A 230,686-nucleotide genomic window follows, 5' to 3' on the forward strand; every position below is an offset into this window, starting at 1 on the left:
GCCGGGAGAACAGGACGCGGATGATCGACTGGATATCGGTCATGGTGCCGACGGTGGAGCGGGAATTGCCGCCGATCGGTTTCTGGTCGACTACCACCGCGGGCGCCAGGTTGTCGATGACGTCCGCGTCCGGGCGCTCGTACTTGGGCAGCCGGTTGCGGATGAACCAGGTGAAGGTCTCGTTGAGCTGGCGTTGCGACTCCACCGCGACGGTGCCGAACACCACCGACGACTTGCCCGACCCGGATACCCCGGTGAAGACGACGATCTTGCCCTTGGGAATTCGGAGGGTCACGTCGCGCAGATTGTGCACCCGTGCTCCGACGATCTCGATGGTCTCTGCGTTCACCACCGCCACGGTAGGCACGAATGAGGTCTGGATCGGTCCTCATTGCGCGGCATACTGGGCGCTGTGACCGATACCGCCGCCCGGCTTCTCCAACTCCTCGCGCTGTTGCAGACGCGGCGGGAGTGGAGTGGGCCCGAGCTGGCACAGCGGCTCGGCGTCACCGTGCGCACGGTGCGCCGCGATATCGAGCGGCTGCGCGAGCTGGACTATCCCGTGCGCTCGGGGCTCGGCGCGGTCGGCGGTTACCGGCTGGAATCGGGGGCCGCGCTGCCGCCGCTGCTGCTCGACGACGAGGAGGCGGTCGCGATCACGCTCGGCTTGCGCCACGCCGCGCTCGGCGGTGTGGCGGGCAGCGAGGAATCGGCCGCGCGGGCGCTGGTGAAACTTCAGCAGGTGCTGCCGGATCGGTTGCGCAGGCGCGTGGACGCGGTGCAGACCAGCACCGTCGATCTGGCCGGACCGCCCGCGGGTCCGCGGGTGGATCCCGAGACCTTGGTGGCGCTGGCCGCCTGCGCCCGCGACCACGAGCGAATTCGCTTCTCCTACATCGCCAAAGACGACATCGAGTCGCGCAGGCTGGTCGAGCCGCACAGCCTGGTCTCGGCCGGGCGCCGCTGGTATCTCGTCGCCTGGGACGTCGACCGCGCCGACTGGCGCACGTTCCGCGTGGACCGCATCGCGTCCACGCTGCCCATCGGGGTGCGTTTCGCGCCGCGCGAGTTGCCCGACGCCGACCCCGCCGCCTTCGTCACCCGCTCGCTCGCTCTGGCCCGCCCCGTCCAGCACGTCGAACTGCTGGTCCACGCCTCCGCCGCGGAACTCGCCGACCGCTTCCGCGTGCGCACCGCCGAAGTCGAACCCCTCGACGACCACACCTGCCTGCTCCGCACCACCGCCGACTCCCTCGAATGGACCGCCCTGCGCATCGCCCACCTCGACCTCCCCTTCGAAGTTCGCCATCCCCCGGAAATGGCCACCCACCTCCGCGCTCTCGCCACCAAACTCCTTCACGCGGCTGGTGATTCGAGTTGAGGCCCAGTAGGCCCGAGACGGCAGCGACCCCGATCTGTCCGATTGCGGTCCGCCGAACCGGCTCTTCCCGCCAGGGACGCGCCTGATATGAAGGTGCGGGTGGGACGTAAGAAGTTGCTGGAGCCGACCCTGGCGGAGTTGCCGCACGGGCCGCACGGCCTTGCTCGTGAGCTGGTGACCGGGTCGCAGCGGCAGCGGCTCTTGTACGGGGTGACGGTCGTCGTCGCGGATCGCGGCTATCTCACCGCGACGATCGCGGATATCGCTGCGGCGGCGAAGGTTTCGCGCCGAACGTTCTACCAGCACTTCCCGGACAAGGAAGCGTGCTTCCTCGCCGCGGCCGAGACGGGTCGGGATCTGATGATCGAGCATCTCGAGCGCGTGATGCGGGAGGTGTTCGCCGAACCGGTGGAGCCGCTCGAGGCGCTGCGGCTCGGAATTCGCGAATATCTCACCCTGTTGCGTGACGAACCGTCGTTCGCCCGCTCGTTCTACCTGGAGACCGCCCCGGCCGGGACGCGGGCGATCGAGTCGTTCGAACGGTGCCAACACTGGTTCGCCGGGTTCATCCGATCGTGGCGTGCGGGGGCAGGCCCCGTTGATCCATCGGTGCCGGACGATGCGTATCTGGCGGTGACCGATGCGACCAACGAGGCCGTCCGCAGGACCCTGCGCGCGGGCGGTGACTTGCTCGAGCTCGAGGACATCGTGCTGTACATCCACCGCACGCTGCTCGGGCTGGCGACCCCTACCTGCTAGGGCACGACTCTGTCGCCCGGCCCGGTGAGATCGCAGGAAGTATCGTCGCTGGTGTTGCCGCCCTCGGAGACGATCCGCGCGAACACCTTCGCGCAGTTGTCCCGAACGGTGCCGGAGGTGTTGCCCCTGATGGTCGAGTTCCGCAACACTACGGTTCCCACTGGAACATTGATCACATCCGTCAACAGGCGCGGGAGGGTGTCGAGGTAGGCGGGCGCCACGTTGATGCCGCCGCCCGCGTCCGATGCACTGTTTCCGGTGACGGTCGAACGATCGAAGGTCACCACGCCCCGTCCACGGACGTCGACGCCGCCGCCGCGTCCGGCGAATCCACCTGGGCGGTACCAGACTTCGGGATTGACCACGCGGTTGTCGGAGATCGTCGAGTCGGTGAAGGTGCAAGTGTTGTCGCAGCGCACGCCACCCGCCTCGCCGGAGGTGTTGCCGGTGATGACCGTGTTTCTCGTCTGCAGGTCCGACCCCGGCACGTTGAAGATCCCGCCGCCGTACCCGGCGCTGTTACCCCGGACCACGACATCGTCGAGTACGAGGTTGGACGAATTGGAGATTCCGCCGCCGCCGGTGTCGTAGTACGGGATCTCGTGCTGCGCGGTAACTCCGCCGGTCACGGTCAGCCCCGTCAACGTCGCGGGCGCGGAGATACTGAGTACCCGGTCGATTCCGTTGGCGTCCAGCACTGTTCGATCACCGCCTGCGCCACGCAGCGTTGTCGGCGCGGTGAGGTTCAGGTCTCCCGTGGTCGGATCCGGGTTGCGGCCCTGCACCTTCCGTGGGTCAGGAGGGATCGTCAAGATGTAGCGCCCCTCGGGCACCACCACTGTGCTCCCTGGCCGGGCATTGGCCGTCTGAATTGCCGCTCGCAGTGTGCAGGCGCCAGCGGCAGTCCGGCATAGCCCGCTTTGTGGATCGGCCGCCACGCCGTCTTCCGTGGTGTCGACCGTGATCACCGTTGGCGAACCGGGTGCGTTGTCGGCGTGGGCCGCCCCGGGAAATCCGCCCGCCGATCCGACGATCAAGGCTGTGATGGCGACGGCGCTCGCCGCCGCCGGAAATGTGCTCGTCCTCATGCAGTTTCTGATCCAATTCACGAACATCGAGTAAGGTACGCCCGCGTATGAGTGGGGTACGCGAGCGTCTACCACTATGTCGCAGAGCGGTGCGTCTCGGGAGAGTTTCCGGAAATCCGTCGCGCAGTTACCGATTCACCTCAGTCGACCCGGCGCTGATCCAAGATCGACCGTCCGGTGTTCAGAGGGCCGGGTGGAAGTCGATGTCGCGGTGGGTGCCGGGTGGGCGGTGTTCGGCGAGGGGGTAGAGCCAGCGGACGGAGGCGCGCAGGGGTTCGAGGTCGGGGAGTTCGATGGGGTGGCCGTCGTTGTCGAAGATCATGCCGAGCAAGTGGTATCGGCCGTCGGGGAGGCCGAGACCGGCGGCCTGCTCGGCGGTCAGGTCGACGCGGGTGACACTGTGCCGTGTCACCCGCAACGCTTCGACGGTGGCCGGGCGCACGGTGGTGTCGAGCGCGGTGACGACGGCGCGGAACCGACACCCGCGCAGCCGCCACAATTCCCACTCCCCGGCGCGCAGCCTGGCGGTGCGCGCGGGCAGCCGATGGGGCACCTCGACTACGTAGAGTTCCCCGATCCGGACATCCTGAGCACGCACAGTTCCAGCTTGCCACCGGTTGCCGGGCCCGTAACGCCTTGTTTGCTCAGTTGACCTCGTTCTTCATCTGGGCCGTGATGATCCGCTGGTAACCCGAGCCGAAAAGCCGGGGCAGTAGATCGATGACGCGGGCGTCGGCGCCGACGAGGATCTTGGCCTTGTCCTTCTGGATGCCGCGCAGGATGATCTTCGCCGCGGCCTCGGGCGTGGTCTTGGCCAGCCGATCGAAGTTGGCGGCTAGGGCGTCGCGGTCGCGATCGCCGCCCGCGCGGGCCTTCCAGGCGATCTCGGTCTTCACCATGCCCGGGTGCACGCTGCTCACACCGACCGGATGACCGGCGATCTTCATCTCCTGGCGCAGCGCGTCCGTGAAGCCGCGAATACCGAATTTCGTTGCGTTGTAGGCGCCTTGGCTCGGGCACGCGGCCAGGCCGAACATGCTGGAGACATTGGCGATGTGCCCGTCACCGGAGGCGATCACCTGCGGAAGAAACGCCTTGGTTCCGTACATGACGCCCCAGAAATTGATGTTCACGATCCACTCGAAGTCCTCCCAGCTGAGTTCCTCGACGGTGGCCGTCAGCGAGACGCCCGCATTGTTGACCAGCAGATTGGCCGGACCGAAGTCGGCGCGCACCTCCTCGGCGTGCGCGTAGAAGGCGTCGCGGTCGGTGACGTCGAGTTTGTAGGCGCGCGCCTTCGCACCCACCTGCTCGCACAGCGCGGCGGTCTCGCTGACATTGGCCAGGTCGCGCCCGGACAGCGCGAGACGCGCGCCGTCGCGCGCCAATTCGAGCGCCAGCGCCCGCCCGATCCCCGCCCCGGCGCCGGTGATGACGGCGACCTTGTCCTGGAAGTTCTTCACAGCAGTTGTCCTCGTGTCATTTGGTCGTGTAGCCGCCGTCGGCGACGAATTCCGCGCCGGTGCAGTAGGCCGACTCGTCGGAGATCAGGAACAGCACCACGTTGGCCAGCTCCTCGGGGCTGGCGGCGCGGGGCAGCGGCTGGTCGTGCACCATCGAGTGGGAACGGTCCGAGGTGGCGGTCATCTCGGTCGCGACGACGCCGGGATGCACCGAGTTGACGCGGATTCCGTCCGCGCCGAACTCCTGCGCCGCGGCCTTGCTCATGCCGCGCACCGCCCACTTGGACGCGACGTAGCCGAGGATGTTGGGGAGGCCGATGATGCCGCCGATGGAGGAGATGTTCACGATGGAACCACCACCCGCCTGGCGCATCGAGGACACAACGGCTTTCATGCCGAGGAACACGCCCACTTGGTTGACGTCGATCACCTTGCGGTAGTCCGCTTCGGCGAGCTTCTCGATCGGGTCGACGTGCACGATGCCCGCGTTGTTGACCAGCCCGGAGACCGGCCCGAAGGCTCGCTCCGCTTCGGAAACCACGGATTGCCAAGCATTTTCGTCGGTCACGTCGTGCGGAAGGAACAGCGCCCGCTCGCCGATTTCGGCGGCGACGGCCTTGCCCTCCTCGATGAGCACGTCGGTGATCACCACCGCCGCGCCCTGACTCGCGAGCTTGCGCGCGAATGCCGCGCCCATGCCCCGCGCACCGCCGGTCACGATGACCGTCTTACCGCTGACCCTGTCCATGTCCTGTCCTTTCACGCTCGGTCGAGATCGGCGAGGTGGTTGGCGGCGATGTAGCCGAACACCATGGCAGGGCCGATGGTCGCGCCCGCCCCCGCGTAGCTGTTGCCCATCACGGCGGCCGAGTTGTTGCCCGCCGCGTACAGTCCCGCGATCGGTGCGCCGTCGGCGCGCAGCACCCGGGAGTGCTCGTCGGTGAGCAGACCGCCCTTGGTGCCGAGATCGCCGGGCACCATCTCCACCGCGTAGAACGGCGGCTTCTCGATCGGCGCGAGGCACGGGTTCGGCTTCACCGTCGGATCGCCGTAGTAGCGGTCGTAGGCGGATTCGCCGCGGTGGAAGTCCTCGTCGCGCCCGGCGACCGCGAAGCCGTTGAACCGCTGGACCGTCGAGGTCAGCGCGTCGGCCGGAACGCCGATCTTGTCGGCGAGTTCTTCGAGAGTGTCGGCCTTTTCGATGATGCCCGCGTCGAAGTACTTCTGCGGGATGGCCTGCTTCGGGAAGGTGCCGAGGAACAGGTACCGATCGCGGAAGCGCTGGTCCATGATGAAGTGCGCTGGCACGTGGCCGATCCCGGTCTCGTGGCGCTCGTACATGGTGTGCACGACGTCGACGTAGCTGGCCGATTCGTTGGTGAACCGCTGACCCGCGTCGTTGACCATGATGGCGCCGGGCTGCGAGCGTTCGGCCAGGCAGAAGAACGGCGGTCCGTCGGGGTTGCGCACCGACGGACCCCACCACGCGTCGTCCATGAGATCGAGTGCGGCGCCGACGCTTTCGCCCGCGCGGATGCCGTCGCCGACGTTCTCGGTGGCGCCGACGGTCCAGTCGGTGCTCACCGGCGCGGCGAAGTACTGCTCGCGCATCTCCAGGTTGTGCTCGAAGCCGCCCGCGGCCAGCACGACGCCGCGCCGCGCCCGCAGCACGATCGGCGCGCCGTCGCGCTCGGCCCGCACGCCGACCACGGCGCCGTCCTCGGTGATCAGTTCGGTGAGCGGCGTGTTCAGCCACACCGGAACGCCCGCGTCGCGCAGCGCCAGCCACAGCCGGGCGACGAGCGCCTTGCCGAGGCTGAGCGGCAGGCGCCCACGCAGCTTGTTCATGACCGCCTTGGCGCCGACCTTCATGGCCGTGCGCTTGCCCTTCCAGGTGCGCGCGATCATGTTGAGATCGTGGAAGTCGCTGACGGTGAAGGCGATTCCCTTCGGGCCGGACATCGTCGGCTGGTTGATCAGCGCCAGGTCGTCGCCGAGCAGGCGGCCGTCGACGATGGCGGGCTCGATGCTGCGCCCCTGGGCCAGACCGCCGGGCAGTTCCGGGTGGTAATCGGAATACCCACGGTCGTAGACGAATTCGAGGTGCGGGGTGTGCGAGCTCAGGTAGGTCATCATGCGCGGGCCGTTGTCCAGGAACGCGTCCTGCTTGGCCTGCGGAACCCGATCGCCCACCACGGATTTCAAGTAGACGCGGGCCAGATCGGGGCTGTCCGGCACGCCCTCGCGCACCAGCACCGGATTGTTCGGGATCCACACGCCGCCGCCGGAGCGCGCGGTGGAACCGCCGAAGGTACGGCTCTTCTCGATCAGAACCACCGAGAGGCCGCGATAGGCGGCGGTCAGCGCGGCGGTCATGCCCGCCGCGCCGGAACCGACGACCACCACGTCGTAGACGGCCTCCGTGGACTTCTGTTCAGACATCGTCTGCCTTTCCGATTCAGTAGCCCGCGCCGGTGAGCATGCCGCCGTCGACGACCACCTCGGTGCCGGTGCAGTAGCCCGCGGCGTCGGAGGCCAGGAAGACCACCGCCTCGGTGACCTCCTCGGGACGGCCCCAGCGCGGGATCGGCAGCCCGGCGAAGAACTTGTCTCCGTCCACTCCGGAGGACGCGTTGGCGGTCATCGGCGTGGCGATGCCGCCGGGGTGTACCGAGTTCACCCGGATGCCCGCCTTGCCCAGCTCGCGCGAGGCCGACTTGGTGACGCCGCGCAGCGCGAATTTGCTTGCGCTGTAAGCGGAAAGACCCGCCGCGCCGATGAATCCCTCGACCGAGGAGATGTTGACGATGGACCCGCCGCCTGCCTCGGTGAGCGCGGGCGCCGCGGTCTTGATGCCCAGCCAGGTCCCGGTCACGTTGACGTTCATGATGGTGCTGAAATCGGCGAGGCTCATGTCGGCGATGCTCTGGAAGCGCAGGATGCCTGCGTTGTTCACCAGCACGTCGAGTTTGCCGAACCTCTCGCGCGCGGTGTCCACCGCCGCGGTCCAGTCCGCCTCGCTGGTCACGTCGTGGTGCACGTAGTGGGCGGCCGCGCCGAGCTCGGCCGCGAGTTCCGCGCCCTGCTCGTCGAGCACATCGCCGAACACCACCCGCGCGCCTTCGGCGACGAAGCGGCGCACATGTTCGGCGCCCATCCCGCGCGCGCCACCGGTGATCAGCGCGACCTTGCCTTCGAGTCGACCCACTGCGGTCCTTCCTTTCTGCTGCCTCGCTTCGAAGCTAGGTCTCCGGTGTCGGCGCAGGGGTGCGCAGTCTCAGCCAGCGAGACATGCACCTGACCTCCACGGCAGCATCGGAAATATTCCTACTAGGCATATTGAGAAGTGGAGGCAATGCATGAAGTTCTCGATGATCTTCGAGGCGCAGATGACCGATCCGTCGGCCGAGCACGAACGGCAGGTGCTGCGCGACTGCGTGGAGCAGGCCGTGCTGGCCGAGGAGATGGGCTTCGACACCGTCTGGGCCGTCGAGCATCACGGGTTGAAGTGGTACGCGCACATGAGCGCCCCGGAGATCTTCCTGACCTGGGTGGCCGCGCGCACGGAGCGTATCCGGATCGGTCACGGCGTGGTCTGCATGCCGTTCAACTTCAACCATCCGGTGCGCGCCGCCGAACGCGCCGCCATGCTCGACGTGCTCTCCAACGGCCGGGTGAACCTGGGCGCGGGCCGCGGCGCCACCCCGCAGGAGACCTCCATGTGCGGGGTCGATCCCGACCGCACCTACCAGGAGGTCGAGGAATCGCTGCGCATCATCGGCAAGGCCTGGCAGGACCCCGAAGGCGAGTTCGAATGGCACGGCGAGCTGCTCGACATCGACCCGCACCCGATGCTGCCGCGCCCGATCCAGCTGCCGCACCCGCCGCTGTTCATGGCGTGCACCAAGAAGGACACCCTGAAGCTGGCCGCCGATTACGGCATCGGCGCGCTGGTCCTCGGCTTCGCGGGCGTGGAGGAGATCGCCGAGCTGCGCCGCACCTACGACCAGGCCATCGCCGAACGCACCGGCGAGAAGTTCGTCTCCACTGTCGTCAACGATCACTTCGCGGCGCTGTGCCCGACGATCGTGCTGGAGGATCGCGAGAAGGCGCAGCAGATCGGCGCGCGCGGCCAGCGGTTCTTCGCGCAGTCGATCAAGCACTGGTACGGCGCGGGACCGGTGCCGGACGAGGCCGTCGACCCCAACGCCGACGAGCTGGCCGCCATCAAGCAGGCCGCCGACGATCACGTCGCCTACCTGCACGAGGCCAAGATCCCGGTGAAGGCCGGCGCGACCTCGGTGTTCAACGCCGAGCACGCCTACGGCTCGCCGGAGGACGCCATCGCCTACGTCGAACGGCTGAAGGCGGCGGGCGCCGACGAGATCCTGTGCCTGATCCAGATGGGCACCGTGCCGCAGGAGGCTTGCCTGGAGACCATCCGGCACTGGGGCGAGACGGTGATCCCGCACTTCCGGAAGAACGAGGAGTGACGATGACGACTTTGAACGGGAAGGTCGCGATCATCACCGGCGCCGCCCGCGGCCAAGGCGAGGCCGAAGCGCGGCTGTTCGTCGAACTCGGTGCGCGCGTGGTGATCACCGACGTGCTGGCCGACGAAGGCAAAGCGGTGGCCGAATCGCTTGGCGACGCCGCGCGTTTCGTGGCGCACGACGTGAGCAGTGAGTCCGAGTGGGCGACGGCGGTGCAGACCGCCGAACGCGAATTCGGCCGACTCGACGTGCTGGTGAACAACGCCGCGATCTACACGACCAAGGCGCTCACCGACACCAGTGCCGAAGAGCTGGAACGGATTCTGCGGGTCAACCTGGTCGGATCCTTCCTCGGCATCAAGGCCGTGGCGGGTCCGCTGGCGGCCGCGGGCGGCGGGTCCATCGTGAACATCTCCTCGCAGGCCGGTCTCCAGGGTCTGATGGGACACGCCGCCTACGGTGCGTCGAAGTGGGGACTGCGCGGGCTGACGAAGACCGCGGCGCTCGAGCTCGGTCCCGCGGGCATCCGGGTGAACTCGGTGCACCCCGGCCCGATCCACACACCGATGATCGGCCACCTCGGATTGGCCACGGGCCCAGGCAGTTTCCCGGCGCTGCCGCTCGGTCGGGTGGGGTTGCCCGGCGAGGTGGCCGACCTGGTCGCCTTCCTGGCCTCGGATGCCTCGGCCTTCGTCACCGGCGCGGAACTCGCCATCGATGGCGGCTTGTCGGCCGGGCAGTTCATTCCACCCGGCGCGCAACTGCCGGGCATGGAGTAAGGAGCCGATCGTGCCGTTGAAACCCGAAGCCCGCGCCATCGTGGAGCTGGCCTCGGCCGCCTTCCCGAAGCTCGGCACCGAGGTACTCGACGCCGCCGAGGCCCGTCGCCTGCTGGCGGCGCGGCCCGCGGCGGCCGTCGAGCCGATCCCGGTCGGACGGGTCGAGGAGCGGACGGTGCCAGGGCCGGACGGGGCGCCGGAGGTGCGGGTGCGGATCTACTGGCCCGTCGACGCCGGACTCGGTCTGCCCGTGGTGGTGTTCTGTCACGGCGGCGGATTCACCATTTGCAGCCTGGACAGCCACGACCGGTTCTGCCGGACGATGACCAACGGCGTCGGCGCGATCGTGGTCTCGGTCGACTACCGCCAGGCGCCCGAGCATCGGTTCCCCGCGGCCGCCGAGGACGCCTACGCGGTGCTGCGCTGGGTCGCGGACCATGCCGCCGAGTTCAGCGGCGATCCCACCCGAATCGCGGTGGCGGGCGACAGTTCCGGCGGCAATCTGGCCGCCGTGACGACGCTGATGGCCAGGGACCGCGGCGGGCCCGCGCTGGCGCATCAGCTGCTGATCTATCCGATGCTGGACCCGTCTCGCGACACCGCCTCCTACCGAGACAACGCCGAGGGCTACTTCACCACGGCCGCGCACTTGCGGTGGTATTGGGAGCAGTACCTCGGCCCCGACGGCGACGGCGACCACCCTTACGCCGCGCCGCCGCGCACCGCCGACCTGTCCGGACTGCCGCCCGCTCACGTCCTCACCGCGGAGTTCGATCCGCTGCGCGACGAGGGGGAGGCGTACGCCGCCCGGTTGCGTGCGGCGCGCGTCCCCACCGAAATGGTCCGCTACGACGGGATGTTCCACGGTTTCGCGAGCATGGCCGATCACCTTCCGGATGCTGAAAAAGCCGCCGCTGCCGCGTTCTCGGCCGTCCGACGTGCCTTCGGGAGCGAGAAATGAGCATCGAGCGGATCGGCACGATCCTGCCCACCGACGATCTGCCCGCCACCGTCGCGCTGCTGAGCGTGCTGTTCGGCGGGCCGCCCACCTTCGTCGACGGCGACCGGTGGGCGCAGTTCGACGTCGGTCCGGCCCGCGTCATGGTGGCCGGGAAGGATCGCGAAGGGGACGCGGCGGCGCTCTCGGTCAAGGTCCCCGACCTCGACGCCGTCGTCGCCGCCCTGCGCGGGGCGGGTGTCGCCGTGGCGGATCCGGCAATCGGTCCGCACGAACGGCGCGCCGCGATCGAAGCGGCGACGGGCACGCCGTGGTCGGTCGTGCTGTACGAACCTCATGATTCCGCAAAGATTTCGGGTTGAGCACGCCGCGAGCGCACCACCTTCGCGAATCCGGGCGAATCGGGCGCACGGCGTTGGTACTTTCGCACGATGTCCGACACGCGGGACCCTCAGCTCGACGAGGAGCTGCCTGATGCAGAGCAGCGACCTGCGATCGACACGCTCGAAGTGGACGATGCCGAGCGACCCGCTCGCGAACTGAGCGGGTGGCCCGAGCGGGTGGTCGCGGTCGCGGCGTTCGCGATCGCGATCCTCGCGGTGTGGCAGGTGTTTCGGCCGCTGTCGCAGGGCAGTCAGTACTACCTGGTGGTGTTCCTCGCGGGAACGCTGCCGCTGATCTTCCTGGCGTACCGCTCGGGACTTCGGCTGCTCGACCGAGCCTCGGGGCCTGGCGTGCTGGACTGGGCGCTGGCGGCGTTGGCGTTGGTGGTCTGCCTCTACCCGGTGCTGCCGTTCGAAATCGGTTCGGGCGGTGGCGGTTACAACGAATTCCTGGACCGGCAGGGGCTGCTCGACCCGGTGGACGTCGCCATGGGCACGGTGCTGCTCGTGCTGGTGCTCGAGGCCTGCCGCCGGACCACCGGGTGGGTGCTGCCCGTGGTGTGTCTGGCGTTTCTCGCCTACGGCTACTACGGCGGGCTGCTCCCGCAGCAGTGGACCATCGCGCACGCGGGTCTGGACTTCGGTCAGATCGTGGACGCGCTGTACAACTCGGGCAGCGGCTTCTACGGCACCCCGCTCGACGTCGCGGCGACCTACATCGTGCTGTTCACGCTGTACGGCGCGGTGCTCGAATTCTCCGGCGCCGCACAGTTCTTCGTCGATCTGTCGGTGGCGGCGTTCCGCCGGTCCCGAGGCGCGGCCGGGCGCACCGCGGTGGCTTCGGGTTTCCTGCTCGGCACGGTGTCCGGCTCCGGCACCGCGACCGCGGTCAGCGTCGGCGCGGTGACCTGGCCGATCCTCAAGCGTGCGGGATATCCGCCGGAGCAGGCGGGCGGCATGCTGGCCGCGGCCGGCGTCGGCGCGATCCTCTCGCCGCCGACGCTCGGCGCCGCAGCGTTCATCGTCGCCGAGTACCTCGAGGTCTCCTATGTGACGGTGCTCGGCTGGGCGTTGATCCCGACGGTGCTCTACTACCTGGGCATCCTGCTCGCCGTGGAGATCGACGCGCGCAGGCTCGGCACCAGGCCGGTGGAGATCGGCGGCACGTCGGCCTGGCGGCTGCTTGCCCGCTTCGGCTACCACTTCCTGTCGCTGATCGCGATCGTCGTGCTGCTGCTCCTCGATGTCAGCGCGACCCGTGCCGTCGTCTACGCGACCCTTCTGGCCTTCGCCCTCGCCTTCCTCGACGCGCGTACCCGCGGCCGGGCTCGTTCGCCACGGCAGGTGTTCCACGCGCTCAGCAGCGGCGTCCGTTCCGCGCTGCCGGTGGTCGCGGTGTGCACCGCGGCGGGCGTGATCACCGCGATGACGACCAAGACCGGACTCGGCGCGCAACTGGCCGCGCTGCTCGTCCGCTGGGCCTCGGCACTCTCGGACAATCAAACCGTCGTGCTCGCCTGCACCGTGGCCTTCGCCGCGGTCGCCCTGGCGCTGCTCGGTCTCGCGGTGCCGGTCACCGCCTCGTTCATCATCGGCTGGGCGATCATCGGGCCCGCCCTGCTCGCTTTGGACGTGCCCGCGCCCGCCGCGGCCATGTTCGTTTTCTACTACTCGGTGCTCTCCGAGGTCACCCCGCCGACGGCGCTGGCCGCTGTCGGCGCGTCGGCGGTGACCGGTGGTCGCACGGTGCCGACCATGTGGCAGGCGCTGAAGTACGCGCTGCCCGCGTTCCTGGTGCCGATCGTGTTCGTGCTCACCGAGCCCGGCGAACACCTGCTCGGCACCGGGCCCGTGCTGGGTGTGCTGTGGACCAGCGTGGTGGCCTGTGTGGGTGTCACCGCATTGGCCTCGGCCACCGGCGGCTGGCTGCTGGGCATCGGACCGGCGCCGGTGGCCGCGCGGGTGCTCGCCGGGGCGGGCGGATTGGTGCTGCTGTACCTGGAACCCGTCGCGTTGATCGTCGGGCTCGCCGCGCTCGCGGCCGCCGCCGGGTACACGTTGCTCTCCCGAAGGAGGACGAAGTGAGAAGAGTCGCAACGATTGTCGCCGTCACCGCCGTGACGGCCGGACTGCTCGCGGGCTGCGGTGGTCGCCAGGACGCACCGCGCACCGACGCGGGCGGCGCGGTCACCTGCGAGGTGAAACAGGATTCGCGCGTCGGCATCGCGACGGGTAACGCCACCGGCGTCTACTTCGCGCTGGGCAACGCCTACGCCGAGCAGGTCGCCCAGGCCACCGACGGCACGGTGAAGGCCACCGCCGCCGAGACCGGCGCGTCGGTGCAGAACATCCAGCAGCTGGTGGCGGGCACCTACCAGGTGGCCTTCTCGCTCGCCGACACAGCCGCCGACGCGGTGCTCGGCACCGGCGGCTTCGACGGCAAAAAGCAACCGGTGCAGGCGCTTTCGCGGCTCTACCCGAACTACACCCAGGTGATCGTGCGCAACGGCGCGAACATCTCCTCGGTCGCGGACCTGCGCGGCAAGCGCGTCTCCACCGGATCGCCGAAGTCGGGCACGGAGGTCATCGCCCAGCGGGTGCTGGCCGCCGCCGGAATCGACCCCGAGCGCGACATCTCCGCGCAGCGGCTGGATCTGACCAAGACCGTCGACGGCATGAAGGACGGCTCCATCGACGCCATGTTCTTCTCCGGCGGCCTGCCCACCCCTGGCATCACCGACCTGTTCACCTCGGCGGGGGACAAGGTCCGCTTCCTCGACATCGCCGATCTGGCACCGCGTTTGCGTGAGGTGAACCCGGTGTACGAGGCGGGCAAGATTCCGGCCGCGACCTACGGGCTGCCCGCGGACGCGGCGACCATCGTCGTTCCGAATGTCCTTCTGGTGCGCGATGATCTCGATGCCGATCTGGCCTGTGTGCTCACGAAGACGCTGTTCGATCGCAAACAGCAACTGGAACAGGCGAATTCGGCCGCCAAGGGGATCACCCGCGACACCGCGCGTGAGACCGCGCCGGTACCGCTGCACCGGGGTGCCGAGCACGCCTTGGCCAACTGATCGATCGCCGCTGAAGGTCGCTCGCGGGCCTGATCGTTCAGCGCCGCAGCAGGCACCCGCTTGTGTCGGCGGCGGACGTTGCCTGACCGCACCGTCCAACGCTTCCGGACACGGACGGGTGCCGGCTGCGATGATGTGCGTATGCGCGTCCTCATGCCGGTTCCCGACCACGACTTCGACGTCACCGAGGTCGCCGTGCCTTGGCGGATCCTGACCGACGCCGGACACGAGGTCGTCTTCGCCACCGAGCGAGCGGGTACGGTGCCCGCGGCGGATCCGCGGCTGCTGACCGGAGTCGTCTTCGGTCGACTGGGTGCCGAAGCCGAGCCTCGAGCCTTCTATCAACAGCTCACCGGCACACCGGAATTCAGCGCCACCGTCTCCTGGTCCGAGGTCGACGTGGACGACTTCGACGGACTGCTGCTACCCGGCGGAGACGCCTCCGGCATGCGGCAGTACCTGGGCTCGGAGACGCTGCAGCGACAGGTCGCGAGGTTCTGGACTTTGGACCGGCCGGTGGGCGCCATCTGCCACGGTGTCCTCGTCCTCGCCCGGTCCGAGGATCCCGCTACCGGCCGTAGCGTGCTCGCCCAGCGTCGCACCACCTGCCTGCCCAAGTACATGGAGCGAATCGCGTATTTCAGCACCGCATGGCGACTCGGCCGCTACTACCGCACGTACCCGGCCTACGTCGAGGACGAGGTCCGCGCGGCTCTCGACAACCCGGCCACTCAATTCCAGCGCGGCCCACTGGAACTCACCAGACGCGGCACCGCCACCGACGACACCCGCGCCTTCGTCGTCGAAGATCGCAACTATCTCTCCGCACGCTGGCCGGGAGACGCCTATCTGTTCGGACGCCGGTATCTCGCACTGCTGGAAGGCGCCGAGCGCTGAGAGTCCCGCCACTGCCGAGCCGAAAGTCGACGCCTCAGCTCACAGTGTCGCCGGCGGAAGCATTCTCGCGACGGAACCCGGGCATGAATCGGTTGGTCCGCGCCTGGTAGTCGCGGTAGCCAGGCCTCTTCTGCGCGCTGTAGTACTCCGCGGGGACAGCGCCGGTGTAGAACACCAGACACCAGTACATGATCAACGACAGCGCGAACAGTCCGATGCCCGCGCCGATCGCCGCGACCGGCGTGAATTCGTCGAATGCTCGGCCAAGCACCGGCAAGCACAAGACGATGATCGCGTTCCACTGCATCCACTGGAAGAAGTAGTTGGGGTGTCGGCTGTAGTTCCACAGCCCGACATCGCAATGTCCCCGCGTATTCGTTTTCGACATCGACCGGACGAAACGTAGTTTCTGGAAGTCGGCGACCGACTCCAGCACCCACGACACCGCCCACAAGATGATGCCCGCCGCTGCGACCGCGCTCATTCCGGCGCCGTCGATCGCGATCACCAGCGCCGCCGGTACGGCCATGACGGTGACGTTCGAGACCGCCTGGACCAGGATCTCGGCCACGAGGTCGCGCCGCTCGCTGCCCAGGGTCGCCTTCGCCCAGCGCTTTCGCTGGAACCGATAGCGCGGCAGCTCATGGTCGAGTTCGCCGTGGCGCCACAGGGCCAGTGCCGCGATACCCATGCGTCCGCCCATCACCAGGAAGACGACGGCCACGGCTATGGCGAGCGGGGATCTGTCGCTCATCGCGAGCGTCAGGACGCCGAGGGCGAACAGCCCCCAGGGCCATGCGATGTCGACATAGGACATCCGGAGCGTGCGCCACCCCGGGATGCAGGCAGCGCCCACGAAGATGGCGAGCTGGACGCCGAGGTTCAGCAGCAGGAAGTCCCGCAGTGCTGGCTCGGTGAGCATGACGCAAAGGACGACCAGGGAAGCGAGGGACGGGAGGGCGCGGTTCGCTAGTCCTCGCGCATTGCTCGATGGGGACGGCATGCGCACACGCTAAGATATAAGTTAGTAACTTGCAAGTGGTCGGTACTAACCTTCGGAAGGTGACCAGAGCCAAGACGACGCCACGGCGGAGCCAAGCCGAACGACGAGCGGAGACCCAGGATCGGCTGCTGAAGGCGACAGTCTCGATGCTCGTCGAGCAGGGGTTCGTCGCGTTGAGCGCTTCGGCGGTGGCCGCTCGGGCCGGCGTCAGCCAGGGCGCGATGCAGCACTACTACCCGACGAAGACCGCGTTGGTGAAGGCCGCTCTCGAGCGCATCGTCGAACGCTATGTGGCCGATGTGCGGGCCGAGGTCGGTCCGTTGCCGCCGGGCGCCGGGAGGTTCGAGGCACTGCTCGACTTGCTGTGGAAGGTCCACAACCTGCCGATCAGCCGTGCACTGCTCGAGCTGTACGCCGTCGCCCGCAACGATGTGGAACTCGCCGACGTCGCGGCCATGCTGGCGAACCTCGCGACCACCGCCGTCGGCGATCTGGCTGGTGAGCTCGTTCCGGAGGTCGCGGCGCGAGACGGCTTCCGCGAATGGTTGCTCGCCACCCTCGCCACGTTGCGCGGCACCGCGCTCCTCGCGGTGCCGGGGGCCGAACAGGCGCACCTGGACTGGCCCACGCTCCGTGACCGGCTGACGGCGTCACTCCCGTCACCGTCGTAGTCGGATTCCGGTGCCGGTCGGCCCGGCGACTACTCGCAGGCCTATTCACTGCGTGGCGATGGCAGCTGTCAGCGCTCGTGCGGCGGCCAGGGTCGCGGCGATGTAGTCGTCGCGCTCCGGTTTGGTCGTGCTGGTCCGAAGTGGGCCGAGCTGTACTTCGAAGGAGGCCGATCCGTTCGCGTCGAAGACCGGGGCGGCGAGGTAGCTCAGCGGTAGGTCGGCGACGGAGTCCAGCTCGCTCCTGGTGAACGGCCGTGCGGTGAGCGCGGCGAGCTGGCGCAGTGCCCGCGCGCGCAGATTCGGTTGCAGCAGTTCGCTTCCCGCCGCGGTGAGCAGATCGGCGAGCAGGTCGACCAGTCCGGCGTCGTCGGAGCGCGGCCGGAAGAGCGCGACGCCGCGCTCGCGCACCAAGGTGAGCAAGGCGCTCGCGGTGCGGCGGTCGGGTTCGGCGGTGGTGGCGAGCCAGGTGTTCTGTTCGGCGGCCGAACGCCACGGCATGACGGCTGCCCCGGCGGGGAATTGCAGCGGAATGCGGTGGCCGACAGGGATTCCGGGCACCGTGCGGTCTGGGCCGTGCCGCACGTCGAGGACGGTGAGGTGGTCTGGTTCGATGCGGCTCAGCGTTGCGCCGCAGCCGGTCTTCGCGGTCAGCTCGGTGAGCAGGTCGCCGACCCCGCGCGGCAGCCGGGCCGCGGTGAGCGCGACGAGCGCGGGTCCGACGCGGTAGCCGCGCTCCGGGACGCGCACCGCCCAGCCCGCGGCGTCGAGTTCGGCGAGCACGGCGGTCGCCGTTGCCCTTGCGATGCCGAGGCGTTCGGCAATTGTCGCGACGGGCAGCGGCTCGGTCGCGGTCGCCAGCAACGAAACGATCTCGACCACGCGGCGGGTCGGCGGGGACGGCGAACGGCGCGCGTCGCCGGGTTCGGTGGACTGCATCGGTCATTCCCTTGTGCCGGTGTGGTCGTCGACTTACGATGACGAATATAAGTCATTGAGTGTCGAATATTCGACACCAGATCGGAGAAGCGGATGATTCTCGATCGATTTCGCATCGACGGGCAGGTCGCCGTCGTCACCGGCGCGGGACGGGGGCTCGGCAGGGCGATCGCTGTCGCGTTCGCGGAGGCGGGCGCGGACGTGCTTGTCGCGGCGCGAACCAAGAGTCAGTTGGACGAGGCCGCCGAACAGATCGCGGCCGTCGGCAGGCAGGCCCACGTGGTGTCCGCCGACCTGAGCGACGCCGACGCCGCCGCGGGCCTGGCCGCCACGGCGGTGGACCGGTTCGGTCGCCTCGACATCGTGGTCAACAATGTCGGCGGCGCGCTGCCGTGCCCGCTGCTCGACACCACGCCCGAGGCGATGGCCGAGGCGTTCGCGTTCAACGTCGGCAACGCGCACGCCCTGGTGCGCGCCGCAGTGCCGCGCATTCTCGAAACAGCCGGTGGCGGTTCGATTCTCAACATCACTTCGACCATGGGTCGGTTGCCCGGCAGGGCCTTCGCCGCCTACGGCACCGCGAAAGCCGCTCTAGCGCACTACACCCGGCTCGCCGCGCTGGACTTGAACCCCCGTATCAGGGTCAACGCCATCGCGCCGGGCTCGATCCTGACCTCCGCGCTGGAGGTGGTCGCGGCGAACGACGCGATGCGCAGCCAACTGGAGACCAAGACGCCGCTGCACCGCATCGGCGAGCCGGAGGACATCGCCGCCGCCGCGCTCTATCTGGTGTCCCCGGCGGGCAAGTACCTCACCGGCAAGGTGCTCGAACCCGACGGCGGCCTGATCAGTCCCAACCTCGACCTCCCGATCCCGGATCTGTGACATGACTTATCGCGTAGTGCAATGGGGCACCGGCAATGTCGGCCGCCACGCCTTGGCGGGCGTCATCGCCAACCCCGACCTCGAACTGACCGGCGTGTGGGTCTCCGGCCCCGACAAGGCCGGGATGGACGCGGGCGTCCTCGCCGGGCTGGACCGTTCCGTCGGCGTCGCCGCCACCAACGACGTCGCGGCGATCCTGGACGCTCGGCCCGACTGCGTCGTCTATTGCTCGATGACCGACAATCGGCTGCCGGAGGCGATCGAGGACCTGCGGGTGCTGCTCGCAGCGGGCATCAATGTTGTCGCGTGCGCGCCGGTGTTCTTCCAATACCCGTACGGCGTGCTGCCCGACGAGCTGCTGAAGCCGGTGCAAGAGGCTGCGGCGCAGGGAAATTCGTCGCTGTGGGTGAACGGCATCGACCCCGGATTCGCCAACGACCTGCTGCCGCTGGCACTCGCGGGAACCTGCCTGCGCATCGACCAGCTGCGCTGCATGGAGATCGTCGACTACGCCAGCTACGACAACCGCGCGGTCATGGTCGACATCATGGGCTTCGGCAAACCACTGGACGAGACGCCGATGTTGTTGCAGCCCGGGGTTCTCTCCTTGGCGTGGGGCAGCGTGGTGCGCCAGCTCGCCGCGGGCATCGGAGTGAAGCTCGACGCCGTCACCGAGAGCTACGAGCGCGTCCCCGCGCCCGAATCCTTCGACATCGCCACCGGCCACATCGCCGAAGGCACCGCCGCCGCACTACGTTTCGAGGTGCGCGGCATGGTCGGCGACCGAGTCGTCACGGTACTGGAGCACGTCACCCGCCTCCGCCCCGACCTCTGCCCCGACTGGCCCCAGCCCGCCCACCCACAAGGTTCCTACCGCGTAGAACTCACCGGCGACCCCAGCTACACAATGGATCTGGTGACCTCCAGCCCGCGCGGCGACCACAACTACGCGACGCTGCTCGCGACCGCCATGCGGATCGTGAACGCGGTGCCGGCGGTAGTCTCGGCCCCTCCGGGGATTCTGACCGCGCTGGACCTGCCGTTGATCACCGCGCCAGCGGCGAGGTGCTGATCGGCGGCCACCCGGGCAGCCCGCGGCGGCCCCGAAACCGGGACGGTTCAACCCGCATACGCCAGTGAACTGGGTGTGCCGTTCAGTTGCTCTTGTCGAGCAGCGCTGAGATCTGGTCGCCCACAGCAGGGTCGAGTGTCGCGGTAACAGCCAGGCCCAGTGCCCTGGCGAGCCTTACACCATAGAGATCGAACGCGGACTCGACCAATGCCACGAACTGGTCGAAGGCCTCGCGTGCACGGCGCCAGCCCAGGAATATCAGCACCAGCCCGGCCGCAGCGATCGGCCACCAGTAGGCACCCGCGATCACGCACAGCGACCCCCAACCCGCGGTAAGGCAGTGTCGCTGGAAGTCATTGGCGGCGTTGCTCAAATCCTCTCGTGCCCGATCGGGCAGCGTCATCCACAGCCGTGGCCAGCACACTCGCACATCGAGGTGGTAGACGCCTCGAATCAGGGCCTCGGTGGACACGAGTCGATCACCGATCCAGGTCGGGCGCTGTGGAGATACGGCAGCGATCGCGTTTCGGCGCTCCTGTGCGGCCGCGATCGCGACGAGGTCGAGGTTGCCGGCGCCGGCCGCCATCAACTTCTCGACCTTTGTGTCCCAGCGCTTCCACCGGACGCGACGGAGGTATGTCGGCAGCTTGGCCGTCCACGGCGGCCACCAGTCGCCCAACCACGCCGATTCGACGACGCCGGCAGTCGTCGAGGCGAATTGGGCGATCGCGATAGAACCCAGGAGCAGTCCCACGAGCAGGAGCCCCAGCGTGACGGCTCCTCCGGCGGCCACTCTGTCGCTGATCTGTGCGATGAAGCGTGCGGCCTCGCGCGCGCCGAATGCCTGCTGCGGCGAATCGATATGTCGATTGCGCACCGGCCAGGCCGCGACCAACGCACACAGGAACAGCAATCCTGGCAACGCCAGCAGCCGCACCCATTGCTCGGCGAGCTTTTTGACGACTTCGTCGACGAAAACGCTCATTGTGCTCGCCGGTGTCTGAGCAAGTTCGCCTGCGCCACCACGCAATACGGTTCGACGCCGGCTCGCCGCTCACCCACCCGATCACACGGTTCTTCGCGCGGGCACAAGAAGATCGTGACCGAGGCGACCGCACCGGGTGTGCCTGGCAGCTTCGGCATCCCGCCGCGCAGTGAAGAGTCCAGGTCCAGGTCACGGTAGAGCGATTCCACGGCCCCCTCGACCGGGCGACCGGCTCGCGCATCCTCCATGACGGCCATCAGTCGGGCGCGCAGATCCGGTGTCCGGCAGATCTTCTCGAGGCTTGGATAATCTCTGCACAACTGCGCGAGTCGGTTCATGACGATCTCGAATCCCAGGTCGGCCTAGCTGCGTATCGTTGGCTGCGAAGCGATCAGCATCGTATCCAGGATCGGAGCCCCGGGTGGAAGAATCCGCCATCGGTGACAGCGACTCGGTGCGCGGCGAACTGCTGCGCCTGCTGCAGCACCTCGACTCCACCACCGAGGCTTCACTTCTCGCCCCTGCCGTCGCCCGCCAGGCCGCCGACCTGGTCGAGTCGGGCGCGGACAGCGTCGACAACCTTCATGTGGCCGGACTGTTCCACTACGAGCGCGCGGTGCGCGGTCTGGACGGCACCGCGATCGATGACGCGATCGCTGTCTGGGAGCGAGCTCTGGGTCTTCTCGAGCCGCACCAGCGTGCCCCGATGCTGGCTTCGAATCTCGCGGGCGCCTATAAGTGGCGGGCCGATCACCGTGGGCGCGAGGACGATTGGACTCGCGCGGCGGATCTGCTGCGCGAGTTGCTCATGCACCTCGACGTCGGCGACGACATGTACTGGACAGTCGTTCGGAACCTGGCGACGGTGCTGCGCCGTGCCCTCCACTGGCCCGCCGAACTCGACGAACTCATCGTTCTGCTCGCCAGCGGTAGCCACGCCGTGGGCAGCGAACAAGACGACAACCGCGCGGCCTTGATCGCCAGTCTCCGAACCAGATTCGAACACCTCGGCAACGTCGACGACATCGCCGAGGCAGCCCGGGTAGCTCGCACAGCACTGTCCTCGTGCCCCGACAACGACCCCGCCTGGTCGGCGCACGCCATCGGGTTGGCATCGGCTCTCGACGACCTCGCCGATCTCGGCAACGACGAATCGCTGCGCCGCGAAGCCGAGAGCCTCGCCGCTCGCGCCATCACACGGCTCGGTACCCCGACACCCCGAACCGCGACGCTGCATCTCACTATCGCCGGCCGGTTCCGCAGCCGCGCCGAGCACACCCGCGACCTCGAGGACCTGCACCGCAGCGTGCGACTCTACCGGCAGGTACTGGCACAGCCGGTTCTCACGCGGGACGCCCGCATTGCGGCGTGGGACGGCGCCGCACAAGCCGCCGACACCGGATTCCTGCTCACCGCGGATCTCGCCTGGTTACGCAGAAGCCTCCGATGGCACCGTTGTGCGCTGCGCTACACCGATGACACCACCCGCGATCGCTGGCTGGTCGAAGGGAACTACGCGGCCTCGTTGATGCGAATGCACGACCACACCGCAGAGCTGGCCCACCTCAGCGAAGCCATCACGCTGTTCCGTGCGGTAGCCGATGATCACCGGTTGCCCGCACACCGCCGCGCGTCGGCGTGGATGAATCTGGCCAACGCGCTCGCCGTGCGATTCGTACGCACCGGCCACCGGGCCGACTCCGATGCCGCGATCGTGCACTATCGCCGCGCGATCGACGACCTGCGGGTCGCCACACCCGACCATCAGGCCCTGCCGACGTGGCTCGCGAATTTCGGTGGCGCACTGCAGGAACGCTTCCGCCGCCTCGATGACCCCAACGCACTCGGCCAAGCTGTTGGTGCCCTCGAAGACGCGTTGCGCGCTGCCGGTCCCGACCACCCCGACCGGTTCTTGATCGCCACGAACCTCGCGGCCGCGTTGTCCGAGCGCTTCGAAGCCACCGCCGACCCCGACCAGAGCGCCGACTTCGACCGTGCCACACGATTGCTCGGAGATCTCGACGCCGACCTCGATGACAACGACCCCCGCCGTCTGGGCGTGCGCCACAATCTGGTGTCGGCCTGGCGCGATCTGTTCGCCCTCACCGGTGTCGTCGATCATGCCCGCACCGCCGTGCTTTGGGGAGAACGTGCCACCTCGATCGTGGATCCTGGACATGGTGACGCCCCCACGGTGTGGGCCGCCTACGGTGACGCGCTCGGTGACCTCTACGAGGCCGAACCGGATCCGCTGGTCCTCGAGCGCGCGTTGCAGGCCTGGTCGCGGGCGACGCACTGTGCGGCAGGACCGTATTCTCCCGCCGCCCTGGCATCGGCACGGACCGCGGGATTCGTTCTGGGCCAGCTGGACCGATGGGACGAAGCCGACACCGCACACCGGTTCTGCCGCACCGTCATCGACAACCTGGTCACCGTGGCACTCGACCGTGACGACAGCGGACGGTGGCTGCGGCACGCCGAGGGACTGGCCGCCGACGCCGCCTACGCCGCGGTCAAGAACGACGACATCGCTTCCGCGGTAGAGCATTTGGAGGCGCTACGCACCGTCGCGGCACGTACCCGCCTGCAGTTGACGCCGCCCGATACCGATCTGCTGGCCCAGCGCGCACCCACGTTGCTGCACGCCCTCACCGACAACGCCGCACGCCTGTCGAACCCGCACAATTCTGTCGACGACCGAGAAGCGCTCGCTCGGCAGCGCCGAGACCTCTTGCACCGCATCCGCGATATCGACGGCCTCCAACGATTCCTTCTTCCTCCGGACTATCACGAGCTGGCCACCATCGTGGGCGATGAAATCGTTTGCTACGTCGCGGTATCGTCGTTCGGTGGCCTGGCGATCGCACTGAACTGCGAGGGCCCGCCGGTCGCCGTGGTAGCCGACGGGATCGTGCGGGCCGAAGCCACCATGATGGCCCAGCAGTTGGCCGATGCGACCGCCGCCGACACACTCACCCTCGCCGCTACCGTCGCCGAGGTCTGCGATTGGCTCGGGCACCGGGTGCTGCCCACCATCGAGGCCGCGCTACGTGCCGCGACCCCACCGCCGAGCAAATGTCTGCGTCTGATCCCGGTCGGTGCCCTGGCACTGCTGCCATTGCACGCCGGAAACCGGAGCGACGCGGAAACTGTCGAGTTGCCGCTGCTCGAGTGGGAAACCACCTACCTGCTCTCGCTGACCGATCTTCGACGGTGCCGCGAGCACGCGGACCGGACCGTGGAATCGGTGGTTGTCGTTCCCCACCCACAGCTCGAGCATGCCGAGCGTGACATCACCGCTGTACGTGGGGCGTTCGCGCACGCCGTTGTCCTCGAACCCGACGACGCGGTGGCCCGCTCGATCGAAGCCGAGTGGATCCACACGGCCACCCACGGTGTCTATGACCCACACAGTCCGCTCGACAGCGCCCTCACCCTCGACGCCACCGCACGAATCCGCGTCCGCGATATCCTCGCCGGCGGTGTGCGTCCACGTCGCGCCGCCGTCCTGGCCGCGTGCTCGTCCGGGACTCCGGGCATCACACTTCCCGATGAAATCGTCAGTCTCCCAGGAGCGTTGCTCGAAATCGGATTCGCCGGAGTAGCGTGCGCCTTGTGGCCAGTGCCCGACGCGGCCAGTTCCGAACATACCGGTGCCTTCTACAGGCGGCTCGCCGGTGGCACCGCCGATCCCGCCACCGCGTGGGCACACGCCACCGACTGTCTACGCCGAAGCCGTGGCGCGGACTGGCAATGGGCTGGGTACGTCTTCTGGGGGCTGTGAGAACGTACCGACCGCCCAGCCTCGAATCGCCGAATGCCTTGTGCTGCTGTGGTTTACCGAATTGCTTCTTTCCGGCGCGCGTATCGTTGTGGTGAATACGACTCGGTAGGGGGATGGGCAGTGTCGCCGGAGATGAATTCTGACACCGGCGGTGTCGAACGCCGATCGCTCCTCGATGCAATCGAAACCGCGCGAGACCGCAGCGCGGTCGTCGTGCTCCATGGAGCGGCCGGAACCGGCAAGACCGTCCTCGCGCAGCAATACACACGTCGATGCATGAACAACACGCGCGTCGGTGCGGATCACGTCATCTGGCATTCGATCGAAAACCCTACCGGCGGCGACGATCTGGGACAGATCATCACCCACATCGGCCGACGGAGCTATAGCCTCGCGTTCGCCGGACTCAGCATGCGCCAGCGCACCGCCGCAGTGACCATCCTGCTGCGCCAGCGCCGAACACTAGTGATTCTCGACGGGTTCGAAGGCCTCGGTGTCGATCCCGAAGCCCCCCACCCCGATCACCTCGCCTTGCGCGCATTCCTGGCCGATCTCGCGACCGCGCAGGCCACCGTGCTGATTACCAGCCATCACCGCGAGCACTGGCTCGGCACCGCGGTCGAGCGGGTGCATGTTCCCGGATTCACCGTCGCCGAGGCGCGCGCGTACCTCGCGAGACTTCGCGCGGACGACCGCCAACCCGAACCTGTTGGATGGGAGGGACTGGTCCACCACTGCGAGGGAAACCCCCTCGCGCTCCGGCTGCTCGCGGCGCAATTGCCGCACACACCGGCCGAACGCATTCTCGACGAGATCCGCTCGGGCGCATCGCACACGGTCGAGGACTCTGTCCCCGCATGCGCGGAGTTCGCCGCTCACCGGCTACCCGAATTCAGTCGTCGGCTTCTAAGCCTGGCGCGCCTGGTCGACGATGTCCTCGACGCGGATCTGATGTCTGTGTTCAGCGCATCCGATTCTCGGCTACCCACCGTGTTTCGCGGTATCGGCACCGATGCGTGGCTGACTGCTCTCGATGAGGCCGTCCGTGCCGGATTCGCGACCGAACTCGAGGCCCGGCTGTTCAGCATCCACCCCGCGCTGTCGGCCTTCTTCGACCAGAAGCGCGACTCGGCGACCGTCGATCACCGGCATGATCAGCGCACCATCGTCGAATACGCCCTGATGCATACCTACGCCTACGTTGCAGGCGAGCTGGCCCAGGGAATCGCCGACGACGGCGCGGAGATCCACTACTACCTGCTCGACGCACACCAGCGGACGTTTCGGCGGTATCTGGACTACGCGCTCGATCACCATCACTGGAATCACGCAGCACATCTTCTGCAGGCACTGACACTGCACTGGAGACACGAGCAACGCGGTGAACAAGCACGAGTGTGGATCGCACGCACTCTGTCGGCCGTGCATCCCGAGGGTAACGATCCTCCGCCCCTGGACACGGACAAGGGTCGGCTGTGGCTGTCATCGATGGTCGCCGATATCGAATGGTGTATCGCCACAGCGGACTTCGACATCGCCTGTGCCCGGTCGATCGTCGTGCGCGACACCGTGATGCTCGAGCCCGGCAGCCCGACCAAGCAGAACTACCTCGCCGCCGTCCACCACCTGATCGACACCATCGCACACACCCGCCGCGATCAGTTCGGAGCCGAGCAGAGCTCCGACAGATTCGGCACACCCGAAACCCCCGCGCACACCACACTGGCCGTGCACTTGTCGGCGCAGCTGATCGGGCGTTACGAGACCAGTCGTGAACCCGCTGAACTCCACGTCGCGATCGCGTTGCTACGCAATGTGATCGCCGACAGCGCTGCGGGACCGAGTCGCGGTCGACAACTGATGCTGCTGAGCTCAGCACTGGCTTCTCTGTTCTTCCACACACGCCATGTACCGCTGCTACACGAGGCGGTGGAACACAGCCGGCGAGCCGTCGCCGAACTACCCGACAACACGCTAGACCAGTGCTTTGCCTTGGCGATCCACGGCAGAAACCTGAAGAACCACGCCGAACAGACTCGACAGATCTCGTTGCTCGAGGAAGCCGTAGAAACCATCCGTGTCGCGGTGTCGCAAGCTGATCGGCAGGCTGCCTCGCCAATGGTCGCGATGATGGCGAGGACGGACCTCGCGAAGGCCTTGCGGGCGCTGTTCACTCTTACTCAGGCCAAAGACACAGCACTGCTCCAGGAAGCAATCACGGTCAGCCGCCGGATCATGGCCACCAGCCACCACGACCACCCCGATCACCCCACTCATGTGTTGTTGTCGTGTTCCCTGCTGACGCTGCACTTCGAACGCACCGGGCACCATCCCAGCCTCGACGAGGCGATCCGAACGATCCGTCGTGCGTTGTCGATCACCTCCCCGACCCACCGTGACCGAGCCGCGCTGCTCGGCACCTTGGCCGAGGCGCGCCAGCTGGAATACGAGTCCAGGGGCAATCTCTCGGCTCTGACCGCGGCGCTCGGCAACAGCCGCGAGGCGGTGTCTACCGCCGCCGACGACGACCCCGGCCGGTACCGGTACTCGAGCCTGGTGGTGACTTCGCTGCTGCGCCTCTACGAGCGGGCACCGCGCAGCATCCCCATCGACGATGCCATCGACGCGGCCCGGCGCGCGGTTCCGGTGGATGCTCCACACAACCGTGCCGATCGCGCTGTGGCACTGCACAATCTCGGACTCGGACTGCAACACAAATACGCGCACGAAAGACACTGGCACGATCTCGCCGAGGCCATCGATTGCGCACGAGAAGCACTCGCCGCGACCACACCCGAGGAGTCGGTGATCGCACCGCGACTCAATACCCTCGGCATGGCATTGAGTCGAGCGTTCCGGCACACCGCGGACCCGTCCTACCTACACGAGGCCGTGGAGTGTGGTCGTGCGGCCACAGCGGCCATCGCCGCCGACCATCCCTACCACCTCGGATACCAACTGAACCTGGCCACTTCCCTCGACCTGCTGTACGACTACTCTCCCTCCCCGGCATTGCTGCACGAACTTCGCCAGAGATTGTCGTTGGTCGCCCAGGGCGCGACCACACCCGCACCACTGCGCATGCAGGCTTTCCTGCGGCTCGGGTCAGCCGATATCCGGGCCGAGGACCACGCCTCTGCGCTGCGCGCGGCCGAAGCCGCGGTGGGATTGCTTCCCCAACTCGCCCCCCGCGAATGGTCACGCCTCGACCGTGAATACAGCCTCGCGGGATCGACCGGCATGACCTCGCAAGTCGCCGCCATCACCGTCGCCGCCGGACAGCCCGAACGAGCCGTCGAATTGATCGAGCAAAGCCGTGGCTTGTTCACCAACGAAGTCATCGACGACCGCCGAGTATTCGGCGAACTGCATCGCATCGCACCCGAACTCGGTATCGAGTTCGACCGCCTTCGCCACGAACTCGCCGCGCCGGATCACCACTCACCCAACTCGACTCGACTCGACCCGTCTCTATCCGACCGGTGGTCGGCGCTGCTCGCGCGTATCCGCGCGACAGCGGGTCTCGACGACTTCTTGACACCACCCACCATCGACTGGCTGAGGCACCACGCCGGGCAAGGTCCGATCGTCCTCGTCTACAGCAGCACCGACCATGGCGCGGCACTGATCGTCTCCGACACATCCGAGAACCCGGTCGCGGTGGTCACGCTACCGGCACTGACCGACGACGTCGTGCACCAGCAGATCATCAAGCTGTGGCAGGGGCTACTCGCCACGGAAGACGGCGCGGATCTCGCGGCCGTTCTCGACGCCCAGCAGCATCTGCACGAGGTCCTGGAGTGGCTGTGGGACACCGTCACCGCACCCGTACTCACCCATCTCGGTACGACAGCCGAACCGGATCCACGCACCAGAATCTGGTGGTCACCGATCGGGGCACTGCAAGAACTGCCCCTGCACGCCGCCGGTTACCACACCCACCCCGGACACCGGACGGTGCTCGATCATGTCGTCAGTTCCTACACACCCACCATTCGTGCTCTCGACTACGCACGCACCCGGCCCGCACCGTCGAACACCCCGGCCGACTCCACACTGATCGTGACGATGCCCGACACCCCCGAGGCCGAGCCGTTGCGCTGGGTTGACCAGGAAAGGAAAGCCCTCGGACAACTCCTTCCACACCACATCTCTTTGAACGGCCCACAAGCCACGCACCATACTGTCGTCGACGCCCTGACTCGGCATCGAATCGTGCACTTCGCCTGTCACGCCGAACCCGACTTCGTCAATCCCGCGGCCAGCCGGTTGCTACTGCACGACCATGCCGAGACCCCGCTCACCGTGGCCGAGCTCGGGCAACTGGACCTGCCCGACGCGGAACTCGCCTATCTTTCCGCATGTGCCACCAGCCAAACCAGCGCGCAGCTGATCGACGAAACGATCCAACTGTCCGCTGCTATCCACCTTGCCGGATTCCGGCACGTCATCGGCACACTCTGGTACATCGGCGACAAAGCCGCAGCCGAACTCGCAACGGAGTTCTACCACCACCTGACCGCCAACGGCACAGAACCACCGGACACCGCCGGTGCCGCCACCGCCCTCAACCACGCCGTCCGCCGCCAACGCGAGCGCGACCTCTTCTTCCCCTCCCGGTGGGCAGCACATCATCACTACGGGATTTGAATTCGACACTCCTGGCGTCGTTTTCGGCGACGCCACCAATGTGCAAAATGATCTGCCTGTCGACCGACGTACTCGGCGTGATAGTCGTCGCGGTCGATCGCGATCAACGAAGGCTTGTGGGAAAGTTCTCCTGGAAGAATTACTTCCCCGAGCACAGGAAGACGATTGCCGGAGACCGGGACGATCCGCGAAGTCGTGGTGGATGAACGAAGTCAGGAAACCTGGTTCGTCCACCTGAAGTTCCGCAGAGTTCGACGATCAATTGCCGAGGGTGTGGGCGAGCTGGTCGGCGACGGCGCTCATGCCCGCCGTGTTCGGGTGGTAGGAGCTGGCGATGGTGGCGATGAGACCGACGTCTGGTGCGTCCGAGTCGAGGGGGCTGTTGAAGCCGTAGGTCCAGGGGGTCGCGGCGCAGGCATGGTGGTCGTCGGCGTTCGGAGCCGCCACGGTCGTCGCGCCGGTCTCGAGGGCAGCGGCGCGGGACGCGGCGACCAGGCCTTCGTAGACGCGTCGCGCGGCTTTCGCATCCGATTGGGAGAGGGGCACTTTCGCGCAGACCGTGGCGTCACGATCCATAACGGGCAGGTATTCGACGAGCAGGATGGTCGCGTCCGGCGCTTTCCACTGGACGGCGCGCACGACATCGGCGATCGATCCTTGTACCCGTTCGAAATCGGCTGCGGTGGGCTCGGCGGAATCGCCGAGGACGCTCGCGCAAAGCTCCGAGGCGAGGAAGGAGACGGCGGGGAGCGCGCCGACGAGACCTGGACCGCAGCTGCGCGCGATCATGCCGCCGATCAGGCCGAGGTCGTTGCCGCCGACGGTGATCGTGACCAGTTCGGTGTCCGGTGTGACCGCGCCGATCTGCGGCGGCATCACCGGCCCGCTGGGCAGGCGCTGGGGCTCGTCCAGGACGTTGGCGGTTGTGGCGCCGGAACAGGTGACGTCGACTAGCTCCAGGCCGAGCGTTTCGGCGAGTTGTCCGGGGTAGCCGCGGGCCGAGCGCAGGCATCCCTCGTCGAGCACCGGCGTGATCCCGGGACCGGCGGCGTACGAGGCGCCCAGCGCGACGTAGCGTGCCCCGGCGTCTACCGGCTCGGCGTGCGCGGGGCCGATGCCGGTGGTGGCGCTCAGTGCCGCCGCGGCGGCGACCGAGGCGGCGAACCGCGAAAGACCCCTTCGCGCTTCAAGGTTCCCCGCGGCCGCGTTCCTGCGGCCGACCTCGAAACGTACCGGTGAGATCGAGCCCCGACGAGGTGCACTGCTATCGCTCATGAGCTCAGACTCTAAGCGCGCTGTCGGCTGTGCGCGGGTCTCGGACTTCTCGTTTGGTTGTGTTCCGGCCTTGGTTGTCGGGTCCGGCTGTACTTCGCCCTGGACGTCGCGTCCGGCTGCGCCACGCCTTGGACGCCACGTACGGCCGGGGAAGTAGGCGGTGGACTCGTGTGCGCCGCCCCGGCATGGGATCGAGTCCGCCTCGCGGCGATACGCTCAAATGACCAGCGCCTCGAGCGCACGATCCACGTCACTCTCGTCGTTGTAGAGGTGAAACGCGAACCGCAACGCCCGCGCCCTGGCCGACACGACGACATCCGCCCTCTCCAACCGCGGCGCGAGATCGGCGGCGCCGGGAACCACGACGATCGCCGAACGACCCGGCCCCGGTTCCCGGCCGAGCTCGGCGAGGCCCGCACGGAAACGGTCGGCCAGATCCAGGTTGTGCGCGTTGATCTTCTCGACGGTCAGCTCCTCGATCAGGCTCAGACCGGCGGACGCGGCGACGACGCCCAGCCAGTCGGGTGTCGCGTCGAAGCGGCGTGTCGTGGCGGCCAGCGCGCGTGGATCGTAGAGTTCGGCCCATCGGTCCTCGGCCGCGTACCAGCTCGGTCCGATCGGACGCACGTCGGCGGCGGCCTCGGGTGTGGCGGCGAAGAACGCTGTGCTGCGCGCGCCGATCAGCCATTTGAAGGTCGCGCAGACCCAGTAGTCGGCGTCGGCGAAATTCAGCGGTAGCCAACCGGCGGCCTGGGTGGCGTCGACCAGCAGCCGGGCGCCGTTGGCCGCGGTGGCGGCACGGAGTTCGGTTAGATCGGTGATCCGGCCGTCGGCGGACTGCACGGCGCTGACCGCCACGAGCGCGGTCTCTGGTCGCACCTGCGCGGCCAGCTCCGCCAGCGGAACCACCCGCACCGCCAGATCGCCGCGATGCACGAAAGCCATGGACACCGAGGCGAATTCGCCCGTCGCGAGCAACACCTCCGCGCCGGGTGGCAGCGCGGCGGCCACCGGACCGACGAGCCCCGCGACGCCGCTGCCGAGCGCGATGTGGTCCGGGTGCGCGCCCGTCAGCAGCCTGGCCAACTTCGCGCGCAATTCCGGCACCAGCGCGTCGTCGGTCATCGGGCCGCCCCTTCCCGCAGCCCAGCGGGCGTTGGCCTCGGCTGTCGCGGTCAGCGCCCGCCGGGAAGGCAGTCCGTACGAGGCGGTGTTGAGATAGGTGGTCTCGGAACGGAATTCATCGGGCGCTAACGAGGACATGTTGTGCAGCATGCGACGGCGATTCCATTCCGTCCAGCGCCAGCAGCCCGAAAGTGGACCGTTCTGTGCGAGGGAGCTTCAATGCCCGTCAACGAGTAGTGCCCGCCGCGGCTCGTTGCACAGTCGGCCTGGGAGGCGTTCGGGCGCGAGGATCGCCGTGTGCCGCGCCCTGGTCTCGGCCGGACCGAGGCGGGCGAGCGGCGTCTCGCGGATCAGGTCGTGGGCGAAGGCGTAGCGGTCCTCGTCGTTGGTCATGAGCCGAGCCCGCGCGGCGGTCGCCAACAGGTCGGTGGAATCGGCGCGGCCGGTGGTGGCGGCGAGGGCCGGAGCGGTGAACTCGCGACCGAGCAGCGCCGCGGTGGTCAGCGCGTCGACCGCCGCCCACCGTTTCCCGCAGCAGCGACCGCCGGATGGTCCCGGCCGATCAGCGGGATAGCGGGCACAAGTCGCCTCTTCGATGGTCTCCGACGAGACTATCCGCGTGGACCGACCGGGCGAGGCGGACTCAGCTCGGGAAGGCGCCCGCGCCGGGGGCCGCGCCGGTGGCGATGGGCGATCCGCTGGGCCGCAGCGCGGCCGCGTCGAACGGGATCACCGAGCTCGGCCGGTTGCTCGCCCGCACGAGGGGCTGAAGCAGCGAGGCCGGATCGAACCCGGCGATAGGGGAGACGACCGGTGCGGACTGCGGCCCGAGGCTGCCCACGTAGAGCTTGGTGCCGTCGGCGGTGAAGCCGACCGAGACCGGCGCGTCCACCGGGACCGTGCCCGTCACGCGATCGGCCGCCACGTCGACGACCTGGACCGCGTTCGCGCCCGGCGTGGCCACCAGCAGCCGATCGCCGTCCGGACTGAACGCACCCGAGACCGGGGCGCTGCCCGCCGGGAGCGCGATGGCGCCGAGCCGCTGCCAGGACGCCGTGTCGATCACCGAGACGTTGTCGCCGAGCGCGTTCATCGCGTACAGCTTGCGGCCGTCGGGGGATACCGCGGCGAAGGCGGGCACCGAGCCGTCGATCTGAATGCGTTCGCCGAGCTGGAATCCGCTCTCGGGGTCGAACGCGGCCGCGGTCGAGTCGGCGAACACCGCGTAGAGGCGTTCACCGTCCGGCGCGATGGCGGCGGCGAGCGCGAGCGACGGCAGCGGCATCGACCGGACCAGGGTGTTGGATGTCGTGCTCAGCACGTCGATGGACGGGCGGGCGGTGACGACGTAGACGAGGTCCCGGACCGGATCGGTGATCGGTCGCGTCATGCCGTCGGTGCCGCTGATCGGGATGCGGGCGGTAACGCTGTCGGTGGCGCGGTCGATGACAGCTATGTCGTCGGCGCCGATGAACGGTGGGTTGAACGCCTGAACGTAGAGGTGCTGTCCGTCCCGCGAGGCCGTCACCGCGGAGGCCTGCGGTCCGACTCCTTCGACTCGGCCCACGATCCGGTCGGTCGAGGTGTCGACCACGACCACCGTGCCCTCGCCCGCCACCGGGATGTAGGCCAGCGGCCCGGTATCGGCGGCCCCGGCGGTCGGCGCGAGCAGCGACAGAGCGGCTGCGGCGAGCGCCAACGCGCGCGACGATCGCCGCCGGAACCGGTTTGCCATCGTGGGACCTTTCTGGTGGGTATCCGAACGGACTATTCCGCGTAATCGCCGCCGCCGCAAGCGGTTGCCGCGCTACCGGGGCGTATTGGTCCGGATTTCGCGTGTTCCGGTGTTGTTCGGAGGCGCCTCAGGCCTTGTCGGCCCACATGTTGCTGAGCAGTCGGTGACTCGGTGTGTCGGCGAGCGACTGGCTCGACTCGTAGATCCGCCGGTAGCCGGTCTCGGTGATGCGCCACCGCCCGTCGGCGTCGCGGCGGTAGCGATCGGAGTAATACCCCGCGCCGCGGATCAACACACCGTATTCGGTGGCGATGACGGTGTCCTCGAAGGCCCACGAGCCGGTCGCGGTGTCGGCGTCGACGGTGATCTCGGGATGGTTGGCGATGTGCACGGTGAGGATCGCTGGTCCGACGTTCTGGCGCATGAAGTCGGTGATCGCTTCGCGGCCGTCCAGGACGAGCGGCTCGCCGAGCGCGTGCGTGCCGTACCGCCCGACCGCGTCGACGGCGAGGGTGTCGGCGAACTCCGCCCAGAGCTTGAGATCCAAGGTCCGGAAGTACCGGTACTTCAGCTGGCGCACGGCTTCGACGGCGGCGAGATCCATCCGCTCAGCCTGGCACGACACGACCGGCTGGACAAGAACGTGTTCTCATTCGTGGCCGGGGTGATTCCCGCTCCCCGAATGGGTAACCGACATGCGGGTGCGGAACCGATCCACGCCCACTGCCGTGCACATCCCCGTCACGAGGAGGAGCCGTGACCGAGACGCCCGTGCCCGCCGATCGCCCCGCCGAACCGTCGGTCGACCAGCGGCATGCGCTGCAGACCGCCGCGGCCCGCCTGGAGAAGGAGTTCGAAGGCGTCGCGCCCGACGCCGCCATCGAGCAGTTCCTCCAAGCCGCCTACGACCACATCGCCGACGACGCCACCTTCGACAACTTCCTGCCCCTGCTCGCCGAGCGCTACACCCGGGAATGGCTGCAGGCGTTGGCCGAAGCCAAATCCTCGGCGTAGGTCACGCTCGTAGCCGAGCGGCCAACCCCGCGACGCCGGGACCAGTCAGCCGGTCCAAGGCCGCTTCGCGTCCGGTCGCGAGCAGCAGCAGCGCGGAGACCGGTCCGGCGACTTCCGGTCCCGCGCCCGCGTGCCAGCCGGTGTCGGTCGCGGTGAGGCGGTAGCCGGACAGCTTCCGTCGCGCATGGAACGGCCAACCCATCGTCCACACCCGGTCCAGCGAGAAGCGCGCGGCGGCTACGGGCATCTCCCGGTGCAGGTCGAGCGGGACGGCGATGTCTTGGCCGTGCACCAACAGGTCCATGAGGCGGTCGGCGGGAGTCGTGCCGACCGGGGTGAAGCGGAAATCGATGGTGCCGCGGAGTTCGGCGAGCAAGTCCTGCGGGCTCGACCTGTCGGCGAACCGGACGGCGGTGTCGTGTGTCAGGCGGTTGATGTCGCCGCGGGCACGGACCAAGTTCACCAGAAGCGCGCCGAGGGTCGCGCTGCTGGACAGCACCACGTGCGCCACGACGTCCGCGACCCGCCATCCCGCGCACAGCGATGGTCGCTGCCACGCGGATTCCGGTAGCGCCGTGAGCATTTCGGCCAGTTCGGTGCGCTCGCGGGCGACGGCGCGCCAGATGTCCTCCGTCATCGTTCTCTCCTTCCGTACGGGTCCGGGATTCGGCCCGGGCGTACGGTAGGAACTCCAGTCGGGTGGAGGTTCAAGGGACTGTGAGCGGAGACACACGGCGGCGTGAGATCGGTATCGGCGAATTGGCCGAAGCGACGGGGCTTTCCGTGCGCACGGTCCGGTTCTACAGCGACGAGGGGCTGGTGGATGCGCGACGCAGCGCGGGTGGTCATCGGCTGTTCGAGGCGGGCGCGGCGATCGAGCGGGTGACGACGATCCGCAGGCTGCGTGCGCTCGGGCTGGGGCTCGAGGCCATCGGCGCTGTCTTGAACGGACGCCGGTCGTTGGACGATGCGGTGGCCGAGGAGCGGGACGTCGTGGAGCGTTCGTTTCGCGAACTATCTTGGCGGCGTGCGTCTTTGCGTGCGGTCGAGGCGGCGGCTCCCGGTGAGCGGGAGGCGACGCTCGCGATGCTGGCGGGCGCCGCGGACGGCGGGACCGCCCACGACGCGCTGGTGCGTTTCTGGCGTGGAATTCTCGCTCCGATGGCGGTGGAGCAGTTCGACGGGCTCGTGTCGATGGATATCCCGCCGCCGCCCGTCGATCCGGGGGTGGAGCAGGTACTCGCCTATGCCGAGATGACCACGCTGGTCGCGGACCCCGCGCTGTATAGAGCTGTGCGGCAACAGATCTGGCGCACAGGTCCCGTGCGCGACCGGCGCGGGCTGCTGGACGGAGTCGGGGAAGCGTGTGGTGCGGTGATCGCGGTGCTGACCGCCGGAGATCGTCCGCGCCCGGGCGCCGAAATCGACCGATTCGTCGCCGCCCACGCCGAGGCGCGCGATGTGTGCGACACCCTGGCTTTTCGGCGGCAGTTGCTCGTCGGCGCCACGGACGCGGATCAGCGCATCGACCGGTACTGGGCGCTGACCGAAACGGTGACCGGCACACCGATAAGCACTGGGCGCGCGCATGGTTGGCTGTTCGAGGCGCTCCGTCAATCGGTGTCCACCGACGGGTGGGCGTGCCCGACCGATGGTTCGTGACAGACGGACGGAAGCGGATCCGCGCCGCTGATTCCATTCGGCACCATCATTGGGTGATCGCGCCAACAACGCCCGCACCAGCGGCTCGAGCTCACCCTCGACGCGAGCGGATGGCGCGGGGTACGAGCGGGGGCGGGGTCGACCGGTGACCGTGGCCAGGGCTTCGGCGAGTTCGATGCCGGAGTCGTGTGGGTGACGGTGGCTTCGAGACTCGAGGAGCCCGGTCATCGGCAGCGCCGAGATCGGCCGACGGGCCTCGGAGGGGAACCCGAGCAGCGTCTGGGCCACCGCGGCGCACACTGGCGCGCGGACGGTCAGCGCCGCCGTCCTGCCCGTCTATCGGGGTACTGCTAACTCGTGGTCAATCTTCGCCACCGGTGCGGCCGGAAGGGGCTCGATGTCGTTTGTCGAACGACGGTCGACGACCCTTCGCCTATGCGCGCCAAAGACTTCGGGTCCACTTGCCTGGCAACTCCGGCTACTGGTCCGTTGTCCATCAACGCATTCGGGGCTACATCCGGTGTTGTCCGCGGGGCGCGCGCACGCTGATGAGCGGCGGTAGGTGACTTCGAGCCCTTCGTCGGCCTCCCCCATGCCGCCTCTCCTGGCCGCACTGTTCGAACAGGGTCCATTCGGATCGGAATTGTAGATCCGAGTCGAAAATCGTTGTGTGCCAGATCGAATGGTTCCCACCGCCCAACCGCGCCCTGCGATGGATGATTCAAGATTTGACTACACGGCGAACTGGCGAGACCCGAAACCCTCTCTGTCCGAGACGATTTGAGCTAATCGGCAGCGACTCTGCGCTGCGGGCGACTGGTCCGGAGCCGGCGACCCATCGAAAGACGCGCTCACGGTACGACTCTCGCGCAGTCTTTCGAACGCGAATCTCGAACCTCAGCAAACATCATTCGCTGAGCAATCAGCTACCAGTCGGTAACTTTGGTTAATTTTGTGCATGCCCATAGCAATTGACGTCAAACCAGGGTCGTCGTATGTTGCTCGTCACAACTTTGGCGTGATGTTGGTTGGCGGCACATATGGCGGATGATGGGTATGGCCTACGGGCCCTACTGACGCGGGCACTACGTCGGATTCAGGAGTTGGAGGCGGAGCAGCACGCGCACGAACCGATCGCCGTCGTGGGGATCGGCTGCCGGTTCCCCGGTGGAGCGCAGAGTCCGGATAGCTACTGGGGCCTGGTGATATCCGGGCGCGCCGCCATCGTCGACGTGCCCCCGGATCGGTGGCCGATCACCGATACGGCGCAGCCGAGCGGGCTGCGCAGGGCCGGTTTGCTCGACGCGTCGATCGACGCGATCGACGCCGAATTCTTCGGAATCGCGCCGCGGGAGGCCGCCGCGATGGATCCGCAACAACGTCTTGTGCTCGAAGTCGCCTGGGAGGCAATGGAAGACGCTGCGATTTCGCCCGGCAGCCTAGCGGCGGCCAGAACCGGCGTCTTCTTAGGCGTCAGCTGGCAGGAGTACCAGCGGACCATCACGCCGGACTGGGTGCGGTCGGTCGATGCGCACACACTCACCGGAACGATGTCGAGCATCGTTGCGGGACGGGTGGCTTATTTGCTCGGCTTGCGCGGTCCCGCCGTTGCTCTCGACACCGCCTGTTCGTCGTCCCTGGTCGCCGTGCATCAAGCGTGTCGCAGCCTGCGTTCGGGGGAGTGCGACGTCGCATTGGCCGGTGGCGTGAATTTGCTGCAGTCCGAACTGACTTCGGCGGCGCTGTCCCGGATGGGCGCGCTGTCAGCCGATGGCCGGTGCCGGCCGTTCGACGCACGAGCGAACGGGTATGTGCGAGGCGAGGGCGCGGGCGTGATTGTGCTCAAGCCGCTTTCGCGGGCGATCGCGGACGGCGATGAAATACGTGCGCTCATCCGAGGCTCGAGCGTGAACCACGATGGCCGTTCGATGGGACTGACCGCGCCGAATCCCGTGGCACAGCGGGAGTTGCTGCGTGAGGCCCTCGCCGACGCGGGTTGCGACGCGGCGCGGATCGGCTATGTCGAGACCCACGGAACAGGAACCCCACTCGGAGATCCGATCGAAATCGAAGCGCTGTCCGAGGTTCTGGGTGCGCCGCGCTCCGACAACTCGATGTGCCTGCTCGGCTCGGTGAAGTCGCAGATCGGACATCTGGAAGCGGCCGCGGGGATCGCGGGATTGATCAAGACCGTACTGCTGTTGCAGCGGGGCCGGATCCCGCGCCAGCACGAATTCGACACGATGAACCCGCGAATCGCGCTCGACGGTACGGCATTGGCGGTGCCGACCCGCGATGTCGAGTGGCCGGAGGCGGACCGGCCGCGGCTGGCCGGTGTGAGTTCGTTCGGGTTCGCCGGGACGAACGCGCACGTGGTACTCGAGGCGGCGGCCGCGGTCGACGAAATTGGCACCACCGCTGAAACGCCTGCGGTGCTTGCTTTTTCGGCCCGGACCGCCACGGCCCTCGAGGCACTCACCGCGCGGTACGGTTCGTTGCTGGCCCGCACGGAGCTGCCGCTCACCGACATCGGCGCCACCGCGACGCTCGGGCGAGCGCACTTCGCGCACCGGCGTGCGATCGTCGCATCGACCTCGGCCGAGGCGGTGCGTGGACTCGCGGCGCCGCAAGGGCGCACCGGTTTGCCCGAAGATCGGCGAAATCCCCGGGTCGCCATGCTGTTCACCGGTCAGGGCTCGCAGTACGCGGGCATGGGGGCTCCGCTGTACCACCGTCACCCGGACTTCCGGGCGGCCGTGGATCGCTGTGACGACATCCTCGGTGTGCTGCCCGGTGGCCTGCGGCTGCGGTCGCTGCTGTTCGAAGTGAGCGACGAGGTGCTGACGCGCACCGAGTACGCCCAGCCGGCATTGTTCGCGTTCGAGTGGTCGTGCGTCGAACTGTGGGCCGCGTGGGGGATTCGCCCGGATGTGGTGCTCGGGCACAGTCTCGGCGAGCTGGTGGCGGCGACGGTGGCTGGAGCTCTCGACCTCGAAGAAGGGTTGCGGCTGGCGGCCGAGCGTGGGCGGCTGATGCAAGCGGTACCGCGGCGGGGCGCGATGGCCGCGGTGTTCGCCGCGGAGGGCGAGTTCACAGATCTGCTCGGTGAACTCGCGTCGAGCCTGTCGGTGGCGGCTGTCAACGGGCGGCGGCAGTTCGTCGTCTCGGGCACGGAGGCCGCCGTACAGCGAGTCCGAGACGTGGCTGCCGAGCGTGCCATCCGTACCGTCTCCTTGCCCGGCACGACAGCGTTCCATTCGCCAGTGCTCGACCCGATTCTCGACGACTTCGAAGCGAAGGTGGCCGAGCTGGTGACAGGGGCGTCCCGGGTCACCTCGATACCACTGGTGTCCAATGTGACCGGAAAATCGATCGAGGCCGCAGCGATGGATGCGGGGTACTGGCGCGAACACGCGCGCGCAACGGTGCGTTTCGCGGAGGGAATACAGGCGGTAGCCGACTTCGGCGTGGACGCGTACCTCGAAGTGGGGCCGCATCCGGTGCTGCTGGACTTCGGGCGACAGGTGGATCCCGAGGCGATGTGGCTGCCGAGCCAGCGGCGCTCCTCGTCCGACGACACGATGATCCTGACGAGCCTCGGCGAGATCTACTGTGCCGGAGCGGATATCAACTGGGCAGCGGTGGTACCGGAGGGGGCGCGGCGACGGAACGGACTGCCGACCTACCCGTTCGAACGGGAGCGGCTGGCGTTGCCGCTGAGTGCCGATGCGTCGACGGACACCGGGTACCTCGCCGAACATCGGTTCCAGGATCGGCCGGTAGTGCCCGCGGCATATCTGGCGTGGGCGGCACTGCGGGCTGCGGGAGCAGACCATGAGCTGGTCGATTTCCTTGTCGCACAGCCGGTTCCGCTGGAGCAGCTCGCGGCGCCGGTGGTCGACGCCACGGGCGATCGGATCGATATCAGGTTCTCCGTCGAAACCGGGAAAGCGGCGGCTGTTTCCGCGTCGGCGGTGCGCGCCGAGCCGCCGCGGCCGGAGAGCATGGACGACCTCGCCGCGGCCGAACGCGGCGACGCGGCGGAATGGGACGTCGACGAGTTCTATCGGAACTGCGCCGAGGCGGGCCTGACGTTCGGCCCCCGTTTTCGCTGGATCAGACAGCTGCGCGCCGGTGGTCATTTCATGCTGGCCGAGCTGTCTCGCCCCGTCGAGCTGGCCGGCGAACCTGAGGCGCTGCTGCCGTGTCTGCTCGACGCCGCCGTGCAAACCGGCCTCGCGTTGGTGACCCGGCAGGGAGATTCCGGCCAATTGCCGGTCGGTATCGGCAGATTGCGCGTCTACCGCACGGACGAGGTCGAGACGGCGTTGGCACTCGCCACCCGCACCGGACGAACGAATCGGGTCCGGGTCTTCGATACCGACGGCGACCTCATCTGCGATATCGAAGATGTGTGGTTCGCGAAGACCGGATTCGGTCGAACGGCGCACGATCGGGCCGTCATGCCCACCCTGATCCATCTCCCGAGCTGGGAGCGAACCATGGTCGAACCCGGTGTGGCCACACCGGATTCGTGGCTGATCATCGGGACCGGTGAGCAGGCCGATCGGCTGGCCGAGGCGCTTCGCGCGGCGGGTCACCCGGCCGTGGCGATCGAGCGGACGGCCGACCGGGCCGCCATCGCGGGGATGCTCGCCGATGGCGGTCGGGCGGTTGTCCATCTCGGTGACGCCGAAGCGGACGACAGCGCGATCACCGCGCGTATCGAAACCGAGCTCGCCCTCGAAGTCGTACAAGCTCTGGCCCGAAACGCGCACTACGGACCGCTGTACCTGGTCACCACCGCTGGCGTCGCGGTAGCGTCGGATGAGCGAGTGCGTCCGGCCGCGGCCGCGCTGTGCGGACTCGGGGCGGTGGTGCGTACCGAACTTCCGGAGTTGCGCTGCCGTTCGATCGATTTGCCGGATCGCGCTCGATCCGATGACCGCCGGCTCGTCGCGGAACTCCTCGCCGCTGCCGCCGATCCCGCGATCGCGCTGCGGGGACGGGATCGTTATTCGCCACGCATGGTGGCGCGCGCCGACGGAGCAGGACTGGACGGTCCTGGCGCCGCGGAGCGCGACAACGGGTTGCATGCGCCGCGTCTCCCGGAGTTCCGCGGCACTACGGAACTTCACAGGACCGCAGCATATTTGATCACCGGCGGGCTCGGTGCGTTGGGTCTGCTCGCGGGCCGCGTACTCGCCGAGGCAGGTGCCGGAACAGTGGTGCTGGCGGGCAGGCATAGTCCGAATGCGCAGGCCACGGCGGTGATCGCGGATATCGCGGCGCTCGGCACGCGGGTCGAAACGGTGCTGGTCGATGTCGCAGATCGAGAGGCGCTGTCTGCCTTGATTTCCCGATTCGGTGGCGAGCTTCCTCGGCTTGCCGGGGTCGTGCACTGTGCCGGGGCGCTGGACGACGCGCTGTTGATCGAGCAGTCGCCCGAGCGGGTGCGCCGGGTATTCGTGGGCAAGGCGCTGGGTGCCTGGAATCTGCACGAGCTCACCGCTGCCCATTCGCTCGACCTTTTCGTGCTGTTCTCCTCGGTCAGCGCCACCGTTGGCATCGCCGGACAAGGGAACTACGCGGCCGCCAACGCCTATCTCGACGCACTCGCCCGAGTCCGGATCGCCAGTGGCCTGCCCGCCCTGAGCATTCAATGGGGGCCGTGGGCAGGCACCGGCATGGCACGCGGCCTGAACGCGGCGGCCCGCCGCGCCTGGGAGCGCCACGGCGTGGCACAGCTCGATGTCGAGGACGGAGCGCGAACCCTGAAGTCGCTGTTGGCCGTTGACGGCGTCGTAGCGGTTTACCCGTCCTCCACCCCGAGCCCGGAGCCCGACGCGACCCAGCCGGCCGAGGCCACCCGACCGATGGCGGCCACGCAAGCCGCGCACCCCCCGATGCCGGACTTCCTGACGGTGGTTCGCGCCCATGCCACCACCGCGCTGGGCCGCAAGACACCGGTCGCCGACCGCACGCCACTGCGCGAGTTCGGCCTGGATTCGATGATGGCAGTGGAACTTCGGAACACCTTGTCCTCCGAACTCGGGGTCCGGCTGCCCGCCACACTGCTCTTCGACCACCCGACTGTTGCCGCCGTCGCGGACGAAATCGCCCGGCTCGCCGCCGAACAGCCCCTGTCACGCGCAACCGCCGCGGCAGTGCACGACCTCGACCGCACCGCGACGTTCGCCGCAGCCGAAGAAGCCGAGTCCGCTACGGCGACGGATGAACCCGAGGACCGCACCACGACCGCGACCCTCGGAGCCGATCGGCGCACCGCCTGTGCGCAGCCGGAACAGGGCGAGCGGCCCGAGGTTGCGGGCCCGCGGGAGCAGGAAGTCGCCGGATCGAGTGAGTACGACGACGCGATCGCGATTATCGGGATGGGATGCCGGTATCCGGGCGGGGTCCGGGCGCCCGGGGACCTATGGCGGCTGATGTCGGAGAAAGTCGACGCCGTGACCGAGGTTCCCGCGGATCGGTGGGATGTCGAGACGTACTTCGATGCGGATCCGGATGCCGAGGGGAAGACATATACCCGGTGGGGCGGGTTCGTCGATGGTATCGAAGAGTTCGATGCCGGGTTTTTCGATATTTCGGTCGGCGAGGCGCGGATGCTCGATCCGCAGCAGCGGTTGTTGCTCGAAACATCCTGGGAAGCACTGGAGCACGCGGGATATCCGGCCGACCGGCTGGCGGGCAGTCGTACCGGAGTGTTCGTCGGTTTGATGTCGACCGACTACGCGGAGCGGATGGCGCGGGCCGACGTGGCGCCGAATGCTTGGTTCGGCACGGGGAATCTGGCGAGTGTCGCTTCGGGGCGGCTGTCGTATTTCTTCGGCGCCAACGGTCCGAGTCTCACCATCGATACCGCGTGTTCCTCGTCGCTGGTGACCGTGCATCTGGCGGTGCAGAGCCTCCGGCGCGGGGAAAGCGATCTGGCGCTGGCGTGCGGTGCGACCGTGGTGCTGACACCCTCGCTCGACATCTACTTCGCGCGGGCGCGCGGGCTGGCCGCGGACGGGCGGTGTAAGAGTTTCGATGCCCGCGCCGACGGTGTGGTGTGGAGCGACGGCGCGGGAACGCTTGTGCTCAAACGATTGTCGGACGCGCGCCGCGATGGCGATCGGGTACTTGCCCTGGTGCGGGGCTCGGCGGTCAATTCCGATGGCCGCAGCCAGGGCTTGAGCGCGCCGAATGGGCCCGCGCAGGAAAAGGTTATCCGGGCGGCGCTGGCGGACGCGACGCTGACGGCGGCGGATATCGACTATGTAGAGACACACGGCACGGGAACGGCGCTCGGCGATCCGATCGAAGTGAACGCGCTCGCCTCGGCGCTGACCGGCGAACGGTTCGGCAGCGCACCGCTATTGATCGGCTCGGTGAAATCGAATATCGGGCACACCCAGGCCGCGGCCGGGATCGCCAACATCATCAAGGTGGTCGAATCCATGCGACACGACCGGATTCCACCGTCCCTGCATTTTCGGTCCGGGAATCCGCACATCGATTGGGACGACATCGATGTGCGGGTCGTCGCCGAAGAACGGGCGTGGCCGCGCTCGTCACGGCCACGCCGGGCGGGGGTGAGCGCGTTCGGTATCAGCGGGACGAATGCGCACGTGGTACTCGAAGAACCCCCTGCTGTTTCGCACGCCGACACTCCCGACGATGCGGGCGAGCACCTGCTGGCCCTGTCCGCGAAGAGTGCGGACGCATTGCGTGGCCTGGCCACTCGATACCTGGATTTCCTGACCGCACGCCCCGACACCGGACTTCGTGACCTCTGCGCCTCGGCGAATACCGGCCGCACGCATTTCGCCGCCCGAGTGGCGATCGTCGTCGACACCGCCGCACAACTGCGCGCGGCCCTCGAGTCGGTGGCGACCGGGAGCAGCGCCGCAGGCACGGTCGCGGACCTGGCCACCGGCTCCGGCGAGTCGGCGGCGACAGCGCGCCGGTACGTCGAAGGAGCCGATATCGATTGGCACACACTGTATTCCGAACGACCATGGCGGCGAATCGAACTGCCGACGTATCCGTTCCAGCGGAAGCGGCATTGGCTCGACCTCGGGGCCTCGCGGCCGGTCGATGACCTCGCGCCCGACGATCGGTCATTCCCGCGGTCGGTCCATGACCGCGCCCCTTCGCGCCAGGTCGACAATCCGACGCGCCCAGGGTCGGTCGATGACGTTGCGCCTGCACCGCCGGTCGGCGGGTTGTCGACCAGGGTGTTGGTGGTCGAGCCGGGGATGTTCAGTGGCCATCGGTTGCACGGTGTGCCAACGGTTCCCGCCGCTTGGGTGGGCGCGCGACTCGCCGGGATCGCGGCTGAACTGCCCGGCGCCGATCGGTGGGAGGTCACCCGGCTGAGGCTGACCTCGCCGCTCGCGGTCCGGTCCGCCGGTGCGGTCGAGGTGCGGATGGAGCCGGCGGCGAGCGGATACGAAGTGCGGTTCCTCAGTGACTCCGGCGGCGGTGAACCAACCACCTTCGCTCGGGCGGCGTTGCGGGCGATCGGCGGCGATGCGAGGTCTGTTCCGTATCGCGGCGGCGACTACGTCGACAGCGCGGAGGCTCTCGCGGTCTGGCCTTCCTACTACGACCGGGTGGCGGAGCTGGGTCTGTGGTTGGGCGAGGACTACCGGTGTGCCGCCGAGTTCCGGCGGATCAGCGCCACCGAATCCGAGACCTCGCTGCGGTCGTTCGCTACGAGCGAGTCGGGTTCGCTCGATCCGGTTCTGCTCGACGCCTGTTTGCACAGCATCGTGTTGACCGCCGATCCGGACGGGCTGTTTCTGCCTGCTTCGATTGATCGAATCACGCTGTCCAGCAGTGCGGTTGCCGTCGGCGACCGTCTCCGCTGCCACGTTCGGGTGACCGATCGCAGCGAGCGAGTGATCACCGGTGACGCGATGCTGATCGACCGTGCCGGACGCACGATCGCGACGATCGGCGGCGCGTGCCTCATCGCGGCCGCGCGTACCGACACCCCACGGGTGAGGCGAACCTCGGGCGTGCACGTGCAGTCCGCTGGTCCTGAGCAGGCGGCAGCCCAGGTCGATCGGCTGCTCCATCATCTCGAGTGGACACCGATCGGTGAACAGTTCTCCACGGGCCAGGACTCGGCAGGTCGATGGCTGGTGTTCAGCGACGGACCGGCGGGGGACGCCGTCGCCGCCGGGCTGTCGGCGCGGAATATCCGGACACGCGTGGTTCGCCCGGAAGATGTTCTCGGCCGAGGGCTGTCGGTCGATCCCGCCGAGGCGAACCTCGAGGAGTTCCTCGCCGGAGCACCGCTGGGTGGCATCGCCTACGCGTGGACCACCGGTTCCGCGGCGGTCCGGGTCGGCACGGTGCTGCGACTCGCTCGCTCGCTGGACGGTGTCGGTCGCGTGCCGTCCACGCTGTGTTTGTTCACCGTGGGTGCGCAACGCGTCTCGAACTCCGACCGCCCCGACCCCGAGCAGGCATTGATGTGGGGGCTGGGGCGCGCCCTCGCCACGGAGCATCCCGAATTCGGTTGTCGGTTGGTCGATCTGGAGGCGGACCGTGCCGTCGACGTGGCGCTGGTCATCGATGGCTTGGTCAGCGGGATCGAAGACCGTGAACTCGCCGTCCGGGATGGCCGGTGGCTCGCCGCCCACCTGGTGGACGGAGTGGTGGATTCGGATGTGGCGGCCAACTACCGCCTGAGGGCCCACCGATCCGGTGATCTCGGCCGACTGCACTGGGATTCGACCGCCCGTCCCGCGCCGGAGACGGGCGAAGTGGAAATCGCGGTCGAAGCCACCGGTCTGAACGCCCGTGACCTATGGCTGGCGCTGGGCACTCACCCGGACGCCCCCGCGCCGCTCGGCTTGGAATGCTCGGGCTATGTCACCGCGCTGGGCGACGGCGTCACCGAATTCCGCGTCGGTGATCGGGTGGTGGCATTGGCGAGTGGCAGTTTCGCGCGCTACGTCACGGTGGACCACCGGCTGGTGGCTCCGCTGCCCGGGGGGATGACGTTCACCGAAGGCGCGAGCATCCCGGCCGCGTTCGTTACCGCGTGGTACGGACTGTTCGAGGTGGCGGGTCTGCGCGCGGGCGAACACGTGCTGGTGCACGCTCCCGCGGACGGAATCGGCATGGCGGCGGTGCGGTTGGCCGCGTGGGCGGGTGCGCACGTGCTCGGCACCCGCGCCCTCGGTCGATGGGCGGCGGGCGTCGGACTCGATATCCCGCAGGTCGACACCTGGCGCATGCACGGCCTCGCCGACCAACTCCACGCGCTCACCGACGGCCGGGGAGCCGATATCGTCCTCAACGCGATCGCCGGTGAGTTCACCACGCGTGCCGCGGAAATCGTCGGCCCGCGAGGCCGATTCATCGACATCGATGATCCAGGTCAGTCTCGGCGAGAGCACGGGGGACCGGCCGGGCACGGCATCGATTACCGAGTGGTCGACCCGGCTTCGGCCGGTCCGGAACGTCTGGGCACGATCTTGCGCACGGTGCTGGAACTGCTCGGCAACGGTACGTTGGCCGCCTGGCAACCGGCGGTGCACGAGGCGGACGACGCGGAGACCGCGTTCAGTGCCTTGTGGCAGCGTCATCACACGAGCCCGATTGTGCTGCGAGGCAAGACCACCCATCAGGCTACCGACGGCGCCCGAACCGTCGTGGGCACCGGCACCTACCTGGTCACGGGGGGATTCGGCGGACTCGGCGCGGCAGCGGCACGGTGGCTCGCCGCACACGGGGCGCGCACGCTGCTGCTGGTCGGCAGGCGCGGACCGGACGACGCGGGTGAACGGCTCATGGCTTCGCTGCGTGCCGACGGCGTTCGCGTGGTGTCCCGTCGAGTCGACGTCGCGCACCGGGAAGCGGTGGCCGAGCTGCTGGCCGAGATCGATGAATCGGGGTTGCCACCGCTGCGTGGCGTTGTCCATTGCGCGGGCGTGCTCGACGACGGTGTCGCCACCGAATTGTCCTGGCCTCGTTTCCAGGCCGTCCTCGGACCGAAATACCTTGCGGCCCGACACCTGGACGAGTTGACACGCGGCATGGAACTGGACCTGTTCATCACCTATTCGTCGGTCGCGGGTTGGCTCGGCACTCCGGGGCAAGCGAACTATGCCGCCGCCAACGCGGCACTGGACGCATTGGCGTGGCGGCGGCGCGCCGACGGGCTGCCCGCGCTGAGCATCGCGTGGGGACCCTTTGCCGATGTCGGGATGGCCGCGGGGCGACCCGAGCTCACGCGGCGACTCGATCGACGGGGGCTGCCGCCGCTGCGTGCGACGGACGCCACCGCGGCGTTGGACCGATTGCTGACGGTCGACAGTCCTTGTCCCGGCGTCTTCGATTTCGCGGCCGATCGTTGGTACCGCGCTTATCCGGGCCGCGGTACAGCCATAGAAGCGAAACGGGAGTCGATGCGAGACACGCAACCTACCGATGCTGATACCACTTCGCGGCAGACGGCGGGGCGGAGTCCTTCGGGAAGCATTGATACGCAGAGCGATACGGCTCCCTGGATAGCGGTTGTGCAGCGAGTCGCGATGCGCGTACTCGATCGGACCACCGAAATCGATCCCGATATGCCGTTGCACGACATCGGTGTCGACTCGCTCACCGGGATGGAGTTGCGCGCCGCGTTGGCAGCTGAGATCGGCGCACCTCTACCCGTCGGACTCGTCTTCGATTATCCGACCGTGCGCGATATCGCGAAGTTGTTGCAGCACAAAGATACTGACTACCAGGTCGATCACTCCAACGGTGCGGGTCAGGCGGACCATTCGGACCGTGCGGATCATCTCGACCGCCCGAAGAGCGAATACCGGCTCAACGACTCCAACGGTGCGGGTCAGCTCGATCATTCGGACCGTGCAGGTCACCCCGAACGCCCGAAGAGCGGTTACCGGGTTGCGAGCGCCGTCCGTCGCGACCGAGACGCCCCTGACGCCGCGCGCATCGGCGAGGAGGACGACGACCCGATCGTTATCGTCGGCATGGCCTGCCGGTTCCCGGGCGGCGTCCGTACCCCGGAGGAGTTCTGGGACATGCTGTGGGCGGGCCGGGACGCGATCACCGAGGTGCCGCCGCAGCGGTGGGACGTCGACGCCTTCTACGACCCGGACCCCGCCGCCCTCGGCACGATGTACACGCGGTGGGGTGGATTCGTCGACGGCGCCGACGAATTCGATCCCGCTTTCTTCGGCATCGGTGCGGCCGAGGCCAGGGCCATGGATCCACAGCAGCGGCTGCTCCTGGAGACGAGCTGGGAGGCGCTGGAGCGGTCCGGACGGGCGCCGGGAAGTTTGGCGGGCAGCCGGACCGGTGTGTTCGTCGGCTTGTGCTTCAGTGAGTACGCCGGAACACCGACACAGGCAACGGATCCGGTCTCGATCGGCGCCTACTCGGTGATCGGTTCGGCGCCGAGCGTCGCAGCCGGGCGGGTGGCCTACGCGCTCGGGTTGCAGGGTCCGGCGGTCACCCTCGACACGGCGTGCTCCTCGTCGCTGGTCGCCGTGCAGTCGGCGTGGGACGGCCTGCGGGCGGGGCGCTGCGATCTGGCACTGGTGGGCGGCGTCAATCTGCAGCTGGCCCCGGAGACCACGATCGGGTTCTGCCGTCTCGCGTCGTTGTCGCCCGACGGCCGTTCGCGGGCATTCGACGCCGATGCCAATGGCTATGTCCGCGCGGACGGTTGCGGTGTCCTGGTGCTGACGCGGCTGTCCGCGGCCCGCAAGCACGGCGACCGGGTGCTCGCGGTTGTTCATGGCATCGGGGTGAATCATGACGGCCGGTCCAATGGGCTCACCGCGCCCAACGGACGGGCCCAGCAGCGGGTCATCCGCGAGGCCTTGGCACAGGCGGGAATTCGACCCGATGAGGTCGACTACGTGGAAGCTCACGGCACCGGCACACCATTGGGTGATCCGATCGAGGCGACGGCGCTTGCCGAGGTCTACGGCGAAAACCGCACCGCGCCATTGCTGATCGGTTCGGTCAAGACCAACATCGGGCACACCGAAGCGGCGGCCGGTGTCGCAGGTGTGATCAAGGCCGTGCTGATGATGCAGCACGCGAAGATCCCGCCGAGCCTGCATTTCCACACGCCGAATCCGCTGATCGACTGGTCGGCGCTGCCGCTGGAGGTCGTGCGGGAGCCCCGGTCATGGCCGGAGACCGGTCATGGCCGCACGGTCGGTATCAGCTCGTTCGGAATGAGCGGTACCAACGCACACCTCATTCTGCGGCAGCCAGCACCGGAATCGGCTCGTACCCCGTCTGATTCGGCGCCGCAGGTACTGGTGCTGTCGGCACGTGACGACGTCGCACTGGTCGAGTCGGCGAAGCGCTGGGCGGACCGGTTGGGTGGGAGCGGTGGCGAGCTAGCCGATTTCGCTTACACCGCCGCGAGCGGGCGCACCCACTTCGAGGAGCGCCTGGCGGTGGTCGCCGAAACGGCGGACGCCGCCGCCGCTCGATTGCGCGCTGCGGCAGCGGATATGCGGTCCGCGGTGCGCGGCCGGGTCGAGCGGACCGCGGCCGCACCGAAGGTCGCACTGCTGTTCACCGGGCAGGGATCGCAATATCCGGGTATGGCCCGGGGGTTGTTCGAGTCCGAACCGGTGTTCCGGCGGGCGCTGCGGCACTGCGATGATGTCCTGGGGCCGATCGCGGACGGTATCGGACTTCTCGATGCCTTGTACGCCGACCGTGGGTCCGCGAAGATCCTCAGCCGGACTGTGTTCACCCAGCCGGTGCTGTTCGCGGTGGAGTGGGCGCTGTGGGAGATGTGGCGCGACTGGGGGATTACGCCCGCCGCGGTGCTCGGCCACAGTGTCGGCGAATATGTTGCCGCGTGCGCGGCAGGCGCGATGCAGGTAGACGATGCGCTGCGGTTGATCGCCTTCCGCGGCAGACTGATGCAGAGCCTGCCGGATGGCGGCGCGATGCTGGCGGTCGAGGCCGATCCGGCGACGATCGCCCGGCTGCTCGAACGCTACGAGCCCGCGGTGGCGATCGCCGGATTCAACAGCCCGGCTCAGATCGTCGTCGCCGGACCGCGCCGCGCACTCGAGCTGCTGCGCGATGATGTGGCAGCAGCGGGAATTCGCGCGAGCGCCCTCGATGTGTCGCATGCGTTCCATTCACCGCTGATGGACCCGATTCTCGACGACCTGGCCGACGCCGCCCGGCGCATCGTGTGGCGGGACCCCGCGATCCCGCTGATCTCGAATGTCACCGGCGCGCCTTTGTGCGCCGGAGAGCTCACCGCAGAGTACTGGGCGACACATGCTCGGCAGCCGGTTCGCTTCGCCGAGGGAATGCGGGCCCTCGCGGAACTCGGTATCGGCGTATTCCTCGAAATAGGGCCGCAGCCGACACTTTCCACGCTGGGCGGTCGTGCGATCGAGAGCACCGCGAGGTTTGTTGCAGCACTGCGTCGCGGCCGCGACGACCGGGAGATGACGGCGAATGCGCTGGCGCAGCTCTATGTCGGCGGGGTGACCATCGATTGGGAACGCGTGCACCGGCCGCACGCACGGCGACGGATACTCGCTCCGACCTACCCTTTCCAGCGGCAGCGCTACTGGGCCGATCAGCCGCAGAGGACGCGGGCGCTCGGCTCGGACGAACACGACGCGACCACACACCGCCCCGGAGATGCCGGTCTTCGATCGACCGCTACCGCGCAGGCAGCAGGAGTGAACACGCCCCTTCCCTACGTCCCGCGTCGTCTCGATTTGCCGGGGGATTCCACGCATTTCGCCCTGACCCTCGCCCCAGCCGCACCGCACTATCTGGCCGATCACGTGGTCGATCGCGAGGTGGTGGTTCCCGCCGCTTGGTTCGTCGCCACGATCGTGGCGACGGCGCGGGAGGTGACCGGCGCCGAGGTCGTCGCGATCGAGGATCTCGTGATCGCCAGCGGTCTGACGATCACGAAGGACCATCCCGTTCAGGTGCGGTTCGCGCCCGATCCCGATGGTCTCGCCGTGGAGGTCGCGAGCCGAACGGCGGACGGCTGGCGCACCCACGCCCGTGCGCAGGTCAGCGCCGCCGCCATCCGAACCGCCGCCGAAGTCACCCTCGCCGATCTGCTGAATCGTTGCGCCGCACGGCAATCCGCCGACGACTTCTATCGGATGCTCGCCGCGGCCGGTCTGCACTACGGTCCCGCGTTCCGGCGCGTCGTCGAGGTCCGGACCGGTGATCGAGAAGCCGTGGTCAGGCTGTCGGATCCCGATACCGATCCCGGCGCCGACATGGTGCATCCTGCCGTGCTCGATGCGGCCTTCCAGGCGACGTATGCCGCGATGGCGCCGCAGACGGGGGAGCGGCACACCTGGGTGCCCCTTGCCATCGATCGGGTGAGCGTTGGAGCCGTGGGTGGGCGAGTCCGATTCGGCCAGGTGCGCGTCCTCGAGCAGACGCCACAGCTGTGTGTCGCCGAGGTTCGACTGCTCGACGAGGAGGGTGCTCCGGTGCTGATCGCGGACGGTCTGCGAGTGATGCGGATGGCCACCGAACGTACGGGCGGCGACGCGGCGCTCCGGGACGTCTACCGGATGGCCTGGCAGGACGCCGGGCCGGTCGCATCCGGCGCCGCGGTGGGCCGCTGGCTCGTCGTCGGCGCCGCGGACGGACCGGGCGACGCTATCGCGGCTCGCCTGCGGGCCTCGGGCGCGCAATGCGCGGTGGCGCGGCCCGGCAGCGGGTTCGGGTTCCGCGCGGACGACGAGTTCGACGTGGACCTCGGGGTTCCGGCGGCGGTGCGGGCCTTGCTCGGTGCGGCAGGGGACGGGCGGACGCCGCTGCGCGGCATCGTCTACACGACACCGGTGGTCGAGACCGATGCCGCGACGCCGGATCGGGCTCAGCAGGCGGTCGTCGGCGCACTGCACCTCGTGCAGGCCGCGGCCCGCACCGGCGAAGCCGCGGTGTGGTTCCTCACCCGCAACGGGCAGCGAGTGGACACGTCCGATCGGGTCGCGCCGGACCAAGCCGCAGTCTGGGGCTTTGCCCGGAGCGCGCAACTAGAGCACCATGAAATCGGCTGCCGGATCATCGATCTCGACGAACAATCGGCAGCGGACGCGGACGCCGTCGTCGCCGAAATACTCGCGACCGCGCCGCACCGGCAACTCGCGCTGCGTGGCGGAAGACGGCTGCTGCCGCGGCTTGTTCCGGCACAGCGACACCGACCCGGACGGGACGATTTCCTCGACGCGGCCACCGCGCAGACGGTGCTGATCACCGGGGGACTGGGCGGAATCGGGCGGGCCTTGGCCCGCTGGCTGGTCGACCGCGGCACGCGCAGCCTGGTCCTGGCCGGTCGGGGCGCACCGGACGCCACGGCGATCCAGCTGATCACCGAGCTCAGGGCACGTGGCGCGCGTGTCGAAGTCCGCGCCCTCGACGTGGCCGACCGTGCCGCGGTCGCGGCCACACTGGACTGGATCGACCGTGAACTCCCACCGCTGGCCGGCGTGGTTCACCTGGCGGGTGTGCTCGATGACGGGGTGATCGCCGAGCAGACCGCGACGCGACTGGGCCGGGTGTTCGCGCCGAAACTGCACGGCGCCTGGCATCTGCACGAGCTGACCGCACCGCGCGCACTGCGGTTCTTCCTGCTGTTCTCCTCGGCGTCGGCGGTGGTCGGCCTGCCCGGCCAATCGAGTTACGGTGCGGCCAACGCGTTCCTGGACGGGTTGGCCGAGCTGCGCCGCGCCGCGGGCCTACCCGCGCTGTCGATCGCCTGGGGCCCTTGGGCCGGAACCGGCATGGTCGACCGGCTCGGCGATGGCGATGTGCGACGCCTGTCCCGCCGTGGCTACCAGCTGCTTTCCGATCGACGTGCGCTCGAAATCCTCTCGCACACCATAGATTCGGACAGTGGTGCGCTCACGGCGCTGCCGCTCGACCTGTCCACCCTGCACCGGTCCGGCGTCGAGCCGCCCGACGTGCTGGCGGGTCTCGCCGGTGGCGACACACTGCCGCCCGGCCCGTCTTCCGTCGCGGTGCAGCGCCCGCCCACCCAGGATCGAACCGATGTCGATACCGAGATGGCGGCACTGGTCCGGCGCTGTGTCGGCCTTGCCCCCGATGCCGACCTCGATCGTCCACTGCACGAACTCGGCCTGGATTCCGTCGCGGCCATCGAGATCCGGGACGAGCTGTCCCGCTCCGTCGGGCATCGCCTGCCCGCCACACTGGCTTTCGAATACCCGACCCCGCGCGCGGTCATCGATTTGCTCGTGCAATTGGGCCCCGCGGGCCGACAGCCGGATTCGCGGCACCGCGACTCGTCCACGGCGAGTTCGCAGGCAGGGCAGGCCCGGGATGCGGTTTCGCGACCACCACAGCGCGACGTTCCCGCGGAGACTTTCGGCCCCGGCGCGCCCGCATCGAACGGTGTCCGGCATGGGGAAGATCGGGCGGCGGGTCTCGCACTCGACGAGAACGGTGCGTATGCGGCCGCGAGGAGTGACGTGGATTCGGAAACGGTTCGGGTAGGCGGTCTCTCGTTCTCCGCGCCGTACCGGCGGGAGCACCCGAGCGATGGCGTCGGGGACATCGCCATCGTGGGTGTGAGCGGCCGGTATCCGGGGGCGGACGGGTTGGACGAGTACTGGCGGGTGCTGCTCGAGGGACGCGACTGCATTACCGAGATTCCGCGGCAGCGGTGGGATCATTCGCGGTACTTCGTCCCCGATCGGCACAACCCGCATACCTCCTACACCAAGTGGGGCGGGTTCCTCGACGATGTCGATTGTTTCGATCCGCTCTTCTTCGCGATCTCGCCGCGCGAGGCGGAGGTGATGGATCCGCAGGAGCGGCTGTTCCTGCAAACTGCCTGGGCCGCTTTGGAAGACGCGGGGCATTCGAGGGCGGATCTGGCGCGGGGCGGGTTGCGTCCCGAGGAGGCCGGGGTGTTCGTCGGCATCATGTGGGGCACGTACCAGATGTTCGGCGCGGAGGAATCGCGGCTGGGACGCGGGACCTTGCCCGCGTCGACCTTCTGGAGCGTCGCCAACCGGGTGTCACACGCGCTCGATTTCCAGGGGCCGAGCATGGCGGTGGACACCGCCTGTTCGTCGTCGCTGACCGCGCTGCACCTGGCCTGCCAGAGTCTTCGGACCGGGGAGTGCCGGTTGGCCGTGGTCGGCGGGGTGAACCTGTCGCTGCACCCGTACAAGTTCGTGGCGTTGAGCCAGGGGCAGTTCGCCTCGACCGACGGGCGCTGCCGTTCCTTCGGGGCGGGCGGCGACGGGTATGTGGCCGGTGAGGGTGTCGGCGCGCTGGTGCTGCGGCCGCTGGCCGACGCCGAGGCCGACGGCGACACCATCCACGCGGTCATCAAGGGCACCGCGGTGAACCATGGGGGCCGGGTGAACGGCTTCACGGTGCCCAATCCGACGGTGCAGGCGGCGGTGATCCGTTCGGCATTGCGCAACGGCGGCGTCGATCCGGAGTCCGTGTCCTACATCGAGGCGCACGGCACCGGGACCGCCCTCGGCGACCCGATCGAAATCGCGGGCCTGACAAAGGTATTCGGTGGTACCGGGCGGGCCGAGCTGCCCATCGGCTCGGTGAAGTCCAACGTCGGGCATCTGGAAGCCGCGGCAGGCGTGGCGGCATTGACCAAGGTGCTGCTCCAACTGCGCCACGAGACCATCGTGCCTTCACTGCACGCGACCCCACCCAACCCGAACATCGACTTCGCCAGCACTTCGTTCCGGATTCCCGATCGACCGCTGCCGTGGCCGTCCGGTGGTCCCGGGCAGCCGCGACGAGCGACGATCAGCTCATTCGGCGCCGGGGGATCCAATGCGAATGTCGTGCTCGAGGAGTATGTGGATCAGCGGCCCGCCACCCGGTGGTACGGCGATCAAGTCGTGCCCGTGTCGGCCAGGGACACCGAGCGCCTCACCGAATACGTTGCCGCACTGGACCGTTTCCTCTCCACCCGGCAACCGAACCTGGCCGACCTGGCGTACACCATGCAGGTCGGCAGGCTGACGGGCACCGCACGGACCGCGTTCACAGCCCGCGATCTCGACGAGCTCCGCGCGGCGGTCCGCGCCTGGGTCGAGGACGCGCCCGGCGCACGCGGTATGGCGCGTGCGGCCGCGGACGACCGCGTCGCGGGCTGGCTAAACGGCCGCGAGATCGATTGGGAGACCGTGCGCGAGAACGGACCCCATCGCCGCATCCCCCTGCCGACCTACCCGTTCGCCCGCGAACGCTACTGGATCCCCGACGTAGCGGCCGCAGACGAGGGCTCGGCCGCGGTCCTGGAAACGGGCACCCCTCGCGAGCGACAGCGCGCACTGGCGCCCGTGTGGCAGCCCGCGGAACCCGACCGCGGTGATGTACGCGACCGTCGGCCATTGGTCCTGTACGACGCCGAGACACCCGCATCCCTGGTCGAGACGCTCATGGCGACGTTCGGCGATCCGCAGCGTCTGATCCGGGTCACCGATGCCCCACACGGCGATGGCCTCGCCCGCGCCGACTTCGCCGCGGGCGCCCAGCTCGGCCGTGCACTGGTGGCGCGATACCCGGACACCGACAGCGTGATCGATCTCTGCGACCTCGTCCCGCTGCCTTCGGGCCACCGGCCGACGACGGATCTCGGCCGAATGGGCTTGTACCAGGCAGTGATCGACGCCCGAGCGGGCGCCCTGATCCTGCTGCACATGGCAGCGGGGCACCCGGGCATCGACGGTCCGGAGTGCACGCCGCTCGCCGGATTGGTCGCGGCCCTCGCCGACGAGATCGGTGACGTGCACACCCGAACTGTGCATCTGGTGGACCACCGTGCCACTGTCTGCGCGGATCCGAAGTCGCTGATCGAGATCCTGGGTGCGGAATGCGCCTCCGTCGGTGATGGTGCTCCGCGCGTGCGGTACCTGGCGGGGCGGCGCGAGACCATCGGGCTCGAATCGGTGACGCCGCGCCCCGGACTCGTCGTGGATCCCGCACGCACCTATGTCGTGACCGGCGGAACCCGCGGCTTGGGCGCGGAGTTCGCGGCCATGCTCGTAGAACGCGGAGCCCGGCGGCTGGTCGTCCTCGGACGGGAGCCGCTGCCGCCCGAATCCGAATGGTCTCGGCTGGCCGGCACCGACGGCCCGCAGGCGGAAAAAGCGCGGCGGCTGGCCGCGCTGCGCGACCGAGGCGTCGCGATACGCACCTATTTCGGCAGCCTCACCGACGAGGCGGCACTGGCCCGATTCTTCGCGGAGGTCCGGCGCGAGCTGGGCCCGATCGGCGGGGTATTGCATTGCGCGGGAAGTGTTTCCGCGGAGAGTCCCGCGTTCGTCCGCAAGACCGCGCCTGCGGTCGCGGACGTACTGGCGCCGAAGATCTCCGGAACGGAGGTGCTGGCGGAGGTGCTCGCCGTGGATCGGCCGGACTTCTTCGTGCTGTTCTCCTCGGTCTCGGCCGTCCTGCCCGGCCTCGCGGTCGGGTTGTCGGACTATGCCATGGCCAACGCACACCTGGACCGGTTCGCCGAGGCCCAGCACGCCAAGGGAAGGACATGGTTCCGTTCGATCCAGTGGCCGTCCTTCCGCGGCACCGGGTTCGGTGAGGTGACGACGTCGGCGTACCGGTCGACCGGGCTGCCGACGATGACGGCCGCGGCGGGTTTCGATCTCCTCGACGGCATCCTCGGCGTGGCCGACACACCGGTCGTGTTGCCCTATCACGGTGCACCACTGCAACTCTCGCTCCACCCGTCGAAGCCCGCCGTGGCGTCGACATCGGCCGCGGCCCCGCCTGCCGTCGACGCCGCTCCACGCGGCGGGCGGGGCCGGGCATATCAAGACTTGCTGGAAATCTTCTCCGACGAGCTGAAGCTGGCTCCCGCCCGCTTCGAGGGGCACAAGCGCTTCGAGGAGTACGGCGCGGACTCCGTGCTCATCGCCTCCGCGGTACGCCGCATCGAAAAGGTGACCGGACAGCCCTTCGACCCCGCACTGGTGCTGGAGTACCCGACACTGGACGCACTGGCCGACTTGCTGACCGAACAGCATCCGGAACTGTTCGCCGCGACATCGCATTCGAATCCGACCGCACCCCAGGCTGCTCGAGGTCCAGCGCGCACAGTCGGCCATGCCGCGACCAATGGCGACGGCGCGCACCGCACCGGCGGGCTTCCGGCATCGGAACAGGGGCGCGGTGGATCGGTGGCACCGATCGCCGTCGTCGGCATCGGCTGCCGCTTGCCGGGCGGGGACGACCCGAACGCGTTCTGGCGCATGCTCGCCACCGGCGAATCCGGCATCCGCGAGGTCGATCCGGCGCGCTGGGATCCGGCGAGGTACTACCGCCCGACCGGTGGTCAGGGACTGACCAATAGCAAGTGGGGCGGCTTCGTCGACGGCGTCGATCTGTTCGACCCCGAGTTCTTCGGGATCAGTGACGAGCTCGCCTGGCAAATGGATCCCTTGCAGCGGTTGCTACTGGAAGCGTCCGTCCTGGCGACCGCGGATGCCGGATATCGCCGCGACGAACTCGCGGGCCGCCGGATCGGGGTGTACGCGGGCAGCCGCACGGCCAACTACTTCAACCGCATCCCGGTCGCCGACCGGCACACTATCGTCGGCATCGGGCAGAACTTCATCGCCGCCCGCATCTCCGACTACTTCGATTGGCACGCGGGCAATCTCATACTGGACAGCGCCTGCTCGTCGTCGCTGGTATCGGTGCACCTGGCCTGTCAGGCGCTGCGCGCGGGCGAACTCGACGCGGCACTGGCGGGTGGTGTCGAGGTGCTGTTGGACGAGACGCCGTTCCTGACGCTGGCCGCGGCAGGCGTGCTGTCCCCGAACGGTCGTTGCGCCACCTTCTCCGAGCACGCCGACGGTTTCGTGCCGGGCGAGGGCGCGGCACTGCTGCTGCTCAAGCGACTCGACGACGCGGTCCGCGATGGGGACCGGATCTACGCGGTGCTGCGCGGCTCGGCGATCGGCAACGACGGGCACACGATGGGCATCACCACCCCCAATATGCACGCGCAGATCGAGGTCATCACCGCCGCCCTCGACGCGGCGGGCATGTCGCCCGACGCACTGAGCTACGTCGAAGCACATGGCACCGGCACCATGATCGGTGATCCGATCGAACTGAAGGCCTTGGCGACCGTGCTCGGCGACCGTTCCCGCGGTCCGGAGCCGTGCGCGGTCGGCAGTGTGAAAACCAATATCGGCCATCTGCTTTCGGCCGCCGGGATCGCCGGTGCGGTGAAAACGATTCTCGCGGTGCACCATGGCGCGCTGCCGCCTTCGCTGCATTGCGAGAACCTCAACCCGCGTTTCGCGTTCACCGGGTCACCGCTGTACATCAACCGCGAGCTGCGCCCGTGGCGCAGCGCCGACGGCAGGCCCCGTGCCGCGGGCGTCAGCTCGTTCGGGTTCGGCGGCACCAACGCACACCTGATCGTCGAAGAGGCCCCTGCGGCGCACCGTCCGGTGCGTAACCCGTTGTCGCCTCCCGTCTTCCGCAAGAGGAGCTTCATGCTGCCGAAAACGGTTCCGAGCAGATCGACCGATCCCGGGTCCCGGATCGTGCTTCCTTCGGCGCCCACGACGCCCGCGCCGACCACGTCCTTTCTGCGTGTGGAGCCGCTGGTATGAGTGGGATCGAGCTGAACAGTTTTGCCACCACCGTCCTCGCGGACGATCCCGTGGTGCGCGACCATCGGGTGCACGGCGTGCGGATCCTGCCCGGCGTGGTGTATCTCGACATGATTATGCGTGCCGCGATGGCGGCCGGCCACGCACCGGCGGACCTGGTGATCCGGGAGGCGTTCTTCCATCGGCCGGTCGCGTTGGACACCGGCGGCGCGGTCCGCGTCGCGTTCCGGGTGGAGGCGAGCAGCGGTCGCGTTCGCATCGATGTGCAGCGGCTCGACTCGGGCGTGCCGACCGGTCCCATCGAGCTGGTCGCCGAATGCGTCGTCGCGCATCCTGATTCATTCTCCGATCCGGAACCCGCGGAGCCGGGTGCGCTCCGGGCCGCGCTGGTCGCGGCCCGCGGCCTGGACGAGATGTATCGGCAGAGCGGTAGTCGTGGCATCGCGCATCGCGATTTCATGCGCGCCGCAGGCGTTTTCGGTCGCCACGAGGAGGTGGTGACCGCGGAGTTGACGCTCGGTGCGGAAGGGGCGGCGTCCCTGCCCGGATTCCTGCTGCATCCGACGTTCTTGGACGCGTCGACGATCGTGCCCTTCGTCGATCCGCGTCGACTGGGCATCGATGACGACAGCGCGTTCATTCCGATCCACTTCAGCGAGGTAAGGGCGTGGCGCCCGACGCCGGAGCGGGTGTTCGTGCGTGCCGCGGTCCGCGGCCACGCACAGGATCTGTTGCGGGCGGATGTGCAGCTGTACGACGAGGCCGGCCGCGCGATCGCGGAATACCGGCTGACCTCCAAACGCGTTCGAGGCAGCGCGGATATCCATCGGTTGCTGACCGAGTCCGACGCGGCACAGCCGACGGCGACGATGTCACCGGTCGCGGCTTCGACCGGTCCGATCGGACCGGCACCGGCCCACACCGAATCCGCGCCGAGCCATCGGGCGGATACGCGGGATCCGCTCGCGGTGATCACCGCGGACCTGGCGGCGCTCGTCGCCGCCGAGATGGCCGTCGACTCCACCGGCATCGCGACCGACGTGGGTTTCTATGAACTCGGACTCGATTCGAGCCGACTACTGCGGTTGACCTCGGAGTTGGAGGCGCGGGTCGGTGAACCGCTCTACCCGACTCTGCTGTTCGAGTACCAGACCATCGATGCGCTCGCGGGGCATCTGGCCGACACCGTCGGCTCGCGATACCGTGCGGCCACGACGGAGCCGGTGGCAGTGCAACCGACCGAACCGCATCGCGACAGCCTGATCACCTTCGGATTCGAGTGGCAGCCTGCGGATTCGCCACATCCGCGGCGGGAACCCGGCAGCCTGCTCGTCTTCGACACCGCGGACCAGCCGTATCGGCACCGGGGACGGGCAACGGTCATCCGGGTCCGGCCCGGTGATGACTTCGTCTCCGGTACCTCCGAATTCGTTGTCGATCCCGCCGACCCACAACACCTGCGGTCACTGCTCACCGAGCTGTCCACCCGACGCCTCTCCTTCGACGCGGCGGTGTACCTGTGGAGCGAACGCCTCGCCGGAGCCGAGATCGACCCGCACCGGATCACGGAGCAGGTGTACCTCCCGCTGCGCGAGTTGGTGCGGGCCATGGCGGATGCGCCGGACGCACCTGTGCACCGTGTACTGGCCCTTTCGGCAGCGTCCACCCCGGGAACACTCAGCAGCGCACTGATCGGTGGATTCGCGCGCACCGTCCGGCTCGAGCTGCCCCGGCCGATTGTCCGGGCCGTACTGTGTGATACGGCAGCCGATTTCGACGCCGTGATCGCTACCGAGCTCGCCATAGATCACGACCCGGCGACCGAGATCCGCTACCGCGCGGGCCGCCGCGAGGTCCGGACGCCACGCGAAATCTCCGTCGCCGCGACGGGAACGACCGCCCCACAGCTCGAACAACGCCTGGTGGCGATGGTGACCGGCGGCTTCGGTGGCATCGGCAAACAGCTCGCCCGCAGGCTCGCCCGCGAGTACCGAGCCAGGCTGGTATTGGTATCGCGCGGTCCGCTCGACGAGTCGGGGGCAAGGCTGCTCGCCGAGATCACCGGCCTCGGCGGCGAAGCCGTTCACGTACGGGCCGACATCTCCGACGCCGCCGACGTCGAGCGCGCCGTTGCGATCGCACGCGCTACCTTCGGACGTATCGACGCGGTGTACCACGGCGCCGGAGAGTTGCGCGACGGTTTGGTCGCCAGCACCCCCGGTGCCGCGGCGAGATCCGTTCTTGCGCCGAAACTCTGCGGTGCCGAGTGGCTGATCAGGGCTGTCCCGGAGGCTCGCCTGATGATGCTGTTCTCGTCGGTCTCCGCAGTCCTGGGCAATCCGGGCCAAGCGGATTACGCGGCGGCGAATCGGTATCTCGATGCCTTCGCCGAACTGCACGATCACACCGCGGGATCACCCCGGGTGATCAGCATCAATTGGCCGCTGTGGGCCGAGGGCGGGATGCGCCCGCCCACCGAGCAGATCGAGGCGCTGCGCCGGGCCGGAATCGGCTTGCTGCCCACCGACATCGGACTCGATCTGCTGATGTCGTCCGCGTCGGCCGATCGCGCCCAAGTGGCCTGTGTCTGGGGCGACGCGGACACCGTGCGTGCACGACTGCGTACGGATCAGACAACCCCCGCGGCGAGACCGACCGAGGAACCCTCGGGGAATTCCGGCACACCCGCCGACCCCGTACCGCAGCGTAGCCGAGCAGAGGACGAAACCACCCTCGCCATCGTCGGTTTCAGCGGCCGCTACCCGGATGCCGACACCCTCGACGAGTTCTGGCGCAACCTGCGCGACGGACACGACGCGGTCGGACCCGTTCCGGCGCAACGGTGGTGGCTCACCGCCACCGAGCACTCGGCGGGCGCCCCGCCGATGACGGGTGGATTCCTGCGGGATGTGGCCGGTTTCGATCCGCAGTTCTTTCGAATTCCGCCCGCACACGCCCCGCTCATGGATCCGCAGGAGCGGCTGTTCCTCCAGCAGGCGTACGCGGCGCTCGAACACGCGGGCTACCACCACGAGGATCCCGCCGTCCGGGATCGGCGGGTCGGCGTGTTCGTCGGCGCGACCTGGAGCGACTACCGGCTGCTCGGCGTGGAAGCCACGCGTCACGGCGATCCGGTCGCGGTGGCATCGATTCCGTCGTCCATTGCCAACCGGACGTCGTACTCTCTCGGCCTGCGCGGGCCGAGCCTCACCGTGGACACGGCGTGTTCGGCGTCCCTCACCGCGCTGCATCTGGCCCGGCGCAGTCTGCTGGACGGCGAGTGCGACGCGGCGATCGTCGGCGGTGTGAACCTGCTGCTGCACCAGGACAAGTTTCTGCTGCTGAGCAGTTTGGGAATGGTGTCGGACACCGGAAGGTGCAGGCCGTTCGGCGCGGGGGCCGACGGTTACGTGCCCGGCGAAGGGGTTGGCGCGGTCTATCTCAAACCGCTGCGCACCGCCCTCGCCGACGGCGACACCATCCACGGCTTGGTGCTGGGCAGCGCGGTGAATCACGGGGGGCAGACCGCCGGGTACAGCGTGCCTCATCCCGGGGCGCAGGCCGAGGTGATCACCGAGGCGCTACGCGCGGCCGGAGTCGAACCCGGGACGATCGGCTACCTCGAGGCGCACGGCACCGGCACCGCCCTCGGCGATCCGATCGAAATCGCTGGCTTGGCAACGGTATTCGGGGACGCAGGCGGCGATGGGCGGCAGCGTGCGCTCGGCTCGACGAAATCGAATATCGGACATCTGGAGGCGGCCGCGGGTATCGCGGGCCTCACCAGGGTGCTGCTGCAATTCCGGCACGGCCGCATCGCGCCGACCTTGCATGCGGCACAGCTCAATCCCGCGGTCGCGTTCGACACGGTGCCGTTCCATCTGCCGCAGCAGCTCGAAGACTGGCCGCGCGCCACCGTCGACGGCATCGCGGCGCCGCGTCGTGCGGGGATCAGCGCATTCGGCGCGGGCGGTGCGAATGCGCATGTGGTGCTCGCGGAGTTCATCGACCAGCGGGCGCGGCCCGCGGCGACGGGCGAACCGGAGGTCTTCGTTCTTTCGGCGCGGTCGGCCGGTCAGCTCCGGCGCTATGCCGAGACGATGGCGCGGCATTTCCGCGCGCTGGATCCCGCCGATTTCGCCGATGCGGTGCGCACGCTGCAGGTCGGCAGGCCCGCGCTCGGGTATCGGCTCGCGGTTGTCGCCACCAGCCCCCATGCGGTGGCAACCGCGCTCGGGCAATACCACGGCGACCAGGCGAGCCCCGTGGTGACCGGAGCGCCGGGCGCTTCCACGCGGTCGGCGGAACTCGGGTCGGCGACGTCCCCCGAACAGGTGGCACGACAGTGGGTCGCGGGAGCCGCGATCGACTGGACCGAACCAGCCCGACGGATACCGCTGCCCGGCTACCCATTCGAGCAACGGGAGTACTGGATCATCGCGCCACCGAAGTCGGGATTCGACGCGGCGGTGGCACGATTCGAGTCCACCCCGCGCCAGGGCGGGATCGTCGAGCCCGGACAAACGGAGCTGGGGCGCTATGCGGCGATGCGACTGTTCGGCGTACTGACCGACCTCGGGCTTACGGCGGGGGAGTGGTCGGTCGAATCGGTGCGCGGTCGAATCGGTGCGCTGCCACGCTTCCGGCGACTGCTCGCCAGCTGCCTCGACATCCTGCTCCGGCACGGATTGGTGCGGGGCGAGGGCGACGCCATCGTGGTTACCGGGCCACCACCGGGAACGACGTGGATGCGCGCGGACCTGCTCGCCCGATTCCCCCAGACCGAACCGTATGTGACGCTGGTCGACGCCTGCCTGGCCGCCTACCCACGGGTGCTGCGCGGCGAGCTGGCGGCGACCGAGGTGCTGTTCCCGCGCGGCGAACTCGATTTGGTCGGTGCGATCTACCGGGGGAACGCGGCCTATGACTTCACCAACGGCCTGCTCGCCGATCTGGTGGCGGCCCTCGCGCAGGAGCGGACCGGCAATGCCGCGCCGCTGCGGGTGGTGGAGGTCGGCGCGGGCACCGGCGGCTCGACGCACGCCGTGGTATCCGCACTCGTCGCCTCCGGTGCGTCGTTCGAATACCACTACACCGATGTGTCGCAGAGCTTCGTCGCGCACGGCAGGCGCACCTTCGCCGACCGAGCCGGAATGCGTTTCGGGGTGCTGGATATCGAGGCCGATCCGGTGACGCAGGGGTTCCCGGTCGAGAGCGCCGACCTCGTGGTGTGCGCCAACGTCTTACACGCGGTGCGGGCGATCGGACCCGCACTGCATCATGTCCGCCGTCTGCTCGCGCCGTCGGGTGTGCTGGCGTTCATCGAGGCGACCACCGATCTCGAGGTGCTCGCGCTGACCTTCGGATTGCTCGACGGCTGGCACGGGTATCGGGATCCCGAACTGCGAATCGCGCACTCGCCGTTGCTTTCCGAGGACCAGTGGCGTGTCGCACTGGCCAACGCGGGCTACACCGGCGTGCGGGCTTGGGGTCCCGGGCTGTCCGCCGACACGGAGCCGAGTTTCCGCCTGCTGGCGGGGGTGAGCGACTCCGTGCCCGCGCTCGTGGCCGACCTGCCGCAGCAGGATGCGGTTGGCATGGCGACCCCGTCCGCCTCGCCCGATCACGTGGACGCGGTGGATGTTTCGCGCCTCGAGGCCGAGGTCACCGGCATGGTCGCGGAGGGGCTGGGGGTATCGGGCGCCGAAGTGCACCCGGAGCTGCCGCTGTCCGAATACGGCGTCGACTCGATTCTCGCGGTCAAGATCATCGACCGGGTCAATGCCCGCTACGGGTTGTCACTGCGGCCGACGGTGGTCTTCGATCACCCGTCGGTGCGGCAACTGAGCCGCCGGATCGCCGACGAGGGCGCGATCGCCGCCGCGGCACCCACCGACGCGCCATCAGCAGCCACCTCGGCGCCCGGCACCGCCACACCGGCCGGCACGGCAGCATCCGTCCGCCCCGCGATCGCATCGTTGATCCCTTCTAAAAGGACGGCGACGCAGTCGACGGATATCGCTGTCATCGGAATGTCGGGCCGGTTCCCCGGCGCCGCGAATCTCGACGAATTCTGGCGAAACCTCGCCGAGGGACGGGACGCGGTGACCGAGGTGCCGCCGTCGCGGTGGCCGATCGCCGACCATTTCCGGCCGGGACCGGTGACGCCCGGCAGGACCTACTCGAAATGGGGCGGATTCCTTGACGATATCGACCGCTTCGATCCGACGTTCTTCGATATGGTGCCCGCCGAGGCCGACTATATGGACCCGCAGCAGCGGTTGTTCCTCGAACACAGCTGGCTGGCGCTGGAAGACGCGGCGATCGATGCGAAATCTCTGCGACGCAGCCGGTGTGGTGTATTCGCGGGCTCGCCCGGATCCGACTACGCGACGCTGCTGCGCAACCGCGCCGGGTTCGGCTCGCACCATATGTTCACCGGGAACAGCCCGGCCATCCTGCCCGCCAGAGTGGCCTACCACCTCGATCTCACCGGACCGTGTCTCGGGCTGGACACCGCCTGCTCGTCGGCGTTGGTCGCGGTGCACCAGGCCTGCCGCAGCCTCGCCACCGGTGAATCCGAGCTCGCGCTGGCGGGTGGGGTTGCCGTCTTCGTGACGCCCGAGTACCACCTGCTGGCCTCGTCGATGGGGATGCTGTCGCCACACGGCCGCTGCGCGAGCTTCGACGCGGCCGCGGACGGGTTCGTGATCGCCGAAGGCGTCGGCGTGGTGGTATTGAAGCCGCTGGCCGCGGCCGAACGAGACGGCGACCCGATCCGGGGGGTGATCCGCGGCATCGGTGTGAACCACGACGGTCGCACCAACGGCATCACCGCGCCGAGCACACGCTCCCAAGCCGAGCTGGAACTCGACGTCTATCGGACCAACGGTATCGATCCGTCGAGTATCGGATACATCGAAACACACGGCACCGGAACACGATTGGGCGACCCGATCGAGGTGGCGGCGCTCACGTCGGCCTTCCGCCACTACACCGACACGGTGGGCACCATCCCGATCGGCTCGGTGAAGTCGAATATCGGTCACGCCTCGCACGCGGCCGGGATGGCGAGCCTGTTCAAGGTGCTGTTGGCCATGCGTGCCGGGCAGATTCCACCCTCATTGCACATCGAGTCGGTGAATCCGCTACTGGATCTCGCGAATTCGCCGTTCTTCGTCAATAGCGACCTGCGTGCGTGGCCTGACGCGCCGCGCCGCGCCGCCGTGAGTTCCTTCGGATTCAGCGGCACCAATGCCCATCTCGTCGTAGACGACTACTCGTTGGTTCGGGCACCGCATCGGTACACCCGAAGCCATGGACCGCAAGTGGTGGTGCTCTCGGCTCGCACGGCGGGCAGCCTCAGCCGCGCGGCGCGGGCATTGCGCAGGCATCTGGCCGCTCATCCGGAGGTCATGCTCCCGGATATCGCGCGTACCTTGGCCTTCGGCCGAGCCCACTTCGAGCACCGCCTCGCGATCGTCGCGGATTCTGTCGACGGCCTCGCCGCTCGGCTGGCCGACTTCGTCGAAGGCGACACTCCGGCAGGTGTTTTCACCGGGCTGATCCACGACACCGCCGTGCCGGAACATTCCGCGACGGTGCTCGCTGATCCGATCGAGACCGCGCGGCGATGGGTCGCGGGAGAGCGAGTCGAATTCACCGGCTGGTCGGCGGAATTCGCACAGCGGGTACACCTACCGGGATACCAGTTCGAGCGAGAACGGTGCTGGGTGCCCGAGGGTGCCGCTCCCGAGATCACCGCCGCGGCGACGACAGTCGCCGAACCGGTACTTCGACCCACACCTGCGCCGCGGTCGGCGCCCGTCGCCGAAGCGGGCAGTTCACGGTCCGCCGACGAGACTCCCCTCGGGCAGATCGCGGAGGAGTATCTGAAGGGCCTGCTCGCCGCGTACTGCCGACTGGATGCGGACCGGATTCGCACACGTATTCCGTTGCAGGACTACGGGATCGATTCGGTACTCATCAGCAGGATGAACGATCGACTGGAGACGGACTTCGGCGCACTGCCGAGCACCCTGTTCTTCGAGTACCAAACCGTCCGGGATCTCGCGGGCTACCTCGCCGAGGAGCACCCGGAACGGCTGGTGGCACTGCACACCGAGGCCACCCGGCCGTCCACGCCCGATGCTCCGGCCTCCGCCACCGCACCGGCGGACCCCACCCCGACGGTCGCCGTCGACAGCCCGGCCGCTCGCCCCGCACCCGACCGGGACGACGACATCGCCGTCATCGGTATGGCGGGCCGGTTCCCGATGGCGCAGGATATCGAAGAATTCTGGGCCAACCTGGTTTCCGGCCGCGACTGCATCATCGAGGTGCCGCCGGACCGCTGGGACCACCGCGCCTTCCACTCCGACGACCCCGACGAGCCCGGCGCCACCTATGCGCGCTGGGGCGGCTTCATCGATGACGTCGACAAGTTCGACGCCCGGTTCTTCGGTATCACCCCGAAGGATGCCGAGGAGATGGACCCGCAGCAGCGGCTGTTTCTCGAAACATCCTGGGCTGCTCTGGAAGACGCGGGATACACGCCGGACCGGGTGCGGGCGGGCGCGCGGGCGCGCGGACTGGTCGACGCCGGTGTCTTCGCCGGTGTCGGGTACGCCGAGTACCAAGCCTTTGTCGGTGTGCCGATCTCCGGCTATTTCGCCATCCCCAACCGGGTTTCGTATCACCTCGGTTTCAGCGGCCCGAGCCTGGCGGTGGACACGGCCTGCTCGGCCTCGCTGACCGCCCTGCATCTCGCGTGCGAGAGTCTGCGCCGCGGTGAATCCGCCTATGCCCTCGCGGGCGGCGTGAATGTGTCGATTCACCCCGGGAAGTACTTGTTGCTCGGCTACGGACGATGGGCCTCCACCGATGGCCGCTGCCGCTCGTTCGGCGCAGGCGGTGACGGCTACGTGCCGGGCGAGGGCGTGGTCACCCTGGTGCTCAAGCCTTTACGACATGCCCGCGCCGATGGGGACCGGGTCTACGGCGTGATCCGGGGCAGCGCCGTCAACCACGGCGGCCGCACCAACGGGTTCACGGTGCCGAATCCGACGGCACAGGCCGATCTCATCGGCCGTGCCCTGACAACGGCCGGGGTGGATGCCCGCGACATCGGCTACGTCGAGGCACACGGCACCGGTACCGCACTGGGTGATCCGATCGAGATAGCGGCGCTGACCAGGGCCTACCGCCGGTCTACGGCGGAGCGGGGCTACTGCGGCATCGGCTCGGCGAAATCGAGTGTCGGGCACATGGAGGCGGCCGCGGGCGCGGCGGGCGTGGTGAAAGCGCTGCTGCAACTGCGGCACGACACGATGGCGCCGAACCTGCACAGCGACCCGTCGAACCCGGCGATCGACTTCGGGGCGACCCCGTTCCGGATCATCGACACACCCACCGCGTGGCCGCGGCCCGACGACGGCACACCGCGAATCACCGCTGTCAGCTCGTTCGGCGCGGGCGGGTCCAATGCCCATGTGATTCTCACCGACGCCGGCCAGCTCCCACCGTCGGAGGCGGATGACCAGCCGCGGCTTGTGATGCTGTCGGCGCGCGACGCCGATCGCCTGACCGAGGCGGTCGGCCGATTGGCTCGGCAGCTGCGGGAGAACCCGCTGCCGCTCGCGGATGTGGCCTGGACACTGGCCGTCGGCCGGGTGTCGTTCGAGCATCGGCTCGCCGTGGTGGCCACCTCGACCGCGCAACTGGTCGAGCTGCTGGAGAGTGCGGCCGATCCCGCCGCGCGCGTGCCCGCGGCGGGGCTGCTGGTGTTCCGAGGCGTGGCCCGCACCCATCGCGAGCTCGACGAGCTACCCGGTGAATCCGAGGCGGACCGGACCGAGATGCGCGGCTTGCTGCGCTCCGGCAACCTGCCGCGCGCGGCCGAATTGTGGGCCGGCGGGTGGACCGTGGAGTGGGAACGGGTTTACGAGCGCCCCTTCGGTCGCATTGTCAGCCTGCCCACCTACGCCTTCGCGCGGCGCAGGCATTGGATCGTGCCCGAGGATTACCGACGCCGCACCGAGCCCACCGCTCGCGACTTCTCGCAGGTCGATCGAAACGACACCGGGACTTCGCAACTTGTCGCCAAGACGGTCGTCGCGCAGAGTCCGGAGCTGACCGGTTCCGGTCCGCGTAATGGCCACCGGCCGAATGGTGCGACCGCGCAGAGTATCTCGGAGGCGGGCGAGGCGAACACCACCGAAACCAGGGACGGCGACGGCGCCATGGTGGCCGCTGTCCCGATCGCGGACGAGCCGGAACCCGCTGCGCCCGCGGAATCCGACGACGAGCTGCGCGCCCTACTGCGGGAGCAGATCCGCGATATCTTCGCCGATCTCACCAAGACGGATCCGGCGGAACTCGAGCTGGACGCGGATTTCGTCGACTTCGGCTTCGACTCCGTGGCCACGGTGCGGATGCTGAACCGGCTCATGAAGCTGCACGAGGTCAAGATTCCGGCGGAGTCGATCGAGCTGTACCCGACTATCAGCTCGCTCGCCGACTACCTCGTCGCCGAAGGGATCATCGCGGCCGCGACCCCGTCGATCGGCGCGCCGCAGGGCACGGCCGACGCGCGCGCGGTCGATGTGCAGGACGACATCCCCGTCGTCACCATGGAGGCCCCGATCGCGGTGGAATCGGTCTTCATCACCGGCGTCACCGGTGTGCTCGGCGGCAAGGTGCTGCACGATCTGCTGGCGCACACCGACGTTCGGGTGACCTGCCTGGTGCGTGGCACCTCCTTGGCCGGGGCCGAGAAACGGATCAAGCACTTCCTTGCCACCTACGACCCGGAGGGCGCCCTCGACGCCGCCTTCGCGGCCAGGGTCACGCCACTGCTCGGTGACGTATCGAAGGACCGGTTCGGCCTGGACGAGACGACCTGGGCCAGAATCGCGCAAGAGGTCGATCTGACCATTCACGCCGCGGGCCGGACCACGCTCGTCACCTTCTACGACGCACTGGCCCCGATCAACGTCGAAGGCACCAGGCGCGCTATCGATTTCGCGCTCCAGTCCCGGGGCAGGTATCTCGTGTACGTCTCCAGCTTCAGTGCACTGGGTGACCGGCTCAACTTCAACAACCCGCCGTTCACCGAGCGCGACCTCGAATTGGGCCAGGGCTACGACCATCTGCCGTATCAGCAGACGAAGTACGAGTCCGAGAAACTCATCAGGGCCGCGAGCGAGCGTGGCCTGCTGTGGGACATCGTGCGTCCGGGAAACATCATGGGGGACAGCGTCACCGGGCGGTACCCATTCTCGGAGGTGAGCGTCAAGGGCGCCTACTACGACATCCTCAAGACGATGATCGAGAGCGGCGAGACCATGCTGACGCCGGTGTACTGGGACATCTCCCCGGTCGACTATGTCAGCGCGGCGATCGTGCACATCGCGTTGCGCAGACCGACCTATCGGGAGACCTACCACCTGACCAACCCGGATATCCGGCGCTACTACGACGTCGTGCGCAACGTCCAACAGGCGGGGTACCACGTAGATCTCGTGCCGCTCGAGGAATTTCATCGCCGGGTCACCGAACGGGAGATCTATCGCCGGGGCACCGACGAGGTCTACGACAGCCAGACCCTGGAGATGTTCAAGTACGGCATCGAGCTCTTCGGCTACATCCACTACGAGGAGAGCTCCTACGCCGATTGCGCGTATACCCGGCGGGTGCTCGGCGCGGCGGGCATCGACTGTCCGCCGATCGAGCAACTGGTTCAGGTGTATTTGGCCCACTGTGCGGAGGTCGGCTACATCCCGGCGCCGAAGGCGGCCGAATCGACCGTCGAGGCGGCGCGATGAGAGACATATGTTCGGCGTTCGTCTCGCCAACGAGTCCGCGGAGGTAGTGCGATGAATGCCGAATGCACCCTCGTCTTTCCTGGTCAAGGCGCGCAGCGGGTCGGGATGGGCGCCGACTTCTGCGCCGAATTCCCAATCGCGCGTGCGGCTTTCGATGAAGCCGCCGAGGCGCTGGGGGAGGACCTGCTGCGGATCTGCGTCGAACGGGATCAGCGGCTGCATCGCACGGAGTACACCCAGCCGTGCGTGCTCACCATGGAGATCGCGGTGCACCGGGTACTGACGGCCGAATGCGGCGTGCGCCCGGTCGCATTCGGTGGGCACAGCCTCGGCGAGTACAGCGCGTTGGTCGCGGCCGGTGTCGTCGGGCTCGCCGACGGGGTCCGGTTGGTGCGGGCCCGCGGTGCGCTCATGCAGCGGGCGGTGCCGGAGGGTCGTGGTTCGATGGCCGCGCTGATCCTGCCCGACATCGCCTCGCACGGAGTGGCCGAACTCGTCGCGGGCGTCGGCGCCGAGGTCGCCAACGACAATTCACCGGAGCAACTCGTCATCAGCGGCGCCACCGAGGCCGTCGCGGCCGCCAGAGTGCTACTCGCCGAGCGTCTTCCGGAGCTGCGGTTCGTTCCGCTGCGGGTGAGTGCGCCCTTCCACTCCCGGTTGATGCGGTCGATCGAATCGGAGTTCGCCGGGTACGTGGCCGACTGTGCGCCGCGGCTGCGCGCGGACCGTGCGGCCGCGGTGACCTCGAACTTCACCGGCGAGTTCCACCGGCCCGAGACACTCACCGACAATCTCGTCCGCCAGATCAGCGCGCCGGTCCGGTGGCAGGACAATATGCGGGCGCTCGGTCGCACCGGAACGGCGATCGTCGAGATCGGCCCTTCGGCGCCCCTGTCGAAGTTCTTCGAGTCGGTCGGGGTCGAGGTTTCGCGACTGGTGACAGTCGGTGATCTCGCACTGTTCCGGTCCGAGCCACCGCATCTGGCTGCTCGCATGGAGCCGACCCCGGCACGAACGCCCGACGCTCCGCCCGCGCCGCCGGTGGCGAGCATGCCGACCACGCCGGGCGTGCGGCCCGCACCACCTGAACGGCCCGTCCTGCCAGCCACATTCACCGGAGGCGACACCGTGGATCGGTTGGTGCTGCACCAGCGGCAGGCCGCGCCCCCGCTGTTGCGCCTGTTCTGCTGGCCGTTCGCGGGCGGCAAGGCCGCGGCTTACACGCAGTGGCGTACCCGGTTGCCCGATTGGGTGGAGTTGTGCGCCGTCGAATTGCCCGCCAGACACCGGCATCTCGGGCAGACACCGATGCGCGGGTTCGGGGAATTGGTGGATGCCGCGGTGGCGCAGGTGGTTCCGCTCACCGACTTGCCGTTCGCCTTCTTCGGCCACAGCCTCGGAGCGTTGACCGCCTTCGAGGTCGCGCGTCGACTCCCCGCCGGGGTCGCTCCGGAGGTGTTGTTCCTCGCCGCGTCGGTGGCGCCGCACCTTCCGCGGCCGGGACGTCTGTCGAGCTTGTCGGATGATCAATTCCTCTCCGCGGTAGGGCATTACGGCGGGATCCCGCCCGAGGTCATGGATACCCCGGAGGTGATGGCACTGTTCCTGCCCGCATTGCGGAGCGACTTCGAGATCTTCGACGACTACCGGTTCGTTCCGCACCCACCGCCCGCCTGTCCGGTCCACCTCTACGGCGGACGCGACGATCGGCAGGTGGCGGCCACGCAACTCGAGGCGTGGCGCGATGTGCTGCCCGGGATTCGCTCCACCGAGCTGCTGCCCGGCGGCCACTTCTTCCTCGTCGACCAGCGCGACGCGCTGGTCGACTCCATCGCGGACAAGCTGCGCGCCGTCCGTCCCAACGCGGTACCCGCCTGATGAAGGGATCATTCCATGAAGGTCGAAGTCCTCACTCCGTCCTGCAATCTCGACACGGTCCGCGACGGCCGCGGTGGCATCTTCACCTGGGTGCCACCGGAACCACTGCTGGAGTTCAACCTGATCTACATGCATCCGGGCAAGGTGCGCGGCCTGCACTATCACCCGCACTTCGTCGAGTACCTGCTGTTCGTCGAGGGCAATGGTGTGCTGGTCACCAAGGACGACCACGAGGATCCGAACTGCCCCGAGGAATTCATCCACGTGTCCAAAGGGATCTGCACGCGCACGCCGATCGGCGTGATGCACACGGTGTACTCGATCACGCCGCTGACGTTCATCGCGATGTTGACCAAGCCGTGGGACGAGTGCGATCCGCCGATCGTCCAGGTGGCGCCGCTGCCACACACTCTGGAGGGCAAGGGGTGATGTCCCGGCTGAGGGTGGCCGTCGTCGGCGCCGCCGGCTATGTGGGCGCGGTGCTGGTCGAGGCATTCGGCAGGCATCGCGACTACGAGGTGGTGCCCGTGGTCCGCGCGAATCACGAGCGGCTGCGCACCGCGGGCGGCTACGACGTGCTGGTCAATGCCGCGTGCCCGTCGAAACGCTTTTGGGCAGAACATAATCCGGCAGCCGACCGGGACCGGACCGTCACCGGGACCGAGCGGCTGCGCGATGAGTGGACGTGGGACAGGTTCGTCCAGATCAGCAGCATCTCGGCCCGGACCCAGCTCGACACCGTGTACGGCCGCAATCGCGCCGCCGCCGAGCAGTTGTGTACCGGCGCAGACACTTTCATCGTCCGGCTCGGCCCGATGTACGGCGGCGACTACCGCAAGGGTGTGCTGGCGGATATGGCGGCCGATCGTCCGGTCTTCGCCAGCGGGCGATCCCGGCAGAGCTTCGCCCCCGTGGAGTGGTGCGCCGAATGGATCGCCGGCCACGCGAACGGCACCGGTCTGCGCGAGGTGGGCGCGCGAACCGCCGTGACGCTGGCCGAGGTGCGGGACGCGGTGGGGTCGCGGTCGGAGTTCGCCAAGGACTACGTCGACGACCAATTCCCGGCCACCGCCACCGAGTCCGATTGGCCGGACGCGGCGGCGGTGATCGACTGGCTTTCGAGGAGGCGGATCAATGGCGGGCAGGCGAACTGATGCGATGCTTGCTCGGCCGGAGGTACTTCTCCGCACACAGCACGAGCAGGAATCGGACACTGGTCGCCACGTCGCGGGTGCGCATCTTCGACGCACCCGCCGTGCGGTTGAGCACGTGAATCGGTATCTGCTGGATACGGAAACCGTTGGCGTTCATGATGTAGAGGCTTTCGAAGAAGAACGAGTATCCGGTGGACCGCACGCGGTCGAAAGCGCTGACCGGAACGGTGCCGAGCCGGTAGTATCGGAAAGCACCCGTGGCATCGTAGGGCATCCGCAACAGTGTCACTGTGAGGAAATGCCCGACCCGGGTGAGGATCTTACGGAAGGGAGTCCAGTCGGCCAGGCTGTCCTCTTTGAGATACCGCGATCCGATCACGATGTCGAAACCGGCCGCGGCGGCGCGCAGGGCCGGCAGATACGACGGCGGATGCGCGAAATCCGAATCCATCGTGATGATGTCGTCGTAACCCTCGGAATAGGCCCATCGAATGCCGGCTTGGTGTGCGGAGCCGACACCCTGACGACCCGGCCTGTGCAGCACGTGAATGCGCGGGGCGTTCTCCTCGGCCAGCTCTTCCAGCAGCTCACCGGTGCCGTCGGGGGAGTTGTCGTCGACGAAGAGCACATCGAAATCGGTGCCCTGGTCAAGTATTCGAGCGAGCAACGGCCCGACGTTGCGACGCTCGTTGTACGTCGGAATTATTATCAGAGTTCTCACGGAGGCCGTACTCATGCGACCAAATTTTAGTACGTTCGGCGACCGAAATATAGGTATTGCCCGTGATTTCGAGAACCGCTAGTCTCTGGTTGGAGGTTTGATGAGGAAAGCTTTGATAACCGGCATCACCGGCCAGGACGGGTCATATCTGACCGAATTCCTGTTGCAGCAAGGGTATGAGGTTCACGGAATAGTCAGGCGTGCCTCGAATTTCAATACCGATCGTATCGACCACCTTTATTCCGAAAGGCATTCGCAACGTCGGTTGTTTCTCCACTACGGCGACCTCATGGATTCCAGCAGTCTCAACCGGATTCTGGAGGGCGTCCGGCCGAGCGAGATCTACAACCTCGGTGCGCAGTCGCATGTGCACATCTCTTTCCAGATACCGGAATTCACCGCGGAGACCAATGCGATCGGCACCCTGCGGATCCTGGACGCGATCCGCAAGACCGGCATCGCGACCAAGTTCTATCAGGCGTCGTCGTCGGAGTTGTACGGCGGCTTGCACGATGTCGCACTCAGCGAGGACACGCCGTTCCATCCGCGCTCGCCGTATGCGGTCGCGAAGCTCTACGCGTACTGGATCACCGTGAACCATCGTGAGGCCTACGGGATGTACACGGTCAACGGGACCTTGTTCAACCATGAATCCCCGAGGCGCGGAGAGGTGTTCGTTACCAGGAAGGTGACTCGCGGTGCGGTGCGGATCGCCCAGGGGAAACAGGATCGGCTCTTCGTCGGCAACCTGGACGCCCGACGGGACTGGGGTTATGCCAAGGAGTACGTCGAGGCGATGTGGCTGATGCTCCAGCAGCCGGAGCCCGACGACTACGTCATCGCGACCGGGGAAACACACAGTGTGCGGGAGCTGTGCGAAGTGGCGTTCTCGGCGACCGGTGTCGAATTGATCTGGGAGGGAACAGGACTCGACGAGAAGGGGATCGACCGGCGCACCTCGCGGGTGCTCGTCGAAGTGGATCCCACCTACTTCCGGCCCGCCGAGGTACACCACTTGACCGGCGATCCACGCAAGGCCAAGGAGAAGCTCGGGTGGGAGCCGAAGACGAGTTTCGCGGAGTTGGTGCAGTTGATGGTCGCCCACGATTGGGAGAACGCGTGACGGAAGAGATTGAACACGGCATGAGAGGTCAGGCCCGGAGGAGGCAGCGTGCGTAACCACGCAGGGCCCCGATCATGCCGAATCGAACGCTGCCGGGTGTGTGAGAACACCCGGCTGGAAACGGTAGTCGATCTCGGCACGATGGCCTTGACCGGGGTGTTTCCGGCCACGGACCCGGTCGGGGTGCCGCGGTATCCGTTGGAGCTGGTGCGCTGTGTGCGCACCGGAGCCGAGGAATGCGGACTCGTGCAGTTGCGGCACACCGCGAACTTCGACGAAATGTATTCCGCCGGTTATGGATACCGCTCGGGCTTGAATCGCTCGATGATCGATCATCTCGGTCGTCGGGTGTCGCGGATCCGGGAGCGGGTCGACCTCGGACCCGACGATGTGGTGATCGACATCGGCAGCAACGATGCGACGCTGCTGAAGTGGTACCCGGCCGACGCCGCGACCGTGGTGGGCATCGATCCGCTGGGGGAGAAGTTCCGGGAGTTCTACCCCCCGCATGTGCGGTTGTCGACCGGCTACTTCTCCCGCGAGCTGGCCGCTTCGCTCTTGAACGGCAGGCGCGCCAAGGTGATCACCTCGATCGCCATGTTCTACGACGTGCCGAGCCCGCTGGAGTTCATGCGCGACGTGCACGCCACCCTGACCGATGACGGCATCTGGGTGTTGGAGCAGAGCTATCTGCCCGCCATGCTGGCCACCACGTCCTACGACACCATCTGCCACGAGCACCTCGAGTACTACACCCTCGACCAGATCGAGTGGATGGCGCGCCGGTGCGGCTTCGTGGTGTTGGAGGTGGAACGCAACACCATCAACGGCGGCAGTTTCGCGCTGACGCTGGGCAAGCAGGGCGCCCCGACCGTCGCCGACGCGGGCGAGTTGGCGCGGATGCGCACCGAGGAGGCAGGTCTGGGCCTGCACACACCGGAGATCTACGCCGACTTCGCGAAGCGGGTCGACCAGCATCGGGAACGGGTCAGGGAGTTCTTCGACCGGTCCAAGCAGGCCGGGCTACACACGCTCGGCTACGGCGCATCCACCAAGGGCAATGTGCTGTTGCAGCACTGCGGGATCGGGCCGTCGGACCTGCCGTGCATCGCGGAGGTCAACGACGACAAGTTCGACAAGTTCACCCCGGGCACCGGCATCCCGATCGTGTCCGAGGCGCGGGCGCGCGAGCAGGCGCCGGACCAGTACTTCGTGCTGCCCTGGCATTTCCGCTCGATGATGGTCGAGCGGGAACGCGAGTTCCGCTCCGCCGGTGGGCATCTCGTATTCCCACTGCCGGAGCTCGAGGTGGTGTGAGATGACCGTCGTCGTCACGGGCGCGTCGGGGCAGGACGGCACACTGCTGACAAACCTGCTCGGCGCGCGTGGCCACGAGGTGTTGCCGCTCAGCCGCGCGGGGCCGGTCGACATCACCGACGCGCAATCGGTCGCGCGGCTGATCGCGGACGAGCGACCGCGGCAGGTGTACTTGCTCGCGGCTGTCCAGCATTCCTCGGAGGATCCGCCGGTGGATCCGCGTGAGCTGGCCCGCGACTCACACCGGGTGAACACGCTTTCGGTACAGCACTTCGCGGAGGCGATCGAACGCTATGAGACCGGCACCCGGCTCTTCTACGCGGCCTCCTCACATGTGTTCGGACCCGGCGACGGCACGGTCCGGGACGAGGACAGCGGGTTGCGGCCGCATTCGATCTACGGGGTGAGCAAGGCCGCGGGGCTATTGGCCTGCCAGGTCTATCGAGCGCGCGGTGTGTTCGTGTCGACCGGGATCATGTTCAACCACGAATCACCCTTGCGGGCCGAGAAATTCGTCACCCGCAAGATCGTGCGAGCGGTCGCCCGGATTCAGCGGGGTGCGGCGGACGAGCTGGTACTCGGCCGGCTCGACGCGGGCGCGGACTGGGGATACGCGCCGGACTACGTCGAGGCGATGATCCGGATCCTCGCGCTCGACGAACCGGACGACTTCGTGGTCGCGACCGGTGAGTATCACACGGTCGCGGAATTCTGCGCGGCCGCGTTCGGCATGGCCGGACTGGATTGGCGAGAACACGTCCGCGAACGCCCTTCCGTGCTGACCCGCCACCGGCAGCCGCTGGTCGGCGACGCGGGGCGGTTGCGCGAGCGGACGGGATGGCGGCCTTCGGTGGATTTCCGCGGCATGGTTCGAGCCATGCTCGTGGCCGAAGGGGTGCGCCTGATCGATGAAGCGAGGCCGGTGGCCACCGGCGGAACGGATGGATGACGTGAACCTGAACGACGAGAATCTCCTTGCCGCGCAATTGATCTCCATCGCGGACGGGGTCTACGAGGAGACGGCGGCGCGACTCGGCGAGATCGGCACCGAAACCGTGATCGACGCGGTGCTGAAGGAAATCGCGTGGCGGGCCCGCGACGGCGTGCCGCCGAGTCAGCCGGTCACGGCGGTGTTCGAGTTGACCAACGAGGGTAAGCAACTGGATTATCTGGTCACCTTCGGCGCCGAGGACCCCGCCATCACCCCCGGCACCCAGGAGGATCCGTGGCTGGTGGTGCGGCAGGACCTGGTGGAGTTGCTGCGCGCGGTGTACGGGCCGCCGGACGCCGAGATCGGCACCCGCGCGATCGCGTTGAAGGACGAGCCGGGGCCGGGCAGTTTCGCACCGGACGACCCCTGGCGGATGGCCCGCGATGCCGCCGCGCGTGCCGCCGATGGCATTGTGACCGCCTGCGCCACACACCATTACGACCTCGGCGCGCTGTCGCTGCGATTCGGTTCGGACAAGTGGGGCGGCCACTGGTACACCCAGCACTACGAGCGGCATTTCGCGCCGCTGCGCAACAGTCGCGTGCGGGTGCTGGAGCTCGGCATCGGCGGCTACCAAGCGCCGAACGTGGGCGGCGCCTCGTTGCGCATGTGGAAGCAGTACTTCCGCCGCGGCATGGTGTACGGGCTGGACTACTTCGACAAGTCCGGCATCGCCGAACCGCGGTTGCAGCCCCTGCAAGGCGACCAGGGTGATCCGGCGTTCCTCGCGGAACTCGGTGGTTCGCTCGGTCCGTTCGACATCATCATCGACGACGGCAGCCATATCAGCGGCGATGTGATCGCCTCGTTCGAGGCACTGTTCGCCCACGTGCGCCCCGGCGGGTTGTACGTGGTGGAGGACACTCAGACTTCGTACTGGACCGGCTGGGGCGGCAGCAGCACCGAACTCGACACTCCGGCGACCACGGTCGGCTACCTCAAAACACTTGTCGACGCGCTGCATCACCAGGAATTCGAGAAGGACGCGGGGCGGCAGAACCGCCCGCACGACGAGTGGATCGGCGCGGTGCACTTTTACCACAACATCGTCGTCATCGAAAAGCGCCGCAACAGTGAGCAATCCGCTCCATCATGGGTGCCCCGGCATACCAATCCGATGGAGTGGATGAAGCCGAAGGAGTGAAGGGCATGAAATTCCTCGTCGTCCCGGTACCGTCGTCCGGGCACCTGCTGGCGATGGTGCCGTTCTGCTGGGCGTTGCGGCTGGCCGGTCACGACGTGCTGGTCGCCTCGCGCGGCGACGTCACGGCCACCGCGCGGCGTTCCGGGTTGAACGCCGTCGAGTTGCCCGCGCTGAACGTGCCGATGGACGAACTGCGTACCAAGGTGAACCCCAGCATGTTCCCGCTACCGCTGTTCGCCGACCGGGACCAGGCATCGGGTGAAGGTCTGTGGCATATCGCCGCGCAGAACTGGCACAACCACGCGACCGCGTACCTCGACGTGTTCGCCGACGTCGCCAGGGACTGGGGCGCCGACGTCGTCCTCACCGACCCGCTGGCGACCGTGGGGAGGGCACTCGGTGCCGCACTGGATCTGCCTGTGCTGGTGCACCGTTGGGGTATCGATCCGACGGGCGGGCCGTTCACCGAACGCACCGCGGCATTGGTCGCGGAGGCCGGTGGCGCGCTGGCCGATCCCGTTGCCGTCCTCGACATCTGCCCGGCGAGGGTGCAGGCGCCGGACGCGCCACCCGGCACGCCGATCCGGTTCATTCCGTTCAACGGAACCGGCTCGCTGCCGCACTGGCATCGAAACGACGAGGGGCGCAGGCGGATCGCGGTGTGTCTCGGCGGTAGCACACTGAGCCTGACCGGGCCGCGCCCACTGCGGGCGATCGTCGAGTCGCTGTCCGAGGTCGCGGACGCCGAGATCGTGGTCGCGCTCTCCGCCACCGATCGAGCGCTGGTCGGTGAGTTGCCCGAGCGCGTCCGGGTCGTCGAAGAGGTGCCATTGCAATTGTTCCTGCCCGGGTGCGATCTCCTTGTGCACCATGGTGGTTCGACGACGGGCCTCACGGCCGGTTGGTATGGGCTGCCGCAACTGGTGCTGCCGCAGATGTTCGACCAATTCGATTACGCCCGCGGCATCGTGCGCGCAGGCGCGGGCTCGGCGGCCGAAGACCCGGCCGCGCAAGCCGATACGAACGGCCTGGCCGAGTCCATCGCGACGCTGCTGCGTGAACCCGGGTTCCGCGCCGCGGCCGAACAGGTGGGGGCCGATATCCGTGACGCGCCGACGCCGAACGAGGTGGTGGCGCAGGTCGTTCCGCAGCTCGCCGATCGCGTCGGCGCGCGGACCAGATAAGACCACCGCGACTCCTCGGGCAGGACCTCGCTGATGTTGGAAAGCCGCAGGTTGTAGATGATATCCAGGACATGGACCAGGTTTCGTGGCGCACTCGACTACTACGCCGCGATGTACGCGGTGTTCGTCGTGGGCATTCTCGTCCCCGTCGTGATGATCACGCTGTCGCTCACCGGATTACCGGGCGCGGCCACCGCACTGCTCGGAATCGTCTGCGCGGCAGTGCTGTTCGTTCTGTTCGTGCCGTCGGTGCCCGTCGAATGGCGGGACGTGATGCGCGGCAAGCCGATCGTCGTGCGGGTGCTGTGGAGCGTGGCCATCCTCGCAGTTGTGCTCGTGCTCGCTCGGCTGACGCAGTTCATTCTCGACGCGGACAATGTGGACAGTTCGCTGTCGGCCGAGGACGACTTCCTGGTGAAGAAGTCCCATCTGACCGGCTATATCAGCGGCGCTCTTGTCGCCGAGGACGACCCGGCCAACCTGTACAACCGGCATCGGTACGAGTCCCCGCAGGCGGATTCGGTGCTGCCGAGCGTGCTCCCGCAGGATCGCGACGCTTATCTGTACCCGCCGCCGTTCTTGCTGCTACCACGGCTGCTGCTGGTGTTCAGCCACGATTTCGGCACGCTGCGGGCACTGTATTACTCGTTGTACGTCGCCATGGTGCTGATCGGCATGCTGGGAATCGCCCGCTGGGTGGGCGGTAAGCAGGGCGGCGTGCTCGCCGCGTTGACGCCGGTCGTGTGGCTCAGCCTGCCGACCCTGGCGACCTTGCAGATCGGCAATATCCACGTGCTGATCCTGTATGTCGGCGGTGCGGGCGCCATGGTGCTGTTCCACCTGCGGCGCAACGTATTCGGCGGCGCGGCGCTGGCTTTCGCGATCATCGCCAAGGTGTCACCGGCGATCCTTCTGGTGTATCTGCTCGTACAACGACGCTGGCGACCCGCGGTGTGGACCGCGGCGTTCGGCGGAATCTATTCGCTCGCGACACTACTCATCTTCGGACGTGAGCCGTGGCGGCACTTCCTGTCCGACGGCACCTGGCAAAAGTTGGCCAGCGGGGAGTTCCACGAGTTCGTCCTCGTGGAACGGGCTAATCAGCTGGTCAACTACTCGCCCTACGGGCTGCCGTACAAGGCGAACATCATGGGCTGGGATATCGGCGATCCCACCGGACCCGCCCGGCTTGTCACCAACATCTACACGCTGCTGCTGGTGATCCTGGTCGCGGTCACCGCGGTGCGGATCCACCGGCGGCTGCGGGCCGGAGCGGAGGGTGCGAGGTTCCGGGCCGAGAACCTCGCCATCTGGCTGGCGGTGCTCACGCTGGCCTCGTTCCGGGCGCCGTTCGGGCCGTGGGTGTACATCGCGGTCGGCGCGGTGTGGATGTTCGCGGTATACGCCGGTTTGATGCGGGGGAGTAAACGCGATATCGCGCTGCTCACCGTGGCCTGGCTCGTTGTCGCGGTCTACAACGAGAACGTGTACTTCACGCTGCTCGCGCAGACGATCATCTACGTCGCCTGCTTCGCGGTGGCCTGGCGGGCGAGCGGCGGCACCGAGGCCGAGGAAGCCCCCGGCGTCGACGCGGCGAAGCCCGAACCGGTCGGTGCGGCATGAAAACCTATTGTGTGATCGGCGCCGGTGCGGCCGGACTGGCGACGGCTCGGGTGTTCGCCGCGCGCGGAATCGCGTTCGAGGTGCTGGAGGCGACGGACGGGATCGGCGGGATCTGGGACGCGCGCCGCTCGGATTCGCCGGTCACCCGCAATACCCATGTGATCGCTTCCAAAGGGGTGCAGGCATTTCCGGGCTTCCCGATGCCGGAGGACTATCCGGACTATCCCGGACATGAGCTGGTCCTGCGCTATCTGCAGAACTACGCCGACGCCAATGAACTCGCACCGCATATCCGATTGAACACCGAGGTGCGGCGGGTCGAGCCCGCCGCGGACGGACCGGACGCCGGATGGGAGGTGACCCTCGGCGACGGCACCCGGAAGTCGTACGCGGGCGTGGTCATCGCCACCGGGCACGACCGGACCCCGCGTCGTATCGACTTCCCGGGCAACAGCACAGTGCCCGTGCTGCATTCGAGCGAATACCGGCATCCGGAGCAGATCATCGGCAAGCGCGTCCTGGTGGTGGGCGCGGGACAGTCGGCGGCCGACATCCTGTCCGACTGCGCGGTGAACGCGGCGCTGACCCTGCACAGCAGTCGGCGTGGTTTCTACTGCATGCCGAAGTATCTGCTCGGGCGGCCCACGGACAGCATGCTGCAGGGACGCATGTGGCGGCCCATGCGCAAGCGGGCCTTCCAAACTCTGTTCTCCTACCTGCGCCGCCGATCCCGGTCGTTCGGGCTGCCGGTACCCGATTTCGACAACGGCATCGTCATTCCGATGCTGGGCGATCAGCTGCACCACTACTACACGCACGGCGACATCACGCCGAAACCCGATATCGCCTCGATCGAGGACGACCGAGTGACCTTTGCCGACGGCAGCGAGGAAAAGGTCGACATGGTCATCCTGGCAACGGGTTTCGTGCCGAACTATCCGGTGGTCGACCGCGCCCACCTCAACTGGGACGAGGGGTCGCTGCGGCCGGGGCTGTACCTCAACATCTTTCCGCCTGGCGCGCCCGGCCTGTTCGTTGTCGGGATGGTGCGACCGATCGGTTCCCATTGGGATGTCTACGCGCACCAGGCCGAACTCGTCGCCGACTATGTGCGGGCGAAAGCGGCCGGGGCGCACCGGATCGAGCGATTCGTCCGCGCTACCCACGGTGCGCAACCCGATCTGTATGCCGGACTGCGTCTTTACCACGCGGAGCAGTACCCGCTCGTGGTGGAGAAACAGGATTACGTGAACCAGCTGCGCAAGCACGCGAAGCTGTTGAAGTGAAAGGGCCTTCCATGAAAGCACCCGGTCCAGGACTGGTCGAAACCGGCCGCATGCTGCCGAAACTGGCGAAGAACCCACTGGCGACGGTGGGCAGTCTGCTCGACGGCTACGGCGACGTGGTCCGGGTGAAGGCCGGGCCGATGCTGGTCTACCTGGTCGCGGACCCGGCGATGACCGAATACGTGCTCAAGGACAACTACACCAACTATCGCAAGAGCCCGATCTACGACGAGTTCAGTATCCTGCTCGGCGAGGGCCAGCTGACCACCAACAACCTGGACTATTGGCGCAAGCAGCGCAAGCTGATCAGCCCGGCGTTCTCCCATACGCACGTCAAGGGATTCGCCGACGATATCACCGACAGCGCGGCGGCCATGCTGGATCGCTGGGATGCCGCGGCGGGCGAATACCGCGACATCTACGACGACTACGTCAAGCTGCTGCTCACGGTCACCGGACGCATTCTGTTCAGCATCGACTTGTCCACGGACACAACACAAGTCACCGATGCGATGCGGGCCGCCTTCGCGTTCATCATGAAGCGGGTCAACGCCCCGGTGAAGCTGCCGCAATCGTTCCCGACGCCGGAAGCGCGGCGGGTCGCCCACAAGGTAGGCGAACTCGACGACGTCGTGCGGCACCTCATCGCGGAACGCAGGAGCGGCGGCGACACCTCGGACGTGCTCACCGCGCTGGTCCGCGCCCGCGACGAGGGCGGGCTGGGCATGCGGGAGGAAGACCTGCTCAACGAGATCAAGACGCTGCTCGTGGCGGGGCACGAGTCACCGGCCAATGCGCTGTCATGGGCGTGCTATCTGCTGGCCGCGCACCCGGAGATCCAGGAACGCCTCGCGGGCGAGGTCCGCGACGTGCTCGGCGACCGTGCCCCGACCTTCGCCGACCTCGGACAGCTCGGCTACTGCCGGATGGTCATCGAGGAGACGATGCGGCTGTACCCGCCCGCGTGGATCGTCGAACGCACGCCGATCGCCGACGACGAGATCGGCGGGTATCACGTACCGGCGGGCGCCCGGGTCACGTTGTGCATGTACTACATTCACCGCGACAAGCGGTTGTGGGACGACCCGGCGGAGTTCCGGCCCGAGCGCTTCGCCGACAAGGAAGTGGCCGAACGTCACAAGTTCGCGTTCTTTCCGTTCTCCGGCGGCCCGCGCATCTGCCTCGGCAAGGACATGTCCATGACCGAGATGGTGCTGATCCTGGCCATGACCGTGCAACGCTTCCGGCTCGAGCTGGACAGCGCGCACCCGGTGGTGCCGCTGGCGTCGGTGAACCTGCGCCCGGAGTTCGGCATTCGGATCCGACCCGTGCGCAGGGCTACCCAGCCGGCACTGGCCTGACGGCGGTCGCGGTCAGCCGAGCAGCTCGCGGCCGAGCGTCAGCAGTTCGGCCGTGGAGAGAACCTCCTCGTCCGCCGAGATGTGCGGCGGGCGGGCGAGGAGCGCAGGCTCGGTACTGTCCGGGAGCTCGCGAGCCCCGGTTGCCGGTGGCGCCGCGGGATGGTTCGTCGCCTCGAGACGGGCGGACAGTTCGGCGGCGAGCAGTTCGACGGTGGGGTGGCCCCAGATGATCGCCGCGGGGACGGTGATGCCGAGGCGGGCGCTGAGACGGGAGCTGAGTTCGACGGCGTGTACCGAACCGACACCCAGCTGATCGAAGTTCCGGGTGCGGTGGATGCCGTCGGACTCGACACCGATGACCTCGGCCAGTTCCCCCGCCACCGTATCCCTCAGCGCGACGACGCCGACCGGATGACTCCACACGTGCGTCGAATCGCCCGCTACCGCAGTGTTTTCGGAGTGATCGTCGCGCACCGGCTCGGTCTCCGCGGGGATGGCCCAATGGCGTTGCCGCTGAAACGGATACGTTGGCAGCGACACCACCCGGCCGGGTGGGTTGACCGCGGACCAATCCGGGTCGACACCGCGTTCGAACAGCGCGCCGACCGCTTGCAGCAGTCCGCGGCGCGGCACCGTACCCGGTCGCAGGGCTGCGGCAACCATCAAGGCCGAAGCTTGGGATGGGTCCTCCATCTCGGTCGGCGCGGTGTCGCGAAGCGTCTCGTGCAGGAAGCTCCTCACCTCTGCCACCGTGCTCGCTACCAGCGAAAGACGATGCGCGAAAGGAGTTCTCGTGCGGCAGAGCGTGTGCGCGAGATCGTCGAGCGAGATGTCGGGGTGGCTGGAGAGGTGGTCGTGGAGGCGGCGAACCTGCTCGCGCAGTGCGGGTTCGGTGCGTGCGGACAATACGATCAAACGCTCTGCGGAGCGTAGCTCCGTATCGGTCGGGGTCGCGCCAGTATTCGGCTCCGGGCCATCCGCGATCTCGGGCGGGGCTTCTTCTACGATCGCGTGCGCGTTGGAGCCGCCGAAGCCGAAGGCGCTCACCCCGGCGCGGGCCGGTACGTCCCGTTCGGGCCACGGCAGCAGGGTGTTCGCGACCTGCACGCCCGCTCCGGCGAGGTCGAGATCCGTTGCGGCATGGTCGAAATGCAGGCTGCGCGGGATCTGGCGATGCCGTAGCGCGAGTGCGACCTTGAGCAGTCCGGCCATCCCGGCGGCCGCCTCGGTGTGCCCGATATTCGTCTTTACGGAACCGACGGTCAGTGGGGTGCCACCGCTCCTGGCCGCACCGTAGACGGTACCCAAAGCGGTCAACTCGGCGCGGTCGCCAACGGCGGTGCCGGTGCCGTGGGCTTCGACATAGTCGACGGTCGACGGGTCCACGCCCGCACGGGCACAGGCGCGCCGCAGCAATTGTTCCTGCCCGGCGGCGCTGCTGGCGGGCATGCTGTACTTACCCACCCCACCAACGGCTGCGCCGGCGGCCATCCCCTTGTGGTGGTGGCCGTTGTTGTTGGTGGCGCTGCCCAGCACGGTGCAGTAGATGCGGTCGCCGTCGCGCAATGCGGCGGTCAGCGGTTTCAGTACGACCACCGCGCCGCCTTCGCCGCGCACATAACCGTCGGCCGTGGCGTCGAAGGCGCGAGAGCGGCCGCCCGGGGAGAGCACACCGAGCTTGGACAGGCCGATCGCGGTGTCTGGGATGAGATTCAGCTGGACACCGCCTGCTATCGCGACCGCGCTTTCGCCCGCGCGCAGCGCCTGGCAGGCCAGGTGAACCGCGACCAGCGAACCCGCACAGGAGGCGTTGACCGTCATGCTCGGCCCGTCGAAACCGAGGAAATACGACACCCGGTTCGCGATGACGCCCTCCACGTCGCCGGTGCTGGTGAAGGGTGTCGTGGCGGCGGGGCCGCGACTCAACTTCACCGCCCGATAGTCGTTGAACTTGTTGGCGAAATACACGCCGGTGTCGGGAACGGCGTCGGGTCGAATTCCCGCGTCCTCGAATGCCTCCCATGACAATTCCAACGCGAGCCGCTGCTGCGGGTCCATATCGGCGGCCTCGCGCGGGGTGATCCCGAAGAACTCGGCATCGAACAACTCGACATCGGGCAGGTAGGCGCCCGCGATCGAGACGGTTTTGCCCGGGGCGCCGCGCTCGGCGTCGTGGTAATTCCCTGCCGGCCACCGGCCTGCCGGTGGCGCGTCCGCCACTGCGTCTACCTCGTCGATCAGCAAGCGCCACAGGGCTTCCGGTGAATCAGCGCCGCCCGCGAATCGGCAGCTCATGCCTACCACGGCGATCGATTGCGCGCTCGGTGCGCCCGTCGCCTGCTCGAGGTCGGCGCGCCGCCGCGGCTTCTTCCGTTTCACGTTACCTACTCACCCGCCCGGATTCCGCCCGATCGGGTGTCCCGCGGACATATCCCTTCCGGTGAATCCGCCGATCTTGTTGTGGGGTAAAGGGATATGGACGAAACTCTACCTGTGCTGTTTTCCAAACGCCCCGTTTTCGCTCGGGTGGCCGCCGCACTGGGAGGCGAGGCACGACGTCGTGAACTGATTCGCTTCGCTTCCGTGGGTGCCGCCGCGTTCACGCTCGACACCGCCGTCTTTCTGACCCTCAAAAGCACTGTGCTCGAGGCACAGCCGATCATCGCGAAGGTGCTGGCGGTGCTCGCGGCGATCACGCTGTCCTACATCCTGAACAAGCAATGGTCCTTCGCCGCGCGCGGCGGGCGGCGCGGCCACCACGAGGCAGCGCTGTTCTATCTGGTCAGCTTCCTCGCCATCGCTGTCAACACCGCGCCACTGTGGGTGTCGCGCTACATGCTCCACCTCGAGGTGCCCGAGGTCTCCCGGTTCACCCAGAACGTCGCCGATTTCGTGGCCGCGCAGCTGATCGGTACCGCGCTCGGCATGGTGTTCCGGTTCTGGGCCTTCGTACGGGTGGTGTTCCCGGATCAGGTGGAACGCGCACCCGAGTAGTCAGGCGTCGACGAAGATATCGAGTTCGAGCGGGCCGCCGCCCGGGACAACGCGGTAACGGTCCAGTTCGGTGACGCCGTGCGCGGTGAGCACCTCGTCGTCGAGGAACAAATTGCCCGTCATCTCGGCCGCCCCCGAACAGAGCACGAGATGCGCTGCGTCGGCACAGATTTCGGGGGTACGAGACTTCGCGATCGCCGCCTCGCCGCCGAGCAGATTACGCACGGCCGCGGTGGCGACGGTGGTCCGCGGCCACAGCGAATTGACGGCGATGCCATCGTCACGCAATTCCTCGGCGAGCCCCAGTGTCGTCAGGCTCATCCCGTACTTGGAGACCAGGTAGGCCAACGACGAGCCCGTCCATGCCGGGTTGAGGTTGAGCGGCGGGGAGAGCGTGAGGATGTGCGGGTTGCGCCCTGCGGCCGCCGACGCCCGCAGGTGCGGAATGGCGAGTTTGGACAGCAGGTACGCGGCGCGGGCGTTCACGCCTTGCATCTGGTCGTACATCTTCATCGTCATGGCGTCGGTGGGCGTCAGGTCGATCGCCGAGGCGTTGTTCACCACGATGTCGATGCCGCCGAACCGGTCGACCGTCTGCCGCACGACCGCCGCCATGGTGTCGTCGTCGCGGACATCGCCGACGAACGGGAGAACCCGGGCGCCTGCGGCTTCGATTTCGGCTGCGGCGGTGTGAATGGTGCCGGGCAGTTTCGGGTGCGGCTGATCGGTTCTGGCGAGCAGCGTGATGTTCGCGCCGTCGGCGGCGGCGCGCAGTGCGATGGCCCGGCCGATGCCGCGGCTGCCGCCCGTCACGATCATGGTCTTGCCCGCCAGCGACGGGGATTCCGGTTTCGTCATGGTCGTCGTGCTCCCGCTCCTGTGCTCGTCCCCGCGTCGACCGGAGGCGACCTCTGTGTACGAGGGGTCGCCTCCGGTCGACGCTCGTGGTTACTTGACGCTGATGACCTTGTCCGAGGGCTCCTTCGCGTACAGCGACGCGATTGCCTCCGCGTACTTGGTCGCGATCGGGGCGCGCCTGAGCGACATCTTCGGGGTCAGTTCGTCGCCGCCCGGCTCCCATACCGCGCCGAGGATGGTGAAGCGCTTGATCTGCTCCACTCGCGACAGCTTGCTGTTGCCCGCCTGCACCGCGGCGCGCACTTCTTCCACGATCTCCGGGCGGGCGGCGAGTGTGGCGAGGTCGGCGTCGGTGGCGCCGAGTTCCTTGGCGCGCAGGGCGGCGACGTCGGGGTCGAGCACGATCAGCGCGGCGATATAGGGCTTGGCATCGCCTATCGCGACGGCCTGGCCGATCAGTGAGGAGGCGGCCTTCATCGCGTTCTCGATATTGCTCGGGGCGATGTTCTTGCCCCCCTCGTTGATGATCAGTTCCTTCTTGCGGTCGACGATGCGCAGGTAGCCGTCGGCGTCGATGGTGCCGATGTCACCGCTGTGCAGCCAGCCGTCCGCATCGATCGCTTCGGCCGTCTTCTCCGGCATATTGCGATAGCCGCGGGTGATGATGGGGCCGCGCACCAGGACTTCGCCGTCGGTGTCCAGGCGCAGTTCCAAACCGTCGACGGTGCGGCCGACCGAGCCGGGGCGCGGCTTGGCCAATTCGGTGTAGGTGCCGACGCCGGTGGTCTCGGACATGCCCCACACTTCGGTCATCTTGAAGCCGAGGCCGAGGAAGTACTCGAGGGTCTCCGGAGGCACCGGTGCGGCGCCGGAGGCCGCGACCTCCAGCGCGTCCAGGCCGAGTGCGTGCCGCAGCTTCGACAACACCAGCGTCTCGGCCACCTTGTGCTGGACGGCCAGTAGCGCGCCGGGGCCCTTCCCCGCGAGATCGGCTCGGGCAGCGGCGATTCCGGTGTCGATGGCCCAGTTGGCGAGCGCCTTCTTGGCCGCGCTCGGCTCGGTGGCGAGCTTGTTCTCGATGCCCGTCTTGATCTTCTGCCACACCCGTGGCACGCCGAAGAACGTGGTCGGGCGGGCGTCGGGCAGTGCGGCGGCCACCTCGCGCGGGTCGGTGACGGTGGTGATCTGGATGCCGGTGGTCAGGTTGAGGCCATGGGCGGAGATGCGGTCGGCAACGTGCGCGGCGGGTAGGTAGGACACCGTACGGTCGGCGAATCCGACCGGCAGCGGACCCTTGACCAGCGCGATGATCTGGGCGAGCACATTGCGGTGGGTGATCTCCACGCCCTTGGAGGGACCGGTGGTGCCCGACGTGTAGATAAGGGTGGCCAGGTCGTCGGCGGTGACCGCGCGCCAGGCCGCGTCGAAATCGAAGTCGTCGAGCGGGTTCGCCTCGACCTCCTCGAGCGTGATGGCGCCGGTGGCCGGGCCGTCGACGACGACGGTGTGCGCGAGGTCCACGCCTGCGCCGGTCACCGCACCGAGGAACATCTGTTCTGTCACAACGACCTTGTTCGCCGCGTTGGTGAACACGTGCGCGATCTGGTCGGATGAACTGGTGTTGTAGACCGAGAACGGGGTTGCGCCCAGATGCAGTGCGGCGGTGTCGACCAGATTGAACTCGGGGCGGTTGGTGAGCATGATGCCGACGGTGTCACCGTGTCCGACGCCGAGCCGGGCCAGGCCCGCGGCGATCGACTTCACGCGTTCGCCGTACTCGCGCCAGGTGATCTGCTGGGTGCCGCCGACAGTCCGCAACGCGACCTGCTCGGGCCGCAACGTCAGGGTCTCCTGAAACGCCTCGGGCACGGTGTAGACCGTTTTGCCCGATTCGTGCGTGTATCCGATTTCTGTTGTCGTCATATCCCTGTTCCCGATATCTCTGGCATGAACCGAACGTCGCGGCGTTCGTACACGTCCGGTCCGAGACTCGATGCCGACAGAATGCGGTGGTGCCTCTGCCTGCTTCTCACGAGTCTGCGCGCCAAGAGTGGCGCGGCTCACTCATGGTAGCCAGATCCACGGTTGGTGAGGTGGCTTACATGTGAACCCATTTCGGCTCGCTGGGCAGCTCGGGCTTCACGCATCCGCACCGACGCCGACCACCGCGACCTGTAGACCAGTGCCGTCGTGATCGCAGCCGCCGCCCGGCCATCGCGAGCGTCCGACCAGTCATCGCGAGAACTACTGCGACACAGTGTCGTCCGGGACAGCGGCGCGGCGCGTGGCGCCGCTGTCGCCGACCGGTTGCGCTTACAGCGGATGTGGGAATTGCCGCAACGGCGAGCCTCGAGACCTGAAAGACTCGGCAGCACCCGGGGATTCGGGGTAGCGACGGCGGGGGCGACCACAGGCTCGGACATGTGGATGGTGGCTCGGTTCTCCGGGGGCGATACGCAATATCTGAAGGGAACTACATGTCCACAGCAAGCGTCATACGCCCGCTGGCGCCGAGCGAACAGATGTTCGCCTTCGGTGAGGTCTTCGTCGGCTACTCGACTCGAGTGTCCGGCCGATTGGACCTGAGCGCGTTGTCGACGGCATTCGACGCCGTCGTTCGCGCCTATCCCATTCTGGGCGCTCGTCTCGAAGCCACCGGGACCGGCGGGCATGTCCTGGTGGCTTCGCCGGGGGCTGCGCCGGAAATCTCGGTGGTCGACGGTGATCCGGAGCAGCTGCTCGCGGGCGCGAAGTTCGATCAGAGCGTAGCGGTCGGTGCGCTGTGCGTGGTCCGCGACGGCGACACCGCGAGCGTCACGCTGGTGATCCATCACAGTGTGGCAGATGCGTACCACTCCCTCGCCATCCTCGGCGATCTGTGGTCGTTCTATCGTGCTGCCGCAGAGGGCCGTCCGCTGGTGGCGGAGGTCCATCCCTATCCGGATCCGGTGGAGGTGCTGCTGGCCGCCCGTGGCATCGAGAAGTTCCCGAATCCGGCTGCGGCCGCACCGGCTCCGCAGTCCGCGGCAATCCCCGCCGCGCCCGCACCGGACGACATCGCCCCGGGATATCCGATGCCCCAGACGACGCGATGCCGTCTGAGTGAGGAGGCGACGGCGCGGCTGGTCGATCTCGGGCACCGCGAACAGGTGACGATGCACGGGCTGGTGTCCGCGGCGATCCTGCTGATGGAGGCAGAGGTTCGGGCACTGCCGCTGACCGAGCTCATGTACTTGTACTCCGTCGATCTACGCGCCAGGGTCAGCCCGCCGATCGGCTTGACCGACGGCACCGACGTGCTGGGATTCGCGAACTATGTCCCGAGTGCGGAAGCGGGGACAACCCTGATCGGCCTGGCCCGCGGTGTCTGCGATACCTTGCGGGGCGCCGTGGCCTCGGGGTTCGTGCAGCAGACGCCCCTGCAGATCCCCGATGTGGCGGCGGCGGGTCCACCCAAGATTCCGGGGATGGTGGTGGCGACGAACTGGGGCAGGGTGCCGCAACTGCCCTCGCAGAAGGATCTGCGTATCGACGACTTCCGCTCGATCTTCATCGCGAAGCCGGACCGAACCGGGCGCAGGCCCGCGGCCAACACCTGCGTCATCAGCACCTACGACGGCCGGTTGAGCATCGAAATCCACCATCAGCCGCAGACCGCCGCACAGGAGCAGCGTCGCATCGAACTGCTCACGGCGACACTGCATTCCGCGGTCGAAATCCGCTCCCCGCAGTGACTCTGCGCGAGTAACGCGGCCCGGGTTCGACGTCGAAGGTCGCGAACCCGGGCCGATTGCCGGATGGTGGCCGTAGAAGGCAGGGGGGTACCCGAGAAATGCCCAGGTCGGCGGTGGTAGAGGCTTTATCGGTCAGGAATCGAGAAGCGCCGGTCATCGGGCCGGAACTAGCGTTATCGCCATGAACAGCACCATTGACCAGACCACCATCGACGCCGTCATCCTCGAGGTTACCGACCCGGCGGCTGCCGCCAACTTCTACGACGCCGCGTTCGGTCTCGGCGACAAAGTTCGATTCCGCGCCTCGGAGACGCTGACGACCGGCTTCCGTGGCTTCATCCTGTCGCTCGTGGTGTCCCAGCCGAGTACCGTCGACAGCCTCATCGGCACCGCCCTCGAGTCAGGAGCGACGACGCTGAAGCCGGCCAAGAAGAGCTTCTGGGGGTATGGCGGCGTCGTTCAGGCACCCGACGGGGCGATTTGGAAGATCGCGACGTCGGCGAAGAAGGACACCGGGCCTGCCACCCGGGAGATCGACGATTTCGTCGTGCTCTTCGGGGTGGACAACGTCAAGGCGACCAAGCAGTTCTACGTCGACCGCGGCTTGGTTGTCGGGAAGAGCTTCGGCAGCAAGTACGTAGAGTTCGACACCCCGCCGTCGTCGGTCAAACTGGCGCTCTACGGGCGCCGTGCCGCCGCCAAGGATGCGGGCGTCTCCCCGGAGGGCTCCGGGTCGCACCGCATCGTCATCGGCAGCGGTCTCGGGTCGTTCACCGACCCGGACGGGTTCGAGTGGGAAGCCACCCCGGCCTGAGCCGGTTGGCTTGGGGCCGAGCGGCGTCTGCTGGCTTGAAGCGCAGGCTGCATCGGGGCCGCCACGTCTCGGCGATCAACGCTCAACGAAATCGATAGCCGGGATTCGCGGACCCGCAACAGCATCACGCGATGACGAAAGAAGACCGCCGCCGAGTGCTTACGGTGGGTGAACAGCAGTACCTGTGGAAGATCTACAGCCAGCACGAAAAAGGAGTCAGTGCGGTTCGTCGGCGAGTCCCGCGCTGGTAGTGGTCGCGAAGTCGATTCGACGGCGTGCGTTGGACAGCGTGGTCACCACGCAAGTGCCGACGGGGCCGGTGCGGTCGTAGAGGGTGGCGCTTCCGATGGAGATGCCGTCGGCGGCGATGGTGTTGTCGGCGCGAAGGCCGAGTTCGTAGCCGATCGGGAGGCGCGAGAGGGCCACGGTGACGTCGGCGTTGATGTAGCCGGCGCCTTCGGATCCCCAGTGGCACACATGGTTCGTCGCGTCGCCGAGGATCGCGGCGCGCTGGAACGGGGTGATCGGCTCATCGGCCACCAGCGGCGGCAGGCTGTGCCAGGAGACCTTGCGCTCGGCGTTCTGATTCGCCGCGAAATCGGAAGTCCATTCGCGCTCACCGCTTTTGAACAGTGGCGGCGAGCCCTCCGGCAGCACGCAGCCCTGCGGAGGCATCGGCAGGTCTTCGGCCGAACTCCACACCCGCCCGGGAGGCTCGTCGCCGGTGATCAGGTACACCGCTGAGGCCCGAGCTCGTTCCTGGCGGTCTTGCACCATGGCGGCGTCGACGACCGCGATCCGCGAACCCCGGCGGACCACCCTGCTACGCATGTCGAACGCCGCATTGGCGACCGGCTGGTGCAGGTCCACGGTGAGTCGCGCTGGAACGAATCCGTCGGGGCAGTGGGTCTCGATCTCGCGGGCGAGTAGACCACAGACACCTGTTCCGCTCAGCTTGTCCGGTGCCCATGGACTGACCGCGAGCTTCTCGGCTACGAGCTGGTCATCCTGTCTGACGAAAAAACTCAGGCACGCATCCTTGCGATTCTGGCGGCTCCAGCGGGTGTCCGGCTGCATGTGAGCGCGCGTGAAACGGTCTAGACGGCCAGTGGGGGTGATCCCGCGGAGGGTTGGTCAGGTGGTTCGTAGGTTCGCCAGGCCTCGGCCAAGCGTCGTGCGGCCTCGCGCAGGTTGTCGGCGACGAAGCTGATGCGGAAGTGATCGATACTGCCGCCGGAGGCGTCGAGACCGGCGCCGGGCAGGATCGCGACACCATGTCGCAGGGCGCGTTGGGCGAACGAGGTGCCATCCCCGCGGGGCAGGCGGATCCACAGTGTCTGGCCGCCGGACACTGTAGGAACCTCCCATTCCGGTAGGCGCTCGGTCAGCTCGGTCACCAGGATGTCGTGGCTCTCCTTGCGCTGCTGTGTGATTCGTTCACGCAGCGCGTCCAGATCACGAAGCAGCCAGGCAGCGGCCAACTGAGCGGGGATGTTGCCGCCGAGATCGTGCACAGCGCGTAGCCGAGCCAACCGGGCGATGACCGGGGTCGGTGCGCGCACCCAGCCGACACGCAGGCCGCCCCAGACGATCTTGCTGAGCGAACCGATGGATATCACGGACTCGTCGTGGGCAGCCAACGGCGGTGGTGGCGGATCAGTTCCCGGAAATCCGAGTTCCGTCAGCACCTCGTCATCGATCAGCGGCACCCCGGCTGTTCTCGCGGACTCGACGAGTGTCCGCCGCGCCAGCGCGGGAAGCACCGCGCCCGTGGGGTTCTGGTAGGTCGCCACGACGTAGGCGAGCGCCGCAGTGGTCACCGCGCCGAGGCCTACCGGACCTGTTCGCGGCACCGCCGCGACCGCCCGAAACGCCTCCAGCGCGCCGGGATAGGTCGGAGCCTCCACCAGAACCCGGTCGCCAGGCCGGAGCAGTGCGTGGGCGAGCAACGACAGCGCCTGCTGTCCGCCGCCGGTGACCAGTATCTGCTCCGGATCGGTCGGCACGCCACGTGCCAGATATCGATCGGCAATCATGGTGCGCAACAGTGGATGTCCGATCGGCCGATAACCGATGTCGCCGTCGACCGCGGCGAGTTCGGGCAGGATGCGCTGATACGCCTCAGCGACCTCGGGCGGCGGTGTCGCAGGTGCGGCGCAGGCGAGAGCGATGACATCGGCCTCCGGCTCGAGCAACTGCAGAAAGGCCGGAGAATGAGTGGTCTCCCGGGCCGGGAGCGCTGCGGGTCCCGCGACCTCGGTGCCGCTGCCCTGTCTGCGCACCACCCGACCCTCCATACTGAGCAGGTCGTAGGCCGCCACGACCGTGCTGCGCCCCACCGCAAGTGCTTTCGCAAGCCTGCGGTCCGGCGGCAATCGCATGCCCGACCGCAGCTCACCGTCATCGATCAACGTCCGCAATCGCCCGGCCAGCAGCAGGTACAACGGCCCGCGGTCGGCGGACCACCGGCCGAGCCGGTCGGCGAGTTCAATTGGCTCCATACGCAAACCATTCTGCCTCGATTGGCTCTAGGACCACGACCCTGCCGCCGTGAGGATGAACCCATGAACAAGATCTCCATCACCGATGTCGTCGACGACCTGGTCGGACCATGGCAACCGCGGGACCTGGCCACGGTCAACGACGCCGTGGTGCGCATCGCCCGCTTCCACGGTGCGTTCCCCTGGCACCACCACGAGGAGGACGAGCTGTTCCTGTGCTGGAGCGGAATCTTCCGCATCGAATTGCAAGACGGCGAGTCGGTGACGCTCGGTCCCGGCGAAATCTTCGTCGTTCCCCGCGGAGTCGAGCATCGGCCGGTTGCCGAGGAACCGGCGCACGGCATCATGATCGAGCGGCCCGAAACAAAGCAATACGGCAACTGAATACTACGGGCGGCTGCGTACGGCCATGCGTGCGTCGGGCCCGGGCAGAGGTGAGGGCCCGACGCACGTTCCTCTCACAGATCCGGGCGGACCAGGATTTGGATGTGGGCGTCCGGGCTGCGGAGGGATTCGATGGCGGCGGGTACGTCGTCGAGGCCTACCTCGGCGGTGATGAGGGAGGCGGCGTCGATGGTGCCGTCGGCGATGCGGCCTCGCGCCAGACTTCGATCGGATCGGAAACCGCCGGGTCGACGACGCGGTGCGCACCGAGTCGTAAGGCAGTGTCGCGCCGCAGTTTCGACGGATCCGAGGCGACGATGGGTGCGACGCCGCGTTCGGCGAGCGCGGCCACCGCGCCCAAACCGACGGGGCCGCAACCGATCACGATGCCCGATCCGGACGGTCCGATCCCGGTGCGCGCCACGTTGCCGAAGCCGACGGCGAGCGGCTCGGTCAGCGCGGCGACTTGCGGCGGCACGTGCTCGGGGATCGGTTCGAGGGCCATGGCCTGCAAGACCATTCGCTCGCCGTAACCGCCGGGGAACTCGTTGGAGAACCCGACACCGTGGATCTGTCCCGCGTGGTCGACCGCCCACGGCAGGGCGACCACGAGCTGTCCGGGCTCGTGCGGCGTGTTCGGCCCGGCCGAGACGACGCGGGCGGCGATCTCGTGGCCGAGCACCACATCCCGGGTCGGATCGAACTCGAAGGTCGGCACACCGCTGTCCCGTGAGGCCTGGAGGAAGTCGTCGGTGCAATCCAGTGCCTGCTTGTCGGATCCGCAGATCCCGCAAGCCACCGTCTCCACCAGCACCTGGCCGGGACCGGGCACCGGATCGGCCACCTCGTCGACGACCAGGCGGCGATCCCGCATCACCACCGCGCGCATCAGCGGCCCTCCTCGTCGGCGCCGAGCGCGGCGGCCAGCGTCTTCCCGTGTTTGTCGAAGGCGCTCTGGATGCCAGCCTGCAAACCGCCGATCATGCGCTCGCTGTTGGCGTCGGCCCACTCCAAAGACGCGATCCGGTTGCGGTTGGCGCCGGTGAAATGCGGAATCACGTGCTCGGCGAACAGTCGCGCCGAACGTTGAGTCGCCTCCCAGTCCGCCACGTTGAGCCCGAGCAGCAGGAAGGTCCCGAAGCCGCCGGACTGCTCGGTCAGCTTCTCGATGGTGGTGATCGCGTCGTCCGGAGTGCCGATGGTGGCGCGACCGAAGGCCGGGAAACCCTCCCCGACCCACTGCCGCACGGCATCTCGCGGCGACTGCCCCCACGGCGCGGTCCGGCCGCTGAGCTTTTCGATGTAGTCGACCAGGTGCCCGACGCCCCACTCGGCGTCCCGCATCGCTTGCTCCCGCGTCTCCGCGAGATGCATCGGGGCGACCAGCCGCCATCGCGATCGGTCCACGGTGTGCCCGTGCTCGAGCAGGGTCTTCTCGTAGACCTTCCAGTTCGGCACCAGCGCCTCGTAGCCGCTGGGATCCGAGGCGGCCAGCGAAAGCAGCCCGGCGCCGTGCCGACCGGCCAGCACCGCACCGGAAGGCGAAATGGTCGAGGCCACAGCCATTTCCATGCCGCCGGGCTGGTAGGGCAGCAGCTGCAGCCGTGCCTCGCCGAGCCGGTACCAGTCGGTCTCGGCGGTCACCGTCTCCCCGCGCAGCAGCCGCACGAGCACGGCCATGGACTCGTGCATCATGTCCCGCTGCCGCACCGGATCGATCCCGAGCATGGCCGCGTCGGTGGCCAGCTGGCCGGGGCCGACGCCCATCATGGTGCGGCCCATGGTGAGGTGATCGAGCAGGCAGAGCCGGTCGGCGAGCATCAGCGGCTGGTGATAGGGCAGCGAGTTCACGCCGGTGCCGAGCCGGATGCGGCTGGTGCGCTGCGCCGCGGCCGCGAGGAAAACCTCGGGAGCCGGGATGATCTCCAGCCCGGCCGAATGATGTTCGCCGACCCAGGCTTCCGCGTAACCGAGCCGGTCGGCCAGCTCCACCAACTCCAGATCGCGCTGTAGTTGCAGCGTGGGATTGCCGGTCAGCGGGTGGTACGGGGCGAGGAAGAAGCCGAACCGGGAGGGTCCGGACGATGCGGTGTCGCTCAATTCAGTTGTCCTGACTTCGGGTTCGCGCGAGTCAGCGCGACCAGTCGTGTCCCCAGTAGCTGTCCGCGGTGATCTCCTCCGCGGTGTAGGTGGATTCGTCCACCAGCAGCCCCTCGGTGCCGTATTCCAGATCCCAGCCGCCGGGCGTGCGGACATAGAAGGAGATCATCTTGTCGTTGGTGTGCCTGCCCAGCGTGGAGGACAGGTGGTAACCGGCCTTGCCGACCCGGTCCAGCGCGCGGCCCACGTCGTCGAGCGCGTCGACCTCGACCATGATGTGCACCAGTCCGGAGCCCTCCTTCCCGCCGGAGGGGATCAGCGCCAGACTGTGGTGGCGCTGGTTGACGCCGAGGAACCGCACCCGCATCGGTCCGTACTCCGGCGGGGTCGGCAGCCGGAACGCGCCGCGCGGCAGGAAGCCGAGCACGTCGGTGTAGAAGCGGAACGCGACGTCCAGATCCGGCACCGGCAGCACCACGTGCCCGAGGCCGAGACCCTCTGTGACGAAACGGTTTCCGTGCTGGGTGACCACCGGACTGTGGTCGAGCACCGGACCGTGGAACACCTCGACGGGCGTGCCCGCCGGGTCGGTGAAGGCGATCGCCTCCTCGACGCGACGCGCGTCGGACTCCTCGACCGAGAGTGTGGTGACCTCGATCCCCGCCGCCCGTACCGCGTCTCGCGCGGCGGTCAGGGCGCGATGATCGCGGACCTCCCAGCCGATGGCGAGCACCTTGTCGGTATCGCCGGGCACCAGCACCAAGCGGGCGCCGCGCTCGTCCATCCGCAGGTAGATCGCGTCGGGGTCGGGACCACTGCCCTCGGCGAAGCCCATCACGTCGAAGGCGAAGGTGCGCCAGGCGTGCGGATCGCTGACGGCGACCTTCACATAGCCGAGCGAGCTGATGACAGCCATGGGGTGGTTCTCCTCAGTCATAGGTGATCCGGACCGTGTCGGTGACCGGAATCGCCTGGCAGGCGAGCACATAGCCGTCGGCCAGGTCTTCTTTCTCCAATACGTCGTTGCGCAGCAGCTTGACCTCGCCGTCGGCCAGACGGCACACGCACGCGCTGCACGCGCCCTCGCGGCAGGAGTAGGGCGCCTCGATGCCGCGGGCGAGCAGCACATCCAGCAGCACCGTCTCGCGCGGCCAGCCGAGTTCGTGTGTCTCGCCGTCGATCTCGACGGTGACGGCGGCGGCATCCTCAGTGATGGTGTCTGCGGTGGACACCGGGGCGAACGGGTCGCCGGTGATCGAGACGAACCGCTCCGAGTGCACGCGATCGACGCCGAGTTCGGCCGCCGCCGACTCGACGGCGTCCATGAAAGGCTCCGGCCCGCACACGAAGACCGCGCGGTCCGCCCACGGCGCGAGCAGCGTCGCCAGCTGACCCGCCGAAGGCAATCCCTGCACCGATTCCAGCCAATGCACGACCGTCAGCCGGTCCGGGTGCGCCGCGGCCAGTTTCGCCAGTTCACCGGCGAAGATCACCGAGCGCTCGTCTCGGTTGGCGTAGATCAGCGTGCAACGTGCCCGTCCCCGCGCCAGCGCCGATTTCAGGATGGACAGCACGGGCGTGATGCCGCTGCCCGCCGCGAGCAGCAGCAGATCGTCGTCGAGCGAGGCCGGTGTGAACACGCCCGCCGGGGGCAGGCTTTCGATATCCATGCCCTCGGCGGCGTTGTCGCACAACCAGTTCGAGCCGTAACCACCCGCCGTCCGCTTGACGGTGACCTTCAGCGGACCGTCCTCGTGGGGCGCGCTGGACAGCGAGTACGAGCGCGCCACCGAACCAGTGCGGTCGCTAGGGATCCGCAGCGTGAGGAACTGCCCCGGCCGGTACGCGGGCCGCGGGCCGGATTCGGGAACCAGTTCCAGCGACACCGCGTCGGCGGTCTCGGCGATCACGCGCGCCACGCGCAACCGGACGCTCACCGCCTCACCTCGCCAGCGCTCGACTCGGCCATGGGCAGAGCTGCCGCGAGTAGGTTTCGCTCCCTCACAGCAGATCCTCCTCTCGAGTGCTGAGCCCCAGCGCGCCCGCGATGACGGCGTTGTCGATGCTGCGACGCAGCGCGGCGCAGCCGGGGACGGGCCCGTCACCGTTGCTGCCGAGTTCGGCGCACTGTCCGACGGCGGCGGCGGTCCACTGTACGCTCGTGTGCGCCGGACTGAATTTCACGACGGCGACGCGGTTTCCGCAGGCCTGGCAGATGACAGCGTCCATGGCGCTCCCGCTCACGCCCCGCTGCTCGCGCGCTGGGCGGCCAGGTTGTCGGCGACCTCGGCCTCCCACGCGGTGATCGCGCGGGTGGTGTCGACCTCGAATTCGAAACGGGCGGTCATCTTCTCGTCCACCTCGGCGACGTCCCGATAGAACTGCTCGTACCAGCGCCGCAGCTGATAGACCGGCCCGTCCTCCTCGCACAGCAGCGGGTTGTCGATGCGGGTCTTGCGCTTCCAGATCGCCACGTCCTGCTCGAAGCCGCGGCCCAGGCTGCCCGCGAACCGCACCGCCATCGCGTCGGCTTCCTCGGGCGCGAGACCGGGCAGCTTCTTGACGATCGCGCCGTACTGGAGCACGAACTTGGTCGGGGTCACCGGGTAGTGGCAGTTGATCAGCACCGCCTCCACGGTCTGGCCGTTGGACTCGTTGACCAGGTTGTCGATCATGTAGGAGGGGCCGTAGTAGTGCGCCTCGGAGTGCAGCACGTTCTTGCCGCCCGCCTCCTTGGCCAGCTCGCCCTGCATGTCCTCGCGGCCGATGGAGGTCATGTACTGGCTGGCGATGTGGCCATCGAAGACGTTCTTGAAATAGGTCGGGAAGGCGAAGTGCACGTAGAAGAAGTGCGCCATGTCGACCACGTTGTCGATGACCTCGCGGCAGTTCGCGCCGTCGATGACGATCTGGTTCCAGGTCCAGTCGCTCCACTCGTCGCTGAACGCGCCCTCGATGCGCGGGATGGTGATGTCCTCCGGCGGCGGGTTGCCCTCCGGGTCGTGCCAGACGAACAGCTGCCGGTTCTGTTCGAGGGTGGTCCACGCCTTGGTGCGGGCCAGCGGCGGCACCCGGCGCGCGTAGGGGATCGCGGCGCAGCGGCCGTTGCCCTTCCAGCGCCAGTCGTGGAACGGGCAGGCGATGGTGTCGCCCTTGATGGTGCCGTCGCCGAGGTTGCCGCCCATGTGCCTGCAGTAGGCGTCGAGCACGTTGAGCGTGCCGTCGGCGCCCGCGAAGACCACCAGTTCGGTGCCGAACGCGGTGATGGTGTGCGGCTGTCCGTCGCGGAAGCTGTCGGCGAGGCCGAGGCAGTGCCAGCCGCGCGCGTAGCGGGCGGGCGGGGCGCCGGTGTCGATCACGCGCACCTGATCGTCGGTGTTCGCCGTGCTCATGATGTCGGGTCCTCCAGAGGTATTTCGCTCAGGCCTATGTCGTTCCGGGCTATTTCGATGCTGTGACGGCGCTCGCGGCGCCGGTAGGCGTGGTCCCACTGATCGGGAGGACGCTCAGACCACCGCGAGCCGCTCGTAGCCGGACCGGTAGAACAGCAGCGGCGCGGCCTCGCGGTGTTCGCTCAGCTCGGTGACGTGCGCGACGACGATGGTGTGGTCGCCGCCGTCGGCCTCCCGGTCGAGGGTGCAATCGATCCAGGCGATGGAGCCCTCCAGCAGCGGCGAGCCGTTGGGGGAGCGGCGCCAGCGCAGATCGGCGAACTTGTCTTGGCCGCTGCGACCCAACTGCCTGCACACGTCTTCTTGGTCGTGGGCCAGGATGTTGACGCAGAACCGGCCGACCTCGCGAATGCGCGGCCAGGTGGTGGACGTGCGGGCGGGGAAGAGGGCGACCGCGGGCGGATCAAGCGACAGCGCGGAGAACGACTGGCAGGCGAAGCCCAGCGGCTGATCATCGGCGAGTGCCGTGATCGCGGTGATGCCGGTGCAGAACCGGCCCAGGACGGCCTTGAAGTCGAGATCGACGGCCATGGTGCTCCTAGTTTCGACTAGAAATATTCCGTTTCGTCATGACCGTAGGCGGCGGGGTGCCCGGAGTGTCAAGCACGGATTCCGGCTACCGAGAAGATCCGTACCGATCTCCGTAGTTTCCGGGATTCACGGTCGACGATGGCGCGGCACTGTGATGGGAGACACAAACACTTGTGCCGAAACTGCACATGCCTAATAGAAATACTTCTAAGCTTGATTCGCTACACAATGGAGGTGAGCCATGACGGTCGAGATGTTGACCCATCCCGAGTCCGGCGAGTGGACAGGTTCGGGTCGTGCGACCGCCAAGCCGGCCCAGCCGCCGGTGTCGATGATCGAACGAATGACGCTGATCCTAGATGCGTTCGACGGCGCGACACCGACTTTGACGCTGCTCGGCCTCGCCGAACGCACCGGGCTACCCCGCTCCACGGTGCACCGCATCCTCGATCAGATGATCCGCCTGCGCTGGCTCGCGCACGCCCCCGGCGGCTACCGCCTCGGCATGCGCACGCTGGAACTCGGCGGACTCGCCGCCGACCACAACGAGATTCGCGATGTGGTGAGCCCGCTGCTGCACGATCTGTGTCAGCGCACCGGGATGGTCGGACACCTCGGCGTGCTCGACGGACGCGAGGTGCTCTATCTCGACAAGGCGGGTGGACGCCTGGCCGCGACCATCCCCACCCGTCTCGGCGGCCGCATGCCCGCGCACAGCACGGCGCTGGGCAAGGCGCTGCTCGCGACGCTGGAACCCAGCATCGTCGAGGCGTCGTTCCGGGACCGGATGCCCCAGCTGACCGCCCGAACCGTCTGCGACAGAGGCGAATTGCACCGGGAGCTGAACCGGATCCGGCACCGCCAGGGTGTGGCCGTGGACAACGAGGAGTCGGTCAGCGGAATCGCGTGTGTGGCTGTGCCGGTGCGCGGACGCGGGGCCGCGGTGGCAGCGCTGTCGCTGTCGGGGCAGGTCAGCGGGGAGCGGCCCGCGTTGGATACCGCGCGGCTGGCGCGGGTTCTCGTGGAGGTCGCGCACGAGGCGGGTCGCGCGCTGTTCCCGCGGCACGCGCGCTGGCGCTGAGTCGTTCGGCGTGAGGACAATCCGATTCCGGCGGCGCGCGGATATTCGGGATTCGGGTCACATATCGCGAAACAGCGAGAGCCCCCATGCGGAGTTTCGTTCCTTCGGTTCCTCCTGGCTCACGCCGAGCAACGTGCCGAGCCCCTGGAAGGCACGTTCGCCGACCATCTGGCGGAGCGCTTCCGTATCGCCGGTGAAGCTTCCCTCGCGGAAGTTCGAGAACGTGCCTCCGACCTCGTATTCCTCGTTCGGGCACTCCCAGCAGTGATTTCCGATGAGGCCGACCTTGGCTTTCGTCGTCCCGTACACCCCGGAGATCCCCGCTTCGTAGAAGCCGTAGACGACGCCCCGCATCGTCGCGTTCCCCTGAATCTCGAGGTTGCCCTCGAGGTACAGATGCCTGCACTCGACCGAGCCGGTCACGATGAGGCTGCCGGTCTCGTCGGTGGCGACCGAGCCTGTCGCAGAGAGGTTTCCGATCACGAGGAGCGCGCCGTCGTAGATGCCGAGATCCCCGTCGATCCGCAAGTCGCCGCGGTGCACCAGGGTGTCGTCATCGAGGCATGAGCGAATATCCTCGTCGAGTATCTTCTCCAGATCCGCCTCCGTCGCCCGCTCCGCGCGCCCGGTCTCGCTCAACGATTCGATCGACTCGTCCGCCACTGCCACTCCTCTTACCCCAATGCGTTGAAGACACTATCGCTTCCATCGCCGGGCGGGGAAGTTCCTCACCGCGGCCGCCGGATGTCGTGCCCGGCAACAGATCCGACGCCGCGTGATACGACACCGCCTTGGAATCCTCTGGCCGCAACGTGTCCCGAGTTTCGCCAGGCGACGATCTGAGTCACGGATGTATCCGGCCGGACTTCGAGACAGGGCCTAGTGCGGGATGGAATCGATGAGGGCGCGGGCGCCCTGGCGGAGCAGGTCGGCGCCGACGAAGAAGCCGAGGGCTTGCGGGTCCTCCGGCACGCCCCAGTGTTTCGCGTCGAGCCAGCGGCTGCCGTCGCTGTTGAAGACCTTGCCGTGCAAGGTGAGTCGGCCCGTGGGGTCGGTGGTGGCGTAACCGGCGATGGGCGAGTTGCAGTGGCCCTGGAGGGCGTGCAGCATGGCGCGTTCGGCGTCGGCGTGCCGGTGCGTTTCCGGATGGTCGAGTTCGCCGCCGACGTCGAGCAGCCAGGCGTCGTCGGCGCGGCATTCCAGCGTGATGACGCCCGCGCCGATCGGCGGGCACATGGTGTCGAGGTCGAGAATCTCGGTGATGCGGTGTTCCTGGCCGACCCGGTGCAGTCCGGCCACCGCCGCGATGAGCACGTCGACGTGGCCCTCCTCGAGTCGCGCCAGGCGGGTGTTCACGTTGCCGCGCAACGGTTTCACGGTGAGGTGCGGGAAGTGCAGATTCAGCTGCGCCTTTCGGCGCACCGAGCTGGTGCCGACCACGGTGCCCTCCGGCAACTCCGCGAGCTTCGCGCCGCTCGCGGTGATCACCGCGTCGTGCACGTCCTCGCGGGCCAGGAATCCGGCGAAGGCCAAGCCCTCCGGCACCGGGATGTCGCCGGGGATGTCCTTGAGGCAGTGCACGGCGAGGTCGGCCTGGTCGGTCTGCAGCGCGAGGTCGATCTCCTTGACGAAGGCGCCCTTGCCACCGAGTTTCGACAGATCCCCCATCCAACGGTCGCCCGCGGTGGTGACCTTGACCAGCTCGCTGTCCACCCCCAGCCCGGCGAGCAGCGCCGCCACGTGCTCGGCCTGCGCGAGCGCCATGGGGCTGGATCGGGTGGCGATGCGAATGATGCGCGTCCGCGACATGGCGTGCACACTACTCCGGGGGTGTGCGCCCCGATAGCGAGGGCGGGGGCAGGTTGACCTGCGGGAGTATCGCGTCCTCGGGAACACCCAACCGGGCTGATCGCGAGCGGCGGGGGCCGGTGACCCAGCCCCCGCCCCGCGACTCAGTACGCGGTGCCGCCGGTCGCCGGTGTGCGGCCGTGCCGCATGACCAGCGCGATCAGCAGCGCGAGCGCCGAGGCGCCCGCCGCGATCCAGAACCCCAGCTCGTAGCCGCGGTCACCGAAGATATCGGGAATCGGGCTCGGCGGCGTCGGCTGACCGGCGACGGTGACCAGCGCCCGCATCGGACTGGCGTTGAGGAACGCGGTGACGATCGCCAACCCGATCGCCACGCCCATGGACTGCATGACCCCGAGCATGCCGAGGCTGATGCCCTGCTGTTCCTGCGGGACGGCCTCGACCATGAGGATCGGCATGGCCGCGTAATAGAAACCGAACCCGATGCCGAACGCGGCGCTGACCCACAGGAACACCACCCAGGTGTGCGGCAGCACGGCGTAGCAGACTCCCGCGCCGACGAACAGCGCGAGCGCGGCGATCAGCGGAATCCTGGCGCCGATCCTGCGGGCCAGCGCACCGGCCAGCGCGCCGCAGAGCATGGCGAGCACGGCTTGCAGCAGCGCGATGCGCACCGCGAATTCCATTAGCGTGTAACCGTTTCCGTAGCTGTACCCGGGATCGAGCAGCACCTGCACGGCCTCCGGCGGCATCGGGTGTCCGGTCTGCTGCTGGATCTGGGCCAGCGTCGCCTGCTGCACGCCCGCGGTGACGGTGGCCTGGTCGGGCGTCTGCGTCATGTAGCCGAGCGCGTAGGACTGCACGCCGATCAGGAACGACGCGAACAGCGCGCCCGCGAGCACCAAGGCCACCCGCGGGTGGAACAGCAGACGCATGTCCATGATCGGCCTGCTGACCCGGGTCTCGATCACCACGAACAGCACCAGCAGCGCGAGCCCTGCCGCCAGCCAGGCCAGCGTGGTCGGCCTGCCCCAGCCCCAGTCGTGGCCCTTGTCCAGGTAGATCAGGGTCAGACCGGCGCCCGCGGACAGCAGCACCGCGCCGACGATATCGATGCGCTCGGGCACCCGCAGCTTGGACTCCGGCACCACGAACCAGACCAGCGGCAGCATCAGCAGCGTGAACCCGGCGAGGGCCCAGAAGATGGCGCGCCAGCTGTAGTTGTCCACCAGGAAGCCGCCGAGCAGCGGACCCGCGATGGCCGAGAGCCCGAGGCCGGTGGCGGTGATGCCGAGGCCGAGCGGAACATACTTGCGCGGCAACAGGTCCCGGATCAGGCCGTAGGCGATCACCGCGGTCGCGATGGCGGTGGCCTGCAGGCCGCGCCCGATCAGGAACAGCGCCCAGTTCGAGGTGACCGCGTCGAGCAGGCAGCCGAGCATGAACAGCACGCCGCAGACGAGGAACATCCGCTTCTTACCCCAGACGTCGCTCATCTTGCCGATCAGTGGCGACGCGGCGGCGCCGATCAGGCCGAAAACGATGATGGCCCAGTTGATGTTCGCGCCGACACCGGGAAAGGTCGGCGCGATCTTCTGCAGGGCCGCGGCGACGATCGTGTACTGCATCGGGGCGACCTCGGTGAACAGCACGATGACCGCGAGCACGGCGAAGATGCGGCCGCGCGACGCGCCGTCGAGTCGTCCGGTGTCGTCTATGGATTCGGTTACGACGCCCGGACTTTCGGTAGTCGCGGGGTCGCGGGGAATGGTGGACATGGATCGCCCTCCGATGTTCAGGTGATACGTGTTGTGAAACCTGTCACATCGGCGGTGGATCGATGCCGCGCGAATCCCACTCAACGGGATTTCTCACCCGTTATATGCCTAAGCGATATAGTCCTAGCGTGACGGAAGCCAAGCCTGTCCCCGCCGACGCCGGGGTTCCCGACCTGCCGACGACGAGCTGGGCCGTGCTCGGAATGCTCTCGCACGCCGAGGAACTGTCCGGCTACGACCTGAAGAAGTGGGCCGACTGGAGCCTGCAGTTCTTCTACTGGAGCCCGTCGTTCAGCCAGATCTATGCCGAGCTCAAGCGGCTGGAGAAGCACGGTTACGCCACGTCGCGGACGGTGCTGCAGGACGACGGGGTGCGCGGCAAGCGGATGTACGCCATCACCGAGGCGGGTCGCGAAGCCGCCGCGCACTGGGTGAACCACGCGCCGGTGGAGGCGCCCGTCCTCAAGCACAGCGTGATGCTGCGCGCCTGGCTCGGCCATTTCGCCGAACCGGAGCGGCTGCGCGAGATTCTCACCGAACACATCGGCTACGCCGAGCGGATGCGCAAGCTCGCCGAGGTGGACGCCGAGGGCGCCGAGGAGAATCCGGACTGGGCCTACCCGGGTGCCGTGCTGCGCTGGTGTGTGCGCCACTACGAGGCCGAACGCGACTTCGCCAAGGAACTGCTCGCCGACGTCGACAAGCTCGCGGCCGGGCAGCGCCCGAAGCGTCCCGCCAAGGGCAAGGGGCGCCGCGCGTCCTGAGCGCCCACTGAGCGGGACTGCCGCTTCCTATATCGATTAGGAATATTTCTACTAGTCATATAGGAGGTGGTCATGGGTACCGAATTCGCAGGACAGCGGACGTTGGATCCGGTCGAGACGGCGATCGCCGCGATCGCCGCGGGCGGGATGGCGGTCGTCGTGGACGACGAGGACCGGGAGAACGAGGGCGATCTGATCCTCGCCGCCGAGCTGGCGACCACGGAGTCCATCGCGTTCCTGGTTCGCCACACCAGCGGCGTGCTGTGCGCCCCGATGGCGGGACCCGATCTGGACCGCCTGTTGCTGCCGCCGATGACCCCGGTCAACGAGGACCCGAAGGGCACCGCGTACACCGTGTCGGTCGACGCGGCGCACGGCGTCAGCACGGGAATCTCGGCCGCCGACCGCGCCCGCACGCTTCGCCTGCTCGCCGACGCGCGTACCAGGGCGAACGATCTGACCCGCCCCGGCCACGTCTTTCCGCTGCGCGCCCACCCGAGCGGCGTGCTCGGCAGGCCGGGGCACACCGAGGCGGCGGTGGATCTGGCCCGTCTCGCCGGACTGCGCCCCGCCGGGGTGATCGCCGAGATCGTGCGCGACGACGGCGCCATGGCCAGGCTGCCGGAACTGCGCGAGTTCGCCCGCGCGCACGGCCTGCCGATCATCTCGATCGCCGACCTCATCGAGTACCGCCGCAGAGCCGAGCGGACCGTGACGCGCGTGGTGCAGACCAGGATGCCGACGAAGTACGGCGAGTTCCGGCTCCTCGGCTACCGCGACGAGCTCACCGGAACCGAATCGCTCGCCATGGTCTTCGGCGAACCGGGACGGGACGCGGTGCTGGCGCGGCTGCACTCCGAATGTCTCACCGGCGACGCGCTCGGCTCGCTGCGCTGCGACTGCGGCGATCAGCTGGACGCCGCACTGCGCGCGGTCGCCGCGGAGGGCAGCGGCGTGGTGGTGTACCTGCGCGGGCAGGAGGGGCGCGGCATCGGACTGCTGAACAAGTTGCGCGCCTACGAGCTTCAGGACCGCGGCGCCGACACGGTCGAGGCCAACGTCGCGCTCGGGCTGCCGGTGGACGCGCGCCGCTACGCCGCGGGCGCGGAGGTGCTCGCCGATCTGGGCATCCGCTCGGTGCGCCTGTTGAGCAACAACCCGGCCAAAGCGGCCGGACTCGAGGAGCACGGCATCGCCGTGATTCGCAGGCTGCCGCTGCAATCCGCCCCGACCGAGCACAACATCCGATACCTGCGCGCCAAGCGTGATCGGATGGACCACCAGCTGTCCGAGATGGATGCCGAGCTGGAGCGGGCGAGCTCTTGACGAAGGCCGGATCGAATCTTTTTCGGTGACGGGCGTCCGTCCAGTCTCGAATGCCCGCTATTAGCTTGCGGATTGCCGGCGTGCGAGTCGAGCACGGCGAAGAATTTCCGTTCGGGCCCTGCGAGGCGAAATGTGCTGGTTTCCTAGTCGAGACAGGATCGACAGTCAGCGAGTGGGGAGAGCCGGAAGCCGGAGACGACGGTGCACCGAATACCGATACAGCAGGGTAGTTTTCGGATGGGCTGGGTGTGGGCGTCCGTCGGCGCGGTGATCGCGGTGGTCGGCGTCGCGGTGTGGGCGGTGCGGCCGGAGGCGGTCTCGTGCGAGTCGGCGCCGGGCGGTGGACAGGTCCTTCCGACGTGGTCACCGGTAACCGGTAACAGTTCCGGTGTGCCCGCGCGGCATTCGCCGCCGCTGCCGCCGATGCCCGGCGAGGCGCGGTACTACTCGTCCAGCTCGACCGTCGCCTGCTCTTACGAGGACCTACCTGTCGACGGGCTCTACGCGGGCCTGTCGTCCGCGGAGTTCGGCGGCGCCGACTTGTGCGGCGGGCATCTCGACGTGCGCGGTCCGCTCGGGGCGGTGCGTGTGCTCATCGCCGACCGTTGCCCGGGATGTGCTCCGGGGCAGCTGGATCTGAGTGCTGCCGCGTTCGACCGGATCGCCGACCGCGCAGACGGCGTCGCGCAGGTCAGCTATCGGCTGGTCCGGAATCCGGAGCCCGCACCCGAGCTCGGCTATGTGGTGAAGCCGGACTCCACGCCGGGCTGGCTCGCGATGCTGATCACCGGCACCGGAAACCCGATTCGTCAGGTCGCGCTGCGCGACGAGGAGGGCGCGCAGTGGCGGGAGCTGACGCGCGGGAAGGACAACTACTGGACCCTCGTGGGGGCCGGATCGGGGCCGTTCATCGCGCGGATCACCGACGCGTACGGACACGAGGCCGAGATCGTCGGCGTGTCAATGGATTCCGGCGCACAGCGGACCGGCGTGCGGTTGTACACCGCGGCCCCGGTCGAGCCCACACCCGTCGTTCCGCCCGCGACGTCGTGGGTGCGGGGCCAACCGGCGGTCACCGACCCGTCGGCGCTGTGTGTTCCTTAGCGTGCATCCGCTGTGCGTTCCCTAGCGTGCATCCGTCGCGGGACCGAGTTGCTCCTGGCGCGGCTCCCAGAATGGCGGACCATCATGGTCGACGCAGACCGAGTGCCCTCGAGGGGATGTGAGGTCCCGCGCTGAAACCGAGCGACAACTCCTCCCGGAGCGGAAAATTCGCTCAGGCACTGCGAGCGCCCAGCGCGATGCGCAAGAACCCCTGGCCCAGGGCGAAGTTCGTGGGATAACCGTATCGACGCCGGGGTATCCCTCGGGTAGGGCGGATCGAGCCCGTGAACCTCCACGGACGCAGCGATTCTGGGGCCGTCGTGTGCCCGATGCGCCGGGCGGCCCACTCGCACAACGATTGTGCGATGACTCGGTCTCGCTTGGATCGAGTTGCTTGACGCAACTCACTGCCGCTCTTACCTTCGCGGATATAGCCGAGTGATTGTCACTGACAACCGTCACTCGGGTTTCTCACAACGGCGTGAGTGGGTGATCGTCATGGCGAACCGGAAGGTAATTCTGTTCCGAAAGCGACCTCTGGCAAGGGCATTCGCGGTGCTACTGCTGGTGGTGGGGGTCGGGGCAACGACAAGTCTCGGCACGCAAGCGTCAGCGGACGCGTGCGCCGCGGTGGACGTGGTCGTCGCCCGAGGCACCGGGGAACCGGGGTGGTTGGGCAGTGTGGTGGGCGATCCACTGTACGGCACGCTGCTCCAGGCGCTTCCGGTCGACTCCACGGCGTACCGAGTGAACTACCCGGCGGACCTGCTCGTTCCGTCCTCGATCAGTGACGGCACGCGGGACATGACCGGTCACATCATGGCCCAGGCGGCGATGTGCCCGGATCAGCGGTTCATCCTGGTCGGATACTCGCAGGGCGCGGTCGTCACGCACGGTGTGCTCGGCACCGGCATCGTGACCGCGCTGCCCGGCATGTACACGCTGCCTTACGAATTGGAGTCGAGGATCGCCGCGGTCCTGCTGTTCGGTGATCCGGTCCGCCTGATCGGATGGAACGTGCCGGGGTTGTACGCCTGGCGCACCGCCAACTACTGCACCGGCGGTGACCCGGTGTGCGGCGGCGGTTTCGATCCGGGGGCGCACGGCAACTACGGATGGGCGATGTGGCTCGCCGCGAACTTCGCGGCCGTCCGCGTCTGAGCATCGGACCGGGAAATCCGGGAGGTGGGGTCGGCGGCGACGCCGGCCCCATCGCCGTGTGCGCGGACGGCGTGGACCGCAGAATGCTGCTGTCCACGAACGGAATTCGAGGGAATCGACGCGCTGGAAACGCCTTTCCTCGGCCGCCGTTTCCGAACGGGGCCGGACCTTTTCGAACCGGATCCGCCGCGCTGACCGGTCATTCGGTGACGAAGTCGGCCATCATCGCCATGTCCTCGTGCTCCAGATTGTGGCAGTGCAGCATGAACGGGCCGGGGTAGTCGGTGAAGCGGACGGCGACCTCGACCGCCTCCGTGGGGTGGATGTCGACGGTGTCCTTCCAACCCGCGTCGAAGCGGCCCGGAGCGCGGTTGTTGCGGCCGATCACCTGGAACGGATCGAGGTGGACATGCACCGGGTGGTGGAAATCGGTGAGGAAGCGCCAGATCTCGACCGTGCCGAGTTTCGGGCGAGCCAGCGGCTCGCCCGGTGCGTAGAGCTTGCCGTTGATCGCCCACCCGTGCTCGCGCAGTTGGAAGTGGAAGGTGCGCACCGCGACGGCCGTGCTCGGGTCCAGCGCGTCGATGCGGCTCAACCGTTCCGGGATGGCGGTGTCGTCGCGCCGCGGTGAGCCGGTGACGCCGAAGCACATGACCTCGGTGGTGCGCCCGGATCCGAATTCGTTGCGAAGGCGCACCAGTGTTCCCGGCCGGTAGCGCGCGAAATCGACTACGAGATCGACTCTTTCACCGGGTGAGAGGTCGATCGCGTCGTCGGCGACGGGTCTTTCGAGCAGCCCGCCGTCGCTGCCGATCCGAACCAGTCCGCCACCGCCGGGCGGCGGCGGATCCAGCGACAGCCGATAGCGGCGGGCGTTGGATCCGTTCAGCAGCCGGAACCGGTAGCGCGCCGGGTCGACCTCCAGCCGCGGCCACGGTGCGCCGTTGACGAGCAAGACGTCGCCGAGCACGCCGTTCATATATGCGTCGGTGACACCGGGGACGCGCAGCGCCGGATCCGCCTGCGGGTAGGCGAACGAGCCGTCCTCGGCGAAGGAACGGTCGGCGACCAGCAGCGGAATGTCGCGCTCCCCGGTGGGCAGCGGAAGTGCGGCTTCCTCGTCGTCGGTGATCAAGTGGAATCCGGCGAGTCCGCGCCAGACCGCGGGCCCGGTGAACCCGTGCCGGTGGTCGTGATACCAAAGGGTCGCCGCACGTTGGTTGTTCGGATAGTGGTAGTCGCGCTCGCCGTAGGAGACCTGCGTCGCCACGTGCTCGCCGTGGTGCGCGGTCGGCGCCGCGGTGTCGCCGCGCGGAAGGATGACGTCCATCGGGTAACCGTCGCTGTCGGCCGGTGTATGCCCGCCGTGCAGGTGCACCACCACCGGATGCGGCAGTTCGTTGCGGTGGCGCACCACCGACTTACGACCCGCTCGCGCCCGAATCGTCGGACCGGGAAAGCTGCCGCCGTAGGTCCACGCCGGGGTGCGCAGGCCCGGCAGGATCGCCAAATCCGTTTCGCGCTGGATGATTTCGTAGTAATCCGCCTCCGAGTCGGTGCGCACCGGAGCGAGGACGGCGGGAACTGGCAGTGGGACCCGGAACGCCGGTGGCAGCGGCGCCGAGCTCGGCAGCAACCGGCCGGGTTGGCCCGGTGTGAGCAGCATGCCACCCCGAACACCGGCCGCGCCCAAGGTCGCCGCCACACCGAAACCCGCACCGGCCGCGAGCAACCCGCGCCTGCTCATCCGGCTCACGCGGGCCACCGCCACGCCCAGACCGTCATCAGCGCGGTGCCGATGGCCAGCCCCACGGCCAGCGGCACGTGCACCGCGAGGATCCGCTGTTCGCCGAGTGGGATCAGCGCACCGGCGAGAACGATTTGCACGAGGCTGGTCCGCACCGGCCAGGACGGTCCGGAACCGCGCCGCCACAGCAGGATCGCGGCGACGGTCTGCACGACCATCGCCAGGGTGACGAGACCTCCATTGCGGCCGTGTGCGGCCAGTGCTTCGAAGTGCCCGGACAGGAACTCGCCCGCCAGAAAGGCTTGGCTCAGCACAAGCGCCGCTTGCGCCGCGGTGACGGCTCGGAACAGCGCCAGTGGCCAGAATGCCGGGGTCGCAAGGGTTTCGGTCATGGTCAGCGGGCCTGCCGCACGCCGCGACGCCAGATTTCGGCGATCGCGGAGGTCGCCGCGATGTCGGCGGTCGGGTCGCCGGTGACGAGCAGGAGGTCGGCGCGCAGGCCCGGCGCGATCCGGCCGCGGTCGGTGAGGCCGAAGTGGTCGGCGGGCAGGCTGGTCGCCGCAGCGAGCGCCCGCTCCGGCGACATGCCCGCCTCGGTGAGCAGCCGCAGTTCGGTATGCAGGTCGACGCCGTGCGCCGGGACGAACGGCGTGGCGTCGGTGCCGGCCAGCAGGGGAACGCCCGCGCGGTGCAGAGCGCGTGCGACGCGCGTTGCGCCGTCGAGGGTTCCGGCCCGGGCGCAGTCCGGCGTCTGCGCGGACCGATCGCTGATCGCGGCGAAATACACCAGCGTCGAGACGACGAAAACGCCTTGCGCCGCGACCCGGTCGACGAGCGCGGTGTCCGGTTCCGTCCACACGTGGGCCAACCCGTCCACGCCCGCGTCCAGCGCGATGCGTACCTCGGCGGCGGTGAGGGCGTGCGCGACGACCCGCAACCCGGCCGTGTGCGCCGCGGTCACCAGCGCGGCCGCGGTGTCCGCGCCCAGCACCGGCAGTTCGGCGCCGTGCACCGCGCCGTCGTCGACGACGATCTTCAGGTAGTCCACGCCCTCGGCGAGGCGGGCGCGAACGAAACCCTCGGCCTGGTCCGGCCGCTCGATGGTGTCGAACGGTTCGACATCGAGCGCGTCCACACCGGGCGCCGCCAGCAGTTGACTCGGGTGTCCGCCGGGTGCGGTCGCCAGGGTGCCCGCGCTGCGGAAGTCCGCGACGTCGTCACGTTCGGCGGCCAGTGCCCGCTGGGCGACGAGTTGGCTCGGCAGGCAGAACATGTCGAGCTCGGTCGTGACGCCGTGGCGCAGCGCCTGTGCCAGGTTGTCGCCGAACACGTGCGTGTGCGCGTCGATCAGTCCCGGCAGCAGAGTCTTTCCCGCGCCGTCGATCTCGACATCGGCCGGGCCGCCGTCGTAGTCGGCGATGCGGTCGTCCACGATCAGGACGGTGGCGTCCCGGCTGGTCTTCTCCCCGTCGAACAGGCGGACGTCGTGAATTACGGTGCGCATGGTGGTCTCCTTCGTTCTCGGCGGCGGGCGCCGCATTCGGAGATCAGGAGTGGCCGGCGCCGCACGAGTGTGACGCGGGAGTGAGATGGATCACCCCTAGGCACCGCCGCGTCACACCGCGAGGGCGCCAAGCACTCTCATGCTCGAGACGAGCGGGCGAAACAGGGAGATGTGATGGAAGACCGGACCGTGGGCGCAGTGGACACCGATGCCGCGACCGAGGTATTCATGCGACACCGTGAGCTGCTGTTCTCGGTCGTCTACACGATGCTCGGCAGCGTCGCCGACACCGAGGACGTCCTGCAGGAAACGTGGCTGTCGCTGGCGCCGCGCGCTACGGCGCTGTCGGCCGAGCAGATCGGCAATCCGCGCGCCTACCTGGTGCGGGTGGCCGTGAATCAGGCGCTGGCCCGGCGCAGCGCGATGATTCGTCGGCGGGAAACCTATGTCGGACAGTGGCTTCCGGAACCCGTCGTGCGCGACGCCGAGCCCGAGCCGGACGCCGTCGACCGCGTGGTGCGCACCGAGGCGTTCTCGATGGCGCTGCTGGTCGTCCTCGAATCGCTGACCCCGCTGGAGCGCGCGGTGTTCGTGCTGCACGAGGTGTTCGGCTACCCGCACACCGAGATCGCCGAGATCCTCGGCCGCAGCCCGGCGGCGGTGCGCCAGATCGCGCACCGCGCCCGCGGCCACGCCCATGCCCGGCGTCCGCGCGGGCACGCCGACCCCAAGGCGTGCCGGGCGGTGACCGAACGGTTCGTCGCGGCGGCGATGGGCGGCGACCTGGAAGAATTGCTCGCCGTGCTCGCGCCCGACGTCACGCTGTGGACCGACGGCGGCGAGCGCGGACCGGCCACCAGCCTGCGCCCGGTGCACGGCGCGGGCGCGGTGGCCCGGCTGTTCGTCGAGGTGGCGCGCGGGCTGCGGCCCGGCTACCGAGTCCGGTACCGGGCCGTCAGCACCGATCCGTGCGCGGTGCTCTTCGACGGCGAGGCCCCGCTGGCCGTCGTCGTGCTGGACGTGACCGCCGAGGACACCGTGCGCGGCATCTACTCGGTCACCAATCCGGACAAGCTCACGCACATCCGCTGAGCGGCGCTACCACTGCAGGCCGGGCACCACCCTGGCGACCCTGGCGGCCGGGTTCGGCAGCGCCATCAGCGGCATCAGCACCGGACCGAGCAGCGTCAGCGGGCTGCGGCCGTCCTCCGTCGTGCCGGGGGAGACCTGGGCCTGGGCCGAAACACCCTTCGCCGCACTGGATTCGCCGAACAGACGGAAACCCTGGTGCATGATCGTGCGCTTCACCGAGGGCATCAGGAGGTCGACCGCCTGGGCGAAGGTGCCGACCGGGGTGTCGATCCGGTGCGGGCGGTCCTCCAGCGCGCGCACCACGATGGCCGCGGCGCGGTCGGGATCGGGCACCGGAAGCGAGCGGTAGAGGTCGGTCGGCGCGATCATCGGGGTGCGCACCAGCGGCATCCGCACCGAGGTGAAGGTGATGCCCGCGTCCCGGTTCTCGACGGCGGCGATCTCGCTGAAGTTGTCCAGGGCCGACTTGCTGGCCACGTAGGCCGCGAAGCGCGGAACCTTGGTCTGCACCGCGATGGAGGAGATGTTGACGATGTGGCCGAACCGGCGCGCCCGCATCGACGGCAGCAGGCCGAGGATCAGCCGCACCGCGCCGAAGTAGTTGACCGCCATGGTGCGCTCGAAATCGTGCATCCGGTCGGTGGAGTTCACCACCGAACGGCGGATCGAGCGGCCCGCGTTGTTCACCAGGTAGTCGACGTGGCCGTGGTCGGCGAGCACCGAGCGCACCAGGCCGTCGACGGCCTCGGGATCGGTGATGTCGCACGAGTAGATGTGCGCCGTGCCGCCCTCCGCGCGCACCGACTCGGCCGCGGCGGTCAGATCCGCCAGGCCGCGCGCCACCATGAGCACGGTCGCGCCGCGCGCCGCGACCGCGTGCGCGGTGGCCAGGCCGATGCCGGAGGAGGCGCCGGTGATGAGCACGATCCGGCCGGAAAGCGGGTCGCCGCTGACGACGGGGCGGCCCCGGTTCGGATCCAGGTGCGCACGCCAGTACTGCCACAGCCGTTCGGCGTAGCTCTCGAACGACGGCACCGACAGGCCGCTGCCGCGCAGCTGCGCCTGGGTCGACTCCGAGACGAACTGCGAGGCGAAGGATACGTGCGGCGCGACCTCCGGCGGAATTCCCAACTGCGACAACAGGAAATCGCGGATCGCGGGCACTCCGGGCAGGTGCGCGAGACCGTGTAGCGCCAGCCCGCTGCCCGGCACCGGACCGATGCCGGTCGGCGCGCCCGCCGCCGCGGCGAGTGCGCTGTAGACGGTGTCGAACGGTTGCGGCTCCGGGTTCACCAGGTGGAAGGTGCGGCCGTCCAGGCCGGGCTTGCGCACCAGTTCCACCATCGCGGCCGCGACGTAGTCGACCGGGACGATGTTGGTCGCGCCCAGGTCGGGCAGCGGCATCGGCAGCTCGGACGGCAGACCGGCCAGCTTGGCGATGGCGGAGAAGAAGTAGTAGGGACCGTCGATCTTGTCCATCTCGCCGGTGCGGGAATCGCCGACCACGATCGCCGGTCGATACACCCGCCAGCGCACCCCGCGCGACTCGCGAACCAGCTGCTCGGCCGCGAATTTGGTGCGGTGATACGGGGAGGTGAGGTTCTGGCCGAGGTCGAAATCCTCCTCGAAGAACTTGCCCTTGTGGTCGCCCGCGACGGCCACCGAGGACACGTGGTGCAGCACCGCGCCGAGCTCGCGCGCCAGCGCGATCACCGAGCGGGTGCCCGCCACGTTGGCGGCGTGGGTGACGGCCTCGTCGGCGGTCATGTCGTAGACCGCGCCCAGATGAACGACGTGATCGGCCTTGGGCGCCTGGTCGCGCAGGCCGAGACCCTCCGAGGTGAGATCGCCGACCAGGGCGAAGACGCGTTCGCCGCCGTGCCAGCCCTCGGCCAATTTCGTGAACTTGGCTAACGATTCGGCGCGCACGAGCACGTGGACGATCGCGTCGGGATCAGTGTCCAGCAGCCCTTGTACGACCCGTCGGCCCAGAAATCCGGTTCCGCCCGTCACGATGTAGGAAACCATCGCGTCCCTCCTGCTGTTCACTCGAAACTTGTTGTCGCGCACCATTGATCCAACATGCGGCGGTGAATGCGGGCATCAACGAATCGGCCCCCGGTGACAGCGGTCGGGCCGAAAGTAGGAACACCTTCGTCCTGACTTATAGGAAACCGTAATGGGTTCAGCGTCGGCGGGGCAAGCCGATGGGCGTGCGTCACGGTGTGTGACTGCTCACCATCACCCCAGGTCAAACGGTATGTGTTACAGGCTTTTCCAGTTACCCTGTGTGATTATCACGATTCGGCAACCTTTCGGCGTACTTGGTCAATTGTCCAGTACTCGGGCGACGGTATCGGCCATCCTGGCGCGGAAGGCGGCGGGGGCGAATGTGGCGGCGTGCGCGCGGATTTCGGTGGGGTCGTAGGCGGCGGGGTCGAAGTCCGTCATGGCCGCGGCGAGCGCGGCGGTCACGGCGTCGTCGTTACCTGGCTCGACATAGTCGCCCGTGACTCCGGGGCGGACGGTGTCGAGCGCGCCGCCGAGCCCGACGGCGAGCACCGGCGCGCCACACGCCATCGCCTCGACCGGGACGATGCCGAAATCCTCGACCCCGGGCATGAGCAGCGCCCGGCAGCGGCGGTACATGTCCTGGAGGACCGCGTCGGAGGCCGCGCCGAGAAAGGTGGTCTCCGGTCCCGCGAGCGCGTCCAGTTGCGCGCGAAAACGTCCGTCGCCGACGACGACGAGGCGGCAGCCCGCCTGGCGCGCGGCACGAATCGCCAGATCCGGCCGCTTGTACGGGACGAGGCGGCCCGCGAAGAGGAAGAAGTTCTCCCGCTCGACCGCCGGATCTGGGGTGAAGCGGTGAATGTCCACCGGCGGGTTGATCACGGTCGCGGGCAGGCCCCACCAGTCGCGGACGCGGTCGGCGACGGCGTGCGAGTTCGCGACCACGTGCGTCAGGCGCGGTGCGGCGCGCGTTTCGCACCGGCGGGCCAGTGCGCCGAGCGCGGTGAGCGCGAGCCGCCCCGCGCGCCCGCGCGCCTCTTGGGCGCGGAAGGCGGGATCCCAAGCCCAGCGGGCCGGGCTGTGCACGTAGGCGATGACCGGCGCCTCGGTCGCGAAGGCGGCCTGGGTGGCGAAGGCGTGATGACTGATGACGACCGCGTCGAAGCGTCCGCCGAGGGGGAGCCCGCGCAGCGCGCGCGGCGCCAGCGGAAGCAGCGGAGCGTGCGAACGACGCCCCGTGGCCGCGTGGGCGCGGCTGAGCCAGGTGTCGTGCACCCGGCGCAGCGGGGGACGGACACCCGCCGGATCGACGATCGGCGCGAAAACCTCGGAACCTGGCCAGGTTTCGTGCAATTCGGCGACCACCGCCTCGGAGCCGCCGTATTCGGTGAAGCGTTCGTGGACGATCGCGACGCGCGGTTCGGGCATGGTGGATGGCACGCTCATTCGGTTTCGATCCGGCGCGGTTCGGCGTGTTTGCGCAGCGCTGGCGCGACCGGCCTGCCGTGCAGCAGCCCGTCGACGCCGCCCTGCTCGAGCGCCTTGCGGTAGACGACCGCCGCCTCGCGACAAGCCGAGATGGTCTGCGCCACATCGGCTTCGGTGTGCGCGGCCGACGTGACGAAGGATTGACCGAGCACGCCGCGCTCGAGCAGTTCCTGCAGGAACAGCGTGCGAAACGCCTGCGAGGGCTCGCCGTCCGCGTCGCGCGTGGCGAAGATCAGGCACGAGGGTCTGCCGAGGACCGCGAGGCGGTCGGCGATGCCGAGTTCGGCGGCGACGGCGTTCACCCCGTCGGCGAGCAGTCGACCCGCGTGCTCCATCCGGGCGATGGGGTCGCCGGTCGTGTACTCGCGCGCGACCGCGCGAAAGGCCGCCAGCGCGGACGATTCCGGGCCGTGCGTGGTGGAGAGCAGGAACACCCGTTCCCGGTCGGTGCGCAGTCCGCCGAGTTCCATCAGTTCGCGCCTGCCCGCCAGCGCCGAGAGGGGAAATCCGTTGCCCATGGCCTTGCCCCAGCAGGACAGGTCGGGCTTCACGCCGTAGACCGCCTGCGCGCCGCCCGCCGACCAGCGGAAGCCGGTGATCATCTCGTCGAAGACGAGCAGGGTGCCGTGCCGGTCGCAGAGGTCGCGCACCCCTTCGAGGAACCCCGGCTCGGGTTCGGCCAGCGCGGTGGCCGCCTCCATCACGACCGCGGCCACGGCCTCGGTCTCCAGCACCGCGGCGAGCGAGGCCAGATCGTTGTAGCGGAACCGCGTCGTCCCCGCGACCGCCGTGGCGGGAATGCCGCTGGCCATCGGCGTGGTGCCGATGAACCAGTCGTCCACCGAGAAGAACGGCTGGTCGCAGACCGCGATCACGGTGCGCCCGGTGGCGGCGCGGGCCAGCCGGACGGCCGCGGTGGTGGCGTCGGAGCCGTTCTTCGCGAACTTCACCATGTCGGCGCCCGGCACCAGCTCCAGGAAGTCCTGTGCGGCAAGCAGTTCCAGCTCGGTGGGACGACTGAAGCTGACGCCGTCGGCGATCGCCGCGCCCACCGCCTCCAGCACCGGCCGGTAGCCGTGGCCGAGGGTGACCGACCGAAGGCCCATGCCGTACTCGATGTAGCTGTTGCCGTCGGCGTCCCAGACCCGGCACCCGCTGCCGCGCACCAGGATCGGCGCCATCGACTCAGGATATTGGTCGGCGCCGCGGGCATAGGTGTGCGCGCCGCCCGGCACCAGGTCGTGCAGGCGCGCCTGAAGTTCGTTGCTGCGCGCGAACCCGCGATGTCGTGGCGTCGGTTCCTCAGCCGTGCGGTGTTCCATACCGATCTCCTGGCCTCGCGGTACGGCCGCGCGCACGGTGAAAACTCTTGCGCGCGAGGCATTCTGCGCCAACTCTACGTCCGGCGCGGTGTCGTGTCGTTCCGAACCCGCGGGCTTCCGTCGCGTTCACTCGGGATCCGTCGGAACGGTGACCGCCCACAAGTCGTGGTCGGCGCGGCGGCCGGTCGCGCCGACGAATCGGCTCATGCGCCCCTCCCGAACCATGCCGACCTCGGCGGCCACGGTGGCGGCGTCGCGGTCCCCCGGTTCGATCGCGGTGTCGATGCGGCACAGCCCCAGTGCGCCGAAGGCGTAGGCGACGAGCAGCCGGGTAGCCGTGGTGCGCACCCGGCCCTCCTCGGCGCCGAGCGCGGGATCGGTCCAGACGAACATGCGCGCGTTGCGGTCGAACATATCGAGGTCGAACAACCGGCACTCGCCCGCGTACGCGCCGTCCACCTCGATGGCCAGCACCAGTCCCGCCGACGAACGCAAGCCCGGTCTGGCCAGTAGCGATTCGCGCAACCACTGACTGTTCGAGTGCTTCGCCGCCCACTCCGATTCCAGCGCAGCCGGATCGGGATCGAGCGCGGCCCTGGCCCGCAGCCGGGCCGCACGCCACTGTCGCCCGTCCGTGAGCCGCCGTTTGCGCAACACCACCCGGGGGTCGTCCAGGTCGCCGAGCGGCGTGACCTGCGTGGCGTGCAGTGGATCGAGCATGTGCAGCGCGCGGCCCGCGTAATACCTTGCCGCGGCGGCCATCACGGTACCGGCGGGCACGGGCGGGTCGGGCGGGCCCGGCGCGGGGACGGGTGCGAGCGTGGGATGGTCGGTGCGATGTCTGCGCACCCACGCGGCGGTGAAGCCCTCGGGCGGGGCCATGGCGGCGGTGACCGCCCACAGCTCGTGATCGCGCCGCGCGCCACCGGCGTCGAAGTAGCGGGTCATCATGGCTTCGCGCTGAAACCCCAGTCGCGCCGCACCGCTCGCGGTCGCCACGTTGGCGGGCGAGATGGGGGCGGTGATGCGTTGCAGCCCGACCGGCCCGAACCCGAAGTCGATCAGCATCGCCGCCGCCAGACCCCCGATGCCGTGCCTGGCCACCTCCGCGTCGACCCAGACGCCGAGTTCCGCGCTGCCCGCCTCGGTGTCGATGGAGATCAGCTCGACCTGACCCGCGAAGCGGCCGTCCACCTCGATCACCATGGCGACGCGCCGACCCGCACGCGCCTCGCCGCGCACCGAGAGGCATTCGCGCACCCACATTTTCGCGGTGTGCCGCACGCTCCAGTCCAGCGGCGAACTCGACCAGAACGGTTCGATGAGCCGACGGTCCCGCAACCGGATCCGCCGCCACTGCCCGTGATCGGCGATTCGGGGCGGTCGCAGCACCACGGTGGCCCCGTGCAGGACCACCGGACCGAGCCGGACGCGGGACAGCGAGGTCTGCTGGTCGGACACGGGTCACTCCTTGGGACGCCGGCGGCCGAGGGATGTCGTCCGTAGCGCGCCGTCGGTGCTCACCGACAACCGCCAATAGCCGCCCGCGGCGTCCTTGAGCACGAGACCGGCGTCGGGATGGTCGGACAACCACGCGCCGCTGGAGAGCACCGCGGACCGGACGGTCCCGTCACCGGTCTGCGCCTGGAAGATGTCGGCGTCGCTGCGCCCCGCCCGGCCGACCAGGGTGCCGTCGAATCGCGGCGTGCGCAGGCTGTTTCGGCTGATCACCGTCCAGCCGTCCGGGAAGAGGCCGGGCTCGAGATCGTCGGAGGCGCTGGAGATCAGGTTGACGGCGGTGCCCTCCGGACAGCCGGTGCGGTCCACCCGCACCTCGACCGGATGCTCGTCCAGATCCTTGTCGAATTGCACGTTGGCCAGGTAGGGCTGACGGCAGTAGGCCAGGTCCAGGCAGATCTCGCGCGCCGCCACCTTGCAGTTGACCATGCCGAACTGCGCGGGCCCGCCACGTTCGGTCCGCCCGATCGCCAGCGCGACGTCCGCGCCCTCGAACCACACGTTGGTCAGCCACCAGTCGTTGGCCGCGCCGTCGACATCGATGTGGCGGACCGTGGTGCGCGGATCGCTGTCGGAGACGAATTCCACGTTGCTGAGCGCCAATCCGGCGTTGTGGTCGTTGCCGGTGCCCAGCACGCCGACGTAGTTGCTGGTCAGCTTGGACGAGGTCACGTAGTTCTGGATGCACGACGTGACGATGCCGAAGCCGAAATTGTTGATGTCGCAGTTGACGAAGGACGTGCCGCCGGTGTTGTCCCTGAGCACGACGCCCCGCTGCTCCAGGAAGCGCGGATGGTTGCCGCTGAGATGGTTGCCGCGGATCACCACCGAATCGAACGAGCAGCGGAAGCACTCGGACAGGTCGACGGCGGTCGCGCGCGGACCGGAGAGGTAGAAACCCAGCCGCGCGAACCGGACTCGATTGCGCCTGCGCAGCGAGATCAGCGTGGTGTCGGTCTCGCACACGATCAGCGAGACGTCGCCGCCGTCGCCGAGCACGGTCGCGTAGTCCGCCATGGCCGGCCAGCTCGTCACCTTGTAGCGGCCCGCGGGCAGATAGAGGACCAGCGGTTCGTCCCGCACATCCGCGGCGGCGGCGATCGCCGCGGTGTCGTCGGCCACGCCGTCGCCGACCGCGCCGAAGTCGCGCACGTTGCGGGCCGCGGGCGCGTCGGTGACGTGCGGCGAACGGAAACCGATACCGGGCGGCTCCGGGTCGGCGCAGGCCGCCGCGAGCGGGACCGCGGCCGCGGCGCCCAGCGACGCGGCGAGCAGTCGACGTCGGCCTACGCCCTCGTCGGTCATCTCCGCAGCCTCCCCACTACCCGCTGCAAGCGGTTGCCCGGCCTGCTGTACGCTACCGCGCCGGTGAGTCGCTCGGAGCCGAATGTGGCCAGGGCCCCGCGCAATTGGGGCGCCGTTGTGGCGCCGAGCTCGACGACGCCCAGCGCGTGCTCGCACAGCGGCGCGACCGCGATGGCGTCCGCGGCCGCGGCGACCGGGGCGGTCTGCACCAGGACGTGCTCGAAATCGGCTTGGAGTCGGGCCATTACGTGCGCGAACCGGTCGGAGGCCAGCAGATCCGCGGTCTGCAGGTCGGTGTCGCCCAGCGGCAGCACGGTGATGCCGGTCTCCGGCCATCCCGTCAGCGACTCGGCGGCGGGCGCGCCACGCAGGACCGCGGCCAGCCCTCGCCCGTCGCCGGTGGCGAATCGTCGTGATCCACCGTGGCCGGAGGTGTCGGCATCGACCAGCAGCACCGAGCGACCGGTGTCGGCGAACGATTTCGCCAGCGCCAGCGCGACTTCCGGCTCGGACCGCGGTGAGAGGCTGGTCAGCAGGATGGTGTGCGCGGGCCCCTCGCGCAGCAGCCTCGTGCGCATCCGGCGGGTCTCGTCGGTCGCGCCGGGGCGGCCCTCGTCGATGATGCCGAGGATGGGCACCGGCAGCAGCGCCTCGAGATCGTTGGACGTGCGCAGCGTGCGGTCGGTGCGGTCGCGCAGGAACGCGGCGAGCGCGCCGAGCGCGAGCCCGGCCAGCAGACCGAGGGCCAGGATCCGCCCGGACTGCGGACCGGCGGGGGAGCGCGGCAGCTCGGCCCGGTCCACCACCGCGACACGGGCGGCGGGCGCGGCGTCGCGTTCGATCGTCTCCAATTCGTCTATGAGCCTGCGGAAGTGGGCGACGACGGTGTTGGTGAGGTCGCGCGCCCGCTGGGCGTTGCCGTCGCTGACCGAGATGACGATGAGAGTGGTCGCGGGCGGCGAGGAGGCGGTGATCTTGCCGCGCAGTTCGTCGACGGACATGGTGATGCTCAGATCGTCGATGACCCGCGTGGCCACCGTGGCGCTGGTGGCCAGATCCAGATAGGACCGCACCCGCTGCTGAGCCGCCAACCCGCCCTGGTAGGAGTCGTTGACCGAGGTGCCGGTCGCCATCGAGACGTACATGGTGCTGGAGGCCACGTAGGTGGTCGGCTGACCGCGCAGATAGACCGCCGACGCCGCCAGGCACACCAGCGCCACCCCGGCGATGACGAGCCAGCGCCTGCGCGCGATCCGCCAGTATTCGGTCAACCCCATTGCCAGGACCCTCTTTTCGCTACCGGTACGACGGGTGGAAGGGACAGCGGTGGCGCGGCGCCGACCCGAAAACGCCGCCGGACTTCGACGACCGCCGCGTGGATGACCCAGGCCAGCACCGCGGCCTGCAGGAACTTGCCGAGGTTCTCCATGCTGCCGAGGATTCCGCGTTCGAACAGCACCGAGGAGCCGGTCACCGCCAAGCCGAGCACCACGACGGGGAACATCCGCGAGTACAGCGATCGCGCCCACGCCAGCAGCAGCGCGAAGGTGAACAGTGCCCCGATCAGCACGCCGGTCAGGCCGCCGAGCACGTAGCCCTCGTTGAGGTTGCCCTCGGCCAGCGACACCGAGACCGTGCTCATGTCCACCGAGGCGCCGCGCACGTCCTGCGCCCACGCCGTGCCGGACTGGAACTTCTCGGTGCCGAGCAGCTGGGCGGGCACGAGACTGAAGGCCGCGTTGTGCAGCACTTCGCCCGGCGTCAGCCAATAGCCGGGACCGTGGAAGTAGGCGTCGGTGGCGGCCTCGAGCAGATCGAAGCGGCGCAGGATGCTCAGGAACGGGCGCATGGCGGGCGGATAGTCCGAATCGATCAGCGCCGCTTCGGCTTTGGCGAGATCGGTGGTCTTGAACGATTGCAGCCAGCCGAACCCGCCGATGCCGAGCACGCCGATCCCCGCGACACCGAACGCCTTGGCGCGTGTCCACCCGCCGATGGCGAAACGGATCGCGACGGCCATGGCCGCGCCCATGATCGGCGTCTTGGACTCCACCACCGCGGTCCACAGCAGCTCACCGGCCAGCATCGCGCCGACGACGAGCGCGGCGATCTCCCGGCGCGCCGGGCGCGCGAACACGATGAGGCCGAGCGCCGCCACCGTGGCCAGGATCGAGACGAAACTGAGGATCGGGTTGGCGCTGGTGACGTCGCCCGCGCTGCCGACGGATCCGGTCGCCACCGAGGCGGCGCGGCCCAGCAGGCCGAGGGCGTACATGGTGACCAGCGTCGGTATCAGATCCGGGTCGGCGGCCAGCTCGGGCGCGGCGGCGGGCGGGCGCCTGCGCGCCCACACCGCGTAGGCCGCCACCAGCGCCGCGTACACCCACAATCCGAACACGACGTGGTCGAGCGCCAGATCGATGCCGCGGTCGTAGCCGAGCTCGGCCAGCCGCGGGTCGGGCACGTTGTCGCCGTAGTGCGGTTCGGGCCGCACCGCGAGCAGGACCAGCGGCCGGGCGATGTAGGACAGCGACCAGAACGCGGCCTGGGCGATCACGAAAACCCGGACCACGCCGGGGATCCAGGCGGCGGCCACGACGAGGGTGAGCAGCGCGCCCGCGACGGCGGCGAGTTCGCTCATGCCTGCGCCTCGCTGGCGCTCGGCTCCGGCATGCGCGAGGCGCGCTGGCACATGATTCGCTCACTTCGTTCGCTCATGCCTGCGCCTCGCTGGCGCTCGGCTCCGGCATGCGCGAGGCGCGCTGGCACATGATTCGCTCACTTCGTTCGCTCATGCCAGCCCCTCCAGCGCGTCGAGAATCTCGCGCGCGCGGTCGACGTAGCGGTGTCCGCCTTCGACGATCCTGCGGTGCCCCGCCTCGGCTACGGCCGCGGCCTTCTCGGGGTTGGCGGCGCACCAGTCGAGAATCTCGGGCAGTTCGGCGGGCTCGCCGAACAGGAAGCACTCGGCCGTATCGCGCAGCAGTTCGGCGTGCTCGTCGGTGCGCTCGCCGACGAAGAGCCCGCCCGCCGCGGGCACCTCGAACGTGCGACAGGTGTGGGTGTCGCGGTTGTCGGAGTTGAGCAGCACCAGGTTGGCGGTCACGGCGGCGATCACCGCCGAATAGTGCTGCCCGTACACCGGTCCCGCCACCACCGCGCCGGTGGTCCGCAGCTCGGGCACGCGCCGCCAGCCCGGACCGCGAATCAGCATACGGTCGCCGTACTTTCGGGCCAGCGCGACGAGGTCGGCGCGGCGGTCCGGACGGCAGACGCCGACGAACCCGGCCAGGAACTCGCGCCCGCCGCGGCGGGCCGCGCGATGGTGCCAGGCCGGGTCGTAGGCGCTGCGCACGAAGGCGACCGCGCGGGCGCCGCGCTCGCGCAGCTCGGGAACGTTGTGGCGCTTGGTGGTCACCACCAGATCCCAGTCCGCCTCGTGCGCGAGGTAGTCGGAGGTGATGTTGGCCGGATTGGCGACGTCGTCGGGGCTGTAGTGCACCCGCCGCGCGGCGGGCGTCGCGAGCAGCCTGCGCTGGTCCAAGTGCACCGACTTGAACGCGAACAGCAGATCGGGGCGGAAAGCCGCTGCCGCGCCGTCGATCTCGGCGTGCAGGCGCTCGGTCGTCCACGGCGCGCGCCGCCGCGTCGCCTTGGCGTACAGCCAGGGCGGGGACAGCCGCGCGGGCAGCGTCACGGGCGTCGAGTCGACGACGAGCACCTCGTGCCCGGCCTGACGGAAGCCGTCGGCGAGCGACCGGGCATTGCTGCCGATCCAATCGTCGCCGACATAGAGGATTCTCACGCGCCGCCCTCCTCGCGCATCAGCACCACCGCGGGCGCGCTCGCGACCGGTACGGTCCGCTCGCGCACGATCAGCCACCGCACGCGCGCGAGATACCAGGCGGCGACCGTGAATTCGATGACCACCGCGCCGTACACGAGCGTCCACACCGAGTGCGTGCGGAACGCGATCGCCAGCGCGGCGACGGCCACGCAGGTGCCGAGCACCGCGCCGATCAGCACGCCGGTGGTGTCCTGCCGCACCGGAAGCACCGCGGTGGTGACGAACGAGGTGACGGTGGTGGCGGGCAGCATCAGCACTTCCACCCGCAACAGCCCGATGGCGCCGGTGAACTCGTCGCCGAAGACGAGGTGGATGAGCACGGGCGCGGCCAGCCACACCGCCGCGGCCGCGACCGTCGCCAGGCAGACGGCCGCCGCGAGCGCCTGCAGGGCGTTCCGCCAGAAGCGGTGGTCGGCGCCGCGCCGCGCCATCCGCGGCAGCAGCGCGAAACCGATGGCGTCCAACATGGATTGGATGGCGCGCACCAGGCGATCGCCCGCGGAGTACAGGCCGAGCGCGGCCGCGTTGAGCACCGCCGCGTAGACCGCCGCCGCGCCCTGCCCGTACAACGTGATCAGCAGGCGCGAGGTCAGCACCGGCGCGCCGGTCCGCAGCACCGCGCGCACCAGCCGAGGCCGGGCGGGTCTGCCATAGGTGCGCAGCGAATCCCACCAGGTCAGCGCGACGGTCGGCACCGAGGACACGAGCAAGCAGAGCAACGCGACATGCGCGTGCGGCAGCCGGGGCAGCAGCACGACCAGCAGAATCAGATAGCCGATCCGGCCCACCGCCTGGTACGCCGTCGACGTGCCGAAGCGACCCTGGCCGATCAGCAGCCAGTCCTCCGACACCGACCAGAATCCGCCCGCGAACAGGCCGAGCAGAATCATGTCGACCTCGTCGGGCACGCCGATCGCGAGTCCGGCGGCCAGCGCGGCGCCGAGCACCGCGAAGCCCATGGCGCGGATGGTCAGGTAGTCGCCGCGCAGCTGGTTGATGTAGCCGTGCCGGTCGTCGCGGTGTTCGCCGGTGTCGTGCACGCGAGCGGCGAGAAACGAGGTGATGCCGAGGTCGACCAGCAGCGAGCCGATGAAATAGGAGGACATACCGATCGCCAGCAGCCCGAGCCCGTGTGCGCCGAGCACGCGCGCGATGAGCGGCACGGTCACCACCGTGATGACGTATTGGCCGTACTTGCCGAAGCTGACGTAGCCGATGTCCCGCAGCACCGCCAACAGCCCGTGCGAGCGGTGCGCGCCGCCGCCGGACGAACCGCGCGCCCCGTCGCCCCTGCGGTGCGCGCCGCCTGGTGCGGCGCGGTCCGTGGAATGCGGGGCCTCAGACATGGGCGGCGCCCCGGTGCTGAACGATCCGGCCGAGGAAGGCGGCGACGGATCGGGCGGTCGCGGCGACGTCGAAAGCCTTCGCGCGCTCGCGTCCGGCCACGGCCAAGCGGGTGCGCAGTGCGGGAGCGCCGATGAGGGAGTCCAGCGCGGCGGTGAGCGCGGCCTCGTCGCCCCCGGGGACGAGCAGCCCGTCGACGCCGGTGGTCACGATCTCTTCCGGGCCGCCCGGCGCCGAGGCGATCACGGCACAGCCCGCGTGCATCCCTTCCACGACGACCTGACCGAACGGCTCCGGCAGCACCGAGCAGTGCACCAGGATGTCGGCGTCGCACAGATACGGTCGCGGGTCGTCGACGTGGCCGGTGCGGGTCACCGGAAGCGCGAGATCCGCGGCCAGCCGGTCCACTTCGGCGCCGAAGGATTCCTCGTCGAAAAACGTGCCGCCGATCAGCAGCACCCGGCGCGGCCGGACCTTCGTCGCGGCGACCGCGCGCAGCAGCACGTCTTGGCCCTTCCACGGTGCGACCCGCCCCAGCACAGCGATCACCGTTTCCGCGGGATCACGTTGCGCCGCGCGCAGCGGCGCGATCCCGAGTTCGACTCCGGGATAGGCGACTTCGGCCGGGCGGCCGCCGGTGCGCAGCGTCGCGAGCGTGGTCCGGCTGTTGGCCAGGAAGCCCTGTGCCGCGAACCGTCCGAGCAGCCCGACGACCAGCGCGGGCAAGCGTCCGAAGTAGTCGGCCGCGATCCGGTCGTGCACTTGCCACACCAACGGGATGCGAGCCCGCCGCGCCGCGACCGTGCCCATCACCAGCGCCTTGGTGCTCTCGGCGACCAGCACGTCGGCCCGCCTGGTCGCGGGGTGCCCGCCGAGTGCCCAGCCCAGGCGCAGCAGCGCGATCGCACCGGCCAGCAACCGCAGCGGACCGGAACCGATCGTCATGGCGCGGCTGTCGAAAGTGCCATGGAGTACATGTGTTTCGACACCGCGCGCCCGGGTCCGTTCGACCATCGGACCGTCCTCTGTGTAGATCATCGCGACCTCGGCGAGCCGCTCGGCGCGCAGCGCGCCCAGCAGTCGCGAGGTGGCCAGTTCGGCGCCGGAGGGCGCCGCGGTGTGCGCGAGGAACAGGGCGCGGATCGTCATGTGATATTCCGGTACATCGCCACGTGGCGCTGCGCTGTGACATCCCACGAGAAGGTCTCCGCGTGCGCGCGGCAGCGCTCGGGTGTGGGCAACGCGCCGTGCAGCGCCGCGGTGATTCTTGCGCCGAGCGCCTCTGCCTCGCCCGCCGGGACGATGAGCGAAGGATCGAGGCCGCGAACCGAATCCGGGAGGCCGCCGCAGTCGGTGACGATCGGCGCCCGGCCTGCCGCGAGGGACTCCAGCGCGATCAGGCCGAACCCCTCCAGCGCGGTGGTCGGCACCACCGTGAGCGCGGCCTGCTCGTACAGGTCGGCGAGCCGGTCGTCGGCGACGTGCCCGGCGAAGACGATGGAATCGCCGAGACCCGCGCCCGCGGCCATGGCGCGCAATTCCCTTTCGGCCGTGCCGGTTCCGACGATCACCAAACGCGCGTCGGGATGTTCGGCGACCACCCCCGGCCAGCAGCGCAGCAGCGTGTCGATGCCCATGCGGCGTTCCAGTCTGCGCACGCACAGGACGGTGCGCGTCTCCGTGCCGACCGGCAGCGGCGCGGCGCGGAAGCGGGACAGGTCGACGCCGGGCGGGATCACCGCGATCCGGTCCGCTGGAATCCGGTAGTCCGCGCCGAGCACGTCGCGAAAGTGGCTGGACAACACCACGAGTCGGTCCGCGCCCGCGTACCGCACTCGCTCGATCAGGTATTTCGCCTTGGCCGCCAGTTCGCTCTGCCCGGTCAGCCTGCTCTCCGCCGCCCACGGGCCGTGGAAGTGCACCACCAGCGGAAGGCTGCCGCGCCTGCCGATCGCGGCGGGTCCGTAGAGGCAGAAATGACGGTCCAGCACGGTGGTTCGGCGCAGCGCGGCGCGATCGAGGAAGGCGACGCGGGCCCGCTTCGCGGTGGAACCGCCGGCGGCGCCCCATGATCTGGCGCCGGGCGGCTCCTCCCTGCCCGGCGCGCCCCAAGCCACCGCGGACACCGACACCTCGGGCCGACGGTCGAGCGCGTGGAACAACTCGGTGAAATACCGGTTGAGCCCCCCGGGTTCCGCGGCGAACCATTCGGAACCCGTCATGTGCACACGCAACGAACCCGTGCCTGCCACCACCCCGGCCCCCTACTCCCTGCCACGGTCGTGCGAGCCCGTCCGGCCGAACTCGCTTCCCGCGCAACAGTGTAGGACACCGAGGCGCGCTCGGCGGGGCATCGGGAACGGTAGCCGACACGGGTGGCGTCGGGTAGATTGCACAGCGAGTTCGTGCCCGGCACGAGCCGACCCGCGGGGGACCGGCGGGAGGACTGACAACAGTGGGGATCGGTAGTTCCGTGGCCGAGCGAGTCGCCCTCGCCGAGCGCGATATTCGTGTGCTCGTGGAGAACGGCGAGTACTGGCTGCGCAATCGCGGTGACATCGCCATGATGATCACTACCGTCGAACGGCTGCGCGCGCGCTGGCCGCTGGCCCGCATCGGGGTCCTCACCCACCAACCCGCCGTCCTGCGCGCGCTCCTGCCGGAGACCGAACCCGTCTACGGTCCGGACTGGACCTGGGGTTCCGACGGCTGGACGGGAGCGGTAACCCGCACGGCGGCAACGAAACTGATCGGCCCCGCCGCGTTGCGCTGGCGCGCCGCCACCGACGGACCCAAGGACCGGATTCGCGGGTTGCGCACCGAGGACACGACCTCGGTTGCCGACCCAGCGGCCGCCGAGGTCCCCGCTGCGGAGGTTCCCGCGGCGCTCCGCGACGCGTCGCTGGTGCTCGCCCTCGGCGGTGGGTATCTGACCGATGTCGACAAGTACCAGGCGCATCGCACCCTGAACCTCCTGGAACAGGCACGCGCCCAAGGCATTCCGACAGCGTTGGTCGGCCAGGGGCTCGGCCCGCTGCGCGATCCGCGCTTGGTCGAGCGGGCCGCCGAGGTGCTGCCCGGGGTGGATTTCGTGGCGCTGCGGGAGAACCGGCGCGGACCGGAACTGCTGGCGCGGCTCGGCGTCGCGGCGGAACAGACGCTGGTCACCGGCGACGACGCGGTGGAATTCGCCTACCGGCTGCGCGACGCCCGCATCGGCGCCGACCTCGGCCTGTGCCTGCGGGTGGCGGAGTACGCGCCGGTCGGCGCGGCCGCGCGGGAGACGCTCGGCCGCGTGGTCCGGGAACGCGCCGCGGCGCTGGACGCGGGACTTCAGCCGCTGATCATCTCCGAATACGCCTCCGAGGACCGCCGCTCGACCCTGCCGCTGCTGGTGGGCGCGGCGCGGCGCAGGGCCCCGGTCGGGCGCGGCGGCACCCCGAGGGACGTGGCGAGGCAGGTGGCCCGCTGCCGCGTCCTGGTGACCAGCGCCTACCACCTCGCGGTTTTCGCGCTGTCCCAAGGCATTCCGGCGGTCGGGATCACGGCGTCGGAATACTACGACGACAAGTTCCACGGCTTGGCGGGGATGTTCGGCGCCGGACTGCGGGTGGTGCACCTGGACGACCCCGACCTGGAATCGGCGCTGCGGCAGGCGGTCGACGAGCTGTGGGAAGCCGCCCCTGGTCTGCGGGACCCGTTGCAGCAGAAGGCCGTCGAGCAGATCGACGCGAGCCGGGCGGGTCTGGAGCGCGTGTTTCGACTGGTGGAGAACGGCCCGGTCGCCCGGGTCGACGGTTAGGGGGCTGTCATGACATCGCTGTCGGTGTGCGTTCCGGCGTACAACTCGGGGCGGACGCTGGACGCCACGCTGCGTTCGATTCTCGCGCAGGACGAGGACTTCGAGCTGCTGGTGCTGGACAACGCCAGCACCGACGACACGGGGGAGGTGGCGCGCTCCTTCGACGACCGCAGGGTGCGGGTGCTGCGCAACGACACCGTCCTGCCCATCGGCGCGAACTGGGACAAGGCCATCACCGCCTCGGCCGGAACGCTGGTGAAGGTGGTCTGCGCCGACGACGTGCTGCGGCCCGGCGCGCTGACCGCGCAGCTCGCGGTGATGGCGGACGCCTCGATCGCCATCTCGTCGAGCCGGTTCGAGGTGATCGACGAGGCGGGCGCGGTCCTCGAATCCGGGCTCGGCCTGGCCGGCCTGCTCGGCAGGCAGACCCCGCGCGCGCTGGCGCGCACCATCGTGCGGCGCGGGCCCGCGGACTTCGGGCCGACGGCGGCCGCCATGTTCTACCGCGAGCACTACGACAAGGTCGGCGGCCTGCGCGGCGACCTGGTGTTTCCGATGGACGTGGATCTGTTCGCCAGGGTCAGCTCGTTCGGCGTCTTCTTCGGGATGACGGAAATTCTTGCCGCCTGGCGCAATTCGTCGTTCAACCTGTGCAGCCAGACCTCGACGGTGAGCAAGCTGACCGACATGTACCGGTTCCACCACCGCATCGCGCACGACTACCCGGACCTGGTGCACCGCGGCGACGTGCTGGCCGGGGACACCAGGCTGGCCAGGGCGGCACTGCACCGGTTGCGAGTGCGGGCGCTGGCGACCGTACGCAACCGCCCGGATCTGCTCGTCTGATCCGGGCGGCCCGCGGCGGGCTCAGAGGGTCCAGAGCTTTCCGTAGGTGATCACCGTGTCGCCGGTCGCGCCGACGATCATCACGAACGGGCGGATGTTGGTCGGCCCGAGCACTCCGGTGACGGTGCCGTGGAAGCCGGACATCCGGATGAAGCCCGAGGTGCCGGAGATTTCGCCGCTGGCGCATTCGACCGTCCGGATGCCCGGCCCGAAGCCGACCTCCACCTCCACGCCCAGCTGCGGAATCAGGCTGTCGATCTTGAGCAGCGCCCCGTCACCGCCGCCGAGATCGACGCCGAGGCCCGGCGTCGAATACTCGAACCGGATCTTGCCGTTCAGCGTGGCGGGAAACCCGACCTGGTAGCCGATGGTGATCCGGCCCTTCCAGTCCTCGGCCTGCGGGCCGGAGATCTTGAAGGCCGCCTCCCCATGGTGGAACCACTCCCTGGTCAGCGGATTGCCGTCCAGCGGAGGCACGAAATCGATGCGGGTGTCGGCCGCGATGGCCTCCACCGCGCGGTTCTCGCGGTCCACGATGGTATTGCTGCTGTCGACCACCGCCGCGGCGGAGCCGTTCCCGAAGACCAGCCCGGCCGCCACAACGGCGGCGAGCGCGAGGGCGCGCACGCCTCGATGGCCTAGCTGGTTGCTGTCACTCATCAGAATCCCCTCTGTCTGAAAACAAGTCGTACCGAAGAACGCGATCCGGCGCCGCCGAATCACGTTGCGGCGCGGTGCGCCATCGCTGCCTCTCGACCTCCTTCCCGCGGTCCGGCGGGCGTGTCGACGACCCAGCGCCCGTCGAGTTCCGGATAGGCCGCGCGCACCTCGGCAAGCAGATCGGGCAGGGTGAGCAGCACGAGATCCGGTCGCGCCGAGACGAGTTCACGCGGCGCGACGATCGGGATGTCGGTGCCCGGCATCCGTCGTCCGTGCTTGGCGGGGGAGGCGTCGGCGACCCCGGCGAGCAGACCCCGGTGCGCCCCGGCAAGGCTGAACAGGGCGACCGCGCGCGACGCGGCCCCGTAACCGAAGACCCGCAGGCCGCGCTGCGCCTGTTCGTCGAGCCAACTGCGCAGCGTGCGCGCGTGCAGGTCGGCGGCGCGCTGTAGCGCGGGCAGTCCGTGCGGAGCTATGTGCGGCGCTTCGCTGTCCAGCGCCAGTCCGACGGAATCGTCGCTCGGGGCGGCGCCGTGCACCGCGCGCACCAGGATGGTGCCGCCATAGAGGTCGAAAGGCCATGCGTGCGTGACGCTCATACCGACGTCGCCCAGCAGACCCTGGAGCGCGGCCAGCGAGTAGTAGGCGAAATGCCCGTGGCGCAACGCGTTCCACTGCCCGCCAGCCACTATGGCGGCCAGCGAGTGGTATTGGACGAGCAGCGCGCCGTGCGGTGTGGTCGCCGCGGCGCGCCGACGGAAGGCGGCCCGCTGGTCTGGCTCGTGCATGATCCCGAAGCAATCCAGCACCACGTCGGCAGGCCCCGCGGTCTCGGTGAAGCCGCGCGCGGCCAGCAGCGGCAGCCAGGTGCCGCCGTGCGGGCTGCCGAACTCGCGGACCGTGCGTCCGATCAGCAATCCCGTTCCCGCCACCTCGGCCACCGCCGCGGCCGCCTGCTCGCGCAGGGCACGCGGTTCCACGCCGCGCGGTTCCGCGGTGACGGTGTCGTCCTCGGCGAGCTGGGCCAGTCCGCACGCGGCGCAGTGGTCCATCCGCAGCGGGTGTCCGGCCTCACCGGGCTCGATCGGGGTGTCGATCAACGGAAAATGGTCAGCCGCAGGGACTTTCCCGAGATCCAGAATCGCGCGCAGGTCAGCGGCCCCGCAGCCGCGGCAGACGTTCCCCGGCTCGGAACTCATGCCGGATCCCCTTCCCTCATGGCACGATGACCCCGTGCGTATCGAGCAGACCGAGCTCGCCGACGTCCTGCTGCTCATACCGCGGCCGTACCACGACGCTCGGGGCTTTTTCACCCGGACCTTCGACGCCGAGCTGTTCGACGAGCGACTCGGCACGCCGGGCGCCGCGGCCGCGTTCGTCCAGGACTCCCAATCCCGTTCCGCGCGCGGTGTGATCCGCGGCATGCATGGCCGCTCCGGGAGCGGAGAGGCCAAGTTGGTGCGCTGCGCGCACGGCGCGGTACACGACGTGCTCGTCGACATCCGGCCCAGCTCGCCCACTTTCGGTCGGCAGCAGGCTTTCCGGCTGGACGACAACGACTTCCGGCACCTGTACGTGCCGCCCGGCTTCCTGCACGGCTTCCAGGCGCTCACCGCGACGGCCGATGTCTGCTACCGGATCGACCGGCCGCACGACCCGGCCGCGGACATCGGCGTCGCCTACGACGATCCCGATCTCGGCATCGCCTGGCCCCTCGCGGTGACCGAGGTCTCGGCGCGCGACGCGGGCGCGGGCAGCTGGGAACAGCTGCTGCGCACCGTCTGGCGACGCCCCGCGTCGAACTGATCCGCCGCGTACCCCGTCATGGGTGCGCGGCCGGGACGCCGACCCGGCGCATCGAGGCGTCGAGCACACCCGAGTCGCACAGCTTCCGCAGGTGCGGCAGCCTGGTGAAGCGCTGGAGGAAATCACCACTGGTCAGCCCCCTCGCGGTGTACTCCTGGTACAGCTCGGTCGCGCCCGCGGGCACGGTCCACTCGGCGCGGAAGCCGATCGCCCGGCGCGCGGCGGAGAAGTCGACGCGATAGGAGCGCGGGTCCGCGCCGCTCTCGCCGGTGACGACCAATCGGGAGCCGGGCACGGCGGTGACCACGGCCGCCGCGATCTCGGCGACCGTCAGATTGTTCTGCTCGGTGCCGATGTTGAACGCGCGGCTGTGGATCGCGTCGACCGGCGCGGTCAGGCAGGTCGCGAAGGCGGCGGCGATATCGCGCGCGTGCACCAGCGGACGCCACGGCGTGCCGTCGGAGAGCACCTTCACCTCGCCGGTGAGCGCGGCGTAGCCGACCAGATTGTTCAGCACGATGTCGGCGCGCAGTCGCGGCGAGAAGCCGAAAGCCGTGGCGTTGCGCAGGAATACGGGGGAGAAGCCGGAATCGGCCAAGGCCGCGACATCGTCCTCGACGCGGACCTTGCTCTCCGCGTACGGGGTGATCGGACGCAGCGGCGCGTCCTCGGTGACCAGCTCCGCGCCAGCAGCGCCGTACACCGAGCAGGTCGAGGCGTACAGAAATCGCCGCACGCCCGCGTCTTTCGCCAAACGGGCCAGTCGCACCGACGCGTGATGGTTGATGTCGTAGGTGATCTCGGGCGCGAGCGCGCCGAGCGGATCGTTGGACAGCGCCGCGAGATGGACGACCGCCTCGAATCCGGCCAGCTGCTCGACCGTCACGTCGCGCAGGTCGACCGAGAGGCCCGGCGGATCACCGGGCAGCGCGCCGAGCACGCAGTCGGCGAAGAGCCCAGAATCCAGACCGACCACGTCGTGGCCCTGTGCCCGCAGCAGCGGCACCATGACGGTGCCGAGGTAGCCCTGGTGTCCGGTGACCAGTACCCGCATGTTCAGCTGCCTCCCAGTTCGACGACGGCCTTGTCCAGAACGAATGCCTCCGCGTGCCGGGTGCGGCTCTGCACGCCGCGCAACCGGGACAGACCGGTGAACGCGGCCTCGTCGAACCAGTCGCGCCCGGTCTGGGAGGGGTAGTACTTGTGCAACAGCCGCGCCTTCTCCTCGGCGAGCTCGGCGGGAACCGGCTGGAAGACGGTGGGGCGCGGCGTGTCGGTCTCCCACTTGAGGATCTCGTAGCCGAGCACCAGGTGATCGCGGAACTCGGTGGGCGTCAGCTCAGCGAGCAGACGATGATCCTGGTGGGCGTCGCCGCGCTGCGGCGCGAACACCACATCCGCGGCGCAGCCCACCCGAAAGGCGGCCAGCGCGTTCTTGATTCGGTCCCAGTGCGCGGGCGCGCGGCCGTCGGGGACGTCGAGGACGGTCAGCGAGAGGGCCGCGCCGGGACAGAAATCCGCGAGCGCGGCCCGTTCCTCCTCCTCGCGTTCCGTACCGCCGCCGGACAGCACCAGCGCGCGCACGCGCAGCCCAGCGCGGCGGCGCGACAGCGTGAGCAACGTGGCGCCCATCCCGATCGCGATGTCGTCGCAGTGCGCCCCGAGCACCGCGATCTCCGCGATCGGCGCGGCGATCAGCGGAATCACGCGGGCTCCCAGACCATCCACGGCCGCACGCCCGAGCGGTAGCCCGCGTCGAGTTCGGCGCGTTCCTTGAACGTGTCGGCGGGCTTCCAGAACCCGAGGTGCTGGTAGCCGAACAGCCTGCCCTGCCCGGCGAGCGTGCCGCACGCGTCGGCCACCAGGTCGCCGCCGGGCGGCAGCAGGTCGAACACCTCCTGGGTGAGCACGAAGTACCCGCCGTTCTCCCAGATCGGCATCGCGGCGACCGGCATGATGTCCTTGACCTCGCCGGTCGGCGTGAGATCGACGCAGTGGAACGACGATTGCGGCGGCACCACCATCATCGACGCGGCCGCGCCGGACGCGGTGAACCTGGCGATCATCTCGTCCAGCGGCGCGTCGGTGAGCACATCGGCGTAGTTCGCCAGGAAGGTCTCGTCCGTGCCGAGGTACTGCCGCACCCGCCGCAGCCGCTCACCGATGGCCGATTCCACACCGGTGTCGACGAAGGTGATGGACCAGTCGCTGATGTCGCTGCGCAGCAACTCCACCCGGCCGTCCCGGATGACGAAGTCGTTGGACACCGACTCCTCGTAGGTGAGGAAGAAGTTCTTGATGTGCTCTGCGCCGTAGCCGAGGCACAAGATGAACTCCTTGTGGCCGAAGTGCGCGTAGTAGCGCATCACGTGCCACAGCAGCGGTCGCGGACCGACCAACTGCATCGGCTTGGGGATCATGTCGTCGGAGCCGTCACGCATCCGCATCCCGTAGCCGCCGCAGAACAGCACAACTTTCATCGCGCCTGCCTCCCCGTGAAGTGTTCGTCGTTGTCGGTGGGCGCGGACCCCGCGGCGGTGGACGGGTCCGCGTCGTCGTCTCGTGGCGCGCCGGTGAGATCGGCGCGATGCAGGGTCGGCAGCGGGTAGACCAGCTCGCCGCCCCAGTCGGCGATGTGGCGCAGTTGCGCGGTCAGCTCGGTCTCCAAATTCCACGGCAGCACGAGCACCACGTCGGGACGGTCGGCGTCGATGCGCTCGGGCGGGTGGATCGGGATGCGGGTACCCGGCGTGAAACGGCCGTGCTTGTAGGGGTTTCGGTCGACGGTGTACTCGAGCAGGTCGGGACGGATGCCGCAGTAGTTGAGCAGGGTGTTGCCCTTGCCCGGCGCGCCGTAACCCACTACCCGCTTGCCTTCGGCACGCCGGTCGAGCAGGTAGCGCAGCAGTTCCTGGCGCACCCGCGCGGCGCGCGGCGCGAGATCCCGGTAGCCGTCCGGGTGGTGCAGACCGGCCGCGGCCTCGTCGCGCAGCACCTCCGCGACCCGCTCGCTCGGCGCGCCCGCCGCCGCTTCGGGACGGGCCCACAGGCGAATCGAACCGCCGTGTGTGGCAAGCAGTTCCACGTCGACCACGACGAGTCCGGCGGTGGCGAGAGCGCGTTGCGCCGACAGCACCGTGTAGTACTGGAAGTGCTCGTGGTAGATGGTGTCGAACTGCCCGAGCCGCAACAGATTCGCCGCGTGGTGCACCTCGATCGACAACCAGCCGTCGTCGGCCATCAGCTCGCGCAACGACCGGGTGAAGCCGCGCAGGTCGGGCACGTGCGCGTAGACGTTGTTGGCGACCACGAGGTCCGCGGGGCCATGGGTGGCGCGCACCTTCGCCGCCGAATCCTCGTCCAGGAAGGCGGTTTCCGTGGGCACGCCGAGCGCGCGGGCGGCCGCGCCGACGTTCACCGACGGCTCGATGCCGAGGCAGCGGATGCCCGCGCCGACCATGTGCCGCAACAGATAGCCGTCGTTGCTCGCGGCCTCCACGACGAAGGACTCCGTTCCGAGCCCGAGCTTTTCGACGGCATCGGAAACGAATCTTTCAGCGTGCCGGACCCAGCTTTCGGAATACGACGCGAAATAGGCGTATTCGGTGAACGTCTCTTCGGGTGTGATCAAAGCGGGGATCTGCAATAGCAGACAGTCGTCGCAGAGCCGCAGATGCAGCGGATAGGTGGGCTCGGCGAGATCGAGTTCGGCTGCCGCGAGGAATTTCTCGCACGGCGGCGTCGCGCCGAGGTCGAGCACGCTCGAAAGGCGCGCGGAATCACACAGACGACAACGCATGCAGGCCCCACCTTCTGCCGAGAGAACGGATCGCCCGGCGGATGGCCGGCACGTCGTCGAGGACGCGATCCAGTGGAACGTTACAACGAACCGCCTGGTTGCCGCTGATGAAATCGGTTGTGAGATAGCGGATTACGGCCATCTTCCGCGGCGTGTCGCGCATCGGCATCCGACTCGCTATCCGGGAATCCAGCCGAGGTGCCGCATCGATCGTTTCGAATCGAAAGTAATTCATCGGCGTAGACCTGGCGTGATATCGCACCGCGTCGCGCGCGGTGCTGCAGGCGGAAAACAAACCATCGGTTTCCCGCTACTTTCTGGAATCCATTGCGGCCCTTGTCATTCGATATGTGAAACGTTTTGTGTTCTGTAACAATCTGCTGTTGGCCGTCGAATGACCGAACACCCCGGGGCGGCCGATGCGTGTGCCGCGGGGACCGATCGACGGGGATCGGGGGCGACGAATTCTCCCAGGGGGAGGTCTGTTCCATGAGCTACGAGCTCACCGGCGATGACGAACTCGATATGTCCGTCTCGTCCCACACCGCACCGCGTTCGGTGCGGGAACGTTGGCAAGCCGACTATGTAAAACACTTGGCCACAACGGATCTGCTCGTCATCGGTGCGGCGGTCGGGCTGGCGCAGGTGATACGGTTCGGCGGGCCGGTCGCGCCGCCGCTCGCCTGGCGATTGCCCTACGAGATCGGCTACACGGTCGTCTCGGTGGCACTCGCGCTGACTTGGGCGCTGCTGCTCGCGGTCGGCAACACCCGATCGCCGCAGGTGGTCGGCTCCGGAACCGAGGAATACCGCCGGTTGGTCTCGGCGACGCTGCGGCTGTTCGGTGCGCTCGCGATCGTCTCGCTGATCGTCCGAATCGAGTTCGCCCGTGGCTATCTGGCGATCGCGCTGCCGCTCGGTCTGCTCGGCCTGATGTTCAGCAGGCTCGGCTGGCGGCTGCACACCCGCCACCGCCGCCGCGCTCGCGCGGAGTACCTCACCTCGGTGCTCGTGGTCGGCGCGCCGGAGGTCGCGCAGGCGATGGCGACCGCGTTCTCCCGTGATCCGGATTCGGGTTATCGCGTGGTGGGCGTGTGCGTTCCGGACGGCGTAGCCGCGACCGGCCGCTACGGGTTGCGGACGTCCGGGCGCACTTTCTCCGTGGTCGGCGACGATCGTTCGGTGCTGGAGGCGGTGCGGCGCAGCGGCGCGGACACGGTCGCGGTCACCGCGACCGACTACCTCGGGCCTGTCGAATTGCGCCGAATGGCATGGGAACTCGATCCGCTCGGGGTCGAGTTGATCGTCGCGCCCGGCGTGGTGGACATCGCTGGGACCAGGTTGACCAACCGGCTGGTCGCCGGAATGCCGATGTTGCACATCGCCAAACCGCAGTACGACCGGGCCAAGTCGACCGGAAAGGCGGTGTTCGACGCGTGTTTCGCCAGCGCCGTGCTGCTGGCGATCGCGCCGGTGCTGCTCGCCATCGCGCTCGCGGTGAAACTGACCAGCCCCGGGCCGGTGTTCTACCTGTCGGAGCGAATCGGGCTCGGCGGCAAACCGTTTCGGATGATCAAGTTCCGCAGCATGTACCAGGACGCCGAGCGCACCGCGACCGACCTGATCGAGGCCAACGGCGGCAATCCGGTGTTCTTCAAGATGAAGGACGACCCGCGGGTGACGCCGGTCGGCCGGGTGATAAGGAAGTTCAGTCTCGACGAGCTGCCGCAGTTCCTCAACGTGTTGCGCGGCGAGATGAGCGTCGTCGGTCCGCGGCCGCAGGTGCAGCGCGAGGTGGACACCTACGACGGCGAGATGCGACGCAGACTGCTGGTCAAACCGGGCGTCACCGGTCTGTGGCAGGTCAGCGGACGGTCCGACCTGTCGCTGGAAGACTCGGTGCGGCTCGATCTCTCGTACGTGGAGAACTGGTCGATGGTGCTCGATCTGCTGCTGATCGCCAAGACCATCGGCGCGGTCGCGCGCGGGGAGGGCGCCTACTAGTAGGCCCTACGTCAGGACGGTCGGCGCGCCGGGAACTCGGCGGCGAGTTCGGCGAAGATCGCGGAGTTGAAGTCGAAGGCGCGCTGGCATTCCTCGAGCACCCGGCGGCGCTCTAGCTCGTCCACCGACAGGTCGTCGAGCAGGGCCCGGTATTCGCGCTTGAAGGCGGCCGGATTCGCGATGTCGTCGAAGACGTAGAAGCGCACGCCGTCGCCGCGGCGCGGCAGATCCCACAGCTTTTCGGCGGTGCCGCGGATCACCTGACCGCCGGACAGATCGCCGAGGTAGCGCGTGTAGTGGTGCGCGACATAGCCCGCGGGCCAGTCGCGCGCGCATTCCTCGATGCGCTCGGCGTAGGCGGCGGTGGCGGGCAGCGCCCTGAGTTCGGTGCGCCAGTCCGGGCCGAGCAGGGCGGCGAGGTCGCGTTCGAGCTCGGCGGTCCTGGCCAGCTCCGGCTTGATGAACGGGCCCGCGACCGTGTCGCCAGCCAGTTCGGGCCAGCGCGCCTCGAGCGCGCGGTAGATGAACCACAGCTGGCCGGTGTAGCGGTGGTAGGAGTCGATGCCGAGCGCGCCGCCGAGCATGTCGCTGATGAACGAGGAGTTCTCCGCTTCGGCGTGCTGACGCTCCGTGGCCGATCGGATACGTGCCGAGAAAGGTACTGCCTCCGACATTCGAACCACCTCACCGTCATACGCAGCCGTTGTTTGGCTACCCTAACCAACCGCACCGAACCATACCCGGTTCGGCGACGCCGCCGCACCGGAGCGGCGGCACGGTATCAGTGTGCGGGATGCGACCGCCGTCTGCGCCGGACGATCGGCCGGCGCAGCGAACCGAAGCGGCTGAGGATCGGCGGACGGCGCAGCGTGCGGTCGCACCATTCGCCCAGCGTCACACCCGCGGCCAGCGCGCAGCCGATACCGAAGGCGGAGAGCAACTGATCGAAGCCGAGCAGCGGTTCGTCGTTGAGCATCGCGTAGAGCCCGCGATACACGCTGAGACCGGGCAGCAGCGGCGTGATGCCCGCGACCGCGACGACGAGCGGGGGAGTCAACGCGCGACGGGCCATCAGACCACCGGCCAAACCGATCAGGGTGGCGGCCACCCCGGAGGAGATCACCGGACCGAACCCGGCGTACTGCACGAGCAGATAGCTGATCGCGCCCGCCGCGCCGCCGAACGCGGCCGCGGCAAGCGCGCGTCTCTCGGCGTAGCAGGCTAGCGCGAAGGCCAGCGCCGCGACCGCGCCCGCCGCGATCTTGACCGGCAGATTCGTGATGTCGCGACCGGAGGTCATCTCGATCGACGGCACGGTGGCGCCGGCCACTTGGCCCAGCCGCAGGGCGAGCGCGATGCCCGCGACGATGCCGCCGGTCATCATCACCACTTCGAGCAGGCGGGCCGTCGCGGTGATCGGCGCGCCGGTGATCGCGTCCTGGACCGAGCCGACCAGTTGCAGACCACTGAGCAGCACCGTGATGCCCGCAGCGATGATCAGGGTGGGATCGACCCGGATGTCCAGCGGCTCGGCGAGGGTGGAGAGCACTATGGCGGGGGTCGCCGCGATGAGTCCGCCCGCCATGTGCTGGAAGAAGAAGGGCAGCCCGTAGCGGTTGAGCACCCGGTTCGTGCGGTCGATCGCCGCGGTGGTCGCGAAGCTGAGCGCGGCGACGACGACACCCGCGCCGAGCAGCGCGGCGATGGCGGCGGCAAGCAGCGACCAGCCGAACGTCGCGGTCCAGCGGTGGTACGGGTGCGGCGCGGAGGTGATGTCGTCGAGCGCGGCGCGCGCGTCCTCGGGCGCCACCACCTGGGTGCGGATGCGTCGGGTGAGGCGGTCCACCGCGGCGAGCCTGGTGAAGTCGAGCGCGCGGTATTGCACGATGCGCATCGTGCTGGCGGGCGGCAGCAGCGGCCCGCGATCGGCCCAGATGCGGATGGCGTCGTAGGTGACGTCGACATCGCAGCGGGCCAAGCCGTAGGTGGCCGCGATGAAACGCACCTGGCTGGTGGTGTCCATGACGCCGGTGCCCGAGGCGAGCACGACCTCGCCGACCCGGACGGCGAGATCGAGCACCTCGGCGACCCGCGCGTCGTCGGTGAGGTCGATCGGCTGCAGGGGAGTCGGCGCGGCGACGATGGTGTCGGCGGTGGCCTGCCGGTCGGCCACCAGCAGCCCGACGGCCTGGCTGACGCCCGGCAGATGCGGTCCGCGACGCGGCCACAGCCGGTTGCGCCAGCCGAGGTGATCGGCTCGCCGATTGGTGTCGTCTCCTCCCGACAGCGCGTCAAGACTCATGCACGCGAACGTAGTCGTAGCTCGCCGGTCCGGCATCCGCGCCTGTCAGCAGGTGTGTCCGCCTCCCGAATCCGTGGTGCGGCGCGCCGAAAGATGGTAGAACTTGTTCTAATTTCTGGCGATGGGAGTACGTGCGGTGCGGTACGGGATCGTGTTGTTCACCAGTGACCGGGGCATTACCCCCGCCGACGCCGCGGCGGCGGCCGAGCGGGCCGGCTTCGACTCGTTCTATGTGCCCGAGCACACCCATATCCCGGTGGTGCGCGCCGCCGCGCACCCACGCACCGGCGACGCGAGCCTGCCCGACGACCGCTACCTGCGCACCCTGGACCCCTGGGTCGCCCTGGGCACCGCCGCGGCGGTGACCGAGCGCATCACCCTCTCGACCGCGGTCGCGCTGCCCGCCGAACACCACCCGATCACCCTGGCCAAGGCCATCGCCTCGCTGGATCACCTGTCCGGCGGCCGGGTCAGCCTCGGCGTCGGATTCGGTTGGAACACCGACGAACTCGCCCACCACGGGGTGCCCGCGAACAAGCGGCGCACGGTGCTGCGCGAGCACCTGGACGCGATGCGCGCGATCTGGAGCGAGGAAGAGGCCAGCTTCTCCGGCGAGTTCGTGAACTTCGGACCGAGCTGGTCGTGGCCGAAGCCGGCACAGAAGCGCATCCCCGTGCTGCTCGGCGCGGCGGGCGGGGAGAAGTCGTTCGCCTGGCTGGCCAAGAACGCCGACGGATGGATCACCACGCCCACCGAAGAGGGTCTCGGCGAGAAGATCGAACTGCTGCACCGGATCTGGCGTGAACACGGGCGCACCGAGACCCCGGAGATCATCGCGCTGGCCGGGCGGCACGACGCGGCGCAGTTGGCACGGTGGGCCGAACTCGGTGTCACCGAAGCGGTTTTCGGTCTGCCGGACCGCGGCGCGGAAGAGGTCCGCGCCTACCTGGAGCGGCTGGCGGGCAAGCTGTCCAAAGGGACGCTGCCGAAGTAGTCCGCCGACAGCCCGCGCACAGCCGGAGCGAAGGCGAAGGTACGCCTCGAGGAATGCTGCCGGAATCGGGCTGTCTGCGCCTGGCCGAAGCGGAGGCGGAGGTGCGCGTCGGGCGGAATGCGAACGGCGCTGGCGATGCCGCGCGCCGCCGCTGTGGCGCAGCGGCGGCGCGGATTCGGTAGCAGTTCAGCGCAAGTCGCGGCGGCGGTAGGCCGCCATGCCGACGGCGAGCAGGGCCGCGGCGATGCCGAGCAGCCACAGGATCGGCGTCGCCTCGAACGGCGCACCGGGCAGCTTCGGCGGATGCACGAACGGCACCAGGTCGACTGTCCACTGCGGCAAACCGTCCAGCGAGCCGACGAAGAAGATCACGATCATCCCGCTGAGCACGCCCCAGGCGACCGGCGTGTAGCGCGGCGCGAGCCCGAAGATCGCGACGGTGATGCCGGTGACGACCCACACCGCGGGCACCTGAACCGCCGCGGCGGCCAGCGATTCCGGCAGCTTCTCGCCGAGTTCGCCCGTGCTGAGACCGTAGACGACGCCGATCGCGAGCCCGGCGGTCAGCAGGGCGATCGCGGGTCCGGCCAGCGCGAAACCGATGTGGCTCAACGCGTAGCGGGTCCGGCCCACCGCGGCAGCCAGCGTGGCCTCGGCCCGCTGGCTGGACTCCTCGTCGTGCAGGCGCAGCGCCGCCGAGATCGAATAGGCGCCTGCCGCCGCGGCCAGCATGGTGATCGCGTAGGCGATGAACGACTCCTCCAGGCTCTCCGAACCGCCCATGCGCGTGACCAGATCGGTGATGGTGCCGCTGTCGTCGAGCATGTCGCTGACGCTGTTCACCGCGCCGCCGATCAACAGCCCGTACAGGCCGAAACCGATGGTCCAGGCGAGCAGCGTGCCGCGCTGCAGCCGCCAGGCCAGCGCGACCGGCCCGGCGAATCCCGGCGCGGCGGCCGCCGGACCCGGACGCTCGGCGAGCAGCCCCGAGCCGGTGTCGCGCGAGGCGAGCAAGGCGTAGGCGGCGCCCGTCGCCAGCACGGCGACCGTGGCCAGCGGCAGCAGTACCCACCACCGCTCGTCGGCGTACGGTCGGATCTGCAGCGACCAGCCGATCGGGGAGAACCAGGACAGCACGCCGTTGCCCGCGTCGCCGACCGCTCGCAGCGCGAACGCCGCGCCGAGCGCCGCGAACGCTACGCCGCGCGCGACCCGCGCACCGGCGCTGACCTGGGCGGCGACCGCCGCGATCGCGGCCCACGCGATGCCGGACGCGGCCAGCGCCGCACCGAACGCCAGCGAACCCGCCGCGGGCAGATCGGCCGCGTAGAGCGATGCGGCGCAGGCGATTCCGGCGATCAGCGCCCCGCCGAAGGTCATGACGAGCGCCGCGGTCAGCCCGGCGAAGCGGCCGATGCTGGTGGCGCCGACCAGCTCCGCGCGGCCGGTCTCCTCTTCGACCCTGGTGTGCCGGATGACGGTCAGGATGGTCGCGATCGCGATCATCGTGTACATCGCGCCGGCCTTCCAGGTACCGATGGAACCGAGCTCGGTGCTGAACACCGGCCCGTACATCGCGACCAGCGCCGGACTGTCCGCGGTGGTTCGCGCGAAATCGTCGAGCTGGGTCTGGGTGGTGTACAGATCCTTGATGCTGACCACCTGGAAGGCGGGCATCAGTCCGATCAGCAGCGACCACAGCGGCAGCACGATCCGGTCGCGGCGCAGATACAGGCGCAACAGCTGCCCGGTGCCCGCGAAATCGGCGGACTCGCCGAAAAGCGTTGTGGCAGGGGCCCGGTGGGCGGCGGTGGTCATGCCCGCACCTGCTCCCCGAGCTTCGCCGCGGCGTCCTTGTCCTTGCCGTCGACGTGGTAATGCCGCATGAACAGCTCCTCGAGCGTGGGCGGAGCACTGGTGAGACTGCGCACGCCCGTGTCGCCGAGCACCCGGATGAGCTCGCCGAGGTGCTCGCTGTCCACCTGGCAGCGCAGCGTGGATCCGTCGCGCTCGATATCCTCGACGCCCGAGATACGGCTGAGATCGCCTGGGTCGCCGAGCAATTCGGCGGTGATGGCGGTGCGTGAGAGGTGTCGCAGGTCGGACAGCGACCCGCTCTCGACCGTCCGGCCCGCCCGGATGATGGTCACCCGGTCGCAGAGCGCCTCGACCTCGGACAGGATGTGGCTCGACAACAGCACCGTCGCACCGCGCTGCTGCGCCTCGTGCACGCACTCGCGAAAAACCTGTTCCATCAACGGATCCAGGCCGGAGGTCGGCTCGTCGAGTAGCAGCAGCCGCACGTCGGAGGCGAGCGCCGAGATCAGCGCGACCTTCTGGCGGTTGCCCTTGGAGTAGGTGCGTGCCTTCTTGCGGGGGTCCAGATCGAAGCGTTCGATCAGCTCGGCGCGGCGTTCGGCGTTGATGCCGCCGCGCATCCTGGCGAGCAGGTCGATGGTCTCGCCGCCGGACAGCGACGGCCACAGCGTGACATCGCCTGGCACATAAGCCAATTCGCGGTGCAGGCCGACCGCGTCGGTCCACGGGTCGCGGCCGAACAGCCGGACGCGACCGGAAGTGGCGCGCAAGATGCCGAGCAGGACCCGGATGGTGGTCGACTTGCCCGCGCCGTTGGGGCCGAGGAAGCCGTGGATCTCGCCTTCGCGGACCGCGAGGTCGAGCCCGTCCAGGGCGGTGACGTGTCCGAAGGTCTTTCGCAGATCTTCGATTTCGATGACCTCGGTCATCTGTGCTCCTTCATGACAGTGTCCATCAGGGTGGTGTCGGTGAGCAGGCCCTGGGTGTAGAACTCGAGGGCCGGTGGGGTGAGTTCTTCGGTGATGGCGCGGATCGCCTTGCGGAAGTCGATCTTCTCGCCCTCGCGGTGGTGCAACTGGACCCACAGCAGGACGGCGCCGACATTGAGCGTCATCAGGTAGCGGGCGCGGGCCTTGTGGTCGCGACTCGGCTTGATGGTTCCCGCGTCGACCCCCTGCTGCATGTAGCCCTCGGCGTCGGCGACCATGTGCTCGAACAGGGACTCGGCCATCGGCCCACCCGCTTGCAGGCTGCGCACCATGTAGGCGACGAGCGGACCGTACATTTCGATCTCGGCCAGTGCGGCGAGCGTGCCGGACGCGGCGTTCGGCGCCGTGATGGCCTTGACCTTCTCGTCCCGGATCAGTTGCAACACTCGGTCGTCGCAAGCGGCGCGCAGGCCGTTCTTGGAACCGAAGTGGTGGTTGACCAGGCCGGGGGAGACACCTGCCGCGGCGGCGATGGCGCGGACTCCGACCTGGAATCCCTGCTCACCGAAGACTTCGATCGCGGCGTCTCTGATCCGGGCCGCCGTGCTCAGATCTGCGGCGGATCCTTGCGATACGGGCTGTTGCTTGAACACATGTTCAGTATATTAAACGGCTGTTCAATCGAGGGCAAGAGTTTTGGCTCGAGACCGGGTGGTACGTGGCGACTATGGTCGAAGTCATGGCAACCGGCAGCAGCTCTACGACGGCAGAACACCTTCGTGCGGCACTCGACGGACCGTGGGGGTCCGTCCGCGAGGAGGCCCGAACCCAACTGGCCGGACAGGAATTCACCGGCGATCCCTATCTCGACTACAAGGCGGCGCGAGCCCGCGTGCTCGACCAGATGCGCGTGATCGCGACCCTGGGCTACGCCGAGCGCGGATTCCGCAGGGAGAACGGCGGAACCAGCGAGCCGGGCGCGGCCGTCACCGGGTTGGAGATGCTCGCCTACGCGGACCTCTCGCTGTGGGTGAAGGCGGGCGTGCAGTGGGGCCTGTTCGGCGGCGCGGTGGAGAATCTCGGCACCGAACGCCACCGCGACTACATCCGCAGGCTGATCTCGCTGGACCTGCTCGGTTGCTTCGCGATGACCGAATCCGGGCACGGCAGCGACGTCGCCAACATCGAGACCACCGCCACCTACGATCCCGACACCGAGGAATTCGTGGTGCACAGTCCGACGCCCTCGGCGCGCAAGGACTACATCGGCGGCGCCGCCGAGCACGCCCGGATGGCCGCGGTCTTCGCCCAGCTCATCACCAAGGGCGAGAACCAGGGCGTGCACTGCCTGCTGGTGCCGATCCGCGACGAGCAGGGCGCCGATCTGCCCGGCGTGACCACCTCCGACGACGGACTCAAAGGCGGCCTGCTCGGTGTCGACAACGGCCGCATCGTCTTCGACCACGTCCGCGTCCCGCGCGAGAACCTGCTCAACCGCTACGCCGACGTCGCGCCCGACGGCACCTACAGCTCGGAGATCGAGAACCCGAGCCGCCGCTTCTTCACCACCCTCGGCACGCTGGTGCGCGGGCGGGTCAGCGTGGGCGGCGCCGCGGCGGCGGGCGCGCGGGTCGCGCTGAGCATCGCGCTGCGCTACGCGCTGAAGCGCAGGCAGTTCTCCGACCCGGACACCGGCGAGGAGACGGTGCTGCTGGACTACCGCAGTCATCAGCGCAGGCTGCTGCCGCTGCTGGCGAAGTCCTATGCCTACGCCTTCGCGCAGAACGACCTGGTGCGCCGCATGCACCTGGTGCAGACCGGCCAGGATCTGGAGCCGAACGCGCAGCGCGCGCTGGAGAAGCGCGCGGCGGGCCTGAAGGTCGCCCAGACCAGGCACGCCACCCGCGCCATCCAAGAGTGCCGCGAAGCCTGCGGCGGCGCGGGGTATCTCACCGAGAACCGCCTGGTGACGCTCAAGGGCGACACCGATGTGTTCACCACGTTCGAAGGTGACAACGTAGTCCTCACGCAGTTGGTCGCCAAGGAACTGCTGACCGCGTACGCCGACGAGATCCGCGATCTGGACGCGCTCGGCTGGGTGCGCTTCGCGGCCACCATGGCGGGCGACGTGGTGCGTAAGCGTTCCGGCGTGCGTCAGCTCATCCAGACGCTGCGCGACCGCGGCGACGACGGCGTGGACGAGGGCGATCTGTCACGGCGCGCGGTGCAGTTGCAGCTGTTCGCCGACCGTGAGGACTACCTGGTGCGCACCGCCGCGCACCGGCTGCGCGCGCGGGCCGAGGAGACCGGTCCCTTCGAGGCGTTCAACAACGCCCAGGACCACATCCTGGCCGCGGGCTCCGCGCACATCGACCGGCTGGTGCTGGAAGCCTTCATCGAAGGCATCGGCGACATCGAGGATCCGGAGGCCAAGGCGCTCGCCGACCTCGTGTGCGATCTGTTCGTCTACACCATGCTCGAGGAGAACTCGGCCTGGTTCATCATGCACCGGTTCATGTCGGTGGAGCGAGCCAAGGCGGTCCGCCGCGGCGTGAACGAGCTGGTGGACCGGCTGCGCCCGCACGCGCTGACCCTCGTCGAGGGGATGGGCGTGCCGGAGAGCATGTTGCGCGCCGCGCTGCTCGACGACGCCAGCGTCTACGAGCGGAGCTGATCGGGGGCGGTGCGGTCCGCGCCGAGCGCGTCACGGGAGACCGCGCCCGTGAGCGAATCGGTGATCGCGCACAGGGCGAGCACCATCGCGACGGCCGCGGCCGCACCGCCGAGCACATCCGTGGCGAGGTGGTAGTCGAGCCCGATCATGCCCACCGCCACACCGCCGAGCGCGACGACGGCCACCACCGCGACCGTGCGCCGGGCTCCGGTCGAATCCGTCAGCAGGACGAACGTGGCCGCGATCGCGACCAGGTGCACGGTGTGCCCGCTCGGGTAGGCCAGATAGTCGTGCAGCGGGCGGTCCCACAGCGGTTTCAGCACCCAGGTGTTGATCGCGACGGCCACTTCCGGAACCACGAACATCGTTGCGGCGCGCCACCATTCGCGGCGGTAGGCGAACCACGCGGTCGCGGCGCAGAGCAGCGGAAGCAGGATGTAGGCGTTGCTCGGCACGACGAGGACGTGGTAGACGCCGCGATACCCGTCCAGCGTCGCGCGGACCGGCTCCTCGACCGCCCGATCGAGATCCGTGCGCCCGCCGTCCGCGGGGAACGACAACGGGATCGTCAGGGCGATCACCGCGCACAGCACGCCGGTGTACGCGCGCACCGCGCTCGATGCCTGCCGTCCGTCCATCACCGGTCGACGATAGCGGGGCGCCGTCACCCCCGCGCGGTCGGTGATCGTCGATCAGCGTGCGGACCGACCGTCACATGCCGCGCCGGTACGCGTGCGGAGCGGAGCAGCCGGGCGCGCGACGTCGATCACCCCTGCGGTCGGCGGCCGTGCAGCCGTTCGAGCCGGTCGGCGTGGACAGCCGGATCGGCCGCGCACAGTCGGCGAACCGAATCGATGATCAGCCCGGCCCGTAGGTCAGGATCGCGGTGACCACGAACCACAGCACCCACGCGATGGCCGCCACCATGCCTACCGTGAGCACCGCGCGCATGAGCGCACGGCCCATGTCGATGTCGCCGCGCTCGGTCGGGTAGAGCTTCCACGGGCTGTACCACGGCGCCTGGAAGGCGGGCTTCTGCGCGTCGCGCTCCAGCTGGGCGAGCTCCTCGGCGTAGGCCTCGGCCTGCGCCTGCTGCGGGCCGCCGTGCCACAGCGTGATGTCGATGGGGCCGAGGAAGCCCTCGTTGAGCAGATCCTGCGGCGCGGGCAGATAGGGGAGAATGCCGAGACCGCGGAAGGCCACCGCGACGTCGTTGGCGGTCCACAGGTGCTTCTCGCTGTCGGCGAGGGTCTCGAAGTAGTGCCGCAGCCTGCCGGGGTCGGTGCCGAGGATGACGTCGAAACTCGGGTCGCTCCAAGCCTGTTGGATCTGTAGCTCGGCCCCGCGTAGCGGCACCACGAGCGCGACGCCGTGCACCGCGCGCTGCCCGAGGCCGCGGGCCGACAGCCAGTCCTGCAACGCGAAGGTGTGTTCCCTGGACTTCTCCAGCGGCGTGCGCCGGTCGCGGCCCTCCATCGCGGCGGTCTCGCCGTTGATGGTCCACGGTCCGTTGAGCGGGATCTCGAGCACGCCGTCCTGGCGCGCGACGAGCGCTTCGGCCTCGATCACCACGCAGCTCGTCGGCGTCCAGACGACGGCGTCGAACTGGTGCAGCCGGTCCTTGTGGAACAGGCTGCAATTGATGGTGGCCACGCCGTGCGGGCTGGCCGGGTCCTTCCAGGTGCGCAGCCAGTCGATCAGGGCCCGTTCGGCATTCGTGCCAGCCGGGTTCTGTACTCGTACGAGCATTCGCGACCGCCCTTCACGTCGTCACTCGACAGTGGACAGGATACGAGCAACGGCGCGGGGCGCGCCGCGCCGACGGTGCCGCACGGCGTGTTGGACGCGCGGCACCTTTCATTCGGGAATCTCCGCGGCGAGTTCGCCCGCCCGGACCGCGCGTTCGAGTTCGGCGTGATCGGCCTCGGTGCGGTCGGCGTAGCGCACCGCGAAGGCCGCGACCGCGTCCTCGAAGCGCTCGTCGCCGTCCAGATAGCCCGAGAGCAGGCGTGGGTCGAGCGAGCGCGAATGCGCGCGGGCCAGCAGCGCGCCCGCCAGCCTGCCGTAGTCGTCCAGGTCGCCCGCGGAGAGCCCGGCCGGATCGATGCTGCCCTTGAAATTGCGGAACTGCCGGACGATGAAGGGCAGCTTCCGCTCGCCGAGTTCGAGCGTCGTCCAGCCGAGCAGGATATCGCTCTCGGACTGAACGAGCCTGGCGCCCTGGACGATTCGCTCGCCCTCGTGCCGCACCGGCGGCGCGGGCAGGTACGGCGCCAGCGCGGACGGTATCGACTGCTTGAGTTGAAGCACCAGCACCTCGCCGTCGTTGCCGTGCAGCAGCGCGACATAGCTGTGCAGCCCGACGCTTCCGGTGCCGACGATGCGAAAGGCGATGTCGGACACCGCGAACCGGGCCAGCAGGTTGCGCCGCGACTCGCGCAGCGTGTCGCCGTAGCGTTCCAGTCCGTCGATGACGGCTTGCTCCACGGCGTCCTCGACCGCGGTGAGAACCGGTGGGTCGCTGACGAATCGGTGCTTGCTGATGCCGGTCTCGTGGTCGTCGAGATGCATGGTCCATTTGGCGGCGACCTTGGCGCTGGTGTTCTTGCGCGCCTTCTTCGCCGCCTTCTTGAAGTCGTCGAGCAGGTCGTCGGCCTTGGCCTTGCTGATCACCGATTCGTCGGGCAGCGCGCTCCAGGACTCCATGAACGGCTGCTCGGCGAGCGCGTCGATGGCGAGCCGGTAGGCGCGGGCGGCGTCGCGCGCGGCCGTGCGGCAGTCGTCCTCGTCGGCGCCGGACTCGCGCCCGGCCAGCACCAGGCTGGCGGCGAGCCGCTCCAGATCCCACTCCCACGGACCGGCGATCGTCTCGTCGAAATCGTTGATGTCCATGATGATCTCGCCGCGCGAGGTGCCGTAGAGGCCGAAGTTCGCGGCGTGCGCGTCACCGCACAGCTGCGCGTCGACCCCGCTGACCGGTCCGCCCGCCAGATCGGCGGCCATCAGCCCGGCCGCGCCGCGGTAGAACGTGAACGGCCCGGACATCATGCGCCCCACCCGCAGCGGCACCAGGTGCGGCAGCCGGTCCGCGTGCGCGGCGCGCAGGAACTCCAGCACGTCCGGACGCCGCTCGCCCGCGGCTTCGCGGTCGCGCGCCGTCACCGGGACGCGCTCGCGCAGGGCGCGCCCCTTGGCCCGCACGTCCTCGGCGGGGACGTAGGAGCGCAGATCGATACCACTGTCGGACACAACCGATCACGCTATCCTGCCGCCGCCGATTCCGGCGTATCGTCCTCAGCTCGCGGGGACCGGGGGATCGACCGGCGTGATCGGCAAGCGCAGGGCGCCGGGCGCGGCGGCGGGGACGGCGGGCCGGACCGGCGCGACCGGATCGATGCGGCGGTAGGGCTCGCCGAGCGCGGGGCGCGGATCGGCCTGCCCCTTGTTGGGCCAGAAGGCCATGGCCCGTTCGGCCTGGGCGGTGATGGTCAGCGAGGGGTTCACGCCGAGATTCGCGGTGACCGCCGACCCGTCCGCGACGTGCAGGCCCGGATGCCCGAACACCCGCTGGTACGGGTCGACCACGCCGGTCTCCGCGCTCTCGCCGATGACGCAGCCGCCGATGTAGTGCGCGGTGGCCGGGATGTCGAAGACGTCCATGATCAGGCCGTGGGTGTCGCCGTCCACCTTGTCCGCGAAGCGGCGGCCGACCTCGTGCGCGAGCGGTATCCAGGTCGGGTTCGGCTCGCCCGTGCCCTGCCTGGTCTTGAGCTGCCCGCGCTTGCGGAACGAGGTCAGCGAGTTGTCCAGCGACTGCATCACCAGCAGGATCACCGACTTCTCCGAGGCGTGCCTGGCGTTCAGGCTGCGCAGAAACACCAACGGGTGCACCAGGATCGCCAACAGGAAACGCAGGAAGCGGAACGCGCCGCCGTCCACGATCGGCACCGACATGGGGAACAGCGCGTTCTGGCCCTTGCCGTAGTGACAGACCTCGATGTGGGTGTCGGCCTCCGGGTGGATGGAGGAGGTGATCGCGATGCCCTCGGCGAAGTCGCGGCGCGAGCGGCTCACCACATTGAGGATTGCTTCGGAGTTGCTGCGGGTCAGTTCACCGAGCCGCGGCGAGAGGCCGGGCAGGATCTTCTCGTCGCGCATCCGGTGCAGCAGCTTCTGGGTGCCGAGCGCGGCGCCGGCGAACACCACCTGCTCGGCGGTGAAGGTCTTGCGCTGCTTGCGAATCCAGCGATCAGAGCGCTCGGTCCGCACGGCGTAGCCGCCGCCGGGCAGCGGGCGCACCGCGGTCGCGGTGGTCAGCGGATGGACCTCGGCGCCCGCCTGTTCGGCCAGGTAGAGGTAGTTGGTCGTGGTGGTGTTCTTGGCGTTGTGCGGGCAGCCGGTGAAGCAGCGCGCGCAGTGCACGCAGCCGCGGCGGCGCGGGCCCGCCCCGCCGAAGTAGGGGTCGTCGACCTCGGCGCCCGGATCGGATTCGTTGAAGAAGACGCCGACGTTCGTGGCGTGGAAGGTGTCGCCGACGCCGAGATCGTCGGCGATGTCCCTGATCACCTCGTCGGCGGGCGTCATGCGCGGATTGGCTGCCACGCCGAGCATGCGCTTGGCCTGGTCGTAGTAGGGCGCCAGCTCGGACTTCCAGTCGGTGATGTGCGCCCACTGCCGGTCGGTGTAGAAGTTCGGCAGCGGCTCGTAGAGGGTGTTGCCGTAGATGAGCGAGCCGCCGCCGACGCCGGCGCCGGAGAACACCGCGCACTTGCCGAGGATGCTGATCCGCTGCGGTCCGGTGAGGCCGAGGCGCGGGGCCCAAAGTGATTTACGCACGTTCCAATTCGTGCTCGGCAGGTCGTCGGCCGTCCACCGCCGCCCGGCCTCCAGCACGCCCACCCGGTACCCCTTCTCGGTCAGCCGCAGGGCGCTCACGCTGCCGCCGAACCCGGAACCGATCACTACCACGTCGTGGTCGAATGCGGGCATGACATCCTCTCCTCACCTATCGATGATGAGATATTTTCATACTCATTCTTTCACGGTGGGTGTTGTGGCGTAATTCCACGGCGAGCCCGGATGGCGGTCCGCGGGGTTCGTGCGGTAAGCACTGGCGTGTGACAACGGAATCGGGGACCACCGAACCCGGCGAGCGCGCCGACACCGGCGGCGGGGTGTTCGACGACCGCATCCTCACCGTCCCGAACGTGCTGAGCGTGCTGCGGTTGATCGGCGTCCCGCTGTTCCTGTGGCTGCTGCTCGTCGAACGAGCCGACGGCTGGGCCTTCGCGCTGCTCGTCGCCAGCGGCGTCACCGATTTCCTGGACGGCAAGCTGGCCAGGCTGCTCGATCAGGGCTCGCGCCTCGGCGCGCTGCTCGACCCGTTCGTCGACCGGCTCTTCCTGGTGACCACCTTGCTGGCCTTCGTGATCCGCGGTCTGCTGCCGTGGTGGGTCGCGCTGCTGCTCGTCGGGCGCGACCTGTTGCTGACCCTGACCCTCTCGGTGTACAAACGACGCGATCTGGATCCGCCCGAGGTCATCTATCTGGGCAAGGCGGCCACCTTCGCGCTCATGTCCGCGCTGCCCTGGTTGCTTGCCGGACAGATGGATTGGGCGCTGGACGGTTTCGGCCGGGCCTTCGGCGGGGCCTTCCTGGTCTGGGGCACGGCGGTGTATCTGTGGACCGGCGTGCTCTACGCGGGCAAGGCCATTGCGGTGGCGCGAGCGATACCGGCTGTGGGGCACCGTCACCCATAGCGGATAAGGTTGCGTGCAACGTTCACTACGAAAGGACGCCCAGTGCCCCTAACCCCGGAGGATCTGCGGTACACCGAAGAGCACGAGTGGGTGCGCCGGGTCGCCCCGAATCGGGTGCGGGTCGGCATCACCGACTACGCGCAGTCGCAGCTCGGTGACGTCGTGTTCGTGCAGCTGCCCGACGCGGACCGGGAGGCGAACGCGGGCGAGAGCATCGCCGAGGTCGAATCGACCAAGAGCGTCTCGGACATCTACGCGCCGCTGGACGCGAAAGTCGTTGCGGTGAATGGTGAACTCGCGAGCGAGCCGGAGCTGCTGAACACCGATCCGTACGGTGCGGGGTGGTTGTTCGAGCTGGAGGCGGCGGACGCCGACGGGCTCGATGTCACGCTGGGTGAACTGCTGGATGCGGCAGGTTATCAAGGAGTTATCGGGGCCTGACGCGGCCTTCCCAGTTCTACCTGCACGGGCACGCCCCGGCAGGGTACGGTCAAAGCCAACAGATGTGCCGGCATCCGATGCCGGTGTTCTAGCGACACGACCGGTCGTGTCGGCGAAGCATCACCTGCTTGCATGGATAATCAGGTTCGAGGAGGAGAGAAACGGTGAGCGAGAACAAAGACCCGGGTTACCAGGAGACCGCGGCCGAGACGACGTCGGTCTTCCGCGCGGATTTCCTGAACGAGGTCGACGCGTCGCGCTCCGGTGAGCAGACCGGCGAACAGCCGGTCCAAGGGGTCGAGGGTCTGCCGGTCGGCGCGGCCCTCCTGGTCGTCAAGCGCGGGCCGAACGCGGGATCGCGGTTCCTCCTGGATCAGCCGACCACTTCGGCGGGTCGTCACCCCGACAGTGACATCTTTCTCGACGACGTCACCGTCAGCCGTCGGCACGCCGAGTTCCGGCAGGACGACGACACCTTCCAGGTGGTGGATGTGGGCAGCCTGAACGGCACCTACGTGAACCGGGAACCGGTGGACTCCTCGGAGCTGCAGAACGGCGACGAGGTCCAGATCGGCAAGTTCCGGCTCGTGTTCCTCACCGGACCGCGCGCCTCCGTGAACGAGCCGTCGGCGGGTGCGGGCAGTCTATGAGCACTGGTTCGGATGGCGGTGTTCGCGGGTCCCTGCGTGGTCACGCTCCGCTGCCGCCTCCGGGCCCTTCGCTCGCGCCGCGGGCGCCGATGTGTGTGAAAGGCACGGCGCTGTGACGGGCGCGGCGCAGTGGGCGCGCGGAGGGATGTCGATCGGCTCCGTTCTCGACCTGCTGCGACCCGACTTCCCCGATATCACCATCTCGAAGATCAGGTTCCTCGAAGCCGAGGGCCTGATCCGGCCGGAGCGTACGCCGTCCGGCTATCGCAGGTTCTCGGTCGCGGACTGCGAACGGCTCAGGTTCGTGCTGACCGCCCAGCGCGATCAGTACCTGCCGCTGAAGGTGATCAAGGAGCAACTCGAAGCGATCGACAGCGGGGCGGCCACGCTCGGTGTGCGGGAAGCCCGCGCCCGAGCGCACTCCGGTCGTCCGGGAGGTGCGGAGTCGGGGCCGGTCGCGGCCGCCGATTCCGGCCCTGTCGGTGCGCAGGGCGGCCGTGCCGCGCGGGTGGCCGCGCCGCGCCGATTGGGCGTGGTGCCCGGCGAGGTCTCGCCCGACGAGTTGCGCTTCGATCACGAAATCCGGCTCACCCGAGCCGATCTGCTGGAGCAGGCCGAGATCGACGAGAGATTCCTCAACGATCTGATCCGGGCCAACCTGATCGCACCGGGCGCCGCGGGATTCTTCGACGGCGAGGCGGTGACGTTGGCCAGAACCGCCCGCGCCATGGCCGAATTCGGTCTGGAAGCACGGCATCTGCGCGCCTTCAAACTGGCCGCGGACCGGGAGGCGGCGCTGCTCGCCCAGATCGCCGCGCCGATCGCGAAGAGCCGCGACGCGGGCGCGCGAGCAAGGGCCGAGGAAACCGTGCGCGAACTCGCGGCACTGTCGTTGACGCTGCACACCTGCCTGGTGAAAGCCTCGGTACGCAACTCTCTCGGAAGCTGACCTCCGCGCCTGTGTTCCACCCCGGCAACACGCCGATTTCGGCTGTGCACACCGATCGCAGCACCGCTGTCGGTTCGCCTAGACTCGTGGTACGGCGAGCTCTGCAGCGGTCAGGTCGGGCGGCCGGCGAATATGGGAGGCAGTGCTATGAGCGAGCGCAGCGAGCGAATCATGTGTCAGCGTGCTTCGCGCATGCCGGAGCCGAGCGTTAGCGAGGCGCAGGCATGAGTGAAATGCGCGTGATCGGCATCCGCGTCGAGCAGCCGCAGAACCAGCCCGTGTTGCTGCTGCGCGAGGTGTCGGGGGATCGGTACCTGCCGATCTGGATCGGCCAGGCCGAGGCGACCGCCATCGTGCTGGAGCAGGAGGGGGTGACTCCCATCCGCCCGCTGACCCACGATCTGATCAAGATCTTGATCACCGAGCTCGGGCACACCCTCAAGGAAGTCCGGATCGTGGATCTGCAGGAGGGCACCTTCTACGCGGATCTCGTCTTCGACAACGAGCTACGCATCTCGGCCCGTCCGTCGGACTCGGTCGCCATCGCCTTGCGGGTCGGTTGCCCGATCCACGCCGAGGAGTCGGTGCTCGAGGAGGCCGGGCTGGTGATGCCCGACGAGCGCGAGGACGAGGTGGAGAAGTTCAAGGAGTTCCTCGAGTCGGTGTCGCCGGACGACTTCAAAGCCACCGACAGCTGAAGGGTTTCGCGAAAATCTTCTAGACCTCAACTACAGCTGAAGACTTTTACCGCGCGTCGCGTTTGGTCCGACGATGTCGCTCCCGAGAGAATCAACGGGAGTAATCTCGATAGTTGGGCCACGTCCGGAATGACGGGTTGTTGGTCATCACCGGAGCCGGGCCATCGATGAGGCTAGGCGTCTGCGGAGCAAGGGAGTGGTCAGTGGCAGAGCAATCGCAGGATGTGCGGCGGCCGGATGTTCGTCCGACCGAGGGCTCAGAGGTTCAGCCCGGCCTGTTCCCGGATGACTCCGTACCCGATGAACTAGTCGGTTACCGTGTGCCGAGCGCGTGCCAGGTCGCTGGAATCACCTACCGGCAGCTCGACTACTGGGCGCGGACCGGGCTCGTGGTCCCCTCCATTCGCAGCGCGGCGGGTTCGGGAAGTCAGCGGCTGTACTCGTTCAAGGACATCCTGGTCCTCAAGATCGTGAAGCGGCTGCTGGACGCGGGGATCTCGCTGCAGAACATCCGCATCGCCGTGGATCATCTGCGCAGCAGGGGCGTCCAGGATCTGGCGGGCATCACCCTGTTCTCCGACGGCACCTCGGTGTACGAGTGCACCTCGCCCGAGGAGGTAGTCGATTTACTGCAGGGTGGGCAGGGCGTCTTCGGTATCGCGGTCAGCGGCGCCATGCGCGAGCTGACCGGCGCCATCGCCAACTTCCCCGCCGAGCGCGCCAGCAGCGCGACCGAGCGTCCGGAGGACGAGCTGGCGTTCCGGCGCAAGGCGCGGATGAACAGAGCGACCGGCTGATATCGGCGAATCGAGGCCACCGTCTCCCACGAGGGACGGTGGCCTTTTTCGGCGTGCTCGCGCGGAGTGACGAGGGCGACACCGGGGCGGAGACGTTGTTTCGCGGGGCGGCGACATAAACTGACGGTGCGTCGCCGCCGTGCGGGAGAGTCCCGGTCTCGAGCAGACCGGGCGCCGAAGGAGCAGCACCTCCCCGTCAATCTCTCAGGCAACAGGGACCGTACGGGCTTCGGCGCCTCTGGAAAGCGGTGGTCTGCGCTGTGCGCAGGGCCGCCCGCCCATGGGGAAAGGGGACCGGCTCCGGCCGGGTCGCCCGAATCTCTCAGGCACCACGACAGAGGGGGAGGGCTGGTACCCGTCGACACCGCGTCCCTCGACACGGCATCGACCCGCCCGACCATGGAGCTGCTGCCGTGACTCGATCATTCGCCGACCGTCATATCGGACCCGACCGGGACGAACTAGCCCGGATCCTGCCCGTCGTCGGCGTCGGATCGCTGGACGACCTGGCGACCGCCGCGCTGCCCGCCAGCATCCTCGACGACTCCGCGGCCGGGGCGCTCGCCGCGCTGCCGCCCGCCGCCACCGAGCACGAGGTGCTCACCGAGCTGGCCGCGCTCGCGCACGCCAACACCGTGGCCGCCTCGATGATCGGCCTCGGCTACTACGACACCCTCACCCCGCCGGTGCTGGTGCGCAACCTGCTGGAGAATCCGGCCTGGTACACCGCGTACACGCCCTACCAGCCGGAGATCAGCCAGGGCCGCCTCGAAGCGCTGCTCAACTTCCAGACCATGGTCTCGGATCTGACCGGCATGGAAGTCGCCAACGCGTCCATGTTGGACGAGGCGACCGCGGCGGCCGAGGCCATGACGCTGCTGCGCAGGGCGGGCCGGTCGAAGTCGGCGCGGCTGCTCGTCGACGCGGACCTGTTCCCGCAGACCCGCACCGTGCTGGAGACCAGGGCCGAGCCGCTGGGCATCGAGATCGTCGAGGCGGATCTGTCGACCGGCGAGCTGCCCGAGGGCGACTTCTTCGGCGTGCTGTTGCAGGCGCCGGGCGCCTCCGGCCGGATAGTCGACTGGACGGCCGTGATCGCGGCGGCGCACGAGCGCGGCGCGCTGGTCGCGGTGGGCGCGGACCTGCTCGCGATGACGCTGATCACCCCGCCGGGCGAGCAGGGCGCCGACGCCTGTTTCGGCACCACCCAGCGCTTCGGCGTTCCGCTCGGCTTCGGCGGTCCGCACGCCGGGTATCTGGCGGTGCGCGGGCAGTTCGCGCGGCAGTTGCCGGGCAGGCTGGTCGGCGTCTCGGTGGACGCGGACGGCGATCTCGCCTACCGGCTGGCTCTGCAGACCCGCGAGCAGCACATCCGTCGCGAGAAGGCGACCTCGAACATCTGCACCGCCCAGGTGCTGCTGGCCATCGTGGCCGCGATGTACGCGAGCTACCACGGCGCGGACGGACTGCGGGCGATCGCGCGGCGAGTGCACGGCCACGCGGCGGCCATCGCGGCGGGCCTGGACGGCGCCGTCGTGCACGCCACCTTCTTCGACACCGTGCTCGCGCACGTCCCCGGTGGCGCGGAAGCCGTTGTGGCCAAGGCGAAGTCGCGTGGTATCAACTTGCGCCTCGTCGACGCCGACCACGTCGCCATCGCCTGCGACGAGGCGACCACCTCGGCGCACGTCGCCGCCGTGCTCGAATCCTTCGGCACCGCACGGTCGCTGGACGACGCCGCGGCCGCGCCCGCCGCCTCCGTCGAGACGCGCACCACCGAGTTCCTGACCCATCCGGCGTTCACCAGCTACCACACCGAGACCGCGATGCTGCGCTACCTGCGGCGGCTGTCCGACAAGGACATCGCGTTGGACCGCAGCATGATTCCGCTCGGCTCGTGCACCATGAAGCTCAACGCGACCGCCGAGATGGAGCCCATCACCTGGCCCGGTTTCGCCAGGGTGCACCCGTACGCGCCGGTCGAGGACGCGCCCGGTCTGCTGAAGGTCGTCGCCGATCTGGAGAACTGGCTCTGCGAGATCACCGGCTACGACTCGGTGAGCCTGCAGCCGAACGCGGGCAGCCAGGGTGAGTACGCCGGGCTGCTCGCCATCCGCCGCTACCACCTGGACCGCGGCGACACGCACCGCGACACCTGCCTGATCCCGTCCAGCGCGCACGGCACCAACGCCGCGTCCGCGGCCATGGTCGGCATGCGCGTCGAGGTGGTCAAGTGCCGCGACAACGGTGACGTCGACCTGGACGACCTGCGCGCGAAGATCGCCGACCACGCCGACCGGCTGGCCTGCATCATGATCACCTACCCGTCCACGCACGGCGTGTACGAGCACGAGGTGGCCGAGCTGTGCGCGCTGGTCCACGACGCGGGCGGCCAGGTGTACGTGGACGGCGCGAACCTCAACGCGCTCGTCGGCCTCGCCCGTCCCGGCAAGTTCGGCGGCGACGTCAGCCACCTGAACCTGCACAAGACCTTCTGCATCCCGCACGGCGGCGGCGGTCCGGGCGTCGGGCCGGTGGCGGTGCGCGAGCACCTGGCGAAGTACCTGCCCGGCGACCCGCTCGAGCGCGGTTCGCACGCGGTGTCGGCGGCCATGTACGGTTCCGCCTCGATCCTGCCGATCACCTGGGCCTACATCCGGATGATGGGCGCCGAGGGCCTGCGTCGCGCCACCCTCTCGGCCATCGCCTCGGCCAACTACGTGGCGCGTAGGCTGAACGAGCACTTCCCCGTCCTCTACACCGGCGAGAACGGCATGGTCGCGCACGAGTGCATCCTCGACCTGCGCGAGATCACCAAACGCACCGGCGTCACCGTCGACGATGTGGCGAAGCGCCTGGCGGACTACGGTTTCCACGCGCCGACCATGAGCTTCCCGGTCGCGGGAACGCTGATGGTGGAGCCGACCGAGAGCGAAAACCTCGCCGAGCTCGATGATTTCATCGAGGCGATGATCGCCATCCGCGCCGAGATCGATCAGGTCGGCGCGGGCGTCTGGCCGGTGCAGGACAACCCGCTGCGCGGCGCGCCGCACACGGCGGCCAGCCTGGTCGGCGACTGGGAACACCCCTACAGCCGCGAAATCGCCGTTTACCCAAGGGGTCTCGCACACGCGAGGGCCAAGGTGTGGCCGCCGGTGCGGCGCATCGACGGCGCGTACGGCGACCGTAACCTGGTGTGCTCCTGCCCGCCGCTGGACGCCTACACCGACTGACACGCGACGCGAGCCGCCGCGCCGAGGACAGCACCTCGGCGCGGCGGCTTTCGTGTGTTCGGACTCAGCTCAGAGCACGTGCCGCGGCGAGGGCCGCGTCGGCCGCCACGCGCGCGTCCTCGGCGGTCACCGGTTCGCGGGAGATGAACAGCCGGTAGAAGATCGGCGCGACAGCGAAGCGGACGATCTGCTCCGCGTCGACGGTGGACGGGAGGTCGCCGCGGTCGACTGCGCGCCGCACGAGTTCGGCCGACTGCCGGTGGCGCGCCTGGTAGAAGTCGTGCAGCGCGGTCGCGGCGGCGGAATTCTGCATGGCCGCGGCGATGAACGCGCTCGCGACCGGACCCGCTTCCGGGTCGGCGAAGCCGGTTCGCACCAGTTCGGTCAGCGCGCGCAGGTCCTCGGCGAGCGTGCCGGTGTCCGGAATCGGCCACGGTTCGGCGGCGGCCAGGTCGAGCGCGTCGGCGATCAGTCCTTCCGGGCTGCGCCAGCGGCGATAGACCGTGGTCTTGTGCACCCCGGAACGCTGGGCCACCGCGTCCACCGAAAGCCCCTGGTAGCCGTGCTCGGCGAGCTCCGCGAGGGTGGCCGCGCGCACCGCGTCGCGGACCCGCGCGCTGCGGCCGCCGGGACGTTTCTGCGTCTCCAAAGACAACTCCTGTTGCGTTAAAGCGGACTAGCTGTTAGCTTAAAGCTACACAAGTAGCGATTGGAGTTCCATCTGACCACCCAGCTGACCCTCCGGGGTGTCGCGAAGTCCTACGGCGACCGCCGCGTGCTCGACGGCGTCACGCTCACGATCCGGCCCGGCGAACGAGTCGGCATCGTCGGGGAGAACGGTTCGGGCAAGTCGACATTGCTGCGCCTCATGATCGGAGCCGAGCGCGCCGACGACGGCGCCGTGACCGTCGACGCGCCGGGCGGCATCGGCTATCTCGGCCAAACTCTGGTCGGCGAGACCGTCGCCGACGCCATCGATCTGGCCCTGGCCGAACTGCGCGACCTCGAACGGCGAATGCTGGAAGCCGCCGCCGCGCAGGACATGGACGCCTACGGCGAGCTGCTCACCGCCTTCGAGGCCAGGGACGGTTACGACGCCGACGCCAGGGTCGACAAGGCGATGCACGGCCTCGGGCTCGCGGGCATCGGGCGCGACCGCGCGGTGGCGAGTCTGTCCGGCGGCGAGCAGGCGCGGCTCGGTCTGGCCTGCCTGCTGGCGGCGTCCCCCGAGATCCTGCTGCTCGACGAGCCGACCAACCACCTCGACGAAGCGGCACTGACCTGGTTGGAGGACCGCCTGCGCGGCCATCGCGGCACCGTCGTGGTGGTCTCGCACGACCGGGTCTTCCTGGACCGCATAATGACCGCGATCATCGAGGTCGACCACGGCGGCGTCACCCGATTCGGCGGCGGCTACACCGGCTTCCTCGCCGAGAAGGCCGCGGCACGGCAGCGCTGGGAGCAGGCCTACGCGCAGTGGCGGGAGGAGATCCGGCGGCTCGAGGAGTTCTCGGCGACCACCGCGCACCGGGTCGCGGTGGGCCGGGTGATGAAGGACAACAACAAGATGGCCTACGACCGCAACGCGGGCCGGGTGCAGAGTTCCATCTCCTCGCGCGTGCGGCAGACGGCCGAGCGGTTGCGCAGGTTGACCGACGACCCCGTGCCGCCGCCACCGAAGCCGCTGCGATTTCGCGGCAGATTCGGTGCGGCACAGGCGAAGTCGTTCGAGATCGGCGAACTCACCCTTGGCCCGCGCGACCGGCTGCTGATCGACGGCCCCAACGGCTCCGGCAAGTCGACTCTGCTGGACGCGATCTACGCCCGCACCCCGGGCCGGGTCGGCTACCTGCGCCAGGAGGTCGCGTTCGATTCGGCGCAGACCGTCGCCCAGGCCTACGGCCACGGCAGGGACGCGCTGGTGTCGACCGGGCTGTTCCATCGGAGCGCGCTCGACGTGCCTGTCGGAGCGTTGTCCGAAGGGCAGCGCCGCAGGCTGGCGCTGGCCAGGGTGCTGGCAGGCGAGCACGATCTGCTGCTGCTCGACGAGCCGACCAACCACCTGTCCCTCGCGCTGGTGGAGGATCTGGAGCAGGCGCTCGGTGCGTATCCGGGCGCGGTGGTCGTGGTCAGCCACGACCGGGCGCTGCGCCGCCGGTTCCGTGGAGAACGAAAGGACGTGCACGAATTTGCCTGAGGTCCGCACGACAATCGAGGCGCCGGGTGCGCCGTACGGCGTCACCGTCGACAAGGCGGGCGCGCTCTGGTTCACGATGGCCGCCCAGGGTGCGGTCGGCCGGTGGGCGGGGGAGAGCATCGAGACCTTCGCCCTCGACCCGGCCGACGGGCAGCCGACGGTGATCGTCTCGGGGCCCGACGACGCGGTCTGGTTCACGGAGTTTCGCGGCAACCGGATCGGCCGGATCGGCGCGGACGGCGTGCTGTCCTTCGTCGCCGCGGACGCACCGTACGGTCTGTGCCTCGGACCGGACGGCGCGCTCTGGTGCACCGAACTCCAGTCCGGGCACATCGGGCGACTGTCCGACGACGGGACGATCACCCGCTACCCGGTCGAGGGGATGCCCTCGATGATCACGCCGGGTCCTGACGGCGCGCTCTGGTTCACCCTGAACCAGGCCAACGCCATCGGCCGCGCTACCACGGACGGCGCGATCACCACGTATCCGCTGCCGACCGAGCAAGCGAACCCGGTCGGGATCGCAGCGGCCCCCGACGGCGCGCTGTGGTTCGTCGAGATCGGCGCGGGACAGATCGGCCGAATCACCGTCGACGGGGCGATCGAGGAGTTCCCGCTGCTCGATCGCGCCGCGCGTCCGCACGCGATCATCGCGGGACCCGGTGGGGCGCTGTGGTTTACGCAGTGGGGGAGCTCCCGGCTCGGCTGGGTCACCACCGCTGGGGAGATCGGCGAGCTCGACCTTCCCGGTGGGGAACCACACGGTTTGGCGGTCGGCACGGACGGCCTGATCTGGGTTGCCATGGAGTCGGGCGCGCTCGTAGGTGTCGAACCGGACGGCCGCGAACAGGCCGCCCGGCTTCGCGCACGAGGGGGCGAGTCGACGACGGAACCGCGCTCCGGCACACCTACAGAGCGCTGAGCGCCCGATCGACCGCGGTGCCCGGCGTTACGAAGTGGTGGGCGCCTGGACGACCGCGCTGCCGAAACTCAGGTCGTTCGAGGTGGCGAGCCGGGTGCAGGTGCCGCCGCTCCTACGGCGTGGTGAGCGCCTGGACGACCGCGCTGCCGAAGCTGAGGTCGTTCGAGGTGGCCAGCCGGGTGTAGGTGCCGCCGGTGCGCTGGGCCGCGGTCTGGAGCGTGTCGGTGCCGTTGCCGCCGATCACGACGACGTCGACGCGCACCGGGCGATCCGGGTCGGCGGCCGCCGCGAGATCGGCGAGCAGCTGCGCGCCGGTCACCGAGGAGTCGTCGTCGGGTCCGTCGGTGATGAGCAGCACCGAGTTCGTCCGTCCCTCGGCGTAGCCGTTGACGGCGCTGCGGTACGCGGCGAGCAGAGCCGGATAGGCCTGGTCGGTCCGGGTCTCGGTGGCGCGCACGGCGCTCAGCGCGGTGTCGATCGCGGTGCGCTGGCCGTCGGCGAGGGCGGCGGTGCGGGCCTGCACTCGGTACGGGTTGACGCCGTCGAGGCTCTTGCCGAAGGTCCAGACGCCGAGGCCGAAGTCCGGCGGCATGACGTTCATGGTCGATCGCAGCGCGCCGAGCGTATTCGCCAGTCGAGTGCTCGCGCCCTCGGCGGTCGACATGGATGCCGACACGTCGAGCAACACCGTGGAATGCACGCCGAGCACCGGATGCGCGAGGGTGGACCGCAGCTTGTCCAGCGCGGCGCGCGACGCGCCGGGACCGGTGGGCGGGGGCACCGCGGTGAAGCCCGCGCTGGTGAAGAACGGTGCCTGTTCGGGGTTGCGCAGGTAATCGACGAACAGTCCGGCGATCAGGTTCTGCGTCTGGTCGACCCACGGGCCCGACATGAGCGCGGCGGGATGATCGGCCACCGGCGGGTTGCCTGCGGGTCGGAAGACTGCGACACCGGGCTGCCCGGCTATGTGCTGTTCAGTAGCGGCTACCGCGTGGATGGCGGAGTTCGCGGCATGGGCCGGATCGGCGATCGCGGCGAGGGCGGCTGCGGTGTCCGCGGCCTCCGGCGCGCCGGACGCCAAGCCGGAGACCGCGGCGACCACCTGGCCGGACTGCGCGCCCGCGTCGGTCAGCGGCTCCTCGCCCGCCACGGCCGAACCGACCGCGACCGCGGCGGCCAGGGTGGCGTCGCCGTCCGGCAGCGCCATGCGCAACCCGCCCCAACCGGACAGGCCGAGCTCGCCGAGCGAACCCTGTTGCAGGCGAGGCAGATCGCCCCACGCGATCCGCGCGTCCTCCAGCGCGGCGCGTACCTGCTCGGGCACGCCGAGCGCGATGGGGCTGCCAGCGATCGGACTCGGTTCTCCCGCAACGAGTCCCGGCACCCGCATGATCTCGACGGCACGCGAGGAGCTCGGAATCCACAGTGCGGGTTGCGGTCCCAGCGCCGGGTTCCACGCGCCGCCCGCACGGAACGCCTCGGCCACCTCGGCCGAGGGTCGCGCCGTCACCGAGACGCGCGCGCAGTGATCGCGCACCTGCGGCTCGGTGGCGTTGTATTTGTCGGCGATGGCGCGCACCGGCGCCTCGAGGTCGGGATCGACGGTGACGAACAGCGTCGAGGGTCCCTCCACGCACTCCGCGGCCGCCGCGCTGTCGCGATCGGCAGCCCGGTCGCGGAACTGGACCCAGGCGAAAACCGCGGCGCCGAGTAGCAGAATGGCCACCACTGCGATAACCGGACCTTTGCTGATACCTCGAGATCTGGTCCCGCTGCGATGAGTGCCCACGGCGGTACAGTGTATGGTCACCGCCGGTTCGCCCGCCCGGCGAGTCCACCGGATCGGCGCGCGCGGCGCCGGGCGCGTTCTCGACGTACGCGAGCCGCCGACGTCGTGGTGCGTCGGCGGCTCGGCGGCCGGTTATTCGCGGATCATCCGCCCGCGGTCGAACTCGTGCCCACCCCACACACCGGACTGGCCGGTGTCGGCGGCGAACTCGGCACAGGCCGATCGGATCGGGCAGCTCGCGCAGATGCCGCGCGCGTAGTCGAAGTCCTGTGACGGGTACGGGAACCAGGCCTCGTGATTGGGATCACCGCGGCACGCGGCCCGATGCCACCCTCGGGCGTCCGAGAGCGGGAGCAGGTCGGCGAGCGTGAGCTCGGCACCGGTCGGTGATGTTCGGACGGTCATGGATCCTTACTCCTTTCTCGGTTCTCAGGTGCTCGCCAGCTGCTTCCAGATCTGGCGTTGCCGCTTGGCCAGCGGATCGGGCGCCTTCGGCTGCCACAGCAGCCGCATGCCCGCTTCCTCCGGCGTCCGGTCGGCCTTGAGCGTGTTGCACGGCGCGCACGCCGCGATCAGGTTGCTCCAGGTGTTGGGGCCACCGCGGCTGCGCGGACGGATGTGGTCGACGGTGCGCGCCCAGCCCGCGCAGTAGCCGCATCGGTGCGCGTCGCGCCGCAGCACGGCCGCCAGGGTGGCGCGGCTCTCGTCGTGCACCCGGGCGGTGTGCTCGATGTAGACGTAGCGCAGCAGTCGAATGGTCTCCGGGAGGGCGATCTCCATGTTCCGTGACCGGATCGGGAAGTGCGGCTCCCGGTCGGCGACGGATTCGGCGGCGCCGCTGATCAACAGCACGACCGCGCGCTCGGCGGCGACCTCGTCGAGCGCCTCGTAGGAGGCGTTCAATACGAGGACGCCGCTGTGTATCCAGTTGTCGGCGGTCAACGCCGCCGGGCCGACGGCACGTCGGAACATCATGGGGCTCACCATGTTTCGTGGAGAAAGTGGAAGATTCAGCGAAGCGCGGCGCCGTCTGGTTCGCGGCGCTCTGTTGTCGAGTTCGCGCAGCGATCGGGCGGTTCCTCGCGGAACCGGAGCGTCAGCGGTCGGCCGAGAGGTGGCTCGCCGCGACGTCGTCGCCGCCGCGCATGGGCTGTCCGTTCTCGATAATCGAGAACCGCTGTACGGCTTTGCTTTCCGCCGAATACGCGATCTTCGGATGCACGGGCCACCTCCTCCTTCCAGGTACTCGCCTGATCGCCCCGTCGGTTGGGGCGATCATCGTGGAATCACATGGTGGCACAGGGAACCCGCGTTTGTCGGGTCATTTTTTCGTGGGTGCGGGACGCCTCAGGCGGCGTGCAGGGCGGCCGCGCCGAAGGACACGTTGAACCGGTCGCACCAGATCGAGACGCTGGTGAGAGAGGTGAGGTCGACATCGGCCGGAATGGCGTAGTTCTGGCTGCCCTTGTTGCCCTTCAGCTGCCCCAGATCGACGTGGCGGCCGTCGTCGAAGACGCCCCAGCCCGCCCTGCCTTCCAGCACAGGGGCGTCGGTGAGCCAGACGTGCAGATCCGGTCCGTCGGAGGTGTCCAGGTCTTCGACCCGCAGCACCCGGCTGCCGTCGGCCAGTCGCAGGACGCTCACCGTGCCCGACGTGCCGTGTTCATGGGAAATGAATGTCCCCGTGGCGAGCGTGCGCGGCTGCCCCCCGGTATCGATCCCCGGCATCCCGCCGGGCTGCGCCGCGGTCGGGACCGCCTCGTTCACGGTGGTGTCGGTGACGAGCCGCCAAGGCTGGAACAGCGCGAGCGCCGCGCCGAGACCGACTATGACGAGCGCTGTGAGCACCCAGGCGATCGGGGATCGAGCGATCTTGCGCACGGACACCATGGTTTTCCTTCCCGCGGGCGAAGCACGTCGCTGTTCCATCATCACCGAACACGAGGGAATCGTTCACGCGGTTCAGTCGAGCGGGGTGTGTCCGAGCAGAACATGGCCGCTGAAGAGAATCTGCTTGGCGCGCGGCAGCGGGTGGAACAAGCAGCCGTGCACGTCGCGATAACGCATCTCGAGTTCGCTGGAGCGCGAGTAGCCGACGCCGCCGACCGTCTCGATGGCGAGCCGCACGGTCTCGATCAGAGCGTCCGCGGCGACCGTCTTGCGGCTGAGGGTGCGGGCCGCGTAGGCGTCGGTGTTGCCGAACTCCAGGTTCGCCGAGCCGCTGAACATGGCCTCGACCAGATCGGCCGCGGTGGTGTGGGCGTTGGCCAGCTCGCCGACGAGCTGCACGATGTGCGGATCGCCGCGACCGGACACCACGGCCAGCGCGGTGTCGACGGCGCCGTCGGCGATGCCGAGGTAGGCGGCGAGGACGAGCGGCATCGCCGCGCCGATCACCACGTTCAGCAGGGGCGGCCAGACGTCGGCGGGCCGGATCAGCGAGATGGCGGCGTCGGGGACGAACACGCCGTCCAGTACCACCGTGTGCGAACCGGTCGCGCGCAAACCCAAAGTGTCCCAAGTCTTTTCGATGCGGATGCCGGGCGCGCTCAGCGGCACCGCGCAGTGCAGCACCTGCGGGCCGTCCGGGCCTTCGTCGTAACGGACGCTGGTGACCAGCACGGTGCCGATCTCGCAGCCGCTGGCGGGCGCTTTGCGCGCGTGCACCAGATAGCCGCCGTCGACCCGCTCGGCGCGGCCGTTGGAGCCGACCCAGTCCGACGCGCCGGTGCTGACCAGCAGCGCACCGCCGACCACCTTCTGGAACAGCGGCGTGGCGTCGGCGCCGTGCTTGTGCCGCCAGACTTGGGTGGCGACCAAGTGCGCGTGCATGGCGAAGGCCACCGCGGTGGACGGGTCGTGGCGGCCGAGTTCGCGCAGCACCTCGCCCATGTCGCGGTGCGTCGCGCCGCCCCCGCCGTACTCGGCGGGTACCAGGGCGGCCGACAGGCCGGTGTCACGCAACAGGTCGAAGGCGGGTGCGGAGATCTCGCCGCTGCGGTCGCGGTCGGCGACCTCGGCGCGCAGTGTCTCGCCGACCGAGCGGGCGCGCTCGATCCAGTCCGTGGTGGTCATTGCGGGGATAGCGGTAGTGGTCATGTTTCGAAGCTACGAAGCCACGCGATAACCGAATAGTGCAGAAAGTGGACTCCTCCGGTCCACGAAATGGACCACGAGAACGCGAGGTGTGGTGTGACGACAGCGACGGCGAGCTACGGCCAGTACTGCCCGGTCTCCCGGGCACTCGACCTGTTGGGTGAGCGCTGGTCGCTGCTCATCCTGCGCGACCTGCTCCTCGGAACCACCCGCTTCAACGACCTGGCCCGCGGCCTGCCGGGTCTGTCGCGCACCCTGCTCACCAAACGGCTGCGCCAGTTCGAGCGGGCCGGGTTGGTCGAGAAGCTGGGCGGCCGATATCTGCTCACCGAGGCGGGACGGGAACTCGAGCCGATCCTGTTCGGCCTCGGCGCCTGGGGGGCGCGCTGGACCTTCGGCGAACCCGACCCGGACGAGCTCGACGCCGATCTGCTCGTCTGGTGGATGCACACCCGCGTCGACACCTCTTCGTTTCCCGGCCCGCGGCAGGTGCTCGCGGTGCGGTTCACCGACGACCCGCGCCGCTACTGGATCGTCGTCGAACGCGGCGCGCCCTCGGTGTGCGTCACCGACCCCGGTTATCCGGTGAACGTCACCATTCGCTCCGACGTCGGCTCGCTCTACCAGGTGTGGCTGGGCCGGATCCCGGTTCTGCACGCCCTGCGCAGCGGCCGCCTCGAATTCACCGGCCCGTCCGCCCTCACGCGCCGGATGCCGACCGTGCTGCAACTGAGTCCCGTCGCGCCGTATTCGGATTCGCGACCGGAGTTGGCCGCGATGTCGGCCTGAACGGACCGCGTCCGTAGCGACGGCTACCGGATTGAGGTGCACTAAGGATTCCGCGCGATATCGATCCGGATGGAGTCGCTGTCCTCGAGGACGAACACCCGGTCGCGCTTGGCTTGCCACTGCTGCGGGAGCAGGTAGTACCGGTCCGAAGTGCGTGCGAGCAGCCACAGTCCGCTGTACACGTATCGGTATCTGCCGTTGGGTTCGGTCAGCTCGCCGACCTGGGCGCCCGAGCCCTCGATACCGAGGCGGTCGACACTGAAGACGACGATGGCGGGGCGATCGACGAACCGCACCGCCTCCTGGTGCACGGCGTCGTCGTGTCCTTTGCGTTCGGCGAAGGCGGCGACGGCCCAGACATAGCCGATCATGGCGACGGCGACGAGGGCGATGGTTCTGACCTGCATGACGGTGCGAGGCGGCCGTCGCACACCCAGCACGGTCGGGTATCGCCACCGCAACCAGCTCGCGTAGCCGATCATCGCCGCGCCCGCGATCAGCAGGAACGGCGCCTCGACTGAGAGCGGCGCGGCGAACGGCGTCGGGACGTAGACCAAGACGGCGACCGCCACGATCAGCAGCGTGCCGGCCAGGGCGAAGGCGCGGACCCACCATCTCAGGGTGTCGCCTGGCCGCCCGCTGACGAGCGCGTGCCAGGCCGGGAGCCGCCGCGCGGCGAGCAATACGAGTATTGCGAGCAGCGTGGCGAGCAGGGGCACGAACATCGTTCCAACACTGAACAGCACATAGTCCTGTGTCGAAAACCCGAGCGTTCCAGCAGGCACGCCGAAGTATCCGAAGAAGGCGCGGCTGTACGCCCAGCCGAAGTAGTAGAGAACACCGGTGAGGAACGCGACCTGCGAGGCAAGGGCGCCGAGCAGTGGAAGCAGCGCGAACGCGCGCTCATCATTCGCGTTCGTCACTGGGTGGGCGGGTTCGTGGGCTCGACTGGTGTGGTCGACTCATCGGGAGCAGCCGTCTCGCCGGTTTCCGGCGGCGGCGCGATGAGGCTCGGCGTCGTCGAAGGCGGTCCGACCGTCGAAATGGTCGTTGTTGGTCGAGTGACGGGGGTGGCGGTCGTCGGCAGCAACCCCGTGTGCGTCGGCATGGGTGTGGGCGGGGTGCCGGTCGTGGGCGGCGCTGTCGGAGAAGTGGCGGTCGTGAACGTCGCTGTCGAAGACGCGCCGGTCGTCACGGTCGGTCTCGGCGCGTCGGACTCGCTGCCGCCACACCCCGTCGCGAGGAGGGCCAGTGCCAGCGACGCAGCAATGCACAATCCGTTACGCACGATCGGATATCCCCTCGCCGTCCGACCCACAACCTGCCCCGAAATTGTGGCACGGGTCTTCGCCGCGCGGAACCGATCGCCGAGACTGGCGCCCGCCGGGACCACACCACGACGGTCCCGGCGCAGGCATCCGTCTACAGGTTCCCCACGACGTGCTCCAACCGCCGCGCGACCAACTCCCGCGCCTGCTCCCGCAGCGCGGGCCGGTACCCACTCGGGTACACCGGATCACCGGGCGCGTAGTTCTTCAGCACCTCCTTCGCGAGGGTGATCTTGTGCACCTCGGTCGGCCCATCGGCGATCGCCATGACCTCGGCGTAGTTCATCATGTCCACGAACGGCAGGTCCTCGCTGACGCCGAGGGCGCCGTGCAGGTGCAGTGCGCGCTGGGCGATGTCGTGCATGACCTTGGGCATGGCCACCTTGATGGCGGCGATGTCCTTGCGCACCTTCAGATAGTCCTGCTCCTTGTCGATGCGCCACGCGGTGCGCAGCACGAGCAGCCGGAACTGCTCCATCTCGATCCAGCTGTCGGCGATGCGTTCCTGGGTCATCTGCAAGCCACCGAGGGGACCCTTACGCATCTGCCGCGAGACCGCGCGTTCGCACATCATGTCGAAGGCCTTGCGCACCAAGGCGACCGTGCGCATGGCATGGTGCACCCGGCCGCCGCCGAGCCGAGTCTGGGCGACGACGAAGCCCTGGCCTTCGGCGCCGAGCAGGTGGTCGGCGGGGACTCGCACGTCGGTGAAGCGTAGGTGGCCCTCGTGCTCGCTGAAGCCGTGCACGTGGAAGTTCTTGACGATCTCCAGGCCGGGAGCGTCGGCGGGCACGATGAACATCGACATGCCCTGGTAGGGGCTGACATCCGGGTTGGTGACGACCATGACGATGTGGAAGCTGGCGAACTGCGCGTTGGAGTTGAACCACTTCTCGCCGTTGATCACCCAGTGGTCGCCGTCGCGCACCGCGCGGGTACGGAACAGCGTCGGGTCCGAGCCGCCGGTGGGCTCGGTCATCACGTAACAGGAGCCGATCTCACCGGCCAGCAGCGGCTCCAGGTACTGCGCCTTCTGCTCCGGGGTGCCGTAGTGCGCGAGGATCTCCGCGTTGCCGGAATCCGGTGCTTGGCAACCGAATACCGACGGCGCCCAGACCGAGGTGCCGAGCACCTCGTTGAGCAGCGCCAGCTTCATCTGCCCGTATCCCTGGCCGCCGAGTTCGGGGCCGAGGTGACAGGCCCACAAGCCTTGTTCCTCGACCTTCTTCTTCAGCGGCCGCATCAGTGCCATGGCCTCGGTGTTGCCGCGGTCGTAGGGATTCGGGTAGAGCAGATCGAGCGGCTCCACCTCGGTGCGGACGAATTCCGCCGCCCAGTCCAGCTTCTTCTGGAACTCCGGATCGGTTTCGAAATCCCAAGCCATGATCAGCCTTTCGTGTGGTTGTCGGTCACGATGCCGTCGAGGACGGTGGCGGCGAGGATGTCGGCGATCGCATCGGGGGAGTGGCCGCCGTGCGGGCGGTACCAGAGGGTCACGGTGTTCAGCATGCCGAGCACACCGTTGGTGACCACGTGGTCGGCGGTGCGCAACAGGCCCGCGGCGTGTCCAGCGTCGAGTGTCAGCTGCCAGTGCAGCTGGATCCGGTCCCGTAGTTCTTGTAGTTGCGCGGCGCGGTCACCGGTGAGCGAACCCACGTCGCGCAGCTGGATGGTGACCTCGCGGCGGTGCTCGACGATCCGGCCGACGTGGCTGTGAATCAGCTTGCGCAGCTTGGTGACCGGGTCGTCGTCACCGCTGGTGACGTGTTCGGCGTCGGTGAGCATGAGTTCGGTGTAGTCGCGCAGGATCTGCCAGAGCAGTTCTTCCTTGGACCCGATGTGGTAGTACAGCGCACCACGCTGCACGTCCGCGCGATCACCGATCTCGGCGACCCCGGTGCCGTGAAAACCCTTCTCCGCGAACAGTTCCACGGCGGCGCGGACGATGCGCTCGCGGGTGTCGCCCGCCGACGATTCCGAGGCGGGCGGACGGCCTCGGCGACGCGCGGGGGCGATGTCGTTCATTGCCACGGATCCAGGACGATCTTGCAGACCTTGTCGTCGCGATCGGCGAACATGCGGTAGGCGTCGGGCCCTTGCGACATCGGCAAACGATGTGAGACAACCGCTTCCGGACGCAGTCTGCCCGCCGCGGTCAGTTTCAGCAGCGCGGGCAGCTCGTACTGGATGGAGCACAGCCCGATGTGGAATTCCAGCTCCTTGACCTGTGCGAGCGGCATGTGGAACGGGTAGGCCCGATTCTGGCTGACGCCGACCACGCTGACCCGGCCCCGATGGCCGACCACGCTGATCGCCAGCTTGATCGTGGCATCGGCGCCGACCGCCTCGAGCGCCACATCGGCTCCACCGCCGAGCATCTCGCGTACGGCCGTCTTCGGGTCGTCGGACTCGACGGGCTCCGCGCCGAGCTCGGCCGCCCTGGCGCGCCGGTCCGCGACCAGGTCGACGCCGAGTACCCGGGCCGCGCCCATGGCGAACGCGGCCTGCACCGCCATCAGCCCGACCGGGCCCAACCCGATCACCACCACCGTGTCGCCCGGCGCGATGCGCGCCCGCCGGGCGGCGTACCAGGCGGTCGGCGCGTTGTCGGTCAGCACGATGGCGGCCTCGTCGGCGATCGCGTCGGGCAGCCGCACCAGATTGCCGCCCGCGTGCGGCACCGCGAGCAGCTGCGCCTGCGCTCCCGGCAGCGAACCGCCCAGCCCGTAACACGCGTCGACCGGCAGCGGCTGCCGCTCGCACGCCGCCACGACGCCCGCCCTGCAGTTGCCGCAGCGGTCGCACCCCGCCGACGCGGCCACGAGCACCCGGTCGCCGACCGACAGACCGCGCGCCTGCGGGCCGAGCTCGACGATCTCGCCGACCGCTTCGTGCCCGACCCCGTAGCCGGTGCCGGGCGTGAATCCGTGGCCCGCGTAGATGTGCAGATCGCTGCCGCAGACGCCCGCCGCGGTGACCCGCACGATCGCCCCGTCCGGCCCCGGCAGCACCGGGTCGTCCAGCTCGACGAACGAGATCGCTTGCGGACCGGCGTAGGTGAGCGCCTTCATGAAACCTCCTGCTGATGGCGGTCGTGCCGCCGGACCTCGCCAACCGCCGTCCAGTGCGAGCGTGGCTCCGGTGCGCAACGACGACGCGTCGGTGGCGAAGTGCAGTGCGGCGCCGCCGATCGCGTTCACCCGGACCTTCGGTCGCCTTCTGGTCGAAGAAATGTTCCGATCAGTACATTAAATGCGCCGGGCGCTAGGATCAAGAGGTTGTTCGGCCGACCGCCGACATCGTGAGACGCGCCGATCGATCCACCCCGATCTACGGCGTGGCGAAATACTTTGGGCCGCCGAGGCGTTCATCCGACGCGCTCGGTCGGCGCTGGCCCTCCGCAGGGATTGGGCCTACCGACGGGTAACATGAGACCGTCTTTTCCACCCGGCTTTCTCAGAAGTGAGGCAGTAGATGACAGAGCGGATTCAGGTCGGCGGGCTCCAGGTGGCCAGCGTTCTCCACGAGTTCGTCGAGAACGAGGCGCTTCCCGGTACCGGCGTAGATTCCGCCGCGTTCTGGGCCGGCGCCGAGCAGGTGATCAACGATCTCGCTCCGCGTAACCGCGCCCTGCTGGCCGAGCGCGACGAGATCCAGGGCAAGCTCGACGCCTGGCACGCCGAGAACCCGGGCGCGAACTACGACAAGACCGCCTACAAGAACTTCCTGACCGAGATCGGCTACCTGCGCCCCGAGCCCGCCGACTTCCAGATCGAGACCCAGAACGTGGACGCCGAGATCGCGTCGACGGCCGGTCCGCAGCTGGTGGTTCCGGTGATGAACGCGCGCTTCGCGATCAACGCCGCCAACGCGCGCTGGGGTTCGCTCTACGACGCGCTCTACGGCACCGACGCCATCTCCGAGGCCAACGGCGCGGAGAAGGGCACCGGCTACAACAAGGTGCGCGGCGACAAGGTCATCGAGTGGGCGCGCAACTTCCTCGACGACTCCGTCACCCTGATCACCGGCTCGCACATCGGCTCGACCTCCTACAAGATCGTCGACGGCGAGCTGGAGGTCGGCCTGGAGGACGGCACCGAGATCGGTCTGGCCGACCCCTCGCAGCTGGTCGGCTACCTCGGTGACCCGGCCTCGCCCACCTCGGTGCTGCTGAAGCACAACGGCCTGCACATCGAGATCCAGATCGACCCGAGCTCGCCGATCGGCAGCACCGACACGGCGGGCGTCAAGGACGTCGTGCTGGAGTCCGCGGTCACCACGATCATGGACTTCGAGGACTCGGTCGCGGCGGTCGACGCCGAGGACAAGGTGCTCTGCTACCACAACTGGCTCGGCCTGATGACGGGCAAGCTGTCCGAAGAGGTCGCCAAGGGCGGCAAGACCTTCACCCGCACCATGAACCCGGACCGCGTCTACACCGCGCTGGACGGTTCGGAGCTGGTGCTGCACGGTCGTTCGCTGCTGTTCGTGCGCAACGTCGGCCACCTGATGACCTCCGACGCCATCCTCGACAAGGACGGCAACGAGGTGCCCGAGGGCATCATGGACGGCCTGATCACCTCGCTGATCGCCAAGCACTCGCTCAACGGCGACACCGAGCTGAAGAACAGCCGCACGGGCTCGGTCTACATCGTGAAGCCGAAGATGCACGGCCCGGACGAGGTCGCCTTCACCAACGAGCTGTTCGGCCGCGTCGAGGACGTCATCGGCCTGGACCGCAACACGCTCAAGGTCGGCATCATGGACGAGGAGCGCCGCACCACGGTGAACCTGAAGGCCTGCATCCAGGCCGCCAAGGAGCGGGTGGTGTTCATCAACACCGGCTTCCTCGACCGCACCGGCGACGAGATCCACACCTCCATGGAGGCCGGGCCGATGGTCCGCAAGGCCGATATGAAGGCCCAGCAGTGGATCCTGTCGTACGAGGACTGGAACGTCGACACCGGTCTGGTCGCGGGTCTGCCCGGCAAGGCGCAGATCGGCAAGGGCATGTGGGCCATGCCGGACCTGATGGCCGACATGCTGGTCCAGAAGGTCGGCCACCCGAAGGCGGGCGCCAACACCGCGTGGGTGCCCTCGCCGACCGCCGCCACCCTGCACGCCACCCACTACCACCTGGTGGACGTGTTCAAGCGGCAGGCCGAGATCGCCAAGGGCGGTCCGCGCGCCACCGTCGACCAGATCCTGGAGATCCCGCTCGCCGCGGAGCCGAACTGGTCCGCGGAGGAGAAGCAGCAGGAGCTGGACAACAACTCGCAGTCCATCCTCGGCTACGTGGTGCGCTGGATCGACCAGGGCGTCGGCTGTTCCAAGGTGCCCGACATCAAGGACGTCGCGCTGATGGAAGACCGTGCGACCCTGCGTATCTCGAGCCAGCTGATGGCGAACTGGCTGCGCCACGGCATTGTCACCGCCGACGAGGTGGTGGCCAGCCTGGAGCGGATGGCTCCGGTCGTCGACCGGCAGAACGCGGGCGACCCGAACTACCGCCCGATGGCCACCGACTTCGCGGGGAGCATCGCCTTCCAGGCCGCCAAGGAGCTGATCCTCGAGGGCACCAAGCAGCCCAACGGCTACACCGAACCGATCCTGCACCGCCGCCGCCGCGAGGCCAAGGCGCTGGCTTGCGTGTAATGCGCTGAGCGACGAACGAATCCCCCGGTCGACCGAGTCGACCGGGGGATTCGTCGTTGCGGGGCGGGTGGCGCTCGCGGGCCTTCGCGTGACGGAATGCGGCGTTCGCCCGGCAGTGGCCTCAGCGAGCGCCGATTCCCTTCAGGAGCTTCAGCGAGACCGTCAGGAGAGCGGCCCAGGCTCTATGGGAGACGCCCCTCGGTGGGGTGAAGCCTTGAATGCGTTGGTGGGCAACCGTTTGCGGCTCGGTGTATTTGAGGATGCCGTCGGCGCCGTGGCGGCGACCGAGTCCCGAGTCGCCCATGCCGCCCATCGGTGCGTCGACGCTGCCCCACGCGGCGGCGAAGGCGTCGTTGACGTTGACCGTGCCCGCGTGCAAACGGGCGGCGACAGCCCTGCCTTTGGCGCCGTCGCGGGTCCAGACGCTGGCATTGAGACCGTATGGCGTGGCGTTGGCCCGGGCGATCGCGTCGTCGAGGTCTCGGTACGGGTAGATCGAGACGACCGGGCCGAAGGTCTCGTGGTCGTAGAGCGTCATGTCGGGGGTGATGTCGGTGAGGATCGTCGGTTCGTAGAACAGGGGACCGAGATCCGGTCGCGCCTTGCCGCCCGCGAGGACGGTCGCGCCCTTGGCGACGGCGTCCTCGACGTGTGCGGTGACCGTCTCCAATTGGGCCGCGTTGGTCAGGCTTCCGACATCGCGGCTGAAGTCGTAGGCGGCGCCGATCTGCAGCTTCCGGGTGCGGGCGACGAACGCGGCGACGAAGTCGTCGCGAATGGTGTCGGCCACGTACATGCGCTCGATGGAAACGCACAGCTGGCCGGTCGAGGGAAAGCACGCGGCGATCGCGCCGTCGGCGGCGCGATCGATGTCGGCGTCGTCGAGGACGAGCATGGCGTTCTTGCCGCCGAGTTCCAGAGAGGCTCCGATGAGACGTTGCCCGGCGTCGCGAGCGATCTGTCGTCCGCTGGCGGTGGAGCCGGTGAACATCATGTAGTCGGCGTTGCCCATCAGCGACCCGCCGATGGAGCTGCCTCGCCCGACCACCATCTGCCACACACCGGGCGGCAAGCCCGCCTCGTGCATCAGGTCGAGTGCCCACAGCGCGGTGAGGGCGGTCTGGGTGTCGGGCTTCTGCACGACGGCGTTGCCCGCCATGAGCGCCGGGATGGCGTCGCCCGCGGCCATGCTCAGGGGGTAGTTCCACGGTGAGATGACCGCGACGACGCCCTTGGGGTGGCGCAGTTCGGTGGTGTGGGTCAGCAGCGGGATCGCGCCGCGACGGCGTTTGGGCGCAAGGAGTTTCGCCGCGCTGCGCGCGTAGTACCGGGCGGTGATCGCGATGTCGGTCACTTCGAGGAACGCGTCGCGGCGGGTCTTGCCGCTTTCGGCCTGCATCAGGTCCAGGACCTCGTTCTGCCGATCGAGCAGGAGGTCGTGGAAACGCAGCATGATCTGCTGCCGCTCACGCATGGACGTGGCGGCCCAGGCCGCCTGGGCGTGGCGGGCCCGCTGGAACGCGGTTTCGACGTCCGCGGGCGTCGAGACGGGCAGGTCGGCCAGTGGGGCGCCGGTGTAGGGGGCGTTGGTGGTGACCCGTTCGGCGTCCGCGGTGGCGGTGACTCGTGCGGCCAGACGTTCGATCAGGGCCGAGGTCAGTGATGCGGGCAGGCCCGAGCCTCGGGCCAGGGTGGGTGTGTGATCGGTGGGCATAGCAGGGCTCCTCAATTCCGGCTCCGGATCGAGGTCGGGACCGGCATGTGCAGGGCGAGTTGGCCTTCGGTGGTGACGTCGAGGCGAACGATCTTGATCGGTTGGAGCGATCGCAGGTCCTCGGCCATGCGACCCTGTCCGATCTCGAGGTCGATCTTGCGTGGGAAGCGGGTGGTTCCGGCCGAGAGCACGTTGATCTGGCTCAGGGTGGAGTGCCAGGCGCCGTCGATCGTGGTGTAGGAGGTGAGTGAGGGGACGTGTTCGCCGGTCGGGTGGGCGGTCTGGGCGGGGGTGGCCACCGACAGCGACAGGTCGGTTCCGCCGGCGTCGTTGGTCACCCGGGCGGCGGTGCGGTCGGTGTCGATGTCGACATCGATGTCGGTGACCCACTTGGGGAAGCCGTAGCCGTCGTGGCCGCGCACCTGGGCGATGTCGGTGCTGACCGGCAGCGACAGCACATAGGAGTGCAGGTGGTCGTTGGCCAGGCCGGTGGCCAGGTCGAAGAATCCCAGGCGTCCGTGCCGTGCCGGTCGCACGGCGATGCCGACGGCGGCTTCGGTGTAGAAGTCGATGTCGCACACCTCGTAGCGGAAGAACATCACCGAGACCAGCCCGAACCCGGGCGCGACCTCGAGCGGCGCCAGCTCCTCGGGCAGGCGTGCACGGATCGCCCGCGAGCGGGCCAGCATCGTCAGCCGCGCGGTGGAGATGCGGTAGTAGAAGTTCGGGGTCAGTGTGGCGCCGATGCGCGAGTCGACCTTCGTCTTGGGCAGCCGTCGGAAGAAGTCCACGCTACTGACCCGGGGATCGCGGGCGACTTCGTCGAGGTCGGTGTTCATCCGGTACCGGTCGTACAGGCCGCCTTTCGGAACGGTGACCACGTGGCCGCCCAAGTCGACCACGACTGTTTCCTGGTAGGTCGATGGCATTGATGAAGCTCCTCGCTCATATGTGTACAGTGCTAACATCAGGCTAATCGCGAATGTGAACACTGTCAACACTGGTCGCGGGCTGCAGTGTGGCTCACTTCGCGGACTGGGCGCCGACGTCGGCGACCAGCCGTTCGGCCAGTTGCTCCGAGGACTGTGGATTCTGGCCGGTGTACAGCGGAATCAGCGCTTTGGAGTATTCGACGCCCGCTTGCTTCAACCGGTCCTCCAGCAGCCATGGCGCCTTCCTGGCGAACCGGTTGAGCAGTTCCTCCCGGTTCGACAGCCCGGTCATCCGGTAACCGGCGAGCGGTGAGGGGCCCTCGGGTGTGGTCGCGGCCAGGATCGCCGCGGGCGCGTGGCACAGCAGGGCGAGTGGCTTGCCGGAGGTCAGCCGGTGGGCCAGCAGCGCGCCGGAAGTCTTGTGTTCAGAGCACCGCCGCGCTCGGGTTTTCGATCTCCTGTCGCTCCTTCGACGCGAGCCATCGTGCGTAGCGCCGCAGCGCGCGACCCTGCACCAGCTGGTCCGCGAGCAGCGCGAACGCCGGGTGGACACCGAGTGCGGGATTGCTCCCGGCGGCCATTCGGCGCATCTGATAGCGGACGCGCGCCATTTCGGCGAGCGAGGCGAGCGACTTGTCCGACCAGGTCACCGGCTTCAGGCTCCCGGTCGCCGCCGAACCCTCACGCCAACGGTTCGGTAGATCCGGGGTAGCCGCGAGCGCCGTTCCCATGCCGATCACCGCGACATTGTTCGCCAGTACGCGTTCGGCGGTTTCGCGGCGGGAGATCCCGCCGGTCAGCATCAGGGGCAGCGCGCTGGTTCGGGCCAATTCGGTGGCCAGTTCCAGGAAATACGCCTCCCGGGCCGCGGTGCGTCCGTCGGCGGGGCGACCGTTCATGGCGGGGCTTTCGTAGCTGCCGCCGGACACTTCGACCAGATCGACGCCGAGCGTCGCGACCATGCCGATCACCTTGTGCGCGTCGTCGGCGTCGAAGCCGCCCCGCTGGAAGTCCGCGGAGTTCAGTTTCACCGCGACGGCGAAACTCGACGACACCGCGGCGCGGATGGCGCGCACGATATCGAGCAGCAGCCGCGCGCGGTTCTCGAGCGAGCCGCCCCATTCGTCGGTGCGATTGTTGACCAGCGGAGAAAGGAACTGCGACAGCAGATAGCCGTGCGCGGCATGCACTTCCACACCGTCGAACCCGGCCTGCTCGGCCCGTCGCGCGGTGGTGGCGAAGCGCGTGATGGTGGCGGCGATCTGTTCGGGGGTCATCGCGATGGGTCGCCCGAATCGCTTGGAGTGGCGGCCTAGGTCGACCGCGATGTCCGACGGTCCCCACACGACTCCTGGCATGTTCGCCTGGACCTGGCGACCGGGGTGGCTGATCTGCATCCACATGGCCGCACCGGCGGCCTTGCCCGCCCGCGCCCATGCCGCGAACGGCTCCAGCGGCGTCTCGGCGTCGAGGACGATGCCGCCCGGACCGGTCAGCGCTTCGGCGTGCACCATCACGTTGCCCGTGATCAACAAGCCCGCGCCACCGGCGCCCCACCGTCGATACAGCGAGATCAGGCGCGCGTCCGGCAGTTGCGCCCGTCCTGCCATGCCCTCTTCCATGGCCGCTTTCGCGATCCGGTTCGGCAGTACCTGGCCGGATCGCAGCTGGAGGGGTGAGAACAACTCGTCTCCCGCGGAACCACTCGCCATGGGGGTCTCCCTTCGATCAGTAATGTTTACGTCGTTCACATCGTGAGCGCGGCGCTAACATTAAGAGGTGCATGTAAGCGCTGTCAACACTTGTTAGGTTGTAGCCATGGCAACGTCGACCACGTCGTATCACCACGGCGATCTACCCAACGCGCTGGTGCGCGCCGCCGTGGAGCTTCTCGAGGAAGGCGGCGCGACCGAGTTGTCGCTCCGCGCGGCAGCCCGGCGCGCCGGTGTGTCCACCGCGGCGCCGTATCGGCACTTCGCCGACCGCAATGCCCTGTTGTCCGCCGTCGCGGCGGTGGGCTACCGGGAACTGGCCGCGTATCTGGCCGCGGCGCATCCCGAACCGGCCACGAAAGAAGGGCTCGCCGCCACCGCGGTCGCCTACGTCCAGTTCGCGCTGACGCGGCCGGGGCTGTTCCGGGTGATGTTCGCCGAGGGTTGTGATCCGACCAGCTCCGAGCGGGTTGCCGCGGTGGAGGCGATCAACGAGTATCTCAAAGCCATTGTGCGGCAAGCCTTTCCCACTGCCGATATCGACGGGATGGCAACGGCGGTGTGGGCGCTCGTGCACGGTCTCGCCTTCCTGCACATGGACGGCAAGTTCGAGGCCGCGCCCGCCGAGGCGGTTGCCGATCGGGTCCGCACGGCGGTCTACGCGGTACTCGGGCCCCGGGTCGGTTGATGGCCACCCGGGGTGCGGCGGCTCGGACGGCGTGCCGGGTCAGGGCTCGCGAACCGTGAGCACCACCTTGCCGACGGTCTCGGCGGAGTCCAGCAACGGGTGCGCCTCGGCGACATCGGTGATGGGGACTTCGGCGGAAACGACCGGCACGACCGTTCCTTCGGAGATCAACGGCCACAGATGCTTGCGCAGTTCGGCGATGATCTCGGCCTTCGAGCCCGGCCCGCGCTCCGGACGGCGACGCAGGTTCGTCGCGTGAACGGAGCCTCGTTTGCTCAGCAGCACGCCGAGATTCAGTTCCGCGGTCGCGCCGCCCTGTAGTCCGATGATCGTCAGGTGGCCGTCCTCGGCCAGTGCCCGCACATTCTTGTCCAGGTAACTTCCGCCCATGATGTCGAGAATTACGTCCGCGCCTCGATATTCGGTGGTCATGACATCCACGAAATCCTGTTCGCGGTAATTGATCAGTGTGCTCGCTCCCAGTTCCCGGCTGCGCTCCAACTTGAATTGCGATCCCGCCGTCACCGCTACGTGAGCGCCGAGCGCTCGGCCGACTTGAATCGCGCGCGTGCCGATTCCGCTGCCGCCGCCGTGAATCAGCAGGGTGTGTCCGCTGCGCAGGCCTGCCGTCATCACCAGATTCGACCAGACCGTTGCGGCGGTCTCGGGCAGCGCCGCCGCGGCGGTCACGCTCACGCCCTCGGGCACTGGAAGCAGTTGGGTGGCGGGCACGTTCACCCGTTCGGCGTAGCCGCCGCCTGCCAACAGTGCGCACACCGCATCGCCGGACTGCCAATCCGTCACGCCCGCACCGACTTCGGCGACGAAACCGGAAATCTCCAGGCCGAGGATGTCGCTCGCGCCGGGCGGCGGCGGGTAGAGGCCGTAGCGTTGCATGACGTCGGCGCGATTCACCCCCGCGGCCACCACGTCGATGGCCACCTCGCCCGGACCGGGCGCGGGCAGCTCGCCCACCGGGGCCCACTTCATGACCTCCGGTCCACCGAAGCTGTCCAGCGTCACCGCATACATCTCGAATTTCCCTTCCGTCGACAATCATGTGTGCATCGCTTACATTACCCTAATGTAAGCGGTGTCAACATGAAGGTTATCGATGTCACTGCCCTGGCGGCGGCTTCGGCGTCGGGTAATCACGGGTCGTCGACGGATGCCCTGCGACCGGGCGAATAAACGACCGAACGCCGCTCACCTCGAATTTCCGTGGCATCTCGGCCGACGTGGAATACTTCTGCTGACTGGCAGCTCCGCGTTCCCCAATCGGCAACCGAATGGAGGATCGATGAGTGATCTCGGTCAAGTCTTCTACTGGATCAAGCCCGACGGACGCTTGCAGTGGGCCCGTCACGACGGAACATCGGACGGCACGAACGGCTGGACGGGGCTCGGCGGAGGATTGAACATCGGCTCCGGCTGGGATGCCTACAGTTCCGTTTTCTGCGGTGGGGCGCAGGGAATCCTCTACGCGATCACGCCCGCGGGGGAGATGTACTGGTACAGCCACGATGGGTTCAAAGACGGTGCCGCGGCCTGGACGGCCGGGGATGGCGGTCTTTTGGTCGGTAGCGGTTGGAACGCGTATGTCCAGGTTTTCGCGGGCGGCAGGCGGGCGGTGGCGGGGCAGCCCAACGGTTTCGTCATCTACGGGATCACGCCCGAGGGTGATTTGCATTGGCATCGCCACGACGGGTGGACGGATAGGTCGCCGGCGTGGACCGGGGGTGACGGCGGTCGGCACGTCGGCGGGGGATGGGACGTGTATCCGAGGGTGTTCTCGGTCGGTGGCGGCATCATCTACGGGATCACCGCCGATGGTGAGATGGATTGGCACCGCCATGACGGCTGGACCGACGGATCGCGTGTCTGGACCGCGGGTGAGGGTGGTCGACGGGTAGGTAGCGGCTGGAATGCGTACAGCCGGGTGTTCGGCTCCTACGACGGCAGCGGCCAGATCTACGGCATCGAGGGACACGACGACCTGGAGTGGCATCGACACGACGGTTGGCAAGCGGGGGAGCCGAGCTGGACCGCAGGCGAGGGCGGCAGGAAGATCGGCGGTGGCTTCCGTGACGTCGTCTTTCCCGGAGCGATGATCGTACTCTCCTGAGACTCCGTCGATCACCAGCCTGTCCGAAGCGACCAATCCTCCGGATGCCTTGTCCGATACCGCGCCAGCTCAGCGAAATCCCTTGTCGCCCGGCGACGCTCGTTCCAGAGCGGGCGGCCGGTCCGACGGCATCGGATTCGGCCGGTCTGCGAGGGCTCGGTTCGACGAAACGACATCGGTTTCGACGCGCGGTCGAATAGAGTCGGGCCAGCGTGAATCATGGTTTCGTCTCGTAGGGGGCAGGGGCATTGTGAGCGGTGAGCCGAGCGATTCCAGCCCATCGATGGCGCACGACGTCAGGGGCAGGCTGTCGTCCGCTCGGAAGCGAACTATCGATCGTCTCGAGGCCCACCACCGCGGCCGCGCTGTTCTCGACTCGGTTCTGCCGGTGTTCGCCCAACACGGTTCGCCCCAGGGCTTTTTCGACACCATGCTGCAGGGCATCATGAACGATGTTCTCGTGCCGCATCTCGATGAGGTGGCGCGCGCCGAGGCCGCGCGCACCGTGGTCGTCACGGTCGATCAGTCCTCGGTCGAGGCAGTGTCGCTGACCCAGCCCGACGGGTCGCACGTCATCAGGATCTCCGATGCGCAGATTTCGTTGCTCGGGTTGCTGAAGGACTTGATGCTGGCCTGGTCGCGTGGCCACAGTCGCTTTCGCGCGGTGTCGTTCGGTCGTCGAATCCTCGCTGCCCACCGCAATCGGCTCGCGGACGTGGACGAAATGATCCTCGCGGGCGCCGCGAGTGTCCGCTACTACATCCTCAACCAGCGGGTGGAAGGGACATCCTCGCAGGTCGCGGCGCCGAAGAAAGTGACGGACCGGGTCAAGGTGGACGACGGCGTCGCCGTCTACGTGGCTCTGATGTTCCTCATCGCCCACGAACTCGGTCACATCGTGCTCGGGCATACCCGCGATCGCGAACGGTGCTCCGGCCGGAAACACGCCCACCGCTTCGAGTTCGAAGCCGACGCCTTCGGCCTCGATCTGGTGGTTCGAGCAATGGGCGGACGTGATGCCGCGACCCTCGCCGCACACGGGGCGACGGTCGGCCTGCTGGCGATCGCGATCGGCTCCGAGCCGCTGTTCATCCGGCCGCCGGAGACACATCCGGCCGCGACGGCCCGGATCGCTCGGCTCGTCGGACACGAAGGTGTCGACTCGACGGTTCTGACGGCGCTCGCGCACGGAGTGACGAGAATGACGGAGATCGGGATCGCGGTGGAGCGCCCGCTGGACCAACGATGCTGGGATCTGCTGCACTCCTCGGCGGCCTTCGATACGACTGTCAACCACCCCGCGGAATACCGGCTGGTCCGGGGCTACGATCTGTGGCTCGACGCGGACGCGGAGCGAGCGACTCTCACGCTGCGCAAGATGCATCAGGACCGTGGCACCCCGATGGACGATGAACTCGCGCTGGTGGACTTCGACGCACTGATCCACGGCACGGATCTCCTGGCGCGCGAAGGCCCCCGTTCGGCGTTGCACGCCTGGGGAGTTCGGCGCATCGACCGGCTGACGGATATCACGCGGCCGCTGTCGGTGCACGAGCTGCTGCGGGCGATCACACAGGGTTCCGCCTTCGCGCCGCCGCCGTCGCCTCCCTCCCGAAACGACGGTTCGGCGCGATCCAGTGACTACGAGTTCCTCAAATATTCGATCGCCATGATGCTGACGAGTGTCATCGACCGCCCCTTACGAAAGGCCGCCCCATGACAGACATCCTCGACCTGCTCGCTGACAGCGACGACGAGGAGTTGTATGCCGCCCTCGGAGCCCAACTGCTGGGCCAGGGGCTCGGCGCCGGTGCGATGGACGACGATCAGAATCGTCGCTTCGGGATGCGATGGTTCGACGAGCGGATCGACCAGTTTCGTGACGCGGTGTGCGACACCAAGATCGTCGCTGGACTTACCGGCGACTTCACCGCCGACGCCACGGCACTGGCCTCGGCCTTGCCTCTCGGCGACGACAAGATCCTCGCCCTGACGATCGCCGCGATAATCCTGCGTCGCGGACTCACCGAGTTCTGCCGCGCACGCGAGAACGCCTGAACCCCAGCCGACCTGCGGCTGGCGGCTGTCGTGCGTGGGATAGGTTGGCGGCCATGAGGAGTCGCGATGAGGTCACGCACCGAATCGATCAGGTGTTCGCGGGCTCGCGGCCGCTCACCGAGGACGAACTCGCACCGCCGAGCATCGACGCGCCGTACGTCATCGCGCATTTCTACGGCCGCACGCGGGCGGACATCGATCGCGAGAGCTTCCTGCCCGGTCTGCACATGGAAGATTTCGCGTACATGACCGCGCAGGCCGTCGAGTACTACCTCCCGGCGGTGCTGAAGCTGATGCTGATCGAACCGTACGACTTCGAGCTCTGGATCCACCTCAGCGGCTTTCTCCGCGGTGCGCGACGCGACGACGAGACGACCCTGCGCGGCCTCCGCCCCGCGCAGCACGCGGCGATCGCGGACCTCCTCGAGCTCTTGTCCCGCGAGATCGACGAGATGATCGGATTCGATCGCAAGGACGCCGTGCGGCTGGCGCGGCTCTATCGGCAGCTCGCGGACGCCGCGACGTAGCCGATGCCGCCGGATCAGCGTTGAAGCTGAGAGCCGCAGAGCTGTAACGGCTTTCGATCTGCTTCGAGAGATCGTCAACAGCGTCTCTTCCGAATGTTACAGTGATTTCACTAACGCAACTGCTGTGGTAACAACGGTTGCCGGTGACCCGACAAATCGGTCATGACTCTCAATCGCAAGCAGCTGCAACAGTTTTCGGCCCGTGTCGGTGTGATAGCAGCGGTGACCGCCGCCGGGGCGGTCGGGCTCGCGGCGCCGTCTTCCGCCATTCCGCACGAACCAGGCGCTCCGTTCACGCCGACCCTGACGCGCCTGGTTCCGACCAGCTGCTCCGCGATCATCGACGCGGTCACCGTGCCGCAGGAGCAGTCCGGCACGTTCGGCGTGCGGGTGAAGGTCACCCAGACCGGGGAGGCCTGCGCGGACTGGAAGGTCGCCGTGCGCTTCAAGAACCTGGATACCGGGTACGCGGACGGGCAGCAGCACCGCGTCGTGAACGGTGTCGTCCAACACACGGTGGACGGCGTGATCGTCGGATTCGGCACGGCGCCGGGCGTCGGCCGGGTGGAGGCGCGGATCGTCGCGCTGGACTCGAACGACAGGGAGATGGAGCAGATCTCGGGTACGGCGACGTTCACCCTGAGCTGAGTGTCGGTGCCGTGTCCGGTGATCGCTGGACACGGCACACTCGGCGGTCGATCGCTCTGCGCGATCGACCGCCGTGGCGCAGTGCCCAGCCGCTTTCCAGCGGGACCCGGTGGCTGTCGAGCTCGAAGGCGCCGACTGCTGGCCGCAGGTCGAGAAGCTCGATCTGGCGCGCCTGACCGCACGCCGAAGCATCGGCCAGCCGTACGATGCGCGAGAAGTGTCTTCTGCGCCCCCGTCCGAGCACGGTTGCGTTGCGCCGAAGACCCTTGTGCACCTGTCGGACAAAAGGAAGAGAGCCCGTGGCACAGGCGACCTGGCTGCAAGCGGTGAGCAGCGATGAGATCCACGCACTCCGGCAGGATCCGACCAGCATCAACAGACTCGACAAGCCCGGCCACTACCGCACCCACTACGCCGCCGCGCTCAATTACTTCCTCACCGGGGAGGCTTGGCCCGGCCCCGAGGACCACGAGCTGTGGTCCGTGGTCGGCGGCGCCGACAGCATCGCCTGCTCGACCCTGGAGAACGGGGCTTTCTCCGTGGTGTCGCCGGATCAGGCGACCGAGCTCGCCGCACGTCTTGCCACGGTCGACGTGCTGGCCGTCGAAACCGCTGTCAGGCGAGCCGATTTCGACGAGTTGGTCGACGAGCACGAAATCTACGAACTGGAGCTGATCACACCCGAGGAAGGTCCGGGAATCATCGTCGCCGAACTCGAGGGACTCACTGCTTTCTATGCCAAGACCGCGGAGTCCAAGCTCGGTGTCGTGATGTACACGACCTGATTACGTGCGATGGCCGCTCGCCGACGCCTCGACCAAGCTGAGGCGCGCGGCGTCTCGATTGCCCTGGCTGCACAGCCTCTCACGGCGGCATCGAGCCCGATCCGGGTTCCTCTGGATCTGGTGGAGCGTTGGGCGCGGTGTCGCCGATAGCGCAGGATTGGCGCGTCTACGGGCGCTCGCAAGTCGGATCGAGCGGGCATCGACAGTCGCGGGGCCGCACAATGCTGAAGATGATGTGGTCGCGTGTGCTTCCGGGCGTGGAGCAGTTCCATGACTATCGGCGTGGCTGGCTGCGCGCTGACGTGCTGGCCGGGGTGACCGTGGCGGCGTATCTTTTGCCGCAGGTCATGGCGTATGCGACGGTGGCAGGACTGCCGCCGGTGGCCGGGCTGTGGGCGGTGCTGGGTCCGTTGGCGGTGTACGCGGTGGTCGGTACTTCTCGCCAGCTGTCGGTCGGGCCGGAATCGACGACCGCGCTGATGACCGCGGTCGCCCTTGCCCCGCTGGCAGGCGGGGATCCGAGCCGGTACGCGGCGCTGGCCGCGATCCTCGCGGTGCTGGTCGGGTGCGTGTGCCTGGCGGGTGCGCTGATCCGGTTGGGTGTGCTCGCGGATCTGTTGTCCAAACCCGTTCTGGTCGGGTATCTGGCCGGGACCGCTGGCATCATGATCGTCGGTCAGCTCGGCCGGGTCAGCGGTGTGCCGGTCGAAGGGAGCACGATCCCCGACCAAGTGCGTTCCTTCGCCGACAACCTCGAACAGTGGCAGTGGCCGACCGCCGCGCTGGCCGCCGGGGTGCTGGCCGGGCTGGGTCTGGCGGCGTGGCGGATGCCGCGACTGCCCGCACCGCTGTTGGCTGTGCTGGCCGCGACCGCGGTGGTCGCGGCGCTGTCGCTGCGACAACACGGCATCGCCACCGTCGGTGCGGTACCAGCGGGCATTCCGATCCCGGGTCTGGCGACGGTGGCGTGGGCCGATGTCGGGCAGCTGATCGCGCCGGCGATCGGGATCGCGGTGGTCGGCTTCTCCGACAACGCCTTGACCGCACGGGCTTTCGCGGCCCGCCACGGTCGCCATGTCGAGGCGAACACCGAGCTGGCGGCGCTCGGCGCGACCAACCTCGCCGCCGGGGTCTTGCACGGATTCCCGGTCAGCTGCAGCGGCAGCCGCACCACCATCGCCGACGCCATGCACGCGCGTACCCAGCTGTACTCGCTGACCGCGCTGATCGTGGTGCTGGCGGTGTTGTTCGGGGCAAGGGGAGTGCTCGCGGGCTTTCCGACCGCGGCACTCGGTGCACTGGTGATCTACGCTGCGCTGCGGTTGATCGACTGGCCGGAGTTCGCGCGCATCGGCCGCTTCCGGCGCAGCGAGCTGCTGCTGGCATTGGCCACTCTGGTCGCGGTATTGGCCTTCGGTGTGCTCTACGGGGTGCTGATCGCGGTCGCGTTGTCGATCTTCGATCTGCTGCGCCGGGTCGCACGCGCCCACGACGCGATCCTCGGATTCGTGCCCGGCATTGCGGGCATGCACGACATCGACGACTACCCGCAAGCCGAACCGGTTGCCGGACTGGTGATCTACCGCTACGACGCACCCTTGTGCTTCGCCAACGCCGAAGACTTCCGCCGCCGCGCGTTGGCCGCGGTCGACCAGCAGGCCGACCGCGACGGCGTGGCGGTGGACTGGTTCGTGCTCAATGCCGAAGCCAACGTCGAGGTCGACCTCACCGCCTTGGATGCGGTCGAGCAACTCCGCGACGAATTGACCCGCCGGGGAATCACTTTCGCGATGGCGCGGGTCAAACAAGACCTACGTGACGATCTCGACGCCGCGGGGCTCACCGACCGCATCGGCGTCGAGCACCTGTATCCGACCCTGCCGACCGCGATCGCCGCCTACGAGGCCACGCTGCCACCAACCCGAAAGCGCGTCCCCGCGTCGTCGTTGCCCGCTGTACCCAGTTCGCCCGAATCGGTCTCGGAATCGGCAACTCACCGCAGCGCCCACGAGCCTGGCGGCGCTCCGGGCGTCGGCCCACGAACGGATCCCGCACCCGATCATGGCCCGGCGCCGCAGACGTAGCGAGCAAGCAACCGGTATGTGATGACAATGGTTGTGGCACAGAGTTTCACGGGCCATCGTTCTGGTACTGCCGATCTCGCTGTTGACGGCCGACATCGCCGGTGGCCTCACCTTGGCGTGATCGCGTTGAACCTTCGCGGTGTCGACCGGCGTGGTCGTCGGCGAGTGGCACGGTGTTCCACCGCGTTCGGCGCGGGTCAATGGTGAGCGCGCGGGCGGACGACGATGACGGGGCATTCGGCGCGGTGCAGGACGGCGTTGGGGACCGACCCGAGCGACATGCCGGGGAATCCGCCGCGGCCGTGGCTGCCGAGCACGATCAGCTGCGCGTCGGCGGCGGCTTGCAGCAGCCGGCGGGCGGGGCGGTCTTCGGTGACGATGCGGGTGACCGGAACCTCGGGGTATTTGTCACTGTATCCGGCGAGGTTTTCGGCGAGCAGCGCTTCGGCTTCGGTCTGCATCTCCGCGCGGGATTCGTAGCGGAAGAACTCCGACCAGGCGTGCACGGCGATCACTTCCGCGCCGCGCTGGCTGGCTTCCTCGAAGGCCATCGCGACAGCGTGCGCGCTGCACGGCGAGCCGTCGACTCCGACGACGACCGGCTTTTGCGAGCGTTCGGATTTCGTTTCGGGGATGATCGCGACCGGTCCTGGGGTGTGCCGGACCAACGCGGTGCTCACCGAGCCGAGCAGGACCCGGCCGAACGCGCCGTGGCCATGCGTGCCGACGACGAGCAGGCGCGCCTCGGCGGCGCGGTCGCGCAGCACCGGCACCGGCGCGGCGTCGGCCAGGACCGGGGAGATTTCGACCGCGGCGATCGGCGCGGCCGCGGTCCGGGCGGTCTCGGTCGCCGTGGTGAGCAGATCATGTCCGGCGCGGCGCCAGGACTCGATGTCAAAGACCGGACCGGCCATCCCCGGACCGAAATCGATCGGCATGCCCAGGGCGTGAATCAGCTGCAGGGGAGATCGGTGGCGGGCGGCGTATTCGGCCGCCCAGCGCACGGCGGTGAGCGACTGGGCGGAGCCGTCGACTCCGACGACGACGGGCGGATTGGAGGTCGACATGTGCGTGTGCCTTTCTGTCCCCTGAAGATTGGGCGTGGCCAACTGTTTCAAGGCTAGGCAGCGGGTGCCCCGGTGCGCGCTGGTCGTTGGTCATCGACTGTCGGGACCAACGACCGCATCGACAGCTCTTGGGCGTTGACCGCTACGGTGCCCGAAGCGCGGTGGGACACGCGCACGACCGACTGTTGTCGATTGCTAGGAGGCATCCCGGTGGGGCGAGGGACGATCATCGTGACCGGAGGAAGCAGAGGCATCGGCGCGGCCACCGCGCGCAGGCTCGCGCGCGAGGACTACACGATCCACCTGACCTATCGCGCCGACGCCGAAGCCGCCGGCGAGGTGGTCGATGGGATCGTCGCCGCGGGCGGGCGTGCCAGCGCGACTCGCGCGGACCTGGCCAGCCCCGCCGACATCGACGCGCTCTTCGCCGCCGTCGACGCGGGCCACGAGTCGCTCGCCGGGTTGGTGAACAATGCGGGCATGCTCGAAACCCAGTGTCGGGTAGCGGATCTCGATGCCGACCGGCTGCATCGAATGATGGCCGCCAATGTCGTGGGCCCGATGCTGTGTGCGGCGGCGGCGGTTCGGCGGATGTCGCGCCGCCATGGCGGCGGGGGTGGGGTGATCGTGAACGTGTCCTCGGCCGCCGCACGCCTGGGTGCGCCCGGTGAGTACGTCGACTATGCCGCGAGCAAGGGCGCGATCGACACCTTCACCCGCGGGCTGGCGGTCGAGGTCGCGGGCGAAGGGATCCGCGTCAACGCGGTCCGCCCCGGCTATATCCACACCGGTATCCACGCCCTCGGTGGCGACCCCGGCCGCGTCGACCGCATCGCCCCGACGTTGCCGATGGGTCGGGGCGGCCACCCCGAGGAGGTCGCCGAGGCGATCGCCTGGCTGATGTCGGAGGCCGCCTCCTACACGACGGGCAGCTTCCTCGATCTCGCGGGCGGCCGCTGACACTCGGGTGAATGCCGGTCGCAGGCCACTCGCTTTGCCGCGGTCACGTCCGGTGAGCCCCTCCACCCAATGCCCGGCTACCGGCTGACGGTCCCCGTGCCATCGGTGGTGTCGCCGTCGACGAGTCTGATGCCGGAGACGAGTGTGGGTTCGATCTCGATCACTCCGTCCATGGGGGAACCGATCCAGGGGTGGAGGGTTTGTTGGTAGTGGGTGGTGCGGGCGGGGTCGGTGATCGGTCGGGCGATTCCGGTGACGACCACCGACCAGCCGGTGTGGTGGTCGATGTCGATGTCGTCGGCTTGGTAGGCCACGACGATTCCGGAGCGGCTGCGCACGGTGGTGGAGAATTGTGAGGCGAGTCGGGTGCGCACGATGAGCAGGTTGTTGTCGAGTAGGTGGTTGACGGGGCGGATGGCGGGCAGTGCGTCGTGGGTGTAGACGACGCGTCCGAACGGTGCTTGCGCGAGGAGGGTCAATGCCTCCTCGCGCGTCAATTCGACGACGTTGTGGTCGGTTCGGTCGACGGTGGGGGAGCCGCTCACGGTCGCGTGCCTTGTCCGATGGCGCGGTGAGGGGTCGGCCGTGTACATCGTTCGGCTGATTTCACCGTGGCGGTCGGTTCGCTAGGTCCCACGTGCTGGCCCTATCCGTTCGTGCGTGTGCTCACCTTGGTGCTGATCGATCCACTTCACCAGCTTCGCCGAGCCTTGATCAGGGCCGAAGGGCGCCATCGGAGAGGACCAAGTACTCCACGCTGCCGATGTCGCCTCGGTGACGCGATCGCGTTGGACGACAACACCGTCGCGGCGAATGCGCTGCGGTCGCAGCCGGAATCGCGGTGTGCCGAAAGTCCTTCGGGTTGGAGCATCGAGGCTCTGTCGGCATCGGGGTGGGTTCGCTCATCGTTCGACCATGGGATCTGAGACTTGCGGTGAAACGTCCAAAAGCGTTGTCGGCCACCAAGAGGGGCAGGCGCCGGTCATCGTCGGCATCGACGGATCAGAGTTGGCGGTGCGAGCGGCGTACTGGGCCGCCGTCGAAGCCGACGCGCGGCACGTGCCATTGCAGCTGGTGCATATCGCCACGGACGAGGTCAGCTTGGAAGGTCTGGAGTCGGTGCTGACTGCTCGTCAGGCCGTGATCGACAGGTGGGCACGCACCTGTGAGCGTCCGTCGCCAGCGATCGAGCCGCTGGTCCTGGGCGGAGACCCCGCTGCCCGGCTGACCGAGTTGTCCGCGGGCGCGGCCCTGCTGGTGCTCGGCGACAACCAGGCCGGTCCGCTGGCCGGACTGTTGCGCGGCTCGGTGGCGGCCACGCTCGCGGGCGCGGCGCGGTGTCCGGTCGCGTTGATCAGGCCGCTGCGCAGCGCCGCGTCCGCGGTCGGTCCGGTGCTCGTCGCTGTCGAGGACGCCGGATCGCCAGCCCTGCCCGCGGCGTTCCGTGCCGCCGCGACCCGCCACAGCGCACTGGTGGTGGCCGACCTCCGCCGCCGTGCCGTGGCCGACGGCGACCTGGACGACCTGATCGCCCGCTACCAGCGACAATTCCCGATCGTGACGGTGCAGTGTGTGGCAGTCGCCGGTGATCGCGCCGTCGCGCTCGAACGCTTCAGCGCCACCACCCAGCTACTGGTGATCGCCCGCGATGGGTATGGGAAACTCCGGACACACCTGAACCCGATGCTGCATATGGCCCTGCACCACACGCAGTGCCCGGTGCTGGTGCTGCCCGAGGGCAGCCCAGCGGCTACCGACAATGGCCACCTCCGCGGTGACCGGACCACAGCACTTCCCGCCTTCGGATAGCGCCGGGACCGAGCTCACTCATCCGAGCACCCCACCTCGATCGACGCCGGGTGTGGTTGGGCGCGCAGCAACCACACCAGAAAGGTGCCGGTGACCGCCGCCATGGTCGCAGCCATGGCCAGCCCGCCGAGCACACCGATGGCGATGGTGAGGGCGGCATGTTGGCCGGGGTGCCACAACGGTGTGGTCACCGCGGTCAGGACCGTCAGTCCGGCGAGCCAGGCCACTGCGGTCGCTCCTATCCAGCCTCCGGCATCGGAGAGGTGGCGGCGCAACACCAGCCACTGGGCCGCGCCGATGGCTGTCACCATGACTGCTGCTCCGGCCGCGATCGCGGGCACGACCAGCAGCGGCGGCCACCCGGCCAGGCCGTTGGTGAGCATCGGCACCATCCCCAGCGACCACGCCAGGACCGCGCCCGCTATGGTCGCCAGAATCCAGTCCCGCCGCGCCGATCCCGGCACGACGGAGGCGAGCGCATGCCCCTGGAACCAGCCCAGGACTGCTCCTTCGGCCGCTCCCGCGACGAGTAGGGCAGTAGCCGTGAGCAGTGTGGTGGTTTGCGCGACCGCGACCCCGGCGACAGCGGGCGCGGCGAACCCCAGTAGTTCGCCGACGGTGACCAGGGTGAACCAGCGCCACCACAGCCGTCGACCCGCCCCGGAAGCGGCCGGTGGAGGATCGGGGGCTTCATCGAGGCTGATCACGACGAGCGGATCGGTCCCTGCGGTCGGGGTTCTGGGGAACTGGGTGCGATAGAGCTTCCACGTCGCGGCGTAGTCGGTGTGATCGGACGAGAGGACCTGGCCGGTGCCGGGCCGCCAGCGTTGGTCGAGCCACACCGACACCGGGGTGGGATCAGTGAAGTTGCGCCACCATGTCTTGGTGGCGGCCCGGCCTACTCGCACCAGCACGCGATCGCCGTGCCGGGCGTAGGCCACCGGCAGAGCGATCGGCCGTCCCGAGCGTCGCCCGTGATAGCGCAGCTCGGTCATGTTGCGCGTCAGCCGACTCGCGAGCGGGGAACGCAGCGCCGTCAGCATCGCCGAGGCGCCCCAACTGGGAGTTCGATAACCGGTGTCGTGGACCATGGCTACCGATACTTCCGCTGCCGAGCCGGGTGCGACAGAATCCAAAGCAATCACCTGCCAGGACTTTCGGACCGCTCGTCGGTTGTGCGCGGCTAGCGGATGGTGATGGTTTGCAGGTCGGCACCGATGACGACGTCACCGTCGTAGCCTTGCTTCGCCCAACGCGCTGAGCACGTGCGATTGGTGCGCCGTTCACGCGTCGGCGCTTCCTCGAGGGGCTCGCTACTGCTGTGTCGGCGGTGTGATCAGTCCGTAGTCGCCGTCGCAGCGGTGATAAAGCACATTGCCCCGGTCGATGCTCGGTCGCGGAAGAAGACGAACGGCAGGCCGGCCAGCTCGAGACGAGCGATAGCGTCTTCGACTTCCAGCGCCGGTGCCGGTATCGGGCTCACGGTGAACGGCACAGCGGTACAAGCCACGGACTCCGGATGTGGATCCAGCTGCGCGAGCCGGTAACCGTGGTCGCCCACGCGGTAGAGCACGCTGTCGGCGTCGGTGCCGGATTCGGTGAACAGGTGGAAGCGGTAGTCCATGACCTCCATGTCGAAGATGGCCTCGTCGCAGGTTTCACCGATGAGCGCGTAGGACTTTCGCCGCACGATCTGTCGCTGCTCAGTGGCGTCGTTGCCGCGAGGCAACAAGCAGTCCGCGGCGCCACCGTGTCACCATCCGTGGGGGCGCACACGGGGACCGCGATCAACAGGGGCAGCTCGAGGGCGTCGGCCAGGCCGGATAGAGGCCGGGCTCCTTTCGAGGCCGGGACCAAGGTCTTTCCGGCAGTCACCCTCCGTAGCGACCTGACTCCAGCGGAGCTGGGTCGAAATCGGAGAGGGCGCCGCTGTGGTTCTGCGTGGTCTCAGCGGCGTCGATGCGGCGGCGCAGGTTGGCGAATTGCCGCGCTTGCATGATCAGGTGGGCGGGCTGGCCGAAGAGGAAGTCGGCGACCGCCGTCAACGGACGCGGTGCATCGCGTCCGACGGTGCGCACCACCAAGCGAGTGCGTCCGCCGGGTAGTTCGGTCAGGTGGAAACCCCACACGCCTTGGGCGAACATCCGGGGGAGCGGTCCGCGCGGGTCGAAGGGGCGGCCTTCGGGCAATGTGAGATCGCTGCGCAACACCAGCGTCGTCGGGCGATCGATGATCGCGACCGTGAAATAGGTGCGTCCATCGGCGGTCGCGTTGATCCGATCGCCCACGCGAAGCTCCTGCCACTGCGGCACTATCCGCGTCGCGCTCGGCCAGCCACCGTTGTCGAGACGATCCCAGCTGTACCAGCCGGCACGGTCGCGCCCCATCTGAACCAGCCAGCGCCACACGGCCTCCGGCGGTGCCTCGAACGTCGTGGCCATGGTGGAGCGATCCGTGGGCTCAGGCACCAGCGTGTCACCGGGATATCGGGCGGCCGCCTCCGCCGCCGTGGCGCCCCAGCGCAGCATCCGATGCCGCAGCACCAAAGCTGCTGCGCTCGTCGCCAATAACGGAATGGTCCATCGCATGATCGTGCCTCCCGTCAGGTGTCCGATCCTCCGGCGAGCGGGTTTCACTCGGGAGTCTGTGGTTGTGATTCGGTCGAAACCGAGATGGGGATTTGGGCGAGGCGGCGCAAGCGTTCGTGTTCGAGCCAGAACACGGCGACACTGGTGATGAAGCTCAGCGCGGTGGCGGTGGCGCCGAGGGCGACCCATTCGGTGGATCCGGATCCGGCCGCGGTGAGTGTGGATGCCAGGCTCGCCACTCCGGCGATGAACAGCACGATGCCGGGGATGTTGTAGATGTCGGCGAGGCTTTCTCCCGGCTTGGCGTGGTAGGGCTGGCCGGATGTCTTGTCGCTCACGATGTTTTCCTTCGGTGGGGGTTGAAGCGGGCCGTGGCCGGGGAGGTACCGCGGCCCGTATTCACCATGCCCGCCGAGACGAAATCCCCAGCAGGGTCCTTGGTCCCCGCTAGGCGCGACCAACGTCCGTTTTGTGCCGGTCGGCAGCGATCTCGTCAGGGTTGCTGCTGAGGTTGCTCGCAATGACGATCCGCATGGTCTGCCGATCAGGAGAATGCAGATGTCATCAGGTGTGATTTCGATGTTGGTGACGGGTCTGATGCCCTTGCTCGGCGCGGGTCTCGGCGCATCGACCACGCTACTGGTGCAACGAAGTTCGGCGCGCCAGGCGAAGCTCGAGTTTCTGGCGGAAAGCCGCCTCGCCCACCGAGAAGAGCTGAAGTCCGCGATCATCGACTACTTCGAGGCAACGCAGCGAGTGCAGGGAGAACTCGACGTCCGCGAGCGGGGTGGCACTCCAGACGATTTGAAGCGACTGATCGAAAGCGTGAACCGACTCGAAGTGTATTCTGCGAGGCCGGGTCCGATCCGGCCGATCGGCGACCCGTGCTCGTCGAAGGTGAGCCGCGCGGCAATGGTGTCAGGCGTGGATAGGGGAGAGTGTCTCGGCAAGTGCGCGGCGCGGGGAACGCGGTGACAGGTCTGGGGTATCGGGAGCTCGACCGACTCGCAGGATGACTTGGGGGTGGGCGGTGTCGTCGAGGACCTCGCGTCGCAGCCGAAGGCGTTGGTCGGCGCTGTCGAGTGGCGCCGAGAGCGGGCAGGTGGCCAGTCCGATGTTGGTCGCGGTCAACAGCACCGCGCTCATCGCCTCGCCGGCACGCAGGTGGGCGAGTCGGTCATCGTTGGGGGTAGCCACCAGCAGCAGGTCGGCGTGGTCGGCCTCTGCGGTCTCGTCGGCCGGGGTCCCGGATGTCAGCCGGTCGCCGTCGCGGTCATGGAGCGGGCGAATCAGCGCGCCCAAGGCGGCGGCTCGCTCGGTCAACAGCCCGAGGTAGCCGGGTGGGGCGGTCCAATCGCTGTAGTGTCTCCGGTCGCTGCGACGGCGGGTGATCGCGGCGCTCATGGCGATGTCTTGGGTGGTGGGTCGCCGTGCGATCGTCGCGATGCCGGCGAGATGGTCGGGATTGTCCGGGTTCGGCAGCCGGTGCACGATCGTCGCCCAGCCGAGCGCGGCGAAGGCCACCGAGAGGTGGTGTAATGCTGCTCCGCAGCCGAGCAGCACATCACGCTGATCGCCCGCGGCGACGGTGAGCGATCGCGTCCGATCCAGGTACAGGTGCATGCTGTCCGGGGTGATCTGCCAGCGCCACGGCTGCATATTGCACCGCGACGGGGCCCGCAACGCCAAGGCCAGGGCGGTGGCGACGGTGTCGTCGTCTGGGCGTGTGCGGTCGTCCATCGGTGTCGTTGCCCTTCGCGGTCGAATTGCCTTTCCTCCACGATCCCCGCACGGCGGCATCGGCGGGCAGGGCACGAGGACCCTTGATCAACGGACTTCCGGTGTCGATACAGCCGGGACATCGGTGCACAGCCGCGCCCGGTTCGCCCACCTGCTGGTCATCGTGCACGGACCTGATCTCGGGGTGATCCCGGCGGGGGCACTGCTACCCGGTCGGTAGGGACGCGTGCACCCGCGCCAACACGGCGGCCAGACTCCGACGGATCTGGCGTGCGATGGGCTCCCATGCGGCCCGCTGTGATTGCTCGACCGCGGTGCATGGCTCGGCTGCTTCGACGACGCTGTAGTCGCCCTCGGCGCGCACGAGGAGGGTGCAGCCCATCATCAGCCCGATACGGCGGTCGATGCTCAGCGCTGCCGCGATCAGCTCCGGATCGCACGCGCCGAGGATCACGTAGTCCTCGATCTGCCAGCGGTTTCGGGCGGCCGCGGTGGCGCATACGTCGAGTTCGTTGAGCACGCGGAAGCCGTGTTCGATGAGCGCCTCGCGGACCAGTGGCACGGTGTCGGCGACCGAGGCCGCGACGGTCACGCTCAAATCCGTTGGAGTGACCGGGATTCGGATCTCGGTGACCAGATCGTGGGCGGTCACCGCCTGCTCGGGCGCGACCAGATACACCTCGGTCGGCGGCCCGATCGGCCGGTACTTCGCCGCACCGAGCCAGGCTTCGAGCGCACGGTAGGCGTGGGTGATCGTCTGGTAGCCGCCGCGGTGGACGGTGCGCGCGTACCAGCCCGGTTCGGTGGCTCGTATCGCTGGTTCCTCGCCGGTGCCCGAGGGGTCGCTCGCGCCGACCGGGAGCGCGAAATCGACTTCGATGGTGATTCCGGGGAGGAAGTCGCCATGGTAGGTCGTCGACGGCGGTCCCGAGGCCGTCAGGCCGGTCGCGGCGGCGAAAGCGTAGAGCGCGGACATCCCGCTGCCGATGTCGTCCCCGGCGTGGTCGGCGCGGATGGTGCGGCGCAGTTGCAGCACCGTCTGCGGACCGGATTCGACCACCGAGACCTGGTACGAGGTGGACATGGCCTTGGGGGATGCCTTTCGCTCAGCGTTGGTGGGCGATGCGGGCGAGTTCGGTGCGGGCGAGTTCGTGAGCCCACTTGCGGGCCCGGGCCAGTTCGCCCGCGGTCAGCGGTCCGGTCACCGCATCGACCGAGAAGTCGGTGGGCTCACCGACGAGTTGGTAGCCCAGACCGCGCAGTCGCCGTCCGATGCCGCGCGCCGCCGAGCCGGTCAGCCAGCGCGGGTGGGCGGCCTTGGTGCCGAACGCCGCCGCACGGGCGCCCGCGGGAACCGGCAGCGCGCTGTCGAGCCATTCGCGGATCCCGGTTTCCACCGCGACAGGTGCGGTGGTGCGGGTGGCGGCGTCGCGGCGGGTGCGGGTCCGGCTGAGGCCGAAGACGTGGGTCGGGCCGCCGACCACCAGCAAATCCACCATCGGCTCGGGCAGCTGGGCGGCGGTGGTGACGTCGAGTAGCTCGACCGTGGCGCACTCGCTCAGACCCTGCGCGATCGCCTCGGCGATGGCAGCGGTGTTGCCGAACATCGACTCGTAGACAACACGAACTCTCATCACGATCTCCTTCACGACGCCTTGCCATGCGGCTGTCGATATCGACGCTACGGCCCGCGGTGCCCGGCGAGGCAGGGCCGAACCGACACCGAAGCAGGGGACTTTCGTCGTCGACCCGGGTGCGTGTCAGGCCCTCGCCGCAAGGTCGAGCTCATCGCCCTGCACGCCTGCGTCGACACCAGCAGCCTGTCGCTACCGGGTGGCGGGTGGGACGCCGACCGCGAGTCGGCGTCCGGGCTGCTGGGCTCCACCGGCAACGCCCTGCTGTACTCGGTCGACGTCCCCTCGAGCGTCGTCCGCGATCGGTAAGCCCCGACAGCCGAATCCGATTTGTGCGTATCAATGCCCATTGGTCCTGCGGTGATGAGGCTTTCGGCCCTTATGGCCTGCGCGTGGCAGTGGTGCCATAGCTGGGGTTCGCCGGGAGCGAAATCGGCATCGAGAAGGAAAGGTAGACAACGACATTGCTTCGTGATCTGACCCAACGCGAGATTCTGACCGAGCTCGAATCCGTCGCCGAGGCCTGCGTGAACCAGCACTTGGCCAGGGCCAAGGACTGGCAGCCGCACGACTATGTGCCCTGGGAAGAGGGCCGCAACTTCGCCATGCTCGGCGGAATCGATTGGTCCCCAGAACAATCCGCGCTCAGCGACGTCGCGAAGGCCGCGATGATCACGAACTTGTTGACCGAGGACAATCTGCCGTCCTATCACCGGGAGATCGCCGAGAACTTCTCCCAGGACGGCGCGTGGGGTACTTGGGTGGGGCGTTGGACCGCGGAGGAAATGCGGCACAGCGTTGTCATTCGCGACTACCTGGTGGTGACCCGCGGTGTGGATCCGGTCGCGTTGGAGAAGACGCGAATGATTCACATGACCAACGGTTTCTCCGCGGGCGTCTCCGATGTCGACGTCGACAGTGGCGCCGGGTTTCTGCATTCGGTCGCCTACGTCAGTTTCCAGGAGTTGGCCACCAGGGTCACCCATCGCAACACCGGAAAGGTGTGCAACGACCCGATCGCGGACAAGATACTGCAGCGCATCGCCGCCGACGAGAACCTGCACATGATCTTCTACCGCACCGTCTGCGGCGCGGCGCTGGATCTGGTTCCGGATCAGGCGATCGAGGCCATCGACAACGTCGTGGAGAACTTTCGGATGCCCGGTGCGGGGATGCCGAACTTCCGTCGCAACGGTGTGCTCATGGCCAAGCACGGAGTCTACGACCTGCGTCAGCATCTCGAGGAAGTCCTGAATCCTGTCCTGCGCCAGTGGAACATCTTCGGTCGCAACGATTTCAGCGCCCGTGGGGAAAAGGTCCGGGAACGGCTCGCGGCCTTCCTCGAGAATGTCGAGCACGTGCAGATCCCCAAATTCGAGGAACAACGAGATCGAGCGCTGGCCCGTGAACGTGCTCGCGTCTGACCCAGCGGTCGAGCAGCAGGCGGTAGCGCACAGCCGCGTGACCGCGCCCCGAACCGCCTGGGTTGTGTTGATCGCTGGGCTGATCGGTTGGCTGGCGTCGGTGACATTGACCATCGAACGGTTCAGGCTGTTCACCGATCCGGGCTATACCCCGTCGTGCAGCATCAACCCGATCCTGTCCTGCGGATCGGTCATGCAGACCCAGCAAGCTGCGGTGTTCGGCTTTCCCAACCCGATCGCCGGGGTGGTGGGGTTCTCGGTGGTGGTCACCCTCGGCGTGCTCGCCGTGGCCGGAGTGCGGTTGCCGCGTTGGATCTGGATCGGGCTGTGGCTGGGCGCCGCGACAGGTGTCGGGTTCGTTTGCTGGTTCATCTTCCAGACGCTGTACCGGATCGGCGCGCTGTGCCCCTATTGCATGGTGGTGTGGGCGACACTGCCTCCGCTGCTCGTGGTGATCACCGATCAGCTGCGGGGGCGCTCGCACGGCCTTGTCGGGGTGCTCGTGGAGTGGCGGTGGACGGTCGCGGCGCTGTTCTACGCGGTGGTGGTGCTGCTGGTGTTCCTGCGATTCCAGGACTACTGGTTGTCGCTGATCTAGTTCTTCATTCCGGTGGTGAGTGGCAGAGCCCGCAGGCTTCTGCCACTCCCGAGTGCGCGAGCTTCAGCGCTGACGCACCACGACCATCGGGCAGTCGACCACGTGCAGCAGGTCGCTCCAGGCATGCAAAGCCACCAGCTCGACTTTGCGGCGCGCGGCTTGTTCGAACGCGTATTCCACTGGGGGCACGCTGTTTCGCTGCCGTCGACGCCGACGAGGACCGGCTTGGTGAGCGACACGCACCGCTTCTCGGGCGATGCGCGCCGCAGTGGTGATCCTGTTGCGGCTGACCAGCCGCGTGCCTGCTGGATCGGGGTACAGGCCGAAGGCCCATACCCAGTTGCCGTCCGCGGAAGCGAATACCAGGGCGCGCGGCCGGTCACAGACCGCGACCCGCATCCGCGGTCCACGCGGACTGAGCGGCAGGCTCTCTCCGACGCTGAGGTTCTGGTACTGCGGCAGGATCGTGTCGGCGCTGTGCATGTCCAACCCGAGCAGGTTCTCGATCCAATCGTAGGTGTACGCGCCGCCCCGGCCGGGTCCTTTTCGGCCCGTGTCGGTGTGATCGCAGTGGTGACCGCCGCCGGGGTGGTCGGGCTCGCGGCGTCGTCTTCCGCCATTCCGCATGACCCAGGCGCTCCGTTCTCGCCGACCCCTGCCTTCTATGTCGAGACCGCGGAGTCCGAGCTCGGTGTTGTGATGTACCCGACCTGACTATGCGGGGACGGCCGCTCGCCGATGGGCGCCCTACTGGTTCGGGTCCGGCCACAGAACAGCCGGGCCGTACCAATGGCACGCCAGCAGCGCGAGTTCGACGTCGAGCCGGTCCGCGCCGATCGGTCGCCCGCGTCGGGCGACGGCGCGTCCGATCCGGTATTTGACGGAGTTGGCATGCAGATTCAGCTCGGTAGCGGCGGCTTTGTAGCTGGATCCGGTACCCAGGAATATCCGCAGGGTGTCACGCAGGCGTTCGTCGTGCTCGTCGTCACCGGCCAGGTTGCCGAGCACCTCGCGCACCCAGTCGCGGGTCTCGGCGACGGCGCCGCCCAGTAGTGCGGCAGTCATCAGACCGGGGTCGTCGGCGGCGACGACGATGGACGAGGACTGTTCGCGTGCCAGGGCGACGGAACACGCGCGCCGGGCGCTGTGATGGGAGTTGCGGAAGCCGTCGATTCCCGCGGCTATGGTGCCGATCGCAACGTTCGGGTGGTCGCGGTGGGCGGTCACGAATGTGCGTACATCGGCGACCAGGTCTCCCGGCGCGGTCCGGTACGGCAGCCAGGCCCAGACGCTGACCTGATCCGCGGCGACGACCAGCGGGCTGGACGCGACGGCAACCGCGTCCCCGAGTTCGCGGACGAACCGCTGCAGGCGCGGTATCGCATCGCTGTCGGTCTCAGCCTCGGGGTACCACAGCACGAGCGCCAGGTGTTGCCAGCGCAGCGGATACCGGATCGCCTCGGTCACCGCTTCGACATCGACGCTCTTGCGGCCATCGAGTACCTCGCGAACCCGCACCGCTCGGACGCTGTTCTGGCTTTCCATCCAGCGCTCCCGCTCGTCGCCGTAGATCGCCACGACCTGTTCGGTGATGCGGTCGCTGAAGTCGAACAGAGTCACGGTGATGCGTTCGATCACGCGGATCCGCTCGGCCGGGGGAATGGCCAGTATCTGCAGTTCCGCGAAGATCAGCTCGGTCATGCGCCGCTGCCCGAGCCGGTAGGCGCGGATAAGGGCATTGACCGGTACCCCGTGCTGGGCCAGGCGTCTGGCGAACTCCACGGCGGCAAGCGGAGCCCGGACATCCGCGGAGGGAAGGTCGTAGCGCAAGGCGCGCAGAATGGTGGCGACGTTGGATTCGACGCTGGCGGCGAGCAGATCAGCGGTGCGCGGATTGCCGCGAAGCTCGGTGATGCCGTCTTGCAGGTAGGCGCAGATGACCGCGCTGACATCGGTCACCCGGTCGTTCATCCGGGCGGCTATCGCCGCGATGAAGCGGTCTGTATCGACATCGTCGTGACGCGCGGTGGTCACGCTCTCAACCCTAATCTCCGCCCACCCCACATCGGCACCGCGCCGCCATGAAGAGGCGTTACGTCGCGATCGACACCGGGCAGATCAAGGCGTCGGCTTGTCCTCGAGCGACAACAGATGCCGCGAAGTTCATCCACGCACGACGGTGTCGAGCGACCCCGGTACTCCTACCGTTGGCGCCATTCCGACACCCCATCCCGAGGAACGACCATGAACCTCGCGACCCTCCCGGATTGCCGTGCCGCCACCGCGCCACACGCCGCTGCCGTCGCCGATGACAACGCCGACCTGAACAACACCGAATTCCTGACCGCCGTCCGGCGGGCCACCACATCCCTGCGCGCCGCGGGAGTCTCGACCGGCGACGTCGTCGCGATCATGCTGCCCAACACAGCCGCGCTCGTCGTATCCCTGTTCGCCACCTGGCGCCTGGGTGCCATTGCCACACCCATAGACCCCGCGCTGCCCGCCGAAGACGCCAGCCGCCGAATGGCCTGCACGAGCGCCAAGGTCCTCATCGCCGTAGACGAACCTGCCTACGCCTTTCCGGTCCGAACCGTGATACCCGCAGACCGGCTCACCACAGCACAGTCCGACACCGCCAAGCCCGCCCAGGCTCGGGACGACGCACCGGCACTACTCATCCACACCGGCAACGCCGCCGGGGATCCGAAGGTCGTGACGCTCGACCACCTGAACCTCAACGCCCTGTGCCGATTGGCGATCGAGATCTTCACACTCACCGACACCGACCACAGCCTGTCGATCCTGCCGCTGTTCCATGTCAACGGCATCGCGGTGGGCGCCGTGTCACCACTGCTCGCCGGTGGTCGCACCACCGTCGCCGGCCCATTCAGTCCCACCACGTTCTTCGCCCGGATCGAATGCAGCAGGGCCACCTACTTCACCGCCGACCCGATCATGTACTCACAGCTGTCCGATCTGCCCGCCGAGATACAGCCGAACACCTCGTCCGTGCGGTTCGCCATCTGCGGCGCCGCGCGAGCCGGCGTCGAACTGCGGACCAAGTTCGAACACCGCTACGGCATACCGATCATCCACGACCACGGACTGACCGACGTACCTGCACGAGCACGCTCCATCTGCCCAACAGCACCTTCGAAATAATACGACCCGTCGGGTCAGATGTCCCAGACAGCTGGAACGCAACGGCCGCAGCCGACGGCGGTACTTCTCCAGGTGAGCACTACGTCGGTCACGGATGCGGCGTCGATTCGGCGGCCTGCAGTCGTACGGCCAATCGCCCGGCTTGCTGGAAGTCTGGGAAAGCCCAGCCCAGCGTCGATGAGCTCGGTCCGGTCGCCGCTACGAACCACGACAACGTTCAGGGCGGCCACTCGAGCGCCTCCGGCGGCAGCTAGGAGTCGACGCAGGCAAACCGCGCGGCAAGATAGCCACCATCACCGGCCTCCGGGCAGCCGCGAACCGTGATCCCGGCAGCCCGTCGACCATATCCCTGCGGGGGTAGCCCGCACGGATCTGTCCTACGCGGCACGACACCCGTCCAGGGCTGGTTCGTGCGGGCCGATCATCCGAGGCGGACGAGGGCTAGATCCCACTGTCCGTGCTGGTCCGCCCAGGTGGTCACGACCTCGCCGAGTCCGATCGGGTTCGCCTCCGGTGCATCGTCGATCGCGTAGTCGCCGTCCTCCTCGACCACCGCCATGATCCGCAGCGCGTCCTCCCTGGTCCCGTTCGTCCGCACCAGGATGTGCTCCACCCGCCAGTCGGCACTGCCCAGATCGCGTCCCACCAGATCGCGCCCGTCGACCAGCTCCCCGTCGACCTCGAAGATCGTCCCCGGCCCGTCCACCCGCAGCGTCTCGGTGTCCCCGATCATCAAAAAGTCGCTCACCACATCGCGCTCGCCGCGCAGCAGTGCCGGGTCGAGCCAGCCCGGATCGCGGTCCAGGCCGACCTCATCGATGAAGTTCCCCCAGGCGTACAGCGCATACGGCATGCTGAGATCCTAAGCGCGCCTGATACTTTCCGGGCGATCGAGCCGCGGGCCGCGCGGTGACGGGCTTCGATTGCGAATGGGTTGCGTTTCTCCGGGGCCCTCGGTTCCCGGACCGAGGTGTTCTACGTCTGCCGGAGGGGCTCGTACTCCTCGGCGCTGAGTCCGAAGGTCCACGCGACGCCGGCGCGCGCGGTCTCGGTATCCGGCGGCACCCGCAGCCAGTAGGTGCGACTGGTGCCGTCGGGTTCTGGCGTCGAGTTGATCACCTCCACCATCACCACGTCCTCGTCGCCGTCGAGTTCGATCCGCCAGAGCACGCCGGTCTCGTCACGGTGGATCGGTCGCGCACCGGATTCGTCGAGGTAGCGGTCGTAGCCGTAGTACTCGAGCATCACTCGGCGCAGTTCGGCGTTCTCCTCGTCGCGGATGCGCTCGGCCGTCAGTGCGCGCAGATCGTCGAGGAATTCGGCCGGAATCGGCATGCCGCGCCAGGCGAACAGGGCGAATCCGTCGGCGTAGGCGAGGGCTGGGCCGTCACCATTGTCGAGCCGTCCCGCTTCGTCGCGGTGCAGTGCGGTAGGCCGCTCGCTGATCACCGCGATCTTCTCGTAGGGCCACCACCAGCCGGCTTCGCGGGCGATGCTCGCCGCCGCTGCCAACGGCTCACCGGGCTCGGTGCCATACGCCGACAGCCACGCGGCGTCGTGCTGACCGAGGACGGCATCGAGCAGCAGCAGGCGAATCGCGGTCTGCTCCTTGCGATTACCGGCCACCTCCTCGATGACACCGGCTCGGATTCGGTCGACCATGGTGGCGGTCTGCTCCCAGAGATCCGCGCCGGTCTCGCGCCAGTGCGCACTGAAACCCGTGGGGCCGAGTTCGGCGTCGACGCGTGCGCGTTCGGCCGCCAGCGGGACGTTGCGCAGCGCCTCGCGCACCGATGCGCCGATGTCGCGCGCGGCCCGCAGAATTCGCACCGCCTCCAGGGGAGAGCGTGCCCACACGATGGTTTCCGGCGTATCGAGCCCGGCCTGCCGGTAGGCCGCCCGCACCGCCTCCTCGGTCACCGTCCGGTTCCCCGGCCCGGTGGCCGCCGACACCGAACGCCATTCGTCGCGCTTTGTCGCGTATTCGCTGAATCCTGTTGTCATCGAATATCTTTCGCCTTCGTCGTGTCAGTCCGCGACAATGCGGACCGAGCCGGGCACGTATTCTCGCTGGCGCACCACCCGGAACCACCCCTTCGGCAAGGTGATCGCCGCATGTTCCTCGTGGACGACGCGTCCGCCCTCGGGTAGATGCAGCAGCATCGGTCCCGTCGCACCGGATTCGCGGATCAGCTTGCCCGGCCCCTGCACGGCGTGCGCGTGCCCGGTGACCTCACCCAGCGCGAGCACCAACCGCCCGCGTGGGTCACGCGCCACCGAAGGGGCGTGCAGAAGTTCCTGCGGTACAGCCGTTTCCGCGAGGGGTGCGATCAGGACATCGCCTTGCCGATACATGAAGTTCCTCCCGTCCCGGCGCGAGTCCGGCGCCGTTCACCCCGCAGACCGTAGCGGCGGGCACCGACAAACTGCCCGGCTCGCTGCGGTGTCGGTGCGGCTTGGTAGAAACCTCGTGACGATCACGGCACTGCCAGAAGGGGCGGGCACATCACATGACCATCGGCGACCATTTGCAGGAGTTCGGCGGCCTGCCCGCCTTCACCTTCCCCGATGCCGAGACCGACGCGAAGAAGAAGCGGAAAAGCGTTGCGTTGCCGGAGCCGGACGCGGTCGCGTGGCGTCTGAGCGTGGAAACCTATGACGCGCAGGAGACGTGGGTCGAGTGCTTCGCTCGCTTCCTCGGCGCGGTCGATACGACGAAGGTCACCACGTTGATCGTCGGTACGTGGGATGACGTGTACGGCAACGGGCCCGACGAGGTGATCGAAGCGCTGTGCGCGGCGAAGGACCGGCTGCCCGCGCTGCGCGCCCTGTTCCTCGGCGACATCGTCATGGAGGAGTGCGAGATGTCCTGGATCAATCAGGGCCTGGTCACCCCACTACTCGAAACCTTCTCCGGCTTGGAGGTTTTCGGCGTTCGCGGCGGTCAGAACCTGGAGTTCTCCGCCGTGCGGCACGAACGCCTGCACACGCTGGTCGTGGAGACCGGCGGCCTGCCCGCCGACGTCGTGCGCGGCATCGGGGCCAGCGACCTGCCCGCACTCGCGCACCTGGACCTGTGGCTCGGCACCTCGGAGTACGGCGGAGACAGCGAGGTGGCCGACCTCGCGCCCATCCTCTCGGGGGACCGGCTGCCCGCGCTGAAGCATCTCGCCCTGCGCAACAGCGAGACCCAGGACGACGTGTGCGCCGCTCTCGCCGCGGCGCCCGTGGTGGCCCGGCTGGAGAGCCTGGACATCTCGATGGGCGTCCTCACCGACGACGGCGTGGCGGCGCTGCTGTCCGGTCAGCCGTTGAGCCATCTGAACGTGCTCGACATGCACTACAACTATCTGTCCGACGAGATGCGAACCCGGCTGCGCGAGACCTTGGAGCCCGCCGGGGTCCGCCTGGAACTCGACGCCGACGACGCGGAAGAGGACAGCGACGAGGAAGACGGAACCGTCTGGCGGTTCGTCTCCGTCGGTGAATGAGTCGTGTCCGTCTCGACACCGCCGCGCTGGGTGATCGTCGGTAACGGCGAGAACCGGCGCGTCGGCATGTTCACCGACGCCGCCCGAGCCATGGGGTCGGCGGACATCCGAGTGGTCGAATGGTGTGATGTGCTGAGCGAGGGCGGCGCCGATTTCAGCGACGACGAGATCGTGCGGCTCGAGTCACCCGGCGAGAATCTCGAAGTCGATCGACTGTTGCGGGGGAGTTCCGAGCCGACGCGAGTGGAGGGCTCCGCACGCTGGTACGCGCGCTTCCTCGACGCGGCGCGCTCGTTGCGCGGCGGTTTCCGGCTCGACGACACCGATGATCTGGCCGTGCTGTTCGACAAAAGGCGGTGCCACGCGTGGCTGGCGCGAGCGGGGGTGCCGGTGCCGTCCTCGCCCACTTCCGGCGGACGCGCCTCGGTGCGCGGCTGGGCGGATGTGCGGAGTCTGATGCGTGCGGCGGAGATGCCGCGCGTGTTCGTCAAACTCGCGCACGGTTCGTCGGCATCCGGGGTGCTGGCCGTCGAATCCGCCCGCGACGGACGGCTGCGCGCGACCACCTCGGTGGAGATCACACCGGAGGGACACCTGCACAATTCGCTGCGCGTGCGTCGCTACACCGCCGAACGGGAGATCGCGCACATCGTCGACCGGCTCGCACCGGACGGACTGCACATGGAACGCTGGATTCCCAAGGTCTCCCAAGGCGGCCGATCCGCCGACCTGCGGGTCGTGGTGATCGGCGGGCGTGCGACTCACGCCGTCGTCAGGACGAGCCGCACGCCGCTGACCAACCTGCACCTCGGCGGCGCGCGCGGCGATCTGGCGGACTTCCGCGCTGCCGCGGGCGAGCACTGGGCGACGGCACTGTCGATCTGCGAACAGGCGGCCGCCTGTTTTCCGGCGACCCTGTGTGTCGGCGTCGATCTACTGCCCGTCGTCGGGTGGCGGCGGTTCATGGTCGCCGAGGTCAACGCCTTCGGGGATCTGTTGCCCCGGCTCTCCGGACTGCCGGAGGGTCCGGCCGCCGGGCTGGACACCTACACGGCTCAGGTCGTCGCCGCGACAACTCGCTATCACCATGCCCGGCAACCCGATTCGCGGGAGACGCGCGAAGGAGTATCGCTGTGACGATCTCGCAGGCCACGGAGCCGGATATGAACGCCGTGATCGGCCGGGACGATCTCCTGTTGCTCACCCTCGACACCCTGCGCTACGACGTCGCGGCCGAACTGGCGGCAGCGGGGCGGTTACCGAATCTGAGCGCGTACCTCCCCGGCGGCGGCTGGCAGAAACGCCACGCCCCAGGCAATTTCACCTACGCCGCCCATCACGCCATCTTCGCGGGCTTCCTGCCGACACCGGCGACGCCGGGCCCGCACCCGCGGCTGTTCGCCGCGCGGTTCGCGGGCAGCGAGACCACCGCCGAGCGCACCTTCGTCTTCGACGAGCCCGATCTGGTCACCGCGCTGGCCGCGCGCGGTTATCACACGGTCTGCATCGGCGGCGTCGGCTTCTTCAACAAGCAGGGTGCGCTCGGCAGCGTCCTGCCGGGGATGTTCGCCGAGAGTCATTGGGAACCAGTGTTTTCCGTAGCCTCGCCTACCTCCTTCGAGGCGCAGGTGGCCTGCGCCGAGCGAGTGGTCGCGGCATTGCCCGCCGAGCGGCGACTGTTCCTCTTCGTCAACGCCTCCGCCCTGCATCAGCCCAACTGGTTCCACCTGCCCGGCGCGACCCGCGAGGCGGGCGACAACCGCGCCACCCACGCGGCAGCGCTGGAATACATCGACCGGCACGTAGGCCGGCTGTTCGACGTGATGCGTTCGCGGCGACGCTGTTTCGCCATCGTGTGTTCCGATCACGGCACGGCCTACGGTGACGACGGCTTCACCGGGCACCGGCTCGGACACGAATCGGTATGGACCGTCCCCTACGGTCATTTCTTCCTGGAGCCACCCGCATGACCCGCACGATCATCTTGCCCCGGCCGTATCAGAACTACGTCTACGCGTATCCGCACAAGACCGCCTACCGCGCGTTCGCTCCGCCGCCCGCGCTCACCGATCTATGGGCCGGGCAATCGCGGCAGGCGCTTTCGCTGTATCTGCACATCCCGTTCTGCGAGGTGCGCTGCGGTTTCTGCAATCTGTTCACCCGCGTCGGCGCGCCCGATGGTCTCGTCGGCCGCTACCTCGATGCGCTCACCCGCCAAGCCGAGGCTGTTCGTGCGGCACTGGGTGACGCCGAGCCCCCGCGTTTCGCCACCGCCGCGATCGGTGGCGGCACACCCACCTTCCTCGAAGCGGACGAGCTGACCCGGCTGTGCGACATCGCCGAGGACATCATGGGCGCCGACCTGCGCGCGATCCCGCTCTCGGTGGAGGCGTCGCCGAGCACGGCGACGGCCGATCGCCTCGCGGTCTTGGCCGAGCGCGGGACGACCCGGCTGAGTCTCGGTGTGCAGAGTTTCATCGAAGAGGAGGCACGCGCCGCCGTGCGGCCGCAACGACGCGCCGATGTCGAGGCCGCGCTCGGTCGAATCCGGGACACCGCCATCCCGGTGCTGAACATCGACCTCATCTACGGCATCGACGGTCAGACCGCCGCGACCTGGCTGGAGTCGCTCGACGCCGCACTGGCGTGGCGCCCCGAGGAGATCTACCTCTACCCGCTCTACGTCCGCCCGCTGACCGGGCTCGGCCGGCACGCCGATCCTGCTGTCGCCGAACGTGATTGGGACGAACAGCGGCTGCGACGGTACGTCGAGGGGCGTGACCACCTCCTGGCGGCGGGCTACGAGCAGGTCTCCATGCGCATGTTCCGCCGCCGCGACGCGCCGCCCCAGGGGCCGGACGATTACGCCTGTCAGACCGACGGCATGATCGGCCTCGGCTGCGGAGCGCGCTCCTACACCTCGGGAACGCACTACTCCTTCGATTACGCCGTCGCTCCGCGCGAGGTGCGCGCGATCATCGACACCTACGCGGCCACAACGGATTTCACCCGCGCCGCCTATGGACGAGTGATCGACGGCGACGAGCCCGAGCGTCGCTACCTGCTGCAATCGCTGCTCCAGGCCGAGGGTTTCGCGGTGGCCGACTACCGGCTGCGTTTCGGCCACGAACCGCACGACCGCTTCGCCGCCGAACTGGACACCCTCGCGGAGCGGGGCTGGCTGGCCGACCCGCGGTCGGGCCGTTTACGGCTGACCGCCGAGGGTTTGGCCTACTCCGACGCCATCGGCCCCAAATTCTTCTCCCCGGCGGTACGTGCCGCCATGGCCGCCTACGAACACCGGTGACCGCGGTGGATCTCACCATTCTCTATCGCGGACCGCTGGCTTCCTGCGACTACGACTGCCCGTACTGCCCCTTCGCCAAACGCCGCGACACGACCGCCCAGCTCCGCGCCGACCGCGCCGCCCTCGAACGATTCACCCGGTGGGCGTGCGCGCAGACGGGTGATCGTCTCTCGATCCTTTTCACCCCGTGGGGCGAAGGACTCGTGCGGTCCTGGTACCGCCGCGCCATGATCGAACTGTCGCACCAGCGGCACATCGACCGCGTCGCCATCCAGACAAACCTGAGCTGCCGGACCGAATGGCTCGCCGACGCCGACCTCGAGACCGTCGCACTCTGGTGCACCTACCACCCCGGCCAGACGCCGTACGACCGCTTTCTCGACAAGACCACTCGAGCAGCCAGCGCCGGTGTCCGTTTCAGTGTCGGAATCGTCGGGCTCCCAGAACATCTCGAGCATGCCCGCCGTCTGCGCGCGGACCTACCCGAACACATCTATCTCTGGGTCAACGCCGCCGAAGGGCACACCTACACCGACGCCGCGGCGGCCGACTGGACCGCTCTCGACCCGCTCTTCCCGTTCAGCCGCCATCCCCATCCCTCGGCCGGTCTCCCGTGCCGCACCGGATCCTCGGTCATCTCGGTGAACGGCGACGGCGACGTCCGCCGCTGCCATTTCGTTCCGGCCGCACTGGGCAACCTCTACGACGGCTCCTACCGAGCCGCCCTCGCCCCGCGAGCCTGTCCCCGCACCGAATGCGACTGCCACATCGGCTACGTGCACCTGGAAACCCTGCCGCTCTACGACGTGTTCGCGGGCGGAGTGCTGGAACGAATTCCCGGTCGGCCTACCCGTGTACTGGCCGAAACCGCGCTGGGACTTCCTGCGATCCCGGCGCGAACCGCGACGGCAACGCCCACCTGACAGCGTCGAAGCCATTCGTCGGCGCGAAACAACCGACAGCCTTCCCCGTCAGCTGACCACGAGAAGGCTGGTTCGTCCTATCGGTCGTGACCGGCGATCAGCGACGCCGCAGGGTGGCGTCGAGCAGGGCAGGGGGCGTGTCGTGCTTCTCGTCCGGGGCGAGGTCGACACCGGGAGCGACGATCGCGTCGATGGCGTCGAGCACATCGCTGGAGAGCGCGGTGTCGGCGGCGGCGAGCTGCGAGTGCAAGTGGTCCATGGTGCGGGGGCCGATGATCGCGCTGGTCACGGCGCGGTGTGCGGTGACGAAACCGAGTGCGAGCTGAATCAGCGTCAGACCGGACGCATCGGCGAGTTCGGCCAGCTGTTCGACGGCCGCCATTTTGGCCCGGTTGGACGGGATGCTCGTGTCGAAGCGTTGCGGCATGAACGATGAACGGCTGGTGGTGATTTCGCGGCCCTCGCGGATCGCGCCCGACAGCCAGCCCGAGGCCAGCGGGCTCCATGCCAGCACGCCGAGCCCGTACTGCTCGGTCACGGGCAGGACGTGAGTCTCGATGCCGCGCTGCAAGATCGAGTAGCCGGGCTGCTCGGTGACATAGCGGCTCAGGTGGTGCTCCCTGGCGGCCCACTGTCCTTGCACGATGCGGTACGCGGGGAACGTCGAGGAGCCGACGTAGCGGATCTTGCCCGCGCGCTGCAGATCGGTCAACGCCGACAGCGTCTCCTCGTCGCTGGTGCTCGGGTCCCAGCGGTGGATCTGGTAGAGATCGACATGGTCGACGCCGAGACGGCGCAGGCTGTTGTCCAACGCGGTGACCAGCCACCGGCGCGAACCGCCCCGGTGGTTGCGCTCGTCGCTCATCGGCATGGCCGCCTTCGTGGCCAGCACGAGGTCGTCGCGGCGGCCTGCGATAGCCTTGCCGACCATCTCCTCGGACTCTCCCTGGCTGTACCAGTCGGCGGTATCTATCAGGTTGATCCCCGCGTCCAGTGCGGCGTCGACCATGGCGGTGGCCTCGTCTTGGGTGGTACGTCCCAAACTGCCGAAATTCATCGCGCCGAGCACGAGAGTGCTGACCTGCACGCCGGTGCGGCCCAAGGTGCGGTACTGCATGAGATGTTCCTCCGTGAGAGGTGAAGCGAGGGGGATTGGTTTCGGATCGCCGGTGCTGGCATCCTGAACAAACGGAACCTTGTTCCGTCAAAGAACATACGGAACATGGTTCCGCTTGGCAAGTGGAGTCACGGAGGTAGGTGCGAAATGGCCGATACCGGCGGATCGGGATCGTCGGCCCCGCGAAAGCGGGCCGACGCCCGGCGTAACGAAAAGACGCTGTTGGACGCGGCCGCGGCGGCTTTCGTCTCGTCCGGCGTCGACGCACCCGTGCGCGACATCGCCGCACGCGCGGGTGTCGGCGTCGGCACGATCTATCGTCACTTCCCCACACGCGCAGATCTCATCGTCGCCGTCTACCGGCACCAGGTCGAGGCCTGCGCGGAGGCCGGTCCGGCACTGCTGGCCGACAGCAAAACGCCGCACGCGGCCTTGGCGCGGTGGATCAACCTTTTCGTCGACTTCCTGGTCACCAAGCACGGCTTGGCCGAGGCGTTGCAGTCCGGCGATCCCACCTTCGAGGCGCTGCACAGCTATTTCCTCGACCGTCTCGTCCCCGTATGCACCCAGCTGCTCGACGCCGCTGCGGCAGCCGGTGAGATTCGCCCCGACGTGGAGGCCTACGAACTCCTGCGCGGCGTCGGCAACCTGTGCATCGGCGCGGGCAACACCCCCCGCTACGACGCGCGACGCATGGTCGAACTCCTCATCGCAGGACTGCGCCGCCACTGAGGCGAGCTGGCTGCGATTTCCGGGCGCGCGACCGGCAACGGGGCGGGCGGCCCGACCCGCAAACGGAACATCGCGGGTCCGCACCTCTGGCGACCATTCGACGTATCGACATCCGTCCCGTCGGGTGACGCAGGTAGGTGAGTCGGCCCGTTTCGCTGGTGAACGGCCCATCGGTCACGACGGCTTCCGAGGCCGTGCGTTGAGCGATCAACTGGTCGAGGTCACCGACAGGAGTCTTTACGATGGCGGCCATCCGGATTTCTGGCGGGCGCGCGATCGGCAACCGCGGCAAAGGATCTCGTGAAAGGCGGAACGCATGGCGAACGGTTCGGCGTTGACGGAGTTTCTGCTCTCCAAGCGTGCTCGGCTCAGTCCGCGGGAGATGGGACTGACCGACGGGGGTGGTCGACGACGGATGCCTGGATTTCGGCGCGAGGAAGTGGCGTACCTCGCTGGGGTGACATGTTGGTTACGCACTCCTGAACGTGTACGGTCCCGCTCGACGATTCCGGCCGATCGGCAATCTTCAGCGCGGTGGTAAGGTCGGCATCTTCGCCGTATGCGGAGTCCTCGGAAGTGGTGACCGATGCCGGAACACCAGCAAATGCAGCCGCCGGACTATCACCGATGCCTCGAAACGATTCTCGACTCGCCCTCAGCCTGTCACGAGCTGCTGAAACAGCTTTCGCAGGCGCGCTCGCCACTTGCTCGATGGAAGGAGCAAGAGCCACCGCCGTACAGCACGCAGGTAAACGAGATGGTCCCAGCCGAGGTTCGGCTGGCGGCGCTACAAGCTACCTACGACTCCCACCTCGAAATGGAGCAGGAACTTTGGCGTCGCCTCTACGACGTGATGGGCATCCCCCCGATGCAATACAGCTCGGTCGAGCTCATCGAATGCGTGCGCCAGACAATCGAGCAACTGCACACGCGCATCGCACAACTCGAGGACTAAGGCACTATTTGACCTATACGCCACGAACGTGTATCGACCACGATCCCGCCACCTCGACCTCGTGACAGGGCGAGTCGCTGATGATCACAACCTCTGCATCCACGACGAGCGCTCGACTGCACTCTTTGCCGCCTACGCGCAGCCTGAGGGACTGTCGGTTTAACGGCGGATCCGACCTCGGTGTGGGTTAGTTCCCGGTCGGGTGGATCCGGCCTTCGAAGGTGATGGCGAAAGCGTTGAGGGCCGGTTTCCACCGCATCGCCCATCGTGCCCGCCCCTGGCCGGTCGGGTCCAGAGATCGGGTCACCAGATACAGGCACTTCAACGCCGATTGCTCGCTGGGGAAGTGCCCGCGAGCGCGGATCGCGCGACGATAACGAGCATTCAACGACTCGATGGCATTGGTAAAGCAGATGATTCGCCTGATCTCCACGTCGTAGTCCAGGAACGGGACGAACTCGGGCCAGGCGTTGTTCCAGAGCTTGACGATCGCCGGATACCGGCCGCCCCATTTCGCGGCGAACTCGCCGAACCGTTCGCGTGCCGCGGCCTCGGTCGCAGCCGTGTAGACCGGTTTGAGATCCTTGCTCATCTCGGCCCAATGCTGACGGCCCGCATAACGGAAACTGTTGCGCAGCAAATGAATCACGCACGTTTGTACGACCGTGTATTCCCAGACGGTGTTGATCGCCTCCGGCAACCCCTTGAGGCCATCGCAGACGGCGATGCACACATCGGCGACGCCACGGTTCTTGATCTCGGTCAGCACCTGGAGCCAGAACTTGGCACCTTCGCCGCCATCGCCGGCCCACAACCCGAGGATGTCGCGTTCCCCGGCGGTGGTGACGCCGATGACCACGTAGATCGGGCGATTGGCCACTTGGCCGTCCCGGATCTTCACATGGATGGCATCGATGAACACGACCGGATAGACGCGATCGAGAGGCCGGTTGCACCAATCGGTCATCTCCGTGACCACCTTCTCGGTGATCGTCGAGATCGTGTCCTTCGACACCGAGGACCCATAGATCTCGGCGAAATGCGCCGAAATCTCTCCCGTGGTCAGGCCTTTCGCGGTCAGCGACAACACGATCTCATCGACCCCGGACAGTCGCCGCTGCCGCTTCTTGACGATCTTGGGATCGAACGAGGAGTTCGTGTCCCGCGGCACGTCGATGCCGACCGGGCCGATCTCGGTGATCACTGTCTTGGAGCGAGTTCCGTTGCGGGAGTTGCCTGTTCCGCGTCCGGCAGAGTCGTGCTTCTCATAGCCGACATGCTCGGTCATCTCAGCTTCCAGCGCGGTTTCGAGCACGGTCTTGGTCAGCTGGTTGAGCAACCCGCCCGGCCCGACCAGATCGATACCTTGCGCCTTGGCTTGGGCCAGCAGTTGCTCGGCCAATTTCCTGGTGTCCACCGCATCCTCGGTCACGGCGGCCAGTGTCTCCGACATTCGTCGGTCCTTCCTGCCGAACCATCAGGTTCGGCCGATCGGACCGAGATCAAGATCCGCCGTTGTTCCGACAGTCCCCCAGTTGTCGTTCCGTGCGTTGTAACCGCGCTAAACAGGTTCCTCATCGAGGTTACGGAGGCGGCGATGGATGTCCTCGATTCTGGCCGGAACATTGGAATCGCCCTGACGCACCGGAACTTGGAACAGGGCCGAACTCATCCGGCCTTCGGTCTGGGTCGCACCGCGGACGACGAAGGGGAGGCGGTCGCGATGCTGCTCGGGTATCAGTATGGCGAAGACTTCGCCCAGAGCAGCCGGTGTCCGGCACATCTTGATACCTGCGATCTCGGGATAGACCAGGGCTTCGACGGCGGATCTGTATCGGTCCTTGGCGCCGACGTCGATAGCGCACCCGTTGACTTCGGCAACGATGTCACGGCCGTGGAGATCCTTCACAGTTCTGGCTCCGAGGACGATGATCCCGCCTTTGGTCGAGTTCGCGAAAGCTGCGATATCTCCGGCGATGACGACGCGAGCGCGGTCATTCTTCGGGTAGTGGCCGTCTTTCGCGTCCAGAGCTTCCGACTCGACTGTGCCCAACAGGAATTGGATCTCACCTGATTCGATGGCCGCGAAGGCTCTCTCCGGTGTGGCGGCGAAAGGTTCGTTCATGACGATGTCGCGCATGTGTGACACGATGAAGGCCATCTCGCCGACGGTGAGATCAGGCGGCGGCAGCACGGTCAGCTCGCAGAGACCGCCGTCGCTGGAGTCGTTGTAGATCTTGGTCTTCACGCAGGTCATCCCTCTGGCTGCCAACAGAGGCTCGGTCAGGGCGCGAATAGTCTGGTCCGTGAACTCGGATCTCCGTGGCAGCACCACGTCGATCGAGAATTCGAAACTGTCCGTTCGGCGGGTCATCGAGAGCATGTCTTCGGGATACGGGTAGTTCGCTGCCCATGCCGAGCGGAAGACGCCCACGGCGCTAGCTAGGTAATCGATCGAGATCGTTGCTATCGGATCGGCGACATCGTCTGCACTCCTGACCGCATGTCCCATAGCCTCGGAGAGTTCCCCGGCGGTGATGTCCTGGAGTTCATCCAGCTTCGCCTGCGTGGCGGCGCGGGGGTCGTATGCAGCCAGTATGTGATCGTCCGGATCGAGGAAGGCTCGCCTGGTGCGATCCCATCGAATCCTTGGTTTGTCCGTCATCACGAGTGGGGCCGATCCTTCATGCGGCGTCAGGTGAACGAATCATCATAGATGTCGACCGTCAGCACTCCTGTGAGTTCTCAGCGTGAGCCGACTGCGCGCGTGACCTCGACACCGCAAAGCTTCCCCAACAGCTGTGCTTCGAACCTCGCCCCGAACGCCAAGATCGTCAGAACCCCCAGCACCACCGCTGTGCCGACCCGCCGCGCGCCTGCATCCGGGCACGCCCCGGTCATGGCGGCGAGCACCTGAAACTGAAACAGTGATTCCACTGACAGATCTGGGACTGCGCCGAGTTCGGTTGACTCGCGGGGTGTGATGTTTCAGGCCGCGAGTGCGGGCTGATTGGTTGTCTCAAATTCGACTGGCGTGAGGCGTCCGAGGCGGCGTTGTCGCCGACGGCGGTGATAGGTCCCTTCGATCCAGGTGCCGATGGCCAGCCGCAGTTCTTCTCGGGTCGCCCAGTGCCGGCGGTTGAGGACGGTGCGCTGCAGCAGCGCGAAGAACGATTCCCCGACGGCGTTGTCAGCACATGCCCCAACGCGCCCCATCGAGCCGCGTAATCCGTTGGCAGACAGTGCATGAACAAATCTTCGAGAACGGAATTGACTGCCCCTGTCCGAGTGGACCACCGTGCCGGCCGGTGAGCGCATCGCGACGGCGTTCCGCAGCGCTGCCACCGCCAGGGTGGCGGTCATGCGCTCGTCGATGGAATACCCGACGATTCGGTTGGAGAAGCAGTCCTTGATCGCGCAGAGATAGAGCTTTCCTTCACCGGTGCGATGTTCGGTGATAGCCGTGAGTAACAACCGATTTGGCGCGACGGCCGCCGCCTCGGCGGGCAGGCCGAGAGACTCGGCGGCAAGGTCGACATCCGTACGAAGGCGCACCGCGGGACGTGAGCAGGCAGGCGGCAGTTCGGTGGTCGAACCGATGGCGTCGGTGGGGAATCCGGACCGGCCGCCTCGGGCGCCTGCGCGCCGGAGGAAGGGGCCGGGTTTCCGTGCGTTGGCACACAGTTGGCACACTGGCAGTGCTCGGCGCTCGGCGTGGAGTGTGAAAAACGCTGCTGACCTGGCTCGATGGAATCAGGTCGACCAGCAATTGTTTATGCGAGAGGTAAGGAAAGTATGGGAAGCACCGTTCTCGACATCGTCGCCCTGATCACCAACCGTGCGGCGGCCTTCTGGAATTGGCTGGCCACGGGTTCGGCGGGTTTTCCTCCGCTGTGATTTCGCGCTGATCGAGTACGAGGACCCCTGGCCATTCGGCCGGGGGTTCTTCCTTTTCGGGCTCGCCTACGAGTAACGCCGATCGCCTACAGGCCGCGCGGTTCGATCCAGAGCGCCTCGGAGACCGCGCAGAGCTCGCCCGCCGCGGTCGACAACGCGACACCCACGGTGTACTTGCGGCCGTCCCGTCCGATCGGCCAGGCATAAGCGATGTGCGGCTCGCCAGCCTGGATCGGCCGCAGCAGGGTCGCGGTGAGGGCGGCGGTGACCGCGCCCTGGCGCATGCCGGACAGCAGGAACCCCGCGTGGCCGCCGGGGCAATCGAGCGCGGACCACACGTTTTCGGTGGTGACGGCGCCGTCCGCCGCGCCGAGCGCCGGGTCTGGCACCCACGCGGCGGCGATGAGTTCGCGGTCGGGCAGCGCCCAGGGGAACAGGCGCAGCCCCCGGCCGGGTTCGCACGCCGCGCCACAGCCGTAGCAGTGGGTGACGCGACGTTCGCCCGACGCGAGGACGCGCGTCGTGAGGGCCTCGGCCTCGGCCCAGCTCGGCGCGGGCGGAATATCGAGGGACAAAGTGGTCCCGCCGATCTCGGCGAGGACTTTGCCCTCCGCGTCGGTGAGCGCGGTGCCGTTCACAGCGGTGGGAGTCATCGCCAGCGGTGTGCCGACTGGTACCTTGGCGCGGAAATCGACGCGCGCGGTCGGCTCCGGGCAACGGGTCGCGAGCACACCGGCGACGAAACCGCCGAAGGCGACGTCCGGATAGCCGTGGATGTGTTCGGGAATGGTGATCTCGTCCACCTGAATCATCTAACCGCACCAACCCTCTCCCGGCCGCGGCCGTTCATCGGCACCGACGATACCGAGAGGTCTCGACAGCGCCGACAGCGGCCGGGAGTCACCGGGGGAGCAGCCCGCCGCCGAGCTGGGTCAGCAACAGGCTCATCACCCCGACCTCTTGACCTTGGGACTGGATCATCGCGCGGGCTGCCTCCTTGACCGGCCCTTCGGTCAGCTGCCGGTCCGCCGCCTGCGCCATCGCGATGCCGCCTTGATGGTGGCGAATCATGAGTTGCAGGAACAGGATTTCCGCGTCCCGACCGCGCGCCGCGGCGAGGGCGTCGAGTTCGGCCGTCGTCGCCATGCCGGGCATCGCATCCGATGGTCGCGCCGAATGGTGGTGCGACGCAGCGCTATCGGCCATCCACGTCATCGGTCGCGGCGACAGCGGCGACGCGTCGGCGAGACGCAGCCAGCCCAGCATGGTGCCGATCTCGACACGCTGGGTGTCGGCCAGCTGCTCGGCGACGCGGCGGACGGTCGGCGCCGCGGCCGGGTCGAGGCGCTGGGTCATCAGCAGCGCCTGCTGATGGTGTGCGGTCATGTCCTGGGCGAAACCGATCTCGATGGCGTCGAGTATGGCTGCGGCAGTGTGCTTTTCGGGTAGCGCCAGCGGTCGCAACGCCGCCCCGAGCGCCAGCAGGAGCAGGGCGACCGAGGCGAACGCGGCGATCCGAACCCCGAGCGGCATGCTCACGAGCCGACGATCGAACGCTGGTCGGCGGGCGGGCGGTAGACCGCCTCGTCGAGCCGCAACACCATGAAGCCGTTGTCCGAACACGCGACATACAAATCGTTGCCGCGCCATTCGGGCGGGGAGAAGCACCAGTCGGTGGAGACGTCGCCGAAGGCGAGCCGCCCGGTGCGGGGTGTGAGCGCATCGGCCGGATCGAACTGTCCCTCCAGCACCGCGCGCGCCGCGGGCGGTGCGCTCATCAGCGGGACGCCGATGATCGAGGCCAAGGCGTGCGGGGAGTTCCACAGTTCGAGGTTGCGGCCGGTGCGCGCGGGCGGGTTGAAGTAGGCGATCTCGCGCACCGCGAACGGATCGCGCACGTCGAAGACCCGGATTCCGGAGGAGATCCACCCGCAGGCGAGCGCCGTCGGATTCTCCTGCCGGTCGGCGGCGCAGTAGTGCGATTCGTAGGCGAACGCCGAACCACCCATGGAGGAGCCGATATTCGCGTCCAAGTGCTGCGGCAGGTTGATCTCGAGCTTCAACTTGTTCGCGACCTTGGGGGCGGTGTCGTCGGAGACGTCGATGAGTTTCACACCGCCGGAACCACCCTCGTCGACGGTGAACAGGTACGGCTTGCCGTCGTAGCTGACGGGGATGCTGTGCTGGGTCGCCCAACCGTCGGTCCAGAACGTGCGGCCGATGTGATGCACCTGCGGATTCGGGTCGCGGCGCTGCACGGCGCTGATGTCGAGCACGGTGAAGCCGCCGAGCGCGGACAGGTACATGCGGTTGCCGTCCGGGCTGATGCCGAAGCCGTGCGCTTCGATGCCGGTCACGCCCTGCCAGACGACGCGCGGGTTGGCCGGATCGGTGAGATCGACGGCGCTGACGAAACCGGGCGCGATGCCGGAGGCCCAGTAGGTGCGTCCGTCGGGGGAGAAGCCGCCCTCGTGCGTCGTAATCGGAAGAGGCATCAGCAGATTCGTGCCGGGACCGGGATTGAGCAGGCGTGGGTGCGCGCAGTCGGAGATGTCGTAGACGGACAGGTAGCCGACGCCGATTCCGACCGGGACACCAGTTCCCACCAGCAGTTTGCGCTCGGCGTTGACCTTCAGGCTCTCCCAGGTGCCCGCCAGCATGGCTGGTTCGGTGAGGGTGACCGTCGGGCGCGGGTTCGCCGGATCCGAGACGTCGAGCACCTGGACGCCGCGGCCTTCGCTGATCAGGTCGCCGGGGAAGAACGAGCCCATGTAGGCGCAGTGTTCGAAGCTGGTGGAGGTGATTCCGGCTCCGCGCCCGGCGAATTGGCCGACCATCGACATGTTGCACCGGTAGCCCCGCGTGCTGCGCCCGCTGTCGCGGTCCGCGGCGGGCACGTCGCCCTGGAGGCCGGGTTCCGGCATCGAATCCGGTCCGCAGTCCGCGCGCGGCACCGACTTTCGTCCGACATCCAGGAATTCCTGGACGGCGGTGGCGATGTCGGATTGCAGATCGGCCGAGGCGCTGCCGGGCACCATCATCGCGGCGATGACCGCGGCGGTGAGCAGTGCGACCGGTCTGATGCGGCGCAATCGTGACAGAGAGTGCATCGTTGCGACCCCCCACTTCCTTGTTCGCGGTCGTGACGCGTCGTCTGACTGGGACAGCGACGCGATCTGACTGAATAGTAGTAACGGCGGGTAACTTCTGGAGTGGGTTCGGGAGAATTTCTGAAACCTGTGCTGATTCGTTCTCGGATGTTCGCGAGCGGGCGATAGCACTGACAGTCGGCGGTGAGCCGATGTGTTTCGGTCGATCTCGCGTCGTCGGGTCGTGGCACGTGGGTTGGTAGTGTCGGAATCGGCCGAGGCGAGCGGCAAGACGGGCGGCTGGAGTCGCGGTTTCAGCTCGGGGAGGGACAGAAAAGTGTGGGGCTGGTGGCTGAGGGTAGGGATTCGGTGGCGGGGTTGGTCGCGGCGTCGCCGCGCCGCGGTAGCCGCAGGGCTGGTGCTTGCGATGCTGCTGCTTCCCGTGGGAGCGGCAGCGGTCGCACTGCGACTCGAGTTCTCCGGTGAAGCCAGCGCGGACGCGCGCACCAGAGGGCGGGACGCGGTGTGGCTGGGCCACGCCTGGGTCGACGGCCGCAAGACCGATGCCGACGTAGCCGGATTGGTGACCACATTGGCCGGCACCGGCATCAAGGACCTCTACGTGCACACCGGCCCGCTCGAGCACGACGGCAGTCTGCGCGGCGAATTACACCCGCGCGCACAGTGGTTCGTCGACGCGGTACATCGCGCGCTGCCCGGGATACGGGTGCAGTCCTGGCTCGGCGACATCGTCGCGCCCGAATTCGACGGCCTCCATCTGGACGAAGCCGCGGTCCGCGACCGCATCACCGCCTCCGCCACCAGGGTGCTCGATCTCGGTTTCGACGGCGTCCACCTCGATCTGGAGCCGGTGCGGTCGGGCACATCCGGCTACCTGACGCTGCTGGACCAGGTGCGCGCCGTCACCGCGAGCCGAGGCGCACCGCTGTCGGTCTCGGCTCCGCAGATCGACCCGCTGCCGGGGCTGCACTCGGTCGGAATCACCCTGTTCGATCACGGAAAGTGGTGGTCGCAAGAGTATTTCGCCGATGTTGCGCGGCGCGTGGATCAGGTAGCGCTGATGTCGTACGACACCTCTATGCCGTGGGGCTCCCTGTACGGCGGGTACGTCGCTCAGCAGACCGCGCTCGCGCTCGAGGTCACCCCGGCCAGTGTCGATCTCCTGATGGGGGTGCCCGCTTTCTGGGCGGACGATCCCGGGCATCACGGCGCGGCGGAGACCGTCGCCAACGCGGTGCGCGGAATCCGATTGGGACTGAGCCGAAACGACCCCCGGCGACCGGCCTTCGGTCTGGCGCTGTACGTCGATTTCGCTGCGACACCGGAGGATTGGGCCACCTACCGCCGCGAGTGGTGCGCCCCTCCGCAATAGCCGCTGGAATCCGGCAACGCGCGGCGACCTCTCGCATTTTTAGGTCATGTGACCTATTTTTGAGATCATGAGCGACGCGTTGCAGTTCGATGCGCAAGGCCCGGTTCTCCTGGTGGGCGGATACGGGGTGGTCGGTGCCGAGGTGGCGCGGATGGCGGCTCGGTCGCTTCCGCTGCTGCTCACCGGGCGCACGCCGGAACGGGGCAGGGAAGTGGCCGCGGAAACTGGTGCCGCGCTGGAGGTGTGGGATCTGGCCGATCCGGTGCGTTTCCGAGCCGATGTGCGGGCGGTGGTGGGCCTGGTCAACGATCCCGACGACCGTATTCTGCGGGCGGCGATCGCGGGTGGGGTGCCGTGCGTGGACATCACCCGGTGGACCGCCCGGTTGCAACGAGCCGCCACCGTGGCCGCGATGCTCACCCCGGCCGCGCCTGTGCTGCTGTCCTCGGCATGGATGGGCGGTGTCACCAGTCTTGTCGCCGCCTGTCTCGCCCATGAGCTCGGCGGCGCCGACACGGTCGAGGTGGCGATCCGCTGGGATCTGCGAGATCGAGCGGGTGCGGACTCGATCGATTTCATGGACCGCTTCGGCTTGGACTACGAGGTGATCGAAAACGGGAAGCGGCGAAACGTCATGCCGCTGAGCGATACTCGCCGAATCCGCATGGGCGGCACGATCACCCGAGTCGCGCGCATCGACACTCCCGAACAGTTCACCCTGCCCTTGACGCTCGGCACAAGGACCGCGGCTACTCGCATCGGATTCGATTCGGCCGCATCGACTTCGGCGTTGCTCGCTCTCGAGCGGCTTGGTTTCTTCCGCTGGGGCCGCGGCGACAACTTCACCGGTCTACGACGGGCAATCCTGCGCGCGGGAGGAGAGGGCGGCATTGCGCGACTGCGCGTCGATGTCACGCACGGCGGGCTCGCTCGCAGTGCTGTGGTGACCGACCCGGCCGGGCAGGCTCACCTGACAGCCGTGGGCGCACTGCTCGGGCTTCAGCGGGTTCTCGGTCTGGACGGCGCACCGGTCTCCGCGGGCGTGACCTTCCCCGAACAGACACCCCTGCCTGCTGAGATTCCCGCGATGCTGGCTGCGCACGGCGTCGCTGTGGAGATCGAGTCCGCCACCACCGGCGTAGCCGCATGACCGGCCACCGTCCGCCGCGCACCGGCAAGGGAACGCAACGCCGCGCCGAACTCCTCGACATCGCCGAACGAATCCTCATCGAGTCAGGGCACGGGGAACTCACTATGCGCGCGGTCGCCGCGGCGGCCGAGGTCCGGCTGGGCCACCTGCAGTACTACTTTCCGAACCGCGGCCAACTGATCGCCGCGGTCCTGAGCCGTACCCTCGAACGAACCCTGCAACGGCTCGCCCCACTGCTGGCCTCCGCCGATTCGACCGAGCCGGTCGCCGATATGGTCCGAATGCTACTGGTGGAGCAGGACGACTTCTGTCTGGTCCGCGTATACACCGAAATCTGGGCGCTGGCCGCGCGTGACGAGTCGACAGCCGAAGCGGTGCGCGATTTCTACCGCACCTACCAGGAGCACGTCGTCGGCCTCATTCGGGCGCGCAATCCCGAAGCGCCCGAAGACATCTGCCGACTACGCGCCCGCGTCTTCACCATGCTCATCGAAGGCGCGGCGTTGTTTCGCTCCGGGATCGCCGACCGAGCCGACTCGGCGACGGACGACACGCTGATCGCGACAGCTACAGCACTGCTGGCCGTGGAAGCCGTCGCGCGTGGTGCGCTGCCCGGTGTCCCGGTGCCCGGCTCGGGCGGGGATCAGAAGATCGGCTGATCGGTCGGGATCGGTTCCGGTGGTCGTCGTGGTGAAGGCAGTGCCATCGCGATTTCCCCTCGTCGGGCGGCCCGCCACCGCCGCTGCCCGGAGTCGATGGCACGCCGGATCTTGCGCACGGTGGATACCTGTGTGAGCAGGTGTTGCTGATATCGCCACGGCATTTGCAGCCCGTGCCGAGCCGCCATCGCATAGGCGAACTGCACGGCGCTGCGGTCGAGGTATCGGTCGGCGTGTTCGAACCAGATCATGCTGGCACGGGCGGAGGCCTGGATCGGGCGCAGCGCAGCGCGCCGCTGCGCATCGTAGTTCTTCAGCGCGTCGGCGACTTCGGCATGCTCGTACAGGTTCTGTGCCAGCACGACGGCGTCGACGATGGCCAGCCGGGTGCCCGAACCGATGGTGAAGTGCGTCGTGTGCGCCGCGTCGCCGAGCAGCACCACGTTGTCGTGATACCAACTCTTGTTGGTTACTTCGGGAAAACGGCTCCACTTCGCGAACTCGCCGCGTGTCTTGCTGATCAACGAGTGACCGTCGAGATGGCGCGCGAAGATGTTCTCCAGAGCGCGCAAGTTCTCCTGGTTGTCCAGGGAATCGAAGCCCAGTCCATGCCAAGTCCGCGGTTGGCACTCGACGATGCAGGTGCTGATTTTGTCGGCGACCGACGGGTAGGCGTGGAACCAGATCCAACCGGCCGAGGTGTGTTCGAAGGCGAAGGTGAATCGGGTGAAGACCTTGTCCGTGCCGAGCCAGACATACGGATTCTCGCCGAGTGCGACGGACGTGCCGAAACGATGATCGGCCAGTTGCCGTACCCGGCTGTTCGCGCCGTCGGAGGCGACGATGAGATCGGTGTCGTCGAAGCCCGACAGATCGTGGACCTCTCGCCCGTGCTGGACATCGACGCCCACGTCGCTCGCCCGTCGGGACAGCACATCGAGAAATGCCGCGCGCCCCATGCTGAACCCGTACCCCCCGAAATGCGCGGTTTCGTCGCGCACATGGATCGCCTGTTCCCGCCATAGGACCGACCCGGCACGCACCGCCTGGGCGCTGTCGGGGTCGTTCCGATACAGAATGTCGAGCAGGTCGTCCCAGTACACGACGCCCCAGCCATAGGTGGACCCCGGGGGATCGCGGTCGATCACCGTGATGTCATGGGCCGGGTCGCGCCGCTTCAACGAAATAGCGAAATACAACCCGGCAGGCCCGCCACCGATACACACGATCTTCATCTCGTCATCAGCTCCAGCCTGGTCTGAATCCGGGCTTCACGGCATCGGTTACTCGATGCGGCTGAGCCCGGCACGCTGCGCGTGTCCGGGCTCAGTCACCGGCACTGCAAGCCGACTCAGCGACCCCAGCTCCCCCAGCCGCCCCAACCCCAGCCGCCCCAGCCCCAACCCCAGCCGCCCCATCCCCAACCCCAGCCGCCCCAACCCCAGCCGCGGCCCCAACCCCAGCCCCAACCAGGCCCGTGACCCCAACCGTGGCCACCGCCCCAACCAGGACTTTCGACGAATTGAGTTGCCGACGTGGGCGTTGCGTTCGCGGTAGGCGCTTGCGCGGCGGCGACGACCGGAATCGCGGCGACTGCGGCTATGCCGACGGCGGTCGCCAATCGAGCGAGCTTCGCGTGTGAATTCTTTCTCGTGATCATGATAGGACTCCGAAAATGCTGTCCCGACCTGCTGGAATTCTACGCGTTTTCGCCGGGCTCCAGAAGTCGCCGCGTCGACCAATTTAATAATGCCCGTCATTGCCCGATCCCGGGGATGCTCGCGTACCCGTGGCCGAGGGAGTCGTGAGCCGTGGTCCTAATTCGAGACAGGACTCGTCGCCGGGTATCGGGGAATCCCCGGCCTGCACGGATTCGGGAGTGCCGACAGCGTGGCCAGATCGCAGATGCCGCCGGTCAGCATCTGGAAGGGGGTGACGCCGAGCAGGACGATGATTCCGATGATGTCGCCGTGCTGGAGGAAATCGACGGCCGAGCGGGCCGCCGCCGATCCGGAGTCGACCGCTGACGAGCCGGTTCCGGGTTCGGGGGCGGCGACCGGCGCGAAGGCCGGGGCGGGGTCGGGTTCGGCTGTCGCACCCGCCGCGGTGCCGACGAGGCTCGCCGCCGCGACCGAGGCGGCGGCGAGGCGAAGGGTGGTACGCATCATCGCGCTCCTTTGTCAGTGAATGGGCTCGAAAGAAAAGACGGCAGAAGTCGTTTCAAAATCTGACCGTGATTCAGCGCGGCGGCACGCTCATATCGCGGTTCATCGTCGGGAGTTCGATGCTGATCGGCATCCGCAATTCGGCCAGATAGATCAGGGCGGCTTTGCGGAGAAATTCGTCGAGGAGCCAGTAGGCGTCCGCCGCGGGCGGGACAGCGGTGAGCAGACCCTCGCGCACGGCGATGAAAGGGCCCCAGCTGAATCGGAGCAGCGGATCCCACACCGGTTCCCTCGGGATGGACAGTCCGTCGGCGATCTTGTCGCCGAGCAAGAAGCGGGTGAACGCGCCGAGGACCGGTTTGCTGAGGATCGCGAAGTCGATGTTGGCGCCCAGCCCGAGGAGTCGGTCGGCCAGTCTGGCGCCCTCGGGCGTCGCCGCGATGATGGGGTCGAGGACCTGCGCCGCTTGGGAATTGGCTTCGGCCCACGAATTGGGGATGTACTCGTCGCGGACGCCGAGCATGTGCGCGGCCACCTGCCAGGAGTGCAGGAATGCCTCCGATTCGTGCGGCGGGATCGGCACTTTCCAGGCGGTCAGGTGCTTCATGACGGTCGTGGGCAGGCTGTGCCAGGTGACCATGATGTCGTTCTGGCTGATCGGAACGTCTTCCTCGGCGGAGTGCACCCAATGCGGTGACTGCGGCAGCAGATGTCGCACCGCCGCGTGGACCAGCCGGGTTTTGACGCAGGTGACGACCATCTCCCCGTCGGGGCCGTAGGCATTGTTGCTGCCGATGTCGTACCCGAGTTTGGCGGTTTTGGAGATGCGGTCCTTGAGGTCTTGACCGCCTTTGGAGTAGTAGACCGCCCGCGCCTCCTTGGGAATGACGGTACTCATCATGCCGCTGGCGAAACCGTAGAGCACACCGAGATACAGTCCGCGTTTCTTGTTGAACTCGATCGCGGTACCCAGCTTGGCCCGATCGGTCCACTGCGGCAGCTGACGCGCGTACTCCATGAAATCGCGCAGCTCCGAGGGCAATCCGCCGGGTAGGGGTTGACCGTTCCTGGTCCAGGTCCGCAACAACTCGTTGACCCGGGGGACTTCGCCTCTATCGATCAATCCGGCGACCAACTGGTCGGCCTCGGGATCCCACACCGTCATCGGGTCGGCGCCGGAACCGGATCCGGCCACCGAGCCCTGCGGTGACCAGGTCCACGGCTCCGCCCGCGCGGGCGAAACGATCGCCAAGGCGCCGAGCGCCCCGAGGATCCCGCTGGCCTTCAACGCATCACGTCTGTTGAGTCCATCCATGACGTCACTCCTCATTGAGTACGAGCAGACCTCGATCCGGCGGCGAGCAACCCATGCCCACCGTCATCAACCGAGGAATAGTTATTAACTTAACAGCTCGCTGGAGTGCTGTCCGCGTTTTGCTCAACCCGGGTTTCGTGCGTTCCCGTTCGGCCCGTGGGGGATGCGCGACTGCGTTCGAGTCGCTGTTAGAGCAAGGCCACGTGCATCTTTTGCGACCTTGCCGTGCCTCATGTCGACCCGACCGTGTCGCGAGTCGACGAACGGGGGCGGGCGCGCATCAGGGGTGTGGGTGGGTAATAGTGAGTAACTTATTGCGACGAACCGGCAAGATTCAGGTGTGCGTAGCCGGTTTGCGGCGGCGTCGCGCCGAGATCGCTGTGTCGCATTGGCCCA

Annotated in this window: 181 protein-coding genes, 4 pseudogenes and 1 riboswitch (1 of these 186 cut by a window edge); of the genes and pseudogenes, 82 read left to right on the forward strand and 103 right to left on the reverse strand. The window is 68.3% G+C overall.

Translation table 11 applies throughout. From position 1 onward, the window contains the following. Positions 1–349: the start of an ATP-binding cassette domain-containing protein gene (locus tag T333_RS21835; RefSeq protein ID WP_496425653.1), read on the reverse strand. Its footprint begins 1,931 nt before the window's first position; 349 of the gene's 2,280 nt are visible here — the first part of the coding sequence; the start codon lies at positions 347–349; its stop codon lies off the left edge, out of view. 63 nt (positions 350–412) lie between these two features. Between T333_RS21835 and T333_RS21840 the strand changes: the two genes are divergently transcribed. Together T333_RS21840 and T333_RS21845 are read left to right on the forward strand one after the other, a co-directional pair. Then, positions 413–1,381: a helix-turn-helix transcriptional regulator gene (locus T333_RS21840; protein WP_496425654.1), complete on the forward strand. Its 969-nt coding sequence runs from the start codon at positions 413–415 to the stop codon at positions 1,379–1,381. A 99-nt stretch (positions 1,382–1,480) separates the two neighbouring features. Continuing rightward, entirely contained in the window at positions 1,481–2,140 is a 660-nt protein-coding gene (locus T333_RS21845; RefSeq protein WP_496425655.1) for a TetR/AcrR family transcriptional regulator, read from the forward strand. On the opposite strand, the gene T333_RS21850 is transcribed toward T333_RS21845, so the two are convergent. Both T333_RS21850 and T333_RS21855 read right to left on the reverse strand, forming a co-directional pair. Further along, positions 2,137–2,952 (reverse strand): hypothetical protein, encoded by an 816-nt coding sequence (locus T333_RS21850; protein ID WP_496425783.1) that lies wholly within the window; start codon positions 2,950–2,952, stop codon positions 2,137–2,139. The two genes, T333_RS21845 and T333_RS21850, sit on opposite strands and share 4 nt — an antisense overlap. 81 nt (positions 2,953–3,033) lie before the next feature. After that, a pseudogene (locus T333_RS21855) lies at positions 3,034–3,108 on the reverse strand (hypothetical protein); the annotation flags it as partial. Between T333_RS21855 and T333_RS21860 the strand changes: the two are divergent. Beyond that, complete coding sequence (locus T333_RS21860) at positions 3,101–3,262, forward strand: hypothetical protein (protein ID WP_355003098.1); 162 nt, start codon at positions 3,101–3,103, stop codon at positions 3,260–3,262. The pseudogene T333_RS21855 and the gene T333_RS21860 overlap by 8 nt on opposite strands. Before the next feature lie 147 nt (positions 3,263–3,409). Here the strand turns inward: T333_RS21860 and T333_RS21865 are convergent, their stop codons facing one another. Genes T333_RS21865 through T333_RS21885 form a run of 5 tightly spaced genes read right to left on the reverse strand, consistent with a single transcriptional unit; the run spans position 3,410 to position 7,899 of the window. Beyond that, positions 3,410–3,826, reverse strand: a complete 417-nt coding sequence (locus T333_RS21865) for a hypothetical protein (RefSeq protein WP_355002803.1) — start codon at positions 3,824–3,826, stop codon at positions 3,410–3,412. Positions 3,827–3,872: 46 nt separating this feature from the next. After that, on the reverse strand, positions 3,873–4,691 hold the full coding sequence (locus T333_RS21870) for an SDR family NAD(P)-dependent oxidoreductase (RefSeq protein WP_355002802.1): 819 nt from the start codon (positions 4,689–4,691) through the stop codon (positions 3,873–3,875). Positions 4,692–4,707: 16 nt separating this feature from the next. Beyond that, positions 4,708–5,439: a glucose 1-dehydrogenase gene (locus T333_RS21875; RefSeq protein WP_496425656.1), complete on the reverse strand. Its 732-nt coding sequence runs from the start codon at positions 5,437–5,439 to the stop codon at positions 4,708–4,710. Positions 5,440–5,450: 11 nt separating this feature from the next. Then, positions 5,451–7,133 carry a 3-oxosteroid 1-dehydrogenase gene (gene kstD, locus T333_RS21880; RefSeq protein WP_496425657.1) on the reverse strand — a complete coding sequence of 561 codons (1,683 nt, stop codon included), beginning with the start codon at positions 7,131–7,133 and terminating at the stop codon, positions 5,451–5,453. A gap of 16 nt (positions 7,134–7,149) precedes the next feature. Beyond that, on the reverse strand, positions 7,150–7,899 hold the full coding sequence (locus T333_RS21885) for a glucose 1-dehydrogenase (protein ID WP_496425658.1): 750 nt from the start codon (positions 7,897–7,899) through the stop codon (positions 7,150–7,152). Positions 7,900–8,050: 151 nt separating this feature from the next. Between T333_RS21885 and T333_RS21890 the strand changes: the two genes are divergently transcribed. The 7 genes from T333_RS21890 to T333_RS21920 all read left to right on the forward strand — a co-directional run bounded on the left by T333_RS21890 (position 8,051) and on the right by T333_RS21920 (position 15,278). Next, a complete protein-coding gene (locus T333_RS21890; RefSeq protein ID WP_097243435.1) occupies positions 8,051–9,184 on the forward strand; it encodes an LLM class flavin-dependent oxidoreductase in 1,134 nt (377 codons plus the stop codon). Between the two features lie 2 nt (positions 9,185–9,186). After that, positions 9,187–9,963, forward strand: coding sequence for a glucose 1-dehydrogenase (locus tag T333_RS21895; protein WP_355002798.1), 777 nt, complete (start codon positions 9,187–9,189; stop codon positions 9,961–9,963). A gap of 10 nt (positions 9,964–9,973) precedes the next feature. Beyond that, on the forward strand, positions 9,974–10,924 hold the full coding sequence (gene lipP1, locus T333_RS21900) for a LipP1 family hormone-sensitive lipase (protein ID WP_496425659.1): 951 nt from the start codon (positions 9,974–9,976) through the stop codon (positions 10,922–10,924). Beyond that, a complete protein-coding gene (locus T333_RS21905; RefSeq protein ID WP_496425660.1) occupies positions 10,921–11,283 on the forward strand; it encodes a VOC family protein in 363 nt (120 codons plus the stop codon). Before lipP1 ends, T333_RS21905 begins: the two co-directional genes overlap by 4 nt. Positions 11,284–11,352: 69 nt before the next feature. Next, complete coding sequence (locus T333_RS21910; protein ID WP_496425661.1) at positions 11,353–13,389, forward strand: TRAP transporter permease; 2,037 nt, start codon at positions 11,353–11,355, stop codon at positions 13,387–13,389. Beyond that, positions 13,386–14,381, forward strand: coding sequence for a TAXI family TRAP transporter solute-binding subunit (locus tag T333_RS21915; protein ID WP_357249608.1), 996 nt, complete (start codon positions 13,386–13,388; stop codon positions 14,379–14,381). Before T333_RS21910 ends, T333_RS21915 begins: the two co-directional genes overlap by 4 nt. Before the next feature lie 141 nt (positions 14,382–14,522). Continuing rightward, on the forward strand, positions 14,523–15,278 hold the full coding sequence (locus tag T333_RS21920) for a type 1 glutamine amidotransferase domain-containing protein (protein WP_496425662.1): 756 nt from the start codon (positions 14,523–14,525) through the stop codon (positions 15,276–15,278). A 34-nt stretch (positions 15,279–15,312) separates the two neighbouring features. Here T333_RS21920 and T333_RS21925 read toward each other — a convergent pair whose 3' ends face one another. Beyond that, on the reverse strand, positions 15,313–16,200 hold the full coding sequence (locus T333_RS21925; protein WP_496425663.1) for a DUF1295 domain-containing protein: 888 nt from the start codon (positions 16,198–16,200) through the stop codon (positions 15,313–15,315). A 140-nt stretch (positions 16,201–16,340) separates the two neighbouring features. Here T333_RS21925 and T333_RS21930 point away from each other — a divergent pair, with 140 nt between their 5' ends. Next, positions 16,341–16,952 (forward strand): TetR family transcriptional regulator, encoded by a 612-nt coding sequence (locus T333_RS21930; RefSeq protein WP_496425664.1) that lies wholly within the window; start codon positions 16,341–16,343, stop codon positions 16,950–16,952. A gap of 45 nt (positions 16,953–16,997) precedes the next feature. Here T333_RS21930 and T333_RS21935 read toward each other — a convergent pair whose 3' ends face one another. Further along, on the reverse strand, positions 16,998–17,888 hold the full coding sequence (locus tag T333_RS21935; RefSeq protein WP_496425665.1) for a helix-turn-helix domain-containing protein: 891 nt from the start codon (positions 17,886–17,888) through the stop codon (positions 16,998–17,000). A gap of 93 nt (positions 17,889–17,981) precedes the next feature. Here T333_RS21935 and T333_RS21940 point away from each other — a divergent pair, with 93 nt between their 5' ends. Next, on the forward strand, positions 17,982–18,773 hold the full coding sequence (locus T333_RS21940) for an SDR family oxidoreductase (protein WP_496425666.1): 792 nt from the start codon (positions 17,982–17,984) through the stop codon (positions 18,771–18,773). A 1-nt stretch (position 18,774) separates the two neighbouring features. Next, positions 18,775–19,845 carry an NAD(P)H-dependent amine dehydrogenase family protein gene (locus T333_RS21945; protein WP_496425667.1) on the forward strand — a complete coding sequence of 357 codons (1,071 nt, stop codon included), beginning with the start codon at positions 18,775–18,777 and terminating at the stop codon, positions 19,843–19,845. An 82-nt stretch (positions 19,846–19,927) separates the two neighbouring features. On the opposite strand, the gene T333_RS21950 is transcribed toward T333_RS21945, so the two are convergent. Further along, complete coding sequence (locus T333_RS21950; RefSeq protein WP_496425668.1) at positions 19,928–20,830, reverse strand: hypothetical protein; 903 nt, start codon at positions 20,828–20,830, stop codon at positions 19,928–19,930. A gap of 421 nt (positions 20,831–21,251) precedes the next feature. Here T333_RS21950 and T333_RS21955 point away from each other — a divergent pair, with 421 nt between their 5' ends. Both T333_RS21955 and T333_RS21960 read left to right on the forward strand, forming a co-directional pair. Next, positions 21,252–24,614, forward strand: a complete 3,363-nt coding sequence (locus T333_RS21955; RefSeq protein WP_496425669.1) for a CHAT domain-containing protein — start codon at positions 21,252–21,254, stop codon at positions 24,612–24,614. A 132-nt stretch (positions 24,615–24,746) separates the two neighbouring features. Then, complete coding sequence (locus tag T333_RS21960) at positions 24,747–29,264, forward strand: CHAT domain-containing protein (RefSeq protein WP_496425670.1); 4,518 nt, start codon at positions 24,747–24,749, stop codon at positions 29,262–29,264. 258 nt (positions 29,265–29,522) lie between these two features. Here the strand turns inward: T333_RS21960 and T333_RS21965 are convergent, their stop codons facing one another. From T333_RS21965 to T333_RS21985, 5 genes are all read right to left on the reverse strand, one after another. Continuing rightward, positions 29,523–30,539, reverse strand: coding sequence for an SGNH/GDSL hydrolase family protein (locus tag T333_RS21965; RefSeq protein ID WP_496425671.1), 1,017 nt, complete (start codon positions 30,537–30,539; stop codon positions 29,523–29,525). Positions 30,540–30,755: 216 nt separating this feature from the next. Continuing rightward, the gene (locus tag T333_RS21970; RefSeq protein WP_496425672.1) at positions 30,756–31,802 is read right to left on the reverse strand and encodes an aminotransferase class V-fold PLP-dependent enzyme; all 1,047 of its coding nucleotides are present in this window, start codon (positions 31,800–31,802) and stop codon (positions 30,756–30,758) included. 78 nt (positions 31,803–31,880) lie between these two features. Further along, entirely contained in the window at positions 31,881–32,057 is a 177-nt protein-coding gene (locus tag T333_RS21975) for a hypothetical protein (protein ID WP_496425673.1), read from the reverse strand. A gap of 250 nt (positions 32,058–32,307) precedes the next feature. After that, positions 32,308–33,399: a YncE family protein gene (locus T333_RS21980; protein WP_355002782.1), complete on the reverse strand. Its 1,092-nt coding sequence runs from the start codon at positions 33,397–33,399 to the stop codon at positions 32,308–32,310. A 127-nt stretch (positions 33,400–33,526) separates the two neighbouring features. Further along, positions 33,527–34,003 carry a nuclear transport factor 2 family protein gene (locus T333_RS21985; protein WP_355002781.1) on the reverse strand — a complete coding sequence of 159 codons (477 nt, stop codon included), beginning with the start codon at positions 34,001–34,003 and terminating at the stop codon, positions 33,527–33,529. A 152-nt stretch (positions 34,004–34,155) separates the two neighbouring features. On the opposite strand from T333_RS21985, the gene T333_RS21990 reads away from it, so the two are divergent. Continuing rightward, the gene (locus tag T333_RS21990) at positions 34,156–34,413 is read left to right on the forward strand and encodes a three-helix bundle dimerization domain-containing protein (protein ID WP_355002780.1); all 258 of its coding nucleotides are present in this window, start codon (positions 34,156–34,158) and stop codon (positions 34,411–34,413) included. A 1-nt stretch (position 34,414) separates the two neighbouring features. Here the strand turns inward: T333_RS21990 and T333_RS21995 are convergent, their stop codons facing one another. Then, positions 34,415–35,050, reverse strand: a complete 636-nt coding sequence (locus T333_RS21995) for a maleylpyruvate isomerase family mycothiol-dependent enzyme (protein WP_496425674.1) — start codon at positions 35,048–35,050, stop codon at positions 34,415–34,417. Between the two features lie 80 nt (positions 35,051–35,130). Between T333_RS21995 and T333_RS22000 the strand changes: the two genes are divergently transcribed. The 6 genes from T333_RS22000 to T333_RS22025 all read left to right on the forward strand — a co-directional run bounded on the left by T333_RS22000 (position 35,131) and on the right by T333_RS22025 (position 73,584). Continuing rightward, the gene (locus T333_RS22000) at positions 35,131–36,075 is read left to right on the forward strand and encodes a MerR family transcriptional regulator (RefSeq protein WP_496425675.1); all 945 of its coding nucleotides are present in this window, start codon (positions 35,131–35,133) and stop codon (positions 36,073–36,075) included. A gap of 1,103 nt (positions 36,076–37,178) precedes the next feature. Next, entirely contained in the window at positions 37,179–58,727 is a 21,549-nt protein-coding gene (locus T333_RS22005; protein WP_496425676.1) for an SDR family NAD(P)-dependent oxidoreductase, read from the forward strand. Then, complete coding sequence (locus tag T333_RS22010) at positions 58,724–70,552, forward strand: SDR family NAD(P)-dependent oxidoreductase (protein ID WP_496425677.1); 11,829 nt, start codon at positions 58,724–58,726, stop codon at positions 70,550–70,552. The genes T333_RS22005 and T333_RS22010 overlap by 4 nt, the downstream gene beginning before the upstream one ends. Positions 70,553–70,603: 51 nt before the next feature. Next, positions 70,604–72,430, forward strand: a complete 1,827-nt coding sequence (locus T333_RS22015) for a thioesterase domain-containing protein (protein WP_357249565.1) — start codon at positions 70,604–70,606, stop codon at positions 72,428–72,430. A gap of 15 nt (positions 72,431–72,445) precedes the next feature. Further along, on the forward strand, positions 72,446–72,859 hold the full coding sequence (locus tag T333_RS22020) for a cupin domain-containing protein (RefSeq protein WP_355002774.1): 414 nt from the start codon (positions 72,446–72,448) through the stop codon (positions 72,857–72,859). Beyond that, on the forward strand, positions 72,859–73,584 hold the full coding sequence (locus tag T333_RS22025) for an NAD-dependent epimerase/dehydratase family protein (protein ID WP_496425678.1): 726 nt from the start codon (positions 72,859–72,861) through the stop codon (positions 73,582–73,584). The genes T333_RS22020 and T333_RS22025 overlap by 1 nt, the downstream gene beginning before the upstream one ends. Here T333_RS22025 and T333_RS22030 read toward each other — a convergent pair. Continuing rightward, positions 73,562–74,320: a glycosyltransferase gene (locus T333_RS22030; protein ID WP_355002772.1), complete on the reverse strand. Its 759-nt coding sequence runs from the start codon at positions 74,318–74,320 to the stop codon at positions 73,562–73,564. The two genes, T333_RS22025 and T333_RS22030, sit on opposite strands and share 23 nt — an antisense overlap. Before the next feature lie 85 nt (positions 74,321–74,405). Between T333_RS22030 and gmd the strand changes: the two genes are divergently transcribed. The 8 genes from gmd (at position 74,406) to T333_RS22070 (ending at position 84,334) form a co-directional block, all read left to right on the forward strand. After that, positions 74,406–75,428 carry a GDP-mannose 4,6-dehydratase gene (gmd, locus tag T333_RS22035; RefSeq protein WP_141811310.1) on the forward strand — a complete coding sequence of 341 codons (1,023 nt, stop codon included), beginning with the start codon at positions 74,406–74,408 and terminating at the stop codon, positions 75,426–75,428. A gap of 96 nt (positions 75,429–75,524) precedes the next feature. Next, complete coding sequence (locus T333_RS22040) at positions 75,525–76,745, forward strand: class I SAM-dependent methyltransferase (RefSeq protein WP_496425679.1); 1,221 nt, start codon at positions 75,525–75,527, stop codon at positions 76,743–76,745. A 1-nt stretch (position 76,746) separates the two neighbouring features. Next, entirely contained in the window at positions 76,747–77,694 is a 948-nt protein-coding gene (locus T333_RS22045) for a GDP-mannose 4,6-dehydratase (protein ID WP_357249552.1), read from the forward strand. 1 nt (position 77,695) lies between these two features. Next, entirely contained in the window at positions 77,696–78,880 is a 1,185-nt protein-coding gene (locus T333_RS22050) for a class I SAM-dependent methyltransferase (protein WP_355002769.1), read from the forward strand. Between the two features lie 5 nt (positions 78,881–78,885). Next, positions 78,886–80,064 carry a nucleotide disphospho-sugar-binding domain-containing protein gene (locus tag T333_RS22055; protein ID WP_496425680.1) on the forward strand — a complete coding sequence of 393 codons (1,179 nt, stop codon included), beginning with the start codon at positions 78,886–78,888 and terminating at the stop codon, positions 80,062–80,064. A gap of 57 nt (positions 80,065–80,121) precedes the next feature. Further along, positions 80,122–81,687 (forward strand): glycosyltransferase family 87 protein, encoded by a 1,566-nt coding sequence (locus tag T333_RS22060; RefSeq protein WP_357249546.1) that lies wholly within the window; start codon positions 80,122–80,124, stop codon positions 81,685–81,687. Then, positions 81,684–82,973, forward strand: a complete 1,290-nt coding sequence (locus T333_RS22065; protein WP_357249543.1) for a flavin-containing monooxygenase — start codon at positions 81,684–81,686, stop codon at positions 82,971–82,973. The genes T333_RS22060 and T333_RS22065 overlap by 4 nt, the downstream gene beginning before the upstream one ends. A gap of 11 nt (positions 82,974–82,984) precedes the next feature. Continuing rightward, positions 82,985–84,334 (forward strand): cytochrome P450, encoded by a 1,350-nt coding sequence (locus tag T333_RS22070; protein WP_496425681.1) that lies wholly within the window; start codon positions 82,985–82,987, stop codon positions 84,332–84,334. Positions 84,335–84,346: 12 nt separating this feature from the next. Here T333_RS22070 and T333_RS22075 read toward each other — a convergent pair whose 3' ends face one another. Further along, positions 84,347–86,713 carry a type I polyketide synthase gene (locus tag T333_RS22075; protein ID WP_496425682.1) on the reverse strand — a complete coding sequence of 789 codons (2,367 nt, stop codon included), beginning with the start codon at positions 86,711–86,713 and terminating at the stop codon, positions 84,347–84,349. 204 nt (positions 86,714–86,917) lie between these two features. Here T333_RS22075 and T333_RS22080 point away from each other — a divergent pair, with 204 nt between their 5' ends. After that, entirely contained in the window at positions 86,918–87,328 is a 411-nt protein-coding gene (locus T333_RS22080) for a GtrA family protein (protein ID WP_355002763.1), read from the forward strand. Here T333_RS22080 and T333_RS22085 read toward each other — a convergent pair whose 3' ends face one another. Continuing rightward, positions 87,329–88,186: an SDR family oxidoreductase gene (locus T333_RS22085; protein WP_355002762.1), complete on the reverse strand. Its 858-nt coding sequence runs from the start codon at positions 88,184–88,186 to the stop codon at positions 87,329–87,331. It abuts the gene before it with no gap. A 90-nt stretch (positions 88,187–88,276) separates the two neighbouring features. Then, on the reverse strand, positions 88,277–90,109 hold the full coding sequence (locus tag T333_RS22090) for an AMP-dependent synthetase/ligase (RefSeq protein ID WP_496425683.1): 1,833 nt from the start codon (positions 90,107–90,109) through the stop codon (positions 88,277–88,279). Positions 90,110–90,663: 554 nt separating this feature from the next. On the opposite strand from T333_RS22090, the gene T333_RS22095 reads away from it, so the two are divergent. Both T333_RS22095 and T333_RS22100 read left to right on the forward strand, forming a co-directional pair. Continuing rightward, positions 90,664–91,920, forward strand: a complete 1,257-nt coding sequence (locus T333_RS22095) for a phthiocerol/phthiodiolone dimycocerosyl transferase family protein (RefSeq protein WP_496425684.1) — start codon at positions 90,664–90,666, stop codon at positions 91,918–91,920. Between the two features lie 181 nt (positions 91,921–92,101). Further along, entirely contained in the window at positions 92,102–92,734 is a 633-nt protein-coding gene (locus T333_RS22100) for a VOC family protein (protein WP_357249528.1), read from the forward strand. Positions 92,735–92,950: 216 nt separating this feature from the next. On the opposite strand, the gene T333_RS22105 is transcribed toward T333_RS22100, so the two are convergent. Together T333_RS22105 and T333_RS22110 are read right to left on the reverse strand one after the other, a co-directional pair. Continuing rightward, positions 92,951–93,811 (reverse strand): acyl-CoA thioesterase domain-containing protein, encoded by an 861-nt coding sequence (locus T333_RS22105; RefSeq protein WP_496425685.1) that lies wholly within the window; start codon positions 93,809–93,811, stop codon positions 92,951–92,953. A gap of 20 nt (positions 93,812–93,831) precedes the next feature. Next, the gene (locus T333_RS22110) at positions 93,832–95,235 is read right to left on the reverse strand and encodes an aminotransferase-like domain-containing protein (protein WP_496425686.1); all 1,404 of its coding nucleotides are present in this window, start codon (positions 95,233–95,235) and stop codon (positions 93,832–93,834) included. 63 nt (positions 95,236–95,298) lie between these two features. Between T333_RS22110 and T333_RS22115 the strand changes: the two genes are divergently transcribed. Then, entirely contained in the window at positions 95,299–95,619 is a 321-nt protein-coding gene (locus tag T333_RS22115; protein ID WP_496425687.1) for a cupin domain-containing protein, read from the forward strand. A gap of 157 nt (positions 95,620–95,776) precedes the next feature. Here T333_RS22115 and T333_RS22120 read toward each other — a convergent pair whose 3' ends face one another. From T333_RS22120 to T333_RS22150, 7 genes are all read right to left on the reverse strand, one after another. Continuing rightward, entirely contained in the window at positions 95,777–96,508 is a 732-nt protein-coding gene (locus T333_RS22120; protein WP_355002754.1) for an alcohol dehydrogenase catalytic domain-containing protein, read from the reverse strand. After that, complete coding sequence (locus T333_RS22125) at positions 96,508–97,719, reverse strand: LLM class flavin-dependent oxidoreductase (protein ID WP_496425688.1); 1,212 nt, start codon at positions 97,717–97,719, stop codon at positions 96,508–96,510. Before T333_RS22125 ends, T333_RS22120 begins: the two co-directional genes overlap by 1 nt. A gap of 31 nt (positions 97,720–97,750) precedes the next feature. Next, positions 97,751–98,635 carry a VOC family protein gene (locus T333_RS22130; RefSeq protein ID WP_496425689.1) on the reverse strand — a complete coding sequence of 295 codons (885 nt, stop codon included), beginning with the start codon at positions 98,633–98,635 and terminating at the stop codon, positions 97,751–97,753. A gap of 13 nt (positions 98,636–98,648) precedes the next feature. Then, positions 98,649–99,656 carry a 2Fe-2S iron-sulfur cluster-binding protein gene (locus T333_RS22135; RefSeq protein WP_496425690.1) on the reverse strand — a complete coding sequence of 336 codons (1,008 nt, stop codon included), beginning with the start codon at positions 99,654–99,656 and terminating at the stop codon, positions 98,649–98,651. Positions 99,657–99,720: 64 nt separating this feature from the next. Further along, positions 99,721–99,963: a hypothetical protein gene (locus tag T333_RS22140; protein WP_357249507.1), complete on the reverse strand. Its 243-nt coding sequence runs from the start codon at positions 99,961–99,963 to the stop codon at positions 99,721–99,723. Further along, positions 99,960–101,111: a 3-ketosteroid-9-alpha-monooxygenase, oxygenase component gene (locus T333_RS22145; protein ID WP_496425691.1), complete on the reverse strand. Its 1,152-nt coding sequence runs from the start codon at positions 101,109–101,111 to the stop codon at positions 99,960–99,962. The genes T333_RS22140 and T333_RS22145 overlap by 4 nt, the downstream gene beginning before the upstream one ends. A 114-nt stretch (positions 101,112–101,225) precedes the next feature. Further along, a complete protein-coding gene (locus T333_RS22150) occupies positions 101,226–101,702 on the reverse strand; it encodes a flavin reductase family protein (protein ID WP_496425692.1) in 477 nt (158 codons plus the stop codon). A 241-nt stretch (positions 101,703–101,943) separates the two neighbouring features. Between T333_RS22150 and T333_RS22155 the strand changes: the two genes are divergently transcribed. After that, the gene (locus tag T333_RS22155) at positions 101,944–102,783 is read left to right on the forward strand and encodes an IclR family transcriptional regulator (RefSeq protein WP_355002747.1); all 840 of its coding nucleotides are present in this window, start codon (positions 101,944–101,946) and stop codon (positions 102,781–102,783) included. A 57-nt stretch (positions 102,784–102,840) separates the two neighbouring features. On the opposite strand, the gene T333_RS22160 is transcribed toward T333_RS22155, so the two are convergent. From T333_RS22160 to T333_RS22170, 3 genes are all read right to left on the reverse strand, one after another. Continuing rightward, entirely contained in the window at positions 102,841–103,446 is a 606-nt protein-coding gene (locus T333_RS22160; protein ID WP_355002746.1) for a bactofilin family protein, read from the reverse strand. Positions 103,447–103,662: 216 nt separating this feature from the next. Beyond that, on the reverse strand, positions 103,663–104,592 hold the full coding sequence (gene hemC, locus T333_RS22165) for a hydroxymethylbilane synthase (RefSeq protein WP_355002745.1): 930 nt from the start codon (positions 104,590–104,592) through the stop codon (positions 103,663–103,665). A gap of 143 nt (positions 104,593–104,735) precedes the next feature. Further along, on the reverse strand, positions 104,736–106,370 hold the full coding sequence (locus tag T333_RS22170; protein ID WP_357249498.1) for an MFS transporter: 1,635 nt from the start codon (positions 106,368–106,370) through the stop codon (positions 104,736–104,738). Positions 106,371–106,498: 128 nt separating this feature from the next. On the opposite strand from T333_RS22170, the gene T333_RS22175 reads away from it, so the two are divergent. The 4 genes from T333_RS22175 to T333_RS22190 all read left to right on the forward strand — a co-directional run bounded on the left by T333_RS22175 (position 106,499) and on the right by T333_RS22190 (position 110,725). Then, positions 106,499–107,134, forward strand: a complete 636-nt coding sequence (locus T333_RS22175; protein ID WP_355002743.1) for a PadR family transcriptional regulator — start codon at positions 106,499–106,501, stop codon at positions 107,132–107,134. A 72-nt stretch (positions 107,135–107,206) separates the two neighbouring features. Beyond that, on the forward strand, positions 107,207–108,460 hold the full coding sequence (locus T333_RS22180) for a bifunctional 3,4-dihydroxy-2-butanone-4-phosphate synthase/GTP cyclohydrolase II (RefSeq protein ID WP_496425693.1): 1,254 nt from the start codon (positions 107,207–107,209) through the stop codon (positions 108,458–108,460). Positions 108,461–108,697: 237 nt separating this feature from the next. After that, positions 108,698–109,564, forward strand: a complete 867-nt coding sequence (locus T333_RS22185) for an expansin EXLX1 family cellulose-binding protein (RefSeq protein ID WP_496425694.1) — start codon at positions 108,698–108,700, stop codon at positions 109,562–109,564. Positions 109,565–110,194: 630 nt separating this feature from the next. Further along, positions 110,195–110,725 carry a cutinase family protein gene (locus tag T333_RS22190; protein WP_496425777.1) on the forward strand — a complete coding sequence of 177 codons (531 nt, stop codon included), beginning with the start codon at positions 110,195–110,197 and terminating at the stop codon, positions 110,723–110,725. Between the two features lie 199 nt (positions 110,726–110,924). Here T333_RS22190 and T333_RS22195 read toward each other — a convergent pair whose 3' ends face one another. The 3 genes from T333_RS22195 to T333_RS22205 are packed head-to-tail and all read right to left on the reverse strand — an operon-like array spanning position 110,925 to position 113,976. After that, the gene (locus T333_RS22195; protein WP_496425695.1) at positions 110,925–112,496 is read right to left on the reverse strand and encodes a multicopper oxidase family protein; all 1,572 of its coding nucleotides are present in this window, start codon (positions 112,494–112,496) and stop codon (positions 110,925–110,927) included. Next, on the reverse strand, positions 112,478–112,864 hold the full coding sequence (locus T333_RS22200) for a hypothetical protein (RefSeq protein WP_496425696.1): 387 nt from the start codon (positions 112,862–112,864) through the stop codon (positions 112,478–112,480). Before T333_RS22200 ends, T333_RS22195 begins: the two co-directional genes overlap by 19 nt. A 2-nt stretch (positions 112,865–112,866) precedes the next feature. Then, positions 112,867–113,976: an amidohydrolase family protein gene (locus T333_RS22205; RefSeq protein WP_496425697.1), complete on the reverse strand. Its 1,110-nt coding sequence runs from the start codon at positions 113,974–113,976 to the stop codon at positions 112,867–112,869. A 174-nt stretch (positions 113,977–114,150) separates the two neighbouring features. Here T333_RS22205 and sigJ point away from each other — a divergent pair, with 174 nt between their 5' ends. Further along, on the forward strand, positions 114,151–115,068 hold the full coding sequence (gene sigJ, locus T333_RS22210) for an RNA polymerase sigma factor SigJ (protein WP_496425698.1): 918 nt from the start codon (positions 114,151–114,153) through the stop codon (positions 115,066–115,068). A gap of 6 nt (positions 115,069–115,074) precedes the next feature. Here the strand turns inward: sigJ and T333_RS22215 are convergent, their stop codons facing one another. From T333_RS22215 to T333_RS22265, 11 genes are all read right to left on the reverse strand, one after another. Continuing rightward, the gene (locus T333_RS22215) at positions 115,075–117,096 is read right to left on the reverse strand and encodes an SDR family oxidoreductase (protein WP_496425699.1); all 2,022 of its coding nucleotides are present in this window, start codon (positions 117,094–117,096) and stop codon (positions 115,075–115,077) included. Between the two features lie 300 nt (positions 117,097–117,396). After that, entirely contained in the window at positions 117,397–118,509 is a 1,113-nt protein-coding gene (locus tag T333_RS22220) for a glycosyltransferase (protein ID WP_496425778.1), read from the reverse strand. Between the two features lie 14 nt (positions 118,510–118,523). Further along, on the reverse strand, positions 118,524–119,891 hold the full coding sequence (locus T333_RS22225; protein WP_496425700.1) for a glutamate-1-semialdehyde 2,1-aminomutase: 1,368 nt from the start codon (positions 119,889–119,891) through the stop codon (positions 118,524–118,526). Positions 119,892–120,017: 126 nt separating this feature from the next. Then, positions 120,018–121,352, reverse strand: coding sequence for a GNAT family N-acetyltransferase (locus T333_RS22230; RefSeq protein WP_496425701.1), 1,335 nt, complete (start codon positions 121,350–121,352; stop codon positions 120,018–120,020). Positions 121,353–121,355: 3 nt separating this feature from the next. Beyond that, positions 121,356–122,714, reverse strand: a complete 1,359-nt coding sequence (locus T333_RS22235; protein ID WP_355002732.1) for a glycosyl hydrolase family 28-related protein — start codon at positions 122,712–122,714, stop codon at positions 121,356–121,358. Beyond that, the gene (locus T333_RS22240) at positions 122,711–123,991 is read right to left on the reverse strand and encodes a protein tyrosine kinase (RefSeq protein WP_355002731.1); all 1,281 of its coding nucleotides are present in this window, start codon (positions 123,989–123,991) and stop codon (positions 122,711–122,713) included. The genes T333_RS22235 and T333_RS22240 overlap by 4 nt, the downstream gene beginning before the upstream one ends. Further along, a complete protein-coding gene (locus T333_RS22245) occupies positions 123,982–125,355 on the reverse strand; it encodes a hypothetical protein (protein ID WP_496425702.1) in 1,374 nt (457 codons plus the stop codon). Before T333_RS22245 ends, T333_RS22240 begins: the two co-directional genes overlap by 10 nt. A 150-nt stretch (positions 125,356–125,505) precedes the next feature. Further along, the gene (locus T333_RS22250) at positions 125,506–126,519 is read right to left on the reverse strand and encodes a CgeB family protein (RefSeq protein ID WP_496425703.1); all 1,014 of its coding nucleotides are present in this window, start codon (positions 126,517–126,519) and stop codon (positions 125,506–125,508) included. Next, positions 126,516–127,907, reverse strand: coding sequence for a lipopolysaccharide biosynthesis protein (locus T333_RS22255; RefSeq protein WP_357249462.1), 1,392 nt, complete (start codon positions 127,905–127,907; stop codon positions 126,516–126,518). Before T333_RS22255 ends, T333_RS22250 begins: the two co-directional genes overlap by 4 nt. Continuing rightward, positions 127,900–129,054 carry a glycosyltransferase family 4 protein gene (locus tag T333_RS22260; RefSeq protein ID WP_496425704.1) on the reverse strand — a complete coding sequence of 385 codons (1,155 nt, stop codon included), beginning with the start codon at positions 129,052–129,054 and terminating at the stop codon, positions 127,900–127,902. Before T333_RS22260 ends, T333_RS22255 begins: the two co-directional genes overlap by 8 nt. Next, complete coding sequence (locus T333_RS22265) at positions 129,051–130,127, reverse strand: glycosyltransferase family 4 protein (protein WP_357249456.1); 1,077 nt, start codon at positions 130,125–130,127, stop codon at positions 129,051–129,053. The genes T333_RS22260 and T333_RS22265 overlap by 4 nt, the downstream gene beginning before the upstream one ends. Positions 130,128–130,360: 233 nt before the next feature. Here T333_RS22265 and T333_RS22270 point away from each other — a divergent pair, with 233 nt between their 5' ends. Together T333_RS22270 and T333_RS22275 are read left to right on the forward strand one after the other, a co-directional pair. Continuing rightward, positions 130,361–131,707 carry a polysaccharide pyruvyl transferase family protein gene (locus T333_RS22270; RefSeq protein WP_357249453.1) on the forward strand — a complete coding sequence of 449 codons (1,347 nt, stop codon included), beginning with the start codon at positions 130,361–130,363 and terminating at the stop codon, positions 131,705–131,707. A gap of 9 nt (positions 131,708–131,716) precedes the next feature. Next, the gene (locus T333_RS22275; protein WP_357249450.1) at positions 131,717–132,553 is read left to right on the forward strand and encodes a glycosyltransferase family 2 protein; all 837 of its coding nucleotides are present in this window, start codon (positions 131,717–131,719) and stop codon (positions 132,551–132,553) included. Positions 132,554–132,574: 21 nt separating this feature from the next. On the opposite strand, the gene T333_RS22280 is transcribed toward T333_RS22275, so the two are convergent. Beyond that, complete coding sequence (locus T333_RS22280; RefSeq protein ID WP_355002723.1) at positions 132,575–133,213, reverse strand: MspA family porin; 639 nt, start codon at positions 133,211–133,213, stop codon at positions 132,575–132,577. A gap of 59 nt (positions 133,214–133,272) precedes the next feature. Next, the gene (locus T333_RS22285; protein ID WP_496425705.1) at positions 133,273–134,412 is read right to left on the reverse strand and encodes a class I SAM-dependent methyltransferase; all 1,140 of its coding nucleotides are present in this window, start codon (positions 134,410–134,412) and stop codon (positions 133,273–133,275) included. Between the two features lie 34 nt (positions 134,413–134,446). Here T333_RS22285 and rfbC point away from each other — a divergent pair, with 34 nt between their 5' ends. Further along, positions 134,447–135,019: a dTDP-4-dehydrorhamnose 3,5-epimerase gene (gene rfbC / locus T333_RS22290; RefSeq protein ID WP_355002721.1), complete on the forward strand. Its 573-nt coding sequence runs from the start codon at positions 134,447–134,449 to the stop codon at positions 135,017–135,019. A 16-nt stretch (positions 135,020–135,035) separates the two neighbouring features. Here the strand turns inward: rfbC and T333_RS22295 are convergent, their stop codons facing one another. The 4 genes from T333_RS22295 to T333_RS22310 are packed head-to-tail and all read right to left on the reverse strand — an operon-like array spanning position 135,036 to position 138,818. Next, on the reverse strand, positions 135,036–136,073 hold the full coding sequence (locus T333_RS22295; RefSeq protein ID WP_496425706.1) for an NAD-dependent epimerase/dehydratase family protein: 1,038 nt from the start codon (positions 136,071–136,073) through the stop codon (positions 135,036–135,038). A 2-nt stretch (positions 136,074–136,075) separates the two neighbouring features. Continuing rightward, complete coding sequence (locus tag T333_RS22300) at positions 136,076–136,726, reverse strand: PIG-L deacetylase family protein (RefSeq protein WP_496425707.1); 651 nt, start codon at positions 136,724–136,726, stop codon at positions 136,076–136,078. Beyond that, positions 136,723–137,499 (reverse strand): glycosyltransferase family protein, encoded by a 777-nt coding sequence (locus tag T333_RS22305; protein WP_355002718.1) that lies wholly within the window; start codon positions 137,497–137,499, stop codon positions 136,723–136,725. Before T333_RS22305 ends, T333_RS22300 begins: the two co-directional genes overlap by 4 nt. Beyond that, on the reverse strand, positions 137,496–138,818 hold the full coding sequence (locus T333_RS22310) for a methyltransferase domain-containing protein (protein ID WP_355002717.1): 1,323 nt from the start codon (positions 138,816–138,818) through the stop codon (positions 137,496–137,498). Before T333_RS22310 ends, T333_RS22305 begins: the two co-directional genes overlap by 4 nt. Before the next feature lie 489 nt (positions 138,819–139,307). Here T333_RS22310 and T333_RS22315 point away from each other — a divergent pair, with 489 nt between their 5' ends. Then, positions 139,308–140,822: a sugar transferase gene (locus tag T333_RS22315; RefSeq protein WP_355002715.1), complete on the forward strand. Its 1,515-nt coding sequence runs from the start codon at positions 139,308–139,310 to the stop codon at positions 140,820–140,822. 11 nt (positions 140,823–140,833) lie between these two features. Here the strand turns inward: T333_RS22315 and T333_RS22320 are convergent, their stop codons facing one another. Beyond that, positions 140,834–141,496 (reverse strand): biliverdin-producing heme oxygenase, encoded by a 663-nt coding sequence (locus tag T333_RS22320; RefSeq protein ID WP_355002714.1) that lies wholly within the window; start codon positions 141,494–141,496, stop codon positions 140,834–140,836. A 107-nt stretch (positions 141,497–141,603) separates the two neighbouring features. Further along, on the reverse strand, positions 141,604–143,028 hold the full coding sequence (locus tag T333_RS22325) for a threonine/serine exporter family protein (RefSeq protein ID WP_355003087.1): 1,425 nt from the start codon (positions 143,026–143,028) through the stop codon (positions 141,604–141,606). Between the two features lie 232 nt (positions 143,029–143,260). Between T333_RS22325 and T333_RS22330 the strand changes: the two genes are divergently transcribed. Next, positions 143,261–144,118, forward strand: coding sequence for an LLM class F420-dependent oxidoreductase (locus T333_RS22330; protein WP_496425779.1), 858 nt, complete (start codon positions 143,261–143,263; stop codon positions 144,116–144,118). Positions 144,119–144,304: 186 nt separating this feature from the next. Here T333_RS22330 and T333_RS22335 read toward each other — a convergent pair whose 3' ends face one another. Genes T333_RS22335 through T333_RS22345 form a run of 3 tightly spaced genes read right to left on the reverse strand, consistent with a single transcriptional unit; the run spans position 144,305 to position 147,518 of the window. Next, positions 144,305–145,936: an ABC transporter permease gene (locus T333_RS22335; protein ID WP_496425708.1), complete on the reverse strand. Its 1,632-nt coding sequence runs from the start codon at positions 145,934–145,936 to the stop codon at positions 144,305–144,307. Further along, the gene (locus T333_RS22340; protein ID WP_496425709.1) at positions 145,933–146,865 is read right to left on the reverse strand and encodes an ABC transporter ATP-binding protein; all 933 of its coding nucleotides are present in this window, start codon (positions 146,863–146,865) and stop codon (positions 145,933–145,935) included. The genes T333_RS22335 and T333_RS22340 overlap by 4 nt, the downstream gene beginning before the upstream one ends. Next, positions 146,862–147,518 (reverse strand): TetR/AcrR family transcriptional regulator, encoded by a 657-nt coding sequence (locus T333_RS22345; RefSeq protein WP_496425710.1) that lies wholly within the window; start codon positions 147,516–147,518, stop codon positions 146,862–146,864. Before T333_RS22345 ends, T333_RS22340 begins: the two co-directional genes overlap by 4 nt. Positions 147,519–147,604: 86 nt before the next feature. Between T333_RS22345 and T333_RS22350 the strand changes: the two genes are divergently transcribed. Then, entirely contained in the window at positions 147,605–149,539 is a 1,935-nt protein-coding gene (locus tag T333_RS22350) for an acyl-CoA dehydrogenase family protein (protein ID WP_355002710.1), read from the forward strand. Here T333_RS22350 and T333_RS22355 read toward each other — a convergent pair. The 4 genes from T333_RS22355 to T333_RS22370 all read right to left on the reverse strand — a co-directional run bounded on the left by T333_RS22355 (position 149,524) and on the right by T333_RS22370 (position 154,528). Then, positions 149,524–150,177 carry a phosphatase PAP2 family protein gene (locus T333_RS22355; RefSeq protein WP_496425780.1) on the reverse strand — a complete coding sequence of 218 codons (654 nt, stop codon included), beginning with the start codon at positions 150,175–150,177 and terminating at the stop codon, positions 149,524–149,526. The two genes, T333_RS22350 and T333_RS22355, sit on opposite strands and share 16 nt — an antisense overlap. A 220-nt stretch (positions 150,178–150,397) precedes the next feature. Next, positions 150,398–151,288, reverse strand: a complete 891-nt coding sequence (locus T333_RS22360; protein ID WP_355002709.1) for a nuclease-related domain-containing protein — start codon at positions 151,286–151,288, stop codon at positions 150,398–150,400. Between the two features lie 108 nt (positions 151,289–151,396). Beyond that, entirely contained in the window at positions 151,397–152,788 is a 1,392-nt protein-coding gene (locus tag T333_RS22365; RefSeq protein WP_496425711.1) for a DUF2252 domain-containing protein, read from the reverse strand. A gap of 45 nt (positions 152,789–152,833) precedes the next feature. After that, positions 152,834–154,528: a GMC oxidoreductase gene (locus T333_RS22370; protein WP_496425712.1), complete on the reverse strand. Its 1,695-nt coding sequence runs from the start codon at positions 154,526–154,528 to the stop codon at positions 152,834–152,836. A 185-nt stretch (positions 154,529–154,713) separates the two neighbouring features. Between T333_RS22370 and T333_RS22375 the strand changes: the two genes are divergently transcribed. From T333_RS22375 to gcvP, 7 genes are all read left to right on the forward strand, one after another. After that, positions 154,714–155,298 carry a CDP-alcohol phosphatidyltransferase family protein gene (locus tag T333_RS22375; protein WP_355003084.1) on the forward strand — a complete coding sequence of 195 codons (585 nt, stop codon included), beginning with the start codon at positions 154,714–154,716 and terminating at the stop codon, positions 155,296–155,298. A gap of 42 nt (positions 155,299–155,340) precedes the next feature. Then, a complete protein-coding gene (gene gcvH / locus T333_RS22380; RefSeq protein WP_355002706.1) occupies positions 155,341–155,739 on the forward strand; it encodes a glycine cleavage system protein GcvH in 399 nt (132 codons plus the stop codon). Between the two features lie 164 nt (positions 155,740–155,903). Further along, entirely contained in the window at positions 155,904–156,389 is a 486-nt protein-coding gene (odhI, locus tag T333_RS22385; protein WP_067839009.1) for an oxoglutarate dehydrogenase inhibitor Odhl, read from the forward strand. Between the two features lie 145 nt (positions 156,390–156,534). Then, positions 156,535–157,338, forward strand: a complete 804-nt coding sequence (gene ftsR, locus T333_RS22390; RefSeq protein ID WP_355002705.1) for a transcriptional regulator FtsR — start codon at positions 156,535–156,537, stop codon at positions 157,336–157,338. A 224-nt stretch (positions 157,339–157,562) separates the two neighbouring features. After that, entirely contained in the window at positions 157,563–158,036 is a 474-nt protein-coding gene (locus T333_RS22395) for a bifunctional nuclease family protein (RefSeq protein ID WP_067778565.1), read from the forward strand. A 203-nt stretch (positions 158,037–158,239) separates the two neighbouring features. Beyond that, positions 158,240–158,833 carry a MerR family transcriptional regulator gene (locus T333_RS22400; protein ID WP_067778562.1) on the forward strand — a complete coding sequence of 198 codons (594 nt, stop codon included), beginning with the start codon at positions 158,240–158,242 and terminating at the stop codon, positions 158,831–158,833. Positions 158,834–158,965: 132 nt separating this feature from the next. Continuing rightward, positions 158,966–159,064: riboswitch (glycine riboswitch) on the forward strand. Between the two features lie 182 nt (positions 159,065–159,246). Beyond that, positions 159,247–162,066: an aminomethyl-transferring glycine dehydrogenase gene (gcvP, locus tag T333_RS22405; protein WP_496425713.1), complete on the forward strand. Its 2,820-nt coding sequence runs from the start codon at positions 159,247–159,249 to the stop codon at positions 162,064–162,066. Positions 162,067–162,130: 64 nt separating this feature from the next. Here the strand turns inward: gcvP and T333_RS22410 are convergent, their stop codons facing one another. After that, entirely contained in the window at positions 162,131–162,715 is a 585-nt protein-coding gene (locus tag T333_RS22410; protein ID WP_355002703.1) for a TetR/AcrR family transcriptional regulator, read from the reverse strand. A gap of 60 nt (positions 162,716–162,775) precedes the next feature. On the opposite strand from T333_RS22410, the gene T333_RS22415 reads away from it, so the two are divergent. Together T333_RS22415 and T333_RS22420 are read left to right on the forward strand one after the other, a co-directional pair. Further along, the gene (locus T333_RS22415; RefSeq protein ID WP_496425714.1) at positions 162,776–164,263 is read left to right on the forward strand and encodes an ABC-F family ATP-binding cassette domain-containing protein; all 1,488 of its coding nucleotides are present in this window, start codon (positions 162,776–162,778) and stop codon (positions 164,261–164,263) included. Next, a complete protein-coding gene (locus tag T333_RS22420) occupies positions 164,256–165,185 on the forward strand; it encodes a Vgb family protein (protein ID WP_496425715.1) in 930 nt (309 codons plus the stop codon). The genes T333_RS22415 and T333_RS22420 overlap by 8 nt, the downstream gene beginning before the upstream one ends. 112 nt (positions 165,186–165,297) lie before the next feature. On the opposite strand, the gene T333_RS22425 is transcribed toward T333_RS22420, so the two are convergent. From T333_RS22425 to T333_RS22450, 6 genes are all read right to left on the reverse strand, one after another. Then, a complete protein-coding gene (locus tag T333_RS22425; protein WP_357249406.1) occupies positions 165,298–166,911 on the reverse strand; it encodes a VWA domain-containing protein in 1,614 nt (537 codons plus the stop codon). Positions 166,912–167,106: 195 nt separating this feature from the next. Continuing rightward, a complete protein-coding gene (locus T333_RS22430) occupies positions 167,107–167,379 on the reverse strand; it encodes a WhiB family transcriptional regulator (RefSeq protein WP_355002699.1) in 273 nt (90 codons plus the stop codon). A 24-nt stretch (positions 167,380–167,403) separates the two neighbouring features. Next, positions 167,404–167,949: an HNH endonuclease gene (locus tag T333_RS22435; RefSeq protein ID WP_357249403.1), complete on the reverse strand. Its 546-nt coding sequence runs from the start codon at positions 167,947–167,949 to the stop codon at positions 167,404–167,406. Positions 167,950–168,070: 121 nt separating this feature from the next. Beyond that, on the reverse strand, positions 168,071–168,196 hold the full coding sequence (locus T333_RS22440; protein ID WP_357249400.1) for a hypothetical protein: 126 nt from the start codon (positions 168,194–168,196) through the stop codon (positions 168,071–168,073). A 125-nt stretch (positions 168,197–168,321) separates the two neighbouring features. Continuing rightward, complete coding sequence (locus tag T333_RS22445) at positions 168,322–168,864, reverse strand: DM13 domain-containing protein (protein ID WP_355002696.1); 543 nt, start codon at positions 168,862–168,864, stop codon at positions 168,322–168,324. A gap of 72 nt (positions 168,865–168,936) precedes the next feature. Further along, positions 168,937–170,073: an acyl-CoA dehydrogenase family protein gene (locus T333_RS22450; protein ID WP_355002695.1), complete on the reverse strand. Its 1,137-nt coding sequence runs from the start codon at positions 170,071–170,073 to the stop codon at positions 168,937–168,939. A 93-nt stretch (positions 170,074–170,166) separates the two neighbouring features. On the opposite strand from T333_RS22450, the gene T333_RS22455 reads away from it, so the two are divergent. After that, positions 170,167–170,859, forward strand: a complete 693-nt coding sequence (locus tag T333_RS22455) for a winged helix-turn-helix transcriptional regulator (protein WP_496425716.1) — start codon at positions 170,167–170,169, stop codon at positions 170,857–170,859. A gap of 41 nt (positions 170,860–170,900) precedes the next feature. Here T333_RS22455 and T333_RS22460 read toward each other — a convergent pair whose 3' ends face one another. The 4 genes from T333_RS22460 to T333_RS22475 all read right to left on the reverse strand — a co-directional run bounded on the left by T333_RS22460 (position 170,901) and on the right by T333_RS22475 (position 175,387). After that, positions 170,901–171,782, reverse strand: a complete 882-nt coding sequence (locus tag T333_RS22460) for a hypothetical protein (protein ID WP_496425717.1) — start codon at positions 171,780–171,782, stop codon at positions 170,901–170,903. A gap of 499 nt (positions 171,783–172,281) precedes the next feature. Next, entirely contained in the window at positions 172,282–173,571 is a 1,290-nt protein-coding gene (locus tag T333_RS22465; RefSeq protein WP_357249388.1) for an acyl-CoA dehydrogenase family protein, read from the reverse strand. A gap of 2 nt (positions 173,572–173,573) precedes the next feature. Then, positions 173,574–174,212 carry a TetR/AcrR family transcriptional regulator gene (locus tag T333_RS22470; protein WP_357249385.1) on the reverse strand — a complete coding sequence of 213 codons (639 nt, stop codon included), beginning with the start codon at positions 174,210–174,212 and terminating at the stop codon, positions 173,574–173,576. Next, complete coding sequence (locus T333_RS22475) at positions 174,209–175,387, reverse strand: zinc-binding dehydrogenase (RefSeq protein ID WP_496425718.1); 1,179 nt, start codon at positions 175,385–175,387, stop codon at positions 174,209–174,211. The genes T333_RS22470 and T333_RS22475 overlap by 4 nt, the downstream gene beginning before the upstream one ends. Before the next feature lie 274 nt (positions 175,388–175,661). Between T333_RS22475 and T333_RS22480 the strand changes: the two genes are divergently transcribed. Further along, positions 175,662–177,842 (forward strand): malate synthase G, encoded by a 2,181-nt coding sequence (locus T333_RS22480; protein WP_357249379.1) that lies wholly within the window; start codon positions 175,662–175,664, stop codon positions 177,840–177,842. A gap of 121 nt (positions 177,843–177,963) precedes the next feature. Here the strand turns inward: T333_RS22480 and T333_RS22485 are convergent, their stop codons facing one another. The 4 genes and pseudogenes from T333_RS22485 to T333_RS22500 all read right to left on the reverse strand — a co-directional run bounded on the left by T333_RS22485 (position 177,964) and on the right by T333_RS22500 (position 182,200). Then, complete coding sequence (locus tag T333_RS22485) at positions 177,964–179,556, reverse strand: succinic semialdehyde dehydrogenase (protein ID WP_496425719.1); 1,593 nt, start codon at positions 179,554–179,556, stop codon at positions 177,964–177,966. 11 nt (positions 179,557–179,567) lie between these two features. Next, positions 179,568–180,485 carry an acetoacetate decarboxylase family protein gene (locus tag T333_RS22490; protein WP_357249373.1) on the reverse strand — a complete coding sequence of 306 codons (918 nt, stop codon included), beginning with the start codon at positions 180,483–180,485 and terminating at the stop codon, positions 179,568–179,570. A 94-nt stretch (positions 180,486–180,579) separates the two neighbouring features. Further along, positions 180,580–180,906: pseudogene (locus T333_RS22495) on the reverse strand (type 1 glutamine amidotransferase family protein); the annotation flags it as partial. Positions 180,907–180,913: 7 nt separating this feature from the next. Further along, positions 180,914–182,200, reverse strand: a complete 1,287-nt coding sequence (locus T333_RS22500) for an NADH:flavin oxidoreductase/NADH oxidase family protein (protein WP_496425720.1) — start codon at positions 182,198–182,200, stop codon at positions 180,914–180,916. 106 nt (positions 182,201–182,306) lie between these two features. On the opposite strand from T333_RS22500, the gene T333_RS22505 reads away from it, so the two are divergent. Next, the gene (locus T333_RS22505; protein WP_496425721.1) at positions 182,307–182,888 is read left to right on the forward strand and encodes a TetR/AcrR family transcriptional regulator; all 582 of its coding nucleotides are present in this window, start codon (positions 182,307–182,309) and stop codon (positions 182,886–182,888) included. Between the two features lie 39 nt (positions 182,889–182,927). Here the strand turns inward: T333_RS22505 and T333_RS22510 are convergent, their stop codons facing one another. Continuing rightward, positions 182,928–183,920, reverse strand: a complete 993-nt coding sequence (locus T333_RS22510) for an NAD(P)H-quinone oxidoreductase (protein ID WP_496425722.1) — start codon at positions 183,918–183,920, stop codon at positions 182,928–182,930. Positions 183,921–184,188: 268 nt separating this feature from the next. On the opposite strand from T333_RS22510, the gene T333_RS22515 reads away from it, so the two are divergent. The 7 genes from T333_RS22515 to T333_RS22545 all read left to right on the forward strand — a co-directional run bounded on the left by T333_RS22515 (position 184,189) and on the right by T333_RS22545 (position 191,115). Next, positions 184,189–185,013, forward strand: a complete 825-nt coding sequence (locus T333_RS22515) for a tachylectin-related carbohydrate-binding protein (RefSeq protein WP_496425723.1) — start codon at positions 184,189–184,191, stop codon at positions 185,011–185,013. Between the two features lie 445 nt (positions 185,014–185,458). Further along, positions 185,459–186,733, forward strand: coding sequence for a phage exclusion protein Lit family protein (locus T333_RS22520; RefSeq protein WP_496425724.1), 1,275 nt, complete (start codon positions 185,459–185,461; stop codon positions 186,731–186,733). After that, a complete protein-coding gene (locus T333_RS22525; RefSeq protein WP_496425725.1) occupies positions 186,730–187,071 on the forward strand; it encodes a hypothetical protein in 342 nt (113 codons plus the stop codon). Before T333_RS22520 ends, T333_RS22525 begins: the two co-directional genes overlap by 4 nt. 53 nt (positions 187,072–187,124) lie before the next feature. Continuing rightward, complete coding sequence (locus T333_RS22530) at positions 187,125–187,598, forward strand: hypothetical protein (RefSeq protein WP_496425726.1); 474 nt, start codon at positions 187,125–187,127, stop codon at positions 187,596–187,598. A 162-nt stretch (positions 187,599–187,760) separates the two neighbouring features. After that, positions 187,761–188,246 carry a hypothetical protein gene (locus T333_RS22535; RefSeq protein ID WP_355002680.1) on the forward strand — a complete coding sequence of 162 codons (486 nt, stop codon included), beginning with the start codon at positions 187,761–187,763 and terminating at the stop codon, positions 188,244–188,246. A gap of 299 nt (positions 188,247–188,545) precedes the next feature. Next, entirely contained in the window at positions 188,546–189,031 is a 486-nt protein-coding gene (locus T333_RS22540; protein ID WP_355002679.1) for a DUF1877 family protein, read from the forward strand. A 233-nt stretch (positions 189,032–189,264) separates the two neighbouring features. Next, positions 189,265–191,115, forward strand: coding sequence for a SulP family inorganic anion transporter (locus tag T333_RS22545; protein WP_496425781.1), 1,851 nt, complete (start codon positions 189,265–189,267; stop codon positions 191,113–191,115). A gap of 197 nt (positions 191,116–191,312) precedes the next feature. Here T333_RS22545 and T333_RS22550 read toward each other — a convergent pair whose 3' ends face one another. Further along, positions 191,313–192,182 (reverse strand): universal stress protein, encoded by an 870-nt coding sequence (locus T333_RS22550; protein WP_496425727.1) that lies wholly within the window; start codon positions 192,180–192,182, stop codon positions 191,313–191,315. Positions 192,183–192,413: 231 nt separating this feature from the next. Between T333_RS22550 and T333_RS22555 the strand changes: the two genes are divergently transcribed. Continuing rightward, positions 192,414–193,142 carry an SDR family oxidoreductase gene (locus T333_RS22555; protein WP_496425728.1) on the forward strand — a complete coding sequence of 243 codons (729 nt, stop codon included), beginning with the start codon at positions 192,414–192,416 and terminating at the stop codon, positions 193,140–193,142. 77 nt (positions 193,143–193,219) lie between these two features. On the opposite strand, the gene T333_RS22560 is transcribed toward T333_RS22555, so the two are convergent. Continuing rightward, the gene (locus T333_RS22560) at positions 193,220–193,687 is read right to left on the reverse strand and encodes a pyridoxamine 5'-phosphate oxidase family protein (RefSeq protein ID WP_496425729.1); all 468 of its coding nucleotides are present in this window, start codon (positions 193,685–193,687) and stop codon (positions 193,220–193,222) included. 370 nt (positions 193,688–194,057) lie between these two features. Here T333_RS22560 and T333_RS22565 point away from each other — a divergent pair, with 370 nt between their 5' ends. After that, positions 194,058–194,951 carry a universal stress protein gene (locus T333_RS22565; protein WP_496425730.1) on the forward strand — a complete coding sequence of 298 codons (894 nt, stop codon included), beginning with the start codon at positions 194,058–194,060 and terminating at the stop codon, positions 194,949–194,951. Positions 194,952–194,965: 14 nt separating this feature from the next. On the opposite strand, the gene T333_RS22570 is transcribed toward T333_RS22565, so the two are convergent. The 4 genes from T333_RS22570 to T333_RS22585 form a co-directional block, all read right to left on the reverse strand. Beyond that, positions 194,966–196,087 (reverse strand): nitroreductase/quinone reductase family protein, encoded by a 1,122-nt coding sequence (locus T333_RS22570; RefSeq protein ID WP_496425731.1) that lies wholly within the window; start codon positions 196,085–196,087, stop codon positions 194,966–194,968. 200 nt (positions 196,088–196,287) lie between these two features. Then, a complete protein-coding gene (locus tag T333_RS22575; RefSeq protein WP_496425732.1) occupies positions 196,288–196,683 on the reverse strand; it encodes a sigma 54 modulation/S30EA ribosomal C-terminal domain-containing protein in 396 nt (131 codons plus the stop codon). 139 nt (positions 196,684–196,822) lie between these two features. After that, positions 196,823–197,518: a hypothetical protein gene (locus tag T333_RS22580; protein ID WP_496425733.1), complete on the reverse strand. Its 696-nt coding sequence runs from the start codon at positions 197,516–197,518 to the stop codon at positions 196,823–196,825. Between the two features lie 65 nt (positions 197,519–197,583). Then, positions 197,584–197,877 carry a hypothetical protein gene (locus tag T333_RS22585; RefSeq protein WP_496425734.1) on the reverse strand — a complete coding sequence of 98 codons (294 nt, stop codon included), beginning with the start codon at positions 197,875–197,877 and terminating at the stop codon, positions 197,584–197,586. A 133-nt stretch (positions 197,878–198,010) separates the two neighbouring features. On the opposite strand from T333_RS22585, the gene T333_RS22590 reads away from it, so the two are divergent. After that, entirely contained in the window at positions 198,011–198,514 is a 504-nt protein-coding gene (locus T333_RS22590; RefSeq protein WP_496425735.1) for a hypothetical protein, read from the forward strand. Here T333_RS22590 and T333_RS22595 read toward each other — a convergent pair. The 3 genes from T333_RS22595 to T333_RS22605 form a co-directional block, all read right to left on the reverse strand. Further along, positions 198,458–199,279 carry an Acg family FMN-binding oxidoreductase gene (locus T333_RS22595; RefSeq protein ID WP_496425736.1) on the reverse strand — a complete coding sequence of 274 codons (822 nt, stop codon included), beginning with the start codon at positions 199,277–199,279 and terminating at the stop codon, positions 198,458–198,460. The genes T333_RS22590 and T333_RS22595 overlap by 57 nt on opposite strands. A 205-nt stretch (positions 199,280–199,484) precedes the next feature. Further along, the gene (locus T333_RS22600; RefSeq protein WP_496425737.1) at positions 199,485–200,363 is read right to left on the reverse strand and encodes a DUF302 domain-containing protein; all 879 of its coding nucleotides are present in this window, start codon (positions 200,361–200,363) and stop codon (positions 199,485–199,487) included. A 22-nt stretch (positions 200,364–200,385) separates the two neighbouring features. After that, positions 200,386–200,913 (reverse strand): flavodoxin family protein, encoded by a 528-nt coding sequence (locus tag T333_RS22605; RefSeq protein ID WP_355003710.1) that lies wholly within the window; start codon positions 200,911–200,913, stop codon positions 200,386–200,388. A 123-nt stretch (positions 200,914–201,036) separates the two neighbouring features. On the opposite strand from T333_RS22605, the gene T333_RS22610 reads away from it, so the two are divergent. The 3 genes from T333_RS22610 to T333_RS22620 all read left to right on the forward strand — a co-directional run bounded on the left by T333_RS22610 (position 201,037) and on the right by T333_RS22620 (position 202,935). Continuing rightward, positions 201,037–201,222, forward strand: a complete 186-nt coding sequence (locus T333_RS22610) for a hypothetical protein (RefSeq protein WP_496425738.1) — start codon at positions 201,037–201,039, stop codon at positions 201,220–201,222. Between the two features lie 155 nt (positions 201,223–201,377). Continuing rightward, positions 201,378–202,337: an acyl-ACP desaturase gene (locus T333_RS22615; RefSeq protein ID WP_496425739.1), complete on the forward strand. Its 960-nt coding sequence runs from the start codon at positions 201,378–201,380 to the stop codon at positions 202,335–202,337. Then, complete coding sequence (locus T333_RS22620) at positions 202,324–202,935, forward strand: vitamin K epoxide reductase family protein (RefSeq protein ID WP_496425740.1); 612 nt, start codon at positions 202,324–202,326, stop codon at positions 202,933–202,935. The genes T333_RS22615 and T333_RS22620 overlap by 14 nt, the downstream gene beginning before the upstream one ends. Positions 202,936–202,998: 63 nt before the next feature. Here the strand turns inward: T333_RS22620 and T333_RS22625 are convergent, their stop codons facing one another. Continuing rightward, positions 202,999–203,418, reverse strand: a complete 420-nt coding sequence (locus tag T333_RS22625; protein WP_496425741.1) for a hypothetical protein — start codon at positions 203,416–203,418, stop codon at positions 202,999–203,001. Positions 203,419–203,682: 264 nt separating this feature from the next. Next, positions 203,683–204,999 (reverse strand): PucR family transcriptional regulator, encoded by a 1,317-nt coding sequence (locus T333_RS22630; RefSeq protein ID WP_496425742.1) that lies wholly within the window; start codon positions 204,997–204,999, stop codon positions 203,683–203,685. Between the two features lie 180 nt (positions 205,000–205,179). Between T333_RS22630 and T333_RS22635 the strand changes: the two genes are divergently transcribed. Then, positions 205,180–206,097, forward strand: coding sequence for a class I adenylate-forming enzyme family protein (locus T333_RS22635; RefSeq protein WP_496425743.1), 918 nt, complete (start codon positions 205,180–205,182; stop codon positions 206,095–206,097). Between the two features lie 71 nt (positions 206,098–206,168). On the opposite strand, the pseudogene T333_RS22640 reads toward T333_RS22635, so the two are convergent. From T333_RS22640 to T333_RS22655, 4 genes and pseudogenes are all read right to left on the reverse strand, one after another. Continuing rightward, positions 206,169–206,347: pseudogene (locus T333_RS22640) on the reverse strand (MBL fold metallo-hydrolase); the annotation flags it as partial. Positions 206,348–206,518: 171 nt separating this feature from the next. Further along, positions 206,519–206,950, reverse strand: coding sequence for a hypothetical protein (locus tag T333_RS22645; RefSeq protein WP_496425744.1), 432 nt, complete (start codon positions 206,948–206,950; stop codon positions 206,519–206,521). A 122-nt stretch (positions 206,951–207,072) separates the two neighbouring features. Next, a complete protein-coding gene (locus T333_RS22650) occupies positions 207,073–208,101 on the reverse strand; it encodes a DUF6745 domain-containing protein (RefSeq protein WP_496425745.1) in 1,029 nt (342 codons plus the stop codon). 24 nt (positions 208,102–208,125) lie between these two features. After that, positions 208,126–208,452 carry a DUF8820 family protein gene (locus T333_RS22655; RefSeq protein ID WP_355003701.1) on the reverse strand — a complete coding sequence of 109 codons (327 nt, stop codon included), beginning with the start codon at positions 208,450–208,452 and terminating at the stop codon, positions 208,126–208,128. A 155-nt stretch (positions 208,453–208,607) separates the two neighbouring features. On the opposite strand from T333_RS22655, the gene T333_RS22660 reads away from it, so the two are divergent. From T333_RS22660 to T333_RS22680, 5 genes are read left to right on the forward strand one after another with little or no spacing between them, the layout of a single operon-like run. Next, entirely contained in the window at positions 208,608–209,588 is a 981-nt protein-coding gene (locus T333_RS22660; RefSeq protein WP_496425746.1) for an STM4015 family protein, read from the forward strand. Between the two features lie 3 nt (positions 209,589–209,591). Beyond that, on the forward strand, positions 209,592–210,725 hold the full coding sequence (locus tag T333_RS22665) for an STM4014 family protein (protein WP_357249341.1): 1,134 nt from the start codon (positions 209,592–209,594) through the stop codon (positions 210,723–210,725). Then, complete coding sequence (locus T333_RS22670; RefSeq protein ID WP_357249338.1) at positions 210,722–211,558, forward strand: STM4013/SEN3800 family hydrolase; 837 nt, start codon at positions 210,722–210,724, stop codon at positions 211,556–211,558. The genes T333_RS22665 and T333_RS22670 overlap by 4 nt, the downstream gene beginning before the upstream one ends. Further along, positions 211,555–212,895 (forward strand): STM4012 family radical SAM protein, encoded by a 1,341-nt coding sequence (locus T333_RS22675; protein WP_496425747.1) that lies wholly within the window; start codon positions 211,555–211,557, stop codon positions 212,893–212,895. The genes T333_RS22670 and T333_RS22675 overlap by 4 nt, the downstream gene beginning before the upstream one ends. Beyond that, a complete protein-coding gene (locus T333_RS22680; protein ID WP_496425748.1) occupies positions 212,892–213,818 on the forward strand; it encodes an STM4011 family radical SAM protein in 927 nt (308 codons plus the stop codon). Before T333_RS22675 ends, T333_RS22680 begins: the two co-directional genes overlap by 4 nt. Before the next feature lie 97 nt (positions 213,819–213,915). On the opposite strand, the gene T333_RS22685 is transcribed toward T333_RS22680, so the two are convergent. Next, positions 213,916–214,935 (reverse strand): aldo/keto reductase, encoded by a 1,020-nt coding sequence (locus T333_RS22685; RefSeq protein ID WP_357249329.1) that lies wholly within the window; start codon positions 214,933–214,935, stop codon positions 213,916–213,918. A gap of 147 nt (positions 214,936–215,082) precedes the next feature. Between T333_RS22685 and T333_RS22690 the strand changes: the two genes are divergently transcribed. Both T333_RS22690 and T333_RS22695 read left to right on the forward strand, forming a co-directional pair. Next, positions 215,083–215,667: a TetR/AcrR family transcriptional regulator gene (locus T333_RS22690; RefSeq protein ID WP_496425749.1), complete on the forward strand. Its 585-nt coding sequence runs from the start codon at positions 215,083–215,085 to the stop codon at positions 215,665–215,667. 586 nt (positions 215,668–216,253) lie between these two features. After that, positions 216,254–216,622, forward strand: coding sequence for a hypothetical protein (locus tag T333_RS22695; RefSeq protein ID WP_496425750.1), 369 nt, complete (start codon positions 216,254–216,256; stop codon positions 216,620–216,622). A gap of 187 nt (positions 216,623–216,809) precedes the next feature. On the opposite strand, the gene T333_RS22700 is transcribed toward T333_RS22695, so the two are convergent. The 6 genes and pseudogenes from T333_RS22700 to T333_RS22725 all read right to left on the reverse strand — a co-directional run bounded on the left by T333_RS22700 (position 216,810) and on the right by T333_RS22725 (position 223,629). Further along, complete coding sequence (locus T333_RS22700; protein WP_496425751.1) at positions 216,810–218,075, reverse strand: IS256 family transposase; 1,266 nt, start codon at positions 218,073–218,075, stop codon at positions 216,810–216,812. Positions 218,076–218,183: 108 nt separating this feature from the next. Next, the gene (locus T333_RS22705; RefSeq protein ID WP_496425752.1) at positions 218,184–219,290 is read right to left on the reverse strand and encodes an AlbA family DNA-binding domain-containing protein; all 1,107 of its coding nucleotides are present in this window, start codon (positions 219,288–219,290) and stop codon (positions 218,184–218,186) included. 320 nt (positions 219,291–219,610) lie between these two features. Continuing rightward, positions 219,611–220,114: pseudogene (locus tag T333_RS22710) on the reverse strand (IS3 family transposase); the annotation flags it as partial. A gap of 491 nt (positions 220,115–220,605) precedes the next feature. After that, the gene (locus tag T333_RS22715; RefSeq protein ID WP_496425753.1) at positions 220,606–221,331 is read right to left on the reverse strand and encodes a PaaI family thioesterase; all 726 of its coding nucleotides are present in this window, start codon (positions 221,329–221,331) and stop codon (positions 220,606–220,608) included. A gap of 88 nt (positions 221,332–221,419) precedes the next feature. Next, positions 221,420–222,052 (reverse strand): DUF305 domain-containing protein, encoded by a 633-nt coding sequence (locus tag T333_RS22720; protein ID WP_496425782.1) that lies wholly within the window; start codon positions 222,050–222,052, stop codon positions 221,420–221,422. A gap of 2 nt (positions 222,053–222,054) precedes the next feature. After that, positions 222,055–223,629, reverse strand: a complete 1,575-nt coding sequence (locus T333_RS22725; RefSeq protein WP_496425754.1) for an LVIVD repeat-containing protein — start codon at positions 223,627–223,629, stop codon at positions 222,055–222,057. A 406-nt stretch (positions 223,630–224,035) separates the two neighbouring features. Between T333_RS22725 and T333_RS22730 the strand changes: the two genes are divergently transcribed. From T333_RS22730 to T333_RS22740, 3 genes are all read left to right on the forward strand, one after another. Beyond that, complete coding sequence (locus T333_RS22730; protein WP_496425755.1) at positions 224,036–225,001, forward strand: glycoside hydrolase family 18 protein; 966 nt, start codon at positions 224,036–224,038, stop codon at positions 224,999–225,001. Positions 225,002–225,068: 67 nt separating this feature from the next. Then, positions 225,069–226,151, forward strand: coding sequence for a saccharopine dehydrogenase family protein (locus T333_RS22735; protein ID WP_496425756.1), 1,083 nt, complete (start codon positions 225,069–225,071; stop codon positions 226,149–226,151). Continuing rightward, positions 226,148–226,810: a TetR/AcrR family transcriptional regulator gene (locus T333_RS22740; RefSeq protein WP_496425757.1), complete on the forward strand. Its 663-nt coding sequence runs from the start codon at positions 226,148–226,150 to the stop codon at positions 226,808–226,810. Before T333_RS22735 ends, T333_RS22740 begins: the two co-directional genes overlap by 4 nt. On the opposite strand, the gene T333_RS22745 is transcribed toward T333_RS22740, so the two are convergent. The 3 genes from T333_RS22745 to T333_RS22755 all read right to left on the reverse strand — a co-directional run bounded on the left by T333_RS22745 (position 226,795) and on the right by T333_RS22755 (position 230,290). Further along, positions 226,795–228,045, reverse strand: a complete 1,251-nt coding sequence (locus tag T333_RS22745) for an FAD-dependent monooxygenase (RefSeq protein WP_496425758.1) — start codon at positions 228,043–228,045, stop codon at positions 226,795–226,797. The genes T333_RS22740 and T333_RS22745 overlap by 16 nt on opposite strands. Before the next feature lie 582 nt (positions 228,046–228,627). Continuing rightward, complete coding sequence (locus tag T333_RS22750; RefSeq protein WP_496425759.1) at positions 228,628–228,975, reverse strand: hypothetical protein; 348 nt, start codon at positions 228,973–228,975, stop codon at positions 228,628–228,630. Between the two features lie 73 nt (positions 228,976–229,048). Then, the gene (locus T333_RS22755; protein ID WP_355003684.1) at positions 229,049–230,290 is read right to left on the reverse strand and encodes an oxygenase MpaB family protein; all 1,242 of its coding nucleotides are present in this window, start codon (positions 230,288–230,290) and stop codon (positions 229,049–229,051) included. Positions 230,291–230,686: the final 396 nt, after the last annotated feature.

This window comes from Nocardia sp. CNS-044 (genome assembly GCF_059570515.1).

Coding starts and splice junctions, on each gene's coding strand:
- T333_RS21875 (WP_496425656.1), bottom strand. CDS start 5,439: ATGGACAGGGTCAGCGGTAAGACGGTCATCGTGACCGGCGGTGCGCGG.
- kstD (WP_496425657.1), bottom strand. CDS start 7,133: ATGTCTGAACAGAAGTCCACGGAGGCCGTCTACGACGTGGTGGTCGTC.
- T333_RS21890 (WP_097243435.1), top strand. CDS start 8,051: ATGAAGTTCTCGATGATCTTCGAGGCGCAGATGACCGATCCGTCGGCC.
- T333_RS21895 (WP_355002798.1), top strand. CDS start 9,187: ATGACGACTTTGAACGGGAAGGTCGCGATCATCACCGGCGCCGCCCGC.
- T333_RS21905 (WP_496425660.1), top strand. CDS start 10,921: ATGAGCATCGAGCGGATCGGCACGATCCTGCCCACCGACGATCTGCCC.
- T333_RS21910 (WP_496425661.1), top strand. CDS start 11,353: ATGTCCGACACGCGGGACCCTCAGCTCGACGAGGAGCTGCCTGATGCA.
- T333_RS21920 (WP_496425662.1), top strand. CDS start 14,523: ATGCGCGTCCTCATGCCGGTTCCCGACCACGACTTCGACGTCACCGAG.
- T333_RS21925 (WP_496425663.1), bottom strand. CDS start 16,200: ATGCTCACCGAGCCAGCACTGCGGGACTTCCTGCTGCTGAACCTCGGC.
- T333_RS21935 (WP_496425665.1), bottom strand. CDS start 17,888: ATGCAGTCCACCGAACCCGGCGACGCGCGCCGTTCGCCGTCCCCGCCG.
- T333_RS21940 (WP_496425666.1), top strand. CDS start 17,982: ATGATTCTCGATCGATTTCGCATCGACGGGCAGGTCGCCGTCGTCACC.
- T333_RS21945 (WP_496425667.1), top strand. CDS start 18,775: ATGACTTATCGCGTAGTGCAATGGGGCACCGGCAATGTCGGCCGCCAC.
- T333_RS21950 (WP_496425668.1), bottom strand. CDS start 20,830: ATGAGCGTTTTCGTCGACGAAGTCGTCAAAAAGCTCGCCGAGCAATGG.
- T333_RS21960 (WP_496425670.1), top strand. CDS start 24,747: ATGAATTCTGACACCGGCGGTGTCGAACGCCGATCGCTCCTCGATGCA.
- T333_RS21965 (WP_496425671.1), bottom strand. CDS start 30,539: ATGAGCGATAGCAGTGCACCTCGTCGGGGCTCGATCTCACCGGTACGT.
- T333_RS21970 (WP_496425672.1), bottom strand. CDS start 31,802: ATGTCCTCGTTAGCGCCCGATGAATTCCGTTCCGAGACCACCTATCTC.
- T333_RS21975 (WP_496425673.1), bottom strand. CDS start 32,057: ATGACCAACGACGAGGACCGCTACGCCTTCGCCCACGACCTGATCCGC.
- T333_RS21980 (WP_355002782.1), bottom strand. CDS start 33,399: ATGGCAAACCGGTTCCGGCGGCGATCGTCGCGCGCGTTGGCGCTCGCC.
- T333_RS21985 (WP_355002781.1), bottom strand. CDS start 34,003: ATGGATCTCGCCGCCGTCGAAGCCGTGCGCCAGCTGAAGTACCGGTAC.
- T333_RS21995 (WP_496425674.1), bottom strand. CDS start 35,050: ATGACGGAGGACATCTGGCGCGCCGTCGCCCGCGAGCGCACCGAACTG.
- T333_RS22010 (WP_496425677.1), top strand. CDS start 58,724: ATGAGTGGGATCGAGCTGAACAGTTTTGCCACCACCGTCCTCGCGGAC.
- T333_RS22015 (WP_357249565.1), top strand. CDS start 70,604: ATGAATGCCGAATGCACCCTCGTCTTTCCTGGTCAAGGCGCGCAGCGG.
- T333_RS22020 (WP_355002774.1), top strand. CDS start 72,446: ATGAAGGTCGAAGTCCTCACTCCGTCCTGCAATCTCGACACGGTCCGC.
- T333_RS22025 (WP_496425678.1), top strand. CDS start 72,859: ATGTCCCGGCTGAGGGTGGCCGTCGTCGGCGCCGCCGGCTATGTGGGC.
- T333_RS22030 (WP_355002772.1), bottom strand. CDS start 74,320: ATGAGTACGGCCTCCGTGAGAACTCTGATAATAATTCCGACGTACAAC.
- gmd (WP_141811310.1), top strand. CDS start 74,406: ATGAGGAAAGCTTTGATAACCGGCATCACCGGCCAGGACGGGTCATAT.
- T333_RS22045 (WP_357249552.1), top strand. CDS start 76,747: ATGACCGTCGTCGTCACGGGCGCGTCGGGGCAGGACGGCACACTGCTG.
- T333_RS22055 (WP_496425680.1), top strand. CDS start 78,886: ATGAAATTCCTCGTCGTCCCGGTACCGTCGTCCGGGCACCTGCTGGCG.
- T333_RS22060 (WP_357249546.1), top strand. CDS start 80,122: ATGATATCCAGGACATGGACCAGGTTTCGTGGCGCACTCGACTACTAC.
- T333_RS22065 (WP_357249543.1), top strand. CDS start 81,684: ATGAAAACCTATTGTGTGATCGGCGCCGGTGCGGCCGGACTGGCGACG.
- T333_RS22070 (WP_496425681.1), top strand. CDS start 82,985: ATGAAAGCACCCGGTCCAGGACTGGTCGAAACCGGCCGCATGCTGCCG.
- T333_RS22085 (WP_355002762.1), bottom strand. CDS start 88,186: ATGACGAAACCGGAATCCCCGTCGCTGGCGGGCAAGACCATGATCGTG.
- T333_RS22090 (WP_496425683.1), bottom strand. CDS start 90,109: ATGACGACAACAGAAATCGGATACACGCACGAATCGGGCAAAACGGTC.
- T333_RS22095 (WP_496425684.1), top strand. CDS start 90,664: ATGTCCACAGCAAGCGTCATACGCCCGCTGGCGCCGAGCGAACAGATG.
- T333_RS22100 (WP_357249528.1), top strand. CDS start 92,102: ATGAACAGCACCATTGACCAGACCACCATCGACGCCGTCATCCTCGAG.
- T333_RS22105 (WP_496425685.1), bottom strand. CDS start 93,811: ATGCAGCCGGACACCCGCTGGAGCCGCCAGAATCGCAAGGATGCGTGC.
- T333_RS22110 (WP_496425686.1), bottom strand. CDS start 95,235: ATGGAGCCAATTGAACTCGCCGACCGGCTCGGCCGGTGGTCCGCCGAC.
- T333_RS22115 (WP_496425687.1), top strand. CDS start 95,299: ATGAACAAGATCTCCATCACCGATGTCGTCGACGACCTGGTCGGACCA.
- T333_RS22120 (WP_355002754.1), bottom strand. CDS start 96,508: ATGCGCGCGGTGGTGATGCGGGATCGCCGCCTGGTCGTCGACGAGGTG.
- T333_RS22130 (WP_496425689.1), bottom strand. CDS start 98,635: ATGGCTGTCATCAGCTCGCTCGGCTATGTGAAGGTCGCCGTCAGCGAT.
- T333_RS22145 (WP_496425691.1), bottom strand. CDS start 101,111: ATGAGCACGGCGAACACCGACGATCAGGTGCGCGTGATCGACACCGGC.
- T333_RS22150 (WP_496425692.1), bottom strand. CDS start 101,702: ATGGCCGTCGATCTCGACTTCAAGGCCGTCCTGGGCCGGTTCTGCACC.
- T333_RS22155 (WP_355002747.1), top strand. CDS start 101,944: ATGACGGTCGAGATGTTGACCCATCCCGAGTCCGGCGAGTGGACAGGT.
- hemC (WP_355002745.1), bottom strand. CDS start 104,592: ATGTCGCGGACGCGCATCATTCGCATCGCCACCCGATCCAGCCCCATG.
- T333_RS22170 (WP_357249498.1), bottom strand. CDS start 106,370: ATGTCCACCATTCCCCGCGACCCCGCGACTACCGAAAGTCCGGGCGTC.
- T333_RS22180 (WP_496425693.1), top strand. CDS start 107,207: ATGGGTACCGAATTCGCAGGACAGCGGACGTTGGATCCGGTCGAGACG.
- T333_RS22185 (WP_496425694.1), top strand. CDS start 108,698: ATGGGCTGGGTGTGGGCGTCCGTCGGCGCGGTGATCGCGGTGGTCGGC.
- T333_RS22200 (WP_496425696.1), bottom strand. CDS start 112,864: ATGACCGAAACCCTTGCGACCCCGGCATTCTGGCCACTGGCGCTGTTC.
- T333_RS22205 (WP_496425697.1), bottom strand. CDS start 113,976: ATGCGCACCGTAATTCACGACGTCCGCCTGTTCGACGGGGAGAAGACC.
- sigJ (WP_496425698.1), top strand. CDS start 114,151: ATGGAAGACCGGACCGTGGGCGCAGTGGACACCGATGCCGCGACCGAG.
- T333_RS22215 (WP_496425699.1), bottom strand. CDS start 117,096: ATGGTTTCCTACATCGTGACGGGCGGAACCGGATTTCTGGGCCGACGG.
- T333_RS22220 (WP_496425778.1), bottom strand. CDS start 118,509: ATGCCCGAACCGCGCGTCGCGATCGTCCACGAACGCTTCACCGAATAC.
- T333_RS22225 (WP_496425700.1), bottom strand. CDS start 119,891: ATGGAACACCGCACGGCTGAGGAACCGACGCCACGACATCGCGGGTTC.
- T333_RS22235 (WP_355002732.1), bottom strand. CDS start 122,714: ATGACCGACGAGGGCGTAGGCCGACGTCGACTGCTCGCCGCGTCGCTG.
- T333_RS22240 (WP_355002731.1), bottom strand. CDS start 123,991: ATGGGGTTGACCGAATACTGGCGGATCGCGCGCAGGCGCTGGCTCGTC.
- T333_RS22245 (WP_496425702.1), bottom strand. CDS start 125,355: ATGAGCGAACTCGCCGCCGTCGCGGGCGCGCTGCTCACCCTCGTCGTG.
- T333_RS22255 (WP_357249462.1), bottom strand. CDS start 127,907: ATGTCTGAGGCCCCGCATTCCACGGACCGCGCCGCACCAGGCGGCGCG.
- T333_RS22260 (WP_496425704.1), bottom strand. CDS start 129,054: ATGACGATCCGCGCCCTGTTCCTCGCGCACACCGCGGCGCCCTCCGGC.
- T333_RS22265 (WP_357249456.1), bottom strand. CDS start 130,127: ATGACGGGTTCCGAATGGTTCGCCGCGGAACCCGGGGGGCTCAACCGG.
- T333_RS22275 (WP_357249450.1), top strand. CDS start 131,717: ATGACATCGCTGTCGGTGTGCGTTCCGGCGTACAACTCGGGGCGGACG.
- T333_RS22280 (WP_355002723.1), bottom strand. CDS start 133,213: ATGAGTGACAGCAACCAGCTAGGCCATCGAGGCGTGCGCGCCCTCGCG.
- T333_RS22285 (WP_496425705.1), bottom strand. CDS start 134,412: ATGAGTTCCGAGCCGGGGAACGTCTGCCGCGGCTGCGGGGCCGCTGAC.
- T333_RS22295 (WP_496425706.1), bottom strand. CDS start 136,073: ATGCGGGTACTGGTCACCGGACACCAGGGCTACCTCGGCACCGTCATG.
- T333_RS22305 (WP_355002718.1), bottom strand. CDS start 137,499: ATGAAAGTTGTGCTGTTCTGCGGCGGCTACGGGATGCGGATGCGTGAC.
- T333_RS22310 (WP_355002717.1), bottom strand. CDS start 138,818: ATGCGTTGTCGTCTGTGTGATTCCGCGCGCCTTTCGAGCGTGCTCGAC.
- T333_RS22315 (WP_355002715.1), top strand. CDS start 139,308: ATGAGCTACGAGCTCACCGGCGATGACGAACTCGATATGTCCGTCTCG.
- T333_RS22320 (WP_355002714.1), bottom strand. CDS start 141,496: ATGTCGGAGGCAGTACCTTTCTCGGCACGTATCCGATCGGCCACGGAG.
- T333_RS22335 (WP_496425708.1), bottom strand. CDS start 145,936: ATGACCACCGCCGCCCACCGGGCCCCTGCCACAACGCTTTTCGGCGAG.
- T333_RS22340 (WP_496425709.1), bottom strand. CDS start 146,865: ATGACCGAGGTCATCGAAATCGAAGATCTGCGAAAGACCTTCGGACAC.
- T333_RS22350 (WP_355002710.1), top strand. CDS start 147,605: ATGGCAACCGGCAGCAGCTCTACGACGGCAGAACACCTTCGTGCGGCA.
- T333_RS22355 (WP_496425780.1), bottom strand. CDS start 150,177: ATGGACGGACGGCAGGCATCGAGCGCGGTGCGCGCGTACACCGGCGTG.
- T333_RS22360 (WP_355002709.1), bottom strand. CDS start 151,288: ATGCTCGTACGAGTACAGAACCCGGCTGGCACGAATGCCGAACGGGCC.
- T333_RS22370 (WP_496425712.1), bottom strand. CDS start 154,528: ATGCCCGCATTCGACCACGACGTGGTAGTGATCGGTTCCGGGTTCGGC.
- ftsR (WP_355002705.1), top strand. CDS start 156,535: ATGTCGATCGGCTCCGTTCTCGACCTGCTGCGACCCGACTTCCCCGAT.
- T333_RS22395 (WP_067778565.1), top strand. CDS start 157,563: ATGAGTGAAATGCGCGTGATCGGCATCCGCGTCGAGCAGCCGCAGAAC.
- T333_RS22430 (WP_355002699.1), bottom strand. CDS start 167,379: ATGACCGTCCGAACATCACCGACCGGTGCCGAGCTCACGCTCGCCGAC.
- T333_RS22435 (WP_357249403.1), bottom strand. CDS start 167,949: ATGATGTTCCGACGTGCCGTCGGCCCGGCGGCGTTGACCGCCGACAAC.
- T333_RS22445 (WP_355002696.1), bottom strand. CDS start 168,864: ATGGTGTCCGTGCGCAAGATCGCTCGATCCCCGATCGCCTGGGTGCTC.
- T333_RS22450 (WP_355002695.1), bottom strand. CDS start 170,073: ATGACCACTACCGCTATCCCCGCAATGACCACCACGGACTGGATCGAG.
- T333_RS22465 (WP_357249388.1), bottom strand. CDS start 173,571: ATGGCTTGGGATTTCGAAACCGATCCGGAGTTCCAGAAGAAGCTGGAC.
- T333_RS22470 (WP_357249385.1), bottom strand. CDS start 174,212: ATGAACGACATCGCCCCCGCGCGTCGCCGAGGCCGTCCGCCCGCCTCG.
- T333_RS22480 (WP_357249379.1), top strand. CDS start 175,662: ATGACAGAGCGGATTCAGGTCGGCGGGCTCCAGGTGGCCAGCGTTCTC.
- T333_RS22485 (WP_496425719.1), bottom strand. CDS start 179,556: ATGCCCACCGATCACACACCCACCCTGGCCCGAGGCTCGGGCCTGCCC.
- T333_RS22490 (WP_357249373.1), bottom strand. CDS start 180,485: ATGCCATCGACCTACCAGGAAACAGTCGTGGTCGACTTGGGCGGCCAC.
- T333_RS22500 (WP_496425720.1), bottom strand. CDS start 182,200: ATGGCGAGTGGTTCCGCGGGAGACGAGTTGTTCTCACCCCTCCAGCTG.
- T333_RS22505 (WP_496425721.1), top strand. CDS start 182,307: ATGGCAACGTCGACCACGTCGTATCACCACGGCGATCTACCCAACGCG.
- T333_RS22510 (WP_496425722.1), bottom strand. CDS start 183,920: ATGTATGCGGTGACGCTGGACAGCTTCGGTGGACCGGAGGTCATGAAG.
- T333_RS22515 (WP_496425723.1), top strand. CDS start 184,189: ATGAGTGATCTCGGTCAAGTCTTCTACTGGATCAAGCCCGACGGACGC.
- T333_RS22520 (WP_496425724.1), top strand. CDS start 185,459: ATGAACGATGTTCTCGTGCCGCATCTCGATGAGGTGGCGCGCGCCGAG.
- T333_RS22525 (WP_496425725.1), top strand. CDS start 186,730: ATGACAGACATCCTCGACCTGCTCGCTGACAGCGACGACGAGGAGTTG.
- T333_RS22530 (WP_496425726.1), top strand. CDS start 187,125: ATGAGGAGTCGCGATGAGGTCACGCACCGAATCGATCAGGTGTTCGCG.
- T333_RS22535 (WP_355002680.1), top strand. CDS start 187,761: ATGACTCTCAATCGCAAGCAGCTGCAACAGTTTTCGGCCCGTGTCGGT.
- T333_RS22545 (WP_496425781.1), top strand. CDS start 189,265: ATGTGGTCGCGTGTGCTTCCGGGCGTGGAGCAGTTCCATGACTATCGG.
- T333_RS22550 (WP_496425727.1), bottom strand. CDS start 192,182: ATGTCGACCTCCAATCCGCCCGTCGTCGTCGGAGTCGACGGCTCCGCC.
- T333_RS22565 (WP_496425730.1), top strand. CDS start 194,058: ATGGGATCTGAGACTTGCGGTGAAACGTCCAAAAGCGTTGTCGGCCAC.
- T333_RS22595 (WP_496425736.1), bottom strand. CDS start 199,279: ATGGACGACCGCACACGCCCAGACGACGACACCGTCGCCACCGCCCTG.
- T333_RS22600 (WP_496425737.1), bottom strand. CDS start 200,363: ATGTCCACCTCGTACCAGGTCTCGGTGGTCGAATCCGGTCCGCAGACG.
- T333_RS22605 (WP_355003710.1), bottom strand. CDS start 200,913: ATGAGAGTTCGTGTTGTCTACGAGTCGATGTTCGGCAACACCGCTGCC.
- T333_RS22625 (WP_496425741.1), bottom strand. CDS start 203,418: ATGCACAGCGCCGACACGATCCTGCCGCAGTACCAGAACCTCAGCGTC.
- T333_RS22635 (WP_496425743.1), top strand. CDS start 205,180: ATGAACCTCGCGACCCTCCCGGATTGCCGTGCCGCCACCGCGCCACAC.
- T333_RS22645 (WP_496425744.1), bottom strand. CDS start 206,950: ATGCCGTATGCGCTGTACGCCTGGGGGAACTTCATCGATGAGGTCGGC.
- T333_RS22650 (WP_496425745.1), bottom strand. CDS start 208,101: ATGACAACAGGATTCAGCGAATACGCGACAAAGCGCGACGAATGGCGT.
- T333_RS22655 (WP_355003701.1), bottom strand. CDS start 208,452: ATGTATCGGCAAGGCGATGTCCTGATCGCACCCCTCGCGGAAACGGCT.
- T333_RS22660 (WP_496425746.1), top strand. CDS start 208,608: ATGACCATCGGCGACCATTTGCAGGAGTTCGGCGGCCTGCCCGCCTTC.
- T333_RS22675 (WP_496425747.1), top strand. CDS start 211,555: ATGACCCGCACGATCATCTTGCCCCGGCCGTATCAGAACTACGTCTAC.
- T333_RS22685 (WP_357249329.1), bottom strand. CDS start 214,935: ATGCAGTACCGCACCTTGGGCCGCACCGGCGTGCAGGTCAGCACTCTC.
- T333_RS22690 (WP_496425749.1), top strand. CDS start 215,083: ATGGCCGATACCGGCGGATCGGGATCGTCGGCCCCGCGAAAGCGGGCC.
- T333_RS22695 (WP_496425750.1), top strand. CDS start 216,254: ATGCCGGAACACCAGCAAATGCAGCCGCCGGACTATCACCGATGCCTC.
- T333_RS22700 (WP_496425751.1), bottom strand. CDS start 218,075: ATGTCGGAGACACTGGCCGCCGTGACCGAGGATGCGGTGGACACCAGG.
- T333_RS22715 (WP_496425753.1), bottom strand. CDS start 221,331: ATGATTCAGGTGGACGAGATCACCATTCCCGAACACATCCACGGCTAT.
- T333_RS22720 (WP_496425782.1), bottom strand. CDS start 222,052: ATGCCGCTCGGGGTTCGGATCGCCGCGTTCGCCTCGGTCGCCCTGCTC.
- T333_RS22725 (WP_496425754.1), bottom strand. CDS start 223,629: ATGCACTCTCTGTCACGATTGCGCCGCATCAGACCGGTCGCACTGCTC.
- T333_RS22730 (WP_496425755.1), top strand. CDS start 224,036: ATGCTGCTGCTTCCCGTGGGAGCGGCAGCGGTCGCACTGCGACTCGAG.
- T333_RS22735 (WP_496425756.1), top strand. CDS start 225,069: ATGAGCGACGCGTTGCAGTTCGATGCGCAAGGCCCGGTTCTCCTGGTG.
- T333_RS22740 (WP_496425757.1), top strand. CDS start 226,148: ATGACCGGCCACCGTCCGCCGCGCACCGGCAAGGGAACGCAACGCCGC.
- T333_RS22745 (WP_496425758.1), bottom strand. CDS start 228,045: ATGAAGATCGTGTGTATCGGTGGCGGGCCTGCCGGGTTGTATTTCGCT.
- T333_RS22750 (WP_496425759.1), bottom strand. CDS start 228,975: ATGCGTACCACCCTTCGCCTCGCCGCCGCCTCGGTCGCGGCGGCGAGC.
- T333_RS22755 (WP_355003684.1), bottom strand. CDS start 230,290: ATGGATGGACTCAACAGACGTGATGCGTTGAAGGCCAGCGGGATCCTC.